Origin of the sequence: Bacillus sp. FSL L8-0152, from assembly GCF_038006365.1 — a bacterium.
GTDB lineage: Bacteria > Bacillota > Bacilli > Bacillales > Bacillaceae_G > Bacillus_A > Bacillus_A cereus.
In genome coordinates this window covers 4,794,369-4,990,000 of the sequence record NZ_JBBOVB010000001.1, presented here as the reverse complement: position 1 = coordinate 4,990,000, position 195,632 = coordinate 4,794,369, and the positions used below count along the sequence as shown (strand labels likewise).

Below are 195,632 nucleotides of genomic sequence, written 5' to 3'. Positions count from 1 at the left end.
AGGAAATTTGAGAGGAGCTGTCCTTAGTACGAGAGGACCGGGATGGACGCACCGCTGGTGTACCAGTTGTTCTGCCAAGGGCATAGCTGGGTAGCTATGTGCGGAAGGGATAAGTGCTGAAAGCATCTAAGCATGAAGCCCCCCTCAAGATGAGATTTCCCATAGCGTAAGCTAGTAAGATCCCTGAAAGATGATCAGGTTGATAGGTTCGAGGTGGAAGCATGGTGACATGTGGAGCTGACGAATACTAATAGATCGAGGACTTAACCATATAATATGAAGCAATGTTATCTAGTTTTGAAAGAATATAAAAAACTTGTTGACTTTAGAAGTTAAATGAGTTACAATAATTCTTGTCTTAAATGAATAAAGTCTGGTAATGATGGCAGAGAGGTCACACCCGTTCCCATACCGAACACGGAAGTTAAGCTCTCTAGCGCCGATGGTAGTTGGGACCTTGTCCCTGTGAGAGTAGGACGTTGCCAGGCAAATGGAGGATTAGCTCAGCTGGGAGAGCACCTGCCTTACAAGCAGGGGGTCGGCGGTTCGATCCCGTCATCCTCCACCATTTAGCCGACTTAGCTCAATTGGTAGAGCAACTGACTTGTAATCAGTAGGTTGGGGGTTCAAGTCCTCTAGTCGGCACCAGAAAATCATGGCGGTTGTGGCGAAGTGGTTAACGCACCGGATTGTGGCTCCGGCATTCGTGGGTTCGATTCCCATCAGTCGCCCCATTTTTTCTTAAAATATTAATATGCGGGTGTGGCGGAATTGGCAGACGCACTAGACTTAGGATCTAGCGCCTTTGGCGTGGGGGTTCGACTCCCTTCACCCGCACTTTTAATAAAATATCTCAAACATGTCTTGCGGAAGTAGTTCAGTGGTAGAATACAACCTTGCCAAGGTTGGGGTCGCGGGTTCGAATCCCGTCTTCCGCTCCAATTTTCAATATGACATGCCGGGGTGGCGGAACAGGCAGACGCACAGGACTTAAAATCCTGCGGTGGGTGACCACCGTGCGGGTTCGACCCCCGCCCTCGGCACCATATGCGCCCGTAGCTCAATTGGATAGAGCGTTTGACTACGGATCAAGAGGTTAGGGGTTCGACTCCTCTCGGGCGCGCTTTTATTAACGGGAAGTGGCTCAGCTTGGTAGAGCACCTGGTTTGGGACCAGGGGGTCGCAGGTTCAAATCCTGTCTTCCCGATATTCCCAAAAACATGGGGCCTTAGCTCAGCTGGGAGAGCGCCTGCCTTGCACGCAGGAGGTCAGCGGTTCGATCCCGCTAGGCTCCACTTATTTTAATATCATTTATGGCGGTGTAGCTCAGCTGGCTAGAGCGTACGGTTCATACCCGTGAGGTCGGGGGTTCGATCCCCTCCGCCGCTACCATAAAGGACCTTTAGCTCAGCTGGTTAGAGCAGACGGCTCATAACCGTCCGGTCGTAGGTTCGAGTCCTACAAGGTCCACCACTAAAGGTTTATATCTCGGAGGTATACCCAAGTTCGGCTGAAGGGATCGGTCTTGAAAACCGACAGGCGGCGAGAGTCGCGCGGGGGTTCGAATCCCTCTACCTCCTCCATTTTTTCTTAAATTACATATTATATCATCGCGGGGTGGAGCAGTACGGTAGCTCGTCGGGCTCATAACCCGAAGGTCGCAGGTTCAAATCCTGTCCCCGCAACCAAATGGTCCCGTGGTGTAGTGGTTAACATGCCTGCCTGTCACGCAGGAGATCGCCGGTTCGACCCCGGTCGGGACCGCCATTTTAATAAGGCTCGGTAGCTCAGTCGGTAGAGCAGAGGACTGAAAATCCTCGTGTCGGCGGTTCGATTCCGTCCCGAGCCACCATTTTGAAGTCGCAAGCCGGCTTAGCTCAATTGGTAGAGCAACTGACTTGTAATCAGTAGGTTGGGGGTTCAAGTCCTCTAGCCGGCACCACTTTCAAAATGAGCCATTAGCTCAGTTGGTAGAGCATCTGACTTTTAATCAGAGGGTCGAAGGTTCGAATCCTTCATGGCTCACCATTTTCAATTTAATGCGGGTGTAGTTTAGTGGTAAAACAAGAGCCTTCCAAGCTCTGGTCGAGAGTTCGATTCTCTTCACCCGCTTTTCAATTATGGGCCTATAGCTCAGCTGGTTAGAGCGCACGCCTGATAAGCGTGAGGTCGATGGTTCGAGTCCATTTAGGCCCACCATAATTGTTCCGCAGTAGCTCAGTGGTAGAGCTATCGGCTGTTAACCGATCGGTCGTAGGTTCGAGTCCTACCTGCGGAGCCATATTATAGAGAAGTACCCAAGTGGCTCAAGGGGCTCCCCTGCTAAGGGAGTAGATCGCGAACGCGGTGCGAGGGTTCGAATCCCTTCTTCTCTGCCAGTAATTGGCCCGTTGGTCAAGTGGTTAAGACACCGCCCTTTCACGGCGGTAACACGGGTTCGAATCCCGTACGGGTCATACTAAAAGAGATAGCATAAACTGCTATCTCTTTTTTGTTGTATAAAAGTAGACTTTGGATAGTCTGCTTTTTTTATGCAATAGAAGAAATATGAAGTGTTCGCTGTTGCAGTTAGGTACATAGAGAGCCGTAAATACAATCATGTTATTTATTTGGACCTGTATGGATATGAAGGAAGTATGACTGTAGCCTCCTACACTTGGAGAAACCGATGAAAATACATCCGGGAGCTACTGTGGAAAATAAATAATATATAGAAGACAGCTTTTTTAGGTTGTCATTATTGTCGAGTTTTGTCGGTAAGTCGATATATTGCAAAAATCGCTGATATAATTTGAGTTACGGTCGATATATTCTAAAAATCGTCGATATAATTTCACTTACCGACAAAAACATAAGAAAATCCCTTTCACAATCTAAAGAAAACGCCTCCATTGAAATGGATTCCACACCTGATCTAATAACTTTACACTTTATGTGAAAAAGTTCACAAATAGGTCATAATTTGTGAACTTTTTCACAATGATACGTGCTACAATATGAGTGTAAAGAAGTTAAACAACATTAAATTAGTATTTTAATTAATTACTTAAACAATCATAAAAAATAGATGTGAACAATAGAGAGGGGAAATTACCATGAAAAAAGGTATCAATCGTGTAGTATTAGTAGGAACAGGAGCTGTAGGTTGTAGTTACGCTTACTCAATGATCAACCAAGGTGTAGCTGAAGAGTTCGTATTAGTAGATGTTAATGAAGCAAAAGCAGAAGGGGAAGCAATGGACTTAAGCCATGCGGTACCATTCTCTCCATCACCAACAAAAGTTTGGAGCGGTAGCTATGCAGATTGTAAAGATGCAGATTTAGTAGTTATCACTGCTGGATTACCACAAAAGCCAGGTGAAACTCGTTTAGACTTAGTTGAGAAAAATACAAAGATCTTTAAACAAATCGTTCGCGGTATTATGGATAGTGGATTCGATGGAATCTTCTTAATCGCAACTAACCCAGTTGACATTTTAACTTACGTAACTTGGAAAGAATCTGGTTTACCAAAAGAGCGCGTAATCGGTTCTGGTACTACTTTAGACTCTGCTCGTTTCCGTTACATGTTAGGTGACTACTTAGATGTAGATCCACGTAACGTTCATGCTTACATCGTTGGTGAACACGGTGACACTGAACTTCCAGTATGGAGCCACGCTACTATCGGTGTACAAAAACTAGAAACAATCTTAGCTAACAACGAACAGTACAATCAAGAAGACTTAGATAAAATCTTCGAAAACGTACGTGATGCAGCTTACCATATTATCGAGCGTAAAGGTGCAACTTACTACGGAATCGGTATGTCACTACTTCGTGTAACTAAAGCAATCTTAAACAACGAGAACAGCGTATTAACTGTATCTGCATACCTTGAAGGTCAATACGGAGAGAAAGATGCTTATGTAGGTGTTCCAGCTGTAATTAACCGCGAAGGTGTACGTGAAATCGTAGAACTTGAGCTAAATGAAGATGAAAAAGCGAAATTCGCTCATTCTGTAAAAGTATTAAAAGAAACAATGGCACCAGTACTATAATAATTGCTAAATAATTCAGAGGTGGGAAACTGCTTCTTACCTCTGAACTTATATAATTTAATATAAATTCCTTTTCCGGTTTCCCTTGTATATCCCCAATATACCCCTTTTGCTGGATAAGGGTCGTTTATAGAAAAGAGCACTCTACTTTACGTAGAGTGCTCTTTATTATCCCGCATTAACGGGCAGTAAGATCCCCACCTCAAAATGCAGCGAAAGCAAAGAAGTTAGTTTGGTGATCAACTGCCCGTAAAAGCCCGATTGGTGAGGGCTGATTAAAGTTTCACTTTATCATTTTTTAGGCGTTAATCCCAATTTCTTTAAAATATCTGTCAGTGTACCGCTTTTTGATTTTTCTACAGGTGTTTGTGATTTAGATGCATCTGGCCCTTTTTTCAAGAAGTTCTTTTCAACGAAGCGAATATCTTTTTCGTCGACAATCCCATCTTTATTAAGGTCTCCGTCTTTTACAGTTAGTCCTTTTTTACCATAGTTGCTAGCGATAATTTCAGCATCTTTAATATCGATTACTTTATCAGCATTTACATCGCCGGCAAGGTTTTCGTCAGGTCTTGCATAATAATATTGGCCAAGCAGCTTACCGTCTTTTTCAGTACCAAGTTTCGTTGTTAGGCGGCTTGTTAAATGTCCTGGCACTTCTACATATAGGTTATAGTCGCGTTTATTAACTGGAAGTCCATTTAGTTTGAAGTACCCATATTTATCTAGTGAACCTTCAAACTTATGACGGTAAGAATCAGTTGCGTATACTTTTACGCCAAGCTTTGCATAATCAAACTTTTCATCTAAATATCCACGTTCATTTAAGAATGCACCAGGTTTAATATTTCCTTCTACTAGTGAATTTAAGGACATAACTGAGAATGTTTGATCTTGAAGTACACGCATTCTATTTGGTTCTGATTCACCTTGTTTCCAGTAAACAAAAATTAGTGACTCTAATTGAGCGTTTGCTTCATAAAATTCATCATTTTCTACTTTGAAAGTTACATCAATGAACGGGAAATCACCATCTAATCCAGCAAAGTTTTTGTCATCGATAGTGCCGCCAACTGTAACCGAACCTGCCTCTAGTTTCGGTTCATTTACTTTTGCGGTTACTCCTTTTTCGGAAAGTAGCTTTTCAAAAGCAGGATTAAATTTTGCATTTGCAAATTTGAAGTTCTTCTCTAGGAAGTTTACATTAAATTGCCCAGCAACAAATTGTTTTACGTGTTTTGCATTTAGTGTTACTGTGAACTCGTCATTTTTATATAATTCTTTTTTATCGTAACTAGCTTTCGCATATTGAGCACCTTGCGGGATAAACCAGTAGTTATTTACACCGCTTGGATAGTCAGCTCCTGCAGTTGCATAATCGAAAATATATACGCCTGTGTTCATTGGACCTTCCGTTCTGAAGGAGTCAGGTGTAATGCCAACTTTAAAGTCGCCATTTGCATTAATCGGTAAAAACTTATGCAAGTATGGAGAATAGTCATAGTACATAACGCCATTCGCTTCTTGCGTAATGTTTAATCCTTTTCCTTTTAAGTAGTCAACGTTTGAATCGTATACATTTCCTTTAATCCATAGTGCTTTTTTGCCATCTTCTACTGTATAATCTTCTTCATTTAACTCGTAAATACCAGGTTTTAATCCAGTTAGTTTCACTTCTGGTGGTGTATTATCAATTACAACATAATCACCTTTTACACGTGCTTTCCCAGCCTTATCATAACCGACAAACTCAATTGTGTAGTCTCCTTCTGGTAAGTTGATTTTCTCATCACCAATTGGTTTTGCAGGATCATTTGTAAAAGGATACACTTTTCCATTAAAGAATGAGTCTAAGTAGTAATACACATCAGTTTTTAGTCCACTTGTGTTTAATGTCCCAATGAAGCCCAGAGCTTTATCTGTTTTGGAATCTTTTACGATAAGATCTAACGTTTCAAGTTCGCTGTTTAATTGGAATGCCCCGTGAACATACGATTCACCGTATGGATTAAATTTAGATGTATCAGTTGAAATTGCTTTTCTTGATAGTATTGCATTTTCAATACCAGGCTCTGATACACGAATAGAGAATGGGATTTGATATGTTTCTTCTTTATTTTTCGTGTTCGTAATATGAATATATCCTTCATATCGGCCTTGTTTTACACCGGGTGGAAGATTAATTTTTGCTTCAATTTCACCTGCTTTGCCAGCATCAAGAGTAATTGTTTCTGGAGCAGAGATTTTTACACCGTTTGCGACAGCATCGTTAATAGTAGACGAAGCTGGTGTATAAGAAATTTCTGTTTTAAATTCTTTTTTCTCTTGTTTATTATGATTAGTTACTTTTATATTTCGTTTTTGTTCAAGAGCTTCACCGTCTTTTTGATAAAACTTACCGAATGCAATAGATCCAGTTTCTTCGGGCACTTCAATTACTTCATCATTTACAACAGTTTGTGTCGTATCTAATACTTTAAAGCTTGTTTCTGTACGAACGGCGTTGTAAGCATCTACTCGCCCAGCTCCAACTTCATACACCGAATATTTTTCTTTTAAATCATCAGCTGTGTTCATAAGAGACGCTTTTACATCGAACGGAGAGTAGTCTGGGTGTTCTTGTAAAATTAGAGCAGCAATGCCAGCAATATGGGGGGAAGCCATAGATGTTCCTTGCATACGCTCATAGGAAACAGCGTAGTTTTCACCCTCTTGCGGGTCGTTAATATATTCAGGAACTGTTGAAAGGACAGCGACACCAGGCGCTGTAATATCAGGCTTAATATCATCATTTGCTGTAACAGGACCGCGTGAGCTAAAGTCTGCAAGATGATCGCCTTCTGTTTGAATGTAATTAATTTCATCGAAAGTTAAGGATGTGCTACCTTGTTCAATTTGAGCTTTTAGTTTTTCACCGTCTTCTTTCGTTAGGCGGAATGCTGGAATGTATTTTGTGCTTTCACCAACGTAGAAAGGAATTTCTCCATCCACGTTGTTATAAATAATAACGGCTTTTGCACCTGCTTGTTTTGCGTTAGCAATTTTTTCATCAAATGAGGTTGTACCACGTGCAACGAGAGCGATTTTTCCTTTCACATCTTTTTTACTAAACTCGTCAGGCGTACCGATTCCTACAGATTCAATAGGTAAAGTTTGTCCCTTAAAATCTTCTATTTTATCAGTGAAGTTTTTGCCGAACAAAATTAGGTTAGGGAATTGTAATTGTCCAGCATGACCTGATAGTTTCGGTAAGGAAATAGAGCTATCACTGGCTCCAACCGTAATAGCAAATGGCGAAGCACCTGGTGATCCGAGTGTTGATGGATTGGGTCCAGAGTTACCAGCAGCAACGACTGTAACAACGCCTGAAAGCATCGCGTTATTAACAGCGATAGATGTTGGATCAAGAGGATTGTTGCTATCATCACCTAACGATAAGTTAATAACGTTCATACCGTCAGAAATAGATTTATCAATTGCAGCGATAATACCTGAACTATCTCCACTTCCGTATGGACCGAGTACACGATAGTTATACAGTTCAATGTCAGGTGCAACACCTTTTACTGCTGAATCAGATTGGTTCTTCTTTTGAGCAGAAACGATACCTGCTACGTGAGTGCCGTGGGCTGTGTAGAAGGCAGAACCACGGTTATCAAATTCAGGAGCACCAGATTGTTGCCATTCTGAATAAGTAGTTTCCATTGGATCTGCATCATTATTAATAAAGTCCCAACCCTTTACTGAATTTGGATCTACTTTGCTAGAGTCCTCGCCAGGTTTTGCGCGATAGCCTTTATATACGTCTTTTAAGTCAGGATGATTGTAATCAATACCTGTATCTAATACGCCAACTTTAATTCCTTTTCCAGTAATGCCCTCACTATGTAACTTATCTACTCCAATTTGCGGGATGCTATCTGTTAGTTTTTGAGGTGCTTTTTGCTCAGCTTGTTTTGGTAAATTTAATTTCACTTCGTAATCTTTCCAAATGCGTTTTACAACACCAATTCGTAACAACTCTTCAACTGTATTTGCTGGTAATGTCATCGCAACACCATTTAGCGCATGCTTATAAGAACGTTTAATTTGTACAGATTGGAAGTTTCCTGATTTTACTGATGGGCTGAATTGATAAAGACGTTTTAGTCCTTTTTCGAATTCTTCATGTTCTTGATCAATACGTGCTTTTATATTTTCTGGAGCAGCTTGTAATCCTTTTTCTTTTTGTTTTAATTCATTAATCTTTACTGGAGCAGTTTGAAATTCTACAATGATATTTACAGGCTCAGAACTACTCGTATTAATATCTGGTGAAATTGTAAAACCAGGGTTGGCATCTACCGTTTGTAATGCCAGGCGTTGTTCTTTAGAAAGCTTCGATAATATAGAATGAGCATTTGAAGATTCAATTTGGTTAATAGGACTTTCAGCAAGTACATTGAACGGAATGGCAGTTGAAAACAGAACGCCAGCCGTTACAATTCCAGTAACAAAACGGTTTTTCTTTTTCATTTATAGGCCTCCGGTAATATATATTTTTAAAAATTATTTCTCCACACCTGCTGTTTGCTCAGCATGGAATGTCCAGTTTAGCTGCAGGGAATCACCTTGAAATTTATTTTGATCTTGGTCGTTATCTTCAAATGAGAAGAGGACATGTAAGTAATCTGTTTCACCAGATTTAATACCATCTATTAAGTTATGACGTTCTAGAGACGTAGCGACATCTTCAGGTTTCATAGTTTTTAATTTTGATAGTTTTGTTTCCCACAAAATCTCATGATCATCGTTTGAATTAGATGGCTGTCCATCATTCACTAGAAACTTGACGATAATGTGATCACCTAAATCTTCACCGTCATTATTTTGCTTTGCATCTGTAACTTCATATGATGTTTCAAGTGCTACTTTTGCAATATCCAATGTACCTTTATTTTCAAGCTTGAAGTTCCTTTCAATAAAATCACCTGGTTTTAAATCTTTCACATTAACGATTACACTTGGATTAATAGAAAGATCTAGTGTTCCAGCTTGAAATGAGTTACTCGATGTTTCTGAATCACTGAAATAGGCGAATACACCTCCGAATGTAAGGGATAAACCAAGTGAAGCGGTGACAACTCCCATTCCTACTTTTCGTTTTAAAGACATAAGAAAGCCCCCTAGTTAAATTTTTATAGCAATCGTTCGCAACAAGGATAAATAAGTAAACATAGTAGTCCGCTATGAATTATAGTTACGAAAGATAACGGTTCTTTATTGAGAACAAGTATATGCTTATGAATTTCGCGTTTCAATAAAAATATGACGAAAAATGTTGAGAAACATTTTTTTATGACAGATTATTTTATGGTTATTTTAAGTGGAAAATAGCGTGAAAGATAGAATAAACCTAATAAAATAAAGGTTGAGAAAAAAATAATAGGAGGAAATATAGAAGTAGAATGAAGCGTTTACAATGAATATTCGTCAAAATTCGATATTTTACACGGAAATGTGAAGAAAAACTAACATTTTTAAGAAAAAAACGAATGTTTTTTATAAATTAACAAGGATATTGCAGTTTTTCGCAGAAATAGTTAAAGTATAAAAAATTCTGTCATCTAAGTGAGGTGAGCATATTGAGTGTAATAAATTGTGAAGAAGTGAAACGAGATGAGTTTCATACAGAAAAGTACTATGAAAGTTATAACATCTTTGGTGCACATGTTGTGACGGAAGGTGAGATTCAAGGGGTACGGTTCACAGTGTGGGCTCCTCATGCGAAAGCAATGAGTGTTGTTGGAGATTTTAATGAGTGGGATTATGAGCAACATAAGATGCTACAAGTGACAGAAGAAGGCATTTGGTCCTTATTTATACCGCATATTGAAGAAGGAGAAATATATAAATATGCGATTGAAACGTTGGCTGGTGACGTCATTTTAAAGGCAGATCCGTATGCTGTATATGCAGAAGTAAGACCGAATACGGCATCTGTAGTTTTTGATATAAAAGGATATGAATGGAATGATAAAAACTGGAATCGTAAGAAAAAGAAAAAATCGATTTATAAAGAAGCGATGACAGTTTATGAATTACATTTTGGTTCTTGGAAAAAGAAAGAAGATGGAACGCTGTACTCTTACAGGGAAATGGTTGAAGAGCTCATCCCGTATGTGGTGGAACATCAATTTACACATATTGAAATTATGCCGCTTGTTGAGCATCCATATGATCGTTCTTGGGGATACCAAGGAACGGGATATTATGCAGCGACGAGTAGATTTGGTACGCCGCATGATTTAATGCATTTTGTCGACGAATGTCATAAATATGGAATCGGTGTCATTTTAGATTGGGTGCCGGGGCATTTTTGTAAAGATGCTCACGGTTTATATTTGTTTGATGGCACACCGACCTATGAATATAAAGATAAAGATGTACAAGAAAATCCAGTATGGGGAACTGTCAATTTTGATTTAGGGAAGAGAGAGGTACGTAATTTCTTAATTTCAAATGCGTTATTTTGGATGAGATATTTCCATATTGATGGTTTCAGAGTAGATGCAGTTGCGAATATGTTGTACTGGAATAAAGAAGGACAAGAGCAAAGTAATGAGCATGCTGTTTCATTTTTAAGAGAGTTAAATGAAGCAGTGTTTGCAGAGGATGAAAATTTTCTTATGACGGCAGAAGATTCAACAGCTTGGCCACTTGTAACAACTCCAACGTATGAAGGTGGGCTTGGATTCAATTACAAATGGAACATGGGCTGGATGAATGACGTGCTGAAATATATGGAGTGTGCGCCTGAATATAGGAAACACATTCATGAGAAAATGACGTTTTCTTTACTATATGCGTACTCTGAAAACTTCATATTACCGCTTTCTCATGATGAAGTCGTTCATGGGAAAAAGTCGTTATTAAATAAAATGCCAGGTGATTACTGGGATAAGTTTGCTCAACTTCGTTTATTATATGGATATTTCTTTACTCACCCAGGAAAGAAGTTACTTTTCATGGGAGGAGAATTCGGACAGTTTGATGAGTGGAAAGACCTTGAAGATTTAGATTGGAATTTACATGATTTTGAAATGCATCATTATATGCATGATTACTTTAATGAGCTCATAGCATTGTATAAGCGCTCAAAACCACTTTGGCAGCTTGACCATTCACCTGAAGGTTTTCAGTGGATTGATGCTAATAATAATGAGCAAAGTATTTTCTCTTTTATCCGCCAAGGGGATAAACAAGAAGATGCGTTAGTTGTCGTATGTAATTTTACGAAAGCTACATATGAAAACTATAAAGTAGGTGTACCAGATTTCGAGTATTATAACGAGATTTTAAACAGTGATGCACAGCAATATGGCGGTTCGGGGCAAGTGAATAAGAAACGTCTTAAGACAATTCTAGAACCGTACCATAATCAAGCGGCACATGTAGAGATTACAATTCCACCATTCGGCGTATCCATATTACGACCAGTGAAGACGAGAAAGGGGAGCAAAAAACAAGATGGCTCAAAAACAAAAGTGCGTAGCAATGTTACTAGCAGGGGGAAAAGGTAGTCGTTTAAGTGCATTAACAAAAAATTTAGCCAAGCCAGCTGTTCCATTTGGTGGTAAATATCGCATTATTGATTTTACGCTAAGTAACTGTGCGAATTCTGGTATTGAAACGGTTGGGATTTTAACACAATATCAACCACTTGAACTTCATAATTATATCGGAATCGGAAATGCGTGGGATTTAGACCGAGTAAACGGTGGGGTCACAGTATTACCTCCTTATGCGGAGTCTTCAGGGGTTAAGTGGTATACAGGTACGGCAAGTGCCATTTATCAAAATTTAAACTATTTAAGTCAGTATGAACCGGAGTATGTTCTTATTTTATCAGGTGACCATATTTATAAAATGGATTACAGTAAGATGCTAGATTACCATATTGAGAAAGAATCGGACGTATCCATTTCTGTTATTGAAGTACCTTGGGATGAAGCGAGTCGCTTTGGCATTATGAATACAAATGAAGAGATGGAGATTGTTGAGTTTGAGGAGAAACCACAATTTCCAAGAAGTAATCTTGCATCGATGGGAATCTATATTTTTAATTGGTCAATTTTGAAAGAGTATTTAGAGATGGATGCAAGAAATCCTGAATCTAGTAATGATTTTGGAAAAGACGTCCTTCCGCTTTTATTAGATGAAGGGAAGAAGTTAATGGCGTATCCGTTTGAAGGATATTGGAAAGATGTTGGAACGGTGAAGAGCTTATGGGAAGCGAATATGGATTTGCTTCGCGATGAAACATCACTGAATTTAAACGATCGTAATTGGCGTATTTACTCTGTCAATCCAAACGAACCGCCTCAATATATTGCTGAAAAGGCGAAAGTAGAAGAATCGCTTATTAACGAAGGGTGCGTCATTGAAGGGGACGTGAAGCATTCTGTGTTATTCCAAGGAGTGACGGTGGAAGAAGGAAGTATGGTGATTGATTCTGTCGTTATGCCAGGGGTTAAGATTGGTAAAAATGTTGTGATTGAAAGAGCGATTGTTGGATCAGAAATGGTTATTGAAGATGGAACAATCATTCGTCCAGAAAAGAATGTTGACGATGTAGTATTAATTGCTGAAGGGAAATAGAAAAGGGGGATGAAATGAATGGGAGAAAAAATGTTAGGAATTATTAATGCAACGGGAAGTTTTCCTTCCTTAAAGAAAGTAACAGGGCATCGTTCACTAGCGGCGTTACCGTTTGGGGGCCGTTATCGACTCATTGATTTCATGCTTTCAAATATGGTGAATTCTAGTATTCATAGTGTAGCAGTTTTTACAAGCCATAAAAATCGTTCGTTAATGGACCATGTTGGTTCAGGAAAACAGTGGGATTTAGATAGAAAACGAGACGGACTATTTTTATTCCCGCCAAACTGCCAATGTGACCAAGATGAATTTGGGTCTTTTGCACACTTTAGAAGACATATTGATTATTTTCTAAGAAGCAGAGAAGAGTACGTTGTTATTACGAATAGCCATCTCGTAACAGCATTAAATTTTCAAGCGGTGTTAGAGCGACATATACATACGGCAGCTGATATTACAGAAGTTTGCCATGAAGGGGTTTCGCTTCAAACATACGTGTTAAAGAAACAATTATTGTTAGACTTATTTGAGTCATATAAAGATGTGGAGCAATACAGTTTATTTGATGTAGTGAGAGAAAAACGCGGGAAATCATTACATATTGCTACATATGAGCATACTGGATATGTAGCAATTATTGACTCGATCGAAAGTTACTATAAGCATAGCCTAGAAATTTTGCAACCTGCTATTTGGAAGCAATTATTTAAGAAAGAAGCGCCGATCTTTACGAAAGTAAAAGATGAGCCACCAACTCGTTATCTAAAGGGTGCAGTCGTGAAAAATACAATGATTGCAAATGGCAGTATTATTGAGGGGGAGGTAGAAAACAGTGTTATTTCCCGTTCAGTTAAAATTGGAAAAGGATCAATTATTCGTAACAGTATTATTATGCAAAAGAGCCAAATTGGAGATAACTGTATAATAGACGGTGTTATTATTGATAAAGACGTGAAAATTGGCGACAGTGTCGTATTAAAAGGAAACATCGATGAGCCGTATGTTGTAGAAAAAGGAAGCGTACAAAACAGTACGATTAATAGTTATTCCTAAAGAATCAGTGGGGGCTTTTTCCTCCACTGATTAAAGTTTTAATTTAAATGAAAACTCGAAGGGAGGAAGCTGCAAGAGGAGTAATAAAAACTTTTCGCGCAGTGGGACAACAAGTGAATATTTTATTTGCAGTATCAGAATGTGTACCGTTTGTGAAATCGGGAGGATTAGCTGATGTAGCGGGTGCGCTCCCAAAAGAGCTGAAAAAATTAGGAGTGGACGTTCGTATTATACTTCCGAATTATAGCCTCATTCCACAAAAGTTAAGAGATGGATGTACGTTACATAAAGTAATTAACGTCCCGCTCGGGTGGAGGAATCAATATTGTGGAATTTTAAAAGGTGAGCAAGACGGAATTACGTATTACTTAATAGATAATGAATATTATTTTAAGAGAGATTCTCTGTATGGTCATTATGATGACGGGGAGCGTTTTTCTTATTTCTCAAAAGCAGTGTTAGAGTGTATTCCGCACCTTGACTTTGAAGTGGATGTTCTTCATAGCCACGATTGGCATACGGCTATGGTTAATTTCTTACTTCGTGAAAAGTATCAAGATAACCCGTTATATGAGCGTATTAAAACGGTATATACGATTCACAACTTGCAGTTCCAAGGAGTATTTCCTCCTGAAGTGATGTACGACTTGTTAGAGCTTGGTGATGAATATTTTCATAGTGAGCAGCTAGAGTTTTATGGAAACATAAACTTTATGAAAGGTGGTATTATCGCTTCGGATCAAATTACAGCGGTGAGCCCGACGTATAAAGAAGAAATTCAATATGAATTTTTCGGTGAGAAGTTAGATGGATTACTGCGAAAATATAATGATAAGCTTAGCGGCATTGTAAATGGTATTGATACGAGCGTATATAATCCAGAAACGGATTCGTATATTAAGGCTCAGTATGATGCAGAGTCATTATATGAAAAGAGTGAAAATAAACGCGCTTTGCAGCGTTACTTTGGTTTGCCAGAAAAAGAGGATACACCAATTATTTCAATGGTAACGAGATTAACGAAGCAAAAAGGTCTTGATTTAGTACGCACTGTATTCCGCGAAATAATGGAAGAAGATGTACAATGTATTATTTTAGGTTCAGGTGATTCGGAATATGAGCAATTCTTTGAGTGGATGGCATATGAGTATCCGGAGAAGGTAAAAGTTTATATCGGATTTAATGAAGAATTAGCGCACCAAGTGTATGCGGGAAGCGATTTGTTTTTAATGCCATCGCTGTTTGAACCGTGTGGACTTGGACAACTTATCGCATTAGCGTACGGTACGATTCCAATTGTAAGAGAAACAGGTGGATTAAACGATACAGTACATTCTTATGATGAAGAAACAGGCGAAGGAAATGGTTTCAGTTTCACGAACTTTAATGCACATGACATGCTGCATACGGTTCACCGTGCAATTGAATTTTATCACGATAAACCAGTGTGGGAGCAGCTTGTAAAACAAGCGATGACTGAAGATTATAGCTGGGAGCAATCGGCTCTTGCTTATAAGGAATTGTATAAAAGTCTCATGGAATAACATGTAGGTGGTGAAAAAATGTTTACTCATGTTGAAAGTTTTAAATCAACTTTTCTAGAAAAGTTAGAGACGATGTATGGGAAAAGTTTCAAAGATTCTACAACTCGTGATCAATATAATACGCTCGGCCATATGGTACGTGAGTATATGAATAGTCAATGGATTGCAACGAATGAGAGCTATCGATCCGGAGAGCAAAAGCAAATGTATTACTTGTCTATTGAGTTTTTGCTTGGACGTTTGCTTGGAAGTAACATCTTGAATTTAGGTATTAGAGATGTATGCGAGCAGGGGTTATCTGAACTAGGGATTTCGTTGCAAGAGTTAGAAGAAGTGGAAGCAGATGCAGGCCTTGGTAATGGTGGGCTTGGACGCTTAGCAGCCTGTTTTCTCGATTCACTTGCATCTTTAAACTTGCCAGGACACGGCTGTGGAATTCGTTATAAACATGGTTTGTTTGATCAGAAAATTGTTGATGGTTATCAAGTTGAATTTCCAGAACAGTGGCTTCTTCATGAAAATGTATGGGAAGTAAGAAGGCATGATCAAGCTGTGGAAGTAAGTTATTTCGGCAGTGTTGAACCGCTAGAAATTGACGGGCGTTTAGAGTTTAGGCATACAAATGCAGAAGTCATTATGGCAGTGCCATATGATGTGCCGGTAGTAGGCTATGAGACGAGTACTGTAAATACACTTAGACTTTGGAATGCTGAACCAGTTCCGTTCCCGCAAAACTGCAAAGATATTTTGAAATATAAGCGCGAAACAGAGGCTGTATCGGAGTTTTTATATCCAGATGATACGCATGATGAGGGGAAAATACTTCGTTTAAAACAACAGTATTTCCTCGTATCAGCAAGTTTACAAAATATCGTTCGAATGCATAGAGAAAGATATGGTCACCTTCGTCAACTACATGAAAAAATTGCGATTCACATTAACGATACACATCCGGTTTTAGCAATTCCTGAACTGATGCGTATTTTACTAGACGAAGAAAAGTTAACATGGGAAGAAGCTTGGCACATAACGACGCAGACGATTTCTTATACGAATCATACGACGTTATCAGAAGCGCTCGAAAAGTGGCCAATTCACATTTTTAAACCATTATTACCGAGAATTTATATGATTATTGAAGAGATTAATGAACGTTTCTGTCATGAACTTTGGGAACGTTATCCTTATGAATGGCATCGCATCGAAGACATGGCAATTATTGCGCATGATCTTGTGAAAATGGCTCATTTAGCAATTGTCGGTAGCCATAGCGTAAACGGTGTAGCAAAAATTCATACGGAAATATTAAAGCAGCGGGAAATGCGATTGTTTTATGAATTTTATCCAGATAAGTTTAATAATAAGACGAATGGAATTGCTCATAGGCGCTGGCTTATGAAAGCAAATCCACAGTTAACAAATCTCATTTCAGAGGCGATTGGAACAGAGTGGAAGAAAGAACCGATTAAGCTTCAATCGTTGCAAACAGTTCAATATGATGCGAGTTTCCAAGAGAAATTTGCAGAAGTAAAACAAGAACGTAAAGAGATTTTAGCGGAGCGCATTCATAATACAATGGGGATTACGATTGATCCAAATTCTATTTTTGATGTGCAAGTGAAAAGATTACATGCTTACAAACGACAATTATTAAATGTTCTTCATATTTTATATTTGTATAACCGTTTGAAAGAGGATGCTAGTTTTACATTTTATCCGCGTACTTTTATTTTTGGAGCGAAAGCATCACCTGGATATTATTACGCGAAAAAAATTATTAAATTAATAAATGAACTCGCAAGAAAAGTAAATAATGACCCGTATGTCAGTCAATATATGAAAGTTATCTTTCTAGAAAACTATCGAGTTTCTTTAGCGGAAGATATATTCCCGGCAGCGGATGTAAGTGAACAAATTTCAACGGCGAGTAAAGAAGCATCGGGAACAGGTAATATGAAATTTATGATGAACGGTGCGATTACACTCGGAACGCTAGACGGAGCTAACATTGAAATAAAAGACCGGGTCGGTGATGATAACTGTTTCATTTTCGGCTTAACAGCGGAAGAGGTTCTTCATTACTATCAAAATGGTGGATATCGTGCAAGTGATTATTATCACCACAATAGGCACATTAAGAAAGTAGTTGATCAATTAACAAATGGCTTCTTTGCACAATCGGGAGCAGAATTTGAAGCGATTTATGATTCTCTCGTTATTCAAAATGATGAATATTTCGTTCTGCGAGATTTTGGCCCATATGCTGAAAAACAAGAAGCTGTCGGTAGAGCTTATGAGAACCGAACAAAGTGGCTAGAAATGTCGATTTTAAATATTGCACAGTCTGGTCATTTTGCGAGTGATCGAACGATTTTGCAGTACAGCAATGAAATTTGGGGTATTGGTAATGCAGTTAAACAGTTTTAAAGAAGTTGCTATATTGGGAGATATATTATCGATTTACCAATAAAAATGGATATTAATAAATAAAACGGGCTTAATAAAATTAAGCTCGTTTTATTTATTTTGCTTAAGAAAGAAATGGAACAGTGGTATATATGATACCTGCCCCATCATACTCTCCTGTCGCAAAGTATGAAAATGTAAAGAAACCTGTGACCGTAAAAATTACAATAAGAAAAAGTGTGAAGATAAATTTTAACATGTAAGGTCCCCTCATCCAAAAATAACTTCATAGAGTATTATAGTATACGAATATTTTATTTCCAATTGTTTACTGGTTAAAAATGAGAAGTCAGACATGTTTTGTATGTTGTAATGGAATGATTATTTGTAATGGATTTTGTATTTTTTGTAAATGTCATATTGTGATGGACGTGTGCATACTCCCAATCATGATCATTAAAATTTATGTTTCGGGGAGGGAGAAGTGGAACGACATCGAACAAGTTGACGAAACGAAAGCTACTAGCTACTTGTAGTTTATAATAATTTCGAAAAGCGATATCTCCTACTTTTGGAGAAGCGAATGTATAAAGTCCATACTGTGCGAAGGCGGTATTTATACGTGCATCTAATATGTGTAATGTGGCAAGCGCACCACCTAGACTATGCCCAGTAGCTAGTAGTTTTTTATGTGCTGGCAATGATACGAGCATATCCATAATAGAATCACGACAAGACTCATAAATAGAGAGAAAGCCGTTATGGACATTTCCGCTATTTAAAGCATAAGGATAAGGTTTTTGATTGACGAGAGAGTCAATAATCCAATCTGGGTCTGTTTGAGTGCCCCTGAAGGCAACGATAATTGTATCCTCAGATTCTAATATAAACCCGAACCATTCTGTTGTTTGAATGGCTTTTCCTTGAAACCCTTGTACATATTGAAAACCATCTGGTATTTCGAAAATACCATTTTGTTTATATTGTTCATACGTTAACTCACAACAAGAAGCTAACAGTATGGCAGTGTCTTTATCAAAGGATAAAGGAGTACGCATTAAGGAAGCCCTCCTTAAGAAAAGGTATAGTTTAATATATGCGGTGAGGAACTTGATTCATGCTTTTGGAAAAAAGACTTGAACCTACAGTTACGTGAGGGAGTATGATTTTTGTAAACATATTGTTAGGAGGAGTGTAAGATGAGCAAAAGGGAAGGCTGTTCAATTGGTGAGTTTGCAAAGAGGACAGGCACATCAATACGGACACTACAATATTACGATGAAATTGGACTACTTAAACCTGGAAAGAATGTTAGCTCTGGTCACCGTGTGTACAAAGGAAAAGATATATTAGAACTACAGAAAATAGTGAGTCTTAAAGTATTAGGATATAGTTTAGAAGAAATACGCGTTATGCTGAAAATGCCAAGTTTGAATGTAAATTTAAAAGAAACGTTGGAACAACAAAGAAAAGCCTTTGAAGAAAAGAGAAGACACATTGAAGTTTCGATAAAGGCGCTTGAACGAACAATGGTATGTCTTGAGGAAGATGAAGAGTTGGATAGTGACATATTAATGAGTCTAATTAACAGCATTCAAAAAGAAAACGAACAACGTTTATGGCTTGAAGGATATGTATCAAAAGAATTGGCTGATGGATTATATAATAAGTCGGAAGAAGAGGGCATAGCACTTGATAAAGAGTTTGTGCGTTTAGCAAAAGAAGTGAAAAGATTATTCGGAAGACAAATTGAGGATTCAGAAGTGCAAAAATTGGTTGATGAACATATGAAGGCGACTCTTAAGTATGTTGGTGAAGAGACAATGTATTCTTTAGGTAAATTAGAGAATGTAGAAGAACAATATAATAATATGATGCCATCTCCTTACACGGAAGAAGAAGAGACATGGCTTAATGAAGCGATGGAGTATTATATGATTCGAAATGGTATGTATAGCCCTCCGCAGTAAAAATAAAGTGCCATAGTCATAAACTTTAGAGAAATGCCTCCGATGTTTTTTTGCATTGGAGGCATTTTTTACTCTTTTCCATCTAAAAGGTGAACAAGGCCACCTAATATACTACTTTCACCAGTACTTTATAATGCTGGGCTTGTAAGAGGTTTGAAAAAATAGTCTGTATATATTTGAACGATGATTACCTATTTACTTGTGTTTGTTCGCACTATATACCGAAAATTTCGGGAAACGAAACATATTATTTATCTGTTTGTTTTTGCTTTTTTTTCAAATACTCCGCACGTAATTGTTCAAGTTGCTGCTTTTTATCAAATTTGGCAGGCTTCTGTTTTTCATGAAACTTTGCCACAGCTACCTGACTTTTGGAATCCAATTGATATTTTCCCACTTTGTTCACCTACTTTTCTTGTCTTGAAAGAGAATCTATTCAACAAATATAATATACCTTATTTTACTGAAGTAAACCTTATTACTTTATTTAATCTGCTTTTTCTCGTTTGTAGACGTAAATTAAAACACCCTTTCACTGCATTACTGCAAGCAAGGGTGTTTAATTTTAGTATTATATTAGTCGATGGACAAGCCTGCATAAGGGCCCTTTTTACTCTTTCCCATCCAATAAACGACCAAGGCCACCTAATACACTACCTTCGCCAGTACTTTGCGCTGCTGGGCTTGTAAGGCGTGCTGCTAATCGGCTAAGTGTTAAGGACTGAATCCAAACTGTTCCAGGACCTTCTAATGTTGCGAAGAATAAACCCTCGCCGCCAAATAGAGCTGTTTTTACTTTACCAACGAATTCGATATCATAGTTAATATCTTTTGTCATGGCAACGAGACAACCTGTATCAATGCGAAGTTTCTCACCAGGTTTTAATTCACGTTTATATACAGTTCCACCTGCGTGCATGAAAGCAAGGCCGTCACCTTCAAGTTTCTGCATGATAAACCCTTCACCACCGAAGAAACCAGTTCCTATTTTTTTCGTAAATTCAATTCCGATAGAAACACCTTTTGCGGCACAAAGAAAGGCATCTTTTTGACAAACTACTTTTCCTTGATATTCTGTTAAATCTACAGGAATAATTTTACCAGGATAAGGAGCAGCAAATGAGACGTGGCGTTTGCCGTGACCTGTATTTGTAAATACAGTCATAAACATACTTTCGCCTGTAACGAGACGTTTACCAGCGCCCATTAATTTGCCGAATAAACCGTTAGATGGGCCAGAACCGTCACCAAAGATTGTTTCCATTTCAATGTAATCTTCCATCATCATCATTGCGCCAGCTTCTGCGATAACGCTTTCTTTTGGATCTAATTCAATTTCAACAAACTGCATATCATCGCCATATAGCTTATACTCGATTTCATGTGCTTGCATTTTTTCACCTCATAAATATGTAGTAATTATATTGTACAGAAGTTAAAAGAATTAGAGTACTGTATTTTTGTTAATTTTTGAATAAAAATAGAATGAAAATTTAAGGTTATACTAGGATTATAAAAAATGATGGAATGAAAGTGTTCTCATTTGACGTTTTCGATATAGCATGATATAGTGAAAGCACTATTGAGCTACATAATGTGGTACGGAAATAAAGCACGTTGTATTAAAGGCTGTAAGCTTGTTATACATTCATGTCCTTTATATCCACCTTTTCATGTGGATTCATAGTTTCATTTTTATTTAGGAGGTACATGACATGCAAACAGGTAAAGTTAAATGGTTTAACGGCGAAAAAGGTTTTGGCTTCATCGAAGTTGAAGGCGGAGAAGACGTATTCGTACATTTCTCAGCTATCCAAGGCGACGGCTTCAAAACTTTAGAAGAAGGTCAAGAAGTTTCTTTCGAAATCGTTGAAGGAAACCGCGGACCACAAGCAGCTAACGTTACAAAAAACTAATTAGCTAGCGATAAAAAGCATTCCGATTTTCGGAATGCTTTTTTTTATTCTTTGGAACTAGATTCATTTGAAGATAATTCACCTTTGAAGGTACGTTCTTCAAAATCATCAAGCATTTGTTCATATTCTTCATGCTCTTCTGTAGCGAAAACTTGTGGGTTTTTCCCGTACATATCCGTACCGATAAAGTTTTCAAAATCCTCCACGTAGCCTACGTTTTCTTCACTATTTACATACATGCCATTATAGTTTTTTGAATCTTGTCTTTCTAAATCAGACGGCGTTTCAGATGTTCCGTAATTTGCGACATCTTGCCAAGCATCTTCCGCATCGTACTCAACAGAATGGTCCTCATCATGCTTGTGGAAAGAAGGAGACAACACTTCTTCTTCAACTGGCCGTGTATTCATATTTAACTTATTTGTCGCGTGCTGTATGCATGTTGTAGCAGTCGGCATTGCTTCCAATCTTTCAAATGGAATTTCTTCGCCAGACACTTCACAAATGCCGTACGTACCCGCTTCTATTTTTTGTAGGGCATGTTTCGTCTCCTCAAGCTGTTTATGCCAAAGTTCAATAAGCCCGAAGTCTTTTTCACGTTCATATAGCTCTGTAGCCATATCACCTGGATGGTTGTCATAGCTAGACAGTTCTCCTACTGAATCGCGTTCAGAAGCACGATCTGTATTTTCATGAGTTTGTATCGTTTGTTCCAGTTCTTGTTTTTGTTTTTCTAAAATGGATTTAAATTGACCTACTTGTTGTGGAGTTAACATAGTCGTCCACCTTCCTACAATTCAGTTTCTTTACATAGTATGAGCGTTGAGAGTAGGAATTATGAGATGAATTTCAGATATGAAAAAGGAGCCGCATAAGCAGCTCCTTTTATAGAAAGTATCCAAGTAATAATCCGATTCCCATTAGGAAACCGAAGATTGTATTTGTTTTTGCTGTTGCAATCATCGCAGGTACCATTTCCATTGGAATGCTTTTGCCGATAAAGCCTTTCGTCGCTTTAAATGCTTTCGTCGCACTTAAAAATACGATAAGCATCCATGGTGATACGATGCCCACGATAATTAAAGCAATTGTCCAAATGTAGGAAACGATGAACATCGAAGCAAGTACACCAACAGCTCTTTCACGTCCAACGAGAATTGCTAACGTTTTACGACCGTTTTCTTTATCGCCATCCAAGTCACGAATATTATTAGCTAGTAAAATGGCACCAATTAAAATGGAGCTTGGAATAGATAGTAAAATGACTTCTGATGTTACAGTGCCAGTTTGAATAAAGAATGAAATCCCAATAATAATGACACCCATAAATAATCCGGCTGTCAACTCTCCAAATGGTGTATATGCAATTGGAAGTGGGCCACCTGTATAAAGGTAAGCAACGGCCATACAAACAAGACCGATTGCAGCAAGCCACCAACTAGAATTCATACAAATATAAACACCTAATAGTATTGCGATGCCGAAAAATCCAAATGCTAAGTTAAGCACTGTTTTTGGCTGAATGCCATCGCGAACGATAGCGCCGCCGATACCAACTGAACCTTCGTGATCAAGTCCTCTTTTATAATCAAAGTATTCATTAAACATGTTTGTTGCTGCTTGAATGAGAAGACAAGCAAGAAGCATCATAAGGAAAAGAGGAAGATGTATTTGATTTATACCTCCGACCTGCATCGAATATGCTGTTCCGATGAAAACAGGTACGAAAGCGGCTGTTAATGTATGGGGACGTAGTAAACTCCACCAGATGCGCCAGCCTGTTTGCTTACTTGGCTTTGGCGCCGTAGGAGAGGAATTCGTTTTGACGTTCATTTCCATGTTGAATCCTCCTTTGGTCACATATTGTACACAACTAAGTGTAGAAAAAGCATCATTTAGTGTCAACGTTTATTTTCTAGGAAGAGAAGGTGAATTTCTCAGAAATGCTAAACGTTGACAGGCCTTTCGTTTGAGGTGTATCTTAAAATCAAGCGTAATTATGACTATTTTTCGCCCATAGGGGGGAGACAATTGTGATTCAAACGAAACAAAAAGGCTTGCAAGAAGTTCTTATTGCAGCTATCAAGCGTGCAACTAACGAAAAAACATTGGTTAGTTTTGTAAAACAAATAGACTGGGTGGATCCGCTTCTGTTCTATGCAGCAGGAAAAAGGATTTCATTCGAAAATAGATGTTATTTTGCAGACCCGGCTCAGCATGTAATATTTGCAGGAATTGGCTCTGTTTTCACTATAGCAAATTCTTCTCATAAGCGCTTTCAAACCGCTCGTGACGAGTGGGAGAAAGTAAAAGAGAATGCATTTGTCCAAAGAGATGAATATGAATTTGGAACGGGTCCGCTTTTATTTGGTGGTTTTTCATTTGATCCAGAAAAAGAGAAAACGGACCTATGGAAAGAATTTAAAGATACGACATTTTCACTACCAGCATTTTTATTAACTGTAAAAAATGAAAAAGCATGGTTAACGATGAATACATTTGTTGCAGCAACAGATTGTGCAGAAACTGTTTATAATGAAATGATTTCTTTAGAAGAGAAAATTTTTGAGGAGAGTAAATGTGCGCTAAACGGATCGAAATTAACTGTTATTTCTAAAGTAGAAGTGGATCCGAAAGGCTGGATGAAAGCAATTGAAAAAGTACAAGATGAGATGAAGCAGGGTAACGTGCAGAAGGTTGTATTGGCGAGGGAACTAAAAGTAGAGATGAACCATTCGATTGATTCTGCTCTTGTTTTAGAAGCACTTCGCATTGGTCAACCGGATTGTTACGTATTTTCTTTTGATTATAAAGGAGCATGCTTCTTAGGAGCGACGCCTGAGAGATTAATTCGCAAAGAAGATGAGAAATTTACATCGATGTGTCTTGCTGGTTCAATCGGTCATGGTCATTCTATAGAAGAAAGTGAACGAAATAGTAATGCGCTTCTTCATGATGAAAAGAATTTAGCTGAACATGGTTATGTCGTTAACATGATCCGCTCGGTACTAAATGAACATTGCGAATACGTTAATATTCCGGAAAGCCCAGGTTTATTAACAACGAAAAACTTAATTCACTTATATACGCCTGTAGAAGCAAAAGGCGATGCGAGTCTTTTAACAATGGTAGAAGAATTACATCCAACACCAGCTCTTGGCGGGACACCTCGTTTGGAAGCGATGAAACTGATCCGTGATGTTGAATTGTTAGACAGAGGGTTGTATGGTGCACCGATTGGCTGGATAGATGATGAAGGAAATGGTGAATTTGCGGTTGCGCTGCGCTGCGGATTATTAAACGGCGAGAAAGCATCCTTATTTGCCGGTTGTGGTATTGTAATTGATTCAATCCCGCAGCTTGAATATGAAGAAACAAGTTTGAAGTTTAGACCGATGCTTGGTGCTTTGGAGGAATTAATGAAATGAACAATCATATAGAAGCATTATCATATTATTTAGGCGCGTTCGTGGATGAACTGACGCGTCTAGATGTATGTGATGTTGTCATTAGTCCAGGCTCACGGTCAACGCCGATTGCTTTACTAATGGAACAACACGAAGGAATGAACACATATTTACATGTAGATGAAAGATCAGCTGGATTTTTCGCGCTCGGTATTGCGAAAGCGAAAAAACGCCCAGTAGCATTATTATGTACGTCAGGAACAGCAGCAGCTAATTACTATCCAGCTGTATGTGAAGCTTTTCATTCAAGGGTCCCGCTTATCGTCTTAACAGCGGATAGACCGCATGAATTAAGAGATGTGGGTGCACCACAAGCAATGAATCAATTTAATTTATACGGTACTTTTGTGAAACAATTTACAGAGATGGCACTGCCAGAAGCGAGTGAAGCGATGTATCATTACGCTCGTATGACGACGCAGCGCATAGTAGCAAATGCTTGTTTAGCGCCGCAGGGTCCTGTTCATCTTAATTTTCCAGTTCGCGAGCCACTTATCCCTGATTTCTCACTAGAAAGCTTATGGGATAAAGGACGTAGTGAATATACAAGAGTAGTTCAGCAAGGAAACGTGACGATGCCGAGTGAATATGTAGATTCTCTTGTAGGGCGCCTTTCACATATGGAAAAGGGGCTTATTATTTGTGGAGATGATAGTCATTCAGAAATTGCAATGTTTGCAACGCAACTAGCTGAAAAAACTGGCTATCCTATATTAGCAGACCCACTTTCTAATATTCGTAGCGGACACCACGATAAAACGATGGTAATTGACTGTTATGATACATTTTTACGAAATGAGCAGTTAAAAGAAAAATGGAAACCGGACGTGTTAATTCGCTTTGGTGGTATGCCTGTTTCTAAATCATTAACGCAGTTCATAAAAAAACAAACGAAAGCAGTTCATATCGTTGTCGATGAATCAGGACAATGGAGAGATCCAGCTCTTGTTGCGACAGAAGTTGTGCAAGCAAGTGACATTGAATTCTGCAAGGCAGTAATAGAAAAAATGCCAGTTATGAAGAAGAATGATTGGTTCGTAATGTGGCAACATATAAACGAAAAAACGAAGGAAACGCTTCGTGAAATGGAAACATATGAAACTGCATTTGAAGGAAAGGTTATTACAGATATTGTGCGCGTATTACCAGAAGACGCAACGTTATTTGCGAGCAATAGTATGCCAATTCGTGATACAGACTCATTCTTCTTCACATCGGATAAAAACATCCATGTGATGGCAAACCGTGGCGTAAATGGTATTGATGGAATCATTTCGACAGCTTTAGGAGCGAGCATTATTTGCGATCCACTTGTATTAGTGATTGGTGATTTATCATTTTATCACGATTTAAATGGGCTATTAGCAGCGAAATTACATGAATTAAACATAACAATTGTCGTTGTAAATAATGATGGCGGGGGTATTTTCTCATTCTTACCACAATATGAGAAAAAGGAACATTTTGAATCATTATTTGGAACACCAATTGGACTTGATTATGAGCACGTTGTCAAAATGTACGGTGGTTCATTTAGCCGTGTAAATGGTTGGGAGCAATTCCGTGAAGAAGTACAAAAGGGAGCAACGACAAAAGGTTTACACGTTGTGGAAATTTGTACGAACCGTGATGAAAACTTAACATTGCACCGTACGTTATGGGCAAAAACACAGGACGTAATTACTACATCGTTGCAAGGTGAATCAAAATGAACGTAACACTGCAAGGTGTATCGTATGAATATGAAGTAGTTGGAAGCGGGGAACCACTTCTACTTCTTCATGGTTTTACGGGAAGCATGGAAACGTGGCGTTCCTTCGTTCCTTCTTGGAGCGAGCAGTTTCAAGTCATTTTAGTAGATATTGTTGGGCACGGAAAAACGGAAAGCCCTGAAGATGTGACGCATTATGACATCCAAAATGTGGCATTGCAAATGAAAGAACTATTAGATTACCTTCATATTGAAAAAGTACATATACTTGGCTATTCAATGGGCGGTAGATTAGCGATTACGATGGCATGTCTATATCCAGATTATGTACACTCTCTTTTATTAGAAAACTGTACAGCTGGGCTCGAAAACGAAGAGGATAGAAAAGAACGTCGTGAAAAAGATGATCGACTTGCCGATAAAATTGAGCGAGAAGGCATAGAAAGTTTTGTATCCATATGGGAAGATATTCCACTTTTTGAAACGCAAAAACGTTTAGCAAAAAACGTACAAGAAGCGGTACAAAAAGAGAGGCTTGCTAACAACCCAAAAGGGCTCGCAAATAGCTTGCGCGGCATGGGAACTGGGGCTCAGCCTTCATGGTGGGATGAGCTGAAAAACTTAAAAATACCTGTTCTTTTAATGAACGGAGAATATGATGAAAAGTTCTTCCGCATATTAAAAAACATCGGAAAATGCGTGTCTGATGCGAAATTTGTCAAAATTCATGGTGCTGGCCATGCAATTCATGTGGAACAACCGGAAAAGTTTGATACAATAGTAAAGGGATTTCTAAAAACTATGCAGTGATACTTTTTTCAGCAAGAAGGAAGCCACACTTATAGGTGAAATCAGAAATATACAAGGAGGTAGTTGTAATGGCTATTGAATGGGTAAAAGAAGGCAATTACGAAGATATTATTTATTCAACATACAATGGTATCGCAAAGATTTCGATTAACCGTCCTGAAGTACATAACGCATTCCGTCCAAAAACGGTAATGGAGTTAATCGATGCTTTTGCACAAGCTCGTGATGATGCAAATGTTGGCGTTATCATTTTAACAGGTGAAGGTGGACGTGCATTCTGTTCTGGCGGCGACCAAAAAGTTCGCGGTCATGGTGGATATGTAGGTGACGACCAAATCCCTCGTTTAAACGTATTAGACTTACAACGTCTAATTCGCGCAATTCCTAAACCAGTTATCGCAATGGTAGCAGGTTATGCAATCGGCGGTGGACACGTACTTCATATCGTATGTGACTTAACAATCGCTGCAGACAACGCTGTATTCGGACAAACAGGTCCTAAAGTAGGAAGCTTTGACGGTGGATACGGAGCTGGTTACCTAGCTCGTATGGTAGGCCACAAGAAAGCTCGTGAAATTTGGTACCTATGCCGTCAATACAATGCACAAGAAGCGCTTGATATGGGCTTAGTAAACACAGTAGTACCATTAGAAGAGCTTGAAGCAGAAACAGTACAATGGGCACAAGAAATTTTAGCAAACAGCCCAATGGCACTTCGTTTCCTAAAAGCTGCATTCAACGCAGACACAGACGGTCTAGCTGGTATTCAACAACTAGCTGGAGATGCAACGTTATTGTACTACACAACTGACGAAGCAAAAGAAGGTCGCGACGCATTCAAAGAAAAACGCAGTCCGGACTTCGGTCAATTCCCTCGTTTCCCGTGATCAAAAGCGAAAGCGGCTCGCTTAGAATGTGAGGGGGATGGAGCTTCTGACGTAGAGGCGTTTTTTGCCTCGTAGGAAGAAGTGAAGCCACCGAACATTCTAGCTGCTGTAGCTGGATGTTTTAAAAGCGGAGCCGACTGTTTAGCCCCGTTGGCTAAGGTTCTTTCGCACAGAAAGTGTTTTTTACTTTCTCGTGCGGAAGGTTCTTAGACGGAAGGGTCTAGGAGGCGTAGCTAGATGAGATTAAACCGGAAACAAAACAACTAAGAGACTTGATATCATATCAAGTCTCTTTCTTTCATGAAAGGAGAATGAATGATGGAGACGATGCCAAATTGGTTAATGCAACGTGCATTTTTAACACCAGATCGAACTGCAATTGAAATAGAGGAAGAGAAAGTTACTTTTATGGAGCTACATGAAAAAGTAGTATCTGTTTGTGAACACCTCACGCATGTTGGAGTGGAGCGAGGGCAAAAGGTGGCTGTTCTGATGAAAAATGGTATGGAGATGATTACAGTTATTCACGCCCTATCTTATGTAGGTGCAGTAGCTGTGCTTTTAAATACGCGTCTTTCAAGAGAAGAGCTACTTTGGCAAATGGATGATGCTGAAGTTGTTTGTTTAGTAACGGATCAAGATTTTGATGCTAAAGATGTTCCTGTTTATTCATTCGCCGAAGTGATGAATGGACCAAAAGAGGAAGCCTCTATACAAGAAGAGTTTTCTTTAGAAGAAGCGATGACAATTATTTATACGTCTGGGACGACAGGCAAACCGAAAGGCGTTATTTTAACGTACGGCAATCATTGGGCAAGCGCAGTCGGTTCGTCGCTTAATTTAGGACTTCGTGATGATGATTGTTGGTTAGCCTGCATGCCGATGTTCCATGTTGGCGGGCTATCTCTTTTAATGAAAAACATTATGTACGGCATGCGTATTTTACTTGTTCCGAAATATGATGCTGATTTTATTCATAAAGCACTTCAAAAAAGAGGAGTAACAATTATTTCTGTCGTTTCTAAAATGTTAACTGATTTATTAGAGCGACTTGGGGCAGAGACATATCCATCTTCTTTACGATGCATGTTACTTGGCGGAGGACCAGCGCCAAAACCACTATTAGAAGCATGTGTAGAAAAAGGGATTCCTGTATATCAAACGTACGGTATGACAGAAACATCTTCGCAAATTTGTACGTTATCCGCAGATTACATGTTAACGAAAGTAGGATCAGCTGGAAAACCACTATTTCAGTGCCAACTTCGTATTGAAAAAGATGGCGTAGTAGTGCCACCATTTGCGGAAGGTGAGATTGTAGTAAAAGGACCGAACGTAACAGGCGGTTACTTTAACCGTGAAGATGCGACGCGAGAGACTATTCAAAACGGATGGCTTCATACTGGCGACCTTGGTTATTTAGACGAAGAAGGTTTTTTATACGTATTAGATCGCCGCAGTGATTTAATTATTTCTGGCGGAGAGAATATATATCCAGCTCAAATTGAAGAAGTGTTGCTTTCTCATCCGGCAGTAGCGGAAGCTGGTGTTGTCGGCATGGCTGACGATAAATGGGGACAAGTACCAGCTGCTTTTGTTGTGAAAAGCGGGGCGGTAACAGAAGAAGAAATTCTTCATTTTTGCGAGGAGAAATTAGCGAAATATAAAGTGCCGAAGAAAGCATGTTTCTTAGAGGAATTACCACGTAACGCTTCGAAAAAATTGTTAAGACGAGAGTTAAGACAATTAGTGGAGGAGATGTAGGTGGAAATAAAAAAAGCGACACTGTATATAACGGAAATGCCACTCGTAATCCCGTTTGCTGCAAGCTACGGGACTTACGAAAAGCGTGAGAGTATCGTTATTGAATTAGAGGATACGGACGGGTACATCGGATTTGGGGAAGTCGTTGCATTCTCTGAACCGTGGTATACGGAAGAAACGGTGAAGACAGCGCTGCATGTACTGCAAGACTTTTTAATACCTGATTTATTAAAGGCTGAAATTTCTCATCCGAATGAGGTACCGGGTCTATTTCAACATATAAAAAGAAACCGAATGGCAAAAGCCGGAATAGAGGGGGCTGTTTGGGATTTATATGCGAAGCGTCAAAAGAAATCGCTAGCGACAGTACTTGGCGGAACTAGTCATGAAATTGAAGTCGGCGTTGTAATTGGGATCAATACAATTCCGGTTATGTTAAAACAAATCGAGAAGTACGCCGAAGAAGGATACGAGCGTTTTAAAGTGAAAATAAAGCCAGAGCATGATTATGAGTTATTAAAAGAAATTCGAAAAGAGTTTCCGCATATCCCGCTAATGGCAGATGCGAATTCAGCGTATACATTAGCGGATACGGAGAGGCTGAAACGACTAGATGAATTCCAATTAATGATGATTGAACAACCGTTAGCGGATTACGATTTTCTTGATCACGCGGAGTTGCAAAAGAAAATTGAAACGCCGATTTGTTTAGATGAAAGTATCCATAGTTTAGAAGATGCGCGCGTTGCGATTACGCTTGGTAGTTGCCGCATCGTTAACATTAAGCCAGGGCGAGTAGGCGGATTAACAGAGTCGGTTCAAATTCATAATTATTGCATGGAGCATAACATACCAGTTTGGTGCGGTGGTATGGTAGAAATGGGGATTTCACGAGCGCAAAATGTTGCTCTTGCCTCATTGCCGAACTTTACGATTCCTGGTGATATATCCGCTTCTAGTAGACATTGGCAGAGGGATATTATTTCACCGGAAGTGACGCTTGAGGGCGGGAAAGTGATTGTACCGCAAAGTGTTGAAGCTGAGTATAAAGTTGACCGCGAAAGATTGGAAGAACTTACGAAGCAGCGGATTGTTTTTGAGCGGTAAATGGAAGTTTCATTAGGATGCCCGCAAATAGCGAGAGGATTTTGTCGTTCATTGTCGGTAAGTCGATATAATTGGAAAATCGCTGATATAATTTTATTTACCAAGGTTACTTTAACGAGTAGCCTTTTCGTATTGTACAAATTGGATAGACTAGTTTACAATCGAGCGTATAAAAATGGAATGAAAAAGGGGGAGTAAAATGAAACGCATTTCAATTTTAATCGCTGATGATGAGGCGGAAATTGCTGATTTAATTGAGATACATTTAGAAAAAGAAGGGTACCATGTTGTGAAAGCAGCGGATGGGGAAGAGGCAGTTCATATTATTGAAACGAAGCCAATCGACTTGGTAGTTTTAGATATTATGATGCCGAAAATGGATGGTTATGAGGTGACGCGTCAAATTCGCGCGAAACATCATATGCCGATTATTTTTTTAAGCGCGAAAACTTCGGACTTTGATAAGGTGACAGGTCTTGTACTAGGTGCGGATGATTATATGACGAAGCCTTTCACACCAATAGAATTAGTTGCACGTGTAAATGCACAACTGCGTAGGTTTTTTACGTTAAATCACCCGAAAGTAGTGGAGAGTAAATCTGCTTTAGAAATAGGCGGAGTCGTAATTAATCCTGAGCGCAGGACGGTTGATGTGTATGGTGAACAAATTGAATTAACGCCGAAAGAGTTCGATATTTTATATTTATTAGCGAGTCATCCGAAGAAAGTATACAATGTGGAAAATATTTTTCAGCACGTATGGGCGGATGATTATTATGAAGGTGGAAATACAGTAATGGTACATATTCGTACTTTGCGGAAGAAACTTGGAGAAGATAAAAGAAAGGATAAATTAATAAAAACAGTGTGGGGAGTAGGTTATACTTTCAATGGCTAATATGATGAAAAGTTTTCGATTTAAAATGATTGCCTTATTTGCGTTAAGTATGGTGCTTGCAGCAACTGTAACTTATATAATTTATAAAGGATTGCAGTTGTATTATAAAACGATGGTTCGCTACGAAGAGCCTTTAGCACAATTTAGGTCAATGGTAAGGGAATTTGGAGACATTAACTTCTTTTTAATTTTCTTTATTCCGTTATCTATTATCTTTTTCTTCTTTTTGACAAAACCGTATTTAAAATACTTTGATGAAATTTCTAATGGGATTCATCATCTTGCGAACGGTAACTTTACGAATAAAGTTCAAGTTTCATCAAATGATGAGTTTGGAAATATCGCGCGTGAAATAAATGTTGCAAGTGAAAAGTTAAAAGAAGCTGTTGAAAGAGGAGATTTTGCTGAAAGTAGTAAAGATCAGCTCGTTGTGAATTTAGCTCATGATTTAAGAACACCGTTAACATCCGTGTTAGGATATTTAGATTTAATTCTTAAAGATGAAAATTTAACAAAAGAACAAATTAAACATTTCTCCACAATTGCATATACAAAATCGCAAAGACTGGAAAGTTTAATTGATGAGCTATTTGAAATTACACGTATGAATTATGGCATGCTAAAGCTGGATAAAAAGCCGATCGATATAAGTGAGTTGCTTATACAGTTAGAGGAGGAATTGTATCCGTTATTAGAAAAACATCATTTAGAAGCTAGATTGAACGTGGCTCCTCATTTACCGATGCACGGTGATGGAAAATTGTTAGCTAGAGTATTTGAAAACTTGTTAACAAATGCCGTTCGTTACGGGTATGATGGGCAATTTGTTGATATGAATGGATATGTTGATAATGGAGAAGTTGTCGTACAAATTATGAATTATGGAGATAGCATTCCAGAAGAAGATTTACCGTATCTTTTTGATATGTTTTATACAGGTGATAAAGCGAGAACTGAGAACCGTGGCGGGACTGGCCTAGGACTATTCATTGCGAAAAATATTGTCGAGCAACATAACGGTACGATTTCTGCTGAGAGCAATGTAGTTAGAACGCTATTTGAAGTACGATTGCCAAAAGACGAGAATGTAACAATTTAATAAAAATTTAAACTTTACCCCACTTTTTATTTTAATAGTTTTTTCTATTCTATACGTAAGTTACGTTAAGGAGGAACTAGAAATGAAAAAGTGGGTATTTATTTCTTTTTTTATAGCATTCACAGTATGTGTAGGCGTTTATATATCACCGTTATTTCAAAAGGAAATCGATGTTAAAATTGTCGGGAAAGATGAGCTAGTAAAGGCGGCAAACACCGAGGGGAAAGAGATTACGAAGGAACAAATTTATAAGGGCGATTTATTATTAGTTAACAGGGATTATCCAGTAAAAAAAGATAGTATTAGGTCTGATATTATAAATGTAAATCATAATAGTGAATTAGTAAGAGGTTATGTAATATTTGATAGAAATCTTCGTTTATCAAAGGATGTTGTGAAAAAGTTTTTGAACGTTGTCGATGCGGCTGGAAAAGAAAGTGTTAACCATTTTTTGATTAGTAGTGGTTATAGAGATTTCCAAGAGCAAAAACAGCTATATGAAAAAATGGGATCTGATTATGCACTTCCAGCAGGATACAGTGAACATAATTTAGGATTATCACTGGACATTGGGTCTACTCAAAAGAAAATGGAGAAAGCGCCTGAAGGAAAATGGATTGAAGAGAACGTATGGAAGCATGGCTTTGTATTACGTTATCCGAAAAATAAAAGTAACATTACTGGAATTCAATATGAGCCATGGCATATCCGTTATGTCGGCCTACCTCATAGCGCAATTATGCAAAAAAAGAATTTTACACTAGAGGAATATTTAGAGTTTTTAAAAGAGGAAAAAGAGGTTTCAACTGAAGTAGAAGGTAAGAAATATACTGTTTCTTATTATAAAGTTTCTGAGAATACGAAAGTGAACGTTCCAGCAAACAAGCAGTATGAAATTTCCGGGAACAATATGGATGGGGTTATTGTGACGGTTCAGGAATAGAGAAAAAGGCTGTGCCATTTGGGACAGCCTTTTCTTATATAAGAAAGGAAGTGACGTTTTTTGTCGGTAAATCGATATTCTTTGTCGAATCGTTAATATATTATAAGTTATGATAGATATAATTGAAAAATCGTTGATATATTGTAAGTTATGATAGATATATTCAAAAAATCGTTGATATAATTTCCTATACTATTAGCATTTTGGAGGAGCATCTTTTTATTTACTTTTAAACATTATAACGTTATATTTACTTCTCCGTTTTTTTATGTTACGCTAAACGTGTGAAAGAGATATAAAAAATGAAACTTAAATGTAAGCGTATTCTTATGGCTTCTTATAGAAAAGGGTGGAAATACAATGACAGAACGATTCGTACTACGTAATGTGAAACGTGTGAACGGGGAAGAGATTGACATTGTAATTGAAAATAATAAAATCGCACAGGTGACGAAAGCTGGTGCTGGCGAAGGTGGAAAGGTTCTTGATTACTCAGGTACTTACGTATCGAGTGGCTGGATTGATTTGCACGTTCATGCTTTTCCGGAGTTTGATCCGTATGGCGATGAGGTGGATGAAATTGGCGTTAAGCAAGGGGTAACGACAATTGTTGATGCGGGTAGCTGCGGAGCTGATCGTATTGCAGATTTAGTAAAAAGTAGAGAGCAGGCAAAAACGAATTTATTTGCCTTTTTAAATATTTCTCGCATCGGTTTGAAACGAATTGATGAACTATCCAATATGGAATGGATCGATAAAGAGAAAGTGATAGAAGCAGTAGAAAAGTATAAAGATGTAATCGTTGGGTTAAAGGCGAGAATGAGTAAAAGTGTCGTTTGTGATAGCGGAATTGAACCGCTTCATGTTGCACGCTCTTTATCTCGTGAAACATCATTACCAATTATGGTACATATCGGTTCAGCGCCTCCTCACATTGAGGAAGTTGTACCTCTTTTAGAAAAAGATGATGTGATTACACATTATTTAAACGGGAAAGAAAATAATTTATTTGATGAAGAAGGGAAACCGCTACCTGTGTTGTTAGATGCGGTGAATCGCGGCGTGCAGTTAGATGTTGGTCACGGTAATGCTAGCTTTTCTTTTAAAGTAGCAGAAGCGGCGAAGCGTCACGATATTGCCTTTAATACAATTAGTACGGATATTTACCGGAAGAATCGTATACATGGTCCAGTGTATAGTATGGCTCACGTTCTTTCGAAATTCCTTTACTTAGGTTATCCACTAGAAGAAGTGATTGATGCGGTTACGAAAAATGCGGCAGAGTGGCTTAAGAAACCAGAGCTTGGCCGTATTCAAGAAGGGGATATTGCAAACTTAACTTTATTTACGGTTAAAGATGAGAAGGTTACGTTAATTGATTCAGAAGGGGATCAGCGCATTGCTGAAAAAAGAATTGATACGAAAGGGGTTGTAATGAATGGGTCATTCATTGAATGCTAAGTACGGATTAAAAAGAGTGATTAATGCGAGCGGTAGAATGAGTATTTTAGGTGTATCTGCTCCTACAGATACAGTAATGGATGCGATGAAACATGGTGGACAAAATTATGTGGAAATTGCTGATTTAGTAGATAAAGCAGGAGACCATATTGCGAGAATTCTAGATTCAGAGGCAGCGGTCGTTGTGAATTCAGCATCGAGCGGAATTGCGCTTTCTATCGCTGGTATCGTTACAGAAGGAAATCGCCGTAAAAGTGAAAGACTTCATCAAGAAGTAATCGCGAAAAACGAAGTGATTATGTTAAAAGGTCATAACGTTCAATACGGTGCTCCTGTTGAAACGATGATTTACTTAGGTGGAGGAAAACTCGTTGAAGTTGGCTACGCAAATGAAGGGAAAGCAGAACATATTGAAGATGCGATTGGCGAAAATACAGCAGCAATTCTTTATGTGAAATCACATCATGCAGTGCAAAAAAATATGATTTCTGTTGAAGAAGCATGGGAAGTAGCGCAGCGAAATAACGTACCACTTATCGTTGATGCGGCAGCTGAAGAAGACATTCAAAAATATGTGAAGTATTCAGACCTTGCCATTTATAGTGGTTCAAAGGCAATTGAAGGACCTACTTCTGGTATTGTTGGCGGTAAACGAAAATATATCGAATGGCTGAAAGTGCAATTACATTGCATCGGAAGAAGTATGAAAGTCGGGAAAGAGACAACTTTTGGCTTACTTCAAGCGCTTGATGAGTACGGAGTAAAAGAAGATAAGAGCGAGCAAGAAAAAGAATTGCTACAAGTACTTATGCCGCTAAAAGAATTAAATGGTGTAAATGTAACGATCGTTCAAGATGAAGCTGGAAGAGCAATCTTTAGAGCTCGTATTCATATTAACGAGAAAGAGTTAAACAAATCAGCAAGAGATGTTGTGACTGCATTACGCGAAGGGGAAATCGCCATTTATACACGTGATTACGGAGTAAGACAAGGATTCTTTGATATTGATCCACGTCCACTTCAAGGTGATGACATACATGTGATTGAAGAAAAATTGAGAGAAATTGTAGGGGGAAACTAAAATGACAAACATTCAAAAACGTTTTTATAAAGGGCGCGTAGCATTAAATGTATTAGCAAACAATATCCAAAATGCGAAAGATATTTTTGAAGCAGCAGAAGGTTATGTAGTAGTGGGAGTGTTATCAAAAGACTATCCAACAGTAGAAGAAGCTGTTACAGCTATGAAAGCATACGGAAAAGAAATTGATGACGCTGTATCAATCGGACTAGGCGCAGGAGATAATCGCCAAGCAGCAGTTGTGGCTGAAATTGCGAAGCATTATCCTGGTAGCCATATTAACCAAGTGTTCCCTTCAGTTGGAGCAACGCGTGCAAATCTCGGCGAAAAAGATAGCTGGATTAATAGTTTAGTATCACCAACAGGAAAAGTAGGTTACGTAAATATTTCTACTGGCCCAATTAGTGCGGCTGGAGAAGAAAAAGCAATCGTTCCAATTAAAACAGCGATCGCACTTGTACGTGATATGGGCGGAAATTCATTGAAATACTTCCCAATGAAAGGGCTAGCTCACGAAGAAGAATATCGCGCAGTTGCGAAAGCTTGTGCAGAAGAAGGATTCGCATTAGAGCCAACAGGTGGAATTGATAAAGAAAACTTTGAAACAATTGTACGTATTGCGCTTGAGGCAAATGTAGAGCAAGTTATCCCGCACGTCTACTCTTCTATTATTGATAAAGAAACTGGTAATACGAAAGTAGAAGATGTTCGTGAATTATTAGCAGTCGTGAAAAAGCTAGTTGATCAATATGCGTAAGAAAATTGCAGCGTTCGGCGAAGTAATGATGCGCCTGCAAGTACCTGGATATGAATTGTTGTCGCAAGCTAACACGTTAAATTACTCATTTTCAGGTACAGGTGTGAATGTTGTAGCGGCACTTTCTCACTTAGGGCATGAAGGGCTTCTTATTTCAACTTTACCGGAAAATTCGGTTGGAGATGCAGCTGTATCTTACATTCAAAAGTTAGGGATTCAAACTTCTCTTGTTTCAAGAGGCGGTAAATATGTAGGTATGTATTTTTTAGAAAATGGATTCGGTGCACGTGCAAGCCGCGTTACATATTCGAATCGATTAGAAAGTAGCTTCAATACGGCATGTGAAGAAATGTATCAATTTGAAGAAATCGCAAAGGAAATTGATATCGTTCATTTTTGCGGTATTACACTTGCGATGAATGATACTGTACGTCATCATATGAAATCTTTAGCGAGAGCAGTTAAAGAAAACGGAGGAACCGTCGTTTTTGATTGTAATTATCGTCCCTCACTTTGGGGAGAAGACGGATATGAACAGGCAAAACCGCATTATGAAGAAATGCTAGGACTTGCTAATATCGTTATGATGAATGAAAAAGATGCGATGTTCGTTCTTGGGATGAAAACAGAAGAGACGGAGCGTGAGGCGCAGCTGCTGGATCTCATTCCAAAGGTAGCTGAAACGTATCATATCGCTACAATCGCTGGTACTCATCGCTCTATTAACAGTGATAATACACATTGGCTTCGCGGGTTTATATGTAAAGATGGTTCGTTCACTTTTGCAAAAACACTTACGTTTTCTGTATATGATAGAATAGGTGCTGGAGATGCTTATACGAGCGGGATTATTCATGGCGAGATAGAAGAGTTTGCACCAGAGAAAGCTGTTTCATTTGCGTCAGCAGCTGGAATGCTAGCACATACAATCGTCGGTGATACGCCAATGTCATCAGAGAAAGATATACTTCGGGCGATGACGGCATCAGTAGGTGATGTAGAAAGGTAGTGGGTGTAACAGTGAACGTAACGAGGAAAAAAGGACCATTATATTTACAAATAAAAAATATTATTCGTGATCGAATATTGCATGGCGTATATGCGATTCATACGAATATTCCTTCAGAACCGCAATTAGAAGAAGAGTTCAAAGTTAGTAAGATTACAGTGCGTAATGCCATTAAAGAACTCGCTCAAGAAGGATACTTGGAAAAGAAAAGTGGTAAAGGAACGAAAGTGATTCGTAATACTTCTGCGACAAAACTGTCAAAGGGTAAGAAATTTACAGAAGTATTAGTGGAAGAAGGATATAAAGTACAGAAGAAATTGCTAAAAGCAGAAGTCGTGCATAATGAAGAAGGAACAGTGCCATTTCGATTATTCGGGAAAGAGAGTTTCCGTATCGAACGTTTATATACGTTAAATGATGCACCGTACATTCATTATACGCACTATTTCTCAGCAGGAATGGCAAGTACAGATTTATCGGACTTTGATTTACAATCGCTTTATGATTTAGTTGAAGACCGAGGTATACATTTAGAAAACTTCAGAGATGAATTCGCTGTTGGGCTTGCGCCTAGCTTCGTTGCAGAAGCGCTAGGTGAAAAAGAGGGAACAGCGTTATTAAAACGTATGCGCTATTCTTATGATGAAGTTGGCGAAGTAATTGAATATAGCGAAGGCTACTACAATACAGAAATGCAGCATTATGTAGTGAATTATGACGTATAAAAAGAGGGGATGTTCCCTCTTTTTTTATAAAGTAAAACTTTAATTAGTGGAGGAGGGCATCACCTACTAATTATTAGCCCACACCAATCGGGATAAAAGTAAGGAGAATGAGAGATGGATATATACTTATTAATCGTCACGTTACTTGCGATCACAATTGTTATTTTAGGGGTATCATGGTGGAAATGGCATGCATTTATTAGTTTAACAGTTGCGAGTTTGTTTTTAGCTATTATGTCTGGACTGAACTTAACGAAAATAGTGGCTGCCTATGAAACTGGTGTTGGTAGTGTACTAGGTCATTTAGTTGGTATTTTGGCACTTGGAACTATACTCGGGAAAATGATGTCTGATTCAGGAGCAGGCATGCAAGTTGCAGATTTCTTTATTCGATTTTTCGGCGTAAAAAAATTACCTTGGGCTATGTTATTTGCAGGTTTTGTTATAGGGATTCCCGTCTTTTTTGAAGTAGGGATTGTTATTTTATTACCACTTGTAATTTCAATTCGAAAAACAACGAAGCAAAACATATTATTAATTGCTTTACCTGTTATTGCGGGATTATCTATCGTACATGGGCTAGTACCTCCGCATCCAGGTGCCATGACTGCAATCGGTATTTATAACGCGAACTTAGGAAAGGTACTTTTATATTCATTAATTATCGCGTTACCGACGGCTATTATAGCAGGCCCAATATTTGCAAAGTGGGTACATAAGAGGGTTATACCTGAAAATGAACCGGAGCTTGTTCGAGTTACGACAGTATCAACTGATTTGCCAAGTCGTAAAGTTTCATTCTTTATTATTTTATTACCAGTTGTATTGATGATTTTATCAGTAGTTGCACCATATATTTCATTACCGAAAAAATTGACTGAATTTTTCGTATTTATAGGAAGTCCAGTAATCGCCTTACTTATTTCATGTTTCGCAGCATTTTATTTACTTGGTATCAAACAAGGTATTAATAAAAAGATGATTAAAAAATTAACAGATGAAAGTTTATTGCCTGTCGGTTCTATTATTTTAATAATTGGTGCAGGCGGTGGATTTAAACAAATATTAATTGAAAGCGGCGTTGGAACAGCTATTGCACAAATGGCAGAACATATTTCGTTATCACCAATCGTATTAGCTTTCATGGTAGCTGGTTTAATTCGAATTGCAACAGGTTCAGCTACAGTAGCATTAACGACAGCAGCAGGGATTGTTTCACCAGTTATTCAGCACATGTCTGGTGTGAATTTAGAGCTTCTCGTTATTGCAACCGGTGCAGGTTCATTAATGTTTTCTCACGTAAATGATGCAGGGTTCTGGCTTGTAAAAGAGTATTTAGGTTTGACGGTGAAGGAAACATTTAAAACGTGGACGGTGCTGGAAACATTGTTATCATTTATTGCATTTGGTTTTGCTCTTTTGTTGAATATGTTTCTTTAAAGGATACCTGAATAGGTATCTTTTTTTTGATTAAGCCCAATTCCTAAAACAAGCCCGTTTTTAGGTAAGCCAAGCTTCCTATTCGCCCTGAAAACATAATATAAATGGAATCCCCTCATTTAGAGCAAGGTGAACTTGTTATGAATGATACTAAAGGAGGAATAGGGTAATGAGCGAAAAGTGTGAACACAGACATGATGATTGTAACCGCAGACATGGTTGCGGAGGCGGTTTTGCGCTTCTAATCGTATTGTTTATTTTATTAATTATCATCGGTGCTAGCTGCTTCGGCGGAGGCGGCGGTTGTGGCTATGGTGGTTACGGCGGTTATGCAGGCGGCTACGGTGGATATTGCTGCTAATTATTAAAAACTATTGAAAATAGCCTTGTGCATATTGCACAAGGCTATTTTATTCATATTTTTATATGCTGTGATAATTTATTAATGTACAGAGAACGGATTAAGAAGAAGAAAATGATCTCGATAATCCCGAAAAAGGTGAGTACGATACATGTCTCTTTTAGTAAGGAGAAAGAAAACATGCTTTGTAAAAACTTAACCGCAAATAATGTGTGACCACCAGCAACGATGTAAGGAACGAAAAATAAAATTCCTAATTGAATCGTTGCAGAGCGAAACATTTCTGATTCAGTTAAGCCAAGCTTTGTAATCGTAATATACTTTTGTCTTTCAGTTGTTAAGTCATTATACATACGGAAATATAAAACACTAGCTGCTCCGATAAAGAAAATAAAGCCGAGAAATGCCCAAATAAAGAATTGAGCGACTGCATTTCCTTTACTATGAACGAGTTCATCCGTAGCTGTATAAATATAAAATGGTTTAATGAAATTTTCTTCATTTTTATGTGCTTCATACAAAATTTCTGCATCATGATCTAAGCTTTTTAATATATTTTTTGTTGGGACAATTGCATTTTCCCAATTTTCCACGAAGTAGTTATAGACTGTAATTGTTTCAATATGAGGAATCATATTTTCAATTACTTCATCTTGCATCACAATTAAGTGAGGTAATGCAAAGGGAGGCTCAATTCCTCTATTAATAAAACCTTTAATTTGAAATTCCTTTTTATTAGAGCCAAGTGTAATTGTGTTCTGCTTCGCAAATGGGTTAGACACGAGATTTAATAACGCTGGTGAATAGCGAGAAATATTATAAACTTGTGAAGAATCGAGAGTGATTTTTGGTCTGTTTAATTGCTGTGCTATTGCGTTATAATCACTCATTTTCATAATGGCAATTGATTCTTTTGAAGCTGTATCTTTTAAAACGGTAAACTTATATTTGTCATATTGAAAATTAGCATTTGTAAGTTCAGTTTCAATCGTAGTAATATGCTTTTGTTCAAATGCATTAACACCTTCTGATGTATAGGTGAATGGTATTGGATATCGTTCTAGTATGGGTGCTTTCGTATTATTGTTTGCAGCAAATAACCCGATAATAATTGTAAATGCAAGTGCAGATAGCATAGAAACAATAAAGAGTACATTAATATTACTGCGTGTACGAGAAACTAAATCTGAAATCCATAACATATTTATTCGTTTTAAGTAAAACTTTCTTCGTTTCTTTAAAATATAGATAAAGAGAAGAAATGTTTGTGAAAAAAATAAATACGTCCCAATCACTACAAGCGGTAAAATAGATAGCATAATTAAGAATACAGATCCATTTTGTGCATTTTTTTCCGTTATGTAGCCTTGCGGATAACCGGCAATATAATAACATAGTCCTAAACAAGTTAAAGCAAATAGTGAAATGAGTATAGATGGTTTTTTTTCGCTCTTCTCTTTGTTAACGCCCTTAATAAGCTTCGTTGTTTTTCGAGTACGAATAAACATTGGTGTAAATGTAGAAACGATTAAAAATAAAATGATAAACGTTACGGTTGTAACGATAATCGCTTCTGTTGGCCAATATAAATAGAGACCTTTCGCGTTTGTTAATTTCGAAGTGACTAATAAGAAAAAGTTAGAAAATACAAGTCCACCTTGAATGCCGATAAAGATAGATAATATCCCAATTATCATGTTTTCGGTAAATAACAATCTTTTTAATTGTCTCTGTGAGATACCAAGAATAGTGAGTATCCCGAATTGCTGCTTCCGTACATTTAAAAATGTTCCAATTGAATATAAGAGAAAGAAGAACGAGAACATAACAATCACAAGCTGTGCTGTACTAGCTAAATTCATTAGAGGATCACGTTCTTGAAAGCTTTGTACACTCTGTAAGCGTGGATGATACGCGTATACAGTAAATGAAAAGAAAACCATGATAGAAAACGCACTACTTACAAAGTAGGCGAAATATGCTTTTGAATTACGTGAGACATTTTTAAATGCGAATTGCCAAAACGTCATCCACGTCTTCCTCCTAATAAGGCTAGAACATCTAATATTTCTTGATAAAACTTCTCGCGATATAATCCGCGGTGCAGTTCATTGTAAAGCTCTCCATCTTTAATGAAAATAACACGGTTACAATAACTTGCTGCAAACGGATCGTGCGTAACCATTAAAATCGTTGCATCTTCTTCTTTGTTTAATTTCGTAAATAACTCCATTACATCAATAGCGGCTTTTGAATCCAGATTCCCTGTCGGTTCATCGGCTAGTAAGAGAGAAGGGTGATGAATAACAGCACGTGCTACTGCAGTACGCTGTGCTTGTCCTCCAGAAACTTCAAAAATACGTTTGTCCAAAATATGATCAATTCCAAGCTTTTTTGAAATGTTATCAAGCTTTTCATCCATTTCTTTTAATGGAACATTATCTAATGTTAAAGGTAGTACGATATTTTCACCGATTGTTAGTGTATCTAGTAGGTTAAAGTTTTGGAAAACAAATCCTAACTCTTGGCGGCGGAAAATAGCTAACTTCTCTCTACGAAATGTGTGTGGTTTTTTTCCGTTAATAACGACGTCACCAGAAGTAGGAGAATCAATTGTAGAAATAACGTTTAAAAATGTAGATTTCCCGCTACCAGATGGACCCATAATGGCAACGAATTCCCCTTTATCTACGTGTAAATTTATATTTTTTAAAGCAGTATGAGGGACTTTTCCCTCATATACTTTTGAGACGTTTTTTATGTGTAATACTTCTTCCATAGTAATCACCTTTCTACTTTTAAAACTTGATATGTTGTGATAATTTTTGCATATAAAAGGAACGAATTAAAAGGAAAAATAAAATTTCAACTGTTCCAAAAATCAACAGTACGACTGTAATCTCAGCGAAGAACGAGAGATGTAAAACTTCTTGTAGCATCTTTGTCGCAAACATCGTATGGATTGACGCCATGATGTAAGGCACGAAGAAAAGAATCGCAAGCTGAATTGTCGCTGAACGTTTCATTTCAGTTTCAGTTAAGCCAATTTTCGTAATCGTTATATATTTTTCTTGCTCATTTGTTAAATCTGTATACATTCGGAAGTAAAGAACACTACCAGCACCGATAAAGAAGATAACACCTAAGAAAGTACCAATTAAGAAGAACGAAGCGACATTTAGTTTTGTCTTATATAGGGAATCGCTCGCTTCACTTGCATGGAAAGGTGGATGCTCTGCTTGAATTGCTGCATTATCGTTATCAATTTTTGTTATAAACGATGAACCGATATTATGTGCTTTTTCCCAATCTGTAACTTTGAAGTTATATACACTCATTTGTTTGGAAACTGTGGATAAGGATTCTACATTTTCATCAGATAGTATGAGTAATTGGTATATTAAGCTGTTTGGGAATGGGCTATAACTTTTATATTCTTTCACTTGTAGTTGTAAATTGTTTTGAGTAAGTGTAAGAGTATTTTTCTTTTCTTCATTGTGAAGTGTTCCAATAACTTGATCATCTAAGTCTTTCATAAGAATATAAGATTCATTCTTATTTACCGTGAGTTTTTCCCAATTTAATGCTTTAGCAAGTACATTATAGTCACTTTGTTTAATTGCGTAATAGAGCTGCGTGTTATCTTCAGCTGAAGATACTTCATATATATCCGTTTTAAATTTCGTATAAGTAAAATGCTCTTCATTAAATTTCTGCTCTAACCAGTTTAAATGTTCATCAGCTAATGTATTTTCAGTATGTGATAAATACGTGAACGGGAAAGGGTTTTGTCTAATTGCATCAAACTTTGTAAATTTCCCAAAACCGTATAAGAATGTAATCATTGTAAAAGCGAGTGTTGATAGCATCGCTACAATAAAAAGCATGTTAATGTTTGTCCGAATGCGCGCTGCTAAATCCGAAATCCAAAGCATATTAATTCGTTTCATATAAAACGTTCTTCGCGTTTTTAAAATACGAATAAGTAAAAAACTAATTTGTGAAAAGAAAAAGTATGTTCCAGCTGCAATAAGCGATGGAATAACAAATATACTAGAGACGGCATATAAAAGCCCAATGATATCGCCTAACGACATAAAATATAATGGATTGGATTCTAATACATATCCAGTTATTAAACATGCCGCACCAAATAGAGAGATGAGCACGGATGCTTTTCTTTCTTTTTGTTGTTTTCCTTCTTTTAAAAGACGTACGGCTTTTCTCGTGCGAATGAGCATCGGTGTAAAAGATGATACGAGAATGAAGAGCCCGAGAAAGATGATGATAGTTAAAACGATAGCACTTGTAGGCGGATATAAATATAAACCAGGTACGTGTGTAATTTTGGCGGTAACTAATAAAAAGAACTGTGAAAAGACAACTCCAAGTTGAATGCCAAAAAATATAGAAAGAGCACCAATTAACATATTTTCTATAAATATGAGTCGCTTTAATTGTTTTTGGGATATGCCAAGTACTGTTAAAATCCCGAACTGTTTTTTTCGTACTTTTAAAAACGTCCCGATTGAATACAGTAAAAAGAAAAATGAAAAGAACACAATGACAACTTCTGAAATTGTCATTAATATGTTCAGAGAATAATTCACGTCTGTCATATGCAATTTAGGATGAAATAAATAAACTGCAAATGAGAAAAAGATTGCGATGGAGAACGCACTGCTTACAAAATAGGCGAAATAAGCTCTGGCGTTCCGCGTCACGTTTTTAAATGCAAACTGCCAAAATGTCATTCACCTGAACCTCCTGATAGGGTGAAGATGAGAAGAGCATAAGAAATACTCTTTTCATCAAGTTTGTTTTAAATATTTTGTCCACTCGTGTATTGTGATAATTTTTGCATATAAAGTGAACGAATGAATACGAAAAATACGATTTCAACGAATCCAAAAATAATAAGAACGGCTGAAACCTCTTTGAACAGAGATAAACCAATTACATCTTGTAGCATTTTTGTTGCGAACATTGTATGAATGGATGCCATAATGTACGGAATGAAAAATAAAATACTAAGTTGAATGGTTGCAGATCGTTTCATCTCTGTATCTGTTACACCGATTTTAGAAATCGTTATATATTTCTCTTGTTCGTTCGTCAAATCCGTATACATTCTAAAGTAAAGAACGCTACCAGCTCCAATGAAGAAAATAACTCCTAAAAATGTCCCAATTAGGAAAAATGCAGCACTGCCTGATGTTATTTTGTATAACGATCCTGCTGATTCAAAGGAACGAATAAGAGGTCCTTCATACTGGGATTTATTTCGATCTTTTTGAACTTTTTCTATAAAATTATCAGCAATTTCATATGTCTGTTCCCAGTTTTGAATTTTGTAATTGTATGCTGATATATGCTTTACGGTGCTAGGTAAGTTATTTACGATAACATCAGGCAAAACTATCGTTTGATATGAAAAGCCAGATGGAATTGCATTCACATGCTCATAGCCTTTCACTCGTAATTTCGTATTTGTACTAGAGAGTGTAATGTAATCTCTTTTGTAGCTTTGCTCAAATTCGTTGAATATGGTGATATAAGATGTCCCTGTAAGCACATATGCTTCGTTATCATCCATAAATAGTTGTTTCATTCGTAAAGAATATGCAAGTTTGTTATAGTCACTTTGCTTAATTGCGTATACGTCATTATAAATAGCTATATCTTTATCTTCTTTTAGTGGTGTTTCATATATATCAGCTTTTATTTTTTGATAGGGGAAATGCTCTTTTTGTAATTGTTGCTCAAGCCAATTTAAATGCTCTGTAACAAAAGGGTTCGCATCATAAGAAAAATAAGAAATTGGAAAAGGAGAAGTTCTATTCACATCTAGCTTAATAAATTTCCCGAATCCATATAGAAACGTAATCATTGTGAAAGCAATTGTAGATAGCATCGCTACAATAAACAGCATATTAATATTCGTTCGAATACGGCTTGCTAAATCCGAAATCCAAAGCATATTAATCCGTTTCATATAAAACTTCCTTCTTTTCTTTAAAATATAAATAAGTAAGAAACTAATTTGTGAAAAGAAGAAATATGTTCCAATTGTAACAAGCGTTGGGATAACGAAAATACTTGAAACCATATATATAACACCGATTTGCGGGCTTACTGATACGAAATATTTAGGATTTCCAGCTAACGTATAACCACCAAATAAACAAATCGCACCAAATAATGAAACAAGTATGGATGGTTTTCTTTCTTTTTGTTTTCCACCATTTGTTTTTAAAAGGTGTACTGCTTTTTTTGTACGAATAAGCATTGGTGTGAATGCAGATACAATGATAAAAAGACTAAGGAAAACAATGGTTGTTAAAATAAACGCGTTAGTAGGCCCGTATAAATATATTCCTGGAACATGCGTAAGTTTGGCTGTTACTAATAAGAAAAATTGAGAAAAAACAACTCCAAACTGCATGCCGAAAAAGATAGATAAAATCCCGATTAACATATTCTCCATAAAAATAAGACGATGTAATTGTTTTCTCGATATTCCTAAAATGGTCAAAATACCAAATTGTTTTTTTCTAACTTTTAAAAAAGTACCAATGGAATATAGTAAAAAGAAGAAAGAGAAAAATACAATTACTACTTCTGAAAATATCATTAATGCTGAAATTTCAGAGGTCATGTCAAAGTTTTGTAATTTCGGATGGAATAAGTAAACAGCAAACGAAAAGAACACAGCAATGGAAAAGGAACTACTTACAAAGTAAGCAAAATAAGCTCTCGAGTTGCGCGTGACGTTTTTAAATGCAAATTGCCAAAATGTCATAGATTATACCTCCGGCTAGAAGATATAGAAGTAGTTGTATTGCAAAAAATGTATGAGAGTGAGTTCTCATACATTTTGCTTGCATATGTTACGATCATACTTCGGTCACCTTCTCCGTATGTTCTGCTTGATTATTTGCAGCGTTGTGGAAGATGATTTTAATCGTCGTTCCTTTACCAACTTCAGAATCTAGTTTGACAGAGTGACCTAAATAATCACAAATTTTACTTACAATATAAAGTCCCATACCAGTAGATTCTCCGAAGGCGCGACCGTTTTTCCCAGTGTAAAACGGTTCAAATACTCTTCGAATATCTTCTTGTGGAATACCAACACCTTCATCACGAACTTCTAAAATAATATCTTTTCCGTTTCGGTAAGCAGATAAGAAAACTTTCTTTCCGCGCTCACCGGAGTAACGAACAGCGTTTGTCATTAATTGATAGATGATAAATTTTAGCCATTTCGCATCAGAAGCAACTTTTAAATCAGAATGGACTTCTAAAACAGGGAAGACACCATTACGAATGAATAGTTCTTTTAATCCATTAATATTTTTTGTTACCGTATCTTTTAATGAAATCGTCTCGACATGGAAATCTTCATGGAAGTTATTTAACCTAGCCATGTATAAAGCCATATCAAGCCCTTGGTTTAGACGCTCTAATTCTTTTTTAAACTTTGGAATTAAATGCTCGTCTTCCATTTCTAGCACCATAAGCTGCATAACAGAAACAGGTGTCTTCATTTGATGTACCCAATGGTTAATGAATAGTTGATGTTCTTGTTGTTTTACTTCATACGATTGTAGTTCTTTTTGGAAGAGGCGGTACTGCGTACGCACGAGTTCATTGACACCGTGAGGCATCGGAGCAGTCGCTCTTTCAATAAACGCATCTTCCATTTTTTCTGGTTGCTCACTTAATCTATGGTACATTCTACGATTGCGAACGTAACGGTAAGCGAGGAAACAAATAAATAAATATAAACTTAAAACGACGAAGTAAAATTTATTGTTTTGAAATCCATCTACTGCATCATAAAGAACGAAAATGATACCGAAGTTTAAAACGTACAGTAGGAAAAATGCAAAATGATCACGTAAAAATAGCTTCATGCTTATTCACTCCAAGTTGCGTTAAAGCGATATCCAAGTCCACGTACTGTTTCAATAGAGTTCTCAATGCCAAGCTCATTAAACTTTTTACGAAGACGCGTAATGTTTACGTTTAATGTATTTTCTTCAACGAAGCTCTCGTCATCCCAAAGCGCAGCTAATAAATCTTCACGGCTCGCTGTACGAGGGAATTTAGATAATAACATTTCAGCTAAAATAGCTTCTTTCTTCGTTAAAAGAACTTGTTCAGATCCGAAGTGAATTTCAGGACGTTCTGGGAATAGTTTTAAACCTTCTACTTCAACGATACGTTCAGAAATATTTGGTGCATAATCACCGTAAATACGACGTAATTGTCCTTTAATTTTCGCCATTACAACATCGTAGTGGAACGGTTTTGTAATGTAATCATCCGCACCGCTTTCAATTGCCATAATTTGTTCCATCTCACCAGCACGAGCTGAAATGAAAATAATTGGACAAGTAGATTCATGACGAATTTGACGGCACCAGTAGAAACCATCGAATTTCGGTAAGTTTACATCAAGTAAAACAAGATGTGGTTTCACAGCGTTAAACGATTCCATAATATCATCGAAATTCTCCGCTACCACAGCCTCATAACCGTACTTCTGAATGTGAGATTGCAGTAATGATGAAATATTTGGATCGTCTTCAACGATTAAAATTTTATACATATGTATATTCCTCCTCAAAAAAACAATTGTAGCTATAGTGTATCATGTGTTTCAAGTCTTTTCATTATGTTGAAAGATAAGCTAGTAAACAGTATAGGTTAAAAGTGAGAAAAGTAAAAAGGGCGCTGGATGAAATTGACAAATAACGGTAATCGGTTTAACATTTAGATAAATATCTAAATGTCTAATTATCGAAAGGAAGAAAGACATTGAATCAAGCATTCAAAGCATTAGCAGATCCAACAAGGCGAAAAATTTTAGACTTATTAAAAGAAGGTGATTTAACCGCTGGTGAAATCGCTGAACATTTCAATATGACAAAACCAAGTATTTCACACCACTTAAGCGCACTTAAAAATGCTGAACTTATTCAAGATGAAAAGAAAGGGCAATTTGTTGTGTACTCTTTAAACACAACTGTCTTTCAAGATTTATTAACTTGGGTGTTTACATTTACGAATAAGGGGGAAGAGGGGAAATGAAAAAACATCTTTTTGCAATCTTATTAATTGTTATAACTTGTTTAGCTTGGGCGTTTGCTTGGCCACATTTGCCGGATACAATTGCAACGCATTGGAGCGGAGGTAAGGTAGATGGATATTCTTCTAAATTTTACGGAATGATTTCTATGGTCGGAATTATGATTGCATTATATATATTTCTAAATGTGATACCAAAGATTGATCCAAGAAAAGCAAATTACGAGAAATTTTCTAAAGCCTTTATGATGATGAATAATGGTGTACTATTGCTACTATTTGTAGGAAATATAGATATTATTACAAGTGGATTAGGATACAATTTATTCATTAATCGCGTGCCGGAATTATTAGTGGGTATTTTATTTATAGTCATCGGAAACTATTTACCACAATGTAAACCAAATTATTTTGTAGGTATAAAAACGCCGTGGACGTTAAGTAGCGAAGAAGTATGGAGAAAGACACACCGTTTTAGCGGAAAGGTGTTTGTTGCATTGGGGATCATTATGATTTTAAGTGTTTTTGCACCAGTAACGTGGAAATCTTTCGTAATGGTTGGAATTATTATTGGTGCAGTAGGATTAACGATGGGATATTCATATATTGCTTATAAAAAAGAAATAGGGGCCTAATAAAAAATTATGGGGGAGAGAGGATGAAAAGACACGTATTACCATGGAGTTTAATTATTGGCATTGCAATTGGATGGTATATTGTATGGCCATATTTACCAGAACAAATTCCACGCCATTATAATGCAGCAGGAGTAGTAGATGGATATTTTTCTAAAATAGAAGCAAGTTCATTCTCGATAGGTAGTATGGTAGTGCTCTATATGATATGGCTAGTTTTTGGATTCATAAAAGATAAGTCTACACAGCAATCCAAAGTTCTTTCAGCGATTAATTATGCCATTCTCTTTATCGGATTTGGATGTAACATATTTGCACTATTAGCAGCGTCTAATTATATTGCATCGGGCTCAATTGCATTTAATTTTGGATTTGGAACATTGTTTCTTGTACTAGGTAATTACATGCAACAAACGAAGCCGAACGGGTTAGTAGGCATTCGAATGGACTGGACATTAGAAAATCCTGTAGTTTGGAGAAAAACACATAGATTTGCTTCGAGGGTATTTGTAATAGGTTCACTTTGTATATATGCCGGGGCTTTGCTTCCAGATCCATTTAATATTTTTATGGGGATTGGAATCATATTAATATGTATTATCGTATCAACAATAAAGTCATATAGTATTTATAAAGAAGAGTTGAAAATGTAAATAAAGCTGCTTTTCCTTTTAGGGAAGAGCAGCTTTGTTTTTTTATCACTTCTTCAAAACCGGTATCCAAATTTCACTTTTAAAGTTTGGAGAAGATATGTGTTTCTGTTCATTCCACAATACTTCCGGTCCTTCCGCTAGTTCATAGTTCGAAGAAGGGAACCATTCAGAATAAATACGCCCCCATACATTTTGTAGTGCATCAGGAAATGGACCGACAGCTTCGAATATAGCCCATGTTGAAGCTGCGACTTCGAGTTGTTTAAACTGCTCTGGACAATCCTTTGTTGTGGCTACTCCAATATAGTGATCAAGTTCTCCTTTTTCCGCCATTCTTCCTTCAGAAAAATTAGTAGAAGCACTAATAATTCCAGTAGGTGCAATGTTTGAAAGGGACTTTAATGTTTGAATAGACTCTGGGTTTAAACTTTTCCACATAGAAGCAATTTCTTCATTTACACCGTTAAAAACGATTGGGACTCGTTTTGTAATACCTATAATTCGAAATGGCTCTTTTTCTTCAATTCGATAGTTCATTTCATTTCCTCCTTGAATAGATAATTGGAAGGTCATTGGTGAATAAGCCTTCAAAGAATGGCTACTATTTCGGGCCTCTGAAGGTGTTATACCGTGCAAGTTTTGAAATGCACGAGTGAATGAATCTGGCGAGTTGTATCCATATTTTATAGCGATATCAATGACTTTTACATTGTTGTTTTTTAGTTCAAAGGCAGCGAGGGTAAGACGTCTACAGCGAATATATTCTGATAGTGATATGCCAGCTAAAAAAGAAAACATTCTCTTGAAATGATATTCGGAGCAGTAAGCTATTTTTGCGACTTCTTTAAAATTAATTTCATGTGTAAGGTTGTTTTCGATATACTGCATTGCAGCATTCATATTTTTAAGTGAATCCATATTATGACCTCCTCTGTACATAGAATAGCAGGAACGAAATAGCTCCATCCGACATTTCGTGCACAACTTTGTAGGTGCATTTTTTACCTTACAAAATTGTAATGTTCCTGTAAGGAGAATGAATGGATGGTATGATATCCCAATGTTATAGTAACAAAGTACTTTAATTCATTACGTTAACTTTTTGATTTCTTTACTTATGTGCCTTACATAACTGTCATGTTTGTGTAAGAAACATCGATAGTGGCAAGAGTAGAGAGTGTATATAGTTGAAAATAGAGAATAGAAGAAATGAGGGATGTCGAGATGAAAACAGTATTAGAAGCAAAAAATATTGAAAAAGTATATGACACGGGTGGTAATAAATTTGCAGCGTTAAAAGGTATTAACTTACAAGTAAAAGAAGGTGAGTTCGTTGGAATTATGGGACCTTCTGGTTCTGGTAAGACAACTTTACTAAATGTTCTTTCTACAATTGATAATGCGACGAACGGTGAAATTTTAATTGATGGAAAAGATATTGTGAAAATGAATGATGATAAGTTAGCGTTATTCCGCCGCGATCATTTAGGTTTCATTTTCCAAGATTATAACTTATTAGATACGTTAACAGTGAAAGAGAATATCGCTTTACCACTTGCGTTATCAAAGGTGAAAGCGAGTGAGATTGATCGCCGCGTTCTTGAAATCTCAAAGAAATTCGGTATTGATCATATTTTAAGTCAGTTCCCATATCAAGTATCTGGTGGGCAGAAGCAGCGCTGTGCAGCATCGCGTGCAATTGTTACGAATCCAAGTATGATTTTCGGAGACGAGCCAACTGGAGCACTTGATTCTAAATCTGCAACAGATTTACTTGAAAGTATGAAGTCGTTAAATGAATATGATAACTCAACAATTTTAATGGTAACGCACGATGCATTTGCAGCAAGTTATTGTAAACGAGTTATTTTCATTAAAGATGGTGAACTATATAAAGAATTGCACCGTGGTGAATCAACGCGTAAACAGTTCTTCCAAAAAGTCGTTGACGTAATGTCTTCTATTTCTGGAGGTATGGCTGATGACCTTATCTAGCATTGCCCTCCGCAACATACAGCGGAACTTTAAAGACTACTTTGTATATTTCGCATCTATGATTTTTAGTATTGTTATTTATTTTACATTTAAAGCACTGCAATATAATTCACAAATGGAAAAAGCAGCAGAAGCTTCAAAAAAAATTAGCGGAGCGTTCCAAGTTTCCAGTGTGATGCTTATCATTTTCGTAGCAGTGTTCATTATATATTCGAACGGATTCTTTACACGTAAACGTAAAAAAGAAGTTGGCTTATATTCGTTATTAGGTATTCGTAAAAGACAAATTGGTAAAATGCTCTTTTATGAAAATATGTTAATGGGATTAATGTCATTAGTAATCGGGATTGCGATCGGTAGTGTCCTTTCGAAATTATTCCTTGAGTTATTAGTAAATATGATGGGATTAAATTTAAACGTTCATTTTGAAGTACCGATGGCTGCCATTATTGATACAGCAATTATTTTCTTTGTGATTATTTTATATACATCACTTCAAGGATATCGTTTAATTTATCGCTTTAAGTTAATTGAACTTTTCCGTGCAGAACGTGAAGGAGAAGCAATGCCAAAAGGATCTGTCATCATGGCATTAATTTCAGTTTTCTTAATCGGTTCAGGTTATTTTTTAGCGCTAATGTACATGAAAGCAGTTATGTATGCAGACTTTATGGTCGTTGCATTATATATTTTATTAGCGACAGTAGCAGGGACTTATTTACTGTTCATGTTCTTCACAGTATTTGTATTGAAACGTGCAAGAAATAATAAGTCAGCATTTTATAATGGTATGAATATGGTAACGACATCGCAGTTACTATATCGTATTAAAGGAAATGCGAAATCATTAGCGACAATCGCTATTTTAAGTGCAGTTACATTAACAGCGGTTGGTACGTCAGTTACGATGTATTACAACACATTTACGCAATCAAAAGTTGCTGCGCCGTATAGTTATTCCTATGAGAAAAAAGATGCAGCATTAGATAAAAAAGTAAATGAAATACTTGCTGGAGAGAAGAATAATCACCCAGTCACATATGAATCAGAAGTTGAAATGATTCCTGTGAAAGGAACATTTAAAGGTGAAAGAGCTGATCAAGTTCTGAACACACACTATAATGTTACGAATCAGTACCAGCTTATTTCTCAATCAAGCTTTAATAAACATGTGAAACATTTAGATGTAGAACCTGTAAATTTAAGTGCGAATGAAGCTTTCGTATATGATAGCTTATATATTGAGAAACTTGATTTTGGTCCTCTTTATACAGGAAATACAGCTGTATTCCCTGTTGGAAATGAGTCAAAAGAATTAAAAATTAAAGGTGTAAATAATAGAAGCCTTACAAATTTAAATGAACTATTTGTAATCGTTCCTGATAAAACATATGAGCAAGTGAAACAAGTAAACGAAACGCGTACTGTAAAAAATATTGATGTAAAAGGTGAGCGAAATAGTAAAGAGTTAACAGCAAAATTAGCAAGCATTATGCCAGCTGGAGAATCAGAAGTTTTAAAACCATTTAACGATTTCTATACAGGATTCCAAATGGGGCTTGAAACGACAGGCTTAATGATGTTTATTGGGTTATTCTTAGGATTAGTATTCCTATTAGCAACAGGCTCAATTATTTACTTTAAACAATTAACAGAAGCAAGTGCTGACCGTGATCGTTACATTGTCCTTCATAAAGTTGGTGTAACGAAGCAAGAAATGAAGAAAGCTATCGCAAAACAAGTGAGCTTTATCTTCGCTATTCCGTTAGTAATCGGTATTTTACACAGCTTATTTGCACTAAAAGGTTTATCAAATATATTACCATTTGAAATTATGATTCCGCTTCTCATTAGTATTGGAGTATACGGTGTCATCTATATTGGATATTACTTCTTAACGGTTCGTTCTTATTATAAGATCGTGAGTGCGAAGTAATAAGGGACAGCTATCGCTAGAGACGATAGCTGTTTTTTTATTCTTCATAAAATCTTAAGAAATCTCCTCAATTTTTGTTAAGAAATAATAGTTATACTTAGAAACAAGTTAGAAACTATTGAACGAATGAGGAGAGGTTTATATGCAACTCATAACATTCTTACATGAATTTATTAAACATCCGAAACATACTGGTGCAATTGCGCCAAGTTCAAAAATATTAGCAAAGAAAATGGTAGATGTAATTGATTTTAATAAAGCGAAATGCATTGTAGAGTTAGGTCCTGGTACAGGAGTCTTTACGAAAGAAATTATGAAGAGAAAGAAGAAGGAAACAATATTTCTTCTTATTGAAATTAATGAAGTGTTTTGCAAGGAGCTAAAGAGAAAATTTAAAGATGAGCAGAACGTCATTGTTGTACACGGTTCAGCCGAAAATATAAAAAAGTATATAGAAGATCTCAATATAGAATGCGTGGATTACGTTTTATCGGGATTACCTTTTACCTCTTTACCAGAAGAAGTTTCAAAGCGTATTTTAAACAATGTAATGGAAGGGATACATGAGAATGGTGAATTTATTACATTTCAATATTCACTTGTGAAAAAAGGATTTATACAGCACTTCTTTCCAGAAATTACGCTAGAGAAAGTGTGGCTCAATTTCCCACCAGCGTACATCTTTAGCTGTAAAAAAGAGCTAAGGAGAGCATATGCATAATGGAATTACATGAATTATTATCTTATATTGAACAATACGGTTATTGGGCATTATTTTTCTGTTTATGGTTAGGTATTATCGGTATGCCAATTCCAGACGAAATGATTGTTATGAGTGGTGGTTTCGTATCTTCAGTAGGTATATTAAGTGTTGTTCCTTCATTTGTATTAACATATTTAGGTGTTGTATCAGGGCTTTCTTTAGGATATATATTAGGGAAGGTATTTGGCACGAAGGTACTCCATAAATTGATGAAAAAGAAAAAAGCGAAGTATTTAATAAAATCACAAGAAATGGTTGATAAATACGGAAAGTACGCGTTAGTGACAAGCTATTTCATACCAGTTGTAAGACATATCGTGCCGTATTTAGTTGGAATGAATAATATGTCATTTAAGACGTATGCTTTGTATTCTTATACGACAGGATTTGTTTGGACACTCGTTTATTTCGTACTAGGTTCTTTATTTGGACAACATATTGAAAGAATTGTAGCAGTTGCGATAGAGTATGGTTTGTATTTTGGCGGAAGTATTGCATTGATTGTGAGTGTGTTTTATTTATACAGACAAAAAAGAAATACAGTGATGAGTAAATAAAGGAGGCGGCAGCCTCCTTTTATTATTAATATGGCTTTATTTATCGAAGTGCTGATGCAAAGCCCTGTTACATTAAGAAAAAGTTAAGAAACCGCACGAGTTTTTATTAAGAAATGCTCTCTATACTTAGAAAGGTCTTATAGAAAAACATAATGAAAGGCGGAATATAGATGAAAAGATTTATTTTAGGATCATTACTTGTCATCATAGCAGGAGCGGCATATTTGTTAAATGGGAGTGCTACAGTAGATTCCATGAATCCGTTTCTTAAATTAGAATATCGTTATGCGGTAATTGATAACGATGGAAAAGATTTAGGTGGAAATAAAGGCCGTGCATACACAGTGAACACATATGATAAGGATGGAAACAAAAAAGAGATAACAATTGATGGAGTGGATACATTGCAAAAAGGTTCCTACTGGCATGTAATTACGAGAGGAAAGTCTGTGCACGATAAGGTACAAATAGAAGAAGAAATAATTCCTGATGGCGCGAAGGTGAAGTTAGGATTGTAAGTATAAACCCGGTTCTAGATGAGAGAATCGGGTTTGTTATTTTATGGTAAAATGATAAAGGGGGAGGGCGAGAGGTATGCTACTCATTGTTAGCCTTATATTAATTGGGATTATGTGCAGTATGAGAATAGTATCCTTACATATGATAGAGCGACAAATGATAGAAGAGCGATATGTATATTGCCCAAAATGTGATGCGAAAATTAGAAAAGGGAATTCGACTCCTTTTTGTTCGAAATGTAATTTAATATTTTAACTATATTAAATCCAAAATCAATTCTTATGATTTTGGATTTTTCTTTTTAAGAAAATATTAAGAAACCCCGTTACTATTTGTTAAGAAAATGTATCTATACTGAATTCTGTTGCTTAAAGAGAACATCAAGAATAATAGCAGGAGGTACAGATAGATGAAAACAATGTTAGAGGCGAAAGGGATTTCGAAAATATATGATACGGGCGGTAATAAGTTTGAAGCGTTGAAGGATATTCATTTACAGGTGAAGGAGGGAGAGTTTGTTGGCATTATGGGGCCGTCTGGTTCTGGTAAGACGACACTTTTGAATGTCCTTTCTACTATTGATACAGCTTCGAAGGGTGAGATTTTAATTGATGGAAAAGATATTGTGAAGATGAATGATGATGAATTGGCGTTATTCCGACGTAATCATTTAGGGTTTATTTTTCAAGATTATAACTTATTAGATACGTTAACAGTACGAGAAAATATCGCTTTGCCGCTCGCTTTATCAAAAGTGAAGGCGAAAGAAGTAGAAGCTCGCGTTGAGGAGATTGCGAAGAAATTTGGAATAAGTCATATTTTAAATCAATATCCGTATGAAGCGTCAGGTGGGCAAAAACAACGATGTGCAGCATCAAGAGCGATTGTAACAAATCCAAGTATGATTTTTGGAGATGAGCCAACGGGTGCGCTTGATTCGAAGTCAGCGACAGATTTATTAGAAAGTATGAAGACATTAAATGAAAAAGATCGTGTAACGATTTTAATGGTAACGCATGATGCATTTGCAGCAAGTTATTGTAAACGAGTTGTATTTATTAAAGACGGAAAGTTGTATAAAGAATTATATCGCAAAGAGATGCCACGTAAACAGTTCTTCCAACAAATTATTGATATGATGTCTTCAATCTCTGGAGGTGCTACAAATGAGCTTATCTAGCGTCGCGCTTCGGAATATAAAACGGAATTTTAAAGATTATTTTATATACTTTGCTTCCATGATTTTTAGCATCGTTATTTATTTTACGTTTAAGGCGTTGCAATACAATTCACAAATAAGTGAAGCTGGAGATAACATTGGACGAGGATTCCAGCTTGCGAGTGTAATGCTTATTATTTTCGTTGCAATATTTATTATATATTCGAATGGTTTCTTTACACGAAAGCGTAAGAAAGAAATAGGTCTTTATTCTTTACTTGGTATTCGAAAAAAAGAAATAGGTAAGATGCTTTTTTATGAAAATATGTTAATGGGTTTAATATCGTTAGTAATCGGAATTATAATTGGTAGTTTACTTTCAAAAGGATTCCTAAAGCTACTTTTAAATATGTTAGAGCTACATGTAAATGTTCATTTTGAAGTGCCAATTGGAGCGATTATAGATACAGCGGTTATTTTTTGTTTCATTATTTTATATACATCATTTAAAGGATACCGCGTTATTTATCAATTTAAGTTAATCGAGCTATTCCGTGCAGATAACGAAGGCGAAGTAATGCCGAAGGGTTCAAAAATAATGGCTATCATTTCTTTATTATTAATTGGCTCGGGTTATTTCTTGTCAGTAACGGCTATTAAAAATGCAGGCAGCGATAACTTTATGCCACTTGCACTTTACATTGTAGTAGCGACAGTACTTGGAACGTATTTATTATTTATGTTCTTTACTGTTTTTGTATTAAAGAGAGTGCGAAATAAAAAATCTTCATTCTATAACGGAATGAAAATGGTTACGACATCTCAGTTACTATACCGCATTAAAGGAAATGCAAAATCGCTAGCAACAATTGCAGTATTAAGCGCAGTAACGTTAACGGCAGTTGGAACGTCTGTTACGATGTATTACAACACATATATGCAGGCGAAGAAATATCATCCAGTTAGTTATTCATATGAAAAGAAAGATATGGGATTAGATCGTAAAGTGAATGAGATTTTAAAAGAAGAAAAGAATGAAATCATTCATCAATATGAGTTAGAGACGGTAAAAGTAGTAGGCGAATACGGTGATAATATTTCAAATAAAGATAGTTTACATGCAAGAACAACTGAAATTATCGCAAAGTCATCATTTAATAAAATTGCAAAGTATTTAAATGAAGAAACTGTAGATTTAAAGAAGAACGAATTGTATGCATTTGATGGCATATATAGCGAAGGGAACAGAGATAGTGGTGTATATAAAGGAAAAAAAGCTATGTTCCCTATTGGAGAAGTAGCACCAGTACAAGTGAAAGAAGTACAAGCGCGAAATATTACAAACCTATATGAACTTCTAGTTGTCGTTCCAGACGAAGTATATGAGCAGGCGAAGAAGACAATTGGTTCTCATACTGTGAAAAATATTGATGTAAAAGACGAAAGAAACAGTAAAGTGTTAACGGAGAAATTAAAGAAAGTGATACCGGAAGAAGATGCAGAAGGAAGAGGGCAATTCAGTGACTTCTATACAATATTCCGCAGCGGTATTGAAACGTCAGGGTTAATGATGTTTAGTGGTATATTCTTAGGACTTGTATTTTTACTTGCAACAGGCTCTATTATTTATTTCAAACAATTAACAGAAGCACATGCAGATCGTGAGCGTTACATCGTTCTTCGAAAACTCGGTGTCACGAAAAAAGAAATGAAAAAAGCAATCGCAAAACAAATGAGATTTATCTTCTTCATTCCTTTAGTAGTTGGTATATTACACACTTTATTTGCGCTAAAAGGATTAGCGACAGTACTTCCGTATGAAATTGCAGTTCCGTTACTAATTAGTATCGGTGTGTATAGTGTTATTTATATTGGTTATTATTTGTTGACGGTTCGTTCTTATTTTGGGATTGTTAGTAAATGAAAATAGTAATAAGGTCTTTCGTTTTTATTAGTTAAAATTAGGTGTGCATAACTAGGGTTTGATAAGGGGAATTTGAAAGAGAAGAGAGATGGCAAAACCATCTCTCTTCTCTTTCAATGTTCTACGCTATTATCTATTTTCTTTCGATTCACATATAGGAAATACATCTTGTAGATAAGGAGAAAGATAATCCTTTATTTTAATAATTAAAGTGGAGAAAAGTAGGAATTAGAGCTTTTGTAATAAACGCTCGCTACTATTCATATCATTTTTGCATAATGGACATTTTGGTTCTTCTTCTAATGAAAAATTTTTACGCATCCATCCAAGGCAGTCTTCTGCCGTGCATTCCCATACAGCTATTGCTTCGGGATCTTCTACAGGCTTATCATTTTTTCTCCAATACATGTGATCGCTCCTCTAAAGTGAAAAGTTTTTTAAAAAAATAAAAAGGTTGTTAACGTTTTTTGTTAACAACCTTTTACTTATTAATTATACTGCATTTTTCGCAAAAATACGAAGTTTAGTAATTATTAAAGTATAATGAAGTGTTGATTATACAACCGCAGGATTATAAATCATCGTAAAGTGTCCTGTTAATAATTCAATGTGACAAGGTGTATGAAGCGAACTTTCTCCATCTGTATCTACTTCTTTTTCTTCTTTCGTTTCAATATGAATGGATTTCGCTTTTACGTGGAAGATGTCATTTTCATTTGAATCCTCGAATAGTTTCTTTCCGATGTAATCTTTAAATGCTTGAATACCTGTTGATTTGACTACGAAAATATCAAGTGTTCCGTCATCACATTTAACGTTCGGAATAAAGGATGGAATACCACCAAGATATTCACCATTTCCAACCATGACAAGGACAGCTTCGTCTTCATATACTTGTCCGTCATAAGTAATTTTTACCGGGAATGTTTCAGCATTTTTTACAGTTCGAATTGTACTTAAATAGTAACCGATTTTACCAAGCTTTGCTTTTTCTTCTGCATCGATATTGTTTGATACTTCAGATACGAGTCCAATGCCCCAGAAGTTTAAGAAATGTTGTTCATTTGCTTTTGCAACGTCAACTGGTTTTACGTGTTCCTTTGTGATAAGTTTTGCTGCTTCTGCAATGTTTTGCGGAACACCAAGTGTGCGAGAGAAGTCATTGCAAGTTCCACCTGGAATGATTGCAAGTGTAGGTCTAGTTTCGAGAGGTGCTAAGCCATTTGTGCATTCAAATACTGTTCCATCACCACCAAAGACGATAATTAAATCTACTTTACTAGCAAACTCTTGGCAATATTTTGTTGCATCACCTTGTTTTTTCGTATGAAGGATATGTAGATCAGGAAAAGCTGCGGCAAGAGGTGGTACGATTTTTGTTAAATTTGTATGTAAGTCACCTTGACCAGCTTTCGGATTTACGATGAGGAGTACTTTTTCAAATTTTGTCTTTGTCATATTTCATCTCTCCCTGTAGTTTGTAATGGAAAGAAAGGAGCTGTTCCCATGTATTTTAGAACAGCTTCTCCCTATTAATTGGATGCTAACATTGTCAGTTATTGTCGGTAAGTCGATATATTTAAAAAATCGCCGATATACATTTTATGTACTATCAATTTTTTAAGTTATACGATTACTCCGTTACAACTGAAGCGATAAATGGTAAGTTACGATATTTCTCAGCACAGTCGATACCGTAGCCAACGATAAATTCGTCTGGAATTTGGAAGCCAACATACTCAGCTGTTAAGTCTACTTTACGGCGTTCTGGCTTATCAAGTAATGTACAGAACTTGAGTGCCTTTGGTTTATGCATAAAGAAGTGGTCTTTTAGGAAATGAAGTGTTAAACCAGAATCGATAATATCTTCTACAACAATTACGTTTTTCCCAGTAATGTTTACGTCGATATCTTTTAGTAGTTTCACTTTTCCTGTTGTTTCTGTTTGATTTCCGTAGCTAGATGCAGAAATAAAGTCAATTGTTACATCATTTTTGATGTGACGAATTAAATCAGCAGCAAATACGAATGAACCTTTTAATACTGCGATAACTACGATTTCTTCTCCTTCAAAGTCACGTTCGATTTGAAGTGCTAATTCTTTAACTTTTGCTTGTAATTGTTCTTCAGAAATTAAAGTGTCTTTTATTTCAATATTCATTGTAATCCTCCTACAGTGTAAAACTTGCGAACATTTCGACTGTAAAGGATAGAATAGAAAAAGTCAAAGGAGATAGTAATTTTTTACAAATATAACGACAAAATCATCTGATGATATGATATACTAAGTATATTAAGAAAACGCTTCCATAAAGGGTGAATATGATGAAGAAGAAACAGTACACAAGTGTAACATTTATAAAAGCATTACTTTTAACAATTGTTCTTGGCCTGTTGGCTTACGTAATTGATGTACCTGCGATTCGTATTTCATTAATTGGAATGACTTTAGTGTTAGGAGCAATTTCGCACGGTATGATGTCGCAGCTAAAAGAAGCTGGACTTGATGATATGAGAGATCATATAGATAAAAAGTAAGAAACCTTCATTATATAGAGTGAAGGTTTTTTTGTTTCTTACAAAAATGTAAGGTAGTTGTAAGGCAAATCGATAGTTGCATAATAGCATTTTGGATAAACTATGGGTGTAAGGTAAAAGGCAAGCATATTTTAGGTAAATTAAGTTTTAGGCACTCTATATGTGAAAAAGGAGTAGGAGGGCATGGAGAAACGTTGGACGACCTTTTCTTTTTTAGCGACTAGTAACACCGTAATGCTAGATGGAAAAATGGATTTTTTGCACTTGTTTGATCGTGAAGATGATCATTCTTCTTCTAAATTTACAATGAAATGGAATAAATGGAGCGAAAGTTGTAGGTTTGAAGAAGAGGCCCCTAACGAAGAGCAAAAGATTATTTTAACAAACCCTATTAAAGCGTGGGTTGTTCAACGTCGTAAGTGTAACGTCAAAAATCACTTCAAGAAAACTGAGCCGAGACAATTAGTTATCGCTCCGGCCCGTTCTACTTCCAAATCACGCGAAAGTAACATGTAAATAATTGAGACACACACCCGAAAAAACATCGTACATATTGCGATGTTTTTTTCTTTTTCTACAATGAAATCTTTAAATGAAATATATTTCATCTGCATCTTATATTTATATCTCTTGCTTATTCTAGTAATACATCCGATGCGAGTTGATGTGAATAAAATATAAGGAGAGAATGAAAATGAAAAAGAGACTATTACCAATTTGTGCAATGGCACTTTTAACAGTAGGATATTCTTCAGTAGCGAGTGCGGATACTGGAACAGTAACAAAGGAAGAAGCGCAAGTGCAACAAGATAAAGCTAAAAAAGAAGAAGCAATTAAGGAACAGCAAAAAAGTGAAATAGAGAAAAAGCAAGCGGCACAAGTACAAGAAAAAAATGATATGGCTAAAAAAGAGGAAACAATAAAAACTGAGAAAAAAAGTGAAGAAGAGAAAAAGAAAATAGCGCAAGAACAGTTAAAAAACGATATGGCCAAAAAAGAAGCAGCGATAAAAGCCGAGCAAAAGAATGAAGTAGCAAAGCCAGTTGTACAAGGTGAAAAATTACCAAATACAGCATCAAATAATGTAGCAATGATGGGATTAAGTGCATGTCTTGTAGCGGTAGGTACATTATTTGGTTTGAATCGTCGCAATAAGATTAAAGCGTAAATAAAATATTTTCCTATAAAGAATGGGATAATTTCATATATTAAAAATGGTAGGTTACTCCTACCATTTTTGGCATGGAGGAATGAAGAATGAAGTTACTCAATTATATCGGTATCATATTGATGGCTATTGGGCTATTCATGGGATCCTATTACGCTGTGGAATGGTATAAAGGAAAAAGCTCTGCCGGGCAATTAACGGCAGAAGAAATAAAGAGCCTTAAAAATATACAAGATACTCAACTTTCTCATGAAACACCTGTAACTTCTCAAATACCATCTTCTAAAACAGAACATAAAGAAGGTGAAAAGGTAGCGATGTTAAACATACCGAAAATAAAGAAGAAGTTTTCTATATATTGGGGAGCGGATGATACGACTTTGAAAAAAGGAGTTGGTATGTTTGTTAGTGATTTAACGACAACCCCATCTGGAGGAGGACATACTGTACTGAGTGGACATCGAGATACTGTATTTACAGATTTAGGAGAGTTGAAAGAAAAGGATACTCTTGTTTTAGAGTATGATAATAAAACGTACACATATGAAATTCAAAAGACATGGATTACTCATGCGGATGATCGTACTGTTATTATAAAAAAAGAAGAACCGATATTAACACTGACAACTTGTTACCCATTTGATTATATAGGGGATGCACCAGATAGATATATTATCGAGGCGAAGTTAACTGGAAGTTATTCGAAGTGAAATTATAGTTTCTGAAAGCGGGAGGGGGATATAAGTTATGTCAAAAAACATTTTAATTGTTGAAGATGAAGACATATTACGTGAAATATTAAAAGATTATTTTTTAAGTGAGCAATATGTAGTGTTTGAAGCGAGGGACGGGAAAGAGGCTTTAGTTGTATTTGAAGAAGAAGAGGTTGATTTAGTTATTTTAGATATTATGTTGCCAGAACTCGATGGATGGTCTGTTTGCCGAAGAATTCGAAAGACGTCCGAGGTGCCTATTATTATGCTGACGGCGCGCGTAGATGAAGACGATACGTTACTTGGTTTTGAACTTGGGGCAAATGACTATGTGACGAAGCCATATAGTCCGCCAATTTTATTAGCAAGAGCGAAAAGGTTGTTAGAAAGCAGAAAAGTGACAAAGCAACTTTTAGAGAATGAAGATGATACATTATCAATCCACGATATTCACGTTCATTTTCCGTCGCGCACTGTTACGGTAAATCGAACTGATATTAATTTAACGCATACAGAATTTGAAATATTAGCGTATTTCATGAAAAATCAAGGAATCGTTTTAACGCGAGAGCAACTTATTTCAAGAATTTGGGGATATGAATTTGCTGGTGATGATCGAACGGTTAATAGTCATATTCGTAATTTAAGAAATAAATTAGGAGAGAAAGCAAAGTACATTACAACTGTAGTACGAACTGGTTATAAATTTGAGGGGAATATATGAGAAAAGGAATTGTACTAAAATTATTTACTCTTACAACAGCATTATGTATGTTGATTTTAGCGACGATATTTATTGGACAAACGATATTTTTTAAACAATATTATGCGAATCGAAAAGTGGAAGATATTAAAGTAAATTTAAATTCCTTTGAGAAGAATTATTTAAACTACACAGGAAACGTAGAAGGAATTCAGAAACTTGAGCAAGAATTTTTAAGAGAAAATAATACGTGGATTACGACATTAGATAAGAACGGGAATTTAAAACATGCAGATGATTTTTATTTTGAAGTAACGATAGATCGTAGGCAACAAAAGAGCTTTGGACAACAAATATTCAAAATTCCCTTAGGCAATCTCGTCAATATAGAGGAAATTGATAATAAATTATCAGAGCAGTTTTTAGGACAAGAAATTTATTTTTCTGGAGTGAGAAAAGAAGATAGTTTTATTCCATTCTCTTTTTCTTTATCTAAGCAGAATTTAAGCGGATCTAATAAACCGCTAGAAAAAGCATTTCAGGAGAAAATAAAATTAGATGAGGAGAAAAAGAGAGCGGCTGGGGAGCAACTTGCTAAGGAAAAGAAACCAGCTGTTCAGGAAGAAGCTGCTCAGGAATTAGGCGTTTACATAGGAGGACGTGTTACAAAAGTACAGTTACCAGATGTAAACGGTCCTGTGAATCTAATTTATAAAAATAGCATATTTTTAGATAATATTAAGGGTTTTCAAACCGATTTATTATTAAAAGAAAGCAATAAAATACGATATACAACACAAACAATGGATTATGAAAAGAATGATATAAAATATAAATTATTAATTAAACCAATAAAAGAAAAAGACGGATCAGTAACATATATTTATGCGATGGCTTCTTTACAGCCCGTAGATGAAGCTGTACAAATGGTGCAAGATTATTACATCTATATCATTGCATTTGTAGTCGTTCTTATTTTTTTAGCTTCGTTTTATTATTCAAAACAAATTGCAAAACCATTATTAAAAATAAATGATACGACGAAGAAAATAGCACAATTAGATTTTACAGAAAAAATACCGATTACTTCAAAAGATGAAATTGGAGATTTATCGAAAAATATTAATGTGCTATCAAATAAACTCCATTCGCATATTGGGCAGTTAGAAGAAGATATTGAAAAGGAAAGAAAGTTAGAAAAGACGCGAAAAGAATTCATTTCTGGTGTTTCACATGAATTAAAAACACCGCTAAGTATTATGAAAAGCTGTATTTCTATTTTAAAAGACGGGGTAGCTGAGCATAAAAAGGATTATTATTTTCAGGCGATGGAGAGAGAAGTAGACAAAATGGATACGTTAATTTTGGATATGCTTGAGTTAGCTAAATTTGAATCTGGTACATATAAAATGAAAAAGGATTCGTTTTATATTGATACAGTAATTGAAGACATATGTGAACATCTATCTGTGGAAATAGAGAAAAAAGAGCTTCGTGTTCATAAAAATATATGTTCATTTGAAGTGATTGCAAATCAAGGCCGGATTGAACAAGTCATCGTAAATTTCATTACGAATGCCATACGTTATACACCAAATAAAGAAGATATTATTATTTCTACAATAGATGAGAAGGATCGTATAAAAGTGTGCATTGAAAATAAAGGTACTCACATTGAAGAAGAACAATTAGATAAAATTTGGGATCGTTTTTATCGAGTGGATACAGCTCGTCAGCGTTCACAAGGTGGGACGGGGCTTGGGCTTGCCATTTCAAAGAATATTTTAGAACTACATGATACTGAATATGGAGTGAAAAATACAGAAGACGGTGTATTATTTTACTTTTACTTACCGAAAAAAGCGTAGATAATGCATGCTACGCTTTTTTTAATTTATTTTCATATTATCTTTACCTAATCTTTATTTTTAATCAGTATAATTTGTTTAGAATATGAGGTTATGTAAGGAGTCGATGAACCGTGCATAGCAATTGGCTAAGTATAATGGTATTTATTTTCTTTTGCGCATTTATTGTATTTTTAATTAATATTACGATATGAAAAAAGAGCGCTCATTAAGCGCCCTTTTTTTGTGTATTCATTTGATAAGCAATGATGCTTTTGAATAAGCGTGGTGAAGTGATAAATAAAAATATAAGTAAAACGGTACATAGAATATAGGAACCAATCATTGTACTACCGTTAAATATTAAAGAATATAGGAAAGCCGATTGGCCTTTTGGTGCATATTGTCCCCAGAAAATGATACCAGCGATAAAGTGACAGAAGTAACGAGCTAGACTACCGATAAAAGTAGCGACGATAATGTATCCAATTACTTTCTTTCCTTGGTTTGGTTTTGATGAAGGTTTGTCTTTACGGCTACCTAAATTTGATTGTTCTTCGCTATTTTCATTTGACGCTAAAAGCGCCTTTTGAATTGGACGATAGAATAAACCAGCAAATCCAATGAATGCGAAAGCAACAAAGTATTCAATTAATACTTGAATTGGTGTGACGATAATGGCATCGCCTACGACAATTTGTAATAATCCCCAAATTAAGCCTCCTAAGAAAGCCATTTTGAAGCCCCAGCGGTATGCGATAATAAAAATAGGAATCATAGCAAATGAAATGGAACCGCCTGTTGCTGATATTTTGATTGAAAGTGGTAAAATGTCGATGACCAAGGCGAAGGCTGCAAGAATAGCAGATTCAATCATCGCTTGTAAATTGGTGTTACGCATGTTGTCTCCCCCTAAATCCAAGTTGTACAAAAAAGAATAGATATCATAGGAGGATACGAAATACGTAAATAAAAATGAGGTATGTATTTCGGACGTTTGCACAATCCCTGCGTTAGCATTAACTAACAGGTTCGAAGGGTCGGAACGAAGTGTTCCCTCTCAGCGGCATGGCTCCCCCAGTGATAACGAGATTCTTTATTTGCTATTGTTTATTGTAAGCGAAATGGATGAGAATGGCAAACAAATGCTGTATGACAATAATTGAAATAGAATTGTAGCGAAATGTTAATAAATATGAAGCAAAAGGGTATAGTACAAGAGAAATTGGGTGTGGTATAATTTTTTTGAAAATAATTATCATTCTCTTCTGAGGGGGAAGGTTATGAGCTTAGTAGATATTAAAATTGGAGAGAAAGTGTTAGTAAAAAGTATTCAGTCTTTAGATCAGCTATTAAAGCGTAGACTAGCTGCTTTCGGTCTTGCGGAAGGAAGCGAACTTCGCTTGAAACAGAAAGCGATGTTCAAAGGTCCTTGTACATTGGAGTGTCGTGGACAGTTAATTAGTATTCGTCATTGTGACGCGAAAATGATAAAGGTGGAATTAGCGTGAATAAGGTAGCTTTGCTAGGGAATCCGAATACAGGGAAGACATCATTATTTAATGCACTTACTGGTTCTTATGAATACGTAGGAAACTGGAGCGGTGTAACAGTAGAAAAAAAGGTTGGTAAATTAAAAGATAGACAAGGAACATTAATTGATTTACCAGGTGTGTATGATTTAAATCCAGTTTCACGTGATGAAGGTGTTGTAACAAACTTTCTATTAACAGAAGAATTTAATCATATGTTAAATATCGTAGATTCTTCGCAATTTGAGAGAAATATGCATTTAACGTTGCAATTACTTGAATTTGGTAAGCCGGTCTCAATTGGTTTAAATATGGTTGATGTGGCGAAGCAAAGAGGAATTGTCATTGATGTAAAACGATTATCAGAACTATTAGGTGTAACAGTCGTTCCTGTCGTTGCAAGAAGTGGAAAAGGTTGTGAAGAACTACTTGCGACTCTTAAAGAAAATGACAAAAAGGAGAAAAAGCCATTCCTTATTTCATATGGTGTACAAATGGATGAAGGAATTGGAGAAGTAATTGCTCTTTTAGAGACAGCGAATTATGAGCATCCGAGATGGTTAGCACTTCAATTTTTAAGCAATAACGAAGTAGTAGAAAAAGAAATGAAAGCATTACCAATTTATAAGGAACTCATAGCCATTCGATCTCGCTTAGAAGGAAAACTTGATTGTACGTTAGAAGAGCACATTTACAAAACTCGTGAAGCGTATATTGAAAAGTTAAAAACAAATGTTATGAAGCATGAGAAAGAAGGAAAAATTCCTTTTTCAGAAAAAATTGATAGATTAATTACACATAAAATTTTAGGACTTCCAATCTTTTTAGCAGTTATGTTTTTTATTTTTCAGGTTACGTTTACGTGGATTGGTACACCTTTATCGGATATGTTAGATGAGTTTTTTGGTGGTCAGCTTACGGATTGGGTGACGGCTGGACTTACAAGTATTGGAGCTTCTGATTTTATTCAAGCACTCGTTACAGAAGGTATTATTGCCGGTGTTGGTGCTGTATTAGTATTCGTACCACAAATCTTTGCACTATTCTTTTTCATTTCATTATTAGAAGACTCAGGATATATGGCGCGAATTGCAGTTGTTATGGATAGAATTATGGAGTTCTTTGGCTTAAACGGTAAAGCTTTTATTCCGATGATTATCGGTTTTGGATGTAACGTTCCAGGTATTATGGCAGCGAGAACGATTGAACAGGAGAAAGAGCGCTTACTTACAATTTTAGTAACACCGTTTATGTCTTGTTCAGCACGATTACCTGTATATGCATTATTTGCGGGCGTATTCTTCCCTAATAGTCAGGCGACTGTTGTATTTTCTTTATATGTCGCAGGTATTGTTCTGGCATTACTCGTTACAAAAATTATGTCTCTTACGATTTTGAAAGCAGAAAAATCTATTTTCGTAATTGAATTACCGCCTTACCGTGTGCCACAAGCGAAAACGTTATGGCTGAGCACGTGGGAGAAAGGAAAGGGATTTGTTCGTAAAGCTGGTACATTCATCTTTGGTGGTTCGGTTGTTATTTGGTTATTAAATTATGCAGGTCCATCAGGATTTGGCGTTGATATGGGAGATAGCTACTTAGCGATGATTGGTGGATTTATCGCACCATTATTTGCACCGCTCGGCTTTGGAACGTGGCAAGCTGCGGCATCCCTTTTAACAGGATTTTTAGCGAAAGAAGTTGTCGTTTCTACAATGGCAATTATTTATGCGGTTAAAGAAGATGTGCTTGGAAATGTAATGGGAGCACATTATACAGCATTATCAGCTTATGCATTTATGTTCTTTATTTTATTATATGTTCCGTGTTTAGCGACCGTAGCTGTTATTAAACGTGAAACAGGATCAGCGAAATGGACGATTTTCTCAGTCGTGTATCCACTCGTAGTTGCTTATGTATTAACGCTCATTATATACCAAGTTGGATCCCTACTCGGATTCTAGAAGGAGATGTATTGTGATGATGGTCAATATTATAATTGGAGCTATCATTTTTGGTTATGCAGCATATACGTTAGTTAATTTTGTAAAGAGAAGTAAAAAAGGAAAATGCGCGGCATGTTCTTTAAATAAGTCATGTCAGTCGCAAACTTGTAGCCCGGATATGGAGCAAATTGCTCATAATAAATAGAAAAAAGCTTTGCGAATGTCGCAAAGCTTTTTTGTTTTACTTTTTAATTTTTACAAGTTGAGAAGCTTCTACGCCTTTGTAACCAGGGAATTCTTTACTCGGGTCTTTATCAAATTTTAATACACCTACAGATTTTTCATCACCTTTTACATTGCTGTAAGTTGCGTCATCAACAATCGCATACATATCTGTATATGCACGGCCACTTCCGATAATTGTGTTGCCTTCATATTTTAATTTCGCTCCATCAAGTGTAGCATTTTCTACTTTCTCTTTTGCGAATAATACACCTTGTTCTGTTGTTACAGCTGGTAATTTATCAAGTGGTTTCGTGTTGTCTTTTTCATCAACTTTGCTAAGTAACTCTTTTTTCACTAGTTCTTCACCAGTTTTCTTATCCATTACAAGAACTTTTTTACCATCTAATGTTGTCATTTTCATTTTATAGAAGTCTTTTTCTTTCACTTCTTTTTTGTTTTTATCTGTAATTTGTTGAACTTGTTCTTCTGAGCCGTACAGTACAAAACCGTTCGCTTTCTCTCCTAATAAAGAACAACCTGATAATGCTCCAAATGAAATTGCTGCTGCTAATCCGATTCCTACTAATTTTTTCATGATGATTTCTCCTTTTATATGTTTTATAGTAAATACAATTTTTGTATTAGTGCTTACATGTGAAGAAGCTTGTTTGTTGCTTCTGGTATTAGTGTATAAGAAATATCGGAATGCAACTATCGAGTTAGCTTACAGTAACATTACACTTATGTAATTTAGTGAAATTGCACAAAAGTAAGTTAATTTCAAAGAGGGATAATGAGAATATATTAGAAATGCAATATTGTATATAGAATGTCATATTATAATGGATGTATTTTGGAAATAACATGTAAGGACATATTAGTTTTGTTATAATAAACACATAGGCTGTAAAAATGAATATTCTTTACTGTAAAGGGAGATTTTTCAGTTTTCCAAGTAGTGAATTTGAAATATGAGGTATATCATAGGAGGAATTTAAATGTCTGTATTTAAACGATTAAGAGATTTAACAATGTCAAATGTGTATTCGTTAATTGAAAAAGCGGAAGATCCAGTTAAGATGACTGATCAATATTTACGCGATATGCAAGCCGATGTACAAGAAGCAGAGAAAAGTGTAGCGGCTCAAATCGCGCTTGAGAAGAAATTCAAAATATTATTTGAAGAGCAAGAAGCACTTGTGAAAAAACGTGAAGAGCAAGCTCATATGGCTGTTCAAGCTAATAACTTAGATCTTGCGCGTCGTGCTCTTGAAGAAAAACAAAACGCAGAACAAAAGATGAATGAGTATAAAGCAAGCTACGAGCAAAACAAAGCTGCTGCTGATAATCTGCGCCTTAAGCTAGAAGAAATGCGCAAGCAATTAAATGAGCTGAAAAATAAACGTGAAACACTTGTAGCACGTGTAAATGCAGCGAAAGCACAGAAGAATATTAATCAGGCGATGTCTGGATTTGATTCAAATTCAGCAAAAGCTGGTTTAAGCCGTATGGAAGAGAAAGCTCTTCAATTAGAGGCTGAAGCGGAAGCAAGCGGTGAAGTTTATAAGAAAGAAAAGTCATTAGATGATGAATTCGCAAGCTTAAACAAAAATTCTGCTGTTGACGATGAATTAGCTCGTATTATGAAGCAGTATGAGAAATAATATAGAATAGAGACAAATGAACCGACATGTCTAAACAAATTCATGTCGGTTTTCTATTATATTTTTGAGGAGGTTTTGCAATGACATGGATGAATGTAGTTGCCATGCTTGTATGGACTGGAGCGAGTGCAGTACTTTTATTTGCAATTATGTGGGTTGATTCGATTTTTACAAAATACAATGATTTAAAAGAAATCAAAAATGGAAATACAGCTGTAACAACTCGTTTTATTATGAAATTATTTGCACAAGGGTACATTTTATCTCAATCGATAACGAAAGCAAATGATTTATGGCAAGCACTTCTTGCATCAGCAGTTTCTTTCGTTATTTTATTAGTGGTAGAAATGTTTATCGAATTCGTATTAAAGAAAATGTCTGGTCTTGATTTAGAAGAAGGTACGAAAGAAGGTAGCGTTGCACATGCGATGTTAGCCGGATCATTACATATTGTTGGTGCACTTATTTTAGGTGCTTGTTTATAAAGAGAAAAGGAGGGGTAGATCATGAGTTTATTTAAACGAATTAAAAATATAATGAAAAGCCCAGAGCCACCGAAGCCGGAAAAGAGTCTTTTAACGTTAGCTCCTGGTGATATGATTGAAGTTTCATTAGTCATGTACGAATTAACTGGGAAAACGAGTATGCATTCTCGCAAGGAAATTGTTTTAACACTGCAAGACGGGAAAGACATTCGTTATTTAAAAATTGAAGATCGTGAAAATACGTATTACAAATTATATACACCAATTGATGGTCGCTTAGATTCAATTGAGGAAATTCCGACGACAATTGAAATGGATGATACAGAGTACCATATGGAAGAACAATATAACGGACGTGTTGTTGTGATGGGGAAAACACCATTCTCAGCTTCAGAGGAACAGTACGTCTGGGAATTCCAATCAGATAATCGAAAATTATTGCGTATTGAATGGCAAAATGGTCGTACAATGATGTATGAGGGAGAAGCAATCATTCCTGCTGATGTACAAATTATAAGAGCAACGTAAGGGGGCGTAATCATGTCAAACCGATTGTTTACCATGATTAAATCGTTTGTGATCCCTATACTTGCTATCGTTACATTACTTGTTGTTGCTGGTTATGCCTTATCAGGTTGTCAAGGCGGGCAGACAAAGTCGATTCAAGACCGTTATCCGCTTGAGTCTGTCGCAAAGGAAGGTAAACAAGAATCTTACGTGTATAGGGCCGCCAATCGGTCAGTTCCTGAAGTCGCGAAGGAACTTATAGCCGAAAGGAAACCGAAACAAGCATCTAAAGAAGACGAAAATCAAATGTTTCTCGTTTATTCGGATAAAATGTATAACCTTCAAAAGGATAAAGAGAAACCATCTGATACGTTAATTGAAGTAAGTAATGAAGAATTTGTCCGTCAAAACTACCAACCGTCCTTCTTGCAAGGATATATTATGGGTAGCATATTAAACGATATATTCGGTTCACGAAAATCATCATATGGTGATTATCGAGGATATAATGACAGACAAAATCATAAACCAGTTATTCCAGAGAGACCACCTACGAAAGAAGAAAAGAAAACCCCACCTCCAATTACGAAGGAAGGGAAAGGGTCTATCATTAAGCGAGGCGATAATGTAGATTCGAAACCATCAGTAGGTGATAAGGGAAGTATTACTGAAAAAGGAAGTAATACGACGCCCCCACCTTCTACTGGAAGCAAGGGTAAAATTACAAAAACACCAGGTGGTTCAAGTGGATCAGATGTGAAGCCGAAATCATCTATTAAAACGCCGCCAAGAAATACATCTCCTCCGAAAACGAGGGTCGGTGGTTCAGGGAAAATTACGAAGAGAAGATAGTAGAGAGACCGAAAAGTGTAAGTTGCTTTTTGGTCTTTTTTCTTGTTATAGGAACTAATTCCTTTCGGGTGGTGCAATTTAGGCGTAAGAGGGGAGAGTAAAAATATATCAGCGATTATTAGAATATATCGACCACAACTCAAAATATATCAGCGATTATTGAAATATATCGACTTACCGACAAAAACTGACAACGATAGCAACTTAATAATAAAAAGAGGGTGTGCCAAAATGTTAGCACACCCTCTTTTTTCATAATGATTAATGAATATCACGTTTCTTGAAATTACCACCTTTTACTTCTGCTACATCATAAACGGTAATAAAGGCATTAGGATCGATTTCATTAATAAGTTCTTTCATTTTACTTTCTTCTAAACGGTTAATTACGCAAGAAATTTCTTTGAATTTCTCTCTTGAATAACCACCGTATACTTCGTTATATGTTGCACTTCTGCCTAAACGATCGCGAATGGTTTCTACCATCAATTCAGGCTCTTTTGTGATGATTTTAAATGCTTTCGAACCACTTAAACCAACTTCAACGATATGAATCACTTTCGAAGCGATAAAGTAAGCAATTGCCGAAAGGATAGCTCCTTGAAGACCGAATACCGTTGATACGAAAATAAATACGAACATGTTTAAGAATAAAATAAGGTCACTCGTTCCAAATGGTAACTTACGAGAAAGCAATACAGCAAGCATATCGATTCCATCTAATGCCCCACCGTTACGTAATGCTAGTCCCATACCAAAACCGATGATAATACCACCAACAACTGTAACTAATAATGTATCGCCTTCAATAATAGCTGGTATTCCGTGCATGACAACGGTACCTACTGCTAATGAAGCAATCCCGATAATAGAATAAATTGCAAAGCTTTTACCGATCTGCTTATATCCTAACCAAACGAAAGGAATGTTAATAACCGCGATTAGAGCTCCTAATGGCAATCCAAATAATCTTGAACTAACGATACTTAAACCAGTCACACCACCGTCTGATACGTTATTTGGAATTAATACTGCTTCTAATCCGTACGCTGTGATAAATGCCCCAATAATAATCATCAAAGCTTTCGAAGCAATTTTTAGCTTATTGGGCTTGTTTTTGATAATTTTCTCCATGTAATTTCCTCGTTTCAAACTAGTTTCTTGTTTGTTACATAATTCACACCTAAATTTTATTTTAACATTTAATTTGAAAAATTTCTCCTTTAATGGATGTATGCAGGGAATATTATGACCATATTATTATTTAAAATACAACAGTAGAAGATTAGAGAGTGGTCATAATTTTAATATGAAAAAGTAGAATGAATAGTATGGATATATACATTTGGGGCACTAACCTTAGGGAGGGGATTCTGTGGGATACTGTACGAAATGTGGAAATGAAACGAAAGAAGGCAATAAATTTTGCGGACAGTGCGGGGAGAGTCTTAGCTATAAAACGGTAGAGGGAAGTTTTCCAAATAGCAGTTCTAATAGTAGTATAGAAGTTTTTTCTTTAGTTGGTTTCATCACTGGATTAATATCTTGGTTTATAAACTTATGGGGGCTTATTGGTAGTGTAGCTATCGTATTTTCTATATTGGGTTTAAACAAAAAAGTGACAGGTACGAGTAAAACATTTGCTATTGTTGGATTGGTTTCTGGAATAATTAATGTGTTGTATGCTGTTATGTTACTTATTTAAATCTAATGAACTGAAAGATATAAAAAAGGCCCCCCTTGTATAAAGCATTCAGGGGACCTTTTATTTAATAGCTATTAAGAAACAATAAAACTAAGGGCTGTTAGGAATAAAGCGAAACCTAAAATAGTTCCACATATTTTCATATGGCGCTTACGTCCCATTACGACAATCGCAACATATTCACGGATCATTGCGTTAGGCCAATAATAAAATGCAGTTTTTGATCCGATCCCTTGGCTGTTAAGACCAGCTTGTCTTGCATATATACCAGCGCGGAAAAGGTGAAAATTATTTGTGGTAAAAATACTTTTATATTTACCTTCAGGCTTTAAAGAATCCATAATTTCTTTAGAGAACAACATGTTTTGATATGTGTTTACAGAGCGATTTTCTTGCACTGTATGTTCAATCGGAATGCCTTTTTCAACAGCGTAATTTTGCATTGCTTCTGCCTCAGGAAGTCCTTCATCTGGACCTTGACCGCCAGAGAAAATAATTGTTGGTGGTGTATTCACAGCAGCTTGTTTCCAATAAAAGTCGATAGCTTTATTAATTCGGCTTGCAAGTAAAGGTGGTACTTTATCATTAATTAAGCCGCTACCGAGAACGATAATGAAATCTTGATTACGTCTTGGTCTGTTGAATTGGTATAAAAAATATGCGCTTAAGAAGTTAGATAAATGCACAAAGAAATACATAGTTATAAGAGAGATAGCAGCAAAGATAAATTGAAAATGCTCTGAGAATAAATTTGCTGGATTTATGATAGGGAGCATTATAAAGAATAAAATCCCTAAAGCAGCAATTAAAGTTAAAGAGTTTGTGAAGCGTCTTCCTTCACGTTGCATTAAAATTTTTGCATTAAGAAAGAGTCCAAACATTAAAGCGACTATAGCAAAAGGAATCATTACAAGTAGTGCTAGCATGGGGATGATAACGATAAAATGTAAATCGTTATTACCAGACTCAAATGAGGCTATAGCGCAAAATAATAGAAATGAACAGATAAAGGCATTAAATAAAAAGCCGTTTATTATTTTTCGCGGATCTTTTAAATAGGAAATAAGAAAAATAATAAATAGTATAAGAGGAATAATTCCGAAATACATCATAAATATAGTACACCTCAATTTGTATAAGAATTTGACATACCTTTTATATTACATGATTTTATAAGTAAAAATGAAAGAAAAAATGATTTTGAATTTTCTCAATAAAATATATAGATACGTATGTTACAATATATTCAAAGCGATATATTAAAAGTAAAATGGTTGAAAAGGCACTCAGTAGAGTGCTTTTTCTTTTTGTATGCAATTGTGCATATTATATTTTTTTTCAAATGAAGAGGATTACAATATAAGTTGTAGACAGACTTTATAAAGCAGAATTTCATACAAACATTTCCCTCTACTTTTTGTATCTAACAATCGTATAACAATAAATAATTCTGTTTTATAGTGTCTGTTTTTGAAAGGTGGCTTCTTTGAAGGCACCTTTTTTTTATTAGTATAGATAGTTTTCACTGTTAGCATAGTGTAAACTATCTATACTAAACATTAGCAATCTTCCGTATAAATATTATCAATTTACTATATATTCCAGTGGTGTTAACCTACATATGAAAGGCTTTCTTTTTCAAAATATTACCCCTAATAAAATTTTGAAGAAGTCAACTGTCTCCAAACTTGTCTTTATGCTTAAAGAAAAAGCACTCAAATTGAGTGCTTTTTCTTATTGAAACATGCTATTTTTCTAGGCGATTTTCATAAAATAAAAGTAAAGAAATGAAAGTGGGTGACAAAATGCCGGCAGTTGTGGAAGGTGTTATTATTGAAAACTGCAATGGAACAATTAATGTAGGTGACAAATATAACGTACAGCCGATTGAAAAGACGAAGGCTTATAATGGATCGGGATCATCAAATACAGGAATGAAAGTACAAACGTTTAGCGGGATTAGTACAGCTGATGTATGGGATAATGATGCGAATGATCAGGGGATACAGTTTACTTTATAGTACAGTATGTAAAATTGCATAAAATGATGAAGTTGCCCTATGATACAATCTAGCTGTGAGCTGTTAATGATTCTTCTATAGTGTAGTTGTTAGATTAGAAATATAACATCTTATCGAAAATCATACGTACAAAAAAAGACACTTCAAACGAAGTGTCTTTTTTATTTTAGTGATATCCTTTAGCAGAGTCTTTATGAATTTTATTTTTAAAAATACTGTAGCTCCAAAGCTGATATCCAATAACGATTGGTACCATGACCATTGCTACGAAGAACATAATTTTTAAGTTTAATTGACTACCAGCTGCGTTGTATAACGTTGTACTGTATGCATCGTTAATACGGGATGGTAACATTCTTGGGAACATACCTGCAAAGCCAGTTGTCATAAACATTGCGATTGTTAGACAAACGAATGTGAATGCAAGGCCGATTTTATGTTTGTACACCATAATAAGTGCGAGTACACTCATTAGCATTGCAAGTACTGGAAGAATGAATAGTACCGGATATTCCGTAAAGTTTTGGAATAAGTTTGTCCGATTAGCAGTTGCTACATAGAAGATAGCTAAAATAATAGCTGCAGCCATTGAAAATGGTCTTGCGATTTTATAAGCACGGTCGGATACTTCACCAGTCGTTTTAATCATGACCCAAAGGGCACCGGATACGACAAATATAGCAGTGAAGAACAACCCTCCTAAAATACCGTAATGGTTTAGTAAGCTAAGTAAATTTCCTTCATAACCATTTTTTCCGATTTGTAGTCCGTAATAAAGATTAGCGAACGTAACACCGAATAGGAAAGCAATTAAAAAACTGCCAATTGCAAATGCCCATTTACAAGTTTTTTGCCAAATCGGTGAATCATCTTTATGCATGAATTCCAGTCCAGCGGCACGCGCAAACAGTGCAAGTAATACTAAGAATAACGGTGTATATAGATAACTAAACATATTTGCATATGTGACTGGGAAGGCAGCAAATGTTGCGCCACCAGCTGTAATTAACCACACTTCATTACCGCCCCAGAATGGGCCAATTGCTTCTTGTAATTGATTTCGTTCTTGTCGATCTTTCGTAACGAAAGGAAAGATCATTCCGTTACCAAGTGCATACCCGTCAAGAATGAAGTAAACTGTCCAAATCACGCCCCATAAACCAAACCAGATGATTGCAAGCATATCATGAGACATGGGCCACACCTCCCTCAGTAGCAGGTTCTTCTAATGCTGCAGGTCCTTTTTTCGCGAACTTCAGCATTAAGTAGACGTCTGCGATTAAAAGTAAAGTGTAGAACAAAATTAAACTAATTAATGAGAACCAAATTTGCGGGACAGATATAGGTGATACAGATTCTGCTGTACGCATTAGTTTATATACTGTCCAAGGTTGGCGACCTACTTCAGCGACAATCCATCCTGCGTTAATCGCGATATAAGGAAGTAAGACAGACCATATTGTAATTTTTAAATAACGTTTTGAGTTTTCTAGTTTTCCTTTTCGGTTTAAATAGAAGCCATACCAAGTTAATGCCATAAAGAACATACCAAGTGCAACCATTAAGCGGAAGCTATAATACACGAGGTTAACATTTGGACGTTCATCTTTCGGAATATCTTTTAAACCAACAATTTCGCCATCAAATGAGTTTGTATAGAAGAAGCTTCCGAGTTTTGGAATCGTAAGGAATTCAAAGTTTTTCTCATTTTTTACATCAGGAATTTGAACAATTGAGAAGCCTTGTCCTTTTCCAGTTTCCCAAACTGCTTCCATCGCAGCTCCTTTTGCTGGTTGATATTTAGCTGCTGATACACCAGATTGATGTCCCATAAACGGTGTAATTGTTGCGGCGAATAAGCCTAACATTAAACCAAACTTAAATGATTTTTTGAAGAATTCCACTTCATTTTTACGTAATAAGTGATAGGCACTAATTGCCATAACGAAGAAAGCACCTACGATATAACAACCAACTACAGTATGGAAGAACATATTCCAAGCATATGGATTTGTAACGAGTGCCCAGAAATCATTTAATTCAGCGCGGCCATTACGTACTACGTAGCCAACAGGGTTTTGCATAAATCCGTTTGCTGTAATAATCCAAAGTGCGGAAATGTTTGTTCCAAGTGCAACCATCCACATACAGAAGGCACGGAACTTTGGTGAAATTTTGTCTTTACCGAATAACCATATTCCCATGAAAGTAGATTCTAAGAAGAAGGCAACGAGTGCTTCGATTGCGAGAGGTGATCCGAAAATATCTCCCATATATTTGGAGTACTCAGACCAGTTCGTTCCAAATTGGAATTCCATCGTAATCCCAGTTATAATCCCCATTACGAAGTTAATTGTAAATAATTTACCCCAGAAATTTGCCATTTTACGGTATGTTGGATTCAATGTGCGGGCGTATTGAGTTTCCATACATGCTACTAAAATGACAAGTCCGATTGTCAAAGGTACAAATAAAAAGTGATAAAAAATAGTAATTGCAAATTGAAAACGACTCAGTAACAGAACGTCGGACATAATAAATATTCACTCCTTTTTTACATTATCTACAATCAGTTTATAGTGAAAATACGTTTAAAGTATGTGAGACTTGTTACAAAGCTGTGTGTATATTTTGAAAGAATTATGTCGATTATCTGAAAATATCTTATTTTTACTATAAAGCGATATCCTTTTTGAGTTTTTCATATTTTGGTACACTATATAAGTAATGTAAATGAGAGAAAAGAGGGTTTTTTACTATGAAGTCATTAGAAGAGATTTTACAATACAATGAAAAATTTGTTGAAGAGAAAAGATACGAAGAGTATGAAACGGGAAAATTCCCGAATAAAAAAATGGTAATTATCTCTTGTATGGATACTCGTCTTGTTGAATTATTACCAAAAGCAATGAATATGCGTAACGGTGATGTGAAAATTATTAAAGTAGCAGGAGCTGTTATCTCACATCCATTCGGAAGTATTATGCGTAGTATTTTAGTTGCTGTATATGAACTTGGTGCTGATGAAGTTTGTGTAGTTGGTCACCACGATTGCGGTATGGCAAAAATTCAAGCAAGCAGTACAATTGAGAAGATGAAAGAGCGGGGTATAACAAATGAGAAATTAGATACACTCCGTTATTCTGGAATCGATTTAGAAAGATTCCTACAAGGGTTCTCTAGTGTAGAAGAAAGTGTAGAACATAGCGTATCGATACTTCGCAACCATCCATTACTTCCAGAAGAAGTGCCTGTTCACGGTCTTGTTATAGATCCTGATACAGGAAAATTAGATTTAGTTGTGAATGGTTACGACAATTAAGAATTTACTTTGTCATCCTTATTATCTGGGACAGGATCAAATCCTCCCGGGTGGAAAGGGTGACATTTTAATATACGCTTACAAGTAAGCCAAAAACCTTTGAGTGCACCATGTTTTTGAAACGCCTCTAATCCGTAATGAGAACAAGTCGGATAAAAGCGGCAAGTTGGTGGTGTCATCGGAGAAATGAACTTTTGATAAAAGCGTATAATCCCAATAAAAATCTGTTTCATAATGGTCTCCTTTTCAGCATAGTCTTAAAGTATTATAGCACGACGGTACATAATACTTTACTAATGTGCATTTCCGTTATATCATATTGGATATAACGGAATTAAATTAAAAGCGGGAGAGATGTTGTATGCCATCAGTAGAAAGCTTTGAATTAGATCATACGATTGTAAAGGCACCTTATGTAAGACATTGCGGAGTTCACAATGTAGGTAGTGACGGTATTGTAAATAAATTTGATATTCGTTTTTGCCAACCGAATAAACAAGCAATGAAACCAGATGTTATTCATACGTTAGAACATTTATTAGCATTTAATTTACGTAAATATATTGATCGTTATCCGCATTTTGATATTATCGATATTTCACCGATGGGCTGCCAAACAGGATATTATCTTGTAGTAAGCGGAACACCGACAGTACGAGAAATCATTGATTTATTAGAACTAACATTAAAAGATGCGGTTCAAATTACAGAAATTCCAGCTGCAAATGAAACACAATGTGGTCAAGCGAAGCTTCACGACTTAGAAGGAGCACAACGCTTAATGAACTTCTGGTTAAGCCAAGATAAAGATGAACTTGAGAAAGTGTTTGGATAAAATAAAAAACTGCCTGTGAAAGGGCAGTTTTTTATTTTATTAAGAGCGAACATGTTCTTTTTTTATGAAAGTATACTAGACAATCCAACATATAAAACAAAGGCAGAACAGAGAAAATAAACAAATGCTTTCGTTTTTGCTGCTTCTTTATTTCATCGATTCCAAAAAGGATACACATAATACTTAAAAGGATAAACACGTAAGGTAAAAGAATAGTGAAGTTTGCAAAGAAGCTAAATAGGGCGAGAGAAAGAGCGATAGTGGCGATTATAATTTGAATGTTTTTTAACATGGAATCCCCCTTAAGTAGAAAGAAATAGTTACTGAGAGAAAATAATTATAAATGCTAAATTGGTCAAAATTTCATTCTACATATAACGAAAGTAGTTTGATATTAAAAAGAAGAATATGAGACTGGAAACGAAAAAATACGGGATACTCATTGATTTTCGTCCGGATTTCAATTCATTAATTCCTAGAAGAATAAAGAAACAACTGAGAATAAATTGTACGTATGGGAGAAGTGAAAAATTATCGGTAACATGGATATAAGTGCTTAGAATGAGTAAGAGAAGCATGAGAAATGCTAAAAAACTCCGTAATATAGTTAGAGTTAGCATTGTATAGCCTCCTTTAGACCATTTATCGGAATATTTCTGTGAAACCAATAAATAAAGCAGCGGCTCCTGCTAGTAGAGCGAGCACACTACCTCCTGTTTGCTGTTTTAATATTTCCTCTAAACTTATGGTGAGGGCCATAACTCCTAAAGAGATAAACATATACGGCATTATTTCTCTATTACTAGTAAAAAATCCATAGATTGCTATAGATAAAGCAATAAGTGATAAAGTAATCCGTACTCCTTTTAGCATGCATGTACCTCCTTTTATTTGATATAGCTAATGATGAGAACAATCCAAATGAAAGCACCGGCAATAATACAAATAAATCCAGTTGCTGCCTCCTTTTTCTTTATTTGTTCAAATGCGATGAGAAACATTAAAGCCCCTAATAGAAATTGTGAAAGAGGTAAAAAATTATTTTGACCTGTATATAATCCAATTGCCGACATAACGATCACAGTGAGTGCTACTATGATGCGAAGTATACGAAGCATATTAGGAATTCTCCTTATTCTTTTTTGTATAAGGGTTGTCTTCTAGTTTATCGACGGAATGTTTATAAGCATAGCCTTTATTAATTGTCATGATGGAGAGTACGAGGATGATTAGGACGATGATAATACCGATAATTAATATTTTGAACATAAAATCCCTCCTTTTCTTTATTTTACATAATTTTGTAATTGATGAAAACAATAGAAAATAAAAGGATGAAAGAAGGGTGTTACATGGAGACGAAAAAAACATATTATATATCAATAGGAAATGGTCAAATTTCACAAGTGAAGACGGCGGATACGTATAATTTTGAGATTTCCGCAAATGATGAGGAAATTACGGAATTAAGAGAGCACTTTGATCAAGCATATGTAGAAGATTTAGGGTCATTTGTACGCTCCCACGTTCCATTTGTTGAGTATCATCACGATTCAAATAATGACCGATATGATGAACAACTACAAAAAGCATATAAAATGATTTACGATTTAGGAAATCATGAGACGAAAGAATTAGTCGCGCAAATGGGAATAATCAATGGATTGTAATTGGATAATATTATGCAGAAAAGCGAGAATATGCTACAATTTGTGGTAGGAAAAACTTGTAACCATCAATAGGGGAGTAATGGCATGTACAAATTTAAAGATTATTACCACAACACTGTACAATTATCGTTTGAACGTTATCCATTTTCTCCTGAGCCAAAGCATGTTTGGGTTGTATGCCGGTACGGGGATCAATGGTTATTAACACATCATTTACGTCGCGGTCTTGAATTTCCAGGTGGTAAAGTAGAAATAGGGGAAACACCGGAAGAAGCGGCAGTTCGAGAGGTTCATGAAGAAACCGGCGGCATAGTTTCTGATTTAACTTACTTAGGACAATACAAAGTATCTGGAAAAGACAAAATAATCATTAAAAACATTTATTTTGCAACAATTAGTGCGGTAGAAGAACATACGCATTACGAAGAAACGAAAGGGTCTGTTTTATTAAAAGACATTCCTGACAACATTAAAACGAATAGAAAATTTAGCTTTATAATGCGCGATGACGTATTAGCGCGTACGATGAAACATATAGAAGAAATCGGCTGTTTTACGAAGTAAAGTGGCCGGTTTCTTTTTTTTGTATGTAAGAATAAATGTAAATATATCTTTACATTATTTTGGGTATATTATACAATTTTGTAAAGATATATTTACATTTTAGGAGGGGGAAGATGGATAAAAGAAAAGGAACGACTGTTGCTGTGTCTATGGTTAAATTAAATGTCTATGCATTTCTTATAATATTTGTTTTGGCATTTGGAATTAGTTTTTTACATGCACTTCTTTCAGGCGGGGTTCAAGTTGAAATTACGTTACCAACTGTGTTTCTTTTTATTATCGCAATGATTGTTCTCGTTTGTATTCATGAAGCGATACATTTAATTGGCTTTCGCTATATCGGAGGTGTTCCGTGGAGTGAACTAAAATGGGGCGTTAATTGGAAATTAGGTGTTGCATATGCTCATTCTAAACAGGCGGTTACAGTAAAGCAAATGAAGAAAGTGTTAATGCTTCCGTTTTTACCAACTGGAATTTTGCCAATTGTATTGGGATTAGCTATGAATCTGGAGCCACTCTCATTTTTAGGAATTCTACTAACAGCAGGTTGTATCGGCGACATTGTCTTATATCAAAAAGTTTCAAAATTTCCAGATGATGCGCAAGTGATAGATCATCCGAGTAAACCGCAGTTTACAGTATATGAATAATAAAGGAAGAGGAGGCGTTTTTGAACAACTGCCTCCTCTTATTATTTTTTGTCGGTGAATCAAGATATCGTGAAAATTGTTGATATAATTTAATTACTATTATTGTGTTTTTATCTCCACCTCTAAAAACAAAAGCACCTCCAACAAATCATCTACGATACGTGAATGCTTAAAATCACCCCAAAACGAATCTTTTTTCCAAACACCAAGAATCCCTACTTGTTCAGAACCAAGCACATCGTTTTCTGGATGATCTCCAACATAAAGACATTCTTCTGCCTTAACATCTAGTCTTTGCAAAGCACGTTCGAAAATTTCAGGGTGAGGTTTTTTAATTCCTTCAGCTTCTGAAACGAGAATGGTGTTTGTATACGTATGTATATGTAGTGCTCGAAGGTTGCTCATCTGAAATTCAGTAAAACCATTTGTGATAATACCAATTTTAATGTTTCGCTGTTTTAACTGTTGAAGTAGTTCATGCGTGTTTTTGAAAGGAATACAATGATGTTGGAAGTTTGTAATATAGTCGTGTAGCAGTTGCTCTTGCGTTAAAGTAGTAATGTTGTATTCGGAAAGGAGAGTAGCATATACTTTATCCTTCCACGTATAACCATTATTATCGAGTTCAAGAAATCGAGAACAATACTCTGATTTCTCTATACTCATCAAATGTGAGGAGAAGCGATTATATTGTTCACAAATAAATTGTTCTAAAGATTGGCGCCGATCTAATAGTGTTCCATCTAAGTCGAATAAGATTGCACGAATCATGAGAAGCCTCCTTGCAGTTTTTATAATTAATTATCGCATATTCGTTAAAAAATGATTATTATATTTTTGTAGAATGTATTGATGGAGGAATGTATGAAGAGACTGTATGGCAAGTTAGTAGGGGTTATCGTTGCAATCGGCTTACTAGCAGGATGCGAAAGTTCTATGAAGAGTGTGAAAGAAAAAGAAGTGTGTAAAACAGACGAAGAATGTGTGGAAATAGGAGATAAGAAACTTCAAAAAGTATATGAAAAAATAGATGGATTATCTGAGCTTGAAGCAGTAGAAGATTATGAAATAGAAGAGCATGAAAGTGCGGATATGAAAGAGGCAGAGCAGAAAAAAGATGATGAGGATGATGATGAAAGTTATTTCTTTTTAGCTTCTTATTATATCGATGGTGATGAAATTGTAGATCCTTATTTTGAAAAAATAGAACGGAAACGTTTAAATAAAGTATTCGCTGAAGATAAAGAAGCGAAAGAAGAGGTGCTACAACAACGTCAAGATAGAGGGTATCATGAAGACTTATGGGATATGTATCGTACACTCATTCCAGCTAAATATCGTGGGAATATAACAGAATTTGATTTAATAACAGATGGTTATGACGGTGTTGTTGCCCATGTTATGCCGAGTATGGAGAATCCGAAAGACTGGACTCTTAGCCTAGATACGCTTGATTCTGCGGTAAATATCGATGAAGTGATGAAAACATTAATTCATGAGACGGCTCACGTGTTGACGCTCGGGCATAAGCAAATACCAGTAGATGAAAACTATGTAAAGGCTTTTGAAGAAGATAAAGATATTTCAACGTACCGAAATAAATGTGGAAATCTTTTCTTACAAGAGGGATGTGCGAAGGGAAAATCTTATATTAATCAATTTTATAACTCTTTCTGGAAGCCTATTGAGCAAGAGTGGACAGAAAAGAAAGTAGAAGAAAGTGAAGAAACTCAAATTGAGTTTTTTAAAGAAAAGCAAGATGAGTTTGTCTCACAGTATGGAACGACAAATGTAGCAGAAGATATCGCAGATACATTTACAGCGTTCATTTTACAAGATTCAAAAAAAGTGAAAGAAGGAACAGAGTTAAAATATAAGAAAATTGCTTTCTTCTATCAGTTCCCTGAGCTTGTAAAAATGAGAGCGGAAGTGCTGTCAGGATTATATGATGTTTCGAAAACGATAGAACAACAAAGTGGAGACTAATGTAAGTTATGTGTTCGATATAGTTTCGTTAAAGTAAAGCGTGAAGAATTTTTAATTCTTTGCGTTTTTTCATGTTGATAAAATTGAAAATTCTGTATTTTTATTTAAAAGAAGAAGGAACTGGAGGTATAAAATAGAATTAGTATAAAAATGTCACAATTTAGACACAATTATAATGCGCGTGTTGTAGGGACTATAAGTTTACTCTCGAGGAGGTAATGAAACGTATGAAAACGATTCTTGCTGTTGCTGGTCTCATTTGGGTAATGTCTCACGGTTTTCCGATTTTTGAAGGGGAGCAAATTCGTAGTGCTTTGAATGAAAAGTTTAATGATTATCATGTGATAGATCGAAAAGATAATGTCGTTACAGTACGTGTGAAAGACTGTTTCCATACAGTTACGGTTGCGGATGGAAACATTACAAATGAAACGAAAATGTGTGATAAAAGGTAAAAGAAAGAAGCTGACTATAGCGTACTGTTTTGAGTCAGCTTCTTTTTCTTTTTCCAATTAGAATTTTTTCAAATGCCTCAACAAATACATACATAAGAGTTGCAAGAACACATGTGAGTAGTACGCTAAGTAAGACGAGTGTGAAGTTAAAGACTTGGAATCCGTAGCTAATTAAGTAGCCAAGTCCTTGTTTGGAAACGAGAAGTTCTCCGAAAATAACACCGACCCAGGATAAACCAACGTTTACTTTTAACGTTGAGATAATTGCTGGAAAGGATGCAGGGAGAACGACTTGCTTATAACATTGCCATTTATTTGCACCAAATGTGTCCATCACTTTTATATAGTTAGAATCGACTTCTTGAAATGCACTGTAAATAACGAGAATGGTAATGATGATGGAAATGATTACTCCCATTGCGATAGAAGATGAAATGTTTGGACCGAAAATAACGATGATGATTGGACCGAGTGCAACTTTTGGCATTGCATTTAGGACGACGAGATAAGGATCAAGTACGCGGGCCAGAAGTGGCATCCACCAAAGGAACGTGGCAATAATAGCACCAAGTACTGTTCCGAGAATGAAGCCTACTCCTGTTTCCAGTAATGTCGTCCATATGTGGGCCCAAAGTGAACCGTCGATCCATTTCGTTAAGAAGAGATCCCAAATACTCGAAGGAGAGCTAAAGAGTAAAGGATCAATCCATTCTTTTTTACTAGCTATTTCCCATAGTGCAAAGAAAAGAATAAGTAGTAAAAGTTGTAGCGAGCGAGCAATCCAAGCGCGTCTGCGTTCGTTCTTTCGAAATTGTTCATGTAGTTGTTTTATATTATCCAAGTCGTTCCAGCTCCTTCCATATATCTTGAAAGAGGGCTGGGAAATCGTAGTGATGGCGTGCTTCTAACGGTGATAAAGAACGGATACTTTCCGGGACGATAAAGGTTTTTGCGATTTTTCCGGGATTCGCTTGCAGTAAATAAATACGATCACTCATCGCGATCGCTTCTTCAATATCATGAGTAACAAGTAGTGATGTTTTCTTATATTTATTTAGTAAGTTGAAAACGAGTTCTTCTAGTTTTAATTTCGTTTGATAATCGAGTGCGGAGAATGGTTCATCTAGTAATAAAATTTTCGGATCAGTCGCTAATGTTCGAACGAGAGCGGCACGTTGACGCATACCGCCGGATAGTTCACGAGGATATTGTTCTTCTACACCATGAAGACCGACTTGTTTTAAAAGATTTAAAGTATGTTCTTTCATCTGCTCATCATAAATCTTTCGAATATGAAGTCCAAGCATAATATTTTCTTCAATCGTTTTCCAAGGGAATAAGTAATCTTGTTGCAACATATATCCCATAGATGATGTTTTCGTTGTAATCGGTTCACCATCTAAAAAGACGATACCGTCAATTGGATCAAGTAGTCCAGCAATGATTGAGAGGAGCGTTGTTTTACCGCAACCACTTGGACCGAGTATAGAAATAAATTCGCCTTCTTCCACTTGTAAGCTCATGTCTTCGAGAATAAGTTTGGCATTCTCTTTTGCAAAAAAGCAGTGAGAAACGTTACGTATTTGTAAAAAACTCATACACTTCGCCTCTATTTCTTAATAACGCTTTCGGCAATTTTTGTATTGACGAGCGCTTCATGTGGGACTTCTTTTTGTAATTCGCCAGCGTCTTTCATAATAGTTTGGAGCTGTTTCCATTCTTCCGCATCTAGTAGTGGATTTGTCGCATAAGAATGCTGTTTTTTGTACCGTTCAATTACTTTTACTGTTATGTCTTTTGAAGTGTCTTTAAATAGCGGGGAAACAGCATCAGCAATCTCTTCTGGACTATGTGTATCAACCCATTGCTGTGCTTTATAGAGAGCACGTGTGAACTTTTCAGCAGCAGCTTTATCTTTCTTTAAGAAACTTTCTTTTGCCATGAACGTTGTATAAGGAACAGTACCAGATTCATTTCCGAATGAAGCGACGATATAACCTTTACCTTCTTTCTCAAGTATACTTGCAGTCGGTTCAAAGAGCTGTACAAACTCTCCAGTACCAGATGCGAAGGCATTTGCAATATTAGCAAACTCGATATTTTGAATTAAGTTTGTATCTTTATGAGGGTCAATGCCATTTTTCTTTAAAACGTATTCTCCAACCATTTGCGGCATGCCGCCTTTACGCTGTCCTAAAAATGTAACACCTTTTACGTCATTCCAATTAAAAGAGTCTAGTTTTTTACGTGAAACTAAAAATGTCCCATCTGTTTGTGTAAGCTGTGCAAAATTAATGACAGGGTCTTTCGCTCCTTGTTGATGAACGTAAATAGACGTTTCAGAACCGACGAGAGCAATATCAATTCCGCCAGATAATAGGGCGGTCATCGTTTTATCGCCACCAGCTGTTGTTTGTAGGTCAATATTTAGTCCTTCATCTTTAAAAAATCCTTTTTCAATCCCAACATATAATGGGGCATAGAAGAGAGAATGGGTAACTTCGCCGACGCGAATGTTTTGAGTTTGTTCTTTCGTACCTTCTTTTTTACTACTACAAGCAGCAAAAGTAAAAACAGCTAGTAACATGATGCAAAAAATCGCGATTAATTTTTTCACTATATAACACCTCCTAGAAGTCACTCTACAAGCATGATATGTAGGTAATCGCCCATATGTGAGTGTAGATAGCAGGAATTTTTTTGGTGGTAAAGAAGTACAAATATAAGGGGTGATAAAATGGAGTACGAATACGATGATAGCGTACATTTACATCTTGATTATTTCGGGACAGAATGTGATATGGAATCGATTGCTTATAAGAGAAAGAATGAAGACGTATGGGATGTGTATTTTAATTTTGGAGTATACGGTATTCAGAAAGACGATGTAGAGTTAGGGAGATTTATGGACGAATATGCTGGTCATTACGTTTTTTCTGTACATGCTCGCGATCTTAGCTGGGAATTTGGAAGTGCCCAGTTTGAAGAGTGGGTGTTGAAAAATCGGATAGTAGAAAAAACGCTACAAAAATAGGAGGAATTTTGTGATTGGATTTCTCATCTTATTATTTATTTTTGTGGCCGGATTTTTTATCATGCAAATGCTTATTTACCGATTTGCAAAGAAAAACATCCATAAATATACAAAAATAAAGTGGTTTCATATGTGGCTACATATGAATATGAAAAAAGGTCCGAGATTAGATTTTTTTGATTTTGTAATTATAGTACTCGTATGTATCGTATGGAAAATATGGCTGCTTCCCTTTATATAATACACATACTAATCATTTTCTCTTTTATCATAAAATAACGAAAAGAACCTGTCTTGTGGCAGGTTCTTTTCGTTATAGTAATAGTTGTTAAAAACGTGCAACGCCTTTTTATTAATTCTTTCGTATTTTCATGTTAAATCTTTAATAGCAGGACTTCTAAAAAATAGTTATTGTATCATAAAGTGGAATGCTGAAATTAAGTTTTTCAAGAATGAGTAATTTGTATGCCACAATTTAACTGTTGATTAAGGGAATATTAAGACAATACATTTATGATAGAAACAAGTATGCAGACGAAATATGTAATATATGTTATTTTAATAGAAATAGTTCTTTCGATGCGAGGGAAATTAAGACATAGAAACGAGGGAATGAATTGAAGTATGGTTCTACACTTTTTCATCTTCCAAAAAGAAATATATTAATTTCTAGCATTATAAGTAGTATGGTGACTTTATTAGTAATAACTATGCTGTTTATGATTTTAAAGGTTTTTAATTTAGATATGATGAAAGATCATTTAAATCAAAAGCTTGTTTTAAGTGTTATGATGATTTTCATATGGGGCATAACGTTTTATATTACGCATTTCAATAAAAAAGAGATGTCTATACTTAGAGCATCCCTGCGAGTGCATTTTATATTACTTTTACTAGCTCATACAGTAGCGTTATTTTATATTGTCATGCAAGTTAATATGATTTTCATAGAGGCAATGAATTGGATTTACTTTTATAATATGCAGTTTATATTAAGTTTTGTAGTAATTTATGCAATATATATTCTTGTATATAATTTAATAGGTAAGGTTTTTCTAAGTATGGTTTTAACGAGCTGTACGTTAGTCATTTTAGGTATTGTGAATTATTTAAAGCTTATTTTCAGAGGCGATCCGTTATATCCTTCTGATTTCACACAAATTACGCATATGCAATCTGTTATACCGATGGTGATGGACTATTTTAGCTGGAGCTATATTTTTGTCATTATCTTAAGTATCGTAGCTTGTATTGTTGCAGGGATATATATGAGAAGCTATATTCAAAATGTAAAGATTCATCTAGGAATTAGAGCCTTATTAGTAGTAGGATCTATTTTTGTTTTATATGCGTACGGTAATTTTGCGAATACATTTATGAATAAAGTATTTCAAAAATCAGGTGTAGATTTTGTTTTGTGGAATCAAAATGAGAACTATGCTTCAAATGGTTTTGTACTTGGGTTTATTAGCAATTTAGATACAACAGTTATGGAAAAACCAAAAAATTATTCTAAAGAAAATATGCTTCAAATAGCAAACGATATAAAAAAACAATATAGTGGAAATATAGGGAGCCAAAAGAAAAAAGAGAAACCGAATATTATTTTTGTAATGAGTGAATCGTTTTGGGATCCGACGAAAGTAACTAACCTTTCTTTTAGTGAAGATCCTGTACCAAATTTACATCATTATATAGAAAACTTTCCTGGTGGACAAACTATTTCTCCTACATTTGGGGGAAATACGGCGAACGTTGAATTTGAGGCATTAACAAGTTATTCAATGAGTTTGTTAAAGCCAGGTTCTATACCATATCAGCAGGTCATTACAAATAAGAAAGAAATTCCATCAATCCCTACGGCGTTGAAGAAAGAAGGTTATTACACAAGTGCAATTCATTCATTTGGTCGCACATTCTTTAAACGTGACGATGTATATAAGGTGTTAGGATTTGATAAGTTTAATGCAGATGACACGATGGAAAATGTGGATATTGATGGAGATTATATTAGTGATTTAGCGATGAGTAAAGAGATAATTGCTGAGTTAGAGGAACAAAAACAGCCAACATTTATTCATGCAGTTACGATGCAAAATCATTTTCCATTTACAGAAGGCCGATTTGGTGAAAACCTAATAGAAATTAGCGGTCTAGAAAATGAAGAATCAAAGGGAGAATTAGAGACGTATACAGAAGGATTAAGACGTTCAGATGAGGCTCTTCAATATTTAATAGAGCAACTAGATAATCTAGATAGACCTACATTATTAGTATTCTTTGGAGATCATCTTCCATCATTAGGAACAAATAAATCTTTTTATAAAGAAAATGGGTATATAACGAATGAAAAAACACCGAGCGAACGTTTAGCGATGGCGCAAACTCCGTTATTAATGTATGCAAACTTTGATATGCCAAATGATAATTTAGGTTTAGTAAGCCCAATTCATTTTTCTAATCTTATTTTTGATTATGCAGGATTAAATAAATCCTTATTTTATCAATTTTTATCGGAACTTTACAAGGAAATACCAGTGCTTAGAGATGAATTAAAAGTTGATAAAAATGGAGAAGTAATCAATGATTTAACAAAGAAACAAAAAGAAATGTTAGAGCAATATAAAATGCTTCAATATGATTTACTCGTTGGAAATCAATATAGTAAAGATATCCTCTTTAAATAAAAGAAACAAAAAGAACTTGTATAACGATACAAGTTCTTTTTTCATAGTATTTAACGGGGTAACCAGACAAGCTGGGTTTAGGGAGTATTACTTGTACATTTAGTATATATGAAAATATAATCGTTTTATTTGTGTATTTGTGAGAAATGTGTGAATTTTATGTTTTATAAAAAACGATTATGTTAACGTTCATTCTTATATTGCAGTTGTTATGTCTGTAAAAATTTTATTAGTTCTTTATTTAATTCATCCGCTTGATCGATTGGTGAACCATGACCACTATTTGTAAGAGCATGTAACTGAGAATTTTTAATTCGTTGTTGCGTAAGTTCAGCACTTTTGTAAGGAATTAGTTGGTCGTGAACGCCGTGGAAGATTTTTGTTGGGACGTTAATTTTATTTAAATCTTTCGTTACATCTTCATTTGCAGCTGCTTGTAAAATTTTGATAAGGGCATAAGAAGCGGACTGCATACCGAGATAAGAAAACCATTCAAGGGTTGCAGCTCCTAAGTTTCTATTGAAAAAGGATAAAGATACATCATTTAAAAATTTTGGTAAATTAGCATACATTTGATTAATGAGAGCATCTGCTTGTTCTTTCGGTACACCGTAAGGGGACTCTTGATTTTTAACGAAAGAGGGAGAGACAGCGTCAATTAATGCGAGCTTAGAAATGCGGCGCCCATTATAGCGAGACATATATCGAATAGAAAGAGCACCACCAACTGAGAAACCGACTAATGTAGCGTTCTCTACTTGGAGTGCTTCTAGAACAATTGCGATATCATCGGCTAATCGATCATACGTGTAACCAGTCCATGGCTTATCAGATTGTCCATTCCCTCGTATATCCATGGCGATACAGCGAAAGCCATGCTCTGGTAAAACATTGAGTTGATATTGATACATTTGATGATTTAAAGGCCATCCGTGAACGAAGAAAACAGTCTTACTACCTGGACCAGGATTAACGTCTTGCACAAAAATATGCACATCTTTCTCGACAGTAATAAACATAAATTTCCCCCTGTTCTATCAATAGGCTCCATTCTAAAAGCTTTGTTTTACTTTTTAGGCCGTCTATATAAAACATCCTCCATAATATACGTATTAATGATCATAGATTTTATGCTCTGTATATAGTCTAAATATATTGCGTTTTTGGTACGATTTTCCTCAAATGTTCGATTTATCTTTGTTTGTCTATGAAAATCATTTATTATAATAAATGGTATTCTTCGAGATATTATTTTGAAGGGGTGTTGAAGTGAAAGAAAGTTTTCTATCATATAAAGAAGAAGAAAAGAATGCAAAAATCCTTTTATGGGTGTTATATGTCATTGTTATTGTATATCAAATTTTCTATGCAATCGTATTAGAAGAGAAATCAATAATGGATAAGGGATACAACATAATATGGCAAGTTATTTGCGGAGTAGCAATACTGTGCGTGAATATATATTTAATGAAAAAAGAGAAGGCAAACCTTGTTAAATATGCATGGATATTTGCATACATAGCGATAGAAATCGCTAATATATTTGCATATGTTTTTTATAATAAAGCGGCGTTTGATGCGACAAATATAATAGAAATTATTCTCATTTTCTTTGTACCTATATTTTTAAATAAAAAATTCTATGTGTTTTTACTTTCCTCTATTGTAGGAAAATATTTAATTTATTTATTTGTATTAGAGGAAGTAAAAGCATTTATGTTCCTTATTATGTATACGCTTATGTTAATAGCTGCATATATCATTTTAAATCGATTTTTACAATATCTTTCAGCCGTAAAGGAAAGTATTGCGATTGCTAGCGAATCACAGAAATTAGCAGTAATCGGAAAAATGGCAGCGACGGTTGGACATGAAATTAAAAATCCACTCGCTTCATTAAAAGGATTTACGCAATTACAACGAGAGAAGCATGAAGAGGATCCTATTTATAAACGTATGATTTTTGAAATAGAAAATATGAATAATATGATAAGTGAGTTAATGGAAGTTGCTACATGCAAACCTTCTATTTATAAGAAACATGATGTAGGAAAAATTGTATTACAAGTAATAACAAGTCTTCGCGAAAAAATGAATGAATTAAACGTACAGTTTATTTCTAATGTGGAAGAAAAAACAATAGAAGTTGAATGTGATGAACGAAAAATAAGAGGAGTCTTTTTATATACGATAAAAAATGCTTTAGAGGCAATGGAACAAGGTGGCATATTACATTTGCAATTAGAGAATAAAGGGAAAGAATATGTAATAATCAGCGTAATCGATAATGGTTATGGTATTAAGCAAGAAAACTTAACTCGTGTTACAGAGGCCTTTTATACAACGAAACAAGATAAAATTGGTCTGGGACTTACGGTAGCGAATCGAATTGTCGCCGAGCACCTTGGTGAGCTGCATATTTCAAGTGAAAGAGATACTGGAACGAGAATAGACATCATTCTCCCAAGGGAGTGTGGAAATACTGAAATCCAAGTGGAAGAAAAGCTAGGAGTTACCATATGAATAAAGGCTATATATTTAAAAATGAAGAAATAAAGGCGTTGAAAGTATTTTTAAGTTTATTTTTTATTATATTTTTTGTGTATGATCTTGCCTATGAATTTATCGTACCTTTAATCGCGGGAGAGCAAGAAGGCGTAGGAAAGTTTGAAGATGGTTTAGGTTTATGGCTTTACTTTTTGACGGTAGTATTGTTTTGCATTGGAATATACTTTATGAAATGGAAGAATGTTTTTGTGGTAAAGTATATTATTCTAATTGGCTATAATGTATTAGATTGTATCCATAACATTATGATTTATTATGGTAGCGATGCGGAATTTGACGGTGGAAATATAGTAGAAGTATTTTTTATTTTGTTCGCACCAATCTTTGTGAACAAAAGATATTTCTGGTTAGTTCCAGCGATACTTGTCGGGAAGTACGCTCTTACAGGAATCATTATTCAATCTTCTCTCGTTTTAATCCCAATGGCATTATATAGTGTATTTACTATCATATGTTGGATTATATTTTTGAGGGTTCAGTCTTACGTTCGTACGCTTGAGATGATGGACAAAGAAATAAAACAGACAGAAAAACTAGCAGCTGTTGGAAAAATGGCGACGGTTATTGGTTATAAGATTAGAAGACCTTTAGCAAACTTAAAAAAACTTGTGAATAAACAAGCAGACAAGCATCCAGAGGATAAAATTTATAGTGATATTATGAAACAAGAAGTAGATCGGATTCATATAATTGCTACAGAACTTAGTGGATTTGAGAAATCTAAATCACTAGAATCAGAAACTCATAACATACAAGAAATTATCTCTTATGTTATTCGAGTTATGGAAAAGCCTGCTTTAAAACAAGGAGTCTACATACAAGGTATTTACAGTAAAGACTTACCATCAATTACATGTGATGAAAAACGATTAAAACAGGTCTTTTTTAATTTAATTAAAAATGCAATTGAAGCAATGTCAGTTGGCGGAACAATTACGATTAAAGTTACTGTAAAAGATGGAATCATCATTCAAGTGAAAGATGAGGGATGCGGCATTCCGAAAGATAAAATTCCAAAGTTAAATGAAGCCTTTTATACAACGAAAGAAACAGGAACTGGTCTAGGTTTAGTAGTTACAGAAAAAATTATTAAAGACCACAACGGTAAAATGAATTTTGAAAGTGAAGTTGGGGTTGGAACGACGGTTGAGGTTATGTTACCACTGCATTAAATAGAAAAAACATCACTTCCAAATAAGTGATGTTTTTCTATTTTATCTTGCTATTTGTGGATAGTAAAAATCTCATTTTATCGATAAAGAATGTATGATGTATTTCTAAGATCAAAATGTTTTTTTAGTTTTTATTATGGATTTTTCAGTGAAAAATTTAGACTATAAAAATTAATTGTTTTTTTCTAAAAAAACTATTTTCTTTTTTGGGTTTTAATGGTATATTCAAAACACGATAAATAAATACCTATTTTTGGCACACTATTCGAAAGGATAGGTCGCAAAGCTAAGAGTCTAAGGTAATGAAAATTACTATGATAGTCTGGTTGCAGTTTGGATTTTCACACATAGTTGTATGTATGAAAATCGAAGAGGCAACCGGATTTTTTATTGTCTCAAAAAGAAAAAATAAATGGGCACACTATTCGAAAGGATAGGTCGCAAAGCTAAGAGTCTAAGGTAATGAAAATTACTATGATAGTCTGGTTGCAGTTTGGATTTTCACACATGTTGTGATGTATGAAAATCGAAAAGGCAACCAGGCTTTTTATTTTCTAGGAATACACATTATGATTGTAAATTTAGCTGAATAATAAATTTAATGTTCGAAATATTCGGTTCATAAGAAGTGAGGGAGGGAAGTACATTGCAAAATCAAATAGGTAAATTTGGGCGTATACTTCTCGCTGGAGGAATATTATTTACGCAAGTTGGTGTGCTAGATTACTCTGCAACGAAAGTTTATGCGGTTACAAACGACGAGCAAGGACGTTTTATCGTTCATATGGATAAACAAGAAATAAAAGTTGATGAAAATGTGGTATTAAAGATTACAAATACAAATAAACAAGATGCTAATATCGAGCTGAAATTATCTAATGAACAGCTGTTCAATGAAGCAGAAACGAAAAAAATGAACGAAAACAATAAAGCGATTCAAAACATTTCAGTAACAGAAGATCACATTGTAAAAATTGAAAAGAATGAACAAAGTAATTTTATCGGTGACGTATATGTAGTCATTCAAATGAAAAAAGCTGGAGAGTACAAATTTGAACCGATAGTGAAGTTTGAAGGGGATGAAAAGAAAATTGAATCTCCTTCTCTACATGTTGTAGAGAAAAAAGAGGCTTTAAATGTAGCCATTTCTGATGAAAATCCAAAGGCTTCAGAGGAAGTTATGAGAAAAGAAATAAGTGAAAAAGTGAAAGTATCGGAAGAAAATAAAAAACAAGAAATAAATTCTACTAATGCTGAAGTTCCAAAAGAAACGAAGACTTTAGCGAAAGAAAAGGTTAATGAAGAACTCGTACCAAAGGAAAATGAATTAAAAGAGAGCAATAGGATAAACGAAAATAATCAGGAATTACCTGCTATTCAAGCTGAGAAGGTATTAAAGAGCCAATCTCTACTAGCTGCTAGTCCTGTTACAAGTATTCTTAAATATCCAAATGTAAAGGTAATAAATAATAGAACAGGTGAAGGGCCTTCTATCTCGGGTAAATATGCTTTTAGATTTGTTTGGAGCCCACAAGTAACATATGAGGTAAAGGGTAGTAGCAATGACAGAACTGGTCAAAGTCAATATACATTTAGAAATTCAAATAGAGAACAGTACGTATTAGTAAAAAAAGCTGGTGAATATCAAGGGAAATGGATTGATGTCCGTATTAATATTCACTCTATGACAGCTTCATCTGTAGATGTTAAAACACCAATAACTAAAGGTGATGCAAAAAACTTTTTACAATTATATGGGAACGGAAGGTCAGGACAAACTTATAATGCTTCCTTTGAATTTTATGAACACGGAACAAGTAAAAAAGTACCATTAACGGCAATGTGGAATTTCAAAAGGATAAATAGTTATAAAAATGTAACGTTACGTAATGATGGTAGTCATTTAACGAATTTATACGTGTATGATACGAGTTCAATTAGGTATCAAGACAAAGGGAATAATAAAATCGAGTTTTCTGGAACAGCAGGTCCAGTAGCTACTCCAGAAGCAGATATGACAATTACATTTGATAATTTAACAGAATTACCGCTAGAAGTTAGATTAAATGCTTCAGGTGTTAATGTATCATACGACCAATTAGCGATTGCACAAATTGAAATTCCAGCTCCAAGTGTAATAGGAGATATTGTGGAAGATAATTCCCGTCAACTTTCTTATAAGGTATATCAAAATATGCCTGCTCAATCGAAAGGGATTCACTATGCGAAATCTTTTGTATTAGAAAGTGAAGTGAATAAGGATTTTACTGTGAATGATGTTTCCATTCAAGATGTGGAGAGTGGAGATGATGTAAGTAGCTTCTTTGATATTAGCAGGACAAACAATAAAGTCACTGCGGTTGCGAAAGTAAATGCGCTAAAAACAGAAGAATTCAACGGGAAAATTTATGAAATGACAATTACAGGTTCTCCTGTAAAAGGTGCTAATGTAATGAAATATTACAAAGATGGTTATCTTGAAATACCGGTGTCAGCTAAAAATTATTTAGATGGCGATAAGAATGGACAAGATAGTAATCGAGATGGAATCGCAAAAATAAGGTATAAAGGTATTCCAACTGGGAAACCAGTCCCACAAAAAGTAGTGCAAGGAACAGATTTAACAAAAATGGATATTTCTAAATTTGTGACAGATTTATCTGTAGATACGAATTTGGATGTAGATAAACCAATATCAGTAGTGAAGTTAATCAATATTCCAGATACCAAAACAATAGGGAATCATACTGTAACGGTTGTAATTGAAACGAAGCAAGGTGTACAAGCGGAGATTCAAGTGCCGGTTACTGTCGTTGATGGGACTTTAAAGTTAGTAGACGTACCAAAAGAAATTACATTTGGAGATTTAACAATTCCATCGAAAACAACGACATACGCACCGAAGACGATTTCAAATCCTTTAAAGGTAACCGATGATCGTGTTAAAAAGCAAAAATGGAGTGTATATGTAAAGGAAATCACACCATTAACTTCAGCGCAAAATGACACATTGACAGGAGCATTGATTTACAAACGAAATGGAAAGGATACACCTTTAAGTACCTCTAGTATAGAAGCATTCTCGTATATTTCTAAAAACGACGAGGAGGTTTCACTAAATTGGAAGGAAAACGAAGGAATTCATTTACAAGTAAAACCAGGGCCGAATGTCAAAGCAAATACTAAATATGCTGGACAGCTAGAATGGACATTAACCGATGCTCCTCTCTAAAAATATATGAAATATATAAATTTTAGAAAGGAGAGAGTAATGAAAAAAATAGTTGGTATTATCGTTTCCACAGTTATATGTGTGCCGTTTCTTATGGCAAATGTAGTAACGGCTACAAGTACGAATTCAAAAGCGGGTATTACATTTTCGAATAGCTATACACCAAATACATCAACTGATCCGACAAAGATAAATACAAAAAAAGAGACAGTTGATAAAAATAAAAATGGAGATAAATATTTACCGAAAACAGGAGGCCAGACACGGGACTTCAAACAATATATAGGATTGTTTTCGATTGTTTTATCTCTATATGTATTCAAAAGAATTAGGGGAAAGCAAGTGTATTCAAAATAAAAAATAGATGAAAACAGAGAAAAGGGGAAGGTACATATGAAACTAGCAAAATTAGCATTAATCGGTGCAGTATCATTAACATCAGTTGCAGCAGTAGGAACTTCAGCATTTGCGGAAGAGAAAGCAAATATGAAATCAAAAACCGATGTAACGTTTATTGAAGATACAAGCACAACAGATCCAAACAATCCAGAAAATCCAAATGAAAAAGTTACACCAGAGAACCCTGGTGACCATGAAAAAGGAACAAAAGGTCCATTAAGTATTAACTACGTTTCTAACTTACACTTCGGCGAGCAAGTTATCTCTGGTAATGATCAAACATACTTTGCAAAATTGGATAAAGTGAAACAAGGGAGCAAAACAGTTGAAGTACCTAACTTCGTATCTGTAACAGATAACCGTGGTACAAATGCAGGATGGAAATTGAAAGTAAAGCAAAATGCACAATTTAAAAGTGGTAATAGTGAGTTAACAAATGCAGCTTTAAGCTTAAGTAACCCAGCTGTAAATTCTGTAACTGATGCACAATATGCACCTACAACATTTAAAAATAAAGTAACGCTAGCTCCAGGTGGAGATGCGGTGGAAATTACTACTGCCGCAAAGAATAAAGGTATGGGTGATTGGACGACTGCATTTGGTAAAGGAACAGAACAAGGTAAACAGAGTGTGAGCTTATTCGTACCAGGTACGACAGCGAAAGAAAAAGGTGCGAAATATTCAGCTGAGTTAACTTGGACTTTAGAAGATACACCAAACTAAGCTTATACAAGATTGAAAATTAAGAATGACTGAATTTTAAAAATGATCATAAAGGGGTATAAAACTATGAAACTAGCAAAAATAGCATTAATTGGAGCGGTAACATTATCATCAGTATCAGTAGGAACGTCTGCATTTGCAGCTGAGAAAGATGGCGGGAAATTAGACTCAAAAGCATTCATTAAATTCGAGAAAAATACAGATAAAATTGATGTTGTTAATCCAGAGAATCCAGATGAAACTGTAGATCCAGTTGATCCAGATAAAAAAGGTACAGATGGTCCACTAAGTATTGATTATGTATCTAACTTCAACTTTAAAACACAAAAAGCATCAGGGAATAACGAAATCTACTTTGCAGAATTAGATAAAGTAAAGAAAAAAGTAGACGGTTCTGTAATTGACGTGCCGAACTACGTTCAAGTAACAGATAATCGTGGTACAAATGCTGGATGGCATTTAACAGTAAAACAAAATGGTCAATTCAAAACTGCAGATGATAAAGCGTTGGATGGCGCGGCATTAACATTAAAAAATTCAGCTTTGAAATCAAATGCAGGTAGCGACGCACCAACAGCAGAACAATCTATCACATTAAATCCAAGTGGTTCAGCATCTGATTTAATCGATGCAAAAGAAAACCAAGGTATAGGTACATGGGTAAATACGTTTGGTAAAGATGCAACAGAAGCGAAACAAAGCGTAGAGTTATCTGTACCAGGTAAAACGAAAAAAGAACAAACACAATACACAACTTCACTAACTTGGGAACTAACAGACGCTCCTATGTAAGTAAGAGGAATTTTAAGATAAAAGAGGAAAATGAGAAGAGATAAGGGAATGGCTTTAACCTTGTCTCTTTCTTGTCTATAAAATGGATATGAAGGGGATTATATAAGAGATGGTAAAAAAACTATTTACTAGCTTACTATTAATTACATTCTTCATGGTAAACGCTTTTTCAGTATATGCAGCTGAAATGAAATTCGCTGTGACAGCAGTTATACCAGAAAATCAAATTGATAAAAATCAAACGTATTTTGATTTGAAAATGCAACCTGGACAAAAGCAAACAATTCAAGTCCAAATGAAAAATGATACGAATAAAGAAGTTGTGGTAGAATCGTTTGCTAATACAGCAATTACGAATAGCAATGGTATTACAGATTATAGTACAGTAGAACCAAAAACGGATTCTACTTTGAAATATCCGTTTTCTAAAATTGCTAAAATGCCAAAAGAAACGAAAGTCCCAGCTAACAGCATAGTGACAGTTGATATAAACCTAGAAATGCCAAGTGAGTCGTTTGATGGTGTTATTTTAGGTGGTTTATACTTTAAAGAAAAAGAAGATGAGAATGCAAAGAAAAAAGATGAAGGTGTGCAAATTGAAAATAAATATGCATACGCAATTGGTGTTGTTTTAAAAGAGACGGATGCTGAAGTAAAACCAGGCATGAAATTAAACGAAGTAAAGCCAACACAAATTAACGGGCGTAACGTTGTTACTGCAAATTTACAAAACGTAAAGCCAGCAATGTTAAAAAATTTAAGTGTTGATGCAAAAGTATATAAAGAAAAAGGTAGAGACGTTTTATTTGAAGCGAAAAAAGAAAATTTAAGAATGGCGCCAAACTCAAACTTTGATTATGCTATTAGCTGGGAAAACAAAGCATTTGATCCAGGAACGTACCGAGTAGAAGTGAAAGCCACTGATGGCGATCAAAAATGGGAATGGACGAAGAAATTTACAATTGAAGGAAAGACAGCTGATAAGTTAAATGATACAGCGGTAGAAGCGAAAAAAGACTACACATTATATTACATTATCGGCGGAGTACTACTGTTAATTATATTATTAGTTCTTGTATTCTTCTTAGGTAGACGTTCTAAAAAAGAGGACGATAACGAAAAATAATATATTGATAGTGTAAAAAGAAATTAATGGATGTTTTACTACGAAAAATATATAATGGCTTTGTCTGTTATTTGTTGTAGTTCATTTATATTTCTATTTGTTGACCCGAATCTCGGGTCCTTTTTTATGAAATGAATTGCTATATGTTAGTAATTAGAAAAACAGAATATACAGCACTTGCAGTAATTCCAGGGGTAATATAAAGGGATATAGCATCTCCTCTTGCAACTGGGTTTCCAGTTGTAATGCTAGTCCAAGTTACAGTAGCGGGACCTACTGCCGGAGTAGGATTAAATACTTGAATTTGTTCTGATCCGCTATCCGTTGGTTTAATGGAAAATACCATAGTTCCGGTAATTTTGTCAGTAGTAGTTAAGGTAATAGTAGATAGGATGTAGCTAGAAGAAGGGGTTGTAAGGTTTGTTGGGACATTTCTGCAAATATTAATCGTATAAATAGCAGCAGGTAAATTATTTATATTTATAGACGCAGAAAAGCCGACAATACTACCGGCTCCAGCAGTGACATATGGAATAACATTGGAGTCAATTCCAGGAGAACCCGCTATACGTTGAAAACCAGCATTTGTTCCTTGAAAAACAATACTTTTTGCTGAAGCACTATCGGCAGATCCCGTAGGTCCAGTAATGCCAGTAGGCCCGGTGTTCCCCGTAGGGCCAGTGATGCCGGAAGGTCCAGTGTTCCCCGTAGGCCCAGTAATGCCAGTAGGCCCGGTGTTCCCCGTAGGGCCAGTGATGCCAGTAGGTCCGGTGTTCCCCGTAGGGCCAGTGATGCCGGAAGGTCCAGTGTTCCCCGTAGGCCCAGTAATGCCGGAAGGTCCGGTGTTCCCCGTAGGGCCAGTGATGCCGGAAGGTCCGGTACTACCGGTAGGTCCACTTTCTACTAATACGATATAATCTGGAGATATATTAGGAAACCCTTGAGGTGCATCTTTTTTTACAACATAGCCGCTGCCCGTATAAGTGACAACTTGCCCTTTTTTATAGTTGGGAGCCGCTGCTAGACTGAAGGTGGTAGTACTTTGGAAACCCGCTCCGGAAGGTCCAGCATTACCAGTAGGTCCGGTGTTCCCCGTGGGTCCGGTGTTCCCCGTGGGCCCAGTGTTTCCGTTAGAACCGCTGTTGCGCCTGCCGTCGCAACTAAAATAATTACGTGGGTACATATATGTTCTCCTTTCTATATTTTCAAAATCTAGTTTTTAAAATAGAACTACTATATATATATTATGAATTCTATAATTTTGTGTGGCAGATCGTATTTTGTGTCTAGATTTCAAAAGATAGCGGGAGGAGAATTAAGTAGTGTTAGAGCCACCATTTCTTCTGCGGAAGCAAAATAACATCCACATCAAAATTCTCTTTAAACCAATCATACATCAATGTCTCTTTTACTAAATATTCAGAGGCAGAGTGTGACACGCCAATTAGAGACATATTCGTTTCTTTTACATAATCCATAATGAGCGAGTATTTATGTCGGCCGTAATCATTGTCGATATGGCAATGGATTTCTCCTGTAATATATGCTTCAGCACCTTTTTCTTCTGCTTCCTTCATTAAAGATACAACATCGCCACATCCAGCGATAATTGCGATTTTTTTGATGGAATCATGTCGTTTACCTTCGAAGTCTGTGTAAGGAATCTGGAAGAGTTGTTTTAGATGTTTTTGGAGTGCTTCTGTTGATGTTTCATCTATTTCACAAATAAGGCCAACTGGTTCTTGTTCTGGACCTCCATATGCAAAGTCGTCCACTACAGTAGCGTTTAATGCTTTTGCAATTGAAATACTCGTTCCATGTGTTTGATGAAAATCCATTGGTACGTGACATGTATATATAGAAAGTTGTTTTTCTTTTATTCCTTGCAAATATTTTTCAGGAATTGGTATGAAACCGCGGCCTGATCTTCCAAGCGGATCACCACACTCCATTACAAGGGGATGGTGCATAAAGAGTAAATCACCAGGTGTGGATTGTGAAATGAATGTTTCAAGAACGTCATCTGTAGGGAATACAGCTAAAAATACTTTGTTTACATTTTCAGATCCGTGCATCATAAGGCCGTTAAATAAATCTACAAAATTTGCTTCAAAAAATTGTTGCCAAGGAAATTTGATAGGATCATATACGGCTGGGATAAATCGACTAAAGGCACTATCTTTCCCGTATTTTTCAATTTGAAATAAGTAATCGAGTGATTGCTCTATTTTTTTTAAGGCTGGCATGTTTAATAATCCTCCTTAAGATGATTCTTGCTTTATGAGTTGTTTGTATTCTTCGTAGCAAAATAAGAAGCGGATAGGAAACAAATAAAACCTAGAATCCAGCCAATAGAAGGAGAATAGGGAAGTACATGCTGTAATAGCATTCCGCTAGAAATGAAGAAACTACTAAATAGACCTAATAACATAGGATATCGTTGTAGTTTGAACACAGATAGTAAACATCCTTTCTCCTGCATGAACTACTCATAAAAGCTCGATTGCTGAAACTTTATCACATACATTGTATATTAGTCTTAATTTTCTGTATATAACTTTTAAGAAAAATGGTGATACAATATATGAATGATAAGAGAAGAGAGGATGAAGATTAACATATGTACGTTACTGTAACAGAAGCAGCATATAAAAAGATTATGGATACGATTCCAAGCGAAGCGAAATATATAAAGTTATTTTACGATAATGAGGGTTGCGGTTGTGTCATGAGCGGAATCATCGATTTAGTAGCTGTAGCAGAAAAAGATGAGCGCGATGTGGATATTGAATCAAGCACAATGAATTTTATCGCTGATCGTACAAAGCTTGTATTTATGGACGATAAGTTAACGGTTGATTGGCATGAAGGTGGAGGAACTTTTCAGTTGAAGAGCCCAAGCCAGTTTTATAATCCAAATATGAAATTACACGTTCGAGTATAGTAAAGGAAATGTGAGTCCAAAATGTATTTTGGACTCACATTTTTTTATTTTATAAGTCGCTATTATTGTCGATATATTGAAAAAATCGCTGATATAAATGGAGTTGCGCTGATATATTTGGGGAATCGCCGGTATAAATGGAGTTGCGCCGATATATTCAGAAAATCGCCGATATAATTTCATTTATCAAAACGTCCCAATAGTAAAAAGATTTTTTCACATAATGAAATGTACATGTGATTGAATTTTCTGTATAATCTTCTTTGCGGAGGGGATACGCATGAGAAGATGGGGAATTGAGTTATTAATTTTAAGTGTTGTTATTATTTGGGGGATTAACTATACGATTGCAAAGTATGGATTTTTAGAATTTACAGCAATTGAATTTACTGCACTTCGTATGATGGCGGCGGCACCGCTCCTGTTACTTCTTACCTTTTTTATTGAAAAGTCGGTTTATATGGAGCGAAAGGATATACCTAGACTAATCATCGTTAGCGTTGTAGGTATTGTACTGTATCAAACGTTATTTATGGAAACTGTCAAATATACATCCGCTACAAATGCCTCTTTACTCATTTCTATTTCACCTATTTTTACAACTGTATTTGCGATTTTTCTGAAACAAGAAAATTTTTCTTCTCGAAAGTTAATCGGTTCTATGATTGCTTTTGTTGGTGCAGCATTAGTTTTAGTAGCAGGACATTCACTTACTAGTTCTTTTTATGGCAATGGAATTGGACTTATTACATCCATATGCTGGGGGCTTTATCCTGTTTTAGCAGGACCATTAATTAAAAAATATTCAGCATTACGTGTTACAGCATGGTCTGCATTAGTGGGTGCGATTCCGCTATTATTGTTAAGTGGTCCGCATGTGTTTGTCATGCCATTTCACATTACTCACGGAATGACACAATTTGCTTTACTATATTCTATTTTCTTTGTCACAGTATTTGGTCTAGTAATGTGGTATGTTGGTGTTCAAAAAATTGGGGCGTCACATACGATGGTATATATGTATATAACGCCGCTTGTAGCTGTTTTATTTGCAGCTGTCTGGGCAAATGAATATGTATCGTTTCAACAGATCATCGGTGGAATTATCATTTTTGTCGGTCTATGGTTTGTGAAATCGGAGAAAGTAAAAGTTCATTCTATTGCAGGGGAACCTATATCAAAATAGGAAAACAGATTACCTATGATCTGCTTTCCTATTTTTTTATTTTTGGTAAGAAGATGAGAAATAAGATAGCAGTAATAAGTGGGATTAAGTTTAAAAATGGAATACGGAAGAGTGTAATAAGAATAATACCTGGAAGAAGAACACCGAGGACAGCGTAAAAAATGCTATGGTTTTTCGTGTACCAATACAATGAAAGTCCGATAAGTGCAGGGATAATGAGGTGAATGAGAGCCATTAAAAAATAAATCATTAGACGCCCCCTTTATTTGTGTACTTATTACATCATATCCGTATGTTCATAGATTGATATCATTTTTTTCATAAATGGACGAAAAAAGTTTGAAAAACCGTCACAAAATATGAGAATATAATGTTTGAAATCTTGTATAATATTATTTTCTAAAAACATTTAAACAACATAAACATACTGTTTATGTTGTTTTTAATTTGAGTGAAATGGATGTAAGGAATATGAATTTGAAAGAAATTTTTTGTTGGATAGATAAGAACGAATGAAGAGAGGTACAGCATGATTAGTATGTCACTAAGATCATTTAAAATCCAATCGTATTATATACTAGGTATTTTGTTACTAGGTTGGATGTTAACACCGTTTTCAGCACACTTTTTAGGCGCTGGAATTGGGCTTATTGTAAGTATGTATTGCGTTTGGCTTTTAGGGAGAAGAATTGAGAAGCTTGGAGATAGTATTGTAAAGAAGACGAAAGCACCGACACTCGGTATGTTTAACCGTTTTGCAGCTGCCATTTTGGGTGCTATTATTATGTACGAAATTGAGCACCACATGGTTATGTGGGCATTTGCAGTAGGGATTATGGGTGGTTATTTCTTAATCGTTGTGAATTTAGGATACTATAGCATGAAAGATGAGAAAGAACTAACAAAGAGCTAAAAGAGATAAAAAGATAAAAGACTTCTTTTTAGATGGAATAGATGATCCAGCCACGAATAGAAGCGGTCAGGGCCTTTTTTAACCCCATACGATGTGAAACCCGAGAGATGTAGCGAGTAGGGATATAATGTATATATTCGAAGCTGTAATTTTATAATCTAGGTCACAGATGAAGAGATTAGCATTTCACTTTATATAAGATATAGAAAGAAGCTTACGTTTTCACGTAAGCTTCTTTTTTATGTAAGTGTGTGTAACCGTTAAGCCGCATTGGGTTTTGTCGGTGAGTACGCGAAACTTTACGGTTACACGACACTTATTCATATGAGTAAAGGGTTATTCCAACAGAAAGTTTTAATTTAAGCGATTGGACCGCCTAAGTTAATAATATCTTCAGAAACGCTTTCGAACTTTTTGAAGTTCTCTTTGAATTCATTTGCAAGCTCGATTGCTTTTGCTTTGTAAGCAGCTTTATCAGCCCAAGTTTGTTCAGGCATTAACACTTCGTCAGGTACACCTGGTACGTGAAGTGGAACTTCAAGACCGAAGATGTCATGTTTAGCTGTTTCAGTTTTTGCAAGTTCGCCGCTTAATGCTGCTTGAATCATTGCACGAGTATAACCTAAGTTCATACGTTTACCAACTCCGTACTCGCCGCCAGTCCAGCCAGTGTTTACTAGGAATACTTTCGCATCGTGTTTCTCGATTTTTTCACCAAGCATTTCAGCGTAGCGAGATGCATCAAGTGGTAAGAATGGTGAACCGAAGCAAGTTGAGAATGTAGCTTGCGGAGATGTAACGCCGCGCTCTGTTCCTGCTAGTTTACTAGTGTAACCACTTAAGAAATGATACATAGCTTGCTCTTTTGATAACTTACTGATTGGAGGCAATACGCCAGATGCATCAGCAGTTAAGAAAATAATTGTATTTGGGTGTCCAGCAACACTTGGCAGTACGATATTGTCGATCGCATGCATAGGGTATGCAGCACGAGTATTTTCTGTTAAAGTAGTATCGTTGTAGTCGGCGATACGCGTTTGGTCATTAATGATAACGTTTTCTAAAACAGATCCAAATTTGATTGCATCGAAAATTTGTGGTTCTTTCTCGTGAGAAAGGTTTACACATTTTGCATAGCAACCGCCTTCAATATTGAATACACCGTTATCAGACCAACCGTGCTCATCATCACCGATTAATTTACGGTTTGGATCAGCAGATAATGTTGTTTTACCTGTTCCAGATAAACCGAAGAATAGTGCTACGTCGCCTTCTTCACCTACGTTTGCAGAGCAATGCATAGAAAGGATATCTTGTTCAGGTAATAAGAAGTTCATAATAGAGAAGATTGATTTTTTCATTTCTCCAGCGTATTCTGTACCACCAATTAGTACGATACGTTTTTCGAATGAAACCATAATGAATGCTTCAGAGTTTGTACCGTCAACAGCTGGATCAGCTTTGAAATTCGGTGCAGAAACAATTGTGAACTCTGATTCATGAGTTGTTAATTCTTCTTCAGTTGGACGAATGAATAATTGATGTACAAATAAATTGTGCCATGCATATTCGTTAATAACTTGAATTGGTAGGCGGTAATTGCGGTCAGCGCCTGCAAATCCTTTGAAGACGAATAACTCTTCTTTTTCTTTTAAGTATTCTAAAACTTTAGTATATAATTTATTAAAATGTTCTTCAGAAATCGGTTGGTTCACAGCTCCCCAAGCAATTTTGTCAGCAACCGATGCTTCTTTCACAATAAATTTATCTTTAGGAGAACGTCCTGTATATTTTCCAGTTGAAGCAGAAACGGCACCAGTCGAAGTTAATTTCCCTTCATTTCGCATTAATACTTTTTCCACTAATTGCGGAACACTTAGTTGAATCTGTGCATTGCTTCCGTTCAATAATTCGTGTAAACCAATTTGGACATTCACAGTACTCATATTTATATACCATCCTTTTCATTTAATGAAATATTTCTCGTAATCCCCAACAAGAGTATAACACAATTATATAAATAATGTATACTATTTATTTCTTTTTGTTTGTGTGAATGCATTATTTCCCTATTAATATTTCATTTCAGGCGTATTGAGAAAAACTTTCAGGAAAATGTGAATATTAATTGACAAATGAATATCATTTCTTTAGTATAGGTTGGGACGGATACTCTCTTATCCCGAGCTGGCGGAGGGACAGGCCCGATGAAGCCCAGCAACCTCACTTGTATTGATAAATGCAGGTGAATAGGTGCTAAAACCTGTGCGAGGCTACAGGTCTCGAACGATAAGAGCGAAGGGCAAAAAGCAGTATGCAAGTAGCAAATTAAACCTTTCCTCTATGTAAAGTAGGAAAGGTTTTTCTGTATGCTTGTGTGGGAGAATAAATGTATGTCGCAGTTTGTGGCAAATTAAGGATGAGTTCCGTACAATATATACAATTACTGTAGGGAGGTTTACCACATGACAAAAAAACGTCATCTGTTCACATCTGAGTCTGTAACTGAAGGACATCCAGATAAAATTTGTGACCAAATTTCTGATTCAATTTTAGATGCGATCTTATCAAAAGACGCAAATGCACGTGTAGCTTGTGAAACAACTGTAACAACTGGTTTAGTATTGGTAGCGGGGGAAATTACGACTTCTACTTACGTAGATATTCCAAAAATCGTTCGTGAAACAATTCAAGGCATTGGTTACACACGCGCAAAATACGGATTCGATGCAGAAACTTGTGCTGTTTTAACATCTATCGATGAGCAGTCTGCTGACATCGCTATGGGTGTTGACCAAGCGCTAGAAGCACGCGAAGGTCAAATGACTGACGCTGAGATTGAGGCAATTGGTGCAGGAGACCAAGGTTTAATGTTTGGTTTCGCATGTAATGAAACACAAGAGTTAATGCCACTTCCAATCTCGCTTGCTCACAAATTAGCTCGCCGTTTAACTGAAGTACGTAAAGATGATACATTATCATACTTACGTCCAGATGGAAAAACGCAAGTTACAGTTGAGTATGATGAAAATGGTAAACCAGTACGTGTTGATACTATCGTAATTTCTACACAACATCACCCAGATGTTACATGGGAAGAAATCGATCGCGACTTAAAAGAGCACGTAATTAAAGCTGTAGTACCAGCAGAATTAATGGATGGAGAAACGAAATTCTTCATTAATCCAACTGGCCGCTTCGTAATTGGTGGACCACAAGGTGATGCTGGTTTAACAGGACGTAAAATCATCGTTGATACTTACGGTGGATACGCTCGCCATGGCGGCGGTGCATTCTCTGGTAAAGATGCAACAAAAGTTGACCGTTCTGCAGCATATGCAGCTCGTTATGTTGCGAAAAACATCGTAGCAGCTGGTCTTGCTGACAAAGCAGAAGTACAACTTGCATACGCAATAGGTGTAGCACAACCAGTATCAATTTCAGTTGATACATTCGGCACAGGTAAAGTATCTGAAGACGTACTAGTAGAACTAGTTCGTAACAACTTCGATCTTCGCCCAGCTGGTATTATTAAAATGCTAGACTTACGTCGCCCAATTTACAAACAAACAGCAGCTTACGGCCACTTCGGACGTACTGATGTAGATCTTTCATGGGAACGTACAGACAAAGCTGCAGCTTTAAAAGAGCAAGCTGGTCTATAATATATGAAAAAAAGCTTTGCGCGGTGAGCGCAAAGCTTTTTTTATTTCGTTTTACTTACAATTTGAATGCATGATTTGCAATATACTTCGCCTTCTAGCTCAATATACTTTTTCGTATTAGTCATGCCTTTTCATACGTTTGTATTTCCTTTTTACATAATTTACAAAGGGTGGGTTTCTTCTAGAAGATATGCAATCAACCTTTCATTTGACGTGCTTTACCTGCGCAAAAGGCACTGCTTAGTAAAAATAGTGTCGCGAATATAATGCTTACTAATGTAGCGTATGGAATTGCACCTTTTAAGGAAAAGCCGACAGTGATTGAAGCGATGAATAAGAGGATGAATGTTGTTGTTAATTTTTTATAAAGTTCCATACTATGTAGACCTCCAATTTATTTTTTAGTACAAGTTTTAAAATTGAATTCTATTATGTAGAAAATATAAAGAGTAGCTAAAGATGTGTAGTCTAGGAGTATAAGAAAGTGCACTTTCCTTTTTGTGGGTTAGTATACTTATATTGTATCATGGCGCATGATTGGCTTCATACATAATTGTGTAAAGATATGTATGATAAAATGAAGAAAAGTTTTTAAGAAAGGAAAGATAAAAAATGAGTGTAACTGAACATAAAAAACAAGCTCCAAAAGAAGTGCGTTGCAAGATTGTTACGATTTCCGATACACGTACGGAAGAAACGGATAAGAGCGGACAACTATTACATGAATTGTTAAAAGAAGCGGGCCATACAGTAACCTCTTATGAAATTGTAAAAGATGATAAAGAAAGTATTCAGCAAGCAGTGTTAGCTGGTTATCATAGGGAAGATGTAGATGTTGTATTAACAAATGGCGGTACTGGTATTACGAAGCGTGATGTAACAATCGAAGCAGTGTCAGCTCTATTAGATAAAGAGATTGTCGGGTTTGGTGAGCTGTTCCGCATGATTAGTTATTTAGAAGATATCGGAAGCAGCGCAATGTTAAGTAGAGCAATTGGCGGTACAATTGGACGCAAAGTAGTTTTCTCGATGCCAGGGTCGAGCGGAGCGGTTCGTCTTGCGATGAATAAATTAATTTTACCGGAATTAGGCCATATTACATTTGAGCTGCATCGCCAATGAGTAAGTGGGCTGGAATTGTATTAGCGGGCGGTATGTCGAGTAGATTTGGTGAGCCAAAAGCGTTAGCGAGCTGGCAAGATAGTACTTTTATTGAGCATATTTTGAAAGAGATGACAAGTGCGCTCCAAGAAGTTGTAGTCATTAGTCATTCTGATATAAAAGAGCGAGTAGAGCAATTCGTACAAGTTCCTGTTATAGAAGATATTCCGCACTATAAAGGAAATGGGCCGCTTGCCGGCATTGTATCAGGAATGGAATACATAGAAGCAGATTGGTACGCTATTATGCCTTGCGATGCGCCAAATGTTTCGCATGAATGGTTTACCATTTTACTGGAGCAAACGAGCAATGAATATGATGCGGTTGTACCTATTATTAATGGAAGAAAACAGCCGCTACTTGCAGCGTATCATAACCGCGTGAAAGAAAAGATTTATGCTTTACTTCAGGAAGAAAAAAGAAGTATGGGGCAGCTTTTATCACAATGTAATGTGAAGTATGTTTCTGGAGAAGATGTACAAGTGAATGCGGGTTGGTTTATAAATGTAAATACGAAAGAAGAATATGTGCAGGCTCAAAAAGACCTTTCAAATGAATGAAAGGTTTTTTTGATATACAGAATTGGGGAACAATTGCTGTATAAAGGTATGTGAGTAAGTTGATTTTAAGGGGAATTCTTAAAATCATTATACAGCAAAAACACTGTATAACCATATATTAATTTTTATGGGTTTTTATTACAAGTCTGTTTAGTTATGTTTATTTTTGCTATAATGAATATGGAAATAAATGATATTTCACCTTATGTATCATTCATTCAACTAAAATTTACAAGTGTGTAATAAACTCCCTTCGTTTTTTGAAGGGAGTTTTTCTGTTCAAGCAAGTAACTCTGATGCGGTATGCTGAATGACTTCTTCATACTGGTTAAGTAAGCCGCGAAAGATCTCATCCCAGCTTTTTGATTTCGCAAAAGATGAAGCTGCTATTCCCATTTGCTCAAGTTTTTCTTCATTTTGCAATAAAGAATAAATGGATGATAGAAATGCATCCACATTTTTAGGGGGACAAAGAATTCCGTTTTTTCCATCTGTAATAATATTTTTAACCCCGCCACTATTTGCACCAATAACAGGTGTACCGCATGCGAGTGATTCAAGTACGACATTTCCGAATGTTTCAGTAGCTGATGGAAATACCATTATGTTAGAACAAGCATATGCTTCAGCTAAATCCCCGCCTTGTAAATAGCCAGTAAAAGTGACATTTGTTTGCGGAACAGCTTCACGCAAATTTGTTGCTAGAGGGCCGTCTCCTGCGATGAGCCAATGAATGTCGTTTCGAGTATGCGATGTTTTAACGATAAGGTTTTGCAACGTATCAATATCTTTTTCAGGAGCAATTCGTCCTACATAGGAAAGAACATACTTCGCTGTAATATTATATTTTTTTCGGAATAGGTCTGTATTGTAAGCTGGATGAAAGAGTGTGCAATCTACACCACGTCCCCAAATGGAGAGGGCCTGAAAGCCTTTATTTTTTAATTGATGTAATGTTTCAGGGGAGGGAACGAAATTTTTTTGCATATGACTATGAAACCATTTTAAATAGTTCCAAAGCATATTGGAGAGAAATTCAATTTTGTAATAGCGTAAATACGCATCGAAATCAGTATGATAAGAACCGACAACTGGGATGTTTAATTTTTTTGCGTAATACAGTCCACAAAGTCCCATGTTGAAAGGTGTGGCAATGTGAATAATGTCAGGTTTAAAGGAATGAAGTTCCCGTTTAATACGCGGAGTAGGAAAAGAAAAGCGACATTCTGGATATAATATTGTTAACGGGATACTTCTCATCTTGTTCACATTAGCCACGAAATTATCTTCAGCTGTATGTTGAGGGGCGAAAACAGAATAGGCGATCTGTTCTTTCTGAAAGTAACTTGTTAATCGTTCTAACGTTTTCGTAACCCCGTTAACTTGTGGCGTAAAAGTATCGGTAAAAATGGCGACTCTCATCATATCACTCCTTTATGTGAAAAGTGGGATGAATTGATAAAAAGAGATGATGCCAGAGCAAGTGCCAAGGCACATGCCGACGAATACATCTGACGGATAGTGAAGCCCTAAATAAATACGAGAAATACCGACGCATAATGCTAACGGTAATAGGAAAGCAAGTAAGCTTGGATTATAGCAAATAAATGGAATGAAGACAGAGAAAACGGCTGTTGTATGACCAGACGGGAAAGAGTGGTCTTTTAATGGATGGACTGGATATTTCGCATCCTGAATTGTTAAATACGGACGTTTTCGTGGATACCACCTTTTTAATATTTGTACAGGAATATGGCTAATTGCTAAAGAAATAGCAGCAGCGATTGCTGCTTGGTGTAAAGTCCCTTTTGCAAAAATTAAAAAGAAAAGTGTAAGTGCAATGGAGAAAGTAGCACCACCGATATGGGTAATATTGCTGAAAAAGATACTTAATGTTTTTTGATCAAAGTAGCGATTAATTCCTTTAAAAATGTAACATTCTATTTTATATAATCCACTGACCTTCATGAAAATTCTCCTCCCTCGTTTACATATATATGGAGATATTAGCTTTTATTTTAATAAGATTTTGTTGAGGGAGTAATAATGTTTTGTAAAGAAAAAGTTAGTTTTTATATAAAAAAGCTGCCAGTATTATGGCAGCAGTAAAATCATTTTTGTAGTGATTTATAATATTGACCTTTTTCAACATACTGCGTACGAATACGCTCCATATCTTTACGGTCTTCTTCTGTTAATTCACGAATGACTTTCGCGGGACGACCGAAAGCTAACGTGTTTGGTGGAATTTTCTTTCCTTGTGAAACGAGGCTTCCAGCGCCGATAAAAGCTCCTTCACCAATTTCAGCACCATCTAATATAATGGATCCCATTCCAATTAAAGCATCCTTTTTAATATGACAGCTATGTAAAATAACTTGATGCCCAACTGTAACATCATCTTCTAAAATAAGAGGATATTGAGGGCTTTGGTGGAGGGTACATTGGTCTTGTACATTTACTCGGTCTCCAATGATTGTTGGTGACACATCACCACGGATGACCGTATTAAACCAAATACTTGATTCCTCTCCAACGGAAACATCGCCTGTAATCGTAACATAGTCAGCGATAAAAGCACTACTCGCAATTTTCGGATTTTTTTCTTTGTAAGGATATATCATGTAAAGTCTTCCTTTCCTAGAGACTAGTTTTAGTGTATCAAATTATGAGAAAGAGTGAAATGGAGGAGGTCCGTATGTGGAATTATGAAGCAGAGGAAGCGAAAGCTGTCATTGTTATTGTGCACGGCGCAATGGAATATCACGGACGTTACGAAGCCGTTGCGGAAATGTGGAATCATATCGGCTACCACGTCGTGATGGGGGACCTTCCGTCACATGGAACAACTTCAAGAAATAGAGGACATATTGATTCATTTGATGAATACATAGAGGAAGTTAAATTATGGGTGAAAGAAGCAAGAAAGTATAGATTACCTATTTTTCTATTCGGTCATAGTATGGGTGGTCTTATCGTCATTCGTATGATGCAAGAAACGAAGAGAGAAGATGTAGAGGGTATTATTTTGAGTTCGCCTTGTTTAGGGGTAGTGACTGGACCCTCTGCTCCGCTTCAATTTGCTTCAAAAATATTAAATGTTGTGGCTCCAAAATTGCAATTTGCAACGAATCTTACGGTGGAAATGTCAACAAGGAATCATGAAGTGAGAGATGCAATGGAGAATGATTCATTGTTCTTGCGCAAAGTATCAGTACGTTGGTATAGTGAATTGATTAAGTCTATCGAAATTGCTCATAAAAAAATAGACGATTTTCCAGACGTTCCGCTCTTGCTAATGCAAGCATGTGAGGATAAACTTGTAGATAAAACACGTGTCCGCATGTGGTTTGATAATGTTAAAATAGGTGATAAGGCATATAAAGAATGGCCGAATTGTTATCACGAGTTATTAAATGAGTATGAGCGTGATGAAATTTTGAATTATATTCAGTCATTTACTGAAATACATGTCAATAATATAGTAAAAACAAACAAATAAATCATTATTTGTACATTTAATAGAGGAGATGAAGGAAGAAGTGAACGTACCGAGTAATCCCATAACGCTCATGGCGAAAGTATACCGTGATGTGTTTCCGGTTGTACACCATGAGCTAGCGATGTGGAAAGAGCGTGCCTACCATATTCCGAATGATGAGCTTCATAGTCAGGCAATCGCAAGTATTGAGCATAAAACGTTTCATTGTGAGGGTGGTGGCATTTTATCGCTGCTAGCAAATGAACACCGAGAGGAATGTATTCGTTTTATCGTAGCGTATCAAACAATCAGTGACTATTTAGATAATTTATGTGATCGCAGTACATCACTTGATCCGAATGATTTTGCCGCGCTACATGAATCAATGTTAATGGCACTATCACCTGAAGTGGAAGGTGGCGGTAATTATTATCGTTACCGTGATGATCAAGATGATGGTGGTTATTTAGATGAACTTGTTGAAACGTGCCAAGATGTTTTAAAGAAAACGAAGCACTATGACAAAATCGCTCCTGTTCTCCATGAACTTGCTTGTTATTATTGTGATTTACAAATTCATAAACACGTGAAGTTAGAAGAGAGAGAACCGCGCCTGAAAACATGGTTTGAAGCACATAAAGAAAACTTACCTGAGATGAGCTGGTTTGAATTTTCAGCATGTGCCGGTTCTACGCTTGGAATTTTCTGCCTTGTAGCATATGCATTTCATGATGAATTACATGATGAAGATATTGCGAAAATTAGACAAGGATACTTTCCTTACGTACAAGGACTTCATATCTTACTTGATTATTTCATCGATCAAGAAGAAGACCGCATAGGCGGAGATTTGAATTTCTGTAGTTATTATGAAAACGAGCAAGCTATATTAGATCGTATGAAACACTTTGTAGAAGAAGCAGAGAAGAGCATTGGTGATTTGCCTCATGCGAAGTTTCATCGTCTTATAAGCCGAGGATTACTTGGTATTTATTTATCAGATCAAAAAGTATCAGCACAAAAGAATATGCACAAAATGGCACGGCGCATTGTAAAGTACGGAGGCCTCACTTCAAGATTCTTCTATTGGAACGGGAAGATGTACCGAAAGAAAATGGCGCAGTGATGAAGAAAACCACTCATGTAGAGTGGTTTTCTTTTTATTATGATCGTATTTTTGAAAATACATATATGAGAAGTTCAATTGCAAAAATAACTAAAACAGATAGTCCAAATAAAGGCATGACAGCGCCTAGTATTACCATCATGATAAAGAAAACGAATATACTTTTCTTATCTCTTTGCTTTGGAGGTGCTGCTAATTTTCCTTTTGGCTTTCTTGCTAACCACATTTTTACTCCGTAATAAATAAGAAGTAATAGAGATAATGTCGTTAGTAAGCATAATATTTTATTTGGCCATCCGAATAAATGTCCTTCATGAAGCGGGATACCGTAAGTGAACCATTGTGCAAGTAATCCATAATCACGGTAGTCCGTTTTTGAAATGAGTTCCCCGCTATATTGATCAAAGTAAGCTGTTATCTCTTCACTTGGTGCAACATGCATCCCTGTAATACCAGAACCGCTCGATTTTGAAACAGTGAATACACCTTTCGGATCAGCTGGTAGTGAAATAACATATGGCTTCTTTATTTCAATTCCTTTTTGTAATTCATCGACAGAAATTGCTTTCGGTTCATTTGAATTCGATTCAGGAGGAGCTTCTTTTCTTGTTGCCCACGGCAATTCTTTTACCTTTGATTCAGGCGGTGCCATGTACAATTTTGGATATCCGAGTGATTCATTAGAAGATGCAATTTTATAAATTTGGTTCCCCATAAATCCTGACCATGGCAATCCAGATGCGATTAGCAGAAAGAGAGGAATTGTAAATATAATACCGATAATAGAATGACGTCTTTTTGCTTTTTCTCGCTTATTGGATGAGGGTGTGTTTTTGAATTGGCGTATACTCATGTACAATCCGGTTACGATTAAAAAGATTGTCCAGCATGCTGCAAGTTCTACAGTATAGTTGACGACAGTGCCACCAACTAAAAGAGAACTATGTAATTCCCTCATTATATTGGCAAATGTTTCACTTGCGTTTTGATCCCCAACAATTTGATTATTACTATCTAAATACACATATTTTTGTTGCCCAGTATACTCATTTGCAATCGTAAGTCTCGTATTATAATCCCCATTAAATTCACTAATTTTCGCCACGCTATAATGTGGATATTTTTTCTCTGTTAAGGAAATAGAATCAGACATCGAAATAGATTCTGTTTGAGCACTCTTCCCAAAATATAAATCTTTATAGATGAAATCTTCAACTTCCTCCCGAAATAAATACCCAATTCCGCTCAGTGACAACGTAATAAGAAGCGGCGTAATAAAAAGCCCAGCATAAAAATGCCAACGCCAAAAAATGTAATGAAGCGAACGATTTTGTTTCATACTTTCAGTTCCCCTAACCTTCCCTATATGAATAACTACTTATTTAATATAGCGAGATTAAGTGTGATTACTTTGAAAGAATTGTGAAGAAAGTTAAAAGTTTTTAGGGTTTTCAACGTGTATAAATGTTTCTACTTATTTGATAAATACATTTCAACAACCGCTTCAGCAAGACATTGAGAGGAATTAACAAAATCCTCATTTGCCACTACATTCAAATCGGTACATGCGATAATAGCGGTATCAACTTCATCTTTCAATTGTAAAACGAGCACATTCCACAATTCGCGAGCTTCTTCACTCTCTCCAGATTTAATCCAAGTAATAATTTGATTAATCATTTCCTGCCATTTTTTATGATGAATGTATTCTATATTACGTTTTGTAATCCCATCTTGGTAAATCCCAGCTTGAACAGTTGCTTCTGTTGCGAGAAGAGCAACTCTTTTTGTATTTTCAGGAATTGTTTTTAACGTCTCATCAACTATATTCAAAATAGGAATAGAAAGAGATCGCTGTAATTCTTCAAAATAAAGATGCGCTGTATTGCACGGCATAGCGATAAAGTCTACGCCAGTACTTTCAAGTTTTTGTGCCCCTTCAATAATCGCTTTTTTCATCGTCTCGTGATCAATAGGACGATCCATGTAAAACGGTGTTGGGCACGAATAAATCATCATATGAGGAAAGTCCATATCATGTTTTGCTCCGTATATTGTTTGGCACCTTGCTACAACTGTATCGACGAATGGACCAGTTGATTTTGGCCCCATTCCTGCTAGTATTCCGATCATTGTTTTGTCTCCTTTAAGAATGTTTACATCCATTATATAGGAGAATAACAAAAAGACGTGCAATGAGTGCACGTCTTTTTTTGTTATGTTTTGTCGAACAATCGATATATCCGAGAAATCGTTGATATATTGTAAGTTATGATAGATATATCGAAAAAATCGTTGATATATCCCGAGTTACGATAGATATAATTGAAAAATCGTTGATATATTATCGCTTCTCAATCGCCACAATAAATGGCGGGTTATTTTGTTGATTAATGAAGCCGTATTGCAGTACGTGTGCTTGTTTTTGGTCTAGTTCTTCGGCAAATTTAAGTACAGCGTCGCGTTCTACTTGTCCTTCTGGATGTCCGTGGTAAATAACAAGGACGATGATACCTTCAGGTGCCATTACTTCTAATAATTGTTCGATCGCTGAGATTGTTGAGTTCGGTTTTGTAACGATATGCTTGTCTCCGCCTGGAAGGTAACCTAAGTTGAAAATTGCGCCTGTTACTTTTCCTTTTGCATCTTCTGGTAATACGGATAGAAGTGTATCGTGACTATCGTGAACTAAAACAGTACGTTCGAAAAGTTCTTTTTCTTTTAGACGAGTTGTTGAGCTTTCAATTGCCTCTTTTTGAATATCAAATCCAAATACTTTTCCGTTATCTCCAACGATTTCAGCTAGGAAGCAAGTGTCATGGCCGTTTCCTAAAGTTGCATCTACAGCGTAATCGCCTTCTTTTACTGCCGTTTGCAGAAGCGAGCGAGCAAACGGTAATACACGTTCTAATTTCATTTTTGTTTCTCCTCATTTGCATATTTTCCTTGCCAGCTTCCGCGGCGCACAAATTCTGCATCGATGGAATTTAATACTTCCCATTTATTTAAGCTCCACATTGGGCCAATCATTAAATCAGGTGGACCGTCACCTGTGATACGGTGCACAATTACGTCTTCTGGAATAATTTCAAGTTGGTCAACAACGAGACTTACGTAATCCTCAAGAGAAAGGAACTCGAGTTGTCCTTTTTCATATTGCTTCACCATTGGCGTTCCTTTTAATAAGTGAAGTAAGTGGATTTTAATTCCTTGTACGTCAAGCTTCGCTACTTCACGAGCTGTTTCCATCATCATGTCGTAATCTTCAAGTGGAAGGCCGTTAATAATATGAGAACAAACTCGAATGCCGTGCTTACGTAATTTATTTACACCTTCCACATAAGACGGATAATCGTGAGCGCGATTAATAAGATTTGCAGTACGTTCATGAACAGTCTGTAGTCCGAGTTCAACCCAAAGGTAAGTGCGTTTATTTAAGTCCGCTAAATATTCAACAACATCGTCCGGTAAACAATCTGGACGAGTCGCAATAGAAAGGCCGACAACGTCTTTTTCTGCTAGAAGCGGTTCGAATTTTTCTTTTAACACTTCAAGTGGTGCATGTGTATTTGTGTACGCCTGGAAATAAGCGATACATTTTCCGTCTTTCCACTTTGAGCGCATTTTTTCTTTCATTTCATGATATTGCGTTATAACATCATCGCGGCGATCGCCAGCGAAGTCACCAGATCCAGCAGCACTGCAAAATGTACAACCGCCATAAGCAACTGTACCGTCACGGTTCGGGCAATCGAAGCCAGCATCTAATGAAACTTTAAAGATTTTTTCACCAAATTCATTTCGTAAATGATAATTCCATGTATGATAACGTTTATTGTCGTTTGTATATGGAAAAGGGTTTTGAACCTTCATTACTTTCCCTCCTAAGCCGAGTCAAAATAACACAAAATCCATTATAACATACTCATAAGGTTCATAAGGAAGGGACACACTAAAGGGGAATTGAAGCAAGGAGGGACAATTATGGCAGAGCGTCAATCACTTGAATCGTATATTACACAAGCGGAACAAGCGGTGGAATATGCGAAAGAACAATTAGACCAAGGTATGAGACAAGAGCATTATAATACGATGGAGTATTCGGATGCGCAGTTACAATTAGAACAAGCGTATAACGATTTACAAACGATGCAACAACATGCGAATGATGAGCAACGTGAGCAATTAAATAGAGCACGTATGGCAATTCGCCAATTGCAACATCAAATGATTATTACACCGCACTAATAAGGAGTGAATGTAATGGCGAAACGTTCAGATCAAAATAACCCAGAGCAAAAAACACAAAATGGACATAACGCTGAGTTTTCGAATGAACTTGATCCGATTGTTCAAGTAAAACAGCGTAATAGTAAAAAAGGACAACCTCAAAAATCAAAACAATCAGAGTAAACCAGGTCGAAATATGACCTGGTTTTATTTTGCTATATGACAATAATGTAAGATTTATGTAAGGTTTGTCGATAGTTGTGAGCAGCTTTCTCCAGTAGAGTAAGGAAGGATTAAATTTTATACAAGGAGTTGCTTTATGGGGAACAATATTACAAACAAGCGAATTGATGAGTTAGATTACATTCGTGGCTTTGCACTACTGGGAATTATTTTAGTAAATATTCTCGCATTACTTAACATTAAAATTCCAGATCCTAATACAGTGGATGCTAGCTATCAAAGATTTTTATACTTATTTGTAGAAGGTCGTTTCTTCTCAATCTTCTCATTCTTATTTGGAGTGGGATTCTATATCTTTATTTCAAGAGCGATTGCGAAAGGGAAAAATGGCTATGTTTTATTTTTACGTCGCTTAGTAGCATTATTTATTTTTGGTTTAATTCATCAAATGTTTCAGCCTGGAGAAGCACTAGCGTTATACGCAATTTGTGGGTTAATCGTTTTACCGTTTTATAAAGCGAAAAAAGAAGTGAATGTAGTAATTGGTCTTATTCTTACGGTAGCTTTTAGTATTATGGCAGCTAAGGAATTATTACCATTAGGGTTAATTTTATTAGGTCTTGCTGCGGGGCAGTATAAAGTATTTGAAAATCTTTCAGCAAAAATTAAACAAGTCGCTATTTTTACAGGAATTATGTTTGTTTTAAGTGTTGTCGCGTTATGGTATCAATATGGACACGTTCCTGCCGAACCATTTGTAAATATGATGCTCATGAATGAGGATGGAACAGTGGACGCTGCAGGTCAATTCTTAAAAATTGGCATTACAGTTGGACCAATTATTTCAGCTTTCTATGTAGGAGCATTAATTTTATTACTTCAATTAAAACTAGTTCAAACATTGTTAGCACCACTGAAATATTATGGCCGCATGGCTTTAACGAATTATATTGGACAAACTGCAATGATTTTAATCGCAGGAAGTGTATTTAACTTTGCAGAAAACTTAACGTACATGCAGACGTTATATGTGTGTATTGCAATTTATGCAATTCAAATTGTGTTTAGTGTGATTTGGATGAAAATTTTTAAAATGGGTCCATTAGAATGGATTTGGCGTGTTATTACGTACTGGACGGTAACACCTTTAAAGAAATAAAGAGAGAAGTAGGCTGTTCCTTTTGTGGAACAGCCTATTTTTATTTTCATCTTTTTCGGAAAGTTGATATTCCTTCGCGAATCGCCGATATATTTGAGAAATCGCTAATAAAATTTCATTTATCAACGAACCTTACACACTTATCTTTTTTATATTACAAAAGTGTAAGGTAAATGTAATGTTAACAAATAGCAGTTCGCCTCTAAAAAGCGCAAAATAGGTAATGGAAAAACAAGCGTAGGAGGATATATATGACGAAACCAGTTGTAGACGTGAAAAACGTCCAAAAAGTGTACGGTAAAAAAGGTGAGAACCAATCACATGCGTTAAAAGGTGTTTCATTCTCAATTCAAGAGGGTGAGTTTGTAGGGATTATGGGACCATCTGGTTCTGGTAAAACGACATTATTAAACGTAATTTCAACACTTGATAAAGCAACGGGCGGCGTTGTTGAAATTGCGGGTACGGATATTACGAAAATGAAGCAAGGTGAACTTTCTGATTTCCGTTCACAAAAATTAGGATTCATTTTCCAAGACTTTAACTTATTAGAGAACTTATCTATTTATGAAAACATCGCACTTCCATTATCTCTTCAAGGTGTCGCGTCACGTAATATTGGACCGAAAGTAGAAAAAGTAGCGGATATGTTAGGGATTACAGAAATTCTTCAAAAGTATCCATCTGAAGTATCTGGTGGACAGAAACAACGTTCAGCAGCAGCACGTGCGTTAGTGCATGAACCTGCAATTATTTTAGGGGACGAGCCAACAGGAGCGCTTGATTCTAAAAATGCAACGAGTTTACTTGATGCGATGACAAACTTAAATAAAGATCAAGGCGTATCTATTATGATGGTTACACATGATCCGTATAGTGCAAGTTACTGTCAGCGTATTTTATTCATTCAAGATGGTGAGCTATATAAAGAAATTCACCGCGACGGTACACGTGAAGAGTTTTATAAAGAAATTTTAGATGTGCTTGCGGACTTAGGTACACAAAAAGCGTAAGAAAGGAGGTTCTAGAGCATGTTATTCAAACTTTCCATGTCAGGGCTAAAAAGTAAGCTGAAAGATTATATCGTCTTACTTGTCGGTCTTGTCATGTCTATCTCAATTTTTTATATGTTTCAAACGTTAGCGTTGAATAAAGCGTTTATTGAATCCAACTCAGTTATTCAATCAATTGGATTCGTATTCCAAGCAGGTTCATTTTTATTAGCTATCATAACGTTCTTCTATATTTTATATGCGAACTCTTTCTTATTATCTCTTCGTCAAAAAGAGTTTGGTATGTATATGATGTTAGGAGCGAAAAAACATAAAGTTACATTACTTATGTTTATTGAAACGATTGTATTAGGTGCTGCTTCTCTTGCGATTGGACTTGTGGTTGGGGTAGGACTTGCAGAAGGTATAGGACAGTTATTAATGAAACAATTAGAATTTGCTGGTGAAGGCTATAAAGCATTCTATCTGCCATCTATGACTGTTACTTGCATCTTCTTCTTTGCGCTATTTATATTATCAGCAATTATGAACAGTATTAAATTATCACGTATTTCTGTACTGCAACTTGTACATGCAGATGCGCAAACAGAGCGTGTTGCAGTAAAAGGAAAAATGACAGGTTTAGTTGCATTCCTAGCGGTTATTTTATTAGGGATTGGCTATGCATCAATGATTTACATGGAAAAACTAAGAGAGATGGGAATCCTTATTGCATTAGTTACAACAACAGCTGGTACTTACATGCTATTTGGATCACTCCTTCCAGTCATTATTAAAAAGTTAAAAAGTAATAAAAAGCGTAGTGAAAAAGGACTTAATGCTTTTACATTTGCACAATTAAATTTCCGTATTAATAGCTTAACGAAAGTGCTTGCTACGGTAGCAATGTTAGTTGCTCTTGGAGCTGGTGCAATTTCAGGTGGTATGGCGTTTAAAAATAACGTTATAAAAACGGTTGATGGATTTGAAATTTATGATTCAGTTATTCATAATCCTACAGCTGAAGAGAAGAAAATTTTAGAGGGCATATCATTTAAAAGTAAAGCTGAGTATCGTTATAAAGTAGACGACAAATATATTTATTATGTAAAAGAAGATTTAGAGAAACATAAGCCATTTATTCGAAATGGTGTAGGTAAAGAGAATTTCGGTAAATATAAAGAAATTTCAGGAGAGGCTCCAGTAGGTACAGTAGCAGGAGTGAGCTCAGAACAAACTCAAAATGAAAAAGCAATGCCTGAAGAATGGGATGAGGCATTTAGAACAATCCAACCATATTATATATACCAAGATCGTGCCATTAAAATTGTAGATCAAAAAATGTACGATACTGTAAATGGTAAAGAAGGAATCGTATTTACTGGAAAAACAGGCGATTTCGTAGCACACACAAAAGAATGGAAAAAACTTGACGAGTTGCAGCTAGCTAAATATAAAAATATAAAAGCTGAGCAAATGAGTAGTAAATATCAAGTGTATGACATGTTCTACGGTCTTGCGAGCGGAACAGTGTTTATGGGCTTCTTCCTTGGAATTGCTTTCTTAGCAATGATGGCAAGCTGTCTTATGTTCAAAATTCTTTCTGGTGCATCAAAAGATATTACGCGTTATCAAATGCTTCGTAAAATCGGTGTACGCCGTGAATTATTAACGAAATCAATTTATAAAGAGTTATTCTTAGTATTCTTATTCCCAGCAATTGTGGGTATCGCTCACGTATTAGTTGGTATGAATATTTTCGGATTTATTTTAGTCGATCCGTACTTCCGTATTTGGGTACCAATCGTAATTTTCGTAGTTATTTACACGATTTATTACCTTATTACAGTTCAATTGTATAAAGGAATTGTTCTTCCAAAAGAAGATTAATAAAAAACCGAGCGAAATCGCTCGGTTTTTATTATTTTCAGAAAAAACACTTTAATGTTACTGAAATGTATAATATAATGTAAATAAGTAACGTAATATAAAAGTAGAAGCAGCTGGATAAGGAAAGGAGGAATCCAATCTATAGAAAGAAGCTCAACCTTTTATCCCCATACTTTTTTCTAACCACACCGTATTTGTACAATCATAAGTTTCCACATTAAAAATTGCCGAGACCACAGAAGTATATTGTGAAAATAATGGATAAAACATGGAAATCCCATAGCATGATAAGGTAAAATGGACAACATGATGAGAAAATTACCGTTCATAAGATGAGGAGAATACATGTATGGAAGTTGTAGAGGCATTAAAAGATATAAACCAAATTGAGGCTATGAAAAAATATTTAAAAGAGCACTCCCAGCGAGATTATCTTTTATTTGTTATTGGAATTAACACAGGATTAAAAATTACAGAACTACTTAGTATGAAATTTGAAGATGTATTAAATGAAGACGGGACTGTTAAAGAGTTTTATACTCTTCCTGTGAAAGATGAAAAATTTAAACAAGATATTTATTTAAATACAAAAGTAAAAGAAGCGCTTTTAGATTACGTACAATCTATTGGCGTTAAAAGAGAAAATTACGTATTTCAATCTAATAAAACGCCAAATTCAATTACGCGCCAACAAGCGTATCGTGTAATTCATAATGCTGCAGAAGCAGTTGGAGTTGTTGGTAAAATCGGAACGAATTCAATGCGAAAAACGTTCGGATTTCATGCGTACAAAAGAGGGATAGCGATTGCGCTATTGCAAAAACATTTTCATCACGCGACTCCATCAGAGACGCTAAAGTATTTAGGTATCTCAAAGGATGAGACCTTTAAAACGGAGATTGATGTCGATTTATAAAAGCCGTAACTAAAAAAATTAGGAGGCGGAAAATATGAATATTAGAGAGAGTGAACTGCCGGGTATTGGATGTAAGTTTGAAGTGATTACAAAAGGTAATGAAAAGATGGTTATCGTTATTCATGATGATGGCCGAAGAGAAATGTACCATTTTGATGCTGATCATGAAGAGAGTATTTCAAGTGTCTCTCTTCGTGATTCTGAAGCGAGACAAATTGCAGCTATATTGGGCGGAATGGTATATAGGCCACAAGCTTTAGATACGATTGAAATGGCTTTTGAGGGATTATCAATTGAGTGGTTTAAGGTGGAAAATAATGCACCAGTTGTACAAAAAACAATTGGTAGTTTACATGTTCGAAACACATATAACGTAACGATTATTGCCATTTTGAAAAAGAATATGAAGAAGTTCTTTAATCCAGGCCCAGATTCTATCATTGAAGCTGGCGATATGCTCGTATTATCAGGCGAAAGACATGAAGTAAAAAGAATTATTAATGAGTTGCTTTCAGTAGGAGGGGATTCATAATCGATGGATACTTTAATCTTTGAAGTTGGAACTGCGTTAGTATTAGTCGCTTTTGCAGCTATTCTCGCTGCAAAGTTAAAGTTCTCGATTATTCCGTTTCTCATTATACTCGGTATGCTAGTGGGACCACATGCCCCAGATTTAGGGCTTATCGATTTAAGATTTATTGAAAGCGGAGAAGTTATTTCCTTCCTTGGCCGTGTTGGCGTTATATTCCTCTTATTCTATTTAGGCTTAGAATTCTCAATTAAAAAATTAATTAAATCAGGAAAATCAATTGCTTTTGGGGGAACTGTTCATATATCGCTTAATTTTATATTAGGTTTACTTTACGGATATATAATGGGTTTCCCCTTATTAGAAACATTAATTATTGCTGGGATCATAACAATTTCATCGAGTGCAATTGTTGCGAAAGTAATTGTTGATTTAAGAAGATCTGGTAATAAAGAGACGGAGCTAATTTTAGGAATCATTATGTTTGATGATATCTTTTTAGCAGTATATTTATCAGTCGTTTCAGGATTAGTACTCGGAGGGGCAACGTCATTTGTAGGTGCTCTTACATCTATTTTAATCGCAGTAGGGTATATGCTACTATTCTTTGTAGTTGCTAGAAAAGCTACACGATTCTTAAATAAAATGTTAGATATTTCGTCCAATGAAATTTTCATTATCGTAATATTCGCTATTTTATTCTTTGTAGCAGGATTTTCAGAAACGATTCATGTCGCGGAGGCAATTGGAGCATTATTATTGGGGCTCGTCTTTTCTGAAACAGAGCATAGTGATCGAATTGAACAGCTTGTCGTTCCGTTTCGTGATTTCTTTGGAGCTATATTCTTTTTCAGCTTCGGTTTAAGTATAGACCCATTTTCGCTTGGGGGAGCAGTGTGGTTGGCATTAGGAGCAGTTTTCATTACTCTTATCGGTAATTTTACTGCTGGAATGGTAGCGGGGCGTAAAGCTGGGTTATCGCATAAGGCTTCTACGAATATCGGTTTAACACTTGTATCACGCGGAGAATTTTCCATTATCGTCGCGAATATTGGAATTGCGGGCGGCTTAATGGCAACGATTAAACCATTCTCAGCTTTGTATGTTTTAATATTAGCATCGTTAGGACCTTTGTTAACGAAAGAATCTGGGAGAATATATTCCTTATTAGATAAAATATTTAAATGGAGCGCTAAAGAAAGTGCGAAGCGAGAAAAAGAAGTTGGATAGTATAAATAAGGGTAGACTGCATGAAAATTTCATGCAGTCTACCCTTTTATATATTGTTACTGTTGTCGTTTTTTGTCGGTAAGTTGATATATTTTAATAATCGCTGATATATTTCAAGTTGTGGTCGATATAATTGAAAAATCGCTGATATATTTTGAGTTACGGTCGATATATTTCCAAAATCGCTGATATATTTTCAAGCAGGGATAAATATAATTTCATTTGCCGTCGAACCATTATCTGAATTTCATCAACTATTAATCAGTTGCCTTCCTATTTAAAAACGACTACAATTTTACTGTTATATATATGAACGAAAAAAATAGAATAGGAGGGGAAACTATGCCAAGGAAAGTATGGCTATTAGTAGCTGGGATGATTATTAATGTCACGGGTGCTTCTTTTTTATGGCCTTTTAATACAATTTATTTGCATGATCACCTAGGCAAATCTTTATCTGTGGCCGGAATGGTATTAATGATCAACTCGCTTACTGGTGTAATCGGAAACTTGCTCGGCGGTGTTTTATTTGATAAATGGGGCGGTTATAAATCAATTTTAGTAGGGATTGTCATTACACTTGTATCGATTTTAGGTCTTGTGTTCTTCCACGGTTGGCCGTTATATGTTGTGTGGCTAGCGTTAATCGGCTTCGGTTCTGGGATGGTCTTCCCATCGATGTACGCGATGGTTGGTACGGTTTGGCCAGAGGGCGGAAGACGAGCGTTTAATGCGATGTACGTTGGACAAAACGTTGGTATTGCGATTGGAACAGCGTGCGGTGGTTTAGTTGCTTCATATCGTTTTGATTATATTTTCTTAGCGAACTTTATTTTATACTTTGTTTTCTTCTTAATTGCTTTTATTGGATTCCGTGGTATGGAAGACAAGAAAGAGCCAGGAGTGCAAAAAGAAGTCGAGACGAAAAAAGGTTGGTCACTTACACCTGGATTCAAAGCACTTCTTATCGTATGTGTAGCATATGCTTTATGCTGGGTTACATACGTACAGTGGCAAGGAGCGATTGCAACACATATGCAAGAATTGAATATTAGCCTTCGCCACTATAGTTTATTATGGACGATAAACGGAGCGATGATCGTTTGTGCGCAGCCGTTAGTTAGTATGTTAATTCGCTGGATGAAGCGTTCTTTAAAGCAACAAATTATGATTGGAATTTTCATTTTTGCGGCGTCATTCATTGTGTTAAGTCAAGCGCAGCAATTTACGATGTTCCTCATTGCGATGGTAACATTAACAATTGGTGAGTTATTTGTATGGCCTGCGGTTCCAACGATTGCAAATATACTTGCACCAAAAGATAAATTAGGGTTTTATCAAGGGGTCGTAAATAGTGCGGCGACTGTAGGGAAAATGTTCGGGCCGGTCGTTGGCGGAGCAATTGTGGATTTATACAATATGGAAGTATTGTTTATAGCAATCATGGTAATGCTTGTAGTAGCGCTTATAGCAACGAGTATTTATGATAAACGAGTAAAAGTAGAAGAAACAGTTGAAGAAAAAATTGCAGTTTAGTTTGACGGAACATGTTCACATGTTTTAGAATATATTTAAATAAAACAACCTTTAGAACAAGGGAGATAGCTCGGCTGTCTTAAGATGAATTCGTTAGTTATTAAGAGTAACGATTAACCGAGAAGTCCTCGCTTTAAGTAAGCTCTTAAGAGATACTAGGTGAAGGATAGTTCACTTAACTTATATGTGTAATAACAGTGAGAAGGAGTAGTAGTAATAGAAGCTGGTTTAGAGAGTTGACGGTCGGTGCAAGTCAATCCACGTTTCGTTATGAACTCGCCTTTGAGTTGCAGTTGTGAAACTAATAGTAGCAATTGCCGTTAATCCACGTTACGGATCTAAGCGAATGTATATTTTTACATTAATTTAGGGTGGTACCGCGGGAATCTATAACCTCTCGTCCCTTTCTAGGGATGAGAGGTTTTTTGTATTTTGGGCGGTGAAAATAAACAGAATTTCAAGGAGGGTATCTCATGAGCTTTAATCATCAAGAAATTGAGAAGAAGTGGCAAGGGTACTGGGAAGAGAATAAAACATTCCGTACGCCAGATGAGACAGAAAAACCAAAATTTTATGCACTAGATATGTTCCCATATCCATCAGGTGCAGGCTTACACGTAGGACATCCAGAAGGTTATACAGCGACAGATATTTTATCTCGTATGAAGCGTATGCAAGGGTATAACGTTCTTCATCCAATGGGATGGGATGCATTTGGTCTTCCAGCAGAGCAATATGCACTTGATACTGGAAACAGCCCAGCAGAATTTACAGAGCATAATATTAATACATTCCGTAATCAAATTAAATCATTAGGTTTCTCTTACGATTGGGACCGTGAAGTAAATACAACAGATCCAAACTACTATAAGTGGACACAATGGATCTTCTTAAAACTATTTGAAAAAGGCTTAGCTTACGTTGATGAAGTACCTGTAAACTGGTGTCCAGCACTTGGTACAGTACTTGCAAACGAAGAAATCATTGACGGTAAGAGTGAGCGTGGTGGACATCCAGTTGAGCGTCGTCCGATGAGACAGTGGATGTTAAAAATTACAGCTTACGGAGATCGTCTATTAGAAGATCTAGATGAGCTTGATTGGCCTGAAAGTTTAAAAGATATGCAACGTAACTGGATCGGTCGTTCTGAAGGTGCAGAAGTACACTTCAACATCGACGGTACAGATGAGAAGTTCACAGTTTTCACAACGCGTCCTGATACACTATTTGGTGCAACATATTGTGTACTTGCTCCGGAACATGCACTTGTTGCAGAAATTACAACAGCAGAACAAAAAGAAGCGGTAGAAGCTTACATTAACGCTGTAAAAATGAAGAGTGACCTAGAGCGTACAGAACTTGCGAAAGAAAAAACTGGTGTATTCACTGGTGCTTACGCAGTTAACCCAGTAAACGGTGAGAAATTACCAATCTGGATTGCTGACTATGTTCTTGCAACTTACGGAACAGGTGCTGTAATGGCAGTTCCAGCTCACGATGAGCGTGATTATGAATTCGCATCAGTATTTAATCTTCCAATGAAGGAAGTTGTAAAAGGCGGAGATATTACGAAAGAAGTGTACACAGGTGATGGTGCACACGTAAACTCAGCATTCCTTGATGGATTAAATAAAGAAGAAGCAATCGCAAAAATGATTGAATGGCTTGAAGCAACGAGCGCAGGAAATCAAAAAGTAACGTACCGTCTACGTGACTGGTTATTCAGCCGTCAACGTTACTGGGGTGAGCCAATTCCAGTAATTCACTGGGAAGATGGTACAATGACAGCTGTGAAAGAAGAGGAATTACCATTAGTTCTTCCGAAAACAGAAAACATCCGTCCTTCAGGTACAGGTGAATCACCACTTGCTAACATTGACGAGTGGGTAAATGTTGTTGATCCTGAGACTGGTAAAAAAGGTCGTCGTGAAACAAATACAATGCCGCAATGGGCTGGTAGCTGTTGGTATTACCTACGTTACATCGATCCAAACAATAGCGAAGCACTTGTAGATCCTGAAAAAGTAAAACAATGGCTTCCAGTTGATATTTATATCGGTGGTGCAGAGCACGCTGTACTTCACTTACTATATGCTCGTTTCTGGCATAAAGTATTATACGATATCGGTGTAGTTCCAACGAAAGAACCGTTCCAACAATTATTCAACCAAGGTATGATTCTAGGTGAAAACAACGAGAAAATGAGTAAATCAAAAGGTAACGTTGTAAACCCTGATGATATCGTAGCAAGCCACGGTGCAGATACACTTCGTCTATACGAAATGTTCATGGGACCATTAGATGCTTCAATTGCTTGGTCTGAAAATGGTCTTGACGGAGCTCGTCGTTTCCTAGACCGCGTATGGCGTCTATTCGTTCAAGATAACGGTGAATTAAGTGAGAAAATTACTGACGCACCAAATAAAGAGCTTGAAAAAGCTTACCATCAAACAGTGAAGAAAGTAACAGAAGACTATGCAGAGCTTCGCTTCAACACAGCGATTTCTCAAATGATGGTATTCATCAACGATGCATACAAAGCTGAAACACTTCCAAGAGAATATGTAGAAGGTTTCGTAAAAATGATTGCACCAGTTGCACCTCATATCGGGGAAGAGCTATGGAGCAAACTTGGATACAATGAAACAATCACATATGCAAGCTGGCCAACATTTGATGAGTCTAAACTTGTAGAAGATGAAGTTGAAATCGTTGTTCAAGTTATGGGTAAAGTTCGCGCAAAACTAACAATGAGTAAAGACGCATCAAAAGAAGAAATGGAACAACTTGCACTTGAAGCAATTCAAGACCAAATTGAAGGGAAAACAGTTCGTAAAGTAATTGTTGTTCCTGGAAAACTTGTTAACGTTGTTGCAAACTAATGTATTCTAAATAAAAGCTCAGAGTATTTATACTCTGAGCTTTTTTGTGTAAAAAATAATCTTTGGATCACTTTTATATAAGTTTTTAATTTATAAAGAAGTTTACTTTAAAGGTGTTTTGCATCTTTTCCTTTAATTTGTTTGTTGAGGAATTCTTATAAAGACAAACACCTATTCTTCACTAGAAAATATGATAAAAAAGGTAGGTAAAATTGAGCAGAAGAGGTGAAAGGAATGAAAGGGATGGACAATAATGCACCACATGGCTTTTTCGGAGGTGGTTCGGATAGTTATGAACAAATGATGTTAATGGGAGGAGCTGGCCAACAAGGATACGGTGGAATTCCGAGTTGGATGGGTGGAGCAGCAGGAGGATTTCCAACATCGGTAGCTGGCATGCAAACTGGAATGCCTACATTAATGGGAGGATTTTCGACATCAGGGGCTGGAATGCCTACAGTAACAGGAGGATTTCCAACATCAGTAGCTGGCGTACAGACAGGAATTCCAGTAGGGGGACCAACTACATTTCCTTCTTTCGTTGGAGGAGTGCAGACAGGGTTCCCTGTACCGGGAGTAGGTGTAGTGGCAGGAGGAGTAGGTGGTTATCCACAGGGTGTTCACGGTCATCATGTACATCACCATCACCAAGGCCACCACGGTCATCATGTACATCACCACCACCAAGGCCACCAAGGCCATCATGGTCATCATCACCATCAAGGCCAACATGGCCACCACGGTCATCATCACCATCAAGATCACCAAGGCCATCATGGTCATCATCACCATCAAGGTCACCAAGGCCATCATGGTCATCACCAACAACAAGTACATCATCAAGGTCACCACCACATTCATCCGCAAGCTGTTCTTTATCAAACTCACCAAGGCCACCACGGTCAACATGGTCAACATGGTCATCAAGGTCAACATGGTCATCAAGGTCAACATGGTCATCAAGGTCATCAAGGTCATCAAGGTCACCACGGTCAACATGGTCATCAAGGTCATCAAGGTCACCACGGTCAACATGGTCATCAAGGTCATCAAGGTCAACATGGCCACCACGGTCACCAAGGCCAACATGGTTACCAAGGTCAACAGCACCAACAGCATCAACAATATCAACAACAGCAACAATCTTCTCCTTGGACAGGTGGAATTGGAGCAGGAGGAGCAGGGGCAGCAGCAGGAGCAGCTAGTATTAGTGGAGCAGCAGGACACGCAGGGCACGTGGGTCATTAATGATTGGCAGAAAAAAAGCCATAATAAAAAACTGCTAGGAAATCCTAGCAGTTTTTTTCAGCTTCTTGACGCTGACGTTCAATTTCAGCACGAAGTTGTGGTTCCGGTGCTTGCCAGCCTTCTGGCTTTAGAATCTTACCGTCGCCTTCACGGAATCGAGGCTTCCCATCAGGGAATAGTTTTGCCATGTTGGCGTTGTTTACAATTTCGAATCCTTTATCTGGACGTACGCCCATTTCTGCAAACGTTCCGAATGCAAAGTAAATAAGGTCAATCAGTGCATCGTATTGATCTTCAACAGTCGTTGCCTCTAGAAATTCTTCTAGTTCTTCCTGCATAAAACTTGCACGGATTTTTGCACGCTCTTCTGTTAATTTTGTTGGAGTATTTGTCACAGGATGTCCGAATACTTCATGCATTTTCGCAACAAGTTCGTATCCTTTATCTAAACCTTTTTCGTTTGTCATGTTGTTTCATCCTTTCTTACGTTATGCCGAAGTTTATTGTAACATAAGGTGATTATGAAATGAAAAGAACATCTTATCGAAATAAGATGTTCGCTCGTTATTCTTCTTTTTTTATTAAAAGCGATGAAATAAGATCGATGCCAAAAATACCGACGAGTAACATTGGTATAACGACAAGCAAGTAACGTGTGAAGGAAACATTTTTTAAGTATGTATGAGCAAATAAAAAGACGCCGAGAAATAAAATACCATTTAAAATAGGCTTTACTAATTTTTTAGACATAAGCTCCCCCATAAATATCTTCTCTCTCTATTTGATAATAAAAAACTCCTCTCTCCGTTGTATCATGCTGGAGAGAGGAGTTCAATCATTTCTCATTCAATTACACCAGAATTTGTAATGTCTACGGTGTATTTTATAGTAACGGGAACATCTTTGTACATTTTTTTCCACTCTTCTAATTTGAATGGGCGATAATGTTGCTTATATTTAGCTCCTAGCCCGAGAGGGTCGACATCTAAAGATTTAAACTGCTTAATTAATTTCTTACCTTGTGTCTCCAATTGTTTTTGAACAACCTTCTCAATCTTTTTTGTGTTCTTAGCATTCTCTAAGTTAATCTGTTTCGATACTTCTTGAATACGAGCCACAAGTTTAACATGAATGGAAAAGAAAGGCTTACCATTTTTTATTTTTATATCGTATGTTGGAAAAGAACGAATATTATTAATCATTACGTACCCAGGATCTGCTTTAAATTCATGTGAATCTAACTTATGTTTTTCTAAAAGTCCTTTGAATATAAACATATCTTTTTCCGCGATTTTACCAACGTATTTATCCTTTTTAAAAAGACCAATTCCCGTGATTTTTATTTTATCACCATGTTTCTTTAAAATTGGAATATAGTAGTCTTGCCCTTCTTGATAATAACGGAATGCTCCTACATGCAGATTATCTGTTGGTAAAGGACCGGTCTCCATATTATGTTCTAGCATTTTTTTTATATAAATTGCAACGTTGGATGAAGTCGTGTACTTTCCTTTTAAAAGCTCAGTACCATTACCTTCAAGTAAAGCAACATATAAGGCATTTCCGATGTTTACATCACGAATTAATGTATCGAAGGAAGCAACCATTCCTTTCTTAGCAATTCGGGTGGTAAATAGAGCAACCCGCATTTGCCCGCTAGCAAATGGTTGAGAAGACTCTAAAGATGTGTCGGCTTTTACTTGTTTTACCGCATTTGCTGTTCCTTCAAAAACTTGAACTTTGTTCCCTTTTTGCTGAATAGGACAAACAAATGTTACCTTTATTTTATTATCTTTTGCTACATCGAAGACAGTTCCTTGGATAAGGTGTACGTCATCGATAATATTTTTTTGTAAACATCCAGTTAGACTAAAGAGTGTTATACAAGAGATAAGTATTAATTTATTTTTGATTTTTTCCATTTTCTTTTCACCCACACAATAATAAATAGAATTGGGATGTATACATAAATGAGCCAAAAGCTTCCTTTTGATGCATTACTAATAAAATTATTAATATCGTGTCTGTTTGTTAAAAGTTGTGAAACAATGAGAGTGATAAACATAAAAGCGATTAAAACATCTCTTTGTTTTACACTGAATATTTCGTGCGTTGCTCTCGCTGCTGCCCATAAAGGTAGAATAAAACTTGTAATAATAACGAGGGCATAAGCTGAAATTGCGATATATTCTAGCCTTTCTATGAATGGTAATTGAATAACTTGGGTCATAGAAAGTTGGGCCCATATCGTTTTTAATAATTGTTTTTCACTAAAAAACGAAAAGGCTAGAAGGGTGCTAAATAAATATAGAAGGTTTGAAAATAGTGCCCCATATTGAGCAAATTTATGAGATTGTTTAGGGTTTTTCACAAATGGATAAACCATAAGGTAAATCTCAAAACCAGTCATACTGTAGATTGACAGTTGAGCGGATTTTAAAATATCTGAAAAAGAATGTGTGAAGATGGGTAATAAATTCTCCCAATGTGAGTATTTCAAAACGAATAAGCTTAGAAATAAATACCCTAGTGTACCACCAACAGAGATGACGCAAATACCTGTAATGACACGAAAACCAGAAGAAATGATGTAATAGCTAACTAGGCACAAAAAGAGTGTTAACATAAAGGTGGAGGCAGTTGGGAACATCCATACTTGAATAATTTCAACATATGTTCGAATAACCGAAATACTGACGATTAAAAAATAAGTTGCAAAGATGATATTAAAGACGTTCCCTATCCACTTTCCAAAGGTTTGTCGTTGTAAATCAATTAAATTCCCGTTTGTTTCTTTTAATAAAAAATACATCATCCATATAAGAATTTGGATACAGAGTCCTGTGATTAGAACGCCCATCCAGCCGTCATATCCAGCGGCCTTTGCGGTGATTCGAGCAAATCCGAGAACGCCAGCTCCAAACTGTGCACCGTGAATTAAGAAGAAAACAAAGATAGGAGATATTTGATATTTTTCTTGAACTTTACTCATCAATGCACCTCATTTCTTAATCATCAAAGTCTGATCTATGTTTTGTCGAAATTCCTTTCGCAGCTTTTTTTACATGTTGTGGTCTTGCTTGCACATCTCTTGTATCGATCATTGTTAATGGGAAACGAATCCAAGAGTCTTTAACGGATTGTTGTCTTGTCGGATAAAACAAAGCGTACGGTTTACGTAAGGAAGTAAGTCGAAATAGATGGGTGAATAAAAAGATAAATCCAAGGGAGATACCGAAAAGCCCTCCTATTTCTGCGAATGCTAGAAACGGGAAGCGTAATAATCGAACAGCGTTACCCATTTTATAAATAGGTGTAATAAAGGAAGCGAGTGCCGATAGTGCAACGATAATTAATAAAATGTTACTCGTTAACCCAGCTTGTACAGATGCTTGCCCGATTACGATACCGCCTACAATACCGAGTGTTTGCCCAACTTTCATCGGTAACCTTGCGCCGGCTTCTCTTAATAAATCAATTGCAAGTTCTAAAAAGAGCGCTTCAATTAAAGGTGGGAATGGTACTTGTGCCCTTGATAAAATCAAAGTTTCAAGTAAATCACTTGGAATAAGTTCATAATGATAATTTAAAACTGCAACGTATAATGGTGTAGCGCAAATTGAAAATAGAACGGCAATTAATCTTAAAATCCTTGAAAATGTAGCGTACATCCAGGAGACGTTATAGTCTTCTGGTGAAATGAAAAAATCGAAATAGGATACAGGTGTTAGTAAAACACTTGGAGAACCATCAACGAAAATAGCGATTTTTCCATCAATTAGTGCTTTTGTAACTCTATCAGTGCGTTCTGTATTAATATAGAGAGGGAAGATCGATTTTTCACCCATCAATTCTTGTATATAAGCACTATCATTAATTTGATCATACTCAAGAGCGCGTAATGATTCTTCTAGAAAATCTACATTATCTTTTTCAGCGAGGTTGTCTAAATACATCATGACAACTTTTGTTTTGGAAAACTCACCGATAATCATTTCTTTTGTTTGTAAATCCAAAACAGGAAGACGTTTTCGAACTAAATTAATGTTTGTATCAATATCCTCTACAAAACCTTCTTGCGGACCAATAACAGTTGATTCGTTTAAAGGAGGGGTTGGTGCACGATAATTATCAATTGCAATGTTTGCAAGCATACATTTTTGATCTTGCTGATTCAATTGAATAATCGCATGCCCCTTTAAAACCATATCCTCAATTTTTTGTAAGTCGTTCGTAATTGTAATGCCGCTCATCGGGATATGTTCCTTCAGCTCTTCTAGTGATGCGTTAGGTCGTTCTAAAAGAGTGGGCATTAAATACTTTTGTAATTTTTCTCCATCAAGTGAAGGTCGATAGTAAGAAATCCAATAAGGCATCGTTTCATCGTCGGATGTATGATAATTTACAAAATCACTAGACTTTTTCAGCTTCTCTATTAAATTTTGTAAAGAATGAATACGATCTTTTTCTGGTTTTGTAAAGTCATAAATACTATTACCTTTAGAGTTTTGCTGCTGTTGTCCTTGAGAAGATTTGTCTTGTTTAGCACTTTGTTGTTGATCCTGCTCGGAGTCGTTTTGCTTAGAATGTTGCTGTTGCCCTTGCTCCGAGTTGTCTTGCTTAGAGTGTTGTTGATTTTGCTCTGAGTTGTCTTGCTTAGAATGTTGCTGTTGTTCTTGAGAAGGTTCATCTTGTTTAGCACTTTGTTGCTTACCTTGAGAGGAATCCTCTTGTTTAGCACTTTGTTGTTTATCTTGAGAGGAATCCTCTTGTTTAGCACTTTGTTGCTTACCTTGAGAGGAATCCTCTTGTTTAGCACTTTGTTGTTTATCTTGAGAGGAATCCTCTTGTTTAGCACTTTGTTGCTTACCTTGAGAGGAATCCTCTTGTTTAGCGCTTTGTTGTTTATCTTGAGACGAGTCCTCCTGTTTAGCACTTTGTTGCTTATCCTGAGAAGAATCTTTTTGCTCGTTATTTTTACCTTTATTATGTTTCATACTTCTAGTCTGTTCTTTGTTATCATCCTCTTGATTGTTAGAATGCTGCTCCCAGTTATCTGTTTCGTTTGCTTCTGGTGTATTTGATTTTTTTTTCTTACGTAACCAATTCCAAATCATATGTACGCCCTCTTTAATCTTGTAATATAGTGCTATTTTGTGGCTAATTTTGTATATTATTCATTTATTTATGAAAAGAAGAAGGAGATTAGTTTGCATAGAAAAAAATCTTTAGTAAGCAGTTCATACTATAACGGGGAGAGGGAGAGTCTGTGCAAATTGTAAAAAAGGAGAAGTTTGTTTTAAAAGAGTTTACGTTTGAAAATGGCAGGGAAATTCCTGTTCAAATGGGATACGAGACATATGGTACGTTGAATAGAGAAAGGTCAAATGTGATTTTGGTTTGTCATTATTTTAGTGCAACAAGTCATGCGGCAGGAAAATATACAGTGCATGATGAGGAGTCTGGTTGGTGGGATGGGCTCATTGGACCTGGGAAAGCAATTGATACAAATAAGTATTTTGTTATATGTACGGATAATCTTTGTAATGTGCAGGCGAGGAATCCATATGTGATTACAACAGGACCGAAATCGATTAATCCAGAAACTGGAGAAGAATATGCTATGGATTTTCCGGTTTTTACATTTCTTGATGTAGCTCGTATGCAATATGAGTTAATAAAAGGTATGGGAATTTCAAGGTTACACGCTGTAATCGGACCGTCGGCGGGGGGAATGATTGCACAACAATGGGCGGTTCACTATCCACATATGGTAGAGCGGATGATTGGCGTTATTACGAACCCACAAAATCCAATTATTACGTCTGTAAACGTAGCACAAAATGCGATTGAGGCAATTCAACTGGATCCAAGTTGGAAAGATGGAAAATACGGAGAAGAGCAGCCGATAAAAGGGCTTCATTTAGCAAATAGAATGATGTTTATGAACGCGTTTGATGAGCATTTTTATGAAATGGCATTTCCTCGTAATAGTATAGAGATAGAACCTTATAAAAAGTTTTCTACATTAACATCATTTGAAAAAGAGATAAATAAAGCGACATATAGAAGTATAGAGTTAGTAGATGCAAATTCATGGATGTATACTGCGAAGGCAGTTTTATTGCATGATATTGCACATGGGTTTTCTTCACTAGAAGAATCTCTTTCTAACATAGAAGCGAATGTACTTATGATTCCGTGTAAACAAGATTTGCTTCAGCCGTCTCGTTATAATTATAAAATGGTAGATATTTTGCAAAAACAAGGAAAATATGCGGAAGTGTATGAGATTGAAAGTATAAATGGGCATATGGCAGGAGCATTTGATATTCATTTATTTGAAAAAAAGGTTTATGAATTTTTGAATCGGAAAGTATCTAGTTTTGTGTAAAAGACAAATGATGGGGAAAAGGTGCAATGTTTGTAGTAGGCACCTTTTTTTACATAATTTGTAGACGGAAAATATATGTAGCGATTGCTATACCGAAAAACGCTATGCTAAGCAATAGAAATAAGAATGACATTTCTTGTGGGGAGTTTATTTTTCTATTATTTTTCATACTAAGAGCAATAATTGCAGCGAGTAAGAACACAATGCCCATAATGAAAAGAAAAAGCGTCATTTTAATCGACTCCTTTCATAAAACAAGTATATTGAGGATACAATGTGCTAGTTATGTTTGTAAAGAATAAATTTTTAGAGAAAATTGAGAAATAGTTTTTCGATTCTTTGCGTTCTTTCTTTTGCGTGCTAAAATTGGTAGAGAATGTTTGTGGAAAAGAAACTAAAGGTTTTATTGTATATAAGGAGGAACTACATATGACAGAAGTTAAAACAATTACTACAGAAGAGGTACAAGAGCGTTTAGAAAATGGAGAAACGTTATTTCTAGTAGACGTAAGAGAAGATGAAGAAGTAGCGGCAGGGAAGATTCCAGAAGCTGTACATATTAAAATGGGCGATATCCCACATAAAGTAGATTTCTTTAATAAAGAGAATGAATATATCTTTATTTGTCGTTCGGGAATGCGCAGTGAAAATGTATGTCATTATTTAAATGAGCAAGGGTTTAAAACAGTGAATATGGTTGGCGGTATGCTTCAATATGAAGGTGAAACGAAATAGTTAATAGTTAAAAACTTGAAACGAGTCTGTTTCAAGTTTTTTTCTTTTGCATACAGTATAAAAAAGGAGGAGGGGGAAATGGGAATTAATTTGCGTAAAGTGAAAATTATTAATAATACAGGCGCTGTTAATGTCGGTGACTGTTATGATATCTCGCCTTTAGCTGTGGCAAAAGTATATGCAGGTGCTGGAGGATCGAGTGCGGCTATTTTTTTAAATGGAAAAAGGCAGCCAGAAGCGGTGATTAGAACATCGGTATTTCTTCCGCCTTTGGCAACAAGTACACGTACGTTAGGTTCATAAAGGAAAGGTAGAGTGTAATTATGCCTGCGCATATAAAAGAATTTGTTATTGTTAATAATACTGGAAATATATTTACCGGTGATAATTTGAGTGATACTTCATTTACTGCTTCGAAATCATATAGTGGTTCGATGGGATGTACTTGGATTGATGTTGTTACAGTAATAGGGACGGAGACAAAGCTTTGTTTACAACCAGGAGATTCTGTCACAACAACATATACGAGAGGTACTCCTGCTGGTACTGTAACAGGAGCAAATATGGGGCAAAGTGTAAATGCATCGGGTATAGCGCAAGCTGTCCCTAATACAGATAATATGGATTCAATTGCAGGACTCCCTTAAGGAATTAAGGGAGTTTTTATTATTTAAAATAAAAATAGTCTTGGAAATTATTTTTGTAAATAGATTAAGAAGAGGTTTATTTATTATGAAAAAGACGGTTTGTAGGTGGTGAAAGTGTGAAGAATCGTGATAATAATGGGAAGCAAAATTCGTTAAGCTCTAATTTTAGAATTCCACCCGAACTTATTGGGCCTACTTTCCCTCCTGTTCCAACTGGATTTACAGGTATAGGGATTACTGGTCCAACCGGTCCACCGGGCCCAACTGGTCCTCAAGGACCGAGAGGGTTCCAAGGTCCGATGGGGGAGATGGGCCCAACAGGACCTCAAGGTGTGCAAGGGATACAAGGACCAGTTGGGCCAATAGGTGCAACTGGACCAGAAGGACAGCAGGGAGCACAAGGATTGAGAGGACCACAAGGAGAAACTGGAGCGACAGGACCTCAAGGTGTGCAAGGGTTTCAAGGTCCGATTGGTCCAACGGGAGCGACTGGGGCACAAGGTATACAAGGGATACAGGGATTACAGGGGCCAATTGGAGCGACAGGACCTGAGGGACCTCAAGGAATTCAAGGTGTCCAAGGGTTACCGGGTGCAACTGGTCCACAAGGAATACAAGGAGCACAAGGGATACAAGGAGCACAAGGACCGAGTGGAAATACAGGTGCAACCGGAGCAACGGGTCAGGGGCTAACAGGTCCGACTGGAATAACAGGCCCAACAGGGATAACTGGACCATCTGGAGGACCTCCTGGTCCAACGGGACCAACTGGTGCGACAGGACCGGGTGGCGGACCGAGTGGAAGTACAGGTGCGACTGGAGCAACGGGTGATACTGGGGCTACAGGAAGTACAGGGGTAACAGGAGCAACGGGAACTACAGGTCCGACTGGAAGTACAGGAGCACAGGGCTTGCAAGGAATCCAAGGAATTCAAGGGCCAATTGGACCAACAGGTCCAGAAGGTCCACAGGGTATTCAAGGTATTCCTGGTCCGACGGGAGTAACTGGTGAACAAGGAATCCAAGGAGTTCAGGGTATTCAAGGGGTAACGGGAGCAACAGGGGATCAAGGTCCACAAGGTATACAGGGGGCTATAGGGCCTCAAGGGGTCACAGGAGCAACAGGAGATCAAGGTCCACAAGGAATACAAGGAGTACCAGGGCCATCAGGAGCAACGGGACCACAGGGAGTTCAAGGGATACAAGGTCCGATGGGTGATATAGGACCAACAGGTCCAGAAGGCCCAGAGGGACTTCAGGGCCCGCAAGGAATCCAAGGTGTGCCAGGGCCAGTTGGAGCAACGGGTCCAGAGGGTCCTCAGGGGATACAAGGTATTCAAGGACCGGTAGGAACAACAGGCCCACAAGGTCCACAAGGAATACAGGGAACACAAGGTGTGCAAGGGATAACGGGAGCAACTGGAGTACAAGGAGCAACTGGAATTCAAGGGATACAAGGGGAAATAGGAGCAACGGGTCCAGAGGGTCCCCAAGGAGTGCAAGGTGCTCAAGGGGAGATTGGTCCAACAGGTCCGATGGGTCCCCAAGGTGTGCAAGGAGTACAAGGAATTCAAGGAGCGACGGGCGCACAAGGAGTGCAAGGTCCACAGGGAATTCAAGGAATCCAAGGTCCGACGGGGGCAACAGGAGATACAGGAGCAACAGGTGCGACAGGGGAAGGCACTACAGGCCCAACAGGAGTAACCGGTCCAACAGGGGTAACAGGCCCATCTGGAGGACCAGCAGGACCGACCGGCCCAACGGGGCCATCAGGTCCGGCGGGAGTAACTGGTCCATCTGGTGGACCACCTGGCCCGACAGGAGCAACAGGTGCGACAGGAGTAACAGGAGATACTGGGGCGACAGGCTCAACTGGAGTGACAGGAGCGACAGGAGAAACGGGAGCAACCGGAGTGACGGGTTTGCAAGGTCCGCAAGGAATCCAAGGTGTGCAGGGAGATATTGGTCCAACTGGTCCGCAAGGGATACAAGGTCCGCAAGGGATACAAGGAGTAACTGGTGCGACAGGAGATCAAGGCCCACAGGGAATCCAAGGCCCGCAAGGCGACATAGGTCCAACTGGTCCCCAAGGAATTCAAGGGTTACAAGGTCCCCAAGGGATTCAAGGAGCAACCGGAGCCACTGGAGCACAAGGTCCACAGGGTATTCAAGGTATTCAAGGAATTCAAGGTCCGACAGGCCCACAAGGCCCAACTGGAATCCAAGGGGTACAAGGAGAGATAGGTCCAACCGGTCCACAAGGTGTGCAAGGATTGCAAGGCCCACAAGGTCCGACAGGGGACACAGGGGCAACGGGAGCACAAGGTCCCCAAGGAGTTCAAGGGATACAAGGCCCAACGGGAGCAACCGGAGCAACCGGATCGACAGGTCCACAAGGAATTCAAGGCCCGCAAGGAATCCAAGGTCCAGCGGGGGCAACTGGAGCAACGGGTTCACAAGGTCCAACTGGAGATACAGGTCCAACCGGTTCACAAGGAATCCAAGGTCCAACTGGTCCAACCGGAGCTGGAGCAACCGGAGCCACAGGAGCGACCGGAGCGACCGGAGTTAGTACAACTGCAACGTATGCGTTTGCGAATAATACATCAGGAAGTGTTATTTCTGTTTTGTTAGGTGGCACGAATATTCCGTTACCAAACAATCAAAATATTGGACCAGGAATAACCGTTAGTGGTGGGAATACTGTATTTACAGTTGCGAATGCAGGAAACTATTATATAGCCTATACAATTAATTTAACGGCAGGATTACTTGTAAGTTCTCGTATAACTGTAAATGGCAGTCCGCTTGCGGGAACGATAAATTCCCCGGCAGTGGCTACTGGTTCATTTAGTGCAACAATAATTGCTAACTTGCCTGCTGGAGCTGCAGTCAGCTTACAATTATTCGGATTAGTTGCATTGGCTACATTATCTACGGCAACGCCAGGGGCTACTCTAACTATTATTAGATTAAGTTAATAAGCAGAAAACCTTGAAACTTTTATGTTTCAAGGTTTTTTATCCTTGTATTTGTAAGTAAACCTCGTTAACCAGGGGAAGTGGATACCCTCTAATTATTTAAAGTTTCACTTTATTCACTTGAGCAAAAACATCGCAGTTCGAAAATATATTATAATAGAATGAAAAGAAAGAAATTTGGCAGAAAGGGAGGGTGGCGATGCAGGAGATGGTTAAAGATTTTTTTGGACGCCCACTTCAAGATTTACGTATATCTGTCATTGATCGTTGCAATTTTAGATGTACATATTGTATGCCAGCGGAAATATTTGGGCCAGAATATGCTTTTTTGAAAGACGAGTTTTTACTAACTTTTGATGAAATTGAGCGTTTGGCAAAATTATTTGTTAGCATCGGTGTACGGAAAATTAGACTTACTGGCGGTGAGCCACTGCTTCGTAAAGATTTAACAAAACTTATTGCACGTCTTGTGAAAATTGATGGGCTAATAGATATAGGGTTAACGACAAATGCTATTCATTTAACGAAACAAGCGAAGGCATTAAAAGAAGCTGGATTACATAGAGTGAATGTTAGTTTAGATGCGATAGATGATGACATATTTAAGAATATTAATGGTCGAAATATTAATACGAAACCGGTAATTAAGGGAATTATAGCAGCTAAAGAGGCGGGCTTGGAAGTAAAGGTAAATATGGTTGTGAAAAAAGGGATGAACGATCATCAAGTACTACCGATGGCTGCGTATTTTAAAGAGCAAGGAATCACGCTTAGGTTTATTGAGTTTATGGATGTTGGTAGTACAAATGGGTGGAATTTTGATCAAGTCGTTACAAAACGAGAATTGATTGAGATGATTCATAAGGTGTATCCGCTTGAGCCAGCTGAAGCCCATTACTTTGGTGAAGTTGCAAAGCGATATCGGTACGTTGGAACAAATGTTGAAGTTGGTTTTATTACATCTGTTTCTGAGTCATTTTGTGCCTCTTGTACGAGGGCGAGAATTTCGGCAGATGGAAAGTTTTATACGTGCTTATTTGCGACAGAGGGTTTGAATGTAAGAGAACTTCTTAGAGGAAATCTTTCGGATGAGGAGTTATTAAGTGTTATACAAGATGTATGGATGAATAGAAAAGATAGGTATTCGGATGAACGGACAGAAGAAAGTGCAAAAAATCGTCCGAAAATCGAAATGTCTTATATAGGAGGATAAGAAAGGGGGCTATCGCATGCAGGAGCGATATTCAAGACAAATATTATTTTCTGGTGTTGGAGAAGAAGGACAGAGAAAAATAAGAGAGAAGCATGTGCTTATTATTGGTGCTGGTGCTCTCGGTGCGGCAAATGCAGAAGCGATTGTTAGAGCAGGGGTTGGAAAAGTAACGATTGCTGATCGGGATTATGTAGAATGGAGTAATTTACAAAGACAACAACTATATACGGAAGAAGATGCAAAGCAGTATAAACCGAAGGCGATAGCGGCTGCAGAACATTTACAATCGATTAATTCTGAGGTGGAAATAAATCCGGTTGTGACGGATGTAACGGTGCAAGAAATGGAAGAGTTAGTGCGTGATGTAGATTTAATATTAGATGCGACAGATAATTTTGAAACGCGTCTTCTCATTAATGATATTTCACAAAAGTATAATATTCCATGGATATATGGTGGTTGCGTCGGGAGTTACGGAGTAACGTATACAATTTTACCAGGGAAAACACCGTGTTTTCGCTGTTTAATGGAGCATCCGGCGAGCGGAGCAACATGTGACACAGCTGGTATTATACAACCGGCAGTACAATTAGTAGTTGCGCATCAAATTACGGAAGCGCTGAAAATATTAGTAGAAGACTTTGGGGCGCTTCGTGAAACGATGTTATCGTTTGATCTTTGGAATAATCAACAGATGGCATTTAAAGTGAATAGGCAGAAAAAAGATACTTGTTTATCTTGCGGAAGGTTACGTACATATCCGAGTTTAACATTTGAAGCACAAACAAAAACAGAAGTGTTATGTGGGCGAAATACAGTACAAATTCGCCCGGGTGTGCGGAAGAATTTTAATTTAGAAGAAATTAAAAAGCGCTTACAAAGAAGCGTAGAGATAAAGGCGACACCTTATTTATTATCATTTCCGGTAGAAGAATATCGTTTTGTTTTATTTACAGATGGCAGGGCGTTTATTCATGGGACGAATGATATGAATGTAGCGAAAAGTTTATATGCAAGATATATAGGTTGAACCTAAAGGAAATCCTTTAGGTTCAACGGAGAGAGGATTATGAATTTCTCGTATAATCTCCACTTTTTCCACCTGTTTTTTCAAGTAAGTACGTTTCGCCGATAATCATACCTTTATCGATAGCTTTACACATATCATACACAGTAAGAGCGGTAGCGGAAGCAGCTGTTAAAGCTTCCATTTCAACACCGGTGCTACCTTCTGTTTTAACTTTTACTTCAATGAGTAAACGATATTGTTCTTCTGATTGTTTCCAATCGAAAGAAACGTCAACACCTTTTAATAATAAAGGATGGCACATTGGGATAATATCAGAAGTTCGTTTCGCAGCCATAATGCCTGCGATTTGCGCAACTGCTAATACGTCACCTTTCCCAATTTCATTGTGAGAGATTTTATCGTAAATTTCTTTCGTAACGACAATGCTAGAGCACGCAATTGCTGTTCGAACGGTTGTTTTTTTGTCGCTTATATCAACCATTTTTGCGCGTCCTTGGTCATTAAAATGTGTAAATGAAGACATGGAATTCCTCCTTGAAGTAATTTCTATTGAATACATAAAGTTTAATCGAGATAAAAAAAATTGCAAATATGAGGTGAGAAACGATGGTAGAAAAACGAATTCCAATTCAAGTTGCTGAGGCAGTAGAACGGGTAATGAAATATGCGAAGCATGGTGAAGTAGAAGAAATTTCTATTACGGAAAGTTACGGGAGAATTCTCGGGGAAGATGTTGTCTCAGATCATGACGTTCCTCATTTTGATCGTTCCCCTTACGATGGTTTCGCCATTCGAGCAGAAGATACGAAAGGAGCAACTCAAGAGAATCCAGTTGAATTTGAAGTAATAGGAGAAATCGGGGCGGGTTCTGTTTTTTTAGAAGAAGTAGGAGCTTTTAAAGCGATTCGTATTATGACAGGAGCAGCTATTCCAGAAGAATGTAATGCAGTCGTAATGCTCGAGCTGACAGAAGGGTTTGAGAAGAACGGGAAAACATATATGAAGTTAAAACGCCCGTTTAATAACGGTGACAATGTGTCGTTTAAAGGAGAAGACATAAAACAAAATCAAGTTCTCGTTAAGAAAGGTGTTGCAATTAATCCAGGTGTTGCGGCCTTACTAGCAACGTTTGGATATAGCACTGTGAAAGTTGTAAAACAGCCTGTTGTCGGTATTGTAACGACAGGAAGTGAATTACTAGAAGTACATGAGCCGTTACAGCCGGGGAAAATTAGAAATAGTAACTCGTATATGATCGCAGCTCAAATTATGAAAGCTGGCGGGAAAGTTCGTTATTATGGTCAACTCGCCGATGAGCTAGATGCATGTTTTACAGCTGTTCAATTAGCGATGGATGAGGTCGACATTTTAATTACAACAGGCGGTGTATCAGTAGGAGATTATGACTACTTACCAGCTATTTATGAAAGGTTACAGGCGAATGTACTCTTTAATAAAATAGCGATGAGACCGGGAAGTGTAACGACAGTAGCTGAAGTTGATGGGAAGTTACTTTTCGGTTTATCAGGAAATCCGTCTGCTTGTTATGTAGGCTTTGAATTATTTGTGCAACCAATTATAAAAACATATTTGTATGCGAAGGAACCTCACGTATATAGAGCGGATGCTATTTTACAAAAGGATTTTTCAAAGCCAAATCCATTTACTCGTTTCGTAAGAGCGAACGTAACAATTGTGGACGGGGCGTTACAAGCGATGCCGGTTGGTTTAGATAAATCGAGTGCGGTATCTTCACTTGCAGATGCGAATGCTTTTATCGTGTTACCTGGAGGAACGAGAGGATTTGAGACTGGGATGAAAGTATCCGTATTATTGTTAGAGCACTCTGAGGGATGTGATTGGCCATGGGCAAAGCCCCTTCAATCTTACAAATAGTAGGATATCAAAATAGCGGAAAAACGACACTTGTAGAGAAAATTGTGCATGTGTTAGCTGAAAGTGAAATGAAAGTTGCTACAATTAAACATCACGGGCACGGAGGTTTTCCAGAAGTAGCGCAAAAAGATAGCGAAAGACACCGTAAAGCTGGTGCCGTCGTAAGTAGTGTAGAAGGTGCTGGATTGCTTTCACTTTCTTCACTAAAAAAGAAATGGTCCTTGCAAGAAATTATTCGCTTATATGAGTTTTTTGAAGTGGATACAATTTTAATAGAGGGCTATAAAAAAGAAAACTACCCGAAAGTAGTGTTACTTCGTTCTGCGGAAGATGCTGGGCTTTTACATAAAGTGGAAAATATAGTGGCGATTATTACGTGGTATGATGTCCCGGTAAATATACGAGAAGAATATAAAGTATTTCATATAACAGAAGAAGAGTTGTACATAGACTGGTTTTTACAAACGGTTAGGAGTGCGAAATGACAAATACATATTATGAAGTAATTGATACAGAAATCTCGATTGAAGAGGTAACGAAGAAAGTGATTCGACGTGAATGCGGTGCTGTTACAACATTTATTGGAACGGTTAGAGAGTTTACGAAAGGGCGTCGTACATTATACTTAGAGTATGTTGCTTATAAGACGATGGCAGAAAAGATGCTAGAGAAAATTGGTCTGGAAGTGAAAGAGAAATGGCCGGGTACATATGTTGCGATTACACATCGCATCGGTACGTTGCAAATTTCTGATATAGCGGTTGTTGTTGCTGTTTCAACACCACACCGTAAAGCGGCTTATGAAGCAAACGAATATATTATGGAACGCATAAAACAAATTGTTCCGATTTGGAAAAAGGAGTTTTGGGAAGATGGTGACTCATGGATTGGTGATCAATTAGAAAAAACACCATATCCGGCGGGAGAGCCTGGGAAGGAGCTATAAGTATGATTAGAGTATTGTTATTTGCGCACTTGCAAGAAGAAGCAGGGACAAGTGAATTACAAATAGAGAAAGAAAATATTACAGTTGCAGAGTTAAAAGATGTTGTTGCGAAAGAATATAATGTACCAGTTTCAGAGCCAATTATGGTTGCGATTAATGAAGAATACGCAAATGAAGATGACAGGGTCCAAGATGGTGATGTGGTTGCACTTATACCACCAGTGAGTGGTGGTTAATATTGGATTCATTAAAACGACTTTCCTAAGTAGGGGAAGTCGTTTTTTTATGGCGTTTTTGAGAACACTAACTTATAGGATAAGGAGGACGTTATGAAAAAAATATGTGTAATTATTACAGCGATATGTTCTATCTTTTTCTCTTCTCCAAGCGATTCTTTCGCGAAAGAATCAAGAGAACAGCTTTTAGAGAGTGCGTTATTGAATAGGTACTATTCGGTTATTAGACAAGTGACAGAAGATCAATATGAATGTGATGCAGTTATAAATATAAAGCGTCTCGGCAGGAAAGATGAATTTGTACCTAGATTTGAAGTGACGCTACAATTTCTTACATTTCAAGGGGCGCATAATCCGCCAAATGACAAAGTTACACTTACTTTAGAGGATTATTTAAATCATATAAAGGTAAAAAATGTGGAGCGAGAAAAAAATGTTTCTAATGATGTTGTAGAAAAGATTTGTGCTCGCAAAAAAGAAAAAATGAAAGCTCATTCTAATGATTGAGAGCGGTAACTTATTTCGCTATTTGCGGGATGATTAAAGTTTCAATTTATAACATTTTACAGAGAAAGGTAATGGGCGATGGATATATTTTTAGCAATTTTACCAGCTATATTTTGGGGGAGTATTGTGTTATTTAACGTAAAACTGGGCGGGGGACCGTATAGTCAAACGCTTGGAACAACGTTTGGAGCACTTATTTTCTCAATTGTTGTTTATATTTTTATGAAGCCAGTATTAACACCTACTGTGATTGGGGTTGGAGTTGTGTCAGGTTTATTTTGGGCGCTTGGTCAGGCGAATCAATTGAAAAGTATTGATTTAATGGGCGTTTCGAGGACGATGCCAATTTCAACAGGACTTCAATTAGTTGCGACGACTTTATTTGGCGTTATCGTATTTCATGAATGGTCCACGACAATATCGGTCGTCCTTGGGATTTTAGCGCTTGTTTGTATTATTGTCGGTGTTATTTTAACATCACTTCAAAGTGAAGAAGAAAAGAATGCAGAGCAAGCAGCAAATTTTAAAAGAGGTATCGTAATTTTATTAATTTCAACAGTCGGCTATTTAGTTTACGTAGTAGTGATTAGACTATTTAACGTAGATGGTTGGTCAGCTTTGTTGCCACAAGCAGTTGGTATGGTGTTAGGTGGGATTTTGCTTACCTTTAAACATCATCCATTTAATAAATATGCAATTCGAAATATTATTCCAGGATTAATTTGGGCAGCTGGAAATATGTTTTTATTCATTTCGCAGCCGCGTGTTGGAGTAGCAACAAGTTTCTCGCTATCGCAAATGGGAATTATTATTTCCACGCTTGGTGGGATCCTTATATTAGGTGAAAAGAAAACGAAACGCCAATTAACGGGTATTGTTGTCGGTATCGTTTTTATTATCGCAGCCGGAATTATGTTAGGTATAGCAAAAAGTTAAAGGAGGTATTGAAATGTATAGTGATTTAGAAGGAAAAGTGGTCGTTATTACAGGATCAGCAACTGGTCTTGGTAGGGCGATGGGAGTAAGGTTTGCTAAGGAAAAAGCGAAAGTGGTTATTAATTATCGCTCACGAGAATCAGAAGCAAATGATGTGTTAGAAGAAATTAAAAAGATAGGCGGAGAAGCGATTGCTGTAAAAGGTGATGTAACCGTCGAATCAGATGTTGTGAATCTCATTCAATCTGCTGTGAAAGAATTTGGTACGCTTGACGTTATGATTAATAATGCAGGGATAGAAAATGCAGTACCATCGCATGAAATGCCACTTGAAGATTGGAATAAGGTAATTAATACAAATTTAACAGGTGCTTTTTTAGGAAGTCGTGAAGCGATTAAATATTTTGTAGAACATGACATTAAAGGGTCTGTCATTAATATGTCTAGTGTTCATGAGAAAATTCCGTGGCCACTATTCGTGCACTATGCAGCGAGTAAGGGTGGTATTAAACTGATGACAGAAACGTTAGCGCTAGAATATGCGCCAAAAGGTATTCGAGTAAATAATATAGGACCAGGTGCAATTAATACGCCGATCAATGCAGAAAAGTTTGCTGATCCAAAACAGCGAGCTGACGTAGAAAGTATGATACCGATGGGCTACATTGGAAACCCTGAAGAAATCGCAGCAGTAGCAACTTGGCTCGCTTCTTCAGAGGCGAGTTATGTAACGGGAATTACGCTATTTGCAGATGGTGGAATGACGTTATATCCATCGTTTCAAGCTGGACGTGGGTAATATAAAAGGACGAAGAGATAAAACTCTTCGTCCTTTTTTACAAAAAAATAGCGGCCAGCTATTTTAAATTTAGTGATTAATTGTATCTTGAAGAAATTCTGTTGCTTGATGTTCAGTAACATTTTGTACGAGCGCGACTTCGCTAATCATCATTTTTCGTGCATTATCTAGCATTTGTTTTTCGCTCGCATTTAATGCTCTCTCTTTATTGCGGCGAAGTAAATCCCGAACAACTTCTGCGCTATCTTGTAAATTGCCATTTTTCATTTTTTCCATATTCATTGTATATCTTTGTTTCCATGAGAGTGATGGGTCTGACTCCCCGTTTTGAAATTCAAGAAGTATATCATCTAACGTACCTCGATCAACGATATAACGAATACCTGATTTTTTTAATTGATCCATCGGAAGCATTACTTGCATATCTTTACTAATGATGCGTATCACACAATATTGACGTGAAGTACCTAATATTTCTTTCTCTTCAATTGCTTCAATGATTCCTGCACCGTGCATTGGATAAACGATTTTATCACCAATTTGAAACAAATCATCCACCTCCATATGTGGTAACCACTTTTAATGATAGCATACGTATGTAAAAATGTCAAATTTTATATAATAACATAATATTTATATTCGAGTCAATAAGATAAAGTGCTTTTTTATATTTTTTTGGGGACCTTATTTATAGTGATTTTTTTTAGAAAAATAGTACAGGTGAAGAAAGAAGGCATATCCACTTATTTTTAAGCATAAAATGTAAAAGCGCTAATACAATATACCTAAATCCGTTCTTTGCAAAGGAGGGAGAGAAGGTGGGGCGCACAATAAAAATTGATATTACAAATAAAGTTGTAGCTAAATTTAGACAAAATTATTTGGAATTATATACGAGTAAATTTATGATAGGTAAGTTTTATGTCTATACTGAAGATAAAGAATATGTGTTAGAAGACGGATATATATATGAGAATGGAAAGTTTTATCGCATCATAGATACGCACCGTGGCAATAATCAAGCGGCGGAGGGCTGCGATCTAGGACGGTGTTAACATGATTCGTGTGAAAGTATTTGATGAAAGTCACGAAAAAGACTTAGAAGACGCTGTAAATGTTTTTTTGAAAAAGATTGATGATAGCAACTTTGTAGATATTAAGTATCAAGTTGGTGTTTCCATTAACGACGATGAAAACCAAATTTATTGTTTTTCAGCAATGATCGTTTATAAAGCATAAAAAAGAGCTGGCTCACCCAGCTCTTTTTTATGTTTTATGTTGGGACAACATGTGTCGGTAATACGTTCATAATAGATTGGGGTGTGCCTAATTTCTTTGTCGTTAAAAGAGGCTCCCCTGTTTCATGATTTTGGGCATCTTTACACATACCAAGGTGATAACGATCACCTAAAAATGGATCAATATAAAAACCGTTTTTAAATACTTTATCATTCGGATGTTTTTCATGGTGAATATCAGAGCAGTTAATGCAATAGAACATAGCGTTCAACCCCTTTTTATTTTGTTTGAAAAAAGTGAGTCGGTAGTCATTTCGCTCCTAAGGAAATGTTGAGGAGAAGAGAAATAACTACCTACTCAAATGGTGGGCATATTCCTTCTGATTTGTCATATCTCGCGTATTGTCCCTGAGGGAAGGAGGAGAGACGAAGTACGCATGATATAAGTAAGGCGTTTCTTTCAATATGAATGATGGAGTTTCATGTTGAGAGAAGTTTTTATTTTGTATTGCCTTTGTGAGTATATTATGAGGAAATGCTAAGAGGGTGTTTGTCCTGTTGAAAAAATGTTGAGAATTTCTCAACAGTAAAAGAATTAGCGTTGACATGAAACCAAAAGGTGTTATATTATCGAAGTGAAACCAAAAGGTGTTATGTTATAACGCCGAGTAAAGGAGAATGAAAATGGAACAACAAAATACATTAAATGCTATTAAACAAACAATCATTTTTAACGCGTCTCTTCAAAAGGTATGGAGTGTAGTATCAACTGCAGAAGGGATTGCGTCATGGTTTATGCCAAATGATTTTGTATTAGAGGTAGGGCATGAATTTCATGTGCAATCGCCATTTGGGCCATCACCATGTAAAGTGTTAGAAATTGATGAGCCAAACCATTTATCTTTCTCATGGGATACAGATGGCTGGGTTGTTTCATTTAATTTGAAAGACTTAGGAGATAACAAAACAGAATTTACGTTAATTCACGGCGGCTGGAAACATCCTGATGAAATTCTTCCGAAAGCGAATGCGAAGAGCTCTATTATTCGCGATAGAATGAGCGGTGGTTGGGTAGCGATTGTAAATGAAAAACTGAAAAAGGTTGTCGAAGGCTAAGTGTCCTCGTCAGCAGCGAAATATGATGTATTTCAAGCAATTGCTGATCCAACCCGCCGAGAAGTAATACGGTTATTAAGTGACAAAGAGTTACCGATTTCCAAAATAACGGATTATTTTCCGATGAGTCGTACTGCGGTTGTAAAGCACCTTCATATTCTTTCGGAAGCGAATTTAGTAAGTGGAAGAAAAAGCGGAAGAGAGAAGATATATCGTTTGCATCCAGAACCATTAGAAGAATTACAACAGTGGCTCTCGTATTATGAACGTTTTTGGGATAATAAATTATCCATGCTGAAACATATTGTGGAGAATGAAGAATAAAAAAAGGATGACCAAAATGGTCATCCTTTTTATTGTTGCTCACTTGTTTGTGTAGCTGGCTTTAATAAAAGCCAAGCAATAATTAATGTAAATACTGCTAATACGAAAGAGCTCATATAAATGACATGTACGCTTGATGCTAATGCGGATTGTGATTCGGTTACTACGTTTGCTGTAGTACCGCCATGTCCACCAGATACAAGATCAAGATTTTTAATACCACGTGCGTGAATCATCGTATTAAAGATTGTACCGAATATTGCAGCACCTAACGTTTGACTAAATGTATTAATAAATGTATTTAAACCAACAGCTGTCCCGCGTGTATGAGCTGGCACGGCTGCTTGAATTGTTACCATGTAAATCGGTGTCACAAGCCCCATTCCTAAGCCGAATAATCCGACTGCTACATAAATAAGGAACGATGGTGAATTTGTTGATAGTGTAAATAATAAGAACGTAGCAACTGATAAGATGCTAGCTCCAAGTAAAATAATTTGTTTCGTTTTTAACTTACCAACTAAGTTACCCGAGAACATAGCCCCAAATGTCCACATAACAGGAATTGGCATTAAAATGAGTCCAGCTTCTGTTGCATTTTTTCCTAAAACACCCTGGCTCCAAATTGGAAGATACACAGTAATACTAATAATCATTGCGCCAGCAATAAGAGTTAATATATTTATCGTAGATAATGTACGGTTAGAGAAAAGTGCTAGCGGAATTAATGGTTCCGGAGATTTTTTCTCGATGAATAAGAAAATAATAAATGAAACGACGGCGAAGATTAATAGGCCGATAATTGTTATGTCTCCCCAGTTTTGCTTACTGCTACCTGTTAATAATGCATATAGTAGAGCGATTGTACTTAATGAGAAGACTGTCGCACCAAGATAGTCGATATGGTGTTTAGCGGGCTTAATAGATTCTTTGTAGTAAATTACAATCATTAAGCAAGCGATAATTCCGAATGGAACGTTTAAGAAGAAGATATAACGCCAAGAAAGGGAATCAACTAAAAATCCACCTACTAACGGTCCGATAACACCGGATACACCCCAAACGGCACTCATCCAACCTTGTGCTTTCGCGCGGTCTTTTGCTTCGCTATATAAGTCTCCAATAATCGTCATTGTGATTGGCATAACAGCACCAGCACCGATACCTTGAAGCGCGCGGAAGAAAATTAATTGTTCCATCGATGTAACGACTCCGCAAAGTGCAGAACCGACTAAAAAGATTGTAGCCCCGATCAGTAAAACCTTTTTACGACCAAATAAATCAGCGAGCTTTCCGTATATTGGAGTCGAAACAGCTGTTGCAAGCATATAAATTGCATATACCCAACTAACAAGTTCGACGCCTGACAAATCACTCGTTATACGAGGGATTGCTGTACTAACAATCGTTCCTTCTACCGCAGAAAGAAACGTCATTAACATTAAAGACATCATGACTTTTTTTCTCATTTGTTTTCCCCTTACCCTTTTTTAAATATTCAACAATATAAAATATAAAGGTACTAAGGTATATAAAGCAACAAAAAAGCAATGGAAAGTTACATGGAGCAGATGTTTGTCGCTTCTTGTCGGTAAGTCGATATATTTGAGAAATCGCCGATATAAGTTGTAGAATCGCTGATAAATTTGGAAAATCGCCGATATAATTACAGAATCGCTGATATATCTGTGGAATCGCCGATAATGATTTCATGGCAATATTAAAAAAAGAAACAGGAATCCCTGTTTCTTTTTTTAATATTGCATTTTCGCGTTTTCTCCAGCTGTCGTTCCAGCAATTCTACCAGTAACAAGGGCTGATGTAATATTATAGCCACCAGTATAACCGTGGATATCAAGAACTTCTCCGCAGAAATATAAGCCGTTCGTGAATTTAGAAGACATTTCTTTCGGATTAATTTCTTTCACGGATACACCTCCGCCAGTAACGAATGCTTTTTCAATTGACTGCGTACCATTTACATTCACAGTAAACTCTTTAAAGTCTTTCACAAGTGCACGAATCTTTTCGTGAGAAACTTGTCCAGCTTGTTCACTACCGTCAATTTCATTTTTTTCTAATAAGAATAGGAAGTAACGTTCAGGGACATAACCTTTTAAAACGTTTTTAATTCCTTTTTTCGGATCTTCTTTCATTTGTTTCAGCATGCGCTGAAATAATTGCTCACTATTTTCCTCTGGCAATGCATCAATACTCATTTGTATTGTGTTCGTTTTAAACTTTTTCAGTGCTTTCACGACGAATTGACTACAACGAAGAGCAGCAGGACCAGATAGGCCAAAATGAGTGAAGAGCATGTCCATTTTGTGAGAAATGATAGCTTTTCCTTTCGGGTTTAATACGCTTAAGTTTATATCACGTAAAGCAAGACCTTGTAATGAGCGATCACGTATAAACGGCTCGTTTGACAGGATAGGTACTTCTGTTGGGAATAATTCTGTAATTGTATGACCTGCTTTTTCAGCCCAAGCGTATCCGTCTCCAGTGGAACCAGTTTGAGGAACAGATTTTCCGCCAACAGCGATAACGACGTGATTTGTTTCTAACACTTCGCCTGTTTGCAGTACAACTGCTTTCGTTTGACCATTTTCATATTCAATCGTTTCAACAGGCGTATTTGTACGGATTTTTACACCTAAGTTTTTTAATCGTGTTAAAAGTGCGTCTACAACAGATTGCGCTTTGTTTGACACAGGGAACATGCGACCGTGGTCTTCTTCTTTCAATTTAACACCGAGATTTTCGAAGAATGTAATAATATCTTCATTATTAAAAATAGAAAAAGCGCTGTATAAGAAGCGACCGTTTCCTGGTATATGTTTAACAATTTCATCAAGTGGTAGACGGTTTGTTACGTTGCAGCGTCCGCCACCAGAAATCGCAAGTTTACGCCCAAGTTTATTTCCTTTATCAAGAAGTAAGACATTTGCGCCTTCTTCTGCAGCACCAATTGCAGCCATTAGCCCAGAAGGACCGCCGCCGATGACAATAACATCATAATGCATAATATATCGACCTCATTTTCTACATTTCCTGCCTAAAAGAATAGCATGTTTTCCCTTAAAAGAAAAATAGAGTGAAGTACTGCTTAATGAGAGAATTGTGGTACAATACAAAAGTTAGAGTTCAGCACTATCCTGCTATTTGTAGGCGATAAGACTAAAACCTCAAGATTTAGGAGAAGTAAATAGGGAGTCTGTTAGCCTGTAAATGCTCGAATGGTTCAACTAATAAGGAGTAGGAGAGAAGTCTCCAACTAATTGTAGTTTCACTTTATCCCGCTATTTGTGGGCGGTAAAATTCGGCTGGATCAAAGAATTTAGTAGGAGCCATACTGCCTGTAAACGCTCGATTGGTGAGGGTTAATAATTAGTGGGGATGAACAAAACTCCAACTAATTATAGTTTCACTTTATGTAGATGTAGGAGGATTTTTGTATGTCCGATTCGAAATTTCTGCGCGGAACGCTTATTGTTACGCTAGGGACATTTTTAGTAAAGTTCTTAGGCATGATTTACGTCTTTCCGTTTCATGCATTAGTAGGCACAGAAGGCGGAACGCTCTATACATATGGATACATTCCATATACGATCTTTTTAAGTATCGCAACGGCAGGTGTGCCGCTTGCTGTTTCAAAATTTGTTTCCAAATATAATGCGCTTGGCGATTATAAAACGAGCCGGAGAATGTTCCGCTCGGGAATGGTTATGATGATAGTAACAGGAGTTCTTTCGTTCCTAGTACTGTACATGACGGCGCCATTGTTTGCAGAAGCGATGCTTGGTAAACAAAGTATACACAATAATGTAGGAGAAGTTACGACGATCATTCGTCTTGTAAGTTTCGCACTTATTGTTGTACCAGCAGCGAGTTTAATTCGTGGTTATTTCCAAGGTCACCAGTCTATGGGACCAACTACCGTTTCACAAATTATTGAACAAATTATTCGTATCGTCTTTTTATTAGCTGGTAGTTTTATCGTTATTAAAGTACTTGGCGGTACAGTTGCAACAGCAGTTGGAGTAGCGACGTTTGCTGCGTTCGTTTCAGCGGTTGGAGCACTCGGTGTGTTAATTTGGTACTGGTTAAAACGTAAAAAATATTTGGATCAATATTTAGTTGAACAAACTGTACCAGAATCAACAGTAAGTACTGTTCAATTGTTTAAAGAGTTATTCGCATATGCAATTCCTTACGTTGTAATTGGGTTAACAATTCCTTTATATCAACAAATTGATACATTGACATTTAACTCAATTATGCAGGCGATTGGTCAAGGTGATATCGCAGAGCGAGCGCTTGGTATTTTCACAATGTGGACGCATAAATTAATTATGATTCCTGTATCACTTGCAACAGCGTTTAGTTTAACGCTTGTACCAGCAATTACAAAATCATTTACTGAAAAACAATACCGCTATTTGAAATTACAAATTACACAAACATTCCAAGCAAATATGTTTTTAACATTGCCAGCAGTTATCGGTATTTCAACACTTGCATATCCAATTTACACTGCTTTCTATGACTCAGATCCATTAGGTGGACAAGTATTAATGTGGTATGCACCAGTTGCATTGTTATTTGCTTTATTTACAGTAACAGCGGCAATTCTTCAAGGGATTAATCAGCAAAAGCATGCGATTGTCGCGCTTATTATGGGTGTTATTTTGAAATTTGTATGTAACGTAATCTTTATTCGTTATTTCGGTACAGTAGGAGCAATTCTAGCGACCGCAGTTGGTTTCTTAGCTTCTGTTTGGTATACAAATCGACAAATTAAAAAATACGCACACTATTCATTCGGTGTTGTATATAAAAGAACATTCCAAATTGCAGTACTGACACTTATAATGGTCGTTGCTGTAAAACTATCACAATGGCTTCTATCCTTCATGATTTCGCCTGATGGCCGTATTGGTGCTCTTATAACAGTTGCGATTTGTGCAGGTATTGGCGGTCTTGTTTACGGATTGTTAGCAATTCGCACAGGAGTACTTGAAAGAGTATTTGGCGGAGAAGCATTAGATAAAATTCAACGTAAGCTTGGTAGTAGATTTAAAATAAAGTTGAAATCAAGAGGGGCGTAATTACGTCCCCTTTTCTATGATAAATAAAGAAGGTGAAAAACGTGAGATTAGATAAATTATTAGCGAATATGGGATATGGAAGTAGAAAAGAAGTAAAGAAATTATTGAAAGATGGCGTTGTGAAAATTGATGGAACGCCAGTAAAAGATGCGAAAGTTCATGTAAATGTAGAAGAGCAAGAAGTTATGATTCACGGTGAAGTTGTGGAATACAAAGAGTTTGTTTACTTAATGATGCATAAACCACAAGGTGTTATTTCAGCGACGGAAGATGATAATCATGAAACAGTAATAGATTTATTAGAATTAGAAGATGCAATCTTTGATCCGTTCCCAGTTGGACGACTTGATATCGATACGGAAGGTTTCTTATTGATAACAAATGATGGGAAGTTATCACATCAATTATTATCTCCGAAAAAGCATGTGCCGAAAAAATATTATGCACACGTTGCAGGAGTAGTAACAGAAGAGGATGTAAAAGAGTTTGCTAAAGGTGTTATTTTAGACGATGGCTATGAAACAAAGCCAGGTGCGCTTACAATATTGAAAAGCGATGATATTTCTGAAATTGAGCTTGTGATTACGGAAGGAAAATTCCATCAAGTGAAGCGTATGTTTGAAGCGGTAGGGAAAAAAGTAGTCTACCTAAAAAGAACAGAGATGGGTCCGTTAGTATTAGATGAAGAACTAGAACTTGGACAATACCGAGAGCTAACAGATGAAGAAGTAGAAATGTTAAGAACATATCAAGTAGATACTGAAAAGTAGTACCTTTATAGGTGCAGAAAAAACCCCTTTCTAATAGTTAGAAAGGGGTATGTATTTATTTACATACAATTATTTTTCGTTATGAGGTCATTCTCACTTTCTTTCCTGTTGTTGTCCACTTACCGCGGCAAGGGCTATACACGAGTTCATTAAACTGCAACACATTTAGATCACGTTGTATCGTTCGCGGTGTGATCCCGAACTCATCTACAAGGTCTTTCGTCGTTACCGTTCCGTTTTCATTGATGTACATATAAATTGATTTAATGCGTGTTAGCATACGAGTAGTTGTAGGTTTCAAGAGAAAACCACTCCTCTACTAGTTTTTTTGACCCCATTCAGGAAAGAAGGTCGTTACTACCATTGTACTCTACATGATAAAATTCATGCTTTAATCTACTTAAATTTTACAAAAGTTTAACAAATATTTATATAGAAAAATATTGGTAGTTGACATTGTATATATGGTCAGTCAACTAACACATAAAATTCTACGTAAAACGCCAAATTCCTGCAAATTTTTTTGAAAAAATAAAAGAAAAACTAATAAGAAATGTCTGAAATATTACAATTGTTCGGTATTTAGTTTTCGTGTATGGCATAAGGGATTTCGGTTTGCTATGATGAAAGAGATAATATAGTGAAGGATGGATGCGTGATGTCAGCGATTAATTGGACTGAAGAAGTTGCAAAACGAAAAGATGATTTAATTCGTGATACACAACAATTTTTACAAATTAAAAGTGTATGGGAAGAAGAATCCGCGAAAGAAGGCGCACCATTCGGTGAAGGTGTAGAAAAAGCGCTATCGTTCATGTTACATAAAGGAGAAGCTGAAGGTTTTGCTTCTAAAAATTTAGAAGGATATGCAGGTCATCTTGAAATGGGACAAGGAGAAGAGTTAGTAGGTATTCTTTGTCACGTTGATGTTGTACCAGAAGGAGATGGCTGGACGACTCCTGCGTATAGTGCGGATATTCGCGACGGAAAGATTTTTGCACGTGGTGCAATTGACGATAAAGGCCCAACGATGGCAGCATATTATGCGATGAAAATTGTGAAAGAATTAGGCTTACCTCTTTCAAAACGTGTTCGTATGATTATAGGAACAGATGAGGAAAGCAATTGGAAATGTGTAGATCACTACTTTAAAAACGAAGAAATGCCAACAATCGGTTTTGCACCAGATGCAGACTTTCCAATTATTAATGCAGAAAAAGGAATTTCTGATATACAAGTTGTGCAAAATGATAGTGAGGAGAAAAAAGGTACATATGAACTTGTTTCATTTGATTCAGGGCGCCGTTTAAATATGGTTCCTGATTTTGCAGAAGCGGTTATTACAGGAGAAGATGTAAATGCACTTACAGTAGCATATGAAGAGTATTTACAAACTGCTAAAAAAATAGGGAAATCGACTATAGAAGGCAATACAGTGACGTTGCAAATAGAAGGAATTTCAGCGCACGGATCTACTCCTGAAAAAGGAGAAAATGCAGGTTTATTATTAGCAAACTTCTTAACTACAGTTTCACTTGATGGAAAAGCAACTGCATTTGCGACATTTGCAACAGAAACATTTACTGGTGATATTTTTGGTGAAAAAGCTACTATTGCTTATAAAGATGAAATTAGCGGTCCATTAACAGTGAATGTTGGTCGCCTTTCTTATACGAAAGAGAATGGTGGTAATTTAGGATTAAACGTACGTTACCCAGTTACGACTAACTTTGAAGAAATGATTGCAAAGTTAAAAGAATATGTAGGTACGTATGGATTTGCAGTAGTAGACTATTCTAACTCTCGTCCGCATCACGTTGATAAAGATCACGAGTTAATTCGTACGTTGCAACGTGTATATGAGGAACAAACAGGTGAAAAAGCTGAATTGTTAGCAATCGGCGGAGGTACTTATGCTCGCTCATTAAAAGCTGGTGTGGCATTTGGACCGCTATTCCCTGGAAAAGAAGAACTTGCGCATCAAAAAGATGAGTACATTGAAATTGAAGACTTATTAAAAGCAACAGCAATTTATGCGCAAGCAATTCATGAACTAGCGAAGTAAAGTGAAACTTTAATCGCCGATATATGAATAATGACCGCTCTCTACTTTAGAGGGCGGCTTCTTTTTAATTGAATGAGATAAGAAAGAAAAGAAACAATAGAAAGAAGGAGACGGTGTACATGGATAGGCATTATTTTGTCGCAATTACTTTACCAAATCATATAAAAGAAGTGCTGTCTAACTATAAAGAGGATACGAATGAGGAATTACCATTTCGCTCGTGGGTACATAAGGAAGATTATCATATTACCCTTTCCTTTTTAGGAGGTGCGACAGAAGAACAGTTAAAAGGGATAAAGAATGGATTACAAACACTTACAAAAACAAAAGAACTATCGTTCACGTTACAAGGTTTTTCAACGTTTGGTAGAGAAGATCAGCCCCGTATTTTTTGGGCGAAGGTAAGTGAGAATCACGATTTGTTTCAGTTGCAAAAGCAAGTACATGCCATTTGTGAAGAAAATGGATTTTCTCTAGAAACACGCCCATATCATCCGCATATTACTGTTGCTCGTAAATGGATAGGAGAAGAAAAGTTTCATTTAGAAAGTATAAAAGAAGTCCCTGAAATATCATTTCAAGCAGATACAATTACTTTATACGAATCCCACGTGAAAGAAACCCCGAAGTATAAATCGATTGCTGAAATAAAATTACAAAAATAGAATGGTGAAAACGTTTTTTATGCAGGTGAATATACTATAGAGAAGAATGGAGTTACTGTATAGAGTCTTGTTGATAAGAAAAGCCTTATCATTTGCAGCTCATTTTATCTCGCTCATTAAAGTTTCACTTTATTTTAACTTTGAGAATGATGGTGATTTTTTATGTTGAAAGTAAAACGTCCATTTGATGCCTATTTAGATGAAATGAATAAAATTACAATTTTGCTCCCACATGCGTATGGAACAAGTCGGACATTTCGTTTGCAAGAAGGAAGTAATGTGAAAGATTTACCGATTGCTCATACGATTGCGCTTCCAGATGCAACGAAGTATGAGTGCTTTATAGAAGAGCCGCTAGATGTGGGAAAGTATTATACAGTACGAGATGAACGGAATGAAGAAACGGATTTACAAATAGGTGCTGTTATTCGAACAACAATTTTCGATGAAAAGTATTATTACGAAGGTACAGATTTAGGTGCTGTGTATCAAAAAGAAGAAACGACATTTAAAGTATGGGCCCCAACTGCAAGGCTTGCGAAAGTAAGAATTTATAAGAGCGATAAAGAATATGCCGATCATGAAATGTACAGGGGAGAAAACGGAGTTTGGATTCAAACATTACAAGGTGATTTAGACGGAGCACGCTATACATTTCTTGTTTGTATTAATTTAATATGGAACGAAGCTGTAGATCCTTATGCAAAGTCGGTGACGGTAAACGGAAAACACGGTGTTGTTATCGATTTAGAAAAAACGAATGTAACAAGAAGAGAAGGATTACCACCATTACAATCAATGACAGATGCCATATTGTATGAACTGCATATTCGTGATGCGACTATACATCAAAATAGTGGAGTGATTCAAAAGGGAACATATAAAGGATTGATGGAAGAGGGAACAACAGGACGGAACGGGACTTTAACAGGGTTGTCTCATATAAAAGATTTAGGTGTTACACATGTTGAACTATTACCGTTATATTGTTTCGGTGGTGTAGATGAGGCGAATCCTTCATCTGCCTATAATTGGGGGTATAATCCATTATATTACAATGCACCAACAGGATTTTATGCTACAAATCCCTCTGATCCGTATAACAGGATAGTAGAGTGTAAACAGTTGATCGAGACATTTCATGAGCATGGCATTAGGGTAATTATAGATGTTGTATATAATCATGTTTATGAAAGAGAGCTATCATCATTTGAAAAGCTTGTTCCAGGATACTATTTTCGTCATGGTGAAGATGGTATGCCTTCTAATGGGACGGGAGTCGGAAATGATATAGCATCTGAACGGAAAATGATGAGGAAATTCATTGTAGAGTCTATTTTATATTGGCTTACTGAATACAATGTCGATGGATTCCGATTCGACTTAATGGGAATTTTAGATGTTGATACAATGAATATGATAGAAAAAGAAGTGCGAAACATAAAACGAGATGCTTTGTTATTAGGAGAAGGATGGGATTTACAAACACCGCTTCCTCGTGAGGAAAAAGCAACGTTAAATAATGCGAAGAAAATGCCGCATATGGCGCAGTTTAATGATCAATTTCGTGATGGGATAAAAGGGAGTACATTTCATATAAATAAGCGTGGTTTTGCATTTGGTGGGCATGTAGACTGTAATCATTTGCAGTATATTGCAGCAGGAAGTCTTTTAAGTATGAAAGAAACAGGGCTGTTTCTAGAGCCGGCGCAAAGCATTAACTATGTAGAATGTCATGATAATATGACGATGTGGGATAAACTAGTGCGCAGTAATGAAGAATCAGAAGCGATTTTGAAAAAACGTCACCTGCTAGCGAGCGCAATGGTTATTCTTTCACAAGGTATTCCTTTCTTACATGCAGGACAAGAGTTTTATCGTACGAAGAAAGGAAATGAAAATAGCTATAATGCAAATGATGAGATCAATCAATTAGATTGGGATCAAAAAGAGAAAGAAATAGAGACCGTTAACTATATAAAAGGTTTAATTGCGATTCGTAAAGAGCATGGGGCATTCCGATTACAAAACGCAGACCTTATAAAAAAACATATGACTTTTTTACAAACATCTACAGAAGTACTTGCATATCACCTAGAGCATGCAGAATCGTTTGGGCCGTGGAAAGAGATTGTCGTTTTATTTAATAGCGGTTTAGAAGCTAAAACTGTGCAACTTCCGAAAGAAGAAACGTGGCATGTGATAGTAGACGAAAAGCAAGCGAAAATAGAGCCAATTTCTTCATTTAGAGGAAAGGAACTTAGGCTCGCTCCAATTAGCACGTATATATTGACGATAATGTGACAAATCGCTACTTGACGATGAGAATGTAATAAATGTAGAATTGACAAAGGTGACGATTTTGATAAGTTGTCATTCTATGACAGGTTTTGTAAAATAAAATAGAGAATTTTTGGCTGAGGCTAATTTTTCTTTTCATTTACAGTAAAATATATGAATCCACAACATGTGTAGAAATGTTGCGGTTTTTCTTTTCATAACTATAAAAGATAAGGATTTGTTAACGGGTAATGAATATGGAATGGTTGGAACAATTATTAGGAAAAGAGTGGAGTCTTGTACCGGCTGGTGGAGTAACGGGCGATGCATATATTGCGCAAAACGGACAACAGAAGTTATTTTTAAAGCGGAATACATCGCCCTTTTTAGCGGTATTGTCAGCAGAAGGAATTGTTCCAAAATTACTTTGGACAAGAAGGGTAACGAACGGTGATGTAATTTCTGCTCAAAAATGGCTTCCGGGACAGAAGTTAGAGCCAGAGGATATGAAACTAGAACGTGTTGCGAAACTTTTGAAGAAAATTCACTCCTCTAAAGCGCTTGTACAGATGATTCAAAGACTTGGGAAGCAACCGCTTCACGCACAAGAGTTATTACAACAACTGCAACTCGTTTTAAGAGGAGATATAAGGGATGATGAAACAATTCAGCAAGGCCTTCAATATTTAATGGATTCATTAAAAGCTATTGAATACAATGAATTCGTTGTATGCCATTGTGATGTAAACCATAACAACTGGATATTGTCGGATGAAGATGAGTTGTTTTTAATTGATTGGGATGGAGCTGTAATTGCTGACCCAGCTCTAGACCTTGGTATGTTATTATATTGGTACATTCCGCGCCAGGAGTGGAGTGAGTGGCTCGGTTTTTATGATGTTGAAATGGATGAATCGCTGCTTAGGCGCATGAGATGGTATGTGATAGCACAAACGATTTTGTCTATTCAATGGCATACAACAAAAAAACAGCAAGCAGAAGCTGAATATTGGCATCAATATTTACAGCAACTACTTGCTTCAGAATAATACTTAAGAAAAATTGTCCATTCCAGCAATCCACTGAGTAAGTTGTTCTTGATTATTGGAAATATGGTTGTCCAAATTAGAGGAAGATTTACCCGATTGACTATAAGAATATACATCGTTTAGCATTGTTTTAGCGTCACTACTTATATTATCGTTTGCGAGTAACGATTGAATGAGGCGCTCTAATTGCTCGCATTCTGAAACTGTCCCGCAGCAATCACTTTGGTGGTTGACTAAAATATCTTTCAGCACTTCTAATTGATGTTGTTGATTAATTGGCATGAACGGATCATCCTTTCGATTGTTTTTCTCTTCAAATGTAAGAGAAAAAGCTGTTTCGTCATGGAATGTTTAATGCTGTATGTAGTTTTTATCAAAATGGTACATCTTATACTTGAAAGAAACGGACCGAGTGCTCGTACGTACTTGGTTTTTTGTTTGGTAGATTGATTAAAAAAAGAAAGAAGGAATTATTCCTTTAAAATAGTTTTGTAAAGAGAGGGAGACATCTATGCGTTTAAGACATAAACCATATGCAATGGATCGAATTAACGAGTATTCACATATCGTAATCGGAAACCCAGAGGAGCGCGCTGGTAACTGGAAAGAAGTATTTGGAAATGAACAACCAATTCATATTGAAGTAGGTACAGGTCGTGGCCGCTTTATGTATGATATGGCAAAAGCGAATCCACATATTAATTATATTGGAATTGAAAAATTCACAAGTGTTGTTGTAGATGCACTTGATAAATTAATTGAAGAAGAAGTGCCGAACTTAAAGTTAATTAATAAAGATGCTGAAGATTTAACAGTTTTCTTTGCAAAAGGTGAGATTGATCGCGTTTATTTAAACTTCTCAGATCCATGGCCAAAGAAGCGTCATACGAAGCGTCGTTTAACGTATAAAACGTTTTTACGCAATTATGAAGAAGTGTTAGTAGAAGGCGGAGAAATTCATTTCAAAACAGATAACCAAGGTTTATTTGAATATTCTCTTATGAGTATGGCTGAGTATGGTATGTTACTAACTTACTTAAGCTTAGATCTTCATAACAGCGACTTTGAAGGTAACATCATGACTGAATACGAAGAGAAATTCTCTAGTAAAGGTCATCATATTTACCGAGTTGAAGCAAAATATCGTACAGAGCCTATGCAGTAATGCATAGGTTTTTTTACATCTAAAATAATCAGAATTTTATGTTAAGATTAATTGAAAGGGGGATGTGTAATGGAACAGTTACAAATTGGAGATATAAAAGTAACGTGGTTAAAAGGCGGAAATACACATTTAGATGGAGGGGCAATGTTTGGTGTTGTGCCGAAAGTACTTTGGTCACGTAAATATAAACATAATGACACAAATCATATTTACTTACGAACAGATCCGTTACTTTTACAAACGAAAGATGGAAATATGCTCATTGATTCAGGAATAGGAAACGGTAAGTTGGATGAGAAGATGAAACGAAATCAAGGTGTAACAGAAGAATCATCGGTTTATGAATCGTTAGAAAAACAGGGATTAAAGCCTGAAGATATTCAATATGTTTTAATGACACACCTTCATTTTGATCATGCATCTGGCCTAACAAAATGGGATGGGGATCAACTTGTACCAGCGTTTCCAAATGCGAAAGTTTACGTAAGTGAAACAGAGTGGAATGAAATGAGGAACCCAAATATTAGATCCCGTAATACATATTGGAAGGAAAATTGGGAACCGATTGTAGATCAAGTTGTTACATTTCAGCAAGAAATAGAAATTACAGATGAAATCAAGATGGCACATACGGGTGGGCATAGTGATGGACATGCAGTCATCATTTTGGAGAGTCAAGGGGAAACGATGCTACATTTAGCAGATCTCTTGCCGACGCACGCGCATCAAAATGTATTATGGGTAATGGCATACGATGATTATCCGATGACCTCGATTGAAAATAAACAAAAATGGATGAAGTATGGTGCTGAAAAAGAGGCATGGTTTACGTTTTACCATGACGCATATTATCGCGCTGTGAAGTGGAATGAGGAAGGTCATATCGTAGAAAAAATAGAACGGAAAACGAGTATAGAAGCATAAAAATAGGAGGTTGTTCCATCATATTTATTGGAGCAGCTTCTTTTTTATTGTCGGGTTTTGTTGGTAAGTCGATATATTTAAAAAATCGCCGATATAATTTGAGTTACGCTGATATAATTTTAATCAATACCCGCAATTTCAAAAAAATAAGAGGTTCACCTAATGGGAACCCTCCGTTTTATGCTGCTATAACCTCTAAAACAGTACCTGTTTTAGCATCAACTAAAAATTCAAATCGTTCTTGTATATCATCTAACATTGTTGTAAGACCGCCGCGATAAACTTCATATGCGACATCATATTTTTCAAATGTCTCTGGAACCATATGTACCCAAGAGCCAGTAATTTCACCTTTATGACTTAATGCTTGTTTCACCATTTTCAATGCTTTTTCTGAAGAAATATGGGATTGTTCTTGTACTTTGTTTGCAACGAGATAACCAGCTGCGAACCCAACGCCAAGACCTGCTACTAAACCTTTCCAGCTCATATATTCACCTCAATTCTATAAAATAAAAATAGTGTACCAATAATAATTATAAAGCAAATACAGCTAAAAAAGAAGAAACTAGAAACATTTCGAAAATTTCGTTACAATAAAAGAGGTATTCTACTAAGGTTTGAAAGAAGGGGACTTCGTGAATAAAGAGACATTGCAATTATTTCGTACGTTAACAGAATTACAAGGTGCATCAGGTTTTGAACATGATGTACGCCGTTTTATGAAACAAGAATTAAGCAAATATGCGGATGAAATTGTACAAGACGGTTTAGGTAGCGTATTTGGTCTGAAAAAAGGGGACGAAACTGGCCCGCGTGTTCTTGTAGCAGGTCATATGGATGAAGTAGGTTTCATGGTTACGCAAATTACGAAAAACGGAATGCTTCGTTTTCAAACGTTAGGCGGCTGGTGGAGCCAAGTTTTATTAGCGCAGCGTGTACAAGTTATGACGAAGAATGGTCCTGTTATTGGGGTTGTTGGTTCTATTCCTCCTCATTTATTAAGTGACGCGCAACGTGCAAAACCGATGGATATAAAAAATATGTTAATTGATATAGGTGCAGATAGTTATGAAGATGCGATTGAAATTGGTGTAAAACCAGGACAACAAATCGTGCCGATTTGCCCATTCACACCGATGGCAAATGAGAAGAAAATTATGGCGAAAGCTTGGGACAACCGTTACGGATGTGGTCTTGCAATCGAATTGTTAAAAGAATTAAAAGATGAAACATTACCAAATACATTATATTCTGGTGCTACTGTACAAGAAGAAGTAGGTCTTCGCGGAGCGCAAACCGCTGCAAATATGATTCAACCAGACATTTTCTATGCGCTTGATGCAAGTCCAGCAAACGATGCATCTGGTGACAAAACGCAGTTCGGTCAATTAGGAAAAGGTGCCCTTCTTCGTATTTACGATCGTACGATGGTAACACATAGAGGAATGCGCGAATTCATTTTAGATACAGCAGAAACAAACAACATTCCGTACCAATACTTTATTTCACAAGGTGGTACAGATGCTGGCCGTGTACATACAAGTAACTCTGGTATCCCATCAGCAGTAATTGGTGTTTGTGCACGCTACATTCATACACATGCTTCAATTTTACATGTTGATGATTATGCAGCGGCGAAAGAATTAATTACGAAGCTTGTAAGAACAACAGATAAAACGACGTTAGAGACAATTAAGAATAACGCGTAGAGAAGAAGGGCGAAAAACCCTTCTTTTTTTAGGTTGAAGAGATGACCCAGCGATGATTGGGAGCGGTCAGTGCTTAATTGGTGTTCGAATGATGTATGAAGACCCCAAGTAGGAAGTGAGAGGAAGGCTGTTTTTGTTTTCGCAGACGATAATGTTGTTAGAAAAACCCTTCTTTTTTTAGGTTGAATAGATGACCCAGCGATGATTGGGAGCGGTCAGTGCTTAATTGGTGTTCGAATGATGTATGAAGACTCCAAGTAGGAAGTGAGAGGAAGGCTGTTTTTGTTTTCGCAGACGGTAATGTTGCTAGAAAAAACCTTCTTTTTTAGGCTGAATAGATGACTTGGTGATATGTGGTAGTGGTTGATACTTAATTCGTATCTGATGCGGATATTAGAATAGAATGATGAATTTTTATAGAGGTGAACGAAATGAAGGTAGTAGTTGGATCGAAGAATAAAACGAAGGTTGGCGCTGTGGAGAAGGTTTGGAAAGATGCTGAAATTACATCTCTTTCTGTTCCTTCAGGAGTAGCAAATCAGCCGTTTTCAGATGAAGAGACGATGCAAGGAGCGATTAATAGAGCGAAGCGAGCGCTAGAGGAAGGAGGAGCTCAAATTGGTATTGGGCTAGAAGGCGGCGTAATGAAAACGGAGTACGGTTTATTTATGTGTAATTGGGGCGCGCTAGCAACAAGTGATGGTAAAATATTTGTTGCCGGCGGGGCACGTATTACGTTACCGGATGATTTTTTAGCACCTCTTGAAGAGGGCAAGGAGTTAAGTGAAGTGATGGAAGAGTTTGTACATAGAAAAGATATTCGTAGTCACGAAGGTGCAATCGGTATTTTTACAGATGATTATGTTGATCGCACGGAATTATTTGTACACGTTGTTAAGTTACTTGTTGGGCAATATAAGTATGACGAAAAGCAAGCATAAACCTTGCACCATGCGTGATGTATGGTAGTATAAAAGAAAGATTATAACATGAAAACATGCACTCGTTAGAGGAGGAAATATAGATGAAGTCATTAGAAAGCATGGAGCAATTCCAACAATTAAAAAATGAAGAGAATGTAGTCTTTATGTTCTCAGCAGAATGGTGCCCAGACTGCCGTTTTGTAGACCCATTTATGCCAGAAGTAGAAGAGAAATATAGTGATTTCTCATTTTACTATGTAGATCGTGATGAGTTTATTGATCTATGTGTAAAATTAGACGTATTTGGCATTCCGAGCTTTGTAGCGTACAATAAGGGTGAAGAAACTGGTCGCTATGTAAACAAAGATCGTAAAACACAAGAACAAATCGAAGAGTTTATTGAAGGTTTAAAATAAGGCAATTTGCCAATTGAATTGTAAAACAACCTCTACCTTCGCGGGGGAGGTTATTTTTTTGGAAGGGAGGAAAAAGAGATGAAGATGACAAGTAAAAAGATGAAAGACGAGTTAATGAAGAAATTATCTCGCCCAGAATGGGACTTTCAGTATGATAGCGAGAAAGAAGTTCTACGTATTGAACAGAAAGACTCTAAAAAAGGTATTAACGTATCGCTTCCAGGAGTTGTGGCAAAATGGGAAGTGAATAAAGAAAAAGCAATTGAAGAGGTTGCTTATTATGTACAAGAAGCGCTAATTGCGATGCATAAAGAAGAAAATAGCGGAGCGAAAATTTTACCTGTTATTCGCTCTACTTCTTTCCCGAAACAAGCAGAAGAAGGAAATCCGTTTATTATGACGGATCATACGGCGGAAACACGTATTTACTATGCGTTAGATTCGAATAAAACGTATCGACTAATCGATGAGCGTCTGTTACAAAAATTAGAACTTACAGAACAGCAAGTACGTGAAATGGCATTATTCAATGCTCGTTCATTAGGTTATGAATTTAAACAAGACACAGTAGCGGGTAATACATTCTACTTTTTAAACACAAATGATGGATATGACGCGACGCGTATTTTAAACGAATCGTTACTACAATCGATGCGTGAAAAGATTTCTGGTGACATGGTTGTTGCTGTTCCTCACCAAGATGTATTAATTATTGCTGATATCGTTAACGAAATCGGTTATGATATTATTGCACAAATGACAATGAAATTTTTTGCCGAAGGGCATGTTCCGATTACATCACTTTCATTCGTATATGAAGATGGAGACTTTGAACCAATCTTTATTTTAGCGAAGAATCGGAAGAAGACAGATGGAAAAGAGAAAGGATGAACGAAGTGAACGTTTTTTACAACCTTGAAGGAATTGGTGACACTTTAATTGTTGCCTTACAAGATATTACTTTAGAGAACCGTACTTTTGATCGCAAAGGAGATGTTGCTCGCGTTTATGATCGTGAAAGCAACGTAACGGGAGGATTCAACATCTTTAATGCATCTTCTTATTTAGAAGTAACAGAAACAGGTAACCTTACATTAACGAAAGAGCTTGTTGAGAAAATCAACGAAATTTTAGCGAAGAACGGCTTTGAAGAAACAGTAGAAGCAGATCTTTCTCCAAAATTTGTTGTAGGTTATGTAGCTGAAAAAGAAAAGCATCCAAATGCTGATAAGTTAAACATCTGTAAAGTAGAAATCGGTACAGAAACATTACAAATCGTATGTGGCGCACCAAACGTTGATGCAGGACAAAAAGTTGTCGTTGCAAAAATCGGTGCTGTAATGCCAAGCGGTATGTTAATCAAGCCAGCTGAGCTTCGCGGTGTTCCTTCTTCTGGAATGATCTGCTCTGCACGTGAATTAGAGCTTCCAGACGCTCCACAAGAAAAAGGTATTCTTGTATTAGAAGATAGTTTTGAAGTTGGACAAGAATTTAAATTTTAATTGATATAAGAAAAGAGAGGTTGTCCTTTTGGGCAGCCTCTCTTTTTTGTCATTTTTGTTGGTAAGTCGAAATTTCGTGTTGAATCGTTAATATATTGAGAGTTGTGATAGATATACTCAAAAAATCGTAAATATGATAAAGGTGTCACCTTTTGTCTTAAAATCTATATTGTATTTTATAAACAAACTAGTTAAAATTTAGAAAAATAGAAGGGGATAGACGTATGAAACAACAACCAAAAATCGCAGAACTTCTAAAACGAATTGAAACTTCAAAACAGCAAGATGTTGAGCTAGGTACTTATGAAATATATGTGTTTAGTGAAAGTGAATTAGAAAAAGGACAAATCGGTTACCGATATGATAAACATAAAAAGTCATTAATAAGTGAAGAAAACGGAAAGTGGCAAGAAGGATGGATTGCAATTGGATATGAAACGGATATGGGCGATCCAGTTTTCGTAAATATAGATGATGACGCTTATCCAGTTTATACTGCAGAACGTGGTACAGAAACATGGCAGCCAGTTTATATTGGAAATATGGATGAGATTATAGGGCAATTATAAGAAAAACTTTGAATCCGGTGCAAAGTGATGGGAGAGAAGTATGAAGTATATAAAAATAATGAGCATGATTGCATTCATTGGAATATATATGGCCGGTTGTTCACAAGAGCAGCCGAAAAAAGAAACTACATCTTCTATACAAGAGAAAAACAAAGATACCAAAGAAGACGCACCGGTAGAAAAGCAGCAAGAACAAGAAAAGAACGAAGTATCGCAAGTAGAACATAGGCAAGAGGAAGTATCAGCCGAGGGAAAGAAAGAAGAAACTACGCCAGTGCAGCCAATTGAGCAACCAGTGCAAAATAATGAACAAAAAGTAGAGAGTAATGAAAAGCAAGGAAAGTTTCTCGTCGTTATTGATCCAGGGCATCAACAAAAAGCGAATTTAAATTTAGAGCCGATTGGACCGGGGGCAACAACGCAAAAATATAAAGTGACAGACGGTACAACAGGTGTTGTGACGAAAAAGAGAGAGGCTGTACTTGTATTAGAAATGGCTTTTTTATTAAAAGAAAAGCTTGAAGAAAAAGGGATACAAGTGTTAATGACAAGAACGTCACAAGACGTTGATATAAGTAATAAAGAACGGGCGACATTCGCAAATAATCATAAGGCTAATTTATTTTTACGTCTTCATGCAGATGGTTCTGAAAATCCAAACCAAAGTGGATTTGCTGTATTGACGCCGGCAGAAGGAAGTCCGTATACGAAAGAGATTTATGCGGAAAGTCTTCAAATCTCTCAAACGATAGTAAATAAAATGAGAGAAAATCAGCAAGTGAAAGTAAATGGAATTAAATTTAGGGATGACCTTTCTGGATTCAATTGGTCCAAAGTACCTGGCGTACTATTAGAACTTGGGTTTATGTCAAACTATGAAGAAGACAAAAAATTATCTGACCCGCAGTATGTAAATTCTTTATTGCAAAGTGTAACGGATAGTGTAGATGCATATCGGAAGAGTAAAGCTTAAACGCAGTCTTACATGAAAGGCTGCGTTTTTCCATATGAAAACACTCGTAAATTAGAATATTGTGGATAAATATGACATGCTTAATTTTACCTGCACTTTTTGCCGAATGCTGATACAATAAAGGATGTTACTATTTAGTAGAAAGAGTGGTAAGCATGTTAGATTGGATGAAAAAGCTGTTTAACAAAGAGGAAGAACAAACAGCGATGAATAAAGAAGTACCAAAGCAAATTGAAAGTCAGCCGAAAATTCCTCGTGTAAACCACTACACTGAAGCAAGAGAAGCACAAATGGCAAGTAGGAATGCAGGTAAATGCCGTTTTCCTTTAGTACCGGATAATGGGTTCGATGAAGAGGATGAAAGCGAAGTAAATCGCTTTGAAGAACAACCTGTTCAAGGAGTAGCATATGAAGAACCGACTGCCCAAAGAGGAATAAAGGTGGAAAGAAGCAGACGACCGTATGTGGAAAAGGTAGTTTCTACATATGAAGAGCCGGAAGTGCAATATGAACCGGTGCGGGAGTCTGTCGTTAAAAAGGTATCTGCACCTTCGCAAGAGAGTAACCGTAGACCATTTCGTCCAACAGAAATGATTTCGCCAATTTATGGATATAATCGTCCTTCAGTAGAGAAAAAGGTTGAAAAGCAGGAGGAAGTAAAAGAAAGAGAAGATCTTGAAATATCTGTAGAGGGAAAAGCAGTTGTTGATGCATGGTTAGAGAAAAAAGGATATAAATTATCTGATTTCTCAGAAGGGCAAGCAACGTCTTCTGCTCCAGGTGAAGTAGTTGAACAGAAAGGCCAACAGGGCAAAAAAGAAGAAAAATCAGTTGTTGATCAATGGCTAGAGAAAAACGGTTATGAAATTGAACGCCAAGTGCCTTTAGTAGAAGAAAAAGAAGTGATTAAAGAAATGAGTACACCGCAGGAAGTTTCAGCGGATGAATTACTTCATAAAACAGTAGCTGAGCAGATGGAAAGTGCTAAGCTAGAAAAAGATGTAGTGGTGTTAAACGAAAACAATCTACAAGAAGAATTAGTAGCTTCTAAAGTAGAGCACGAGGATACAATATTATCAGAAGAAATTAAACGTAATACAGAAATAAAACAACCTACTATTGAAGTAGAAAAGCAAGCTCCAGAAGAATCAGTGATTGTCAAAGCAGAAGAAAAACTTGAAGAAACAATCATTGTGGAAATACCAGAAGAGCTAGAAGAAGTGGAAGTAATTACAGAAACAGAAGAGCTAGAAGAAGTGGAAGTAATTACAGAAACAGAAGAGCTAGAAGAAGTGGAAGTAATTACAGAAACAGAAGAGCTAGAAGAAGTGGAAGTAATTACAGAAACAGAAGAGCTAGAAGAAGTAGAAGTAATTGCAGAAACAGAAGAGCCAGAAGAAGTAATTGCAGAAACGGAAGAGTCAGAAGAAGTAGAAGTGATTGCAGAAACAGAAGAGCTAGAAGAAGTAGAAGTGATTGCAGAAACAGAAGAGCTAGAAGAAGTAGAAGTGATTGCAGAAACGGAAGAGTCAGAAGAAGTAGAAGTGATTGCAGAAACAGAAGAGCTAGAAGAAGTAGAAGTAATTGCAGAAACAGAAGAATCAGAAGAAGTGGAAGTAATCGCAGAAACAGAAGAATCAGAAGAAGTGGAAGTAATTGCAGAAACGGAAGAGTCAGAAGAAGTAGAAGTAATTGCGGAAACAGAAGAGCTAGAAGAAGTAGAAGTAATTGCGGAAACGGAAGAGCTAGAAGAAGTGGAAGTAATTGCGGAAACGGAAGAGCTAGAAGAAGTAGAAGTAATTGCAGAAACGGAAGAGTCAGAAGAAGTAGAAGTAATCGCAGAAGCAGAAGAGTCAGAAGAAGTGGAAGTAATTGCGGAAACAGAAGAGCTAGAAGAAGTAGAAGTGATTGCGGAAACGGAAGAGCTAGAAGAAGTGGAAGTAATTGCGGAAACAGAAGAGCTAGAAGAAGTAGAAGTAATTGCGGAAACGGAAGAGCTAGAAGAAGTGGAAGTAATTGCGGAAACAGAAGAGCTAGAAGAAGTAGAAGTGATCGCAGAAACAAAAGCGCCTGTAGTAGAGACATTTGTAGCACTTGAGGAAATTCAGCAAGAAGATGAAGTAATTGAACAAAACAATGAATTCATACATGTAGCTGAGGCTGATGAACAGACAAAGAACGATGTTCAAAGCTTTGCGAATGTTTTAATTGCAGAAACAGAAGAAAATAAACGAGTTGAAGAAGAAGCACCGGTCGTAGAAGAGCAATCAGTTGAAGAAGAAGTGCCGGTCGTAGAAGAACAACCCGTTGTAAAAAAAGAAGAACCAAAACGTGAGAAAAAGCGTCATGTACCATTTAATGTTGTTATGTTGAAACAAGATAGAACACGATTAATGGAAAGACATGCAGCTAGAGCAAATGCAATGCAGCCTTCTGCTAATGTACGAGTAGAGAATAAGCCAGTACAACAAGAGTTAGCAGAACCACAAGTGGAAGAACAGCCAATGCAGCAGGTGGTAGTAGAATCACAAGTGGAAGAAAGCCCAGTGCAGCAAGTAGTAGCAGAACCACAAGTGGAAGAACAACCAATGCAGCAAGTAGTAGCAGAACCACAAGTGGAAGAAAGCCCAGTGCAGCAAGTAGTAGCAGAACCACAAGTGGAAGAGCAACCAATGCAGCAAGTAGTAGTAGAACCACAAGTGAAAGAACAACCAATGCAGCAAGTGGTAGTAGAATCACAAGTGGAAGAGCAACCAATGCAGCAAGTGGTAGTAGAATCACAAGTGGAAGAGCAACCAATGCAGCAAGTAGTAGCAGAACCACAAGTGGAAGAACAACCAATGCAGCAAGTAGTAGCAGAACCACAAGTGGAAGAACAACCAATGCAGCAAGTAGTGGTAGAGCAAGTACAAAAGCCAATTTCAAGTACGGAAGTAAAAGAGAAGGCATATGTTGTAAATCAAAGAGAGAACGATATGCGAAATGTATTGCACACACCACCGACATATACTGTTCCACCATTAGCGTTGTTGTCAATTCCACAGCAATCAGCGCTAGATAATACAGAATGGTTAGATGAGCAAAAAGAATTATTAGATACAACGTTTAATAATTTTCATGTTGGAGCACATGTTATTAATGTATCGCAAGGGCCAGCAGTAACTCGTTTTGAAGTGCAACCAGACCCAGGCGTGAAAGTAAATAAAATTACAAATTTAAGTGATGATATTAAGTTAAGTTTAGCTGCGAAAGATATTCGTATTGAAGCGCCGATTCCAGGGAAGAGTGCAATTGGAATTGAAGTTCCAAATAAAGAAAGTAAGCCAGTATTTCTTCGCGAGATTTTAAGAAGTCCTGTGTTTACAAAGAGTGAATCACCGCTTACTGTTGCGCTTGGACTTGATATTTCAGGGGATCCAATTGTAACGGATATTCGAAAAATGCCGCACGGACTCATTGCGGGTGCAACGGGTTCAGGTAAAAGTGTGTGTATTAACGCGATTTTAACGAGTATTTTATATAAAGCGAAACCACATGAAGTAAAGTTAATGTTAATTGATCCGAAGATGGTTGAGCTTGCGCCATACAATTCTGTTCCGCATCTTGTAGCACCTGTTATTACGGATGTAAAAGCAGCGACAGCTGCGTTAAAGTGGGCAGTTGATGAAATGGAGCGTCGTTATGAATTGTTTGCTCATGCTGGTGCTCGTGATTTAACTCGCTATAATACAATTGTAAGCGAGCGAGATATTCCAGGTGAGACATTACCTTATATCGTTATCGTTATTGATGAGTTAGCCGATTTAATGATGGTAGCACCGGGTGATGTTGAGGAAGCGATTTGTCGTATTGCGCAAAAAGCACGTGCTTGTGGCATTCATTTATTAGTTGCGACGCAGCGTCCATCTGTAGATGTTATTACAGGTTTAATTAAATCAAATATTCCAACGCGTATTGCGTTTACTGTATCATCTCAAGTTGATTCACGTACGATTATCGATATTGGGGGCGCGGAAAAATTACTTGGCCGTGGTGATATGTTATTTTTAGGGAACGGCACATCTAAGCCAGTTCGTGTACAAGGTGTATATGTATCGGATGATGAGATTGAAAAAACAGTTGATCATGTGAGAAAGCAAATGAAGCCGAATTACTTATTTAAGCAAGAGGATTTATTAGCGAAAACAGAACAGGCTGAGTCGGAAGATGAGCTGTTCTTTGATGCATGTCAATTTGTTGTAGAACAAGGGGGAGCGTCCACATCTTCTGTACAGCGAAAATTCCGTATTGGTTATAATCGCGCAGCACGTCTCATTGAAGAGATGGAATCGCAAGGGATTATTTCTGAAGCGAGAGGAACTAAGCCGAGAGATGTCCTTATTTCTGAGGATGAATTTGCTGCTATGCAGGAAACGAATGTATAGTCCACGGTTTTGCTGTATACTAATAGAAAATGTTGGATAGTAAAGTAGGGAGTAAAGCGACATGAAAGAAATTGAATTAAAATTAAAAGGTGAAATAAATCGACTAACAAATAAAACATTTAAATTTGACGAACGCGTTGGGGAAGGTTGGTTCTCCGCCGTTTACTTTTTAAAAACTAGAGAAATTATTGAAGAATTTCGCCCGAAAAGTGTTGTAACGATGCAATTTTTCCAAAAAGAAAATGCAGTCCTTTGCGGAACGGATGAAGTGATTGCATTGCTGCAAACATTCGCTAAAAATCCTGAGGAACTTGAGATTCACTCTTTAAAAGATGGCGATAAAATTAGTCCATTTGAAACAGTGTTAACAATTCATGGTCCTTATGAGAATTTCGGATTTTTAGAAGGTGTAATTGATGGGATTTTAGCTCGTCGTACATCGGTTGCAACAAACGTATATAATGTTGTCCAAGCTGCACGTAGTGTAGATAAAGAAAAACCAGTTATTTTCATGGGAGATCGTGACGATCATTATACACAACAAGCTGGTGATGGTTATGCAGCATACATCGGAGGTATGAGCGCACAAGCGACGCATGCGATGAATGAATGGTGGGGCAGAAGTGGTATGGGGACAATGCCTCACGCATTAATTCAAATGTTTAATGGTGATGTTGTAGAAGCGGCAAAAGCATATCATAAGAAATTCCCAGAAGATGAATTAGTTGTACTCATTGATTACAATAATGATGTTATTACAGATGCACTTCGTGTAGCGCGTGAATTTGGATCAACATTAAAAGGTGTGCGTGTAGATACGTCTCGCACAATGATTGATCAATACTTTATTCGCCACCCAGAAGTACTTGGAACATTTGATCCACGTGGTGTAAACCCATCGCTTGTATTTGCACTTCGCAAGGCGCTTGATGAAGAAGGATTCCAGCATGTAGACATCGTTGTAACTGGTGGATTTGATGAAAAGCGTATTCGTGAATTTGAAGCTCAAAAGGTACCTGTTGACATATACGGGGTAGGAAGTAGCTTGTTAAAAATGAATATTGGCTTTACTGGTGATAATGTAGAGTTAAATGGGAAACCAGAAGCAAAAGCTGGTCGTAAATATCGTCCAAACCCGCGTTTAGAGCGTGTTCAATTAGAAAAAAGAGAAGATATGTAAAAGAGAGAAAAACTGATAGGTGATTGACCCTATCAGTTTTTCTGTTATCATAGTATAGCGGCTTCTTTTTTGCTATAATGGACTTGTTATGGACATATAAAGAAGTACGTACGAGTTTATCCTGATAAGTGAAGGGAAAGAATAACTTCACTACATCAAAAATGTATGATGATTACCAAAATAAGAAAAGATTCATATACTGTCTTATAGATAGGCCGTTGTATTAGTTCGAAATGTTGGAGGTTCTTTAAGATGACAGTTTACCATTTTGTAGGAATTAAAGGAACAGGAATGAGTTCATTAGCGCAAATTCTTCATGATATGAAGCATACTGTTCAAGGGTCTGATTATGAAAAGCGTTTCTTTACACAAACAGCGTTGGAAAAGCGTAGTATCTCGATCCTTCCTTTTGATAAGAATAATGTAGAAGAAGGACAAGTGATTATTGCAGGAAATGCATTTCCTGATACGCATGAAGAAATCGTAGCAGCAAAAGAATTAAACATCCCAGTCCATCGTTACCATCACTTCTTAGGTGACCTGATGAGCCAATACACAAGTGTTGCTGTAACTGGTGCACACGGAAAAACATCAACAACAGGTTTGTTAGCCCATGTAATGCAAGGTGCACACCCGACATCTTACCTTATTGGAGATGGAACAGGGCATGGGGTAGAAAATAGTAAGTATTTTGTATTTGAAGCTTGTGAGTATCGTCGTCATTTCTTGTCTTACAATCCAGACTATGCAATTATGACGAATATTGATTTTGATCATCCAGATTATTTTGCAGACATCAATGATGTATTCAGTGCATTCCAAGAGATGGCATTGCAAGTGAAAAAAGGCATTATTGCATGTGGAGATGATGAAGAACTTCAAAAAATTCAAGCGAAAGTACCTGTTATTTTCTATGGATTTGGAGAAGATAATGATTTCCAAGCACGTAACATTCAAAAGAGAACAGATGGCACGATATTCGATGTATTCGTTCGTAATACGTACTATGACACGTTCAAAATTACAGGATACGGCAACCATAGCGTATTAAATGCATTAGCAGTAATCGCGCTTTGTCATTATGAAAACGTTGATGTAGAAGCAGTAAAACATCAATTAACAACTTTTGAAGGCGTAAAACGTCGCTTTAATGAAAAGCCGATGGGAGAGCAAGTAATCATCGATGACTACGCACACCATCCGACAGAAATTAATGCAACGATTGAAGCTGCTCGTCAAAAACATCCAGAGCGTGAAATTGTCGCTGTATTCCAGCCACATACATTCTCACGTACAGAAAAGTTCTTAGATGAGTTCGCAGAAAGCCTAAGCAAAGCTGACCAAGTATACTTATGTGATATTTTCGGATCAGCACGTGAAAACAAAGGTGAATTAACAATCGAAGATCTGCAAAAGCGTATTGACGGTGCAGAATTAATTACAGATACAACAACGGATGTATTAAAGAAACATAAAAACGGCGTTCTAATTTTCATGGGCGCAGGTGACATCCAAAAATTCGAAGCAGCTTACGTAAAAGAAGTTCAAGTTGCAGAGAAATAATAGAAAAGACGCATAGCGGTGGCTGTGCGTCTTTTTTGTTGTGTTCAACTTTTATTTATGTATTGACCTAGAGCTAACTCTAGGTTGTAAGATGAAAATGTAAAAACAAGGGGGAGAGAACATGTATAAAATCGGTGAAGTAGCAGAATTAACAGGGATGGGCATTCACACTTTGCGCTACTATGAGAAATTAGGTTTATTACCACCACCAACGCGATATAGCGGTATTCGTCAATATACAGAAGGCGATGTACGTTTATTAAAATTTTTATATTCATTAAAACAAACTGGGATGTCATTAGAAGAGATGGCTGAGTTTGCAAGTGATGGGTGCATTATAGAGGAAATTAGGCAGAAGAAAGAGGAAGTACCAGCGAAAGTAAAAAAGAGAATTTCCATTTTAACAACGCACTTGGAGCGATTAAAAGAACAGCAGGAACAATTGCAAAAAGTTGTTCAGCTAACGGAGGAGAAGTTAGAAATTTATTACGGTTTTCTAGAAGATAAGGACTTGGAGGCCGGCAATGAAAAATAAAGTATATACGCAGTTATTAGGTTTTGCGATATTTACTGGTGGGACATTTAATGCGTCGAAATATGCGGTGCAGTATTTCGACGTAATTCATATAGCAGCATGGCGTTTTGGGATTGCTGCATTTGTGATGTTATGTTTGTTAAAAATACGAAAAGATTTTGATTTGAAAGTATGGATGCAGAATAGGACCTATTATCTTTTGCTAGGTATTGTTGGTGTATTCGGCTTTAACTTCTTTTTCTTTTTAGGAATGAAATATACAGAAGCTGTTAATGGTGCACTTATTATGGCGACAAATCCTCTCGTTACGACGCTGTTAGCAAGTGTCATTTTACGAGAGAAAATTGTGAAGCGCCAAGCTATTGGAATGTTACTTGCACTAATTGGCGTTGTTTTTGTACTTACACAAGGTTCGTTTACAATACTACAACATTTATCATTTTCAAAAGGGGATTTTTATATTTTATTGGGGAATATTTGCTGGGCGTTATACGGCGTGCTAGGCAGACGGTTTATTAAAACTGGTAATCCAATACAAACGACGACATATACGATGACTATTGGTGCACTCGCCTTTATTATCATATCTTCTACACAAAAAAGTATAGTACCAGTTTTAGAAATTCCTTTGTTGGCATGGGGAGCAATTCTCTTTATGGCAATTGGAATGAGTGTGCTTGGTTACTTATGGTGGAATAATGGAATTGCTCAAATTGGTGCAGCAAGGACATCATTATTTTTTAATCTAGTGCCTGTTGTTACAATACTTATTTCTTTTATTGAAGGAGTCAATATAACATCTGCACAATCTGTAGGAATGATATTAGTTATTACGGGAGTATCGTATTCTTCTGGTTTTATACAAAGAAAATCAAAAGAAAGTGTTAATATTTAACTTTTTACACCTAAAAATGTTAGAATAATAAGAAAACTAAAAAGGGGACTAAAAAGCATGTTCACACTCCGAGTAGATGACGAAATCGAACTACAATTACTAGAAAAACATCATAAAGAGGAATTATATCAATTATTAGATCAAAACCGTAATCATTTACGGAAATGGCTCCCTTGGGTAGATGGGACAAAATCTGCTGATGCTTATGATGAAATTTTTCCGATGTGGTTAAAGAAGTTTGCAGAGGGAGACGGTTTTGAAAGTGGTATACGTTACAAAGGAAAGCTCGTTGGGATGGTAGGTATTCATCCAGTGAGCTGGGGGAAGAAAGCCGCGAGTCTTGGGTATTACCTTGCAGAAGATACTGGAGGAAAAGGCGTTATGACGCGTAGCGTGAAGGCTGTGCTTCAATATGCATTTGAGAATTTAAAATTAAATAAAATGGAAATCCGATGCGGTGTTGAAAATGTGAAAAGTCGCGCTATTCCAGAGCGTTTAGGGTTTAAGTTAGATGGTATTTTACGAGATGAAGAATGGTTATATGATCATTTCCATGATGTCGCTGTATATAGTTTATTAGCTTCAGAGTGGAAAGAAATTCGATGAACGAGAAAATTCGTATTGTTCCGTATGAAAGTACGTTTCAAGAGGAAGTAGTAGATCTTATCGTTCATATTCAGCAAAAAGAGTATAATGTTCCCATTACGAAAGAAGAGCAACCTGATTTACTTGAAATAGAAATATTCTATCAAAAGGATCACGGAAACTTTTGGGTAGCAATTTATGATGGTAAAGTAGTTGGAACAGTAGCTTTATTAGATATTGAGAATCATCAAGTAGCGCTAAGAAAAATGTTCGTACAAAAAGAGTTTCGCGGAAAAGAATGGGGCGCATCACATATGTTGCTTCAAACAGCAATTTCATGGGCTGAGGATAAAAAATTGAAAGATATTTACTTAGGAACAACAGTAAAATTTTTAGCGGCACATCGTTTTTATGAAAAGAATGGTTTTCAAAGTGTGAGTATAGATCAGTTGCCGAAAAATTTTCCAGTGTTACAGGTAGATAAGAAATTTTATAGGTACATTGTGTAAAAGGTCATTTAGAAATGGCCTTTTTCTATGAACCAAAATGGAAATAGTGGTATAATTTGGATTAGGGGGTGTAGGTATGAACTTTCCAATTCAAAGAAGTAAGTCAGTAGTCATTTTTGTTTGTCTTACGTTAGCTTTTATGTGTATATATCCAATTTTCATGCTTTTCACTAATAAAGCGCATTGGATATCGGCGTTGATTGGGATGGGTTTATGCTTCATTGTAAATGTACCACTTGTTTGGGAAGTATTTATTAAAAAACATAAAGTAGAAAATGGCGTATTAAAGTACGGTGTTTTAAATGACGATATTGTATTGAAAGAGATAAGAATAATTCGTCAAGTTGGGAAATCGCTTGAAATTACGACGAATGCATATAAAGTACATATAATTGCGATGCCGCAAAATATGAATGAATTTTTGGCGCTTATTGAGAAAGAAAATCCACATGTGAAAATAGAAATGGTAGGTAAGAAATGAAATATGTAAAACCTTTGTTTTGTTTGGAAATTTTGCTTGTGTTTGCTATCTGCACTAGGGTAAATATGAAATGGAACCTGCCTTTATATGTACCAATATTAATAGGTACTATCACAGTGGCACTTTTATATTATTTTCATTTTCAGCAAACAAAAAGTAAGAACAGTAGATCGATATAGGGTGAGGATAATAAAAAACGCTCGGATATAATTCCGAGCGTTTTTTATTATTTTAAGTTTTCTGGGTTTAAAGCTTCTAATTCAGGTACAACGAAGCGTCCGTCTTTACGGATTAGTACGTCGTCGAAGTAAATTTCACCGCCGCCGTATTCAGGGCGTTGGATGCATACTAAGTCCCAATGGATGTTTGAGTTGTTACCATTCCATGCATCGTCGTAAGCTTGTCCAGGAGTGAAGTGGAAGCTGCCATCGATTTTTTCATCGAATAGGATGTCTCCCATTGGATGTAAGATGTATGGGTTTACGCCGATTGCGAATTCACCAACGTAGCGTGCGCCTTCGTCTGTATCGAAGATTTTATTAATGCGTTCTGAATCGTTTGCAGTTGCTTCAACGATTTGGCCGTTCTCGAACTTAAGTTGTACATTTTCAAATGTATAACCGTTGTAAGGAGATGGTGTGTTGTAAGAAACTGTACCGTTAACAGAGTCACGAACTGGTGCAGAGTATACTTCACCATCTGGAATGTTTAAATGACCTGAGCATTTAATTGCTGGAATGTCTTTAATAGAGAATGTTAAGTCAGTTCCAGGACCAGTTAAACGAACTTTATCTGTTTTATTCATTAATGTAACAAGGCTATCCATCGCCTTATCCATTTTACCGTAGTCTAAGTTACATACTTCAAAGTAGAAGTCTTCGAAAGCTTCTGTACTCATTTTAGCAAGCTGTGCCATAGAAGCATTTGGGTAGCGAAGAACAACCCAGCGTGTTTTTGGAACGCGAATGTCTCTATGAACTTTTTTGCCAACTGTTTGGCCATGAACTTTCATACGCTCACTTGGAACGTCAGCTTGTTCATTAATATTATCGCCAGAGCGAAGACCGATATAAGCGTCCATGTCTTTCATTACGCTTGCTTCATATGCAGCGATTTGTTCGAAATGTTCTTCAGTAGCACCCATTAATAAAGAGCGATCTACTTGATGATCTTTTAAAGAGACGAATGGGAAACCACCAGCTGCATATGCTTCTTTTACAAGTGCAGTTACAAGTTCTTTTTGTAAGCCAAAGTTTTCAATTAATACTTTTTCACCTTTTTGTAAGCGGATAGAGTAGTTAATTAAATTGTATGCTAACTTTTCAATACGTGGATCTTTCATATGTAAAGCCTCCCTACTAATTATGTATCCTCTCCTATTGTAACCTACTTAGTGGAATTTGTTGAATGATTTATGTTACAGTTAACGAATAAGTATGAAAATTCTAATGATGAGATAGGGATTAGAATGAAACGGAAAATGATTGTATAATAGGGGAAAGTATGAAAAAGATAAAGGAAGTGATGAAATGCAAGTTCTTTTATATGTAAGTGCGGCTATTATCGCGGTTGCTTTCGCAGTATTAGTAGTGTATGTATGCAGAACGTTGTTATCGGTTCAGAAGACGTTAGAAAACGTTGCAAGCACGTTAGAAGGTTTAGAAAAACAAATGCAAGGAATTAGCGTAGAGACAGAGCAATTATTACATAAAACGAATGCGTTAGCTGATGATATTCAACAGAAGTCACAGTCATTAAATAAAGTGGTAGCGGGTGTAGATGGGATTGGAACGACAATCCAATCCTTAAATACGAAGCTTCGTAATGTATCAGACTCTGTAACGGACGAAATTGAAAATAACGCTGATAAAGTAGCGCAAGTTGTACAGTGGAGCAGTGCGGCGATTGAAGTATACAATCATTACCGTGCGTCGAGACAAGAGAAGAAGGTTGAAAAAGAAGAGCGTAAATTAGAAAGAATTGAGAAAAACGCTGAAAAGAAAGAGAAGCGCTCTAGATTTCGTATGAGAGGTGAATCGTGATGAATATGACAAAGCTTGAAACAATTGAAGAGCTTGAAGTCTTAGTAGAAAAGAATGAGCCGTATGTTCTTTTTAAACATAGTACGACATGCCCGATTAGTCACGGTGCATACACAGAATTTCAAGCGTATTGCAGTGAAGAAAGAGAAGTGCCAGCGTATTACTTATACGTACAAGATGCAAGAGATGTGTCAAATCGTGTTGCAGAACAATACAGTATTAGACATGAATCCCCGCAAGTATTATACATAAAAGATGGTATGGTAGTATGGAATACATCTCATTGGAATATTAAAAAAGATGCTTTAGAAGAGAATATAAAGTAAAAAGAAGCAAGCTAAAGGTGCTTGCTTCTTTTTTTTGTTTTTGTTGAAATATATTTAATGGTACACTATTAATAGTTCAAACTAAATAACTAGATTGTTGAAAGTAGGTTTTAAGTAATGAAGAAAATGGCATTATCCTTCGCAGTCGTAAGTTTATTACTGGGAGCTTGTAGTAACAATAGTAATACGATTAGTAAGAAGGATGAAGTTATACAAAAAGATACAAAAGAAAAAAGTATGATTCCGAGAACTGCTGTTTCTAAAGATTATTATAGAACTGTTATTCCTTTAAAAGAACAAAAGGTTATTAATACAGCTAATATAAAAACAAATTCTAAATTAGATTTAGCAGAGTATGAAAATGGTTTAATAAATATTGCAACGCAGCAATTTGATACAGAGAGCCACGTACTGCAATTAAATCAGTATATTCCAGAGAAACTAGTTGATGAACTAGTTGCGAAAGTAGAAGCGCCAGTTTTGACGAATATTATAGAACAAGACTATTTCGGAAAACAGAATTCAAATGAATTAAGTTTATCTGGTGTTATGATTGGCTTAGCTATGTCTTCAAGTGTATCGAATGAAGAAGCTATGTCTAAAGGGTCTGAAGTTGCTAAACAACTTATTGAAGCTATTAACAAAAATGATAAATATAACAAATCTCCAATTACGTTTGCTATCTTTAAGCAAGAAAGTACAAGTTCTTTAAAAAATGGTACGTATATTGCTAGTGCTACTGTTCAAAAAAATGATACGAACCTTGGAAATTGGAGTACAATTGATGAAAAGTCGTATTCATATCCTTCTGATGAATTTACACAAGCACATGGAGAAGATAATACAAAAATAACTAACTTTGCTAAGGAAATAAAAGGTTTTTCTACTGGAGATTTTATTCCAGTCAACGCAAAAGTTTCTTATAAGAAAGATCAAATGGATACATTAAATATGAATATTGTTATTAAATATAACGGTAAAACAGAATTAATGGCTCTTACCCAATTGGCTGCGCAAGGTATGTTGGACAAATTGCCTAAAGATGCGAAAGTACAATTACAGATCAAGTCCGAGAGTAAAATTGAGGCCGTTATTATAAAAGAGAAAAACAGTGATAAACCGTTTGTTTCCTTCTTGTAAAAAAGACAGTATGTAAACTGTCTTTTTTTTATTTTAAATGAAAATATACAATGTTTTTTGATGGTAATTCATTGCTGTATATCGTGTGACAATCGTATATGTATCAACTATAATAAGTTATCTTAAAAAAGTAATATATAGGAATTTGAAAGATGTGGCTTTTTTATGGCATCACAACAATTAGGTCGTTTACGTTCTGAAATTGATCAACTTAATTTACAAATATTAGAGTTATTAAACGAAAGAGGTCGTCTCGTACAAGAAGTTGGTACTTTAAAAGAAGTATAAGGTGTGAAACGTTTTGATCCTGTACGTGAAAGAAATATGCTGGATTTAATTGTAGAGAATAATAATGGTCCATTTGAAACTTCGACTTTACAACATATTTTCAAACAAATTTTTCAAGTTGGTTTAGAGTTACAAGAAGAGGATTATCGTAAAGCACTACTTGTGTCTTGTAAGAAAAAATAGAAGATACGATTGTTGAAATTAATGCGTGGTGGTGCTTTCAAGCCACATACTTCACCGTATGATTTTCAAGGTCTTGGATTAGCAGGATTACAAATTTTAAATCCAAATGATATTTGAGATGTCATTAGATTACGTTGATGTTATTCAAATTGGCACTCACAATATGCAAAACTTTGATTTGCTAAGGGCAGCTGGTGCTGTAAATAAACCAGTATTATTAAAACGTGGTCTATCAGCAACGATTGAAGAATTCATTAATGCGGCAGAATATATGATGGCAAAGGGAAATGGGAACATTATTTTATGTGAACGAGGTATTCGCACGTATGAAAGAGTGACGCGTAAGACGCTTGATATTTCCGCTGTACCGATTTTAAAGAAAGAAACACATTACCTGTTGTTGTCGATGTAACGCATTCTACAGGGCGACGTGACCTTCTCTTATCAACTGCAAAAGCAGCGATGGCAATTGGTGCAGACGCAATTATGGCTGAAGTACATCCAAATCCCGCTGTAGCTTTATCAGATGAGGCGCAGCAAATGAATATTCCGCAGTTCAATGATTTTATGAATGAATTAAAATCATTTGGAAGTAAATTATAAAAACTTTTAATGAGCTGTTCCAATAAGGTGTTTTGGGGCATCTGTATAGAGACTGTCATTGTCGATTTTTGTTGGTAAGTTGATATATTTAAAAAATCGCTGATATAATTAGAGTTGTGGTAGATATATTTGGAAAATCGCTGATATATTTCGAGTTACGGTTCATATATTCGAAAAATCGTCGATATAAATTTCATTTACTATCGTACCGCTTAAAATAAGATTTCTACTTAGGAAACATCTATTTTTTTACAAAAAATGCTCTTTTTTCATAAAAAATACGAAAATACGAGAAAAGAAGCGAATTTTTTCGAAACTTTTGCGGGAAAATATTGTATGAGCCTGCGTTTTTATCGTATCATTAGTAAAAGGAAGAACTCGGGACGATTGGTGGCATCTGCAAATAGAGTTGATGTCTTTTTTTCATTCAAGTAACCGATACATAAAAATAGATAACAAAAATAGAAGGAGTGTGCGATGAGATGAACGTAACAATCTATGATGTAGCGCGCGAAGCGAACGTTTCAATGGCTACCGTATCACGCGTTGTGAACGGTAACCCAAATGTAAAGCCTACAACAAGAAAGAAAGTATTAGAAGCAATTGATCGTTTAGGGTACCGACCAAATGCGGTAGCACGTGGACTAGCAAGTAAGAAGACAACTACAGTAGGTGTTATTATTCCTGATATCTCAAATACGTTTTATGCAGAACTTGCACGTGGAATTGAAGATATCGCAACAATGTACAAATATAACATCATTTTAAGTAACTCTGACCAAAACAAAGAGAAAGAGTTCCATTTATTAAATACGATGCTTGGAAAGCAAGTGGACGGAATTGTTTTCATGGGTGAAGATATTACAGACATTCACATTGAAGAATTTAAAAAATCTCCAGTACCAATTGTATTAGCAGCGTCATTCGATGAGCAAAATGAAACGCCATCAGTAAATATTGATTATACACAAGCAGCTTACGATGCAATGAAGCACTTTATTGAGCAAGGACATAAGCGTATCGGTTTCGTCTCTGGTCCATTCATTGATAAAGCGGGAAGCGCGAAAAAGTTACAAGGTTATAAAAAAGCTTTAGAAGAAGAAGGTATTTCATATGATGAAAATCTTGTAATCGATGGAGATTACACATATGACTCAGGTATCGAAGCATTCGAAAAGCTTTGGAGCAATGATGAAAAGCCAACAGCAATCTTCGTATCGTCTGATGAAATGGCACTAGGTGTAATCCATGCAGCACAAGACGCTGGATTAAACGTACCAACTGATGTAGAAGTACTTGGTTTTGATAATACACGCCTTGCATTAATGGTTCGTCCGCAACTTTCAACAGTTGTACAACCGATGTATGATATCGGTGCAGTAGCAATGCGTCTATTAACAAAGTATATGAACAAAGAAAAAGTGGAAGATCACACTGTTATCTTACCTCACCGTATCCAATTTAGAGATTCAACGAAGTAAGTATAAAAAAGCTCACAGCGATTGCTGTGAGCTTTTATTCATATTCAGGATAATATTTTTCAATTACTGTATCTACAGTTTCATTTTTCTTAACGTGTAAAAATCTTGCGTACAATTCTTTTCCAGTTTCAAATGGCGTATCGTCTAATTCAAACACATGTAACACTTTTCGGAACGTCCATGTGATTTGCTCATCATACATATTATCGTATGTGTGCTCCGATTGTATAGCTATCTTTTCACCTAGTTCATGAGCTTCTTCTAAACTGTTTGCCTTAACAAGAATAATACTTTCTTCAAAAAGTGTATCGTGATTCTCTTCATAATGCTCATCAATTTTCGTAGGATCAGGCTCACCAGTATGAACAGACTCAAACAATAATTTTACAGCGTACACATTATGCTGCATGTTTCACTTTATAAATAATACTTGCGACAAGCGAAGCAGGTATTGTAAATACGTTACTTTGATAATGGTAATGTACTTGGGATTCTTCATAAGACATGTTGTCATATAGTTCGTTTTGTGAGACATTCATTTTTTTCTGTTTTTCTTTGAGCATTTTAATGTAGTTGTACTGTATTGGGACGAGAATGATGAAATAAGCTAATACGATTAGTGAAATCCAAATCATTATGAACACTCCCTTACAAAGAATATTTGTATATGGTAATTATATCAATTTATATGAAAAATATCCATATTTTCCTAGTGGTCAATTTCTTTTCCAAAATGCAAAAAGTTCTTCAGCGCTTCGTAAATTATGTTCAAGGCATGTTTGGGCAGTGCGTTTTAAAACTTTGTATTAACTGTTCAAATCTAGAAGGGTCATATTGTTTCACATGGCCAGTAATAATGGTTTCATCTTTGTCTAAGTCAATTGTAATTTAATCGAATCACTCTACTTGTTTAAAATATCCTACAATATCATCTTCCAATTGAAATTCTCCCTAGTTTATAGCTTATTTAGAAGATTTCTCTATAAATTGTATGATTCCTTGTTATATGTCACATAAGTGCAAATTTACCTATTATAGGGCAATGTCATGTATAATAGAAAGAAAAGGCTTGTGAGGGGGGAGAAGAGATGATCGTTCTTTGGATAATTACGCTTTGTATGACTGCTATTTTTGCATATATGACGTTAAAACAAAATGGCTTAAAGCGATTTGTTCCAGGAAGTATTCTTGCAGGAATTGCCCTTATCACGTATGTAATTTCTATTTTTATTGAAAGTGTATCAGTAGATATGAGCACAAGTTTAATGTTTATTGGTATTACACTATTTGCAGGTAGCATTATGGTACTTATGGTTGCTGGTATTATTTTATTTATTCATATGAATTCGGAAACGTTATAGCATATAGAAAAGGCATGTCCCGAGGGACATGCCTTTTTATCCGTTCAATTATGCTCTATCTTTAGAAGAGTTTTGCTGTTTTAGTAAGTCGCGAATTTCGCCAAGAAGTTCTTCTTCTTTTGTTGGTTCTGGAAGTTCTTCCTCTTTTTCTTCTTCTCTTTTAGATGTTAGTTTGTTGAAAACTTTAACAAACATAAAGATAGCAGCTGCAATAATTAAGAAATCAAAAATAGTTTGGATGAAGTTACCATACATAATAGATGATTTACCGAATGTAATTTTTAAATCTGTAAAGTCAACGCCACCTAATACCATACCAAGTAATGGTGTGATGATATCTTTTACTAAAGAACTAACGATTTTACCGAATGCAGCACCGATTACAACCCCGACAGCTAAATCGATTACATTACCTTTGAATGCGAATTTTTTAAACTCGTTCCACATGTGTTAATCCCATCCTTTCCACGATTCATTATGAAATTTATAATTCCTATCAACATATTCTATAGAAATTTACGAGAGAAATAAAGAGGAAATGGGAATGAAAGTAAATTCTGAAAAATGTATCCGTTTTAATTTTTGTTTACATCATCTAGTAAAGATTGTAGCATTTGCTGCGTTTTTAATCCTTCTAATCCATCTACAACAGGCTTTGTATCTCCGTGTACACATTCAATAAAATGATGAACAGCATCTTCAAAACCACGTTGTTTTAACGTTGTATCCCATGATGGGGAACCGCTTTGTGAAACTGAGTTTTCCTGTTCAATTTCAAATGTGTTCATATTTTTTACGCGAATGATTTTCCCTGGCGTTACAAGTTCAATTTGTTCTAAATTTGTACCGGCATGGCGATGCATTGCAGTAGAAAGTAACAGTCCACTTGGAGTTGTATATGTATGATGTCCGTAAAGAAGTTCATTCTTTTCATTGATTTGCATCATATTGTGAACGACGTTAAGGTCATTATTAGCTAACCAGCGAGCTGTATCTACAATGTGTAAATAATCATCTAACATAGTGAAATCGTACGTATATGGCCCGACTTTATTTGTGCGATGCTTTTCAATTCGAATCCATGAAATATCATTAGCCTGTTCTTTGGCAGCGACATACATAGGAACGAATCTGCGATTAAATCCGACCATTAATTTTCGGTTATATTTCTCGCTCAACTCGACTAGTTGCTCAGCTTGTTCCACTGTAGCTGCTAGCGGCTTATCAACATAAACGTCGATCCCTTTTTTCAGAAGTTCAGAAACGATTTCATAATGTGATGCAGTTGAACTATGCACGAAGATTGCATCGCATTCCGAAGCTAACATTTCAATAGAATGAAAGTCTTGAATCCGGTATTGCTGGCAAACTTGTTTTCTTTTTTCTGCGTTAGGTGTAAACGCCCCTACAAAATTCCAATCAGTTTCTTTTGTAAGTGTTGGAAGATAGGCCTTTTGCGCAATACTTCCAAGTCCAATCATCCCAATTTTAGGTTTGTTCATTTTTATTCCCACCCTATTAATATTAATGTAACGGCTTAAATGTAGCATAGGGTGGGGGAGGAAGGCAAAAATTAGCTTTTTACTTACGTCCTTCTAACAAAATCTTCTCTATCTCTTCAAAGTGATGAGCGCGA

Annotated in this window: 199 protein-coding genes, 22 tRNA genes, 2 rRNA genes, 2 pseudogenes, 4 riboswitches and 1 other annotated feature (2 of these 230 cut by a window edge); of the genes and pseudogenes, 158 read left to right on the top strand and 67 right to left on the bottom strand. The window is 36.5% G+C overall.

All coding sequences use genetic code 11. The features are described 5' to 3' along the window. The 25 genes from MHH27_RS25425 to MHH27_RS25305 form a co-directional block, all read left to right on the top strand. Positions 1-271: ribosomal RNA gene (locus MHH27_RS25425) — 23S ribosomal RNA — on the top strand (it extends 2,651 nt beyond the left edge of the window). Between the two features lie 101 nt (positions 272-372). Continuing rightward, a 5S ribosomal RNA gene (rrf, locus tag MHH27_RS25420) occupies positions 373-488 on the top strand. 4 nt (positions 489-492) lie between these two features. Then, positions 493-568, top strand: a tRNA-Val gene (locus MHH27_RS25415). 4 nt (positions 569-572) lie between these two features. Further along, positions 573-648: transfer RNA gene (locus MHH27_RS25410), tRNA-Thr, on the top strand. Positions 649-658: 10 nt separating this feature from the next. Further along, positions 659-734 (top strand) — tRNA-His (locus MHH27_RS25405). 22 nt (positions 735-756) lie between these two features. Continuing rightward, positions 757-837: transfer RNA gene (locus MHH27_RS25400), tRNA-Leu, on the top strand. A gap of 29 nt (positions 838-866) precedes the next feature. Beyond that, a tRNA-Gly gene (locus tag MHH27_RS25395) sits at positions 867-941 on the top strand. Positions 942-957: 16 nt separating this feature from the next. Then, a tRNA-Leu gene (locus MHH27_RS25390) sits at positions 958-1,046 on the top strand. A 3-nt stretch (positions 1,047-1,049) separates the two neighbouring features. Next, positions 1,050-1,123: transfer RNA gene (locus MHH27_RS25385), tRNA-Arg, on the top strand. Between the two features lie 10 nt (positions 1,124-1,133). Beyond that, a tRNA-Pro gene (locus MHH27_RS25380) sits at positions 1,134-1,207 on the top strand. Between the two features lie 15 nt (positions 1,208-1,222). Beyond that, positions 1,223-1,295, top strand: a tRNA-Ala gene (locus MHH27_RS25375). Positions 1,296-1,315: 20 nt separating this feature from the next. Then, positions 1,316-1,392, top strand: a tRNA-Met gene (locus tag MHH27_RS25370). 4 nt (positions 1,393-1,396) lie between these two features. Next, positions 1,397-1,473: transfer RNA gene (locus MHH27_RS25365), tRNA-Ile, on the top strand. A 17-nt stretch (positions 1,474-1,490) separates the two neighbouring features. After that, a tRNA-Ser gene (locus MHH27_RS25360) sits at positions 1,491-1,583 on the top strand. A 28-nt stretch (positions 1,584-1,611) separates the two neighbouring features. Continuing rightward, positions 1,612-1,688: transfer RNA gene (locus tag MHH27_RS25355), tRNA-Met, on the top strand. A 3-nt stretch (positions 1,689-1,691) separates the two neighbouring features. Further along, positions 1,692-1,767 (top strand) — tRNA-Asp (locus tag MHH27_RS25350). 9 nt (positions 1,768-1,776) lie between these two features. Further along, positions 1,777-1,852 (top strand) — tRNA-Phe (locus tag MHH27_RS25345). Between the two features lie 14 nt (positions 1,853-1,866). Further along, positions 1,867-1,942 (top strand) — tRNA-Thr (locus MHH27_RS25340). 10 nt (positions 1,943-1,952) lie between these two features. Next, a tRNA-Lys gene (locus MHH27_RS25335) sits at positions 1,953-2,028 on the top strand. 13 nt (positions 2,029-2,041) lie between these two features. Then, positions 2,042-2,112: transfer RNA gene (locus MHH27_RS25330), tRNA-Gly, on the top strand. A gap of 10 nt (positions 2,113-2,122) precedes the next feature. Next, positions 2,123-2,199, top strand: a tRNA-Ile gene (locus tag MHH27_RS25325). A gap of 7 nt (positions 2,200-2,206) precedes the next feature. Then, positions 2,207-2,281 (top strand) — tRNA-Asn (locus tag MHH27_RS25320). A 6-nt stretch (positions 2,282-2,287) separates the two neighbouring features. Next, positions 2,288-2,378, top strand: a tRNA-Ser gene (locus MHH27_RS25315). A 6-nt stretch (positions 2,379-2,384) separates the two neighbouring features. After that, a tRNA-Glu gene (locus tag MHH27_RS25310) sits at positions 2,385-2,456 on the top strand. A gap of 639 nt (positions 2,457-3,095) precedes the next feature. Further along, positions 3,096-4,040 (top strand): L-lactate dehydrogenase, encoded by a 945-nt coding sequence (locus MHH27_RS25305; protein ID WP_000715346.1) that lies wholly within the window; start codon positions 3,096-3,098, stop codon positions 4,038-4,040. A 291-nt stretch (positions 4,041-4,331) separates the two neighbouring features. Here the strand turns inward: MHH27_RS25305 and MHH27_RS25300 are convergent, their stop codons facing one another. Together MHH27_RS25300 and MHH27_RS25295 are read right to left on the bottom strand one after the other, a co-directional pair. Next, entirely contained in the window at positions 4,332-8,555 is a 4,224-nt protein-coding gene (locus MHH27_RS25300) for a S8 family serine peptidase (RefSeq protein ID WP_098250686.1), read from the bottom strand. A gap of 33 nt (positions 8,556-8,588) precedes the next feature. Further along, positions 8,589-9,194, bottom strand: coding sequence for a CalY family protein (locus MHH27_RS25295; RefSeq protein WP_098236093.1), 606 nt, complete (start codon positions 9,192-9,194; stop codon positions 8,589-8,591). 470 nt (positions 9,195-9,664) lie between these two features. Here MHH27_RS25295 and glgB point away from each other — a divergent pair, with 470 nt between their 5' ends. The 5 genes from glgB to glgP all read left to right on the top strand — a co-directional run bounded on the left by glgB (position 9,665) and on the right by glgP (position 17,704). Further along, the gene (glgB, locus tag MHH27_RS25290) at positions 9,665-11,602 is read left to right on the top strand and encodes a 1,4-alpha-glucan branching protein GlgB (RefSeq protein ID WP_340944505.1); all 1,938 of its coding nucleotides are present in this window, start codon (positions 9,665-9,667) and stop codon (positions 11,600-11,602) included. Then, positions 11,550-12,680: a glucose-1-phosphate adenylyltransferase gene (gene glgC, locus MHH27_RS25285; protein WP_098236096.1), complete on the top strand. Its 1,131-nt coding sequence runs from the start codon at positions 11,550-11,552 to the stop codon at positions 12,678-12,680. Before glgB ends, glgC begins: the two co-directional genes overlap by 53 nt. 18 nt (positions 12,681-12,698) lie before the next feature. Beyond that, positions 12,699-13,733, top strand: a complete 1,035-nt coding sequence (glgD, locus tag MHH27_RS25280) for a glucose-1-phosphate adenylyltransferase subunit GlgD (protein WP_098250688.1) — start codon at positions 12,699-12,701, stop codon at positions 13,731-13,733. 113 nt (positions 13,734-13,846) lie between these two features. After that, a complete protein-coding gene (gene glgA / locus MHH27_RS25275) occupies positions 13,847-15,277 on the top strand; it encodes a glycogen synthase GlgA (protein WP_029948456.1) in 1,431 nt (476 codons plus the stop codon). A gap of 18 nt (positions 15,278-15,295) precedes the next feature. Next, entirely contained in the window at positions 15,296-17,704 is a 2,409-nt protein-coding gene (gene glgP / locus MHH27_RS25270; RefSeq protein WP_098250689.1) for a glycogen phosphorylase, read from the top strand. 103 nt (positions 17,705-17,807) lie between these two features. On the opposite strand, the gene MHH27_RS25265 is transcribed toward glgP, so the two are convergent. Both MHH27_RS25265 and MHH27_RS25260 read right to left on the bottom strand, forming a co-directional pair. Continuing rightward, on the bottom strand, positions 17,808-17,942 hold the full coding sequence (locus MHH27_RS25265; protein WP_016079902.1) for a hypothetical protein: 135 nt from the start codon (positions 17,940-17,942) through the stop codon (positions 17,808-17,810). A gap of 76 nt (positions 17,943-18,018) precedes the next feature. Beyond that, complete coding sequence (locus MHH27_RS25260) at positions 18,019-18,741, bottom strand: lipase family protein (protein ID WP_001260112.1); 723 nt, start codon at positions 18,739-18,741, stop codon at positions 18,019-18,021. Between the two features lie 141 nt (positions 18,742-18,882). Here MHH27_RS25260 and MHH27_RS25255 point away from each other — a divergent pair, with 141 nt between their 5' ends. After that, positions 18,883-19,653 (top strand): MerR family transcriptional regulator, encoded by a 771-nt coding sequence (locus MHH27_RS25255; protein ID WP_098566988.1) that lies wholly within the window; start codon positions 18,883-18,885, stop codon positions 19,651-19,653. Positions 19,654-19,900: 247 nt separating this feature from the next. Here the strand turns inward: MHH27_RS25255 and MHH27_RS25250 are convergent, their stop codons facing one another. Beyond that, on the bottom strand, positions 19,901-20,035 hold the full coding sequence (locus MHH27_RS25250; RefSeq protein ID WP_340944910.1) for a hypothetical protein: 135 nt from the start codon (positions 20,033-20,035) through the stop codon (positions 19,901-19,903). A gap of 228 nt (positions 20,036-20,263) precedes the next feature. After that, positions 20,264-21,046 (bottom strand): TIGR00266 family protein, encoded by a 783-nt coding sequence (locus MHH27_RS25245; protein ID WP_001147841.1) that lies wholly within the window; start codon positions 21,044-21,046, stop codon positions 20,264-20,266. Between the two features lie 322 nt (positions 21,047-21,368). On the opposite strand from MHH27_RS25245, the gene cspD reads away from it, so the two are divergent. After that, positions 21,369-21,569, top strand: coding sequence for a cold-shock protein CspD (gene cspD / locus MHH27_RS25240; RefSeq protein ID WP_001193052.1), 201 nt, complete (start codon positions 21,369-21,371; stop codon positions 21,567-21,569). A gap of 44 nt (positions 21,570-21,613) precedes the next feature. Here the strand turns inward: cspD and MHH27_RS25235 are convergent, their stop codons facing one another. Together MHH27_RS25235 and MHH27_RS25230 are read right to left on the bottom strand one after the other, a co-directional pair. Continuing rightward, on the bottom strand, positions 21,614-22,345 hold the full coding sequence (locus MHH27_RS25235) for a yteA family sporulation protein (RefSeq protein ID WP_000957398.1): 732 nt from the start codon (positions 22,343-22,345) through the stop codon (positions 21,614-21,616). Positions 22,346-22,454: 109 nt separating this feature from the next. Beyond that, on the bottom strand, positions 22,455-23,408 hold the full coding sequence (locus MHH27_RS25230) for a 1,4-dihydroxy-2-naphthoate polyprenyltransferase (protein ID WP_071731783.1): 954 nt from the start codon (positions 23,406-23,408) through the stop codon (positions 22,455-22,457). A 194-nt stretch (positions 23,409-23,602) separates the two neighbouring features. Between MHH27_RS25230 and MHH27_RS25225 the strand changes: the two genes are divergently transcribed. The 16 genes from MHH27_RS25225 to MHH27_RS25150 all read left to right on the top strand — a co-directional run bounded on the left by MHH27_RS25225 (position 23,603) and on the right by MHH27_RS25150 (position 41,089). Beyond that, positions 23,603-24,997: an isochorismate synthase gene (locus MHH27_RS25225; protein WP_098250691.1), complete on the top strand. Its 1,395-nt coding sequence runs from the start codon at positions 23,603-23,605 to the stop codon at positions 24,995-24,997. Further along, entirely contained in the window at positions 24,994-26,748 is a 1,755-nt protein-coding gene (gene menD / locus MHH27_RS25220) for a 2-succinyl-5-enolpyruvyl-6-hydroxy-3-cyclohexene-1-carboxylic-acid synthase (RefSeq protein WP_069356386.1), read from the top strand. The genes MHH27_RS25225 and menD overlap by 4 nt, the downstream gene beginning before the upstream one ends. Further along, positions 26,745-27,557, top strand: a complete 813-nt coding sequence (gene menH / locus MHH27_RS25215; protein WP_098236103.1) for a 2-succinyl-6-hydroxy-2,4-cyclohexadiene-1-carboxylate synthase — start codon at positions 26,745-26,747, stop codon at positions 27,555-27,557. The genes menD and menH overlap by 4 nt, the downstream gene beginning before the upstream one ends. Positions 27,558-27,625: 68 nt before the next feature. Beyond that, complete coding sequence (menB, locus tag MHH27_RS25210; protein WP_000963881.1) at positions 27,626-28,444, top strand: 1,4-dihydroxy-2-naphthoyl-CoA synthase; 819 nt, start codon at positions 27,626-27,628, stop codon at positions 28,442-28,444. Between the two features lie 318 nt (positions 28,445-28,762). After that, positions 28,763-30,208, top strand: a complete 1,446-nt coding sequence (locus tag MHH27_RS25205) for an o-succinylbenzoate--CoA ligase (RefSeq protein WP_141532542.1) — start codon at positions 28,763-28,765, stop codon at positions 30,206-30,208. Then, on the top strand, positions 30,209-31,315 hold the full coding sequence (gene menC / locus MHH27_RS25200) for an o-succinylbenzoate synthase (RefSeq protein ID WP_097821660.1): 1,107 nt from the start codon (positions 30,209-30,211) through the stop codon (positions 31,313-31,315). A 199-nt stretch (positions 31,316-31,514) separates the two neighbouring features. Beyond that, positions 31,515-32,213 (top strand): response regulator transcription factor, encoded by a 699-nt coding sequence (locus MHH27_RS25195; protein ID WP_000822508.1) that lies wholly within the window; start codon positions 31,515-31,517, stop codon positions 32,211-32,213. Then, complete coding sequence (locus MHH27_RS25190; protein ID WP_000002599.1) at positions 32,206-33,312, top strand: sensor histidine kinase; 1,107 nt, start codon at positions 32,206-32,208, stop codon at positions 33,310-33,312. Before MHH27_RS25195 ends, MHH27_RS25190 begins: the two co-directional genes overlap by 8 nt. 82 nt (positions 33,313-33,394) lie before the next feature. Then, complete coding sequence (locus MHH27_RS25185) at positions 33,395-34,255, top strand: D-Ala-D-Ala carboxypeptidase VanY (RefSeq protein WP_000759402.1); 861 nt, start codon at positions 33,395-33,397, stop codon at positions 34,253-34,255. Between the two features lie 360 nt (positions 34,256-34,615). Then, on the top strand, positions 34,616-35,716 hold the full coding sequence (locus MHH27_RS25180) for an amidohydrolase/deacetylase family metallohydrolase (RefSeq protein WP_340944496.1): 1,101 nt from the start codon (positions 34,616-34,618) through the stop codon (positions 35,714-35,716). Beyond that, entirely contained in the window at positions 35,694-36,797 is a 1,104-nt protein-coding gene (locus tag MHH27_RS25175; RefSeq protein WP_000510109.1) for a DgaE family pyridoxal phosphate-dependent ammonia lyase, read from the top strand. Before MHH27_RS25180 ends, MHH27_RS25175 begins: the two co-directional genes overlap by 23 nt. A gap of 1 nt (position 36,798) precedes the next feature. Continuing rightward, a complete protein-coding gene (gene dagF / locus MHH27_RS25170) occupies positions 36,799-37,554 on the top strand; it encodes a 2-dehydro-3-deoxy-phosphogluconate aldolase (protein ID WP_078401182.1) in 756 nt (251 codons plus the stop codon). After that, positions 37,547-38,563, top strand: a complete 1,017-nt coding sequence (locus tag MHH27_RS25165) for a sugar kinase (protein WP_090976782.1) — start codon at positions 37,547-37,549, stop codon at positions 38,561-38,563. Before dagF ends, MHH27_RS25165 begins: the two co-directional genes overlap by 8 nt. After that, positions 38,563-39,288, top strand: a complete 726-nt coding sequence (locus MHH27_RS25160; RefSeq protein ID WP_069356377.1) for a GntR family transcriptional regulator — start codon at positions 38,563-38,565, stop codon at positions 39,286-39,288. The genes MHH27_RS25165 and MHH27_RS25160 overlap by 1 nt, the downstream gene beginning before the upstream one ends. Positions 39,289-39,402: 114 nt before the next feature. Beyond that, a complete protein-coding gene (gene gntP, locus MHH27_RS25155; protein WP_000356187.1) occupies positions 39,403-40,728 on the top strand; it encodes a gluconate permease GntP in 1,326 nt (441 codons plus the stop codon). A 169-nt stretch (positions 40,729-40,897) separates the two neighbouring features. After that, positions 40,898-41,089, top strand: coding sequence for a YjcZ family sporulation protein (locus MHH27_RS25150; RefSeq protein ID WP_001290392.1), 192 nt, complete (start codon positions 40,898-40,900; stop codon positions 41,087-41,089). A gap of 53 nt (positions 41,090-41,142) precedes the next feature. Here the strand turns inward: MHH27_RS25150 and MHH27_RS25145 are convergent, their stop codons facing one another. The 6 genes from MHH27_RS25145 to MHH27_RS25120 all read right to left on the bottom strand — a co-directional run bounded on the left by MHH27_RS25145 (position 41,143) and on the right by MHH27_RS25120 (position 49,706). Beyond that, a complete protein-coding gene (locus tag MHH27_RS25145) occupies positions 41,143-43,119 on the bottom strand; it encodes an ABC transporter permease (RefSeq protein WP_340944492.1) in 1,977 nt (658 codons plus the stop codon). Continuing rightward, positions 43,116-43,868, bottom strand: coding sequence for an ABC transporter ATP-binding protein (locus tag MHH27_RS25140; protein WP_000393250.1), 753 nt, complete (start codon positions 43,866-43,868; stop codon positions 43,116-43,118). The genes MHH27_RS25145 and MHH27_RS25140 overlap by 4 nt, the downstream gene beginning before the upstream one ends. 19 nt (positions 43,869-43,887) lie before the next feature. Next, entirely contained in the window at positions 43,888-45,843 is a 1,956-nt protein-coding gene (locus MHH27_RS25135) for an ABC transporter permease (RefSeq protein WP_075717293.1), read from the bottom strand. 68 nt (positions 45,844-45,911) lie between these two features. Continuing rightward, complete coding sequence (locus MHH27_RS25130; RefSeq protein WP_098566991.1) at positions 45,912-47,891, bottom strand: ABC transporter permease; 1,980 nt, start codon at positions 47,889-47,891, stop codon at positions 45,912-45,914. A gap of 94 nt (positions 47,892-47,985) precedes the next feature. After that, entirely contained in the window at positions 47,986-49,008 is a 1,023-nt protein-coding gene (locus tag MHH27_RS25125) for a sensor histidine kinase (RefSeq protein ID WP_000765342.1), read from the bottom strand. A gap of 2 nt (positions 49,009-49,010) precedes the next feature. Further along, positions 49,011-49,706, bottom strand: a complete 696-nt coding sequence (locus MHH27_RS25120; RefSeq protein ID WP_000276738.1) for a response regulator transcription factor — start codon at positions 49,704-49,706, stop codon at positions 49,011-49,013. Between the two features lie 209 nt (positions 49,707-49,915). Here MHH27_RS25120 and MHH27_RS25115 point away from each other — a divergent pair, with 209 nt between their 5' ends. Genes MHH27_RS25115 through MHH27_RS25105 form a run of 3 tightly spaced genes read left to right on the top strand, consistent with a single transcriptional unit; the run spans position 49,916 to position 51,473 of the window. Next, a complete protein-coding gene (locus tag MHH27_RS25115) occupies positions 49,916-50,188 on the top strand; it encodes an autorepressor SdpR family transcription factor (RefSeq protein WP_001070531.1) in 273 nt (90 codons plus the stop codon). Beyond that, entirely contained in the window at positions 50,185-50,820 is a 636-nt protein-coding gene (locus tag MHH27_RS25110) for an SdpI family protein (RefSeq protein WP_090976789.1), read from the top strand. The genes MHH27_RS25115 and MHH27_RS25110 overlap by 4 nt, the downstream gene beginning before the upstream one ends. A 23-nt stretch (positions 50,821-50,843) precedes the next feature. After that, a complete protein-coding gene (locus tag MHH27_RS25105; RefSeq protein ID WP_090976792.1) occupies positions 50,844-51,473 on the top strand; it encodes an SdpI family protein in 630 nt (209 codons plus the stop codon). Between the two features lie 45 nt (positions 51,474-51,518). Here MHH27_RS25105 and MHH27_RS25100 read toward each other — a convergent pair whose 3' ends face one another. Next, a complete protein-coding gene (locus MHH27_RS25100) occupies positions 51,519-52,391 on the bottom strand; it encodes an AraC family transcriptional regulator (protein WP_090976794.1) in 873 nt (290 codons plus the stop codon). A gap of 306 nt (positions 52,392-52,697) precedes the next feature. Between MHH27_RS25100 and MHH27_RS25095 the strand changes: the two genes are divergently transcribed. The 8 genes from MHH27_RS25095 to MHH27_RS25060 all read left to right on the top strand — a co-directional run bounded on the left by MHH27_RS25095 (position 52,698) and on the right by MHH27_RS25060 (position 60,326). After that, positions 52,698-53,468: an ABC transporter ATP-binding protein gene (locus tag MHH27_RS25095; protein ID WP_000859656.1), complete on the top strand. Its 771-nt coding sequence runs from the start codon at positions 52,698-52,700 to the stop codon at positions 53,466-53,468. Further along, a complete protein-coding gene (locus MHH27_RS25090; protein ID WP_000176150.1) occupies positions 53,455-55,404 on the top strand; it encodes an ABC transporter permease in 1,950 nt (649 codons plus the stop codon). The genes MHH27_RS25095 and MHH27_RS25090 overlap by 14 nt, the downstream gene beginning before the upstream one ends. A gap of 142 nt (positions 55,405-55,546) precedes the next feature. Beyond that, a complete protein-coding gene (locus MHH27_RS25085) occupies positions 55,547-56,125 on the top strand; it encodes a class I SAM-dependent methyltransferase (protein WP_001176052.1) in 579 nt (192 codons plus the stop codon). Next, on the top strand, positions 56,125-56,724 hold the full coding sequence (locus MHH27_RS25080) for a DedA family protein (RefSeq protein ID WP_098250696.1): 600 nt from the start codon (positions 56,125-56,127) through the stop codon (positions 56,722-56,724). Before MHH27_RS25085 ends, MHH27_RS25080 begins: the two co-directional genes overlap by 1 nt. 170 nt (positions 56,725-56,894) lie before the next feature. Continuing rightward, positions 56,895-57,242: a YxeA family protein gene (locus tag MHH27_RS25075; RefSeq protein WP_088349406.1), complete on the top strand. Its 348-nt coding sequence runs from the start codon at positions 56,895-56,897 to the stop codon at positions 57,240-57,242. A gap of 76 nt (positions 57,243-57,318) precedes the next feature. Beyond that, positions 57,319-57,498, top strand: coding sequence for a hypothetical protein (locus MHH27_RS25070; protein WP_098250698.1), 180 nt, complete (start codon positions 57,319-57,321; stop codon positions 57,496-57,498). 154 nt (positions 57,499-57,652) lie between these two features. Further along, positions 57,653-58,423, top strand: coding sequence for an ABC transporter ATP-binding protein (locus tag MHH27_RS25065; protein WP_098250699.1), 771 nt, complete (start codon positions 57,653-57,655; stop codon positions 58,421-58,423). Continuing rightward, positions 58,410-60,326 (top strand): ABC transporter permease, encoded by a 1,917-nt coding sequence (locus MHH27_RS25060; RefSeq protein ID WP_098250700.1) that lies wholly within the window; start codon positions 58,410-58,412, stop codon positions 60,324-60,326. The genes MHH27_RS25065 and MHH27_RS25060 overlap by 14 nt, the downstream gene beginning before the upstream one ends. Positions 60,327-60,554: 228 nt before the next feature. Here the strand turns inward: MHH27_RS25060 and MHH27_RS25055 are convergent, their stop codons facing one another. From MHH27_RS25055 to hpt, 3 genes are all read right to left on the bottom strand, one after another. Next, the gene (locus tag MHH27_RS25055; protein ID WP_000289925.1) at positions 60,555-60,734 is read right to left on the bottom strand and encodes a cold-inducible protein YdjO-related protein; all 180 of its coding nucleotides are present in this window, start codon (positions 60,732-60,734) and stop codon (positions 60,555-60,557) included. 147 nt (positions 60,735-60,881) lie between these two features. Then, positions 60,882-61,784 (bottom strand): diacylglycerol/lipid kinase family protein, encoded by a 903-nt coding sequence (locus MHH27_RS25050; protein ID WP_098236117.1) that lies wholly within the window; start codon positions 61,782-61,784, stop codon positions 60,882-60,884. 175 nt (positions 61,785-61,959) lie between these two features. Then, positions 61,960-62,487, bottom strand: a complete 528-nt coding sequence (hpt, locus tag MHH27_RS25045) for a hypoxanthine phosphoribosyltransferase (protein ID WP_001019295.1) — start codon at positions 62,485-62,487, stop codon at positions 61,960-61,962. Between the two features lie 161 nt (positions 62,488-62,648). On the opposite strand from hpt, the gene MHH27_RS25040 reads away from it, so the two are divergent. The 6 genes from MHH27_RS25040 to MHH27_RS25015 all read left to right on the top strand — a co-directional run bounded on the left by MHH27_RS25040 (position 62,649) and on the right by MHH27_RS25015 (position 67,316). Continuing rightward, a complete protein-coding gene (locus MHH27_RS25040; protein WP_002001286.1) occupies positions 62,649-62,864 on the top strand; it encodes a hypothetical protein in 216 nt (71 codons plus the stop codon). A gap of 183 nt (positions 62,865-63,047) precedes the next feature. Further along, a complete protein-coding gene (locus MHH27_RS25035) occupies positions 63,048-63,380 on the top strand; it encodes a hypothetical protein (protein WP_000415613.1) in 333 nt (110 codons plus the stop codon). 178 nt (positions 63,381-63,558) lie between these two features. Then, positions 63,559-64,032, top strand: coding sequence for an LPXTG cell wall anchor domain-containing protein (locus MHH27_RS25030; RefSeq protein WP_098236118.1), 474 nt, complete (start codon positions 63,559-63,561; stop codon positions 64,030-64,032). 89 nt (positions 64,033-64,121) lie between these two features. Beyond that, complete coding sequence (locus tag MHH27_RS25025) at positions 64,122-64,742, top strand: class D sortase (protein ID WP_340944475.1); 621 nt, start codon at positions 64,122-64,124, stop codon at positions 64,740-64,742. A gap of 37 nt (positions 64,743-64,779) precedes the next feature. Further along, positions 64,780-65,469: a response regulator transcription factor gene (locus tag MHH27_RS25020; protein ID WP_000041862.1), complete on the top strand. Its 690-nt coding sequence runs from the start codon at positions 64,780-64,782 to the stop codon at positions 65,467-65,469. Beyond that, on the top strand, positions 65,466-67,316 hold the full coding sequence (locus MHH27_RS25015; protein ID WP_340944472.1) for a sensor histidine kinase: 1,851 nt from the start codon (positions 65,466-65,468) through the stop codon (positions 67,314-67,316). Before MHH27_RS25020 ends, MHH27_RS25015 begins: the two co-directional genes overlap by 4 nt. Positions 67,317-67,524: 208 nt before the next feature. Here the strand turns inward: MHH27_RS25015 and MHH27_RS25010 are convergent, their stop codons facing one another. Then, a complete protein-coding gene (locus MHH27_RS25010) occupies positions 67,525-68,196 on the bottom strand; it encodes an energy-coupled thiamine transporter ThiT (protein WP_340944470.1) in 672 nt (223 codons plus the stop codon). Positions 68,197-68,282: 86 nt separating this feature from the next. Beyond that, positions 68,283-68,384: riboswitch (TPP riboswitch) on the bottom strand. Positions 68,385-68,578: 194 nt separating this feature from the next. On the opposite strand from MHH27_RS25010, the gene MHH27_RS25005 reads away from it, so the two are divergent. The 3 genes from MHH27_RS25005 to MHH27_RS24995 are packed head-to-tail and all read left to right on the top strand — an operon-like array spanning position 68,579 to position 70,978. Next, positions 68,579-68,806 (top strand): FeoA family protein, encoded by a 228-nt coding sequence (locus tag MHH27_RS25005; RefSeq protein ID WP_000060512.1) that lies wholly within the window; start codon positions 68,579-68,581, stop codon positions 68,804-68,806. Then, positions 68,803-70,791 carry a ferrous iron transport protein B gene (feoB, locus tag MHH27_RS25000; protein WP_053563489.1) on the top strand — a complete coding sequence of 663 codons (1,989 nt, stop codon included), beginning with the start codon at positions 68,803-68,805 and terminating at the stop codon, positions 70,789-70,791. The genes MHH27_RS25005 and feoB overlap by 4 nt, the downstream gene beginning before the upstream one ends. A 16-nt stretch (positions 70,792-70,807) precedes the next feature. After that, on the top strand, positions 70,808-70,978 hold the full coding sequence (locus tag MHH27_RS24995) for a FeoB-associated Cys-rich membrane protein (RefSeq protein ID WP_000989598.1): 171 nt from the start codon (positions 70,808-70,810) through the stop codon (positions 70,976-70,978). A 36-nt stretch (positions 70,979-71,014) separates the two neighbouring features. On the opposite strand, the gene MHH27_RS24990 is transcribed toward MHH27_RS24995, so the two are convergent. Next, positions 71,015-71,593 (bottom strand): lipoprotein BA_5634 family protein, encoded by a 579-nt coding sequence (locus MHH27_RS24990; RefSeq protein ID WP_048565089.1) that lies wholly within the window; start codon positions 71,591-71,593, stop codon positions 71,015-71,017. Between the two features lie 403 nt (positions 71,594-71,996). Between MHH27_RS24990 and MHH27_RS24985 the strand changes: the two genes are divergently transcribed. The 4 genes from MHH27_RS24985 to MHH27_RS24970 all read left to right on the top strand — a co-directional run bounded on the left by MHH27_RS24985 (position 71,997) and on the right by MHH27_RS24970 (position 74,506). After that, positions 71,997-72,662 (top strand): PspA/IM30 family protein, encoded by a 666-nt coding sequence (locus tag MHH27_RS24985; RefSeq protein ID WP_000110280.1) that lies wholly within the window; start codon positions 71,997-71,999, stop codon positions 72,660-72,662. Between the two features lie 80 nt (positions 72,663-72,742). Beyond that, complete coding sequence (locus MHH27_RS24980; protein WP_000220087.1) at positions 72,743-73,147, top strand: DUF350 domain-containing protein; 405 nt, start codon at positions 72,743-72,745, stop codon at positions 73,145-73,147. A gap of 21 nt (positions 73,148-73,168) precedes the next feature. Next, positions 73,169-73,675: a DUF4178 domain-containing protein gene (locus MHH27_RS24975; RefSeq protein ID WP_000051755.1), complete on the top strand. Its 507-nt coding sequence runs from the start codon at positions 73,169-73,171 to the stop codon at positions 73,673-73,675. A gap of 12 nt (positions 73,676-73,687) precedes the next feature. After that, positions 73,688-74,506, top strand: coding sequence for a DUF4247 domain-containing protein (locus MHH27_RS24970; protein ID WP_065229475.1), 819 nt, complete (start codon positions 73,688-73,690; stop codon positions 74,504-74,506). Between the two features lie 261 nt (positions 74,507-74,767). On the opposite strand, the gene MHH27_RS24965 is transcribed toward MHH27_RS24970, so the two are convergent. Next, positions 74,768-75,640: a YitT family protein gene (locus MHH27_RS24965; RefSeq protein ID WP_090976813.1), complete on the bottom strand. Its 873-nt coding sequence runs from the start codon at positions 75,638-75,640 to the stop codon at positions 74,768-74,770. A 241-nt stretch (positions 75,641-75,881) separates the two neighbouring features. Here MHH27_RS24965 and MHH27_RS24960 point away from each other — a divergent pair, with 241 nt between their 5' ends. Then, positions 75,882-76,211, top strand: a complete 330-nt coding sequence (locus MHH27_RS24960) for a zinc ribbon domain-containing protein (protein WP_053563494.1) — start codon at positions 75,882-75,884, stop codon at positions 76,209-76,211. Between the two features lie 74 nt (positions 76,212-76,285). Here the strand turns inward: MHH27_RS24960 and MHH27_RS24955 are convergent, their stop codons facing one another. Further along, entirely contained in the window at positions 76,286-77,320 is a 1,035-nt protein-coding gene (locus MHH27_RS24955) for a YdcF family protein (RefSeq protein WP_042969141.1), read from the bottom strand. Between the two features lie 678 nt (positions 77,321-77,998). Here MHH27_RS24955 and MHH27_RS24950 point away from each other — a divergent pair. Next, complete coding sequence (locus MHH27_RS24950; RefSeq protein WP_002001299.1) at positions 77,999-78,232, top strand: spore germination protein; 234 nt, start codon at positions 77,999-78,001, stop codon at positions 78,230-78,232. Between the two features lie 166 nt (positions 78,233-78,398). Here the strand turns inward: MHH27_RS24950 and cydB are convergent, their stop codons facing one another. Next, positions 78,399-79,427, bottom strand: coding sequence for a cytochrome d ubiquinol oxidase subunit II (cydB, locus tag MHH27_RS24945; protein ID WP_000017662.1), 1,029 nt, complete (start codon positions 79,425-79,427; stop codon positions 78,399-78,401). Next, on the bottom strand, positions 79,417-80,766 hold the full coding sequence (cydA, locus tag MHH27_RS24940) for a cytochrome ubiquinol oxidase subunit I (RefSeq protein ID WP_001286188.1): 1,350 nt from the start codon (positions 80,764-80,766) through the stop codon (positions 79,417-79,419). Before cydA ends, cydB begins: the two co-directional genes overlap by 11 nt. 224 nt (positions 80,767-80,990) lie before the next feature. Here cydA and MHH27_RS24935 point away from each other — a divergent pair, with 224 nt between their 5' ends. After that, positions 80,991-81,554: a beta-class carbonic anhydrase gene (locus tag MHH27_RS24935; protein ID WP_000838173.1), complete on the top strand. Its 564-nt coding sequence runs from the start codon at positions 80,991-80,993 to the stop codon at positions 81,552-81,554. On the opposite strand, the gene yidD is transcribed toward MHH27_RS24935, so the two are convergent. Then, on the bottom strand, positions 81,551-81,787 hold the full coding sequence (gene yidD, locus MHH27_RS24930) for a membrane protein insertion efficiency factor YidD (protein WP_340944465.1): 237 nt from the start codon (positions 81,785-81,787) through the stop codon (positions 81,551-81,553). The two genes, MHH27_RS24935 and yidD, sit on opposite strands and share 4 nt — an antisense overlap. 128 nt (positions 81,788-81,915) lie before the next feature. Between yidD and luxS the strand changes: the two genes are divergently transcribed. Then, positions 81,916-82,389 (top strand): S-ribosylhomocysteine lyase LuxS, encoded by a 474-nt coding sequence (luxS, locus tag MHH27_RS24925; protein WP_001141371.1) that lies wholly within the window; start codon positions 81,916-81,918, stop codon positions 82,387-82,389. 62 nt (positions 82,390-82,451) lie between these two features. Here luxS and MHH27_RS32080 read toward each other — a convergent pair. The 4 genes and pseudogenes from MHH27_RS32080 to ytzI all read right to left on the bottom strand — a co-directional run. Continuing rightward, positions 82,452-82,531 (bottom strand): annotated as a pseudogene (locus MHH27_RS32080) (hypothetical protein); the annotation flags it as partial. A gap of 500 nt (positions 82,532-83,031) precedes the next feature. Continuing rightward, complete coding sequence (locus tag MHH27_RS24915) at positions 83,032-83,262, bottom strand: DUF3953 domain-containing protein (protein WP_074047382.1); 231 nt, start codon at positions 83,260-83,262, stop codon at positions 83,032-83,034. Positions 83,263-83,276: 14 nt separating this feature from the next. Next, positions 83,277-83,507, bottom strand: a complete 231-nt coding sequence (locus MHH27_RS24910) for a DUF3953 domain-containing protein (RefSeq protein WP_000944455.1) — start codon at positions 83,505-83,507, stop codon at positions 83,277-83,279. 1 nt (position 83,508) lies between these two features. Next, positions 83,509-83,658, bottom strand: coding sequence for a YtzI protein (gene ytzI / locus MHH27_RS24905; protein ID WP_000472791.1), 150 nt, complete (start codon positions 83,656-83,658; stop codon positions 83,509-83,511). An 83-nt stretch (positions 83,659-83,741) separates the two neighbouring features. On the opposite strand from ytzI, the gene MHH27_RS24900 reads away from it, so the two are divergent. From MHH27_RS24900 to MHH27_RS24890, 3 genes are all read left to right on the top strand, one after another. Then, positions 83,742-84,059 carry a hypothetical protein gene (locus MHH27_RS24900; RefSeq protein WP_000448409.1) on the top strand — a complete coding sequence of 106 codons (318 nt, stop codon included), beginning with the start codon at positions 83,742-83,744 and terminating at the stop codon, positions 84,057-84,059. An 84-nt stretch (positions 84,060-84,143) separates the two neighbouring features. Then, positions 84,144-84,623: an antimutator 8-oxo-(dGTP/GTP)ase gene (gene mutTA, locus MHH27_RS24895; RefSeq protein ID WP_000276382.1), complete on the top strand. Its 480-nt coding sequence runs from the start codon at positions 84,144-84,146 to the stop codon at positions 84,621-84,623. A gap of 113 nt (positions 84,624-84,736) precedes the next feature. Further along, a complete protein-coding gene (locus tag MHH27_RS24890) occupies positions 84,737-85,273 on the top strand; it encodes a DUF3267 domain-containing protein (protein ID WP_098236121.1) in 537 nt (178 codons plus the stop codon). Between the two features lie 99 nt (positions 85,274-85,372). On the opposite strand, the gene MHH27_RS24885 is transcribed toward MHH27_RS24890, so the two are convergent. Continuing rightward, entirely contained in the window at positions 85,373-86,044 is a 672-nt protein-coding gene (locus MHH27_RS24885) for an HAD family hydrolase (RefSeq protein ID WP_000617258.1), read from the bottom strand. Between the two features lie 93 nt (positions 86,045-86,137). Between MHH27_RS24885 and MHH27_RS24880 the strand changes: the two genes are divergently transcribed. Both MHH27_RS24880 and MHH27_RS24875 read left to right on the top strand, forming a co-directional pair. Then, positions 86,138-87,259, top strand: a complete 1,122-nt coding sequence (locus tag MHH27_RS24880; RefSeq protein WP_063548865.1) for a hypothetical protein — start codon at positions 86,138-86,140, stop codon at positions 87,257-87,259. Between the two features lie 227 nt (positions 87,260-87,486). Then, the gene (locus MHH27_RS24875; protein WP_000849112.1) at positions 87,487-87,714 is read left to right on the top strand and encodes a hypothetical protein; all 228 of its coding nucleotides are present in this window, start codon (positions 87,487-87,489) and stop codon (positions 87,712-87,714) included. 34 nt (positions 87,715-87,748) lie between these two features. Here the strand turns inward: MHH27_RS24875 and MHH27_RS24870 are convergent, their stop codons facing one another. The 3 genes from MHH27_RS24870 to MHH27_RS24860 are packed head-to-tail and all read right to left on the bottom strand — an operon-like array spanning position 87,749 to position 90,331. Next, entirely contained in the window at positions 87,749-88,555 is an 807-nt protein-coding gene (locus tag MHH27_RS24870; RefSeq protein ID WP_088024708.1) for an ABC transporter permease, read from the bottom strand. Continuing rightward, positions 88,548-89,312: an ABC transporter ATP-binding protein gene (locus MHH27_RS24865; protein ID WP_000009022.1), complete on the bottom strand. Its 765-nt coding sequence runs from the start codon at positions 89,310-89,312 to the stop codon at positions 88,548-88,550. The genes MHH27_RS24870 and MHH27_RS24865 overlap by 8 nt, the downstream gene beginning before the upstream one ends. A gap of 11 nt (positions 89,313-89,323) precedes the next feature. Further along, positions 89,324-90,331 carry an ABC transporter substrate-binding protein gene (locus tag MHH27_RS24860; protein WP_000733140.1) on the bottom strand — a complete coding sequence of 336 codons (1,008 nt, stop codon included), beginning with the start codon at positions 90,329-90,331 and terminating at the stop codon, positions 89,324-89,326. Between the two features lie 120 nt (positions 90,332-90,451). On the opposite strand from MHH27_RS24860, the gene MHH27_RS24855 reads away from it, so the two are divergent. The 3 genes from MHH27_RS24855 (at position 90,452) to MHH27_RS24845 (ending at position 93,435) form a co-directional block, all read left to right on the top strand. Continuing rightward, complete coding sequence (locus MHH27_RS24855; protein ID WP_000455579.1) at positions 90,452-90,748, top strand: DUF3986 family protein; 297 nt, start codon at positions 90,452-90,454, stop codon at positions 90,746-90,748. 10 nt (positions 90,749-90,758) lie between these two features. Then, on the top strand, positions 90,759-90,989 hold the full coding sequence (locus MHH27_RS24850; protein ID WP_000578980.1) for a hypothetical protein: 231 nt from the start codon (positions 90,759-90,761) through the stop codon (positions 90,987-90,989). A 376-nt stretch (positions 90,990-91,365) separates the two neighbouring features. Beyond that, the gene (locus MHH27_RS24845; RefSeq protein ID WP_098236122.1) at positions 91,366-93,435 is read left to right on the top strand and encodes an LTA synthase family protein; all 2,070 of its coding nucleotides are present in this window, start codon (positions 91,366-91,368) and stop codon (positions 93,433-93,435) included. 209 nt (positions 93,436-93,644) lie between these two features. Here MHH27_RS24845 and MHH27_RS24840 read toward each other — a convergent pair whose 3' ends face one another. Next, positions 93,645-94,454, bottom strand: coding sequence for an alpha/beta fold hydrolase (locus MHH27_RS24840; protein WP_000471062.1), 810 nt, complete (start codon positions 94,452-94,454; stop codon positions 93,645-93,647). Positions 94,455-94,704: 250 nt separating this feature from the next. Between MHH27_RS24840 and MHH27_RS24835 the strand changes: the two genes are divergently transcribed. The 7 genes from MHH27_RS24835 (at position 94,705) to MHH27_RS24805 (ending at position 103,447) form a co-directional block, all read left to right on the top strand. Next, complete coding sequence (locus MHH27_RS24835; RefSeq protein ID WP_340944458.1) at positions 94,705-95,958, top strand: ATP-binding protein; 1,254 nt, start codon at positions 94,705-94,707, stop codon at positions 95,956-95,958. Beyond that, entirely contained in the window at positions 95,955-97,175 is a 1,221-nt protein-coding gene (locus tag MHH27_RS24830) for an ATP-binding protein (RefSeq protein ID WP_001032635.1), read from the top strand. Before MHH27_RS24835 ends, MHH27_RS24830 begins: the two co-directional genes overlap by 4 nt. A 245-nt stretch (positions 97,176-97,420) precedes the next feature. Continuing rightward, a riboswitch (cyclic di-GMP riboswitch) is annotated at positions 97,421-97,509 on the top strand. A 71-nt stretch (positions 97,510-97,580) separates the two neighbouring features. Next, positions 97,581-97,669: riboswitch (cyclic di-GMP riboswitch) on the top strand. Between the two features lie 152 nt (positions 97,670-97,821). Further along, complete coding sequence (locus MHH27_RS24825; RefSeq protein WP_098250708.1) at positions 97,822-100,407, top strand: WxL domain-containing protein; 2,586 nt, start codon at positions 97,822-97,824, stop codon at positions 100,405-100,407. 39 nt (positions 100,408-100,446) lie between these two features. Next, complete coding sequence (locus MHH27_RS24820; RefSeq protein ID WP_000724871.1) at positions 100,447-100,764, top strand: hypothetical protein; 318 nt, start codon at positions 100,447-100,449, stop codon at positions 100,762-100,764. Between the two features lie 36 nt (positions 100,765-100,800). Next, positions 100,801-101,529 carry a WxL domain-containing protein gene (locus MHH27_RS24815; RefSeq protein ID WP_071713469.1) on the top strand — a complete coding sequence of 243 codons (729 nt, stop codon included), beginning with the start codon at positions 100,801-100,803 and terminating at the stop codon, positions 101,527-101,529. A 66-nt stretch (positions 101,530-101,595) separates the two neighbouring features. Further along, a complete protein-coding gene (locus MHH27_RS24810) occupies positions 101,596-102,321 on the top strand; it encodes a WxL domain-containing protein (protein ID WP_097821645.1) in 726 nt (241 codons plus the stop codon). 109 nt (positions 102,322-102,430) lie between these two features. Continuing rightward, positions 102,431-103,447, top strand: coding sequence for a DUF916 and DUF3324 domain-containing protein (locus MHH27_RS24805; RefSeq protein WP_340944451.1), 1,017 nt, complete (start codon positions 102,431-102,433; stop codon positions 103,445-103,447). Between the two features lie 139 nt (positions 103,448-103,586). Here the strand turns inward: MHH27_RS24805 and MHH27_RS24800 are convergent, their stop codons facing one another. The 3 genes from MHH27_RS24800 to MHH27_RS24790 form a co-directional block, all read right to left on the bottom strand. Then, positions 103,587-104,630, bottom strand: coding sequence for a collagen-like protein (locus MHH27_RS24800; protein WP_098236125.1), 1,044 nt, complete (start codon positions 104,628-104,630; stop codon positions 103,587-103,589). Between the two features lie 142 nt (positions 104,631-104,772). Then, positions 104,773-105,693, bottom strand: a complete 921-nt coding sequence (locus MHH27_RS24795; RefSeq protein ID WP_065229465.1) for a Nif3-like dinuclear metal center hexameric protein — start codon at positions 105,691-105,693, stop codon at positions 104,773-104,775. Positions 105,694-105,725: 32 nt separating this feature from the next. Further along, positions 105,726-105,902, bottom strand: a complete 177-nt coding sequence (locus MHH27_RS24790) for a hypothetical protein (protein ID WP_015406513.1) — start codon at positions 105,900-105,902, stop codon at positions 105,726-105,728. A 165-nt stretch (positions 105,903-106,067) separates the two neighbouring features. Here MHH27_RS24790 and MHH27_RS24785 point away from each other — a divergent pair, with 165 nt between their 5' ends. Beyond that, entirely contained in the window at positions 106,068-106,391 is a 324-nt protein-coding gene (locus MHH27_RS24785) for an iron-sulfur cluster biosynthesis family protein (RefSeq protein WP_000289570.1), read from the top strand. Between the two features lie 280 nt (positions 106,392-106,671). Then, positions 106,672-107,577 (top strand): DMT family transporter, encoded by a 906-nt coding sequence (locus MHH27_RS24780; RefSeq protein WP_053563509.1) that lies wholly within the window; start codon positions 106,672-106,674, stop codon positions 107,575-107,577. Between the two features lie 28 nt (positions 107,578-107,605). Here MHH27_RS24780 and MHH27_RS24775 read toward each other — a convergent pair whose 3' ends face one another. Further along, positions 107,606-107,827, bottom strand: a complete 222-nt coding sequence (locus MHH27_RS24775; RefSeq protein ID WP_000639042.1) for a hypothetical protein — start codon at positions 107,825-107,827, stop codon at positions 107,606-107,608. A gap of 279 nt (positions 107,828-108,106) precedes the next feature. Between MHH27_RS24775 and MHH27_RS24770 the strand changes: the two genes are divergently transcribed. After that, positions 108,107-108,490, top strand: coding sequence for an ATP synthase subunit I (locus tag MHH27_RS24770; RefSeq protein ID WP_000624926.1), 384 nt, complete (start codon positions 108,107-108,109; stop codon positions 108,488-108,490). Between the two features lie 359 nt (positions 108,491-108,849). Here MHH27_RS24770 and pckA read toward each other — a convergent pair whose 3' ends face one another. Next, entirely contained in the window at positions 108,850-110,436 is a 1,587-nt protein-coding gene (gene pckA, locus MHH27_RS24765; protein WP_053563510.1) for a phosphoenolpyruvate carboxykinase (ATP), read from the bottom strand. A gap of 228 nt (positions 110,437-110,664) precedes the next feature. Beyond that, a riboswitch (SAM riboswitch) is annotated at positions 110,665-110,786 on the top strand. A gap of 169 nt (positions 110,787-110,955) precedes the next feature. Here pckA and metK point away from each other — a divergent pair. Further along, the gene (metK, locus tag MHH27_RS24760; RefSeq protein WP_000163117.1) at positions 110,956-112,155 is read left to right on the top strand and encodes a methionine adenosyltransferase; all 1,200 of its coding nucleotides are present in this window, start codon (positions 110,956-110,958) and stop codon (positions 112,153-112,155) included. 196 nt (positions 112,156-112,351) lie between these two features. Here the strand turns inward: metK and MHH27_RS24755 are convergent, their stop codons facing one another. After that, positions 112,352-112,531, bottom strand: a complete 180-nt coding sequence (locus MHH27_RS24755; RefSeq protein WP_000424797.1) for a hypothetical protein — start codon at positions 112,529-112,531, stop codon at positions 112,352-112,354. A gap of 236 nt (positions 112,532-112,767) precedes the next feature. On the opposite strand from MHH27_RS24755, the gene MHH27_RS24750 reads away from it, so the two are divergent. Both MHH27_RS24750 and MHH27_RS24745 read left to right on the top strand, forming a co-directional pair. After that, a complete protein-coding gene (locus tag MHH27_RS24750) occupies positions 112,768-113,277 on the top strand; it encodes a MogA/MoaB family molybdenum cofactor biosynthesis protein (protein WP_000117133.1) in 510 nt (169 codons plus the stop codon). Further along, complete coding sequence (locus MHH27_RS24745) at positions 113,274-113,876, top strand: molybdenum cofactor guanylyltransferase (protein WP_089171868.1); 603 nt, start codon at positions 113,274-113,276, stop codon at positions 113,874-113,876. Before MHH27_RS24750 ends, MHH27_RS24745 begins: the two co-directional genes overlap by 4 nt. A gap of 279 nt (positions 113,877-114,155) precedes the next feature. Here the strand turns inward: MHH27_RS24745 and MHH27_RS24740 are convergent, their stop codons facing one another. The 3 genes from MHH27_RS24740 to MHH27_RS24730 all read right to left on the bottom strand — a co-directional run bounded on the left by MHH27_RS24740 (position 114,156) and on the right by MHH27_RS24730 (position 116,500). Beyond that, the gene (locus MHH27_RS24740) at positions 114,156-115,298 is read right to left on the bottom strand and encodes a glycosyltransferase family 4 protein (RefSeq protein ID WP_098236126.1); all 1,143 of its coding nucleotides are present in this window, start codon (positions 115,296-115,298) and stop codon (positions 114,156-114,158) included. A gap of 12 nt (positions 115,299-115,310) precedes the next feature. Continuing rightward, a complete protein-coding gene (locus MHH27_RS24735; RefSeq protein ID WP_340944442.1) occupies positions 115,311-115,844 on the bottom strand; it encodes a phosphatase PAP2 family protein in 534 nt (177 codons plus the stop codon). 143 nt (positions 115,845-115,987) lie between these two features. After that, complete coding sequence (locus MHH27_RS24730; RefSeq protein ID WP_000640208.1) at positions 115,988-116,500, bottom strand: gamma carbonic anhydrase; 513 nt, start codon at positions 116,498-116,500, stop codon at positions 115,988-115,990. Positions 116,501-116,574: 74 nt separating this feature from the next. Here MHH27_RS24730 and MHH27_RS24725 point away from each other — a divergent pair, with 74 nt between their 5' ends. Beyond that, a complete protein-coding gene (locus MHH27_RS24725; protein WP_025118653.1) occupies positions 116,575-117,378 on the top strand; it encodes an alpha/beta hydrolase in 804 nt (267 codons plus the stop codon). 40 nt (positions 117,379-117,418) lie between these two features. Beyond that, positions 117,419-118,483: a tetraprenyl-beta-curcumene synthase family protein gene (locus MHH27_RS24720; RefSeq protein ID WP_001102475.1), complete on the top strand. Its 1,065-nt coding sequence runs from the start codon at positions 117,419-117,421 to the stop codon at positions 118,481-118,483. A 37-nt stretch (positions 118,484-118,520) separates the two neighbouring features. Here MHH27_RS24720 and MHH27_RS24715 read toward each other — a convergent pair whose 3' ends face one another. From MHH27_RS24715 to MHH27_RS24700, 4 genes are all read right to left on the bottom strand, one after another. Next, positions 118,521-119,822, bottom strand: a complete 1,302-nt coding sequence (locus MHH27_RS24715) for a PepSY-associated TM helix domain-containing protein (protein ID WP_098236127.1) — start codon at positions 119,820-119,822, stop codon at positions 118,521-118,523. Positions 119,823-119,953: 131 nt separating this feature from the next. Next, positions 119,954-120,616, bottom strand: coding sequence for an aspartate/glutamate racemase family protein (locus MHH27_RS24710; RefSeq protein WP_098236128.1), 663 nt, complete (start codon positions 120,614-120,616; stop codon positions 119,954-119,956). A gap of 211 nt (positions 120,617-120,827) precedes the next feature. Beyond that, on the bottom strand, positions 120,828-121,400 hold the full coding sequence (locus MHH27_RS24705) for a class I SAM-dependent methyltransferase (RefSeq protein WP_098236129.1): 573 nt from the start codon (positions 121,398-121,400) through the stop codon (positions 120,828-120,830). Next, positions 121,397-122,356 carry a TIGR01212 family radical SAM protein gene (locus MHH27_RS24700; RefSeq protein WP_000868033.1) on the bottom strand — a complete coding sequence of 320 codons (960 nt, stop codon included), beginning with the start codon at positions 122,354-122,356 and terminating at the stop codon, positions 121,397-121,399. Before MHH27_RS24700 ends, MHH27_RS24705 begins: the two co-directional genes overlap by 4 nt. 111 nt (positions 122,357-122,467) lie before the next feature. On the opposite strand from MHH27_RS24700, the gene MHH27_RS24695 reads away from it, so the two are divergent. From MHH27_RS24695 to MHH27_RS24645, 11 genes are all read left to right on the top strand, one after another. Next, the gene (locus tag MHH27_RS24695) at positions 122,468-122,731 is read left to right on the top strand and encodes a YtzC family protein (protein WP_000840869.1); all 264 of its coding nucleotides are present in this window, start codon (positions 122,468-122,470) and stop codon (positions 122,729-122,731) included. 15 nt (positions 122,732-122,746) lie between these two features. Then, a complete protein-coding gene (locus MHH27_RS24690) occupies positions 122,747-122,896 on the top strand; it encodes a hypothetical protein (protein WP_001129340.1) in 150 nt (49 codons plus the stop codon). A gap of 136 nt (positions 122,897-123,032) precedes the next feature. After that, positions 123,033-124,055 (top strand): DUF418 domain-containing protein, encoded by a 1,023-nt coding sequence (locus MHH27_RS24685; RefSeq protein WP_340944435.1) that lies wholly within the window; start codon positions 123,033-123,035, stop codon positions 124,053-124,055. 251 nt (positions 124,056-124,306) lie between these two features. Then, positions 124,307-125,068 carry an ABC transporter ATP-binding protein gene (locus MHH27_RS24680; protein WP_000165835.1) on the top strand — a complete coding sequence of 254 codons (762 nt, stop codon included), beginning with the start codon at positions 124,307-124,309 and terminating at the stop codon, positions 125,066-125,068. 18 nt (positions 125,069-125,086) lie between these two features. Continuing rightward, on the top strand, positions 125,087-126,937 hold the full coding sequence (locus tag MHH27_RS24675) for an FtsX-like permease family protein (protein WP_075716904.1): 1,851 nt from the start codon (positions 125,087-125,089) through the stop codon (positions 126,935-126,937). Positions 126,938-127,286: 349 nt separating this feature from the next. Beyond that, entirely contained in the window at positions 127,287-127,853 is a 567-nt protein-coding gene (locus MHH27_RS24670) for a tyrosine-type recombinase/integrase (RefSeq protein WP_078994649.1), read from the top strand. Positions 127,854-127,887: 34 nt separating this feature from the next. Next, positions 127,888-128,385, top strand: a complete 498-nt coding sequence (locus MHH27_RS24665) for a cation:proton antiporter regulatory subunit (protein ID WP_001026053.1) — start codon at positions 127,888-127,890, stop codon at positions 128,383-128,385. 3 nt (positions 128,386-128,388) lie between these two features. After that, on the top strand, positions 128,389-129,612 hold the full coding sequence (locus MHH27_RS24660; RefSeq protein WP_000380176.1) for a cation:proton antiporter: 1,224 nt from the start codon (positions 128,389-128,391) through the stop codon (positions 129,610-129,612). A 342-nt stretch (positions 129,613-129,954) separates the two neighbouring features. Then, positions 129,955-131,148 carry an MDR family MFS transporter gene (locus MHH27_RS24655; RefSeq protein WP_029443455.1) on the top strand — a complete coding sequence of 398 codons (1,194 nt, stop codon included), beginning with the start codon at positions 129,955-129,957 and terminating at the stop codon, positions 131,146-131,148. Positions 131,149-131,336: 188 nt separating this feature from the next. Further along, positions 131,337-131,556, top strand: a binding site (T-box leader). A 65-nt stretch (positions 131,557-131,621) separates the two neighbouring features. Beyond that, on the top strand, positions 131,622-134,030 hold the full coding sequence (leuS, locus tag MHH27_RS24650) for a leucine--tRNA ligase (protein ID WP_000009461.1): 2,409 nt from the start codon (positions 131,622-131,624) through the stop codon (positions 134,028-134,030). A gap of 234 nt (positions 134,031-134,264) precedes the next feature. Continuing rightward, positions 134,265-135,278 (top strand): hypothetical protein, encoded by a 1,014-nt coding sequence (locus MHH27_RS24645; protein ID WP_340944428.1) that lies wholly within the window; start codon positions 134,265-134,267, stop codon positions 135,276-135,278. A gap of 44 nt (positions 135,279-135,322) precedes the next feature. Here MHH27_RS24645 and MHH27_RS24640 read toward each other — a convergent pair whose 3' ends face one another. From MHH27_RS24640 to MHH27_RS24620, 5 genes are all read right to left on the bottom strand, one after another. Next, positions 135,323-135,745 carry a hypothetical protein gene (locus MHH27_RS24640; RefSeq protein ID WP_000180554.1) on the bottom strand — a complete coding sequence of 141 codons (423 nt, stop codon included), beginning with the start codon at positions 135,743-135,745 and terminating at the stop codon, positions 135,323-135,325. Between the two features lie 97 nt (positions 135,746-135,842). Beyond that, positions 135,843-136,028 carry a hypothetical protein gene (locus tag MHH27_RS24635; protein ID WP_000038781.1) on the bottom strand — a complete coding sequence of 62 codons (186 nt, stop codon included), beginning with the start codon at positions 136,026-136,028 and terminating at the stop codon, positions 135,843-135,845. A 92-nt stretch (positions 136,029-136,120) separates the two neighbouring features. Further along, complete coding sequence (locus tag MHH27_RS24630; RefSeq protein WP_097822730.1) at positions 136,121-137,200, bottom strand: Ger(x)C family spore germination protein; 1,080 nt, start codon at positions 137,198-137,200, stop codon at positions 136,121-136,123. Beyond that, entirely contained in the window at positions 137,176-138,270 is a 1,095-nt protein-coding gene (locus MHH27_RS24625; protein ID WP_340944425.1) for a spore germination protein, read from the bottom strand. Before MHH27_RS24625 ends, MHH27_RS24630 begins: the two co-directional genes overlap by 25 nt. A 16-nt stretch (positions 138,271-138,286) precedes the next feature. Beyond that, positions 138,287-140,395 (bottom strand): spore germination protein, encoded by a 2,109-nt coding sequence (locus MHH27_RS24620; protein WP_340944423.1) that lies wholly within the window; start codon positions 140,393-140,395, stop codon positions 138,287-138,289. A gap of 152 nt (positions 140,396-140,547) precedes the next feature. Between MHH27_RS24620 and MHH27_RS24615 the strand changes: the two genes are divergently transcribed. Continuing rightward, positions 140,548-141,672, top strand: a complete 1,125-nt coding sequence (locus MHH27_RS24615; RefSeq protein WP_001167624.1) for an alpha/beta fold hydrolase — start codon at positions 140,548-140,550, stop codon at positions 141,670-141,672. A gap of 49 nt (positions 141,673-141,721) precedes the next feature. Here the strand turns inward: MHH27_RS24615 and MHH27_RS24610 are convergent, their stop codons facing one another. Further along, positions 141,722-141,904 (bottom strand): hypothetical protein, encoded by a 183-nt coding sequence (locus MHH27_RS24610; protein ID WP_000171889.1) that lies wholly within the window; start codon positions 141,902-141,904, stop codon positions 141,722-141,724. A 197-nt stretch (positions 141,905-142,101) separates the two neighbouring features. On the opposite strand from MHH27_RS24610, the gene MHH27_RS24605 reads away from it, so the two are divergent. From MHH27_RS24605 to MHH27_RS24580, 6 genes are all read left to right on the top strand, one after another. Then, positions 142,102-142,407: a rhodanese-like domain-containing protein gene (locus tag MHH27_RS24605; protein WP_000141207.1), complete on the top strand. Its 306-nt coding sequence runs from the start codon at positions 142,102-142,104 to the stop codon at positions 142,405-142,407. 78 nt (positions 142,408-142,485) lie between these two features. Next, a complete protein-coding gene (locus tag MHH27_RS24600) occupies positions 142,486-142,710 on the top strand; it encodes a spore germination protein (RefSeq protein ID WP_000512463.1) in 225 nt (74 codons plus the stop codon). Positions 142,711-142,730: 20 nt separating this feature from the next. Next, positions 142,731-143,054, top strand: a complete 324-nt coding sequence (locus MHH27_RS24595) for a hypothetical protein (protein ID WP_001110849.1) — start codon at positions 142,731-142,733, stop codon at positions 143,052-143,054. Between the two features lie 116 nt (positions 143,055-143,170). Beyond that, positions 143,171-146,035 (top strand): BclA-related collagen-like exosporium protein, encoded by a 2,865-nt coding sequence (locus tag MHH27_RS24590; protein ID WP_098250713.1) that lies wholly within the window; start codon positions 143,171-143,173, stop codon positions 146,033-146,035. Between the two features lie 199 nt (positions 146,036-146,234). Continuing rightward, positions 146,235-147,248 (top strand): GTP 3',8-cyclase MoaA, encoded by a 1,014-nt coding sequence (gene moaA, locus MHH27_RS24585; RefSeq protein WP_075716900.1) that lies wholly within the window; start codon positions 146,235-146,237, stop codon positions 147,246-147,248. A 16-nt stretch (positions 147,249-147,264) separates the two neighbouring features. Next, positions 147,265-148,278: a molybdopterin-synthase adenylyltransferase MoeB gene (locus MHH27_RS24580; RefSeq protein ID WP_075716899.1), complete on the top strand. Its 1,014-nt coding sequence runs from the start codon at positions 147,265-147,267 to the stop codon at positions 148,276-148,278. A gap of 37 nt (positions 148,279-148,315) precedes the next feature. On the opposite strand, the gene moaC is transcribed toward MHH27_RS24580, so the two are convergent. After that, positions 148,316-148,801 carry a cyclic pyranopterin monophosphate synthase MoaC gene (gene moaC, locus MHH27_RS24575; RefSeq protein WP_048558777.1) on the bottom strand — a complete coding sequence of 162 codons (486 nt, stop codon included), beginning with the start codon at positions 148,799-148,801 and terminating at the stop codon, positions 148,316-148,318. Between the two features lie 83 nt (positions 148,802-148,884). Here moaC and MHH27_RS24570 point away from each other — a divergent pair, with 83 nt between their 5' ends. From MHH27_RS24570 to MHH27_RS24540, 7 genes are all read left to right on the top strand, one after another. Further along, entirely contained in the window at positions 148,885-150,174 is a 1,290-nt protein-coding gene (locus MHH27_RS24570) for a molybdopterin molybdotransferase MoeA (RefSeq protein WP_097946342.1), read from the top strand. Then, complete coding sequence (gene mobB / locus MHH27_RS24565; protein WP_340944414.1) at positions 150,144-150,659, top strand: molybdopterin-guanine dinucleotide biosynthesis protein B; 516 nt, start codon at positions 150,144-150,146, stop codon at positions 150,657-150,659. The genes MHH27_RS24570 and mobB overlap by 31 nt, the downstream gene beginning before the upstream one ends. Continuing rightward, positions 150,656-151,120, top strand: a complete 465-nt coding sequence (moaE, locus tag MHH27_RS24560) for a molybdopterin synthase catalytic subunit MoaE (protein WP_000185943.1) — start codon at positions 150,656-150,658, stop codon at positions 151,118-151,120. The genes mobB and moaE overlap by 4 nt, the downstream gene beginning before the upstream one ends. 2 nt (positions 151,121-151,122) lie before the next feature. Then, positions 151,123-151,356 (top strand): molybdopterin converting factor subunit 1, encoded by a 234-nt coding sequence (moaD, locus tag MHH27_RS24555; protein ID WP_000621772.1) that lies wholly within the window; start codon positions 151,123-151,125, stop codon positions 151,354-151,356. A gap of 93 nt (positions 151,357-151,449) precedes the next feature. After that, positions 151,450-151,863, top strand: coding sequence for a DUF3888 domain-containing protein (locus MHH27_RS24550; protein WP_097946338.1), 414 nt, complete (start codon positions 151,450-151,452; stop codon positions 151,861-151,863). Positions 151,864-151,941: 78 nt separating this feature from the next. Beyond that, positions 151,942-152,799, top strand: coding sequence for a glucose uptake protein GlcU (gene glcU, locus MHH27_RS24545; protein ID WP_110497813.1), 858 nt, complete (start codon positions 151,942-151,944; stop codon positions 152,797-152,799). A gap of 13 nt (positions 152,800-152,812) precedes the next feature. Then, entirely contained in the window at positions 152,813-153,598 is a 786-nt protein-coding gene (locus MHH27_RS24540) for a glucose 1-dehydrogenase (RefSeq protein WP_075716896.1), read from the top strand. 69 nt (positions 153,599-153,667) lie between these two features. Here MHH27_RS24540 and MHH27_RS24535 read toward each other — a convergent pair whose 3' ends face one another. Continuing rightward, the gene (locus MHH27_RS24535; RefSeq protein ID WP_000451442.1) at positions 153,668-154,162 is read right to left on the bottom strand and encodes a CarD family transcriptional regulator; all 495 of its coding nucleotides are present in this window, start codon (positions 154,160-154,162) and stop codon (positions 153,668-153,670) included. A gap of 254 nt (positions 154,163-154,416) precedes the next feature. On the opposite strand from MHH27_RS24535, the gene MHH27_RS24530 reads away from it, so the two are divergent. Beyond that, positions 154,417-154,653: a DUF2553 family protein gene (locus tag MHH27_RS24530; protein ID WP_000533806.1), complete on the top strand. Its 237-nt coding sequence runs from the start codon at positions 154,417-154,419 to the stop codon at positions 154,651-154,653. Position 154,654: 1 nt separating this feature from the next. Next, a complete protein-coding gene (locus MHH27_RS24525) occupies positions 154,655-154,837 on the top strand; it encodes a sporulation protein Cse60 (RefSeq protein ID WP_000621751.1) in 183 nt (60 codons plus the stop codon). A gap of 34 nt (positions 154,838-154,871) precedes the next feature. Here the strand turns inward: MHH27_RS24525 and MHH27_RS24520 are convergent, their stop codons facing one another. Beyond that, complete coding sequence (locus tag MHH27_RS24520) at positions 154,872-155,099, bottom strand: DUF3973 domain-containing protein (protein WP_000498988.1); 228 nt, start codon at positions 155,097-155,099, stop codon at positions 154,872-154,874. Between the two features lie 421 nt (positions 155,100-155,520). Between MHH27_RS24520 and MHH27_RS24515 the strand changes: the two genes are divergently transcribed. Beyond that, positions 155,521-155,952, top strand: a complete 432-nt coding sequence (locus MHH27_RS24515; RefSeq protein ID WP_098236258.1) for an SRPBCC family protein — start codon at positions 155,521-155,523, stop codon at positions 155,950-155,952. Next, on the top strand, positions 155,953-156,276 hold the full coding sequence (locus MHH27_RS24510; protein ID WP_016512230.1) for an ArsR/SmtB family transcription factor: 324 nt from the start codon (positions 155,953-155,955) through the stop codon (positions 156,274-156,276). It begins immediately after the preceding gene. 29 nt (positions 156,277-156,305) lie between these two features. On the opposite strand, the gene MHH27_RS24505 is transcribed toward MHH27_RS24510, so the two are convergent. Then, positions 156,306-157,745 (bottom strand): MDR family MFS transporter, encoded by a 1,440-nt coding sequence (locus MHH27_RS24505; RefSeq protein WP_340944403.1) that lies wholly within the window; start codon positions 157,743-157,745, stop codon positions 156,306-156,308. A gap of 285 nt (positions 157,746-158,030) precedes the next feature. Then, positions 158,031-159,302 carry a BaiN/RdsA family NAD(P)/FAD-dependent oxidoreductase gene (locus MHH27_RS24500; protein ID WP_025118400.1) on the bottom strand — a complete coding sequence of 424 codons (1,272 nt, stop codon included), beginning with the start codon at positions 159,300-159,302 and terminating at the stop codon, positions 158,031-158,033. 432 nt (positions 159,303-159,734) lie between these two features. On the opposite strand from MHH27_RS24500, the gene MHH27_RS24495 reads away from it, so the two are divergent. Beyond that, on the top strand, positions 159,735-161,387 hold the full coding sequence (locus tag MHH27_RS24495; protein ID WP_097821782.1) for a putative polysaccharide biosynthesis protein: 1,653 nt from the start codon (positions 159,735-159,737) through the stop codon (positions 161,385-161,387). Positions 161,388-161,428: 41 nt separating this feature from the next. After that, on the top strand, positions 161,429-162,157 hold the full coding sequence (locus MHH27_RS24490) for a pseudouridine synthase (protein WP_001234948.1): 729 nt from the start codon (positions 161,429-161,431) through the stop codon (positions 162,155-162,157). Positions 162,158-162,236: 79 nt separating this feature from the next. On the opposite strand, the gene MHH27_RS24485 is transcribed toward MHH27_RS24490, so the two are convergent. Further along, the gene (locus tag MHH27_RS24485) at positions 162,237-162,458 is read right to left on the bottom strand and encodes a DeoR family transcriptional regulator (protein ID WP_000805512.1); all 222 of its coding nucleotides are present in this window, start codon (positions 162,456-162,458) and stop codon (positions 162,237-162,239) included. A 357-nt stretch (positions 162,459-162,815) separates the two neighbouring features. Here MHH27_RS24485 and pepV point away from each other — a divergent pair, with 357 nt between their 5' ends. The 4 genes from pepV (at position 162,816) to MHH27_RS24465 (ending at position 168,216) form a co-directional block, all read left to right on the top strand. Further along, complete coding sequence (gene pepV, locus MHH27_RS24480; protein ID WP_001274229.1) at positions 162,816-164,222, top strand: dipeptidase PepV; 1,407 nt, start codon at positions 162,816-162,818, stop codon at positions 164,220-164,222. Between the two features lie 119 nt (positions 164,223-164,341). Beyond that, positions 164,342-164,887 carry an RNA 2',3'-cyclic phosphodiesterase gene (gene thpR, locus MHH27_RS24475; protein ID WP_000373841.1) on the top strand — a complete coding sequence of 182 codons (546 nt, stop codon included), beginning with the start codon at positions 164,342-164,344 and terminating at the stop codon, positions 164,885-164,887. A gap of 162 nt (positions 164,888-165,049) precedes the next feature. Next, the gene (gene pulA, locus MHH27_RS24470; RefSeq protein WP_072940376.1) at positions 165,050-167,191 is read left to right on the top strand and encodes a type I pullulanase; all 2,142 of its coding nucleotides are present in this window, start codon (positions 165,050-165,052) and stop codon (positions 167,189-167,191) included. A 227-nt stretch (positions 167,192-167,418) separates the two neighbouring features. Further along, positions 167,419-168,216 (top strand): phosphotransferase family protein, encoded by a 798-nt coding sequence (locus MHH27_RS24465; protein ID WP_340944399.1) that lies wholly within the window; start codon positions 167,419-167,421, stop codon positions 168,214-168,216. A gap of 3 nt (positions 168,217-168,219) precedes the next feature. On the opposite strand, the gene MHH27_RS24460 is transcribed toward MHH27_RS24465, so the two are convergent. After that, on the bottom strand, positions 168,220-168,498 hold the full coding sequence (locus MHH27_RS24460; protein WP_001122235.1) for a YtzH-like family protein: 279 nt from the start codon (positions 168,496-168,498) through the stop codon (positions 168,220-168,222). Between the two features lie 229 nt (positions 168,499-168,727). Between MHH27_RS24460 and trmB the strand changes: the two genes are divergently transcribed. Together trmB and MHH27_RS24450 are read left to right on the top strand one after the other, a co-directional pair. Then, entirely contained in the window at positions 168,728-169,381 is a 654-nt protein-coding gene (trmB, locus tag MHH27_RS24455) for a tRNA (guanosine(46)-N7)-methyltransferase TrmB (RefSeq protein WP_340944397.1), read from the top strand. Between the two features lie 69 nt (positions 169,382-169,450). Beyond that, positions 169,451-170,305, top strand: a complete 855-nt coding sequence (locus tag MHH27_RS24450) for a YtnP family quorum-quenching lactonase (protein WP_065229454.1) — start codon at positions 169,451-169,453, stop codon at positions 170,303-170,305. Positions 170,306-170,483: 178 nt separating this feature from the next. On the opposite strand, the gene MHH27_RS24445 is transcribed toward MHH27_RS24450, so the two are convergent. Further along, the gene (locus tag MHH27_RS24445) at positions 170,484-170,795 is read right to left on the bottom strand and encodes a PepSY domain-containing protein (protein ID WP_000118541.1); all 312 of its coding nucleotides are present in this window, start codon (positions 170,793-170,795) and stop codon (positions 170,484-170,486) included. Positions 170,796-170,943: 148 nt separating this feature from the next. Between MHH27_RS24445 and MHH27_RS24440 the strand changes: the two genes are divergently transcribed. The 16 genes from MHH27_RS24440 to MHH27_RS24365 all read left to right on the top strand — a co-directional run bounded on the left by MHH27_RS24440 (position 170,944) and on the right by MHH27_RS24365 (position 186,751). Beyond that, a complete protein-coding gene (locus MHH27_RS24440) occupies positions 170,944-172,017 on the top strand; it encodes a M42 family metallopeptidase (protein WP_001031517.1) in 1,074 nt (357 codons plus the stop codon). Positions 172,018-172,448: 431 nt separating this feature from the next. After that, positions 172,449-172,958: a DUF84 family protein gene (locus MHH27_RS24435; RefSeq protein ID WP_000869932.1), complete on the top strand. Its 510-nt coding sequence runs from the start codon at positions 172,449-172,451 to the stop codon at positions 172,956-172,958. An 83-nt stretch (positions 172,959-173,041) separates the two neighbouring features. Beyond that, on the top strand, positions 173,042-173,356 hold the full coding sequence (locus MHH27_RS24430) for a thioredoxin family protein (RefSeq protein WP_000838193.1): 315 nt from the start codon (positions 173,042-173,044) through the stop codon (positions 173,354-173,356). 78 nt (positions 173,357-173,434) lie between these two features. Then, a complete protein-coding gene (locus tag MHH27_RS24425) occupies positions 173,435-174,247 on the top strand; it encodes a DUF1444 domain-containing protein (protein ID WP_000784605.1) in 813 nt (270 codons plus the stop codon). Beyond that, the gene (gene ytpR / locus MHH27_RS24420; protein WP_001006777.1) at positions 174,244-174,858 is read left to right on the top strand and encodes a YtpR family tRNA-binding protein; all 615 of its coding nucleotides are present in this window, start codon (positions 174,244-174,246) and stop codon (positions 174,856-174,858) included. The genes MHH27_RS24425 and ytpR overlap by 4 nt, the downstream gene beginning before the upstream one ends. A 224-nt stretch (positions 174,859-175,082) precedes the next feature. Continuing rightward, positions 175,083-175,427, top strand: a complete 345-nt coding sequence (locus tag MHH27_RS24415; protein WP_000813348.1) for a hypothetical protein — start codon at positions 175,083-175,085, stop codon at positions 175,425-175,427. A gap of 40 nt (positions 175,428-175,467) precedes the next feature. Next, the gene (locus tag MHH27_RS24410; RefSeq protein WP_142670011.1) at positions 175,468-176,400 is read left to right on the top strand and encodes an N-acetylmuramoyl-L-alanine amidase; all 933 of its coding nucleotides are present in this window, start codon (positions 175,468-175,470) and stop codon (positions 176,398-176,400) included. 155 nt (positions 176,401-176,555) lie between these two features. Continuing rightward, positions 176,556-180,824, top strand: coding sequence for a DNA translocase FtsK (locus MHH27_RS24405; RefSeq protein ID WP_340944392.1), 4,269 nt, complete (start codon positions 176,556-176,558; stop codon positions 180,822-180,824). A gap of 61 nt (positions 180,825-180,885) precedes the next feature. After that, positions 180,886-182,004 (top strand): nicotinate phosphoribosyltransferase, encoded by a 1,119-nt coding sequence (locus tag MHH27_RS24400; RefSeq protein WP_016080041.1) that lies wholly within the window; start codon positions 180,886-180,888, stop codon positions 182,002-182,004. 252 nt (positions 182,005-182,256) lie between these two features. After that, positions 182,257-183,567: a UDP-N-acetylmuramate--L-alanine ligase gene (gene murC / locus MHH27_RS24395; protein ID WP_000219468.1), complete on the top strand. Its 1,311-nt coding sequence runs from the start codon at positions 182,257-182,259 to the stop codon at positions 183,565-183,567. 121 nt (positions 183,568-183,688) lie between these two features. Then, positions 183,689-184,102, top strand: a complete 414-nt coding sequence (locus MHH27_RS24390) for a MerR family transcriptional regulator (protein ID WP_000276604.1) — start codon at positions 183,689-183,691, stop codon at positions 184,100-184,102. Beyond that, positions 184,092-184,997 (top strand): DMT family transporter, encoded by a 906-nt coding sequence (locus MHH27_RS24385; protein WP_000792469.1) that lies wholly within the window; start codon positions 184,092-184,094, stop codon positions 184,995-184,997. The genes MHH27_RS24390 and MHH27_RS24385 overlap by 11 nt, the downstream gene beginning before the upstream one ends. A gap of 57 nt (positions 184,998-185,054) precedes the next feature. Then, entirely contained in the window at positions 185,055-185,603 is a 549-nt protein-coding gene (locus MHH27_RS24380; RefSeq protein ID WP_075718453.1) for a GNAT family N-acetyltransferase, read from the top strand. Next, positions 185,600-186,091: a GNAT family N-acetyltransferase gene (locus tag MHH27_RS24375; protein ID WP_075718455.1), complete on the top strand. Its 492-nt coding sequence runs from the start codon at positions 185,600-185,602 to the stop codon at positions 186,089-186,091. The genes MHH27_RS24380 and MHH27_RS24375 overlap by 4 nt, the downstream gene beginning before the upstream one ends. 76 nt (positions 186,092-186,167) lie before the next feature. Then, positions 186,168-186,572, top strand: a complete 405-nt coding sequence (locus tag MHH27_RS24370) for a PH domain-containing protein (protein WP_090976875.1) — start codon at positions 186,168-186,170, stop codon at positions 186,570-186,572. Then, entirely contained in the window at positions 186,569-186,751 is a 183-nt protein-coding gene (locus tag MHH27_RS24365) for a hypothetical protein (RefSeq protein WP_075718459.1), read from the top strand. The genes MHH27_RS24370 and MHH27_RS24365 overlap by 4 nt, the downstream gene beginning before the upstream one ends. 47 nt (positions 186,752-186,798) lie before the next feature. On the opposite strand, the gene MHH27_RS24360 is transcribed toward MHH27_RS24365, so the two are convergent. Next, positions 186,799-187,914 carry an aminopeptidase gene (locus MHH27_RS24360; RefSeq protein ID WP_000654729.1) on the bottom strand — a complete coding sequence of 372 codons (1,116 nt, stop codon included), beginning with the start codon at positions 187,912-187,914 and terminating at the stop codon, positions 186,799-186,801. 187 nt (positions 187,915-188,101) lie between these two features. Between MHH27_RS24360 and MHH27_RS24355 the strand changes: the two genes are divergently transcribed. The 5 genes and pseudogenes from MHH27_RS24355 to ccpA all read left to right on the top strand — a co-directional run bounded on the left by MHH27_RS24355 (position 188,102) and on the right by ccpA (position 192,635). Continuing rightward, positions 188,102-188,614 (top strand): DUF948 domain-containing protein, encoded by a 513-nt coding sequence (locus MHH27_RS24355; protein WP_001197721.1) that lies wholly within the window; start codon positions 188,102-188,104, stop codon positions 188,612-188,614. Beyond that, positions 188,614-188,940, top strand: coding sequence for a bacillithiol system redox-active protein YtxJ (gene ytxJ, locus MHH27_RS24350; RefSeq protein ID WP_001057469.1), 327 nt, complete (start codon positions 188,614-188,616; stop codon positions 188,938-188,940). Before MHH27_RS24355 ends, ytxJ begins: the two co-directional genes overlap by 1 nt. 117 nt (positions 188,941-189,057) lie before the next feature. Continuing rightward, the gene (locus MHH27_RS24345; protein ID WP_000738029.1) at positions 189,058-190,080 is read left to right on the top strand and encodes a CamS family sex pheromone protein; all 1,023 of its coding nucleotides are present in this window, start codon (positions 189,058-189,060) and stop codon (positions 190,078-190,080) included. A 165-nt stretch (positions 190,081-190,245) separates the two neighbouring features. Next, positions 190,246-191,154 (top strand): annotated as a pseudogene (locus MHH27_RS24340) (bifunctional 3-deoxy-7-phosphoheptulonate synthase/chorismate mutase). Between the two features lie 482 nt (positions 191,155-191,636). Further along, positions 191,637-192,635: a catabolite control protein A gene (ccpA, locus tag MHH27_RS24335; RefSeq protein ID WP_001103303.1), complete on the top strand. Its 999-nt coding sequence runs from the start codon at positions 191,637-191,639 to the stop codon at positions 192,633-192,635. 34 nt (positions 192,636-192,669) lie between these two features. Here ccpA and MHH27_RS24330 read toward each other — a convergent pair whose 3' ends face one another. Beyond that, a complete protein-coding gene (locus MHH27_RS24330; RefSeq protein WP_053565471.1) occupies positions 192,670-193,032 on the bottom strand; it encodes a DUF4288 domain-containing protein in 363 nt (120 codons plus the stop codon). A gap of 1 nt (position 193,033) precedes the next feature. Then, on the bottom strand, positions 193,034-193,270 hold the full coding sequence (locus MHH27_RS24325) for a DUF3949 domain-containing protein (RefSeq protein WP_000637899.1): 237 nt from the start codon (positions 193,268-193,270) through the stop codon (positions 193,034-193,036). 453 nt (positions 193,271-193,723) lie between these two features. On the opposite strand from MHH27_RS24325, the gene MHH27_RS24320 reads away from it, so the two are divergent. Then, the gene (locus MHH27_RS24320; protein WP_000636589.1) at positions 193,724-193,996 is read left to right on the top strand and encodes a DUF3917 domain-containing protein; all 273 of its coding nucleotides are present in this window, start codon (positions 193,724-193,726) and stop codon (positions 193,994-193,996) included. 48 nt (positions 193,997-194,044) lie between these two features. On the opposite strand, the gene mscL is transcribed toward MHH27_RS24320, so the two are convergent. The 3 genes from mscL to MHH27_RS24305 all read right to left on the bottom strand — a co-directional run. Next, on the bottom strand, positions 194,045-194,443 hold the full coding sequence (gene mscL, locus MHH27_RS24315; RefSeq protein ID WP_000267003.1) for a large-conductance mechanosensitive channel protein MscL: 399 nt from the start codon (positions 194,441-194,443) through the stop codon (positions 194,045-194,047). 128 nt (positions 194,444-194,571) lie between these two features. Beyond that, positions 194,572-195,498 carry a Gfo/Idh/MocA family protein gene (locus tag MHH27_RS24310; RefSeq protein WP_023523189.1) on the bottom strand — a complete coding sequence of 309 codons (927 nt, stop codon included), beginning with the start codon at positions 195,496-195,498 and terminating at the stop codon, positions 194,572-194,574. A 79-nt stretch (positions 195,499-195,577) separates the two neighbouring features. After that, a protein-coding gene (locus MHH27_RS24305; protein ID WP_097946389.1) for an ankyrin repeat domain-containing protein crosses the window boundary here: on the bottom strand, positions 195,578-195,632 show its end. It continues 626 nt past the right edge of the window; the window shows 55 of its 681 coding nt (coding positions 627-681); its start codon lies off the right edge, out of view; its stop codon occupies positions 195,578-195,580.

Coding starts and splice junctions, on each gene's coding strand:
- MHH27_RS25305 (WP_000715346.1), top strand. CDS start 3,096: ATGAAAAAAGGTATCAATCGTGTAGTATTAGTAGGAACAGGAGCTGTA.
- MHH27_RS25300 (WP_098250686.1), bottom strand. CDS start 8,555: ATGAAAAAGAAAAACCGTTTTGTTACTGGAATTGTAACGGCTGGCGTT.
- MHH27_RS25295 (WP_098236093.1), bottom strand. CDS start 9,194: ATGTCTTTAAAACGAAAAGTAGGAATGGGAGTTGTCACCGCTTCACTT.
- glgC (WP_098236096.1), top strand. CDS start 11,550: ATGGCTCAAAAACAAAAGTGCGTAGCAATGTTACTAGCAGGGGGAAAA.
- glgD (WP_098250688.1), top strand. CDS start 12,699: ATGGGAGAAAAAATGTTAGGAATTATTAATGCAACGGGAAGTTTTCCT.
- glgP (WP_098250689.1), top strand. CDS start 15,296: ATGTTTACTCATGTTGAAAGTTTTAAATCAACTTTTCTAGAAAAGTTA.
- MHH27_RS25265 (WP_016079902.1), bottom strand. CDS start 17,942: ATGTTAAAATTTATCTTCACACTTTTTCTTATTGTAATTTTTACGGTC.
- MHH27_RS25260 (WP_001260112.1), bottom strand. CDS start 18,741: ATGCGTACTCCTTTATCCTTTGATAAAGACACTGCCATACTGTTAGCT.
- MHH27_RS25255 (WP_098566988.1), top strand. CDS start 18,883: ATGAGCAAAAGGGAAGGCTGTTCAATTGGTGAGTTTGCAAAGAGGACA.
- MHH27_RS25245 (WP_001147841.1), bottom strand. CDS start 21,046: ATGCAAGCACATGAAATCGAGTATAAGCTATATGGCGATGATATGCAG.
- cspD (WP_001193052.1), top strand. CDS start 21,369: ATGCAAACAGGTAAAGTTAAATGGTTTAACGGCGAAAAAGGTTTTGGC.
- MHH27_RS25235 (WP_000957398.1), bottom strand. CDS start 22,345: ATGTTAACTCCACAACAAGTAGGTCAATTTAAATCCATTTTAGAAAAA.
- MHH27_RS25230 (WP_071731783.1), bottom strand. CDS start 23,408: ATGGAAATGAACGTCAAAACGAATTCCTCTCCTACGGCGCCAAAGCCA.
- menD (WP_069356386.1), top strand. CDS start 24,994: ATGAACAATCATATAGAAGCATTATCATATTATTTAGGCGCGTTCGTG.
- menH (WP_098236103.1), top strand. CDS start 26,745: ATGAACGTAACACTGCAAGGTGTATCGTATGAATATGAAGTAGTTGGA.
- menB (WP_000963881.1), top strand. CDS start 27,626: ATGGCTATTGAATGGGTAAAAGAAGGCAATTACGAAGATATTATTTAT.
- MHH27_RS25205 (WP_141532542.1), top strand. CDS start 28,763: ATGGAGACGATGCCAAATTGGTTAATGCAACGTGCATTTTTAACACCA.
- MHH27_RS25195 (WP_000822508.1), top strand. CDS start 31,515: ATGAAACGCATTTCAATTTTAATCGCTGATGATGAGGCGGAAATTGCT.
- MHH27_RS25190 (WP_000002599.1), top strand. CDS start 32,206: ATGGCTAATATGATGAAAAGTTTTCGATTTAAAATGATTGCCTTATTT.
- MHH27_RS25185 (WP_000759402.1), top strand. CDS start 33,395: ATGAAAAAGTGGGTATTTATTTCTTTTTTTATAGCATTCACAGTATGT.
- MHH27_RS25180 (WP_340944496.1), top strand. CDS start 34,616: ATGACAGAACGATTCGTACTACGTAATGTGAAACGTGTGAACGGGGAA.
- MHH27_RS25175 (WP_000510109.1), top strand. CDS start 35,694: ATGGGTCATTCATTGAATGCTAAGTACGGATTAAAAAGAGTGATTAAT.
- dagF (WP_078401182.1), top strand. CDS start 36,799: ATGACAAACATTCAAAAACGTTTTTATAAAGGGCGCGTAGCATTAAAT.
- MHH27_RS25165 (WP_090976782.1), top strand. CDS start 37,547: ATGCGTAAGAAAATTGCAGCGTTCGGCGAAGTAATGATGCGCCTGCAA.
- gntP (WP_000356187.1), top strand. CDS start 39,403: ATGGATATATACTTATTAATCGTCACGTTACTTGCGATCACAATTGTT.
- MHH27_RS25150 (WP_001290392.1), top strand. CDS start 40,898: ATGAGCGAAAAGTGTGAACACAGACATGATGATTGTAACCGCAGACAT.
- MHH27_RS25145 (WP_340944492.1), bottom strand. CDS start 43,119: ATGACGTTTTGGCAATTCGCATTTAAAAATGTCTCACGTAATTCAAAA.
- MHH27_RS25140 (WP_000393250.1), bottom strand. CDS start 43,868: ATGGAAGAAGTATTACACATAAAAAACGTCTCAAAAGTATATGAGGGA.
- MHH27_RS25135 (WP_075717293.1), bottom strand. CDS start 45,843: ATGACATTTTGGCAGTTTGCATTTAAAAACGTGACGCGGAACGCCAGA.
- MHH27_RS25130 (WP_098566991.1), bottom strand. CDS start 47,891: ATGACATTTTGGCAATTTGCATTTAAAAACGTCACGCGCAACTCGAGA.
- MHH27_RS25125 (WP_000765342.1), bottom strand. CDS start 49,008: ATGAAGCTATTTTTACGTGATCATTTTGCATTTTTCCTACTGTACGTT.
- MHH27_RS25120 (WP_000276738.1), bottom strand. CDS start 49,706: ATGTATAAAATTTTAATCGTTGAAGACGATCCAAATATTTCATCATTA.
- MHH27_RS25110 (WP_090976789.1), top strand. CDS start 50,185: ATGAAAAAACATCTTTTTGCAATCTTATTAATTGTTATAACTTGTTTA.
- MHH27_RS25105 (WP_090976792.1), top strand. CDS start 50,844: ATGAAAAGACACGTATTACCATGGAGTTTAATTATTGGCATTGCAATT.
- MHH27_RS25100 (WP_090976794.1), bottom strand. CDS start 52,391: ATGGATTCACTTAAAAATATGAATGCTGCAATGCAGTATATCGAAAAC.
- MHH27_RS25095 (WP_000859656.1), top strand. CDS start 52,698: ATGAAAACAGTATTAGAAGCAAAAAATATTGAAAAAGTATATGACACG.
- MHH27_RS25090 (WP_000176150.1), top strand. CDS start 53,455: ATGACCTTATCTAGCATTGCCCTCCGCAACATACAGCGGAACTTTAAA.
- MHH27_RS25085 (WP_001176052.1), top strand. CDS start 55,547: ATGCAACTCATAACATTCTTACATGAATTTATTAAACATCCGAAACAT.
- MHH27_RS25080 (WP_098250696.1), top strand. CDS start 56,125: ATGGAATTACATGAATTATTATCTTATATTGAACAATACGGTTATTGG.
- MHH27_RS25075 (WP_088349406.1), top strand. CDS start 56,895: ATGAAAAGATTTATTTTAGGATCATTACTTGTCATCATAGCAGGAGCG.
- MHH27_RS25070 (WP_098250698.1), top strand. CDS start 57,319: ATGCTACTCATTGTTAGCCTTATATTAATTGGGATTATGTGCAGTATG.
- MHH27_RS25065 (WP_098250699.1), top strand. CDS start 57,653: ATGAAAACAATGTTAGAGGCGAAAGGGATTTCGAAAATATATGATACG.
- MHH27_RS25060 (WP_098250700.1), top strand. CDS start 58,410: ATGAGCTTATCTAGCGTCGCGCTTCGGAATATAAAACGGAATTTTAAA.
- MHH27_RS25055 (WP_000289925.1), bottom strand. CDS start 60,734: ATGTATTGGAGAAAAAATGATAAGCCTGTAGAAGATCCCGAAGCAATA.
- MHH27_RS25050 (WP_098236117.1), bottom strand. CDS start 61,784: ATGACAAAGACAAAATTTGAAAAAGTACTCCTCATCGTAAATCCGAAA.
- hpt (WP_001019295.1), bottom strand. CDS start 62,487: ATGAATATTGAAATAAAAGACACTTTAATTTCTGAAGAACAATTACAA.
- MHH27_RS25040 (WP_002001286.1), top strand. CDS start 62,649: ATGATGAAGAAGAAACAGTACACAAGTGTAACATTTATAAAAGCATTA.
- MHH27_RS25035 (WP_000415613.1), top strand. CDS start 63,048: ATGGAGAAACGTTGGACGACCTTTTCTTTTTTAGCGACTAGTAACACC.
- MHH27_RS25030 (WP_098236118.1), top strand. CDS start 63,559: ATGAAAAAGAGACTATTACCAATTTGTGCAATGGCACTTTTAACAGTA.
- MHH27_RS25025 (WP_340944475.1), top strand. CDS start 64,122: ATGAAGTTACTCAATTATATCGGTATCATATTGATGGCTATTGGGCTA.
- MHH27_RS25020 (WP_000041862.1), top strand. CDS start 64,780: ATGTCAAAAAACATTTTAATTGTTGAAGATGAAGACATATTACGTGAA.
- MHH27_RS25015 (WP_340944472.1), top strand. CDS start 65,466: ATGAGAAAAGGAATTGTACTAAAATTATTTACTCTTACAACAGCATTA.
- MHH27_RS25010 (WP_340944470.1), bottom strand. CDS start 68,196: ATGCGTAACACCAATTTACAAGCGATGATTGAATCTGCTATTCTTGCA.
- MHH27_RS25005 (WP_000060512.1), top strand. CDS start 68,579: ATGAGCTTAGTAGATATTAAAATTGGAGAGAAAGTGTTAGTAAAAAGT.
- MHH27_RS24995 (WP_000989598.1), top strand. CDS start 70,808: ATGATGGTCAATATTATAATTGGAGCTATCATTTTTGGTTATGCAGCA.
- MHH27_RS24990 (WP_048565089.1), bottom strand. CDS start 71,593: ATGAAAAAATTAGTAGGAATCGGATTAGCAGCAGCAATTTCATTTGGA.
- MHH27_RS24985 (WP_000110280.1), top strand. CDS start 71,997: ATGTCTGTATTTAAACGATTAAGAGATTTAACAATGTCAAATGTGTAT.
- MHH27_RS24980 (WP_000220087.1), top strand. CDS start 72,743: ATGACATGGATGAATGTAGTTGCCATGCTTGTATGGACTGGAGCGAGT.
- MHH27_RS24975 (WP_000051755.1), top strand. CDS start 73,169: ATGAGTTTATTTAAACGAATTAAAAATATAATGAAAAGCCCAGAGCCA.
- MHH27_RS24970 (WP_065229475.1), top strand. CDS start 73,688: ATGTCAAACCGATTGTTTACCATGATTAAATCGTTTGTGATCCCTATA.
- MHH27_RS24965 (WP_090976813.1), bottom strand. CDS start 75,640: ATGGAGAAAATTATCAAAAACAAGCCCAATAAGCTAAAAATTGCTTCG.
- MHH27_RS24955 (WP_042969141.1), bottom strand. CDS start 77,320: ATGTATTTCGGAATTATTCCTCTTATACTATTTATTATTTTTCTTATT.
- MHH27_RS24950 (WP_002001299.1), top strand. CDS start 77,999: ATGAAAGTGGGTGACAAAATGCCGGCAGTTGTGGAAGGTGTTATTATT.
- cydB (WP_000017662.1), bottom strand. CDS start 79,427: ATGTCTCATGATATGCTTGCAATCATCTGGTTTGGTTTATGGGGCGTG.
- cydA (WP_001286188.1), bottom strand. CDS start 80,766: ATGTCCGACGTTCTGTTACTGAGTCGTTTTCAATTTGCAATTACTATT.
- MHH27_RS24935 (WP_000838173.1), top strand. CDS start 80,991: ATGAAGTCATTAGAAGAGATTTTACAATACAATGAAAAATTTGTTGAA.
- yidD (WP_340944465.1), bottom strand. CDS start 81,787: ATGAAACAGATTTTTATTGGGATTATACGCTTTTATCAAAAGTTCATT.
- luxS (WP_001141371.1), top strand. CDS start 81,916: ATGCCATCAGTAGAAAGCTTTGAATTAGATCATACGATTGTAAAGGCA.
- MHH27_RS24915 (WP_074047382.1), bottom strand. CDS start 83,262: ATGCTAAAAGGAGTACGGATTACTTTATCACTTATTGCTTTATCTATA.
- MHH27_RS24910 (WP_000944455.1), bottom strand. CDS start 83,507: ATGCTTCGTATACTTCGCATCATAGTAGCACTCACTGTGATCGTTATG.
- ytzI (WP_000472791.1), bottom strand. CDS start 83,658: ATGTTCAAAATATTAATTATCGGTATTATCATCGTCCTAATCATCCTC.
- MHH27_RS24900 (WP_000448409.1), top strand. CDS start 83,742: ATGGAGACGAAAAAAACATATTATATATCAATAGGAAATGGTCAAATT.
- mutTA (WP_000276382.1), top strand. CDS start 84,144: ATGTACAAATTTAAAGATTATTACCACAACACTGTACAATTATCGTTT.
- MHH27_RS24890 (WP_098236121.1), top strand. CDS start 84,737: ATGGATAAAAGAAAAGGAACGACTGTTGCTGTGTCTATGGTTAAATTA.
- MHH27_RS24885 (WP_000617258.1), bottom strand. CDS start 86,044: ATGATTCGTGCAATCTTATTCGACTTAGATGGAACACTATTAGATCGG.
- MHH27_RS24880 (WP_063548865.1), top strand. CDS start 86,138: ATGAAGAGACTGTATGGCAAGTTAGTAGGGGTTATCGTTGCAATCGGC.
- MHH27_RS24875 (WP_000849112.1), top strand. CDS start 87,487: ATGAAAACGATTCTTGCTGTTGCTGGTCTCATTTGGGTAATGTCTCAC.
- MHH27_RS24865 (WP_000009022.1), bottom strand. CDS start 89,312: ATGAGTTTTTTACAAATACGTAACGTTTCTCACTGCTTTTTTGCAAAA.
- MHH27_RS24855 (WP_000455579.1), top strand. CDS start 90,452: ATGGAGTACGAATACGATGATAGCGTACATTTACATCTTGATTATTTC.
- MHH27_RS24840 (WP_000471062.1), bottom strand. CDS start 94,454: ATGTTTATTACTGTCGAGAAAGATGTGCATATTTTTGTGCAAGACGTT.
- MHH27_RS24830 (WP_001032635.1), top strand. CDS start 95,955: ATGAATAAAGGCTATATATTTAAAAATGAAGAAATAAAGGCGTTGAAA.
- MHH27_RS24820 (WP_000724871.1), top strand. CDS start 100,447: ATGAAAAAAATAGTTGGTATTATCGTTTCCACAGTTATATGTGTGCCG.
- MHH27_RS24815 (WP_071713469.1), top strand. CDS start 100,801: ATGAAACTAGCAAAATTAGCATTAATCGGTGCAGTATCATTAACATCA.
- MHH27_RS24810 (WP_097821645.1), top strand. CDS start 101,596: ATGAAACTAGCAAAAATAGCATTAATTGGAGCGGTAACATTATCATCA.
- MHH27_RS24805 (WP_340944451.1), top strand. CDS start 102,431: ATGGTAAAAAAACTATTTACTAGCTTACTATTAATTACATTCTTCATG.
- MHH27_RS24800 (WP_098236125.1), bottom strand. CDS start 104,630: ATGTACCCACGTAATTATTTTAGTTGCGACGGCAGGCGCAACAGCGGT.
- MHH27_RS24795 (WP_065229465.1), bottom strand. CDS start 105,693: ATGCCAGCCTTAAAAAAAATAGAGCAATCACTCGATTACTTATTTCAA.
- MHH27_RS24785 (WP_000289570.1), top strand. CDS start 106,068: ATGTACGTTACTGTAACAGAAGCAGCATATAAAAAGATTATGGATACG.
- MHH27_RS24780 (WP_053563509.1), top strand. CDS start 106,672: ATGAGAAGATGGGGAATTGAGTTATTAATTTTAAGTGTTGTTATTATT.
- MHH27_RS24775 (WP_000639042.1), bottom strand. CDS start 107,827: ATGATTTATTTTTTAATGGCTCTCATTCACCTCATTATCCCTGCACTT.
- MHH27_RS24770 (WP_000624926.1), top strand. CDS start 108,107: ATGATTAGTATGTCACTAAGATCATTTAAAATCCAATCGTATTATATA.
- pckA (WP_053563510.1), bottom strand. CDS start 110,436: ATGAGTACTGTGAATGTCCAAATTGGTTTACACGAATTATTGAACGGA.
- metK (WP_000163117.1), top strand. CDS start 110,956: ATGACAAAAAAACGTCATCTGTTCACATCTGAGTCTGTAACTGAAGGA.
- MHH27_RS24755 (WP_000424797.1), bottom strand. CDS start 112,531: ATGGAACTTTATAAAAAATTAACAACAACATTCATCCTCTTATTCATC.
- MHH27_RS24750 (WP_000117133.1), top strand. CDS start 112,768: ATGAGTGTAACTGAACATAAAAAACAAGCTCCAAAAGAAGTGCGTTGC.
- MHH27_RS24745 (WP_089171868.1), top strand. CDS start 113,274: ATGAGTAAGTGGGCTGGAATTGTATTAGCGGGCGGTATGTCGAGTAGA.
- MHH27_RS24740 (WP_098236126.1), bottom strand. CDS start 115,298: ATGAGAGTCGCCATTTTTACCGATACTTTTACGCCACAAGTTAACGGG.
- MHH27_RS24735 (WP_340944442.1), bottom strand. CDS start 115,844: ATGAAGGTCAGTGGATTATATAAAATAGAATGTTACATTTTTAAAGGA.
- MHH27_RS24730 (WP_000640208.1), bottom strand. CDS start 116,500: ATGATATATCCTTACAAAGAAAAAAATCCGAAAATTGCGAGTAGTGCT.
- MHH27_RS24725 (WP_025118653.1), top strand. CDS start 116,575: ATGTGGAATTATGAAGCAGAGGAAGCGAAAGCTGTCATTGTTATTGTG.
- MHH27_RS24715 (WP_098236127.1), bottom strand. CDS start 119,822: ATGAAACAAAATCGTTCGCTTCATTACATTTTTTGGCGTTGGCATTTT.
- MHH27_RS24710 (WP_098236128.1), bottom strand. CDS start 120,616: ATGATCGGAATACTAGCAGGAATGGGGCCAAAATCAACTGGTCCATTC.
- MHH27_RS24705 (WP_098236129.1), bottom strand. CDS start 121,400: ATGAAATTAGAACGTGTATTACCGTTTGCTCGCTCGCTTCTGCAAACG.
- MHH27_RS24700 (WP_000868033.1), bottom strand. CDS start 122,356: ATGAAGGTTCAAAACCCTTTTCCATATACAAACGACAATAAACGTTAT.
- MHH27_RS24695 (WP_000840869.1), top strand. CDS start 122,468: ATGGCAGAGCGTCAATCACTTGAATCGTATATTACACAAGCGGAACAA.
- MHH27_RS24690 (WP_001129340.1), top strand. CDS start 122,747: ATGGCGAAACGTTCAGATCAAAATAACCCAGAGCAAAAAACACAAAAT.
- MHH27_RS24685 (WP_340944435.1), top strand. CDS start 123,033: ATGGGGAACAATATTACAAACAAGCGAATTGATGAGTTAGATTACATT.
- MHH27_RS24680 (WP_000165835.1), top strand. CDS start 124,307: ATGACGAAACCAGTTGTAGACGTGAAAAACGTCCAAAAAGTGTACGGT.
- MHH27_RS24675 (WP_075716904.1), top strand. CDS start 125,087: ATGTTATTCAAACTTTCCATGTCAGGGCTAAAAAGTAAGCTGAAAGAT.
- MHH27_RS24670 (WP_078994649.1), top strand. CDS start 127,287: ATGGAAGTTGTAGAGGCATTAAAAGATATAAACCAAATTGAGGCTATG.
- MHH27_RS24665 (WP_001026053.1), top strand. CDS start 127,888: ATGAATATTAGAGAGAGTGAACTGCCGGGTATTGGATGTAAGTTTGAA.
- MHH27_RS24660 (WP_000380176.1), top strand. CDS start 128,389: ATGGATACTTTAATCTTTGAAGTTGGAACTGCGTTAGTATTAGTCGCT.
- MHH27_RS24655 (WP_029443455.1), top strand. CDS start 129,955: ATGCCAAGGAAAGTATGGCTATTAGTAGCTGGGATGATTATTAATGTC.
- leuS (WP_000009461.1), top strand. CDS start 131,622: ATGAGCTTTAATCATCAAGAAATTGAGAAGAAGTGGCAAGGGTACTGG.
- MHH27_RS24645 (WP_340944428.1), top strand. CDS start 134,265: ATGAAAGGGATGGACAATAATGCACCACATGGCTTTTTCGGAGGTGGT.
- MHH27_RS24640 (WP_000180554.1), bottom strand. CDS start 135,745: ATGACAAACGAAAAAGGTTTAGATAAAGGATACGAACTTGTTGCGAAA.
- MHH27_RS24635 (WP_000038781.1), bottom strand. CDS start 136,028: ATGTCTAAAAAATTAGTAAAGCCTATTTTAAATGGTATTTTATTTCTC.
- MHH27_RS24630 (WP_097822730.1), bottom strand. CDS start 137,200: ATGGAAAAAATCAAAAATAAATTAATACTTATCTCTTGTATAACACTC.
- MHH27_RS24625 (WP_340944425.1), bottom strand. CDS start 138,270: ATGAGTAAAGTTCAAGAAAAATATCAAATATCTCCTATCTTTGTTTTC.
- MHH27_RS24620 (WP_340944423.1), bottom strand. CDS start 140,395: ATGATTTGGAATTGGTTACGTAAGAAAAAAAAATCAAATACACCAGAA.
- MHH27_RS24610 (WP_000171889.1), bottom strand. CDS start 141,904: ATGACGCTTTTTCTTTTCATTATGGGCATTGTGTTCTTACTCGCTGCA.
- MHH27_RS24605 (WP_000141207.1), top strand. CDS start 142,102: ATGACAGAAGTTAAAACAATTACTACAGAAGAGGTACAAGAGCGTTTA.
- MHH27_RS24600 (WP_000512463.1), top strand. CDS start 142,486: ATGGGAATTAATTTGCGTAAAGTGAAAATTATTAATAATACAGGCGCT.
- MHH27_RS24595 (WP_001110849.1), top strand. CDS start 142,731: ATGCCTGCGCATATAAAAGAATTTGTTATTGTTAATAATACTGGAAAT.
- moaA (WP_075716900.1), top strand. CDS start 146,235: ATGCAGGAGATGGTTAAAGATTTTTTTGGACGCCCACTTCAAGATTTA.
- MHH27_RS24580 (WP_075716899.1), top strand. CDS start 147,265: ATGCAGGAGCGATATTCAAGACAAATATTATTTTCTGGTGTTGGAGAA.
- moaC (WP_048558777.1), bottom strand. CDS start 148,801: ATGTCTTCATTTACACATTTTAATGACCAAGGACGCGCAAAAATGGTT.
- MHH27_RS24570 (WP_097946342.1), top strand. CDS start 148,885: ATGGTAGAAAAACGAATTCCAATTCAAGTTGCTGAGGCAGTAGAACGG.
- mobB (WP_340944414.1), top strand. CDS start 150,144: ATGGGCAAAGCCCCTTCAATCTTACAAATAGTAGGATATCAAAATAGC.
- moaE (WP_000185943.1), top strand. CDS start 150,656: ATGACAAATACATATTATGAAGTAATTGATACAGAAATCTCGATTGAA.
- moaD (WP_000621772.1), top strand. CDS start 151,123: ATGATTAGAGTATTGTTATTTGCGCACTTGCAAGAAGAAGCAGGGACA.
- MHH27_RS24550 (WP_097946338.1), top strand. CDS start 151,450: ATGAAAAAAATATGTGTAATTATTACAGCGATATGTTCTATCTTTTTC.
- glcU (WP_110497813.1), top strand. CDS start 151,942: ATGGATATATTTTTAGCAATTTTACCAGCTATATTTTGGGGGAGTATT.
- MHH27_RS24540 (WP_075716896.1), top strand. CDS start 152,813: ATGTATAGTGATTTAGAAGGAAAAGTGGTCGTTATTACAGGATCAGCA.
- MHH27_RS24535 (WP_000451442.1), bottom strand. CDS start 154,162: ATGGAGGTGGATGATTTGTTTCAAATTGGTGATAAAATCGTTTATCCA.
- MHH27_RS24525 (WP_000621751.1), top strand. CDS start 154,655: ATGATTCGTGTGAAAGTATTTGATGAAAGTCACGAAAAAGACTTAGAA.
- MHH27_RS24520 (WP_000498988.1), bottom strand. CDS start 155,099: ATGTTCTATTGCATTAACTGCTCTGATATTCACCATGAAAAACATCCG.
- MHH27_RS24515 (WP_098236258.1), top strand. CDS start 155,521: ATGGAACAACAAAATACATTAAATGCTATTAAACAAACAATCATTTTT.
- MHH27_RS24505 (WP_340944403.1), bottom strand. CDS start 157,745: ATGAGAAAAAAAGTCATGATGTCTTTAATGTTAATGACGTTTCTTTCT.
- MHH27_RS24500 (WP_025118400.1), bottom strand. CDS start 159,302: ATGCATTATGATGTTATTGTCATCGGCGGCGGTCCTTCTGGGCTAATG.
- MHH27_RS24495 (WP_097821782.1), top strand. CDS start 159,735: ATGTCCGATTCGAAATTTCTGCGCGGAACGCTTATTGTTACGCTAGGG.
- pepV (WP_001274229.1), top strand. CDS start 162,816: ATGTCAGCGATTAATTGGACTGAAGAAGTTGCAAAACGAAAAGATGAT.
- thpR (WP_000373841.1), top strand. CDS start 164,342: ATGGATAGGCATTATTTTGTCGCAATTACTTTACCAAATCATATAAAA.
- pulA (WP_072940376.1), top strand. CDS start 165,050: ATGTTGAAAGTAAAACGTCCATTTGATGCCTATTTAGATGAAATGAAT.
- MHH27_RS24465 (WP_340944399.1), top strand. CDS start 167,419: ATGAATATGGAATGGTTGGAACAATTATTAGGAAAAGAGTGGAGTCTT.
- MHH27_RS24460 (WP_001122235.1), bottom strand. CDS start 168,498: ATGCCAATTAATCAACAACATCAATTAGAAGTGCTGAAAGATATTTTA.
- trmB (WP_340944397.1), top strand. CDS start 168,728: ATGCGTTTAAGACATAAACCATATGCAATGGATCGAATTAACGAGTAT.
- MHH27_RS24450 (WP_065229454.1), top strand. CDS start 169,451: ATGGAACAGTTACAAATTGGAGATATAAAAGTAACGTGGTTAAAAGGC.
- MHH27_RS24445 (WP_000118541.1), bottom strand. CDS start 170,795: ATGAGCTGGAAAGGTTTAGTAGCAGGTCTTGGCGTTGGGTTCGCAGCT.
- MHH27_RS24435 (WP_000869932.1), top strand. CDS start 172,449: ATGAAGGTAGTAGTTGGATCGAAGAATAAAACGAAGGTTGGCGCTGTG.
- MHH27_RS24430 (WP_000838193.1), top strand. CDS start 173,042: ATGAAGTCATTAGAAAGCATGGAGCAATTCCAACAATTAAAAAATGAA.
- MHH27_RS24425 (WP_000784605.1), top strand. CDS start 173,435: ATGAAGATGACAAGTAAAAAGATGAAAGACGAGTTAATGAAGAAATTA.
- ytpR (WP_001006777.1), top strand. CDS start 174,244: ATGAACGAAGTGAACGTTTTTTACAACCTTGAAGGAATTGGTGACACT.
- MHH27_RS24415 (WP_000813348.1), top strand. CDS start 175,083: ATGAAACAACAACCAAAAATCGCAGAACTTCTAAAACGAATTGAAACT.
- MHH27_RS24410 (WP_142670011.1), top strand. CDS start 175,468: ATGAAGTATATAAAAATAATGAGCATGATTGCATTCATTGGAATATAT.
- MHH27_RS24405 (WP_340944392.1), top strand. CDS start 176,556: ATGTTAGATTGGATGAAAAAGCTGTTTAACAAAGAGGAAGAACAAACA.
- MHH27_RS24400 (WP_016080041.1), top strand. CDS start 180,886: ATGAAAGAAATTGAATTAAAATTAAAAGGTGAAATAAATCGACTAACA.
- murC (WP_000219468.1), top strand. CDS start 182,257: ATGACAGTTTACCATTTTGTAGGAATTAAAGGAACAGGAATGAGTTCA.
- MHH27_RS24390 (WP_000276604.1), top strand. CDS start 183,689: ATGTATAAAATCGGTGAAGTAGCAGAATTAACAGGGATGGGCATTCAC.
- MHH27_RS24385 (WP_000792469.1), top strand. CDS start 184,092: ATGAAAAATAAAGTATATACGCAGTTATTAGGTTTTGCGATATTTACT.
- MHH27_RS24380 (WP_075718453.1), top strand. CDS start 185,055: ATGTTCACACTCCGAGTAGATGACGAAATCGAACTACAATTACTAGAA.
- MHH27_RS24375 (WP_075718455.1), top strand. CDS start 185,600: ATGAACGAGAAAATTCGTATTGTTCCGTATGAAAGTACGTTTCAAGAG.
- MHH27_RS24370 (WP_090976875.1), top strand. CDS start 186,168: ATGAACTTTCCAATTCAAAGAAGTAAGTCAGTAGTCATTTTTGTTTGT.
- MHH27_RS24365 (WP_075718459.1), top strand. CDS start 186,569: ATGAAATATGTAAAACCTTTGTTTTGTTTGGAAATTTTGCTTGTGTTT.
- MHH27_RS24360 (WP_000654729.1), bottom strand. CDS start 187,914: ATGAAAGATCCACGTATTGAAAAGTTAGCATACAATTTAATTAACTAC.
- MHH27_RS24355 (WP_001197721.1), top strand. CDS start 188,102: ATGCAAGTTCTTTTATATGTAAGTGCGGCTATTATCGCGGTTGCTTTC.
- ytxJ (WP_001057469.1), top strand. CDS start 188,614: ATGAATATGACAAAGCTTGAAACAATTGAAGAGCTTGAAGTCTTAGTA.
- MHH27_RS24345 (WP_000738029.1), top strand. CDS start 189,058: ATGAAGAAAATGGCATTATCCTTCGCAGTCGTAAGTTTATTACTGGGA.
- ccpA (WP_001103303.1), top strand. CDS start 191,637: ATGAACGTAACAATCTATGATGTAGCGCGCGAAGCGAACGTTTCAATG.
- MHH27_RS24325 (WP_000637899.1), bottom strand. CDS start 193,270: ATGATTTGGATTTCACTAATCGTATTAGCTTATTTCATCATTCTCGTC.
- MHH27_RS24320 (WP_000636589.1), top strand. CDS start 193,724: ATGATCGTTCTTTGGATAATTACGCTTTGTATGACTGCTATTTTTGCA.
- mscL (WP_000267003.1), bottom strand. CDS start 194,443: ATGTGGAACGAGTTTAAAAAATTCGCATTCAAAGGTAATGTAATCGAT.
- MHH27_RS24310 (WP_023523189.1), bottom strand. CDS start 195,498: ATGAACAAACCTAAAATTGGGATGATTGGACTTGGAAGTATTGCGCAA.